The organism is Streptomyces sp. NPDC030820, from assembly GCF_055572075.1.
The window spans coordinates 57,672-282,388 of the sequence record NZ_JBVIEB010000001.1 but is presented as its reverse complement, the minus strand read 5'-3'; the positions used below and the strand labels follow the sequence as shown (position 1 = coordinate 282,388).

Sequence of the window (224,717 nt, the reverse complement as noted above, 5' to 3'; positions counted from 1 at the left end):
CGTACGGCGGCCCGCCAGGCGGTCGGTGGCCTGGTTGACCTGGGCCTCGGTGGCCAGGTCCAGAGCGGCCGTGGCCTCGTCCAGCAACAGGATGTCCGGGTCGACCAGTTCGGCCCGGGCCAGTGCGATCAGCTGGCGCTGGCCCGCCGAGAGGTTGCGGCCGCGCTCGGCGACCTCGTGCAGATAGCCGCCCTCCAGCGTGGCGATCATCTCGTGCGCGCCGACCGCCCGCGCCGCCGCCTCCACCTCGGCGTCGGTGGCGTCCGGGCGGCCGTAGGCGATGGCGTCCCGGATCGTGCCGGGGAACAGGTACGCCTCCTGCGGGACGACCCCGAGCCGGTGCCGGTACGACGTGAGGTCCAGGGCGCGCAGATCCGTGCCGTCGACCGTGACCCGCCCCGCGGTGGGGTCGTAGAAGCGCGCGACCAGCTTGACGATGGTCGACTTGCCGGCGCCCGTCTCGCCGACGAAGGCCACCGTCTGCCCGGCGGGGATCGTCAACGCGACGCCGGTGAGCGCCTCTTCGTCGTCACCGTACGCGAAGTGCACGTTCTCGAAGGCGATGTCGCCCCGCAGGGACAGCACGTCCCGGGGCTCGTCCGCCGACTTCGTGGACGTCGGCTCGCGCAGCAGCTCCTGGATGCGACCCAGGGAGACGGTGGCCTGCTGGTAGCCGTCGAAGACCTGGGACAGCTGCTGGACCGGCGCGAAGAACAGGTCGATGTAGAGGAGATAGGCGACCAGGGCGCCGGTCGTCAGGGTCGCCGCCTCGATCCGGTGCGCGCCCGCGATCAGCACGCTTGCCGCCGCCACCGACGACAGCAGCTGCACGAACGGGAAGTAGACGGAGATCAGCCACTGGCCGCGGATGCGGGCGCTCCGGTAGCTGTCGCTGCGCTCGGCGAACCGCCGGCCGCCGTCCCGCTCGCGCCGGAAGGCCTGCACGATCCGCAGCCCGGCCACGGACTCCTGCAGATCGGCGTTGACCACCGAAACGCGTTCCCGGGCGAGTTCGTACGCCTTCACGCTCGCCCGGCGGAAGAAGAAGGTCGCGACGATCAGCGGGGGCAGGGTGGCGAAGACGACGAGCGCGAGCTGGAGGTCGATCACCAGCAGGACGCCCATGATGCCGAAGAAGGTGACGACCGAGACGAACGCCGTGACCAGCCCCGTCTGGAGGAAGGTGGACAGCGCGTCGACGTCCGTCGTCATCCGGGTCATGATCCGGCCGGTCAGCTCGCGCTCGTAGTAGTCGAGCCCGAGCCGCTGGAGCTGGGCGAAGATCTTCAGCCGCAGCGCGTACAGCACCCGCTCGCCGGTACGGCCGGTCATCCGGGTCTCGCCGATCTGCGCGGCCCACTGGACGAGGACGGTGAGCAGGCCCAGCAGGGACGCCGCCCAGACCGCGCCGAGGGCCAGCTTCGTCACGCCCGCGTCGATGCCGTGCCGGATCAGCACCGGCAGCAGCAGGCCCGCGCCCGCGTCCACGGCGACCAGCAGCAGGCTGAGCAGGAGGGGCAGGCCGAAGCCGTGCAGGAGCCGGCGCAGGCCGTAGGAGTCCTCCGGGAGGACCGCCCGGGCCTCGTCGATGCCGGGGGTGTCGGTGGCCGGGGGCAGCGCCTCCACCTGGGCGAGGAGTTCGGGGGTGGCGGGGGTCCCGGAGAGCGCCTGGTCCTTCGGCGTGCGGTCGCCGGTCCACAGCCGGGGGGTCACCCCCCGCTCGGCGTCGAACTCGGCGTCCAGCTCCTCGCGGACGGAGGTGTCCTCCGGGGGCAGGGCGGGCTCGGCGTGGCCCGGGGAGACGCCGCCCAGCTCGTCCGGGTCGGTGAGCAGCCGGCGATAGAGGGCGGACCGGTCCTGGAGTTCCTCGTGGGTGCCGAGGTCGGCGAGCCGGCCGCGGTCGAGGACGGCGATGCGGTCGGCGAGGTTGAGGGTGGAGCGCCGGTGCGCGATGAGGAGGGTGGTACGGCCCTCCATGACGTGCTTGAGCGCCTCGTGGATCTCGTGTTCCACGCGGGCGTCGACGGCGGAGGTGGCGTCGTCGAGGACGAGCAGCCGCGGGTCGGTGAGCAGGGCGCGGGCGAGCGCGATGCGCTGGCGCTGGCCGCCGGAGAGGGTCAGGCCCTGCTCGCCGACCTTGGTGTCGTAGCCCTCGGGCAGCTCGGCGATGAAACGATCCGCCTGGGCGGCGCGGGCGGCGTGCTCTATCTCCTCCTGGGTGGCGTCCGGGCGGCCGTACGCGATGTTGTTGCGCACGGTGTCGGAGAAGAGGAAGGAGTCCTCGGGGACGAGTCCGATCGCGGCCCGCAGGCTGTCCAGGGTGAGTTCGCGGACGTCGTGGCCGCCGATCAGGACCGCGCCGTGGGTGACGTCGTAGAAGCGCGGCAGCAGCAGCGAGAGGGTGGACTTGCCGGAGCCGGAGGAGCCGACCACGGCCAGGGTCTCGCCGGGCCGGATCTCGAAGGTCAGCCCGTCCAGGACCGTGGCTCCGCCGTCGTACCCGAAGGACACGTCGTCGAACTCGACGCTGGCGGGCGCGTCGGCCGGGAGGGTCCTGGTGCCCTCCTGGAGCGTCGGCTCGGTGTCGATCAGCTCCAGGACGCGCTCGGTGCCGGCGCGGGCCTGCTGGCCGACGGTGAGGACCATCGCGAGCATCCGGACCGGGCCGACCAGCTGGGCGAGGTAGCTGGAGAAGGCGACGAAGGTGCCGAGCGTGATGTGCCCGCGCACGGCCAGCCAGCCGCCGAGGGCCAGCATGGCGACCTGGCCGAGGGCGGGGACCGCCTGGAGAGCGGGGGTGTACTTGCTGTTCAGCCGGATGGTGCGCAGCCGCCCCGCGAACAGCCTGCGCCCGACCTCCCTGAGCTTGCCGGTCTCCTGCTCCTCCTGCCCGAAGCCCTTCACCACGCGTACGCCGGTGACGGCGCCGTCGACCACGCCCGCGACGGCGGCGGCCTGGGCCTGGGCGTACCAGGTGGCCGGGTGGAGCTTGCTGCGGCTCCGCTTGGCGATCCAGGCGAGCGCGGGCGCGACGGCGAGGGCGACCAGGGTCAGCGGCAGCGACAGCCACGCCATGATGACCAGGGAGATCAGGAAGAGCAGGACGTTCCCGATGGTCATCGGGAGCATGAAGAGCAGGCCCTGGATCAGCTGAAGGTCGCTGGTGGCCCGGCCGACGACCTGTCCCGTGGACAGCTCGTCCTGGCGGCGGCCGTCGAGGCGGGTGATCGTGCCGTACATCTCGGTCCGCAGGTCGTGCTGGACGTCGAGGGCGAGACGGCCGCCGTAGTAGCGGCGGATGTAGGTGAGGACGTAGACGAGCAGGGCCGCGCCGATCAGGGCGCCGGCCCAGGGGGCCATGGAGCGGGAGTGGTTCCCGATCACGTCGTCGATGATCACCTTGGTGATCAGCGGCACGACGGCCATCACGGCCATGCCGGCGAGGGACGAGCCGAGGGCGAGGATCACGTCCTTGGGATATCGCCAGGCGTAGCTCGCGAGTCGTCTTGCCCATCCCCGTTGCGGTGACACGCGGGTGCCTTCCTGTCGGCCTGCTCTACCGGAAGGCACCAACGCGTCGAGGGGCCGATTTCATCCCCCTGTAACAAACCGAGGCACGGTCAGAGGCGTACCCGCAGGTAATAGAACCTCGTCGTCTGGGCCGGGTTCTGGTTGTCGTCGCTCACCAGGAGGACCCTCAGACGGCCGGTGTGGTCACGCCCTGTGATCGTCATGCCCTCGATGTTGTCCAGCAGTGGGTTCGGCTGGGGTTGCTTGGCCGTGGCGCCAAGGCTCGGGCAAGCGGCGATGTCCGTCAGCAGGGTCTTCTTGATCAGCTGGACGGAAGGCTGTCCCGTCAGGTTCTCGATGCCGCTGGTGTCGGTCGCGTGACGGAGGTCGGCCAGGTAGAGGCGGACGGTGTTGCCGACGCCGGAGGTGAAGCCGCGTTCCAGGACGAGGAGACGGCCGTCGGGCGTGGCCTGGACCTCGGGCACGCCGAGGCCGGCGTCGGTGCGGTAGGCGTACTGGGCCGAGAGGCGGAAGTGGTCGCCCTTGGTGCGCTGCCAGGTCTGGAAGCGGACGATCCCCGTGGAGTCGCCGGAGATCGCGTCCTCCATGGAGGCCAGCAGGGTGTGACCGCCGGGCAGGAGGGTCAGGCCCTCGAAGGTCTGGTTGGCGGTCGCGCGGCCGGCCGGGGCGACGAGGAGGGAGGCGGGGACCGGGAGCCGGTCGAGGATGCGGCCGTCGCGGGAGTAGCGGCGGACGGACGGCTCGGTCTCGGAGCTGATGAGGCGGGTGCCGTCGCTGTCGATGACCAGTCCCTCGGAGTCGAGGTCGGCGCCCTTCTCGTCGGCGAGGTGGACGGCGGACCTCGGCTGGAGGGTCCGCGGGTCCAGGCCGAACAGGGAGGAACGGTCCTCCAGGGCGGCCAGGGAGCCGTCCCGGTCCACCGCGAGCGCGGAGAAGTTGCCGACGAAGGTGCCGTGGTACGTCGTCTTGTCGAGCGCGTCGGAGAAGCGGTCGATGGAGACGGAGGGCGAACAGGCGTTGCTGCTCGCCGAGTCGGCGCTTGCGGGCCCGGCGGCGGTCAGGAGGGTGGCCGCCGCCAGGCCGGCGGTCAGGGCGGCGAGTACGGTTCTCAGGCGCATGCCCGTCACCGTAGGGCGGGCGGGTGTCCTGCGGGAGACCGCCTCGTGAACCGGCTTGCGGGTCAGCCCTGCGACGGCACCGGGACCAGGGCCTCGCTGGGCCGGCTGGTCGGGGCGTAGAGCGCGGTCGCGGAGGTGGTCGGCACGAGGTCCCTGTGGATGACCTTGGCGACGTTCTGGATGGTGGTGACGCCGTAGTCCATGGTGCTGTTGTCCTGCGTCAGCACCGAGATCATGTAGTCGTGGCCGGCGCCGTTGAAGGTGCCGAGGCTGTGCACCCGCCAGCCGTGCGTCGCGCGCTGCAGCCAGCCGTTCTTGACGTGCACGGAGACCGTGGACGGCGCGCCCGCCGGAGTGCCCCAGCGCTGCGAGGAGATGACCTCGCCCATCAGCTTCAGGATGTAGGCGCGCGAGTTGTCGCTCAGCACGCTGTTCCTGGCGGTGATGAGCTTGAGCAGCTTCTGCTCGTCGGTGACGTTCTCCTGGGTCAGGCCCCAGTAGCCGTTCGCACCGGGCACGGTCTTCGTCATCCCGGCGGCGGCGAGGAAGCCCTTGATCTTGGTGAGACCGAGCTGCTTCCACAGCGCGGTCGTCGCGTCGTTGTCCGACCGGGTGATCATGGCCTTGGTGAGCGTGATCTCACGGTCGGTCAGATAGCGGTTGTGCTTCTTGGCGTCCCACAGCAGCGTGGCGAGCACGGTGACCTTGACGGTGCTGGCCGAGTCGTAGGAGCTGGTGGCGCGCAGGGTGCAGGTGGTGCTGGTGCTGCGGTCGTACAGACCGAGCGCCACGGTGCTCCTGCGGTTCGCGAGGGCGGCCGTGATGTCCTGCTGCAGCTTGGCGGCGAGGCCCGCCTTGGCTGACGTACAGCTGACGGTGGGCGTGGCCGCGGCGGCGGGGGTGGCGGCGGTGACGGCAGTGACCGCCGGTATGAGCAGGGCGGCGGCGAGCGCGCCGGCACGTCTTGATGTCCGGGGATTCATGCACCAGTTGACGCATGGGGTCGGCCGAAAGTTGCACGCCTGTTCCCGCGGAGGGAGTTCGAGAGGCCCGGCACGTGGCAATGATTCGCTCATGCCGGAGGAGAAGGAAAGCGGATACGTACGGTCGGGGCGGCTGTTCGCGACGTTGACGGTGCTGCGGTTCGCCGCCGGGGAGGACAACGAGCTGCTCACCCCGGACGGTTACGCCCCGAAACACCATCCACAAGGACGCATAGGCGAGGTGAACGGGGACTTGTACGACATCCTGACGAAGGCACGCAAAAGGGGTGGTGAGCACTGGAAGGCGGCAGCCGCAGCACTCCGGTCGATACCGGACTTCCTGGAAGAGGGAACCGTGCCGCCCGGCCCCATGAGCAACCAGGCACTGGTCGAGCACAAGGCGGGCTACGACGCTCAGATCGCCGTATTCCGCGACACGTTCTCCAAGCTGCTTGCCTGACTCTCACCGACCCACAGCTTCCCCCCAGGTGCACCACAGCCCGCACCCATCGCCGCTCTGCACGGTGCAGTGGTGACATCTGCCACCGATCCCCTCCCCCACCCGACGACCGCGACCCCGGTGCCGCCGGCATCGGACGCCGTACCGCAGGACCGCGCACCCCGCTGGTCACTGCCGGCACTGCCGGCGATCCTGCTGCTGGCGGCGGCGCTCTACACCTGGAACCTGTCGGGCTCCGGCCTCAACAGCTTCTACAGCGCGGCCGTCTACAGCGGCACACAGAACTGGAAGGCATGGTTCTTCGGCTCGCTCGACGCCGGGAACTTCCTCACCGTCGACAAGCCGCCGTTCGCCAACATGGTCATGAGCCTGTCGTGCCGGATCTTCGGCTTCGGCACCTGGCAGATGATGCTGCCGGAGGTCGCGGCGGGGCTCGCCACGATCTGGATCCTGCACTCCTCCGTGAAGCGGACGTTCGGACACGCGGCGGCAGCTGTGGCCGCCCTCGTCCTCGCGCTGACCCCCATCACGGTCGCCATCAACCGGGACAACAACCCCGACACGCTCCTCGTCCTGCTGATGGTCGGCGGCGCGGCCCTCGCCCTGCGCGCGGTGACGAACGGCCGCCTGCTGCCCCTGCTCGGCTCGGCGGTGTGCTTCGGCCTGGCCTTCAACACGAAGATGCTGGCGGGCTACATCGCACTCCCCGCCGTCTTCGCGGTCTACCTGCTCGCGGCACGCCCGAAGCTCGTACGGCGGATCGCGAACCTGCTGATCGCAGGCGTCGTCCTCGCCGTCTCCAGCTTCTGGTGGGCGGTCGCCGTGTCTCTCGTCCCCGCCTCCGAGCGGCCGTACATCGGCGGTTCGACGGACGGCACCGCCTGGAACCTGATCATGGGCTATAACGGCCTCGGCCGGATCTTCGGCGGCGAGGGCAACGTCGGCGGTGGCGGGGGCGGCGGAGGCGGCTTCTCCGGCTCGGCGGGTCTCGGCCGGATGTTCAACGACGTCCTCGGCGGCCAGATCTCCTGGCTGCTCCCCTTCTCCGCGGTGGCCCTCGTCTCCGGCCTGATCCTGTGCGGCCGCGCCCCGCGCACCGACCTCACCCGGGCCGCGCTGATCCTCTGGGGTGGCTGGACGGTCCTGCACTACGTCACCTTCGCGACCGCCGAGGGCACGATGCACCCGTACTACACGACCGCCCTCGCACCCGGCATCGCGGCGCTGTGCGGAGGCGGCGGCGTCATGCTGCTGCGCGCGTTGCGCACCGACAGGCGCTGGGCGTGGGTCCTGCCGGCGGGTCTGGCGGTGACGGCTGTCTGGGCGATCGTGCTGCTGCGCCGGGCCTCCGGCTGGAACACCTGGCTGTGGCCGGCCATCGGTGTGGTCATGGCGGCGGCGATCGCCGGCCTGTTCGTCTTCCACTCGGGGGGCCGTGTGCGGCTGTTCGCGGCATCCGTGGCTGCGGCGGTGGTCGCGGCACTCGCGGGCCCGGCGGCGTACGCCTGGTCGGTGCCGTCCGGTTCGGTCGGCGGCATGGGCGGCACGAACCCGACGGCCGGCCCCTCGACGGGCGGCGGCTTCGGCGGCCCCGGCGGTGGCCGAGGTGGCTTCCCCGGTGGCGGAACCGCGCCCGGCGGGTCGGCGAGCGGCGCGCCCGGTGTCGCCCCCGGCGGAGGGATGCCGGGCGGCGGACAGCAGGCCGGTGGCTTCCCGGGCGGCGGCCAGAACGGTGAACTCCCCGGCGGCCAGGGCACATCGGGCGGTACGACGGCCCCGGGCGGAACCGCCGCCCCGAACGGCGGCTCGGGAAGCACGAGCGGCCGTATGGGAGCCGGAATGCGCGGCGGCATGATGGGAGGCGCGAACAGCGAACTGATCGCGTACCTGAAGAAGCACCAGGACGGCGCCACCTGGCTGCTCGCGGTCTCCAATTCCCAGAGCGCGGCCCAGATCGAGCTGAGCGCCAGGGTCCCGGTCATCTCCATGTGGGGCTTCACCGGCACCGACAAGGCGATGACCGTCGCCAAACTCAAGGAGCTGGTGAAGAAGGGCGAACTTCACTACATCCAGCTCGGCGGCGGCATGATGGGCGGCGGCCCCGGGGGCGCCGACAACAGCGTGTCGTCCCAGGTGACGACCTGGGTGAAGAAGCACGGAACGAAGGTGAAGGAGACCGCGTACAGCAAGACTTCAACCGCTTCCTCCGCCACCGACCAGTCCACGATCTACCACCTGGACCCGTCGGACGTCAGCTGAGACACACGTCCACCCAGCGCGCCAAGGACCCCCTTGGCGCTGCGCTGTCGGCGCCACGGCGGCGATTGGCAGATCCGTGCCGTCACAGCGCCCTGGCCACCAGCCCGACCTGCCTATTCACCCGACTCACGTGGCACAAACCTGCCAATCACCGCAGCCACGGACCGCAAGCCGCCAAACCCACCCGGCGTGCCGGCGAGACGCGACCGCGCCCCTCGCCGCCGGGACACGGGCAGCCGACCCAGGGGCCCGGTACCGGTCAGGGCCACCGCCCTTCCGGACCGCTCGCTCGCTTCTTGCCCGTGCCGGAGCGAAGTGGGTCAAGGGTGGCCCGCAGGGCCATCGGCGAAGCCGACGAGCAGCGCCCTTGACGCACCTCGCGGAGGCGCGACACTCGCCGAGAAGCGAGCGGCCCGACGGCCACGCACTCACTCCTCGGCGAACAACTCCACCGCGTCCGTGGACGCACCGTCAGCGAATGTACCGCTGCCCTACCGGGCCGAAGCAGCGCCGCTTGCCGTCCCGGACCAGGCAGGCCCTCACATGGTCCAGGTCGGACCTGGTGGCGGCGACCATCGGGGTCGACAGGGAGTCCTTGGCGTCGTACCGGTCCTTGACCTCGATCCGCCAGGGCGCGTGATGCGGTACGAGGATCTCCGCCCGGTCCCCCACCTCGCCGAGGTCGATCCGCGCCCACACCGCACCGCAGGCCGTACTGTGCCGGATCTTCACCACCGTCGGCCCGGGGAAGCTCTGCCGCCCCAGGGTCACCGGCACGGGGTCGGCTCCGCAGCCGTACATCTCGGGGTCCTTGCCCGTGCAGCCGGTGCCGTGGCATCCCTTCACCGGTACGGGTGCGGAGGGAGACGGGGACGGGGACGAACTCGTGCCGGACTCGCTGAGGGCGCCGGTGGCCGCCAGCGTCACCACGACCGCAGTGATGGTGATTCCACCGCCCACAATCACGGCGAGCAGGCCCCTGACCGGGCGGCGGGCCGGGCGCCCGGGTGAGCGGCCGGCGTCCTCGGACGGCGGCGGGGGCGGCTCCGCCGCAGCGGTCGACGGCGCACCCGCGCGCGGGCGACCAACGGACGCGTCCCCGCCCGCCCCACGCCCGCTCGCCGCACGCCCACTGGCCACCGCATCCGCCAGTTCCCAGAGGGCCAGCGCCCGCCCGGGAGCCTCCCCCGCCAGCTCGCACAGTTCCGCGACCGCCTGCCGGGGCGGGACCGTCGTGCCGCGCAGATAGCGGTCCCAGGACGACTTGCTGTACGGCGTCTTCGCGGCCAGCGCGGCCAGGCTCAGTCCGGTCCGGGTCCGCAGCCCGCGCAGTGTCTCCGCCAGCCGCTCGCACTCCAACGGCCGGTCGCCTGACGTCATTTCCGCAGTACCCCCCATGTGTCCTCGCCGACGACCCCGTCCACGCGAAGGTGCGCGCGGTCCTGCAACCGCTCCACCGCGCGCTCGGTGCGCGAGCCGAACGCCCCGTCGGCGAGCCCCGGCGAGAAGCCGTGGTGGCGCAACAGGCACTGTGCCTCCACGACGGACCACTGCGACGATCCCATGCCGATCAGGCCGACACGGGTCGTGCTGTACCCCGCGTACAGCAGCCCGTCCTCGGCGCGGTGCACCTTGCAGGGGTAGTCCTTGCCGGCCCGGAACACGAACGCCCCCTTCGCCGCTGCTCCGGACCCGAGGGCCGACTCCGTGGCACTCGCCGAGGCCGGCCGACCGGCGGTCCGTTCCCCGCCGCCGCCCCAGGGCGCGGCCACCAGCAGGGCGGTCACCACCGTCACGAGCACGGCCGACGCCAGTACGGCGGCACGTATCCGCCGTCCCCGGCCGTCTCCTCCTGCGTCCTGCTTCTCCTCGTTCGGTTCCGCCTCCGCCACCGGGTCGGAACCCTGCTCTCCACCCCGCCCCGCCGCCACCGCCACCTCGTGCAGGGCCAGCAGCCGGGCCGGGTCGACGTCGCAGGCGCGGGCCAGCGCCGCGACCGCCTCCTGCGGCGGTAACGAACGGCCGTTGAGGTAGCGGCCCCACGAGGCACGGCTGTAACCCGTCCGGGCGGCCAACGCCTGCAGGCCGAGACCGTTGTGGTCCTTCATACGGCGCATCTGTACGGCTAGTTGTCGCACTCGCGGGTCGAGCGAGTCCGGCAACTGCTTCCAACGAGACATGTTCCACCCCATGTCTGTTGCAACTCCCCGGACGAGGATGCCCCACCAGCGCCCGTGGTTCCCGTGAACGGCCTTTCGAGCACACGGTTCCGGCCACACCACCGGCGTCCGCGCGTCCCGCCGGTGCCTCAGGGTGCGGGGTGTTTCCGCAGGTCGCAGGGTGGGACGTCCCGCGCCGACGGCACTTGCACGGCAGGCCTGTACCCGTCCTGGACTCGCCCGCACAGTCGGTGGTGCTCGACGGGCGGTGCGGTCCACCCCGCACCGCCCCAGGCATCCGGCGGCCCGCCCCCACGGGGGCGGGGCGGGCCGCCTCCAGGCAACCGAGACCAAGGAGCATCCATGCGATTCCGTATCGCGACCGCAGCCGTCCTGACCGCGTGCGCCATGGCCGGCAGCGGTCTGGCCGTCTCCGCGCAGGCCGCCTCGGCGGACACGCACACCGCGTCCGGCGCGGCCCGCCCGACCTGTCCGTATCCGTACGTCTGCTTCTACAACGGCAACACGATGACGGGGAAGTTCAAGGACACCGGGTACTGGCAGACGCTCGGCGCGAGCCGCAACGCGAAGGGCGCGGTCAACACCCGGCACGACGACGTGGCCTACGTGAGGTTCTCCGACTACCCGACGATCTGCATGAAGCCGGGTCAGGGCTGGAGCTTCGGCTCGGCGCACCCGACGCAGGTGTACATCAGCACGTCGAGCACGTGCCACTGAGGCACCCCCGGCCCTGAAACGTCCGCCCCGGCGCGGGTCCCGTACCCGCGCCGGGGCGGCGGCCGTGCACGTCCTAGCCGAGATGCGTCGGCGCGAACATCCGCAGTACCGCCGGGAGTACGACCACCGACGGGCCCGGTGCCGCCAGTGCCTTCGCCAGGTCGTCCTCCAGGGTCTGCGGGGTCGTACGGACCCCGGGCACGCCGAAGGACTCCGCCAGGGCCACGTAGTCCGGGCGGGTCAGTTCCGTCGCCGTCGCCTGGCCGAAGGCGTCCGTCATGTACTCGCGGAGGATGCCGTAGCCGCCGTCGTCGACGATCAGCCAGGTGACCGGGAGGTCGTACTGGCGAGCCGTCGCCAGCTCGGCTATCGAGTACAGCGCGCCGCCGTCGCCCGACACCGCCAGCACCGGGCGCGTCGGGTCGGCCGCCGCCGCGCCCAGCGCCGCGGGGAAGCCGTAGCCGAGGCCGCCGGCGCCCTGTGCGGAGTGCATGAGGTTCGTGCCCCGGGGGTCGAAGGCCGACCACGCCCAGTACGCCAGGATCGTCATGTCCCAGAAGGAGGGGGCTCCCGCGGGCAGGGCGCGGCGGACCGCCCCCAACACCTCCTGTTCCAGGGTGAGTTCCTGGGACGCGATGCGCTCACCGACTCGGCACAGCAGCTCCCGCACCCGCTCCGGCGCCGACTCGTCCGTCCGCTCCTCCACCGTCTCCAGCAGGGCCTGCAACGCCAGGCGCGCGTCCGCGTGGATGCCGAGGGCCGGGTGGTTGGACTCCAGCTTGCCGAGGTCGGCCTCGATCTGGACGACCCGGCCGCGCGGCTTGAACGTGTGGTAGTTCGAGGAGAGTTCACCCAGGCCCGAGCCGACCACCAGCAGAACGTCCGCGTCCTCCAGGAAGTCCGTCGTGTACCGGTCCTCCAGCCAGGACTGCAGCGACAGCGGATGCTCCCACGGGAACGCGCCCTTGCCGCCGAACGTCGTCACCACCGGTGCCTGAAGCTTCTCGGCCAGCGCCCTCAGCTTGCCCGACGCGTCCGACCGTACGACCCCACCGCCCGCGATGATCGCCGGACGCTCGGCCCGCGACAGCAGATGCGCCGCCACCGCCGTCAGTTCGGGGCGCGGAACCAGGTCCTGCGGCGTCGCGTCCGGCGCCGTCACCACCGGCAGGGCGGTCGGAGCGAGCAGTACGTCCTGGGGGATCTCCACCCACACCGGGCCGTGCGGTGCCGTCAGTGCCGACTTCCAGGCCGCCGCGATCGCGGACGGGATCTGGGACTGGGTGCGGACCGTGTGGACGGACTTGACCACGCCGCGGAAGGACGCCGACTGGTCGGGGAGTTCGTGGAGGTAGCCGTGGCGGCCGCCGCCCAGACCCGCCGTCGGGATCTGGCTGCTGATCGCCAGCACGGGAGCCGAGGCCGCCGCCGCCTCCTGCAGCGCGGCCAGCGAGGTCAGCGCTCCCGGGCCCGTCGACAGCAGCAGCGGTGCCGCCTCGCCCGTGATCCGGCCGTACGCGTCCGCCGCGAAGCCCGCGTTGTTCTCCACCCGCAGGCCGACATAACGCAAGGAAGAACGCCGTAGAGCGTCGAACATGCCCAGCGCGTGCTGACCGGGCAGGCCGAAGACCGTCGTCGCGCCGAGCCCGGCCAGCGTTTCCACGACCAGGTCTCCGCCGTTGCGCCCCGAAGGGGGGTTCAGTGCTGCGGTGATCTGCGCCGGCGTCGGGCGGAGTACCAGGTCGTGGTCGTGAGTCACTGCTCTCGGTCCCCCAAGGAGAATCAGGCGTTCCGGGCCGCCGCGATCTGGCGGCTCATGATGGTGGTCAGTTCGTAGGCCGTGTGCGAAGCCGCGACGGACGTGATCTCCGCGTGGTCGTACGCCGGGGCCACCTCGACCACGTCCGCCGAGACCAGGTTGCAGGACGCCAGGCCGCGCAGGATCTCCAGCAGCTCGCGCGAGGTCATGCCGCCCGCCTCCGGCGTACCCGTGCCGGGCGCGTGCGCCGGGTCCAGGCAGTCGATGTCGATGGAGATGTACAGCGGGCGTTCGCCGATGCGCTGGCGCAGCTGGTCGGCCACCTCGTCGGCGCCCCGGCGGTAGATGTCGGCGGACGTGACGATGCCGAAGCCCATCTTCTCGTCGTCCGTCAGGTCCTGCTTGCCGTACAGCGGGCCGCGGGTGCCGACGTGGGACAGCGCCGAGGTGTCGAGGATGCCCTCCTCCACCGCGCGGCGGAACGGGGTGCCGTGGGTGTACTCGGCGCCGAAGTAGGTGTCCCAGGTGTCCAGGTGGGCGTCGAAGTGCAGCAGGGCCACCGGGCCGTGCTTCTTGGCCACGCTCCGCAGCAGCGGGAGCGCGATCGTGTGGTCGCCGCCCAGGGTCATCAGGCGGGCGCCGGTGCCGAGCAGCTCGTCCGCCGCGGCCTCGATCGTCTCGACGGCCTCGTTGATGTTGAACGGGTTCACGGCGATGTCGCCGCCGTCGGCGACCTGGGCCAGGGCGAAGGGGGACGCGTCCTGCGCGGGGTTGTACGGGCGCAGCAGCCGGGACGCCTCGCGGATGGCGTTGCCGCCGAAGCGGGCGCCCGGCCGGTACGAGACGCCGGAGTCGAACGGCACGCCCACCACGGCGACGTCGGCGGTGCCGACCTCGTCCAGGCGGGGCAGCCGGGCGAAGGTCGCGGGGCCGGCGTACCGCGGGATGCGGGAGGAGTCGACGGGGCCGCGGGGCGTCTCGTTGCTGCTCATGGTCAAATGCCTTCTTTCTTGCGCTTCGTCGCGCATGTGCTGCTTTCCCTATGACTCTACTGGTGAGCCGGGACCGGTTCGGACGCGAGTTCGGGGGTGCGGCCGGCGAGGCGCTCGCGCCAGGTGGCGAGAACCGTCTCGTCGGTGGGCTTCGTCGCCAGGGAGACGACGACGTAGGTGGCGAGGGAGGCGAGCAGGCCGTAGTAGACGGGCTCGTTGGCCAGGATGCCGTAGCCCGCCATCAAGCCGATGACCGCGAGGCCGCCGACGATCACCGAGGCCAGCGCGCCCTGCACCGTGCCGCGCCGCCACAGCAGGCCGCCGAGGATCGGCACGAGCAGGCCGCCGACGAGCAGGTTGTAGGCGACCGTCAGCGCCTCGACCACGTTGTTCAGGGCGATCGCCGTGCCGATCACCGCCACGCCCATGATCAGGATGAAGGCGCGGTTGCCCTTGATCTCGTCGTGCTCCTCGCCGCCTCGCCGTACGACGCCCCGCAGCCGCGACCAGATGTCGTTGTTGGCGACCGTGGCGCAGGCGATCAGGGCGCCGGAGGAGGTGGACATGACGGCGGCGAGGGCGGCGGCCAGGACCAGGCCGCGCACGCCGACGGGGAGTTCGTCCTTGACGATGGTGGCGAAGGCGTCGTCGGGGCTGCCGAGCTTGGGGTAGAGCACCTTGGCGGCCGTGCCGATCACCGCGCCGGCGAGGGCGTAGGCCAGACAGTAGGTTCCGGCCACCGTGCCGCCCCACTTGGCGGTCCTGTCGCTGCGGGCGGTGAACACGCGCTGCCAGATGTCCTGGCCGATCAGCATGCCGAACGTGTAGATCAGGACATAGGTGAAGATCGTCTGGCCGCCGATGCCCAGCGGCTCGAAGTACGAGGTCGGCAGCTTGGCCTTCATCTCGGAGAAGCCGCCCGCCTTGACAACCGCGATCGGCAGGAGCAGGAGCAGGACGCCGATGGTCTTCACCACGAACTGCACCATGTCGGTCAGCGTGATGGACCACATGCCGCCGAGGGTGGAGTAGGCGACGACGATCGAGCCGCCGAGGACGATCGCGAGGGTCCGGTTCATGTCGAACAGGACGTCGAAGATCGTGGCGTAGGCGATGGTCGAGGTGACGGCCAGCATGAGGGTGTACGCCCACATGACCACGCCGGAGATGACGCCCGCCCGTCCGCCGTAGCGCAGGTCCAGCATCTCGGAGACGGTGTAGACCTTCAGGCGGGCGATGCGGGCGGAGAAGAACACGGACAGGGCGAGCAGGCCGAGGCCGATGGTGAAGACCATCCATGCGCCGGAGAGGCCGTACTGGTAGCCGAGGCCCACGCCACCGATGGTGGAGGCGCCGCCGAGGACGATCGCCGCCATGGTGCCGGAGTACATGGCGGGGCCCAGGCGGCGGCCCGCCACCAGGAACTCGCTCTTCGACCTGGCGCGGCGCATGCCCCACCAGCCCATTGCCAGCATCCCGACGAGATAGACGACGATCACTGTGTAGTCGACGGCCATGGGGCCCTCCTTCGCGCACATTCCGGTGGCGTGTCGTGCAGATGCGGTGGGGACGAGCCGGCAACAGATCGCGGGGACATCCGCCCGTACCCGCGGCTGCCGGTCTGCCTTGACACTAGGTGGCCGGAAAGCGACTGCGAAGTGTACGTTCCATCCATATGAACGGGGTCGGATGGAGGGAACGCACACCATGCCGGAAACGACTGCCCCGCTGACCCCAGCGGTCCCACCGACCCCACCGGTGCCGCTCTCGGCCCTGCTGGCCCGAGAGGATCTCGCCCTGCGCCAGATCGCGGGCCCCTCCGATCCGTCGATCGTGATCCACTGGGCGCACACCTCGGAGATGGCCGACCCGTACCCGTATCTGCTGGGCGGCGAGCTGCTGCTCACGGCCGGGGTGCACGTCCCGGAGGCGGCGGGTTCGGGCACATACTTCGACGACTACGTCTCCCGGATCGTCGCGGCGGGCGGCGCGGCCCTCGGCTTCGGCCTGGCCCCGGTGCACGACACGGTGCCGCGCGCGCTGGTCGCGGCGTGCGACGCCTACGGCCTGCCCCTCCTGGAGGTGCCGCCGCAGACCACCTTCTCCGGGGTGGCCCGCGCGGTGTGGCAGCTGATGGCCCAGGCCCGGCTGGCCGAACTCCGCCGCGTCACGGAGGCCCAGCAGAGCCTCGCCGCGGCGGCCTCCCGCCCCGATCCGGTCCCCTCGGTACTGCGCCAACTGGCCCAGCGCCTGGCGGGGCACGCTCTGCTGTACGGCCCCGACGGCACCGAGATCGCGGCGGCGGGCCGGAAGCCGGCGGAGGGGGTGCGGGGGGCGCTCGCGGAGCTCTCCGGCGTGGTGCGGCCCACGGGGCGTACGACACCCAGGGCCACCTCCGCCACCGACACCGTCGGCGACACCCAGCTGGCCGTCTACGCCCTCGGCACCGGCGAGGGGTTCGTGCTCGGGGTGGCCACCCCCCGGCGCGACCCGGGCGATCACACCATCGCCTCCGTCGCCGCCGTGCTGCTGTCCTTGCTGACCGGTGAGCACCACAGCGGCGCCGGCGCCGCCCGTTCCTCCGCTCTCGTACGGCTGCTGCTCGGCTCCCCGCCCGAGGAGGTCGCCCCGCTGCTCGGCACGGGAAAGTGGCTGGTCGTGCACGCCCGGCCGGAGGCCCAGGTGCCCGATGCCGTCGCCGCCTCCGCGCTCGGGGCCGCGCTGGGGTCGCCGTTGGTCGATCTCGGGCGGGATGTCGTACGGGTGCTGGTGCCGGACGGGCGGGCGCCGGAGCCGCAGCACGGGTGGACGGTCGGGGTGAGCGCGGCGGTGGAGCCACGGGAGTGGGCGGCGGCCGACGCCCAGGCGGGGCGTGCGCTCGCGCGGGCCCGTGCCACCCGCTCTCCGCTGGTCCGGCACGGCGCCCGGCCGGGCCTTGAGGACCTGGTGCCGCGGGCGGACGCCGAGGCGCACGCCCGTGCGCTGCTCGCCCCGCTCAGCGGCCGGCCGGAGCTGGCCGAGACCCTGCGCAACTGGCTCGCGCTGCACGGCAGTTGGGACCGTACGGCAGTGGCGCTCGAGGTGCACCGCAACACCGTGCGGCAGCGCATCGCCCGCTGCGCCGCCCTGCTGGACACCGATCTGGACGACCCGGACGTCCGGATGGAGTTGTGGTTCGCCCTGCGGCACGGCTGACAATCCCCTTTGCTCGAAAGGGATTCACCGATTCCGGCTGTTCGAGTGCGGCGGTTCGTGAGCGGCCGCGTCCGAACTGGCCCTCGCCGACGGCCTGTTGCCATGGACCGGGATGCTCGTCGGCCGCAAGGTCGAGGCCGCGGGCAAGCGGGTCGACATGGTGCCCCACGTCCTCGCCGGCTGGAAGACCGAACCGGAGGAGTGGCGCGCCCGGATGCTGGACGCGGTCTCGTGATCGGGCACGGGTACGGCGGTTCGTTCAACCGCGGCATCGCGAACGCGGAGCCGGGGGTGATCAGTCTCGCCAACGGCGCCAGTTTCACCACGTCGTTCCACACGACGACGGGCCTGTAGGGGCGAGGGGGCCCGGCACGGACGGCCGGCCCCGGCGGATCACGCCAGGCCGGCCGCGGTCGCGCGCGCGGACCCTTCGTCAGTCAGCCCCGAGATCGTACCGGGGACGGTCACGACGGGTGCGGGGCGGCGACGGGGAGGACCGCTGCCGCACAATGGAGGCATGCCGATATCCGGGACACCCAGCCGCGCCCAGCTCGTCGACCACCTGGTGAGGACCCGTATCGCGGGGGACGTCGCCACTCCCCGCGAGAACAACCTCTCCCACTACCGTCAGCTCGCCAACGGTGTCCGTAACTTCTGGCTCGGCCTGGAGCTGGGCGACCGCTGGACGGACGAGCAGGACGTGCTCGCGGTGATGGCCGAGCGGGTGGGCGTCAACGACGATCCCGGGTACCGGTACGGGCAGGACACCATCGACCCGGAGCTGACCGTGGACGCGCTGGAGCGTTTGGCGGCGCGGCTGCGCAAGGCGGCCGAGGGGCGCCAGCGGGTGCTGTTCGCCACCGGGCATCCGGGCGGGCTGCTGGATGTGCACCGGGCCACCGCCGCCGCGCTGCGCGCCGCCGGCTGCGAGATCGTGGTCATCCCGGACGGGCTGCAGACGGACGAGGGGTACGTCATGCAGTTCGCGGACGTGGCGGTGCTGGAGCACGGGGCGACGCTGTGGCACACCCACTCCGGGGAGCCGATGCGGGCCGTTCTGAACGGACTTGAGCGCGAGGGACGCCCGCTGCCGGACCTGGTCGTCGCCGACCACGGGTGGGCCGGGTACGCGGGACAGCACGGCCTGGACTCGGTGGGATACGCCGACTGCAACGACCCGGCGCTGTTCCTCGCCGAGTCCGAGGGCACCCTCCAGGTCGTCGTACCGCTGGACGACCATGTCACAAGCCCCCGCCACTACGACCCGCTGACGGCGTATCTGCTGGCGGAGGCGGGACTTTCCTGACCGCCCGCACTCCGGGCACGGCACTGTGCGGCCCCGCGAGCGGAGCCGCACAGTGTGTGGGCGCGATGGGCGCCGCGGGTCAGTTACCGCCCGCCGCCGCCCCAACCCCAGTTGCCGCCGCCCCCGTTGCCGCCCCAGTTGCCGCCGCCCCAGTTGCCGCCGCCCCAGTTGCCGCCGCTCCGGTTACCACCGCCCCAACCCCAGTTGCCGCCGCCCCAGCCCCAGCCACCATGGCCGCCACGGCCGTGGTGGCGGCCATGGTGGCGGTGGTGGTGGCGGTGGTGGTGACGGCCATGGTGACGACCGCCGTCGTCACTGAATCGGCCGTGGGCGTAGCTTTGCTGTGTGGGGGCCGCCGAGGCGGTGCCCGCCGCACCGATGGCGGTTCCGCCGGCCAGCAGGAGGCCGACGGCGGACGTCACGACATAACGCCTGATGCGCTGTGCTCGCATGGGAAGTTACCCTTCTGTCTCCATCATCTCCCGTGCCTCCGTGGGGAAGACGCGGTGTGGATGGCCGGCGCCGTGCTCACCGATCGGTGAAGGCACGGCGCGCTCTTCAGGTGTCGCCGCAGCGGATTGACTGCATGGCCGTCGCCGCCGACGTCTGCCGTTCCAGGAATCCGGAAACCGTCGGCCGGTTACGCCCTGTACTGCGGCTGTCACTCATAGACATTAATACCGCACCCGTCACTCGGCACCTCGAGGCAACTTCAGTCACGCGGGACGCGGACCACACCCTCCTGGATGACGGTGATGGCGAGCTGTCCGTCCTGTGTGTAGATGCGCGCCTGGCCGAGGCCGCGGCCGCCGTGCGCGGACGGCGACTCCTGGTCGTAGAGCAGCCAGTCGTCGGCGCGGAAGGGGCGGTGGAACCACATGGCGTGGTCCAGGGAGGCGCCCACGACGTCCCCGACCGCCCAGCCGCCGCGGCCGTGCGCGAGCAGCACGGAGTCGAGGAGGGTCATGTCGGAGACATAGGTGGCGAGGACGACATGCAGCAACGGGTCGTCGTCCAGCTTGCCGTTGGTGCGGAACCACACCTGCGAGTGGGGCTCGCGCGGTTCGCCGAACTGCCCGTACGGCGGCTCCTCCACGTACCTGAGGTCGATCGCCTCGCGGGCTTCGAGGAACCTCTCGACGACCTCGGGGGCGAGGTGGTCGTAGCCGCGCAGCCGCTCCTGCGAGGTGGGCAGGGTCGCCGGGTCGGGCGAGGCGGGCATGGGCGCCTGGTGCTCCAGGCCCTCCTCGTACGTCTGGAAGGACGCCGAGAGATGGAAGATCGGCTTGCCGTGCTGGACGGCGACCACGCGGCGGGTGGTGAAGGACCGGCCGTCGCGGATGCGGTCGACGGTGTAGACGATCGGCGCGCCGGGGTCGCCCGGGCGCAGGAAGTACGCGTGCAGCGAGTGGGCGGGGCGGTCGGCGGGGACCGTACGCCCCGCGGCGACCAGCGCCTGCGCCGCGACCTGCCCGCCGAAGACACGGGGTACGACGGCGGAGCGGGACTGGCCGCGGAATATGTTCTCCTCGATCTGCTCGAGGTCGAGCAGATCGAGGAGATCCTGGAGTGCCTGGCTCATGGCATCTAGTTGTACAGGCCAGTGATTGCGGCGGTGACAGGTCCGTCTTACAGGCCCATGTCCTTCGCGATGATCGTCTTCATGATCTCGCTGGTGCCGCCGTAGATGCGGTTGACGCGGTTGTCCGCGTACAGGCGGGCGATCGGGTACTCGTTCATGTAGCCGTAGCCGCCGTGCAGCTGGAGGCAGCGGTCGATCACGCGGTGGGCGACCTCGGTGCAGAACAGCTTGGCGGAGGCGGCCTCGGCCGGGGTCAGCTCGCCGGCGTCCAGGGCCTCGGTGGCGCGGTCGGCGACGGCCTCGGCGGCGTCCACCTCGGCCTGGCAGGCGGCCAGCTCGAACTTGGTGTTCTGGAAGTGCGCGACCGGCTTGCCGAAGACGGTGCGCTCCTGCACGTACTGCTTGGCGAACCGGACGGCGGCCTTGGCCTGCGCGTAGGCGCCGAAGGCGATGCCCCAGCGCTCGGAGGCCAGGTTGTGGCCGAGGTAGTAGAAGCCCTTGTTCTCCTCGCCCAGCAGGTCCTCGACCGGGACCTTGACGTCGACGAAGGCCAGCTCGGCGGTGTCGGAGGTCTTCAGGCCGAGCTTGTCGAGCTTGCGGCCGACGGAGTAGCCCTCGGACTTGGTGTCCACGGCGAACAGGGAGATGCCGTGGCGGCGGTCCTCGGCGGTCGGCGCGGAGGTGCGGGCGCAGACGATGACACGGTCGGCGTGGACACCGCCGGTGATGAAGGTCTTGGCACCGTTGAGGATGTAGTGCGTGCCGTCCTCGGAGAGCTTGGCGGTGGACTTCATGCCCGCGAGGTCGGAGCCGGTGCCCGGCTCGGTCATCGCGATGGCCCACATCTCCTCGCCGGTGACGAACTTCGGCAGGTAGCGCTTCTTCTGCTCGTCCGTGGCCAGCATCTTGATGTACGGCAGGGCGAGCAGCACGTGCACGCCGGAACCGCCGAAGTTCACGCCCGCGCGGGCGGTCTCCTCGTAGATGACGGCCTCGAACTTGTGGCTGTCCAGGCCCGCGCCGCCGAACTCCTCCGGCACGCTGATGCCGAAGATGCCCAGCTCACCGAGCTTGTAGTAGAAGTCGCGCGGCGCCTGGCCGGCGGCGAACCACTCGTCGTAGACCGGCACGACCTCGGCCTCGATGAAGGCGCGCAGGGTCTCCCGGAACGCCTCGTGATCCTCGTTGAACACCGTACGGCGCACGCCGCCCACCTCCAGGTACCTGTCTAAGCGCTTGCTCAGACCAGAAGATACCGGCGAGTACGACGATGCGTCCAGAGACGCAGGTCACTCTCGGAGCAGGGCGACATGGCTCACAGAGCCCCTGTGCCGGGTGTGCGCTCACCCCTCCCCCGCCGCCTCGAAGGCACCCCGTGCCATCCGGTGGAGCAGGGCCGCCGTGGCGCCCCGGCCGGGGAGTGTCCCCGCGCGACCCAGGTGCGGGGTGGAGTTCAGCAGGCCGAAGACCGAGTGGACCGCCGAGCGGGCCGACGGCTCGGACAGCCCCGGGTAGGCCTCGCGGACCACCTCCACCCACAGCTCGACGTACTGCCGCTGGAGCTGGCGCACCAGCTTGCGGTCGCTGTCGCGGAGGCGGTCCAGCTCGCGGTCGTGCAGGGTGATGAGGGGACGGTCGTCCAGGGCGAAGTCGATGTGGCCCTCGATGAGGGAGTCCAGGACCGCCGAGGGCCGGGTGTCCCCGTCGGCCTCCGCCAGGCGGCGCTTGGCCCCCGTCAGCAACTGGCCGCTGATGCCGACCAGCAGCTCGGCGAGCATCGCGTCCTTGCCCGGGAAGTGCCGGTACAGACCGGGGCCGCTGATACCCACCGCGGCGCCTATCTCGTCGACGCCGACACCATGGAAACCGCGCTCGGCGAAGAGCCGGGCGGCCTCCTTGAGGATCTGCTCGCGGCGGGTCGGGGCGTCGGTTCTGGTGACCATGCAGCCAATTCTAGACAGCGAGGTTAGCGGTCGTTAACCTGAAGGAAATGGTTAACGCTCATTAACAGCGGATCAGAGGTTCGATCACCGGGTGAGGGGACCGCAGGATGCAGGAGGCACCGGAGCTCCAGAGCGCGGCAGATCCCGCGTCGGAGGCCTGGCAGGCCAATGAACAGGCTCATCTCGCACTCGTGGAGGAACTGCGCGGCAAGCTGGCCGCGGCGGCCCTCGGCGGCGGCGAGAAGGCGCGGGCCCGGCACACCGCGCGGGGCAAGCTGCTGCCGAGGGACAGGGTGGACACACTGCTCGACGCGGGGTCGCCGTTCCTGGAGCTGGCGCCCCTCGCGGCCGACGGGATGTACGACGGACAGGCCCCGGCCGCCGGGGTGATCGCCGGGATCGGGCGGGTCAGCGGGCGCGAGTGCGTGATCGTCGCCAATGACGCCACGGTGAAGGGTGGGACGTACTACCCGATGACCGTGAAGAAGCACCTGCGCGCCCAGGAGGTCGCCCTCGACAACCGCCTGCCCTGTGTCTATCTCGTGGACTCGGGCGGCGCCTTCCTGCCGATGCAGGACGAGGTGTTCCCGGACCGGGACCACTTCGGGCGGATCTTCTACAACCAGGCCCGGATGTCCGGCGCCGGGATCCCGCAGATCGCGGCCGTGCTCGGCTCGTGCACCGCCGGTGGCGCCTACGTCCCGGCCATGAGCGACGAGGCCGTGATCGTCCGCAACCAGGGGACGATCTTCCTCGGCGGGCCGCCCCTGGTGAAGGCCGCCACCGGTGAGGTCGTCACGGCGGAGGAGCTGGGCGGCGGCGAGGTGCACTCCCGGATCTCCGGGGTCACCGACCACCTCGCCGAGGACGACGCGCACGCCCTCAGGATCGTGCGGAACATCGTCGCCACCCTCCCGGCCCGGCAGTCGCTGCCGTGGGAGGTCCAGCCGGCCGCAGAACCCAAGGTGGACCCGTACGGGCTGTACGGCGCCGTCCCGGTCGACTCCCGTACCCCCTACGACGTCCGCGAGATCATCGCCCGTATCACCGACGGCTCGCGGTTCGCCGAGTTCAAGGCCGAGTTCGGGCAGACCCTCGTCACCGGCTTCGCGCGCATCCACGGCCACCCGGTCGGGATCGTCGCCAACAACGGCATCCTGTTCTCCGAGTCCGCCCAGAAGGGCGCCCACTTCATCGAGCTGTGCGACCAGCGCGGGATCCCGCTGGTGTTCCTGCAGAACATCTCCGGGTTCATGGTCGGCAGGGACTACGAGGCGGGCGGTATCGCCAAGCACGGCGCCAAGATGGTGACGGCGGTGGCGTGCACGCGCGTGCCGAAGCTGACGGTGGTGGTCGGCGGGTCGTACGGCGCGGGCAACTACTCGATGTGCGGCCGGGCCTACTCCCCCCGCTTCCTGTGGATGTGGCCCAACGCCAAGATCTCCGTGATGGGCGGCGAGCAGGCCGCCAGCGTCCTCGCCACGGTCAAGCGCGACCAGCTGGAGGCCCGGGGAGAGGCCTGGCCCGCCGAGGACGAGGAGGCCTTCAAGGCGCCGATCCGCGCGCAGTACGAGCGCCAGGGCAACGCCTACTACGCCACCGCCCGCCTCTGGGACGACGGCGTGATCGACCCGCTGGAAACCCGTCAGGTGCTCGGACTCGCCCTGACGGCCTGCGCCAACGCGCCTCTGGGAGACCCCCAGTTCGGCGTCTTCCGGATGTGAGGAGGGGAACCGTGTTCGACACAGTGCTGGTCGCCAACCGGGGCGAGATCGCCGTACGCGTCATCCGTACGCTCCGCTCGCTGGGCGTGCGCTCGGTGGCGGTCTTCTCCGACGCCGACGCCGACGCGCGGCACGTCCGGGAGGCCGACACGGCGGTACGGATCGGCCCGGCGCCGGCCGCCGAGAGTTATCTGTCCGTCGACCGCCTGCTGGCCGCCGCCGCCCGCACCGGCGCCCAGGCCGTCCACCCGGGGTACGGCTTCCTCGCCGAGAACGCCCGGTTCGCGCGCGCCTGCGAGGAGGCCGGGCTGGTCTTCATCGGGCCGCCGGCGGACGCGATCGCGCTCATGGGCGACAAGATCCGCGCCAAGGAGACGGTGCAGGCGGCCGGCGTGCCGGTGGTGCCGGGTGGCCGTGACCCCGAACTCGCCGAGGCGGCCCGCGCACTGGGCGCGCCCGTGCTGCTCAAGCCCTCCGCCGGCGGTGGCGGCAAGGGCATGCGGCTGGTGCGGGACATGACCGTGCTGGAGGAGGAGATCGCCGCCGCCCGGCGCGAGGCCCGCGCCTCCTTCGGCGACGACACCCTGCTGGTGGAGCGGTGGATCGACCGGCCCCGGCACATCGAGATCCAGGTGCTGGCCGACGGCCACGGGAACGTCGTGCACCTCGGCGAGCGCGAGTGCTCGCTCCAGCGGCGGCACCAGAAGATCATCGAGGAGGCGCCTTCGGTCCTGCTGGACGAGCGGACGCGCGCGTCGATGGGCGAGGCGGCCGTGCAGGCGGCCCGCAGCTGCGGGTACCGGGGCGCGGGCACGGTGGAGTTCATCGTGCCGGGCGGCGACCCGTCCTCGTACTACTTCATGGAGATGAACACCCGCCTCCAGGTGGAGCACCCGGTCACCGAGCTGATCACCGGTGTGGACCTGGTGGAGTGGCAGCTCAGGGTCGCGGCCGGGGAGAAGCTGGGCTTCACCCAGGACGACGTGACGCTGACCGGGCACGCCATCGAGGCCCGGATCTGCGCGGAGGACCCCGCGCGCGGCTTCCTGCCCTCCGGCGGCACCGTCCTGCTGCTGAACGAACCCCGGGGCGACGGCGTCCGCACCGACTCCGGGCTCAGCGAGGGCACCGAGGTGGGCAGCCTGTACGACCCGATGCTGTCCAAGGTGATCGCCCACGGCCCCGACCGGGAGACCGCGCTCAGGAAGCTGCGGTCGGCGCTGGCGGAGACGGTCACCCTGGGTGTGCAGACCAACGCGGGCTTCCTGCGGCGGCTGCTGGCGCATCCATCGGTCGTGGCAGGGGACTTGGACACCGGGCTGGTGGAGCGCGTGGTGGAGGAGCTGGTCACCACGGACGTACCGGAGGAGGTGTACGAGGCGGCTGCGGCCGTGCGCGCGAAGGCGCTGGAACCCCGTACGGACGGCTGGGTCGACCCCTTCTCGGTGCCGAACGGCTGGCGGCTCGGCGGCACCCCGAGGCCGCCCGCCTTCCACCTCCGGGTGCAGGACCCGGTGACGTACACCCCGCGCGGCAGCTCCACCGTCACCGGCGCCACGGTCTGCGTCACCCTCGACGGCGTCCGGCACACCTTCCACCGGGCCGGTGACTGGATCGGCCGCGACGGCGACGCCTGGCAGGTGCGGGACCACGACCCGGTGGCCGCGTCCCTCAGCCGGTCGGCGCACGCGGGTGCCGACTCCCTCACCGCGCCGATGCCCGGCACGGTGACCGTGGTCAAGGTGGCCGTCGGCGACGAGGTGGCCGCCGGGCAGAGCCTGCTGGTGGTGGAGGCGATGAAGATGGAGCACGTCATCTCCGCCCCGCACGCCGGCACGGTCGCCGAGCTGGACGTGATTCCGGGTTCGACGGTCGCGATGGACCAGGTGCTGGCCGTGATCGCACCGCACGAGGAGGTGGCGGAGTGACTGCCGAGGGTCTCCCCATGGTCGTACCGGCCTCGGACCTGCCGACGCGGGTGCGGATCCACGAGGTCGGCGCGCGCGACGGACTGCAGAACGAGAAGCGGACCGTACCGACCGAGATCAAGGCGGAGTTCATCCGCCGGCTCGCCGACGCGGGCCTGACGACGATCGAGGCGACGAGCTTCGTGCACCCCAAGTGGGTGCCTCAACTGGCCGACGCCGAGCAGCTGTTCCCGATGCTCGACGAGCTCGAGGGGGTCGAGCTGCCGGTGCTCGTACCCAACCAGCGCGGCCTGGACCGGGCGCTGGCGCTCGGCGCCGACCGGGTCGCCGTCTTCGCCAGCGCCACCGAGTCCTTCGCGAAGGCCAATCTCAACCGCACGCTGGACGAGTCGCTGGCCGTGTTCGAGCCGGTGGTGCGGCAGGCCAAGGACCGGGGTGTGCATGTGCGCGGCTATGTGTCCATGTGCTTCGGCGACCCGTGGGAGGGTGCCGTCCCGCTGCACCAGGTGGCGCGCGTCTGCACGGCCCTGAGGGACATGGGCTGCGACGAGCTGAGCCTGGGCGACACGATCGGCGTGGCCACCCCCGGCCATGTCCTCGAACTGCTCTCGCTGCTCAACGAGAAGGGCGTGCCGACGAACGTGATCGGCGTGCACTTCCACGACACCTACGGCCAGGCGCTCGCCAACACCCTGGCCGCCCTCCAGCACGGCGTCACCACCGTGGACGCCTCGGCCGGCGGGCTCGGCGGCTGCCCGTACGCGAAGTCCGCCACCGGCAACCTCGCCACCGAGGACCTCGTCTGGATGCTGCACGGACTCGGCATCGAGACCGGGGTCGACCTCGGCCGTCTGACCGCCACCAGCGTGTGGATGGCCGCCCATCTGGACCGGCCCAGCCCGTCCCGTACCGTCCGCGCTCTCTCCCACAAGGACCAGTGATCAGCATGGACCACCGTCTCAGCCCCGAGCTGGAGGAACTCCGCCGTACGGTGGAGGAGTTCGCGCACGACGTCGTGGCGCCGAAGATCGGCGACTTCTACGAGCGGCACGAGTTCCCGTACGAGATCGTCCGCGAGATGGGCCGTATGGGCCTGTTCGGGCTGCCGTTCCCGGAGGAGTACGGCGGCATGGGCGGCGACTATCTGGCGCTCGGCATCGCCCTGGAGGAACTGGCCCGGGTGGACTCGTCCGTGGCCATCACCCTGGAGGCCGGGGTCTCGCTCGGCGCCATGCCCCTCCACCTGTTCGGCACGGAGGAGCAGAAGCGCGAGTGGCTGCCCCGCCTGTGCTCGGGCGAGCTCCTGGGGGCCTTCGGCCTGACCGAGCCGGACGGCGGGAGCGACGCGGGGGCGACCCGTACGACGGCCCGCCTGGACCCGGACACGAACGAATGGGTGATCAACGGCACCAAGTGCTTCATCACCAACTCGGGGACGGACATCACGGGCCTCGTCACCGTGACCGCCGTGACCGGCCGCAAGCCGGACGGCAAGCCGCAGATCTCGGCGATCATCGTCCCGTCCGGCACGCCGGGCTTCACGGTGGCGGCGCCCTACTCGAAGGTCGGCTGGAACGCCTCCGACACCCGCGAGCTGTCGTTCGCCGATGTCCGGGTCCCCGCCGCCAACCTGCTCGGCGAGGAGGGCCGCGGCTACGCCCAGTTCCTGCGCATCCTGGACGAGGGCCGGATCGCCATCGCGGCGCTCGCGACCGGTCTGGCCCAGGGCTGTGTGGACGAGTCGGTGAAGTACGCCAAGGAGCGCCAAGCCTTCGGCCGGCCGATCGGCGCCAACCAGGCCATCCAGTTCAAGATCGCCGACATGGAGATGAAGGCCCACACGGCCCGTCTGGCCTGGCGCGACGCGGCCTCCCGGCTGGTCGCGGGCGAGCCCTTCAAGAAGGAGGCGGCCCTGGCCAAGCTGTACTCCTCCACCGTCGCCGTCGACAACGCCCGCGACGCCACCCAGATCCACGGCGGCTACGGCTTCATGAACGAGTACCCGGTGGCCCGCATGTGGCGCGACTCCAAGATCCTGGAGATCGGCGAGGGCACGAGCGAGGTCCAGCGGATGCTGATCGCGAGGGAGTTGGGGCTGCCGAGCTGAGGTGGCTGCGGTGGCGGAGGCGGGAGGCCGTGACGCGCGAGCTGCGTGAGGAGCTGGGCCCGGACATCCTCCCGCGCGGGCTCTGGTGGTCCTACTCCTCCGGAGTCGCCGTCACCTGCGTATGCCCGCTCGCCGGACCCAGCCGCCGGTACAGCAGAGCAAACCCCCTGTGTGCCGGCGGTAGGGTCAGGGCGGCCGAGAGCAGGGCCGCGAGTGCGACCGGGGTGAGGACCGCCGCTGCGTGTGCGGTGTACGGGTTGTCCGTGCCGTACGTCAGGACAAGGGAGCGGACCGCCGAGCCGAGCGGCTGGGCGGCGTACTGTGCCGCCACGTACACCCCGACGGTGAACAGACCCCGCAGGAGCGTTTCGGCCCCGGTCCGCAGCCATCCGGCCCGGCTCCACACCAGCGCCCAGGAGCGGCGCAGCGCGGCGAGCGGGGCGAGTCCGTCCGTCGCGGCGGCGGCCGGGGCCAGGGTCCAGCCGAGGCGGAGGGCCAGGGCCGCGAGCACCGCCGAACCCGGCGCGGCGTAGCGGACGAAGGTCCAGGGGCCGCCGTCCGGGCGCAGCGGTGCCGGGGCGCCGAACGAGGTGGTGGTGAGGGCCTCCGACACCAGGAAGCCGCCCACCAGTACGGTCCACACGGACAGGCCCCGCAGCACGTACACCGTGAGGACACGGGGCAGCCGGGAGCGGAGGGTGGTTCTCAACTCTCCTTTGACGGGCGCTTGTCGGCGCGCCCGGGACGCCACTGCGCCGGCGTGGACGATCTGCAGCGCCGCGCAGCCGAGGCACAGCAGGAGCAGGAGAAACGGCAGCCCGCCGAGAAGGACGTGCCCCAGCGGGGCGGTGTCGGGGGCATAGGAGTCCTCCATCTCGTGGGCCCTGAGCTCGCCTTGGCGCATCTGGGCGAACGCCGGTCCGGCGACGGCGAAGGCCGCCAGCGTCACCGCCAGGCCCGCCAGCCCGGCCGGACCGACGATGCGCACGGTCCATCCCGGCAGCAGGCGCCCTGCCCGCTCTCTCGCGGCTCGCCCCATCCTCTCGACATTAAGCAAGGTTAGGCTAACCTACCTTCGAACTTGTCCGACGGGCGCTCCGCCCCGTTCGAAAGCAGTCATACCCATGCCCCATGCCCGTGCCTCCCACCTCACTCGTCGCGGCCTGCTCGCCGCGGGCGGCGCCCTCGGACTCGGCGCCGTGCTCGCTGCCTGCGGGGACGACAAGGGGAAAGACGGTGGTTCCGGCACAGGGGCGCAGTCCGGCAAGTCCGGCCCCTGGAGCTTCACGGACGACCGCGGTACGAGCGTGAAGCTCGACAGGGTCCCCGCGAACATCGTCGCCTTCACCGGCGTCGGCGCCGCGCTCCACGACTACGGCATCCAGGTCAAGGGCGTCTTCGGTCCGACGACGACCAAGGACGGCAAGGCCGACGTCCAGGCCGGCGACATGGACGTCAGCAAGGTGACGGTCCTCGGCAACGCGTGGGGCCAGTTCAACATCGAGAAGTACGCCTCGCTCGCGCCGGACGTGCTGATCACGACGATGTTCGACGACGCGGGCACGCTCTGGTACGTCCCCGAGGAGTCGAAGAAGAAGATCGCCCAACTCGCCCCCAGCGTCGGCATCTCCGTCTACGACCGCCGGCTCACCCAGCCGCTGCAGCACATGTGGGACCTGGCCGAGTCGCTGGGCGCGGACATGAAGGCCGCCAAGGTGACCGGCGCGAAGAAGCGGTTCGAGGCGGCGGCCGCCCGGCTGCGCACCGCGGCCAGGGCCAAGCCCGACATCAAGGTGATGGCCGGCAGCGCGAGCGACCAGCTGTTCTACGTCTCCGGCACCAACCTCTCCGTCGACCTGGAGTACTTCAAGGCCCTCGGCGTGAACTTCGTCGAGCCGCCGGAGAGCGCCAAGAAGCAGGGCGGCGGCTGGTACGAGTCGCTGAGCTGGGAGAACGTCGACAGGTACCGGGCCGACATCATCATGATGGACGACCGTTCGTCGGCGATCCAGCCGGCCGACATCACCAAGCCGACATGGCGGAAGCTGCCGGCGGTGAAGGCGGGGCAGGTCATCGCCCGCTCTCCGGAACCGATCCTCTCGTACGACAAGTGCGTGCCGCTGCTGACGAGTCTGGCGGAGGCCTTGGAGAAGGCGAAGAAGGTCAGCCAGCCCACCTGACGCTATTTCAGGAGCCCGTATGACGACGGCCGTAGCCGCCCCGTTCCGATTCTTCTCTCTGCAGGTCGTACGCACGATGCGGCTGGGGCCGTCCCTCGTTCGCGTCACCTTCGGCGGGACCGATCTGCACGCGTTCCACTCCGACGGGTGCGACCAGTCCCTCTCGCTGTTCCTCCCGCACCCGGGCCAGCCGAAGCCCGTCGTACCCCTGGACCTCGGGGACAACTGGTGGCAGGCCTGGCGGGAACTGCCCGATGACGTACGGGCCGTGATGCGTTCGTACACGCTCCGGTCCCTGCGCCGCGCCCCCGACGAGATCGATATCGACTTCGCCCTGCACACCCCCGCCGGCCCCGCCTCCCGCTGGGCCTCGCGGGCCACCCCCGGCGACCGGGTGCTGCTGCTCGGCCCGGCGGTCGCCGACAACCGCGCCATCCGCTTCCGCCCTCCCGAGGACACCGACCTGGTCGCCCTGTGGGGCGACGAGACCGCCGTACCGGCCGCGACCGCCATCCTCGAAGCCCTCCCGGCCGGCACCCGCGTCCGGGCGTGGCTGGAGGTGCCGCACGCCGGTGACATCCAGGACGTGCGCACGGAGGCGGACGCGGAGATCACGTGGCTCGTACGGCACGACGGGTCCCCCATGGCCGTCGGCGCCGTACGAACCGCCCAACTGCCCGCCGCAGAGCGGCCGTACGTGTGGATCGCCGGTGAGTCGGGGCGGGTCAAGGCGCTGCGGCGGCACTTCGTCGGCGAGCGCGGGGTCGACCGGCGGCGGGTGACCTTCGTCGGGTACTGGCGGCAGGGGATGACCGAGGAAGAGCTGCGAGCCGCGGAGTGACTTGAAATTAGGTTAGGCTAACCTAAGTCGAAACGGTTCCCTTCGAACCTCGCACGGACTGTCCCCACGGAGGACCCCCACATGCGCTCGCACCTGCTCAATGGCCTCACCACGGAGCACTACCGCAGCTCCGTGACCGAAGGAGTCGAGCGGGTGGCGGCCAAACTCGCCACCACCGAACGTCCGTTCACCGGCGTCACCGTCGACGCCCTCTCCCCCCTGATCGACGCCATCGACCTGGACCGCCCGCTCGGCGACACCGCCGCAGCCCTGGACGAGTTGGAGGGCGTCTACCTCCGCGACGCGGTCTACTTCCACCACCCCCGCTACCTCGCCCACCTCAACTGCCCGGTCGTCATCCCCGCGGTGCTCGGCGAGACCGTGCTCTCCGCCGTCAACTCCTCCCTCGACACCTGGGACCAGTCGGCCGGCGGCACCCTCATCGAGCGCAAGCTCATCGACTGGGCGGCCGCCCGGATCGGCCTCGGACCCGCCGCCGACGGTGTGTTCACCTCCGGCGGCACCCAGTCCAACCTCCAGGCGCTGCTGCTGGCGAGAGAGGAGGCCAAGACCGATTCCCTCGCGAAACTGCGGATCTTCGCCTCCGCGGTCAGCCACTTCAGCGTGCAGAAGTCCGCCAAACTCCTCGGGCTGGGCCGGGAGGCGGTCGTCCCCGTCCCCGTCGACCACGACAAGCGGCTGCAGACCGTCGCCCTCGCCCACGAGCTGGAGCGCTGCCGCCGGGACGGCCTCGTCCCCATGGCCGTCGTCGCCACCGCCGGCACCACCGACTTCGGCTCCATCGACCCGCTGCCCGAGATCGCCGAGCTGTGCGCCCAGTACGGCGTGTGGCTGCACGTCGACGCGGCCTACGGCTGCGGGCTGCTCGCCTCCCTCAAGCACAGGGACCGCATCGCGGGCATCGAACGTGCCGACTCGGTCACCGTCGACTACCACAAGTCCTTCTTCCAGCCGGTGAGTTCGTCCGCCGTGCTGGTGAAAGACGCGGCGACCCTGCGCCATGCCACCTACCACGCGGAGTACCTGAACCCGCGCCGCATGGTGTCCGAGCGCATTCCCAACCAGGTCGACAAGTCCCTCCAGACCACCCGCCGCTTCGACGCCCTCAAACTGTGGATGACGCTGCGCGTGATGGGCGCCGACGGCATCGGGCAGCTCTTCGACGAGGTCTGCGACCTGGCGCGGGAGGGCTGGAAGCTGCTGGCCGCCGACCCCCGCTTCGACGTCGTCGTCGAGCCCGCCCTGTCCACCCTGGTCTTCCGCTACATCCCGGCGGCCGTCACCGACCCGGCCGAGATCGACCGCGCCAACCTCTACGCCCGCAGGGCCCTGTTCGCCTCCGGTGACGCCGTGGTCGCGGGCACCAAGGTCGGCGGCCGCCACTACCTGAAGTTCACCCTGCTCAACCCCGAGACGACCACGGCCGACATCGCCGCCGTCCTCGACCTGATCGCCGGCCACGCCGAGCAGTACCTGGGAGAGTCCCTTGACCGCGCGTCCTGAAGCCCTGGAAAACACCTACGACTTCGTGGGCATCGGGCTCGGCCCCTTCAACCTCGGTCTCGCCTGCCTCACCGAGCCCATCGCCGGCCTGAACGGGGTCTTCCTGGACTCCAAGCCCGACTTCGAGTGGCACAGCGGGATGTTCCTGGACGGCGCCCACCTCCAGACCCCGTTCATGTCGGACCTGGTGACCCTCGCCGACCCGACCTCGCCGTACTCCTTCCTCAACTACCTGAAGGAGAAGGGCAGACTGTACTCGTTCTACATCCGCGAGAACTTCTATCCGCTGCGGATCGAGTACGACGACTACTGCCGCTGGGCGGCGGGCAAACTCAGCAGCGTCCGCTTCGGCACCACGGTCACCGAGGTGACGTACGAGGACGAGCTGTACGTCGTCCGCACGCAGGCCGGTGAAACCTTCCGCGCCCGGCATCTGGTCCTGGGCACGGGCACGACCCCCTATGTCCCGCAGGCCTGCCGGGAGCTGGCCGGCGACTTCCTGCACACCTCCCAGTACCTGCACCGCAAGGCGGAGCTGCAGGCGAAGAAGTCCATCACGATCGTCGGCAGCGGCCAGAGCGCGGCCGAGATCTACCACGAGCTGCTCGCCGAGATCGACGTCCACGGCTACCAGCTCAACTGGGTCACCCGATCCCCGCGGTTCTTCCCACTGGAGTACACCAAGCTGACCCTGGAGATGACCTCCCCGGACTACATCGACTACTTCCGGGCGCTGCCCGAGGAGACCCGCTACCGGCTGGAGAAGCAGCAGAAGGGCCTGTTCAAGGGCATCAACTCGGATCTGATCGACTCGATCTTCGATCTGCTCTACCAGAAGAACGTCGAGAGCGGCGACCGCCCGGTCCCCACCCGCCTCCTCACCAACTCCAGCCTCACTCAAGCCGGTTATCAGGACGGCAGCTACACCCTCGGCTTCCACCAGGACGAGCAGGACAAGGACTTCGAGATCCGCACCGAGGGCCTGCTGCTGGCCACCGGCTACCACTACGAGCCCCCGGCCTTCCTCGCCCCGATCCGCGACCGCCTGCGCTTCGACCGCCACGGCCGCTTCGACGTCGCCCGCAACTACTCCATCGACACCACCGGCCGCCGCGTCTTCCTGCAGAACGCCGGCGTCCACACCCACAGCATCACCAGCCCCGACCTGGGCATGGGCGCGTACCGCAACTCGTACATCGTCCGCGAGCTGCTCGGCACCGAGTACTACCCGGTCGAGAAGACGATCGCCTTCCAGGAGTTCGCCGCATGACCTTCACTTTCCGCACCGTCGACCCCTTGAAGGACGGCGAACTCCTGCACTCCTGGGTCACCCACCCCAAGGCCTCCTTCTGGATGATGCAGGACGCGAATCTTGAGGACGTCGAGCGGGCCTACATGGAGATCGCGGCGGACGAGCACCATCACGCGCTGCTCGGGCTGCGCGCCGGGGAGCCGGTGTTCCTGATGGAGAAGTACGACCCCGCGCACCGGGAGCTGGTCGGCCTGTACGAGGCACGGCCCGGTGACATCGGCATGCACTTCCTCACCCCGGCGACCGACACACCCGTCCACGGCTTCACCAGGTCCGTCATCACGGCGGTGCTGGCCCACCTCTTCGAGGACCCCGCGGTGCAGCGGGTCGTGGTCGAACCGGACGTGGACAACAAGGCCGTGCACGCCCTGAACGAGGCCGTCGGCTTCGTGCCCGAGCGGCAGATCCAGAAGCCGGAGAAGAAGGCCCTGCTGAGCTTCTGCACACGCGAGCGGTTCGCCGCCGCGACGGGGGTGGCCGCATGAGCCTAGCCGACGCCGTGGCCCACCTCTCCCCCGAGCGCTGGGCGACCGCCAACCGCCTGCTCATACGCAAGGCACTCGCGGAGTTCGCGCACGAGCGCCTGATCACACCGGAGGCCCTGGGCGGCGGACGGTACGTCGTCCGCAGCGACGACGGCCTGACCCGCTACCGCTTCACCGCCACCCGCCGTGCCCTCGACCACTGGCAGATCGACGCCGACTCGATCACCCGCCACCGCGACGGCGCCGCACTCCCGCTCGCCGCCCTGGACTTCTTCGTCGAGCTGAAGGAGTCCCTCGGCCTGAGCGACGAGATCCTGCCGGTCTACCTGGAGGAGATCTCCTCCACCCTGTCCGGCACCTGCTACAAGCTCACCAAGCCCCGCATCACCTCCGCCGAGCTGGCGGGCAGCGGATTCCAGGCGATCGAGACCGGGATGACCGAGGGCCACCCCTGCTTCGTCGCGAACAACGGGCGGCTCGGGTTCGGCATCCACGAGTACCTGTCGTACGCCCCGGAGACCGCGCGCCCCGTCCGGCTGGTGTGGCTGGCCGCGCACCGCTCACGGGCCGCGTTCACGGCGGGTGCCGGGGTCGAGTACGAGTCCTTCCTGCGCGAGGAACTGGGCGAGCACACGCTGACCCGTTTCCGCGCCACGCTCACCGAGCAGGGCCTGGACCCCGCCGACTACCTCCTCATCCCGGTCCACCCCTGGCAGTGGTGGAACAAGCTCTCCGTCACCTTCGCCGCCGAGGTGGCCCGCCGGCACCTGGTCTGCCTCGGCGAGGGCGACGACGAGTACCTGGCCCAGCAATCCATCCGGACCTTCTTCAACACCTCCCACCCGGAGAAGCACTATGTGAAGACGGCCCTGTCCGTCCTCAACATGGGGTTCATGCGCGGGCTGTCGGCCGCCTACATGGAGGCGACCCCGGCGATCAACGACTGGATGGCCCAGCTGATCGAGAACGACCCCGTGCTGAAGTCGACCGGCCTCACGATCATCCGGGAGCGGGCGGCCGTCGGCTACCGGCACCTGGAGTACGAGCGGGCCACCGACCGCCACTCGCCGTACCGCAAGATGCTGGCCGCGCTGTGGCGGGAGAGCCCGGTGCCCTCGCTGCAGGACGGCGAGTCGCTCGCGACCATGGCCTCCCTGCTGCACGTGGACCACACCGGCGCCTCCTTCGCCGGCGCGCTGATCGAACGCTCGGGGCTCACGCCGAAGCAGTGGCTGCGGCGCTACCTGCGGGCGTACTACACCCCGCTCCTGCACAGCTTCTACGCCTACGACCTGGTGTTCATGCCGCACGGCGAGAACGTGATCCTCGTGCTGAAGGACGGCGTGGTGCAGCGGGCGGTCTACAAGGACATCGCCGAGGAGATCGTGGTGATGGACCCGGACGCGGTCCTGCCACCGGAGGTCGCACGCATCCGCGTCGACGTGCCCGAGGACAAGAAGCTCCTGTCGATCTTCACGGACGTCTTCGACTGCTTCTTCCGCTTCCTCGCCGCGCAGCTCGCCGCCGACGGGGTCCTGGCGGAGGACGCCTTCTGGCGCACGGTCGCGGAGGTCACCCGCGAGTACCAGGACGCGAAGCCGGAACTCACCGGCAGGTTCCGGCAGTACGACATCTTCGCCCCGGAGTTCGCCCTGTCCTGCCTGAACCGGCTCCAGCTGCGCAACAACAGGCACATGGTGGACCTCACCGATCCCTCCGGCGCGCTCCAGCTGGTGGGCACCCTGAAGAACCCCATGGCGGCCCTCTAAAATCCCAGATGTCCGACTTACCCTCTTTTGCCGCATAGTCTCGCCATATCCCTATTTAAGGCATTGAGTTGTTTTACCTTGGACACGTGACTCAGTTCACTTACGAAGCTTCCTAGGACTTTGAGCGGTCCTTAACTTCCGGATTTCCAAAGGCCCGACCGCGTCCGGCACCGGCGGTCAACTAGCCCGGTTAGTAAAGAGGGCAATTGCCGATTTATTCCCGGCCGCTTAAGAATGTTCACGCCGCAGCGCACCGCTAAACGAAATGCAGTGCTGTTTGCCGAAGAGAACCGGCAACTGCGGGTGATCCAATTCCCGGAAAAGGACCGCTCCATGCCCCGTCATGCCCGCAAGCCCTCGTCCCGGGCCCGCCGATTCCTCGCCGGCGGCGCCGTCACCGTCGGCACGTTCGCCCTGGTCTGCACGGCCACGGGCGCCGCTCAGGCCGCCACCGCCGCGCCCACCGGCAAGACCGCCTACACCGTCCAGGCCGGCGACCACCTGGCCTCGATCGCCCGGTCCCTCCATGTGCCGGGCGGCTGGCAGGCCATCGCTTCGGCCAACCACCTCGCCAGCCCCTACACCATCCGGACGGGGCAGGTCCTCACCCTGCCGACCGGGTCGGCCGCCGCCAAGCCCGCCGCCAAGCCCGCCGCCAAGCCCGCCGCGTCCAAGCCGGCGGCGTCCAGCACTGCGTCCTCCACGGGCCAGACCTACACCAACAACCTGGACGGCTGGATCAAGCATTCCCTGGCGATCATGGCCAAGAACCACATTCCGGGGACCTACAACGGCATCCACCGCAACATCATGCGCGAGTCCTCCGGCAACCCGAAGGCCATCAACCTCTGGGACTCCAACGCCGTCAAGGGCACCCCGTCCAAGGGCCTGCTCCAGGTGATCCAGCCGACGTTCGACGCCTACCACGTGCCGGGCACCTCGACGGACATCTACGACCCGGTCGCCAACATCACGGCCGCCTGCAACTACGCGTACCACCGCTACGGCTCGATCGACAACGTCAACAGCGCCTACTGACAGCGAAATTCCCGACGGCCCGAATGTAATTCGGGTGGCAGCCACACATGCCTCCGAATTGCACTGGCAAAGATCAGGGATCTAGGACGGGCACCCCGGAGTACGGTTCTCCGGGGTGCCCGTCGTTGTGGCTTCAGCGGTGGATCAGCTCTGCGGCCAGGGGACCTGCGGTGAGTGGTAGTAGCTCATGCCGAGGGCGTCCCAGCGGGGGGCCTGGGCGGCCAGGCGGAGTTTGTAGGCGTTCCAGTCGTGGGTGGCCGCCGGGGACCAGGCCAGTTCGGCCGCGCCCGGGAGGCGGGGGAACGCCATGTACTCGATGTCGGCCGACGTCTCCAGGGTCTCCGACCACAGAGGGGCCTCCACGCCCTGGATGGCCGAAGCCGGGGCGCCGGTGAGGTAGTTGCCGGGGTTCCAGTCGTACGACCTCTGGACCTCGACGTAACCGGCCCACTTCGTGCCCAGCCTGGTGCTGCTGGTGTACTTCATGTCGAGGTAGAGACGGTCCGCCGGGGACAGGATCAGGCCGGTGCCGTTCTGGGCGGCCTCGGCGACCTGGGCCTTCTCGGTCGCGCTGGTGCTGTCCAGGCCCCAGTACTGGGCGAGGGCGCCCTTGGCCGGGTGGGCGCCGGTGAGCTGGTGCCAGCCGATCACGGTCTTGCCGTACTCGGCGACGATCGGCTGCACCCGGTCCATGAACTTCACGTAGTCGCTGTGGCTGGTGGAGTGCGCCTCGTCGCCTCCTATGTGGAGGTAGCGGCCGGGGGTGAGGGCCGCCAGCTCCCTGATCACGTCGTCCGCGAAGGTGTACGTGATCTCCTTCGGCACGCACAGCGAGCTGAAGCCGACCTGCGTGCCGGTGTACAGCGGGGGTGCCACACCGTTGCAGTTGAGCTCGGCGTAGGAGGCGAGGGCCGCGTTGGTGTGGCCGGGCATGTCGATCTCGGGGACGACCTCCAGATAGCGGGAGGCGGCGTAGGAGACGATGTCGCGGTACTCGGCCTTGGTGTAGTACCCGCCCTTGCCGCCGCCGACCTCGGTGGAGCCGCCGTAGGTGGCGAGGCGCGGCCAGGAGTCGATGGCGATGCGCCAGCCCTGGTCGTCGCTGAGGTGCAGATGCAGCTCATTGAGCTTGTACATGGCCAACTGGTCGATGTACCGCTTGACCTGCGCGACGGTGAAGAAGTGCCGGGAGACGTCCAGCATGGCGCCCCGGTAGGAGTAGCGGGGGCGGTCCTCGATGGTGCCGCCGGCGATCTGCCAGGGGCCGGGCTGGGCGGTCTTCTTCTCGACGGACGCCGGGAGCAGCTGGCGGAGGGTCTGGACGCCGTGGAAGAGGCCGGCGGGGGCGCTCGCGGTGATGGTGACGCCGGCCGGGTCACTGTGCAGCCGGTAGCCCTCGGGGCCGAAGTCGCTCTGGGTGAGGTGGAGCTGGATGCCTCCGCCGCCCTGGCCGGCGGTGATCGGGAGTCGGTAGCCGGTGGAGGGCCGCAGGATGCCGGTGAGGTAGGCGCCGATGCCGCGGACCTCGGCGGAGTCGTCGACATGGACGCCGGTCGCCCAGGTGATGCGGTACGGGGCCCCGCCGGGCTTGACCGAGGCGGGCGCGGGGACGACCCGGTCCAGCGGTGTCGGGGCGGCGGCCTGCGCCTCGGGGGCCGCGCCGAGGGTGAAGACCCCGGCCGCCGCCAGAAGCAGCAGTGATCCGAGGATGCGAGGTGTTCGGGGAGTCGTGCTGTGGTTCCGTCTCACATGCGCTCCCTTCAGATGTGGTCGAGACCACTCTCCCGCAGATCCGGTGAAACAATCCCTCCATGGCGGAAATCATCCAGAAGGACGGCACCTGGGCCTTCGACGGCGATGCCCTGCGGCTCACCCCGGGGCGGGACAAGAACGTGAGCCTGTTCCGCCGGGAGCTGGGCGAACTCGTCGTCCCGCTGGGGGCGTTGGCCGGTGTCTCCTTCGAGCAGGGGCGGAAGTCGGGGCGGCTGAGGCTGCGGCTGCGCGACGGCGCCGATCCGCTGACGCAGGCCACCGGCGGCCGGCTCGCCGAGCCGAACGACCCCTACCAGCTGACGGTGGAGTCCGACCGGTACGGCGTCGCCGAGTACTTCGCGGACGAGGTGCGCAACGCCCTGCTGCTGGACGGGGTTTCACCGGATCCGGTCGACGGGTACCTGCTGCCGGGGCCGCCGCTGCCGGTGTCCGCGTCCGCCGGGGACGGCACGGCGAGCTTCGACGGGGAGCGGGTGCGGCTGGAGTGGAACTGGAAGACGGAGGACGCCAAGTCCTCCGGCGGCCCCCGCACGATCCCCCTCGCGGACGTCACCGGCGTGGAGTGGCAGCCGGCGGCCGGTCTGGAGAACGGCCATCTGCGTTTCGTGGTGCGCGGCGCGCCGGTGGCGGCTCCGCCCAAGTACGACCCGAACGCGGTCGAGCTGTGGGGGTTCAAGAAGGATCCGCTGATGGCGCTGGTGGCCGCCGCCGTACAGGCGCGGCTGCCGCATCCCGCGGCTCCCGCCGAGGAGGACGCCATACGCCCAGAGCCGGTGCCGCTCGCCAAGGAGCCGGCCGCCGAGAACGACCACGACGCCCTGCTGCGGCGCCTGCGCGAGCTGGGTGAGCTGCGCCGTGACGGGGTGCTGACCGACGAGGAGTTCGCCCTGGCCAAGCAGGCGGTCCTCAGGCGCATGTGAGAGCGCGTGTGAGGACCGCCCGCGGCCCGGCTCGGGGAGTTACTTGGCCGTGCGGGACACCGTGAAGTGGTCGATGCGGTCGCCGGTCTCGGCGATGCCCGACACCCTCAGGGTGGTCTGGCGGCCCTTCGGCGCGGGGCAGACGTCCACGCGCAGGAAGGAGTAGTTCAGGTAGCGGACCCGGGACCAGGTGACGGTCTCGTTGACCTTGCCGTCCTTGGTGTTGATGAAGGACGCGACCGAGTCGACCTCGTGCTCGTGGCCCTCGTAGGAGTCCGGGGCGCTGAACGCGTACAGGCTGCGGCCCGCCGCGCCCGCGGTGACGTAGACCACACCCTCGGTCTCGGGGTAGGCGGTGCCGCCGATCGGGAGCTTCTTGGTGACCTGGCCGCCCTTGATGACGTCGGTGCGCTCGTACTGGTGGTTGTGGCCGTTGATGACCAGGTCCACCTGGTACTTCTCGAACAGCGGCACCCACTCCTGGCGCACGCCCCCCTCCGAGGCGTGCGCCGTGGACGTGCAGTACGCGCAGTGGTGGAAGAACACGACGATGAAGTCGACGTCGTCCGACGACCGGTACTTCTTCAGCTGCGCCTCGAACCACGTGGTCTGGGTTCCGCCGGAGATGCCCAGGTTCGCCGGGATCTCGAAGGAGACGTCGTTGGGGTCCAGCGAGATGACCGCGGTGTTGCCGTGGACGAAGGAGTAGACGCCGGGCAGGTTCTTCGCGTCCGGGCCGTTGTCCGGGAGGGTCCAGCGGGCCTCCTCGCCGCCGTAGCCGTTGGGCGAGTACCAGGCCTCCATGTCGTGGTTGCCGTAAGAGACCATCCACGGGACCTGCTTGGCGACCGACTCGGTCTGGTACAGGAACTGGTCCCAGGTGCGCGAGTCGAAGCCCGTGTCGGTGGCCTTGCCCTGGCCGGCCGGGTCGCCGTACGCGATGTCGCCGGCGTGCAGGTGGAAGGCCGGGTTCTGGCCGAGGATCAGGCTGTCGTTGGCCAGGGCGTGGTAGCTGACGCCCTGGTCGCCGAACGCGGTGAAGGTGAACGGCGCCTTGTGGGCGGGGGCGGTGGTGAAGGTGCCCAGGGTGCCCGCGAGGTGCGGCTCGGCCGGGTCGAAGCCGTCGTGACCGACGCCGTAGTAGTAGGTCCTGCCGGGGCGCAGGTTGGTGAGCTTGGCGTGCAGGTAGTACTGCGTGTGGTCGCCGCTCGCGCCGACGCCGGCCGGGGTGTAGAGGCTGCGGACCTCGGCCTCGATCTTCCGGGAGAGGTCCCAGGGCTGCGCGCCGATGCGGATGAACGGCTTCTTCACGGCGACGGGGACCTGCCAGGAGACCGTCATCTCCGTGCGCGGGTCGTTGCCGTAGGCGAGGTGGCGGCCGAAGGGGGCGACGAGGGCGCCGTCGACCGTCTCGGTGGCGGGGGCGGTGGCCTGCGTGGGCACGGCGGCCTGGGCGGTGGCGCCCGGCACGAACGCGCCACCGGCGACGGCGCCGAGCGTGACGGCGCCGCCTCTGATCATGGTGCGCCGGGAGAATCTGGCGCGCAGGTACTCGTGCTGCTCGGCCATGCTCATGCGCTCGGCCAGCTTGTCGGGTACTCCCATACGAGGAATGTCCATGGCGTCCGAAACTCGTGGGTCCGGGCAACGAGACGCAAGACACAGAGTGGCCAGCCTGCGAACAGAGATCCAACAGCCCCGCACCGGAACCTCTGCCCGAAATCGGGCACGTTTCTTGCGAAACCGGCGGCGGTACTCCAGGATCTACGGGTGCACGACGAACTTGTTGATCATCTGACGCGGTCCACGCCGCTGAGCCGGGGCGAGGCGCTGCGGGTGATCCAGGACGTGCTCGCCTTTTTCGACGAGACGACCCAGGATTTCGTCCGTCGCCGCCACCGCGAGCTGCAGGCCCAGGGCCTGGTGAACGCGGAGATCTTCGAACGGATCGAGGCGGATCTGAAATACCGGGCGGTGGCGCCGCCGGAGCTGACGCTCAGGCAGCTGCGCCGCATCGTCTACGGCTGAGAACCGGCCGGGGACCACGGGCCAAGGGATACGGGATACCTATATATGTGCGGAATTGTCGGATACATCGGGAAGCGTGATGTCGCCCCCCTCCTCCTGGAGGGCCTGCAGCGGCTGGAGTACCGCGGCTACGACTCCGCGGGGCTGGTCGTCACCTCCCCGAAGGCGCCCGGCCTGAAGATGGTCAAGGCCAAGGGCCGGGTGCGCGACCTGGAGGCCAGGGTCCCGGCGCGCTTCAAGGGCACCACCGGCATCGCCCACACCCGCTGGGCCACCCACGGCGCCCCCTCCGACATCAACGCCCACCCGCACATGTCGGCCGACAACAAGGTCGCCGTCGTGCACAACGGCATCATCGACAACGCCGCCGACCTGCGCCGCAAGCTGGAGGCGGACGGCGTCGAGTTCCTCTCCGAGACCGACACCGAGGTCCTCACCCACCTCATCGCCCGCTCCACCGCCGAGAAGCTGGAGGACAAGGTCCGCCAGGCGGTCCGGGTGATCGAGGGCACCTACGGCATCGCCGTGCTGCACGCCGACTTCCCCGACCGGATCGTGGTGGCCCGCAACGGCTCCCCGGTCGTCCTCGGCATCGGCGAGAAGGAGATGTTCGTCGCCTCCGACATCGCCGCGCTGGTGATGCACACCCGCCAGATAGTGACCCTCGACGACGGCGAGATGGCCACCCTCAAGGCCGACGACTTCCGCACCTACACCACCGAGGGCACGCGCACCACCGCCGAGCCCACCACGGTGGAGTGGGAGGCCGAGTCGTACGACATGGGCGGCCACGACACCTACATGCACAAGGAGATCTTCGAGCAGCCCGACGCCGTGGACCGCGTGCTGCGCGGCCGCATCGACGACCGCTTCTCCACCGTGCACCTCGGCGGCCTCAACCTGGACGCCCGAGAGGCCCGGCAGATCCGCCGCGTGAAGATCCTCGGCTGCGGCACCTCGTACCACGCGGGCATGATCGGCGCCCAGATGATCGAGGAGCTGGCCCGTATCCCCGCCGACGCCGAGCCGGCCTCCGAGTTCCGCTACCGCAACGCGGTCGTGGACCCCGACACCCTCTACGTGGCCGTCTCCCAGTCCGGTGAGACGTACGACGTCCTGGCCGCCGTCCAGGAGCTGAAGCGCAAGGGCGCCCGGGTCTTCGGCATCGTCAACGTGGTCGGCTCGGCGATCGCCCGCGAGGCGGACGCCGGCATCTACGTGCACGCCGGCCCCGAGGTCTGCGTGGTGTCGACCAAGTGCTTCACCAACATGACGGTCGCCTTCGCGCTGCTCGCCCTGCACCTGGGCCGCACCCGTGACCTCTCGGTCCGCGACGGCAAGCGGATCATCGAGGGCCTGCGCAAGCTGCCCGAGCAGATCACCGAGATCCTCAAGCAGGAGGAGAGGATCAAGGAGCTGGCCGAGCAGTACGCCGACGCCCGCTCGATGCTCTTCATCGGCCGCGTGCGGGGCTACCCGGTGGCCCGCGAGGCCTCCCTGAAGCTCAAGGAGGTCTCCTACATCCACGCCGAGGCCTATCCCGCCTCCGAGCTGAAGCACGGCCCGCTGGCCCTGATCGAGCCGGCCCTGCCCACGGTCGCGATCGTCCCCGACGACGACCTGCTGGAGAAGAACCGCGCGGCCCTGGAGGAGATCAAGGCCCGCAGCGGCAAGATCCTCGCGGTGGCCCACCAGCACCAGGAGAAGGCCGACCAGACGATCGTCGTCCCGAAGAACGAGGACGAACTGGACCCCATCCTGATGGGCATCCCGCTCCAGCTCCTGGCGTACCACACGGCAAAGGCCCTGGGCAGGGACATCGACAAGCCGAGGAACCTCGCGAAGTCGGTGACGGTGGAGTAGGAAACTCACACGACCACCGAAGCGACAATTGAGCAACCCCCGCGGCGAGCAACCACGTCCGCGAGAGCGGCGCCGGTTTAGGCGCAAAAAGGGGACCCCCACGTGTGCCACCAAAACACGCGGGGGTCCCTTCACGTGCCGCTGCATATCAGCCGGTGGCCGTCACCCCCCGGCCGGCGGCACGCCGAGGAAGCGCTGTCGGCCAGTGCGCCAGCGCAGCCGTCGCCGCGTACCACGCCACCGCACCGGACACCGCGGCCACCCAGCCCCCGACCTTGGTCAGAGAAGAGCTGTCGGCGAAGGCCGCGACGGCCAGCACCAGCATCGCCAGGAACAGCAGCCCGTGCATGACCTGTCCGAGGCTGTCCCCGCCCGCGAGGGTCAGGGTGAGCGCCACCAGGGCGAAGAGAAGCAGGAAGAGTCCGGCCGCGTTGGCCGAGCCGTGGCCGGCGACGGCCCAGGTGAACCACAGCGCACCGAGGGCCGCAAAGCCCGTACCGGAGGCGCTGTCACCGCCCCGGAAGGCCAGCAGGCCGACGAGGAACAGGGCAACTCCGCCCACATAGTGGGCGACTGAGACGGCGTCGGACGCTGCTACGCCGTGAATGACACCGGTCGTACCGAGCCCGAACGCCAACAGGGTGATTCCCAGGGCGAGTCGGCCGACCACGGTGGTGCTTCCGCTTCCCGCAGAGACTTCGTTGTCCACGGCGGGCTCCCTTCATGCAGTGCTGTTGCGCGGTGACCGGTATATGCCCTTCACAAGGGCACAAACCACCTCTACGCGCGAGTAGTTTCGCGCTGCACAAAGGGAGTTGAGAGGCTCAGGGGATGACGATCACGGGCCGCTGCGCCCGCTTGGCGAGCCGCCCGGCGACGGAGCCGAAGATGCGGCCGACGATGCCGTGCGTGGAGCCGACGACGATCGCGTCCGCCTCGTACTCACGCCCCACCTCTTCGAGTTCGTGGCAGATGTCGCCGCCCCGCTCGACCAGGATCCACGGCACCTCGGCCAGATAGTCCGCGCAGGCCAGTTCCAGGCCGAGGACCTCGGTGCGATGGTCCGGCACGTCGACGAAGACGGGCGGCTCGCAGCCGGCCCACACGGTGGTGGGCAGCCGGTTGGCGACATGGACGATGATCAGGCCCGCGTGGGAGCGGTGGGCCATGCCGATGGCGTAGGCGAGGGCGCGCTCGCTGGAGGTGGAGCCGTCGAAGCCGACCACGACTCCGTGCCGGAAGGCTGGGTCGCAGCTGGGGCGTGGCTCTTCCGCCGCCTGGGGATCGGCCGCCGTCGGGTCGGCGACCGGCCGCTTGCGGTCCGCGGGTTCGAAGAATTCGTGACCGGCCATGGCTGTCTCGGCGTTGTGATCCTTTATGGGTGGGGACGACAGTGTGCGCGGAACTGTGTCACGGAGCTGTGTCCGGGAAACATCTTCCCAACCCCATACCCCCAAGGGTACGGCGGCACGCCTCCCGAGCCCAGATCCCGCGCACGCTCCGTAAGCGGTCCCCCGACGTCCGTAGGGGTTCACCGGAGCATGCACGAGCGGCGCCCGTAACGCAATGGTTGCTGCCCCGTACAGGCGGTTTGCACAGGATCAACAGATGTACGACCGGTGACCGAGTGGTCGAACGGGCGTTGAACGGGATGAGCCACCGCCACAGGGAGTACGAGTCATGCCCGGTCGTCGATCCACCTCCGAGCCGCCGTCCGCGCCGGACACCGTGAGCGATGTGATCCGCTGGGCCGCCTTCAGCTGCGTCCTCGTCCCCGTGGTCCTGGTCGGGTACGGCACCTCGCTGGCCGGCGCGGCGGGGACCGCCCTGGGCCTGGCCGCCGTCACGGCCGCGTGCCGCTTCCTGTTGCGCCGGTCGGAGCGCTGCGCAGCGCGATGCGCCGATCAAAGAGGCGGACGTCACACCCGTCGACAGACACCGGTCGACTGACCTGTTTTCGTACCCCCGAACGCTTCTTTTCAGCCAACTTCTGAATGCCGCCGGAGAGGGGCCCCGACCACCCTCCAACCCCCGTTCGACCTGCACGGAAAGGGTCCACGGGCAGCTGCGCACCCTACGCGGTTTGGCCACTGCGACAAGGCGCACTTCCCTGCGCGCTCCGCGAGTGCAACGCTTCGTGATCGAATGCTTCACGCCAAGTTGTCATGTCGACAATCTGGGGCGTGTGGAACTGGTCACCGCCCGACCGCGGGAACCAGTAGATTCGATCTTGACTGTCTTACGGCGGGGGACTCGTGCAGGACCGAGGGGAAACGTGCAGGAGCGACACAACCGAGGAGCCGCGACCACCGAGGGGGGCTTAGCAGTATGAGCCACGACTCCACTGCCGCGCCGGAAGCCGCAGGCCGGAAACTGTCCGGGCGACGCCGCAAGGAGATCGTCGCGGTGCTGCTGTTCAGCGGCGGCCCCATCTTCGAGAGTTCCATACCGCTGTCGGTGTTCGGTATAGACCGCCAGGACGCCGGCGTGCCGCGCTACCGACTGCTGGTGTGCGCCGGCGAGGAGGGCCCGCTGCGGACCACAGGGGGCCTGGAACTCAGCGCACCGCATGGACTGGAGGCGATCTCCCGCGCCGGGACGGTCGTCGTACCGGCCTGGCGCTCGATCACCGCGCCACCGCCGGAGGAGGCGCTCGACGCGCTGCGCCGGGCGCACGAGGAAGGTGCCCGCATAGTCGGGCTGTGCACCGGCGCCTTCGTCCTCGCGGCGGCGGGCCTGCTGGACGGCCGCCCGGCGACGACCCACTGGATGTACGCGCCGACGCTGGCCAAGCGCTATCCGTCGGTGCACGTCGACCCACGAGAGCTCTTCGTGGACGACGGCGACGTCCTGACGTCGGCGGGTACGGCGGCCGGAATCGATCTCTGTCTCCACATCGTGCGGACGGACCACGGCAACGAGGCGGCCGGCGCGCTGGCCCGCCGTCTGGTGGTCCCGCCGCGCCGCAGCGGCGGTCAGGAGCGCTACCTCGATCGGTCTTTACCCGAGGAGATCGGCGCCGACCCGCTCGCCGAGGTCGTCGCCTGGGCGCTGGAACACCTCCACGAGCAGTTCGACGTGGAGACCCTGGCGGCACGCGCCTATATGAGCCGCCGCACGTTCGACCGCCGGTTCCGCTCGCTGACCGGCAGCGCGCCGCTGCAGTGGCTGATCACCCAGCGGGTGCTGCAGGCGCAGCGGCTGCTGGAGACGTCGGACTTCTCCGTGGACGAGGTGGCGGGCCGCTGCGGGTTCCGCTCCCCCGTCGCGCTGCGCGGGCACTTCCGCCGCCAGCTCGGCTCGTCCCCCGCCGCCTACCGGGCCGCCTACCGGGCCCGCAGGCCACAGGGCGAGAGGCCGGCCGACTCGGAGCCGCCGATGCCGCCGTCCGGACAGCCGGGCCCGCCCACGGGCCTCGCGGGCCCGGGACCGGTGGGCCACGCACCCGTGCTGCACCCCGACCGGGACAGCGGGGTACCGATGCAGAGCCGCCGCCAGACGGCGGGCGCGGTGGGGCTGCTGCCGGGGCCGAGGAGCGGTAGCTGAGAGAAGGGGGGCGAGCAGGTGCTCGCCCCCCATTCTTTGCGCGACGACGGCGCTGCGGCCGGGCGACGGCCCTTTCCGCAGAGCACAGGGGCCCCCAAAAGCTCAGGTCCGCTTTAGGGTGGTCGCATGAACGATCGCATGGTGTGGATCGACTGCGAGATGACCGGCCTCTCGCTGTCCGACGACGCTCTCATCGAGGTGGCCGCCCTCGTCACCGACTCCGAGCTGAACGTACTCGGCGAGGGGGTGGACATCGTCATCCGCCCGCCGGACCAGGCGCTGGAGACGATGCCGGAGGTGGTGCGTCAGATGCACACCGCGTCCGGGCTGCTCGCCGAGCTCCCGAACGGCACGACCCTCCAGGACGCCGAGGAGCGGGTCCTCGCCTATGTGAAGGAGTACGTGAAGGAGCCCGGCAAGGCCCCGCTGTGCGGCAACTCCGTCGGCACCGACCGCGGCTTCCTGCTCCGGGACATGCCGACCCTGGAGGACTACCTCCACTACCGGATCGTCGACGTGTCCTCCATCAAGGAGCTGGCCCGCCGCTGGTATCCGAGGGCGTACTTCAACAGCCCGGAGAAGAACGGCAACCACCGGGCCCTCGCCGACATCCGCGAGTCGATCGCCGAGCTGCGCTACTACCGCGAGGCCGTCTTCGTCCCGCAGCCCGGCCCGGACTCCGACACCGCGAAGGCGATCGCCGCCAAGCACGTCCTGCCCGCGCAGTAGTCCCCCCGGGGGACGGCTCGAGGAGCGCCGCGCGAAAACGTGTGCGCGAGCACCCCTTCGGACCCTGTAGACTTCTTCTCGGCCGGTCGGGGAAACGACAAGTTCCACCACCGGTCGTGGTGGGTGTAGCTCAGCTGGTAGAGCACCTGGTTGTGGTCCAGGATGTCGCGGGTTCGAGTCCCGTCACTCACCCTCACCGATCAGCCGGTGGCTCCCTCGGAGTCACCGGCTGTTTCGTGTGCGGGCCGTCACCTCTTTCGCAGCCGCCCGATGTCCGACACCGGTCCCAGATGATCGAGCTTGTCGGGGTTGGAGACGGCGCGGATCGCCCGGATCCTGCCGTCGGCGATGTCGAGTTCGATCACGCCGGCCACGCGGCCTTCGGCGTCGTGGATCACGCCACCCGGGCGGCCGTTGACCCGGGCCGTCTCGAGGAAGGCACCGAGCTTCCCGACCCGGCGCAGGCCGCCGACCAGCAACTGGGCGATGGGGCGCGCCTCGGTGAGCGACTTCGCGAGCGCCCGCGCCTTGCCGCCGCCGTCGCCCTGGAAGACCACGTCGGGGGCGAGCATGTCGAGCAGCGCGTCCATGTCGCCGCCCTCGGCGGCCGCGAAGAACCTACGGGCCAGCTCTTCGCCCTCCGCCCGCCGCAGCGGGGCCGACGGCGTCTCGACCGGCTGCCCGCCGGGGCCGATGCGCTTTCTGGCGCGGGCGAAGATCTGCCGGCAGTTCGCCTCGGACTTGCCGGTCAGCCTCGCCACCTCCGGGTAGCCGTACCCGAAGACCTCGCGCAGCACGAACACCGCCCGCTCCACCGGGGAGAGGGCCTCCAGCAGCACGAGGAAGGCCATCGACAGCGAGTCGGACAGTTCGGCGTGCTCGGCCGGTCCGGGCCGGTCGGCGGACACGACGACCGGCTCGGGCAGCCAGTCGCCGACATAGGTCTCCCGCCGTACGCGCGCCGAGCTCAGGTAGTTGATGCCCAGCCGCGTCACCGAGGTGGTCAGGTACGCCTTCAGGTTCCCGACCGTGGTCCCGGCCTGGCGCGCCCGGGTCAGGCCCAGGAAGGCGTCCTGCACGATGTCCTCGGCGTCGCCCACGGATCCGGTCATCCCGTAGGCGATGGAGAACAGCAGCGACCGGTATCCGTCCGCGTCCGTTCCAACCCCTGCTGCCGGCACGGATTCCCCCCTTCGAACATCCGCAAGACGTCCAGCAGCGTATCCGCTCGTGTCACAGACCGCCGGGGCGCCCTGTCTCAGAGGGCCGACAGCGAACGACGGAACAGAACGACGGGAACAAGGGGAACAGGTCATGCAAGGGGAACAGATCATGAACCTCGCACTGTGGATCGTCACCGGACTGCTCGCCGTCGCCTATCTGCTCGGCGGCGGTGGCAAGGTGGCCATGACGAAGGAGAAGATCGCCGCATTCGGGCCCAGTTCGCAGTGGGTCAACGACTTCAGCGGTGGCGGCGTGAAGGCCATCGGGGCCCTGGAGGTGCTGGCCGCGGTGGGGCTGATCCTGCCCGCCGCGCTCGACATCGCGCCGGTTGTGGTGCCGCTCGCCGCCCTCGGCCTGGTGATCCTGATGATCGGTGCGGCGATCACCCGCCTCCGGCGTCACGAGGTCCGGTTCATGCTGGTGGACGTGGTCTACATCGTCCTGGCAGCGTTCGTGGCGTGGGGCCGCTTCGGCCCCGAGTCCTTCGCCCACTGACGGAAGGAGACCGCGGTCATGGGGTTGTCGACGGCGTTCACGCGGTTGTTCGGGGTCGAGCATCCGATCGCTCTGGCACCGATGGGCGGTTCGGCCGGCGGGGCGCTGACCGCGGCGGTCTCGCGCGGCGGCGGGCTGGGCCTGCTGGGCAGCGGCAACGGCGACCGGGACTGGCTGGCCCGCGAACTGCCCGTCCTCGCCGCCGAGGGCGCCGGAAAGCCCTGGGGCGTCGGCTTCCAGACGTGGGCCACCGATGTCGCTGCCGTGGAGTGGACGCTGGAGCAGGGCCCGGCGGCGGTGATGCTGTCCTTCGGTGACCCGAGCCCGTTCGTCGAGCGCGTCCGCGACTCCGGTACGGCGCTGATCCTCCAGGTCACCGACCTGGAGGAGGCCCGCAGGGCGGTGGATCTGGGCGCCGACGTGATCGTGGCGCAGGGCACCGAGGCCGGCGGCCACGGGGCCCGGCACGGTCGGTCCACGCTGCCGTTCGTACCCGTCGTGGTGGACCTGGCGGCGCCCGTGCCGGTACTCGCGGCCGGTGGGATCGCCGACGGCCGCGGTGTGGCGGCCGCCCTGGCCCTGGGGGCGGCGGGCGCGCTGCTCGGCACCCGCTTCCAGGCCACGGCCGAGGCCCTGGTCGATCCCGCGACCGCCCGGGCCATCGTCGCGGGACGCGGCGAGGACACCGAGCGCAACCGGGTGCTGGACATCGCCCGCGGCTCGCGCTGGCCGGCCGAGTACACCGCCCGCACGCTCCCGCATCCCTTCCTCGACCGCTGGCGCGGCCGGGAGACGGAACTCGCCGCCGACCCCGAGGCCGGGCGGTCGTACCAGGAGGCCGTCGCACGCGGTGACATCCCCGCGCTCCCGCAATGGGCCGGCGAGGGCGTGGACCTCATCACCGACCTGCCCTCGGCAGCCGACCTGGTGGCCACACTGGCGGCACAGGCCGATGACGCGTTGAAACGGGCCGGCGGGGAGTGACTCGTACGAGAACCACGACGACGAACTACGACGACGCCCGCGCCACCAGCTCCGTCGGCAGCACCGCATGCCGCCGCTCCAGCCCCCGGGACGCGGGCGGGCGGCGGTCGGCGATCTCCGTGAGGAGGAGGTCGATCATGGCGCGGCCCATCTCCTCGATGGGCTGGCGGACGCTGGTCAGCGGCGGGTCCATGTGGCGGGCGATGGCTGAGTCGTCGTAGCCGACCAACGCCACGTCGTCCGGGATACGGCGGCCCGCCTCGCGCAGCACCTGCCGGGCGCCGGCCGCCATCACGTCCGAGCCGGCGAACACCGCGTCCAGATCCGGGCACCGGTCCAGCAGTACCGACATGGCCCGGCGGCCGCCCTCCTCGGTGAAGTCCCCCCGTTCGACCAGGAGTTCGTCCGCCTTCCGGCCCGCGTCGCGCAGGGCCTCGCGGTAGCCGTCGACGCGGCGCTGGGCGCCGTAGACGTCGAGGCGGCCGGTGATGTGCGCGATGCGGGTACGGCCGCGGGAGAGCAGGTGCTCCACGGCCGAGCGGGCGCCGCCGTAGTTGTCCGAGTCCACCGAGGTGAGCGTCTCGCCGGCCGAGCGGGGGCCGCTGATCACGGCCGGGATCTCCAGCTGGGCCAGCAGGTCGGGGAGCGGGTCGTCGGCGTGCACCGAGACCAGCAGGACGCCGTCCACCCGGTGGGCCGCCAGGTACTGCGCGAGCCGTTGGCGCTCCCGGTCGCTGCCCGCGAAGATCAGCAGCAACTGCATCTCGGTGTCGGAGAGTTCGGAGCCGACCCCGCGGAGCATGTCGGAGAAGTAGGGTTCCGCGAAGAAGCGGGTCTCCGGCTCCGGGACGACCAGCGCGATGGCGTCGGTGCGGTTGGCGGCGAGGGCGCGGGCGGCGGTGTTGGGGACATAGCCGAGCTCGGCGACCGCCGCCTCGACCGCGGCCCGGGTGGCGTCGCTGACCCGGGGCGAGCCGTTGATCACCCGCGAGACCGTGCCCCGGCCGACCCCGGCCCGGGCGGCGACCTCCTCGAGCGTGGGCCGGCCCCCGCTTCGGCCCCGCGCTCCGTGGCTTGCCATGGGCTCCGCCTTTCTCGCCGCGAAAGTTTTAGCTGGCCTGGAATCTAACAGTCCCGTTCGCTGCAATTGCCGTCACAGGGGCTGCCGCCCCCGGACCCCCGCTCATCGGCCTTCGGCCTCGTCGTCAAACTCCGGACGGGCTGCTTGTACTTAACGTGCTGATAACTGAACGCGGCTCCCGTTGTCCGTTCCCTTGACACCCCGCCGCCAACCCGCGACCCTTCAACACATCACTCATGGGAGCGCTCCCACACTACCTGGCACCTACACATCCCGCACGTTCCCCGCCCGAGCCGCAGCGAGTACGAACGGGCCCAATTCCATGCAGTTGGCCGGGGGGTCGGCACGTCAGGCAACAGGAGGACGCAATGCGCACGAGCATCCGCCGGTCCCAGCGGCTGATGGCCCTCGCGGCCGTTGCCGCGTTGACCACGGGGCTGCTGGCCGGCTGCGCCAAGGACTCGAACGACGGCTCGTCGGACGGCTCCGGCGGCGGAAACGGCAGTGGCAAAGGCAAGATCACGCTGACCATCGGCACCTTCGGCGTCTTCGGCTACAAGCAGGCCGGCCTCTACGACGAGTACATGAAGCTGCATCCGGACATCAACATCAAGGAGAATGTCACCACCCGCACCGACGTCTACTGGCCGAAGGTGCTCACCCGCCTCCAGGCCGGCTCCGGCACCGACGACATCCAGGCCATCGAAGTCGGCAACATCACCGAGGCCGTACAGACGCAGGCGAGCAAGTTCGTCGACCTCGGCAAGGAGGTCGACAAGTCGCAGTGGCTGGACTGGAAGAACGCCCAGGCCACCACCAAGGACGGCAAGCTCATCGGGCTCGGGACCGACATCGGGCCGATGGCCGTCTGCTACCGGAAGGATCTGTTCCAGAAGGCGGGCCTGCCCACCGACCGGACCAAGCTCGCCGAGATGTGGAAGGGCGACTGGGCCAAGTACGTCGACGTCGGCAAGCAGTACATGAAGAAGGCGCCCAAGGGCACCAAGTTCGTGGACTCCGCGTCCTCCGTCTACAACGCGGCCCTCGGCGGCGGTGACGAGCGGTACTACGACAAGGACGGCAACGTCGCCTGGGACAAGTCCGACGGCGTGAAGAACGCCTGGAACGTCGCCATGGACGTCGCCACCAGCGGCATGTCGGCGAAGCTGAAGCAGTTCGACCCGACCTGGGACCAGGGCTACGCCAACGCCACCTTCGCCACCGTCGCCTGCCCGGCCTGGATGATCGGCTACATCGAGCAGAAGTCCGGTGACTCCGGCAAGGGCAAGTGGGACGTGGCGGCGGCGCCCACCGCGGCCAACTGGGGCGGCTCCTTCCTCGGCGTGCCGCTCGCGAGCAAGCACCAGAAGGAGGCCGTCGCGCTGGCCAAGTGGCTGACCGCGCCCGAGCAGCAGGCCAAGGTCTTCGCCAAGCAGGCGAGTTTCCCGTCGACCCCGTCGGCGTACGCGAGCCTGAAGCCGGCCGCGGACACCACGGCGTACTTCTCGAACGCGCCGATCACCCAGATCTTCTCCGACTCGGCGAAGACGATCCCGACGCAGTACTTCGGCATCAAGGACCAGCCGATCAACTCCGCGATCACCGACGTCGGCATCCTCCAGGTCGAGCAGAAGGGCAAGTCGCCGTCCCAGGGCTGGGACGCGGCGTCCAAGGAGATCAAGGACGTGCTCGGCCAGTGACCAGCCCCAAGCAGGCTCTCGCGCATCCCGCGTCGAGCGCCGACACCGCGCCCGGCACCCCGCCGGGCGCGGCGCGGGGCGCTCACGGTCGCGGTACGCCGGCGGGCGCCGACTCCTGGCGCAGCCGGCTGTACCGCTGGGACATGAAGGCGTCGCCCTACGCGTTCGTGTCCCCGTTCTTCGTCCTGTTCGGGGCGTTCACACTGGTCCCGCTGCTGTACACGGCCTGGTACTCGCTGCACGACGTGCAGCTGGCCTCGCTGGACCACCAGACCTGGGCGGGCCTGGACAACTACAAGAACCTCTGGTCCTCGGATTTCTTCTGGAACGCGCTGAAGAACACCCTGACCATCGGTGTCATCTCGACGGTGCCGCAGCTGCTCGCCGCGATCGGGCTCGCACATCTGCTGAACTACCGGCTGCGGGGCTCCACCGTCTGGCGTGTGGTGATGCTGACCCCGTACGCCACCTCGGTGGCCGCGGCGACCCTGGTGTTCACGCTGCTGTACTCGTGGGACGGCGGCATGGTCAACTGGATCCTGCACTTCTTCGGGGTGAACCCCGTCAACTGGCGTGAGTCCGACTGGGGTTCGCAGTTCGCGGTGTCGTCGATCGTGATCTGGCGGTGGACGGGATACAACGCGCTGATCTACCTCGCCGCCATGCAGGCGATCCCGACGGACCTGTACGAGTCGGCGGCGATCGACGGCGCGAACCGCTGGCAGCAGTTCCGGCATGTGACGATCCCGCAGCTGCGCCCGACGATCCTGTTCACGGTCGTGGTCTCCACCATCGGCGCGACCCAGCTCTTCGGCGAGCCGCTGCTGTTCGGCGGGGTCAGCGGGTCCAAGGGCGGCTCCGAGCACCAGTACCAGACGCTCGGCCTGTACATGTACGACCAGGGCTGGATCATCGGCAACCTAGGCAAGGCGTCCGCGATCGCCTGGTCGATGTTCCTGATCCTGCTGATCGTCGCCGCGGTCAATCTGCTGCTCACCCGACGGCTGAGGAAGTCCCAATGACGACGAGTGAACTGAACCTGCCCGCGACGAACGCTCCGAAGGTCAGGCGTCGCCGGGGGATGGGCGCGGGCAAGCAGCTGCACGCGGGCCCGGTGACGTATGTCGTGCTCACCGTCTTCGCGCTGGTCTCGCTCGCCCCGCTGGTGTGGACGGCGATCGCCGCCTCCCGTACCGACCGGCGGCTGGCCGAGACCCCGCCGCCGCTGTGGTTCGGCGGCAACCTGTTCAAGAACCTGCAGACGGCCTGGGACCAGGCGGGGCTGGGCACCGCGATGTTCAACTCGGTGATCGTGGCGGGCACGATCACGGTGAGCACGGTGCTGTTCTCGACCCTGGCCGGCTTCGCCTTCGCCAAGCTCCGGTTCCGCTTCTCCAGCCTGCTGTTGCTGCTGACCATCGGCACGATGATGATCCCGCCGCAACTGGCCGTCGTACCGCTGTACTTGTGGATGTCGGACCTCGGCTGGTCCAACCAGCTGCAGACGGTGATCCTGCCGAGTCTCGTCACCGCCTTCGGTACGTTCTTCATGCGGCAGTACCTGGTGCAGGCGCTGCCGACGGAGCTGATCGAGGCGGCCCGGGTGGACGGGGCGAGCAGCATCCGGATCGTCTGGCACGTGGTCTTCCCGGCGGCGCGCCCGGCCATGGCCGTGCTCGGCCTGCTGACGTTCGTGTTCGCCTGGAACGACTTCCTGTGGCCGATCATCGCCCTGAACCAGCAGAACCCGACCGTGCAGGTGGCCCTGAACTCGCTCGGCACCGGGTACGTCCCCGACCAGGCGGTGATCATGGCGGGCGCCCTGCTGGGCACGCTGCCGCTGCTGATCGCGTTCGTCCTGTTCGGCAAGCAGATCGTGGGCGGGATCATGCAGGGCGCGATCAAGGGCTGACGGTCCGCTGTCCAGGGGCCGGGCCACCGCCGCCCCGGCCCCTCGCACCTCCCCCTCACCTACTACGCCAGGTCTCCTACGATCCCAATGGGAGCGCTTCCATGCCTGAACCCGTTACCTCCGTGACCTTTCCTCCCGCCTTCCTCTGGGGCGCCGCAACCTCGGCTTACCAGATCGAGGGGGCGGTGCGGGAGGACGGCCGCACCCCCTCGATCTGGGACACCTTCAGCCATACGCCGGGAAGGACGGCCGGCGGCGAAACCGGTGACATCGCTGTCGACCACTACCACCGCTACCGCGACGACGTGGCGCTGATGGCGGAGCTGGGCCTGACCGCGTACCGCTTCTCGGTCTCCTGGTCCCGGGTGCAGCCCACCGGCCGGGGCCCCGCGGTCCAGCGCGGCCTGGACTTCTACCGCCGTCTGGTGGACGAACTCCTCGCCCACGGCATCAGGCCGGCGCTCACCCTCTACCACTGGGATCTGCCGCAGGAGCTGGAGGACGCGGGCGGCTGGCCGCAGCGGGACACCGCGTTGCGGTTCGCCGAGTACGCGCGTCTGGTCGGCGAGGCACTGGGCGACCGGGTGGAGCAGTGGATCACCCTCAACGAGCCCTGGTGCAGCGCCTTCCTGGGCTACGGCTCGGGCGTCCACGCCCCCGGCCGTACCGACCCCGCGGCCTCGCTGCGCGCCGCCCACCACCTCAACCTCGCGCACGGCCTGGCGGCGTCGGCCCTGCGCTCGGTGATGCCGGCCCGCAACGAGGTCGCGATCAGCCTCAACTCCTCCGTCGTACGGCCGCTTTCCCAGGACCCGGCCGACCTGGCCGCGGCCCGCCGGATCGACGACCTGGCCAACGGCATCTTCCACGGCCCGATGCTGCACGGGGCGTACCCCGCGTCGCTGCTGGAGGCCACGTCCTCGATCACCGACTGGTCGTACGTCCTGGACGGCGACCCGCGCACGATCAACGTCCCGCTGGACGCGCTGGGCCTGAACTACTACACCCCGGCCCTGGTCTCGGCCGCGTCCGGGAAGATCGAGGGCCCGCGGGCGGACGGCCACGGCGCCAGCGAGCACTCCCCCTGGCCGGGCGCCGACGACGTGCTCTTCCACCAGACTCCGGGCGAGCGTACGGAGATGGGCTGGACGATCGATCCGACGGGTCTGTACGACCTGCTTCTCCGGTACACGCGCGAGGCGCCGGGCCTGCCGCTGTACGTCACGGAGAACGGCGCGGCCTACGACGACAAGCCCGACCCCGACGGCCGCGTCCACGACCCCGAGCGCATCGCCTACCTGCACGGCCACCTGTCCGAGGTCCGCCGCGCGATCACCGACGGCGCCGATGTCCGCGGCTACTACCTGTGGTCCCTGATGGACAACTTCGAGTGGGCGTACGGCTACGGGAAGCGGTTCGGCGCGGTGTACGTCGACTACGCAACGCTGAAGCGGACCCCGAAGTCGAGCGCGCGGTGGTACGGGGAGGCGGCCCGGACCAGGACGCTGCCGGCGGTGGAGTCGGCGGCCTGACACACGTGAAGGGGCGCGGCAATCCCCCCGGATTGCCGCGCCCCTTGTCGCAGGCCCGCCGTCGCGGATCAGTTGAAGGCGCCGAACGCCTTCGAGAAGGCGAACTTGTCCTGGACGATCGAGCTGCAGGTGGGGTCGGCGGAGTTCTTCGCGCCGCCTGCGCACTGCTTGTCGCGGGCGGCGGACCACATGGACAGGCCACCAAGGCCCTTGGACCTGGCGAAGTTCACCAGCTGGGTGGCGTCGTCCACCTTGAAGATCTCGGAGGAGACGTCGTTGACGCCGATCATCGGGGTGACCGCGACCGTCTTCCAGGCGGCGGAGTCGGACAGGCCGAGGACGCTCTTGACCTGGGCCTGGGTGGCCGTCGCGGCCTGCTGGGCGTAGTCGCCCATGTCGCCGTTGTACGAGGCGCCGTAGTCCATCGCCATGATGTTGACGGTGGAGATCTTGACGCCGTTGGACTTGGCGTTGGACAGCAGGTTCACACCGTCCTGGGTGAGGCCCTCGGGCATCACCGGCAGGGTGAAGGAGACGTCCAGGTTCGGGTGCTGGGCCTGGAGCTTGGCGATGGCCTGGGCGCGGCGGGTGTTGGCCGCGGTGTTCGGCAGCGCGCCGCCCTCGACGTCGAAGTCGACCTTGGTCAGCTTGAACGCGTCGACCGCCTTGCCGTACGCCGCCGCCAGCGCGTCCGCCGAGGAGCAGGTGGTGGCGAGTTCGGAGCCGGAGGCACCGCCGAAGGAGACCCGGACGTCACCGCCCTTGGCGCGCAGGGAGCCGATCTGCGCGGCGACGGCGTCGCTGGTCAGGTCGGTCACACCGCCCCACTTGGGGGTGCAGCCGCCGCCGTCGGTGAGGAACGCGAGGTTGTAGTTCTTCACACCGGTCGTGTCGGCCGCGCCGACCAGGTCGAAGGCCGGGTAGAGGGAGGTGTCGACGTACGGGGCGAAGCCGGCGGAGGCGGTGGTACCGGTGCCGGTCCCGCTGCCGGTCGTCCGGGAGGCGGTCGGGGTGGGGGGCGTGGTGCTCTTGGTCGGTGTGGCGGTGGGGGCCGGCGACTGGGTTCCGGTGGGGCGGCCGCTGGGCTCGGGGGTGGCGCCGCCGTCCGCGGAGCACTGGGCGTCGTCGATACGACAGCCCGTCGGGTCGCCGCTGCCGTCGACCACGAAGCCGACGGTCACCGACTTGCCGGGGGCGAGGCCCTCGGTGTCCCACTTGGCGGGCTTCACGGTGACGTGCGAACCGCTGACGCTGGACTCGCCGTTCCACAGCGAGCTGAGCCTGGCGCCCGCCGGGAGGTCGAACTCCAGGGTCCACGTCTTCTCGGTCTGGCCGCTGTTGTTGGTGACGACGTACTGCGCGGTGTACCCGGTCGACCAGTCGCTGGTCCTGGTGTACGCGGCGTTCACGCCGGCCGCGTTGGCGGTGCCGGTGAGCAGGAGCGCGCCACCGCCGACCACAGCCGCGGCCACGAGACCGCCGATCGCCTTGTTCCTGCCACTGATCCTGCGCCGGTGCGTGGTCATGCGCGTGCCTGCCTTCGCTGTTCACGGGGTGAGGTGCGGCAGCACGCTAGCGATCCGGGATCGGGCAAACCGCCCGATCGGGGCGGACGTTGCAGACCTTAGGGTTCGCTTAAGGAAGGGATCGGGGACGATTAATGGTCGAGACCAGTGGGGACCGATTTGCCCGATCGGCGTCTGCGGACGCGGCCCCGCGCCACCGGCCGCCGCCCGTCCAGCTGGAACCAGATCCGCACCTCGGTGCCGCCCAGCACCGACGAGCCGATCCGGACGTCCCCGCCGGTGGACTCGGCGAGCCGGCGCACGATGTCGAGCCCGAGGCCGGTCGAACCGGTGTTCCCGGAGCCGCGGCCACGGGCCATCGCGGCCTCCGGGTCGGGTATGCCGGGGCCCGCGTCGGAGATCAGCATGATCACCGCGTCCTCGCCGTTGTGCACGTCGACCGCGAAGGCGGTGCCCTCGGCGGTGTGCCGGAACACATTGCCGAGCAACGCGTCGAGCGCGGCGGCCAGGTCGGCGCGGGCCACGGGTACGCGCACCGGCCGCTCGACGCCGGCCACCCGCCACTTGCGGCCCTCGTCCTCGGCGAGCGCGGACCAGAACTCCATGCGTTCACGCACCACTTCGGCCGCGTCGCACCCGGCGCCGGGGCCGGGGGCGGCCGTCTGCGGCTTGGCCTCCCGGGCCGTACGGATGATGGTGTCGACCTCGCGCTCCAGCTGGGCGACCGCGGCCCGGGTCTGCTCGGCGGCCGGTCCGCCGCCCAGGGAGGCCGCGTTGAGCCGCAGCACGGTCAGCGGCGTGCGCAGCCGGTGCGAGAGGTCGGCCGCCAGCTCTCTCTCGTTCGCGAGGAGTTGGACGACCTGGTCGGCCATGGAGTTGAAGGCGGCTGCGGCGAGGCGTAGTTCGGTGGGCCCGTCCTCCGGCACCCGGGCGCCCAGCTTGCCCTCGCCCAGATCGTGCGCCCCCCGCGCCAGCCGCTGCGCGGGCCGCACCATGCGCACCCCGAGCCGGTCGGCGACCGCGACCGAGCCGACGATCAGCGCGAGGCCGACGGCCGCGAGCACCGCCCAGGCCGTGCCGACGCCGTGGGTCATCTCGGACTCGGGGACGTACACCTCGACGACCGCGATGTCCCCGGAGCCCAGCGCGACCGGCTGGAGCAGGGCGGAGCCGCCGGCCACGGAGGTGGTGGAGGCCCGGCCCAGTTTCCGTACGGCCTGGATGTCGGGGTCGGCGGCGCGCTGCCGGCCGAGGTCCAGGGCTGGCCGGCCGCCCCCGGCGGGCAGATGAACGGCCATCCCGGAGTCGGCGCCGGCCGAGGCCACGACGCGCTCCAGCTTGTCCCGGTCGGTGGTGATGGACAGCGCGGGCGCGACCGCGGCGGCCTCCCGCTCGGCGTTGGAGAACGCCCGGTCGCGGGCCATCTCCTTGACGACCAGGCCGAGCGGGACCGCGAAGGCGACCACGACCATGGTGGTGACCGCCAGGCAGACCTTGACCAGGGCCCATCTCATCGCACCGGCTCCCCCTCCGCTGCTGGTTCCGTGGGCGGTTCGAGCTTCACACCGACACCCCGGAGCGTGTGCAGATAGCGGGGCCGGGCGGCCGTCTCCCCCAGTTTCCGGCGCAACCAGGACAGATGGACGTCGATGGTCTGGTCGTCGCCGTAGGACTGCTGCCAGACCTCGGCGAGCAGTTCCCTGCGCGGGACGACCACCCCGGGGCGGCCGGCGAGGAAGGCGAGCAGGTCGAACTCGCGGCGGGTGAGGTCGAGGCGGACCCCGTCCAGTTCGGCCTGGCGGCGCAGCGGGTCGACGGTCAGGCCGCCTACGCGCAGAACGCTGGACGGCGGGGTCTCGCCGCCCGCCGATCGGGCCCGGCGCAGCACGGCCGCGATCCGCGCGGAGAGGTGCTCGACGGAGAACGGCTTGGTCAGGTAGTCGTCCGCACCGGCGTTGAGCAGCCGGACGATCTCCGTCTCGTCGTCCCGGGCGGTGGCGATGATCACAGGGACGTCCGTGATGCCGCGCAGCATCTTCAGTGCCTCGGAGCCGTCCAGATCCGGCAGTCCGAGGTCCAGGATGACCACGTCGAAACGGAAGTGGGCGACCTCGCGCAGCGCCTCCAGTGCCGTACCGACGCTGCGCACGGTGTGTGCGGCCTCGGTCAGATGCCGGATGAGCGCCGAGCGTACGAACTGGTCGTCCTCGACCACGAGCACACTTGCCATGCGCCGCACCGTACGCCATGCGGCCCACACCGGACGGGCGCCTGTGGACAACTCGGGGCATGTGCGCACGGCGGTCCCCCTGAGGCAGTATGGCCCGCGATGCGCAGAGGACTCGTACACGTACTGGCGTGGCTGCTCGCGACGGGAGCGGCGGTCACGCTGTCGTGGTGGGGTGTGCACACGGTGATGGCCGGAACTGCGTACGACCCGCCGCGCGCCCTGCCGGTCACGGCCGCCGACGCGACGACCCAGGGTTCGAAGGCCCTGCCCTCGCCGGCACGGCGCCCGTCTCCGTCGAGGCGGCCGTCGACCGGCCCGGCGGCACCGACCCGGACACCCGTGCGGTCACCGGATCCCGCCCCCGCCGCCCCCGCGTCCGGCCAGGTCAAGTCGTACGACACCGACGGCGGCCGGGCGGTGTTCGACCTGGGTCCGTCCAGCGCCACGCTCGTCTCGGCGACGCCGGGGACCGGCTGGTCGATGCAGGTGTGGAAGACGGAGACCTGGATCCGGGTGGAGTTCAGCCGGGGCACGGACCGGGTGTCGGTGATGTGCACCTGGCACGACGGGCCGCCGCATGTGGACATCGGGAACTACTGAGCCGGTGGCGGGCCGCTGAGTTCACCGGAACACCGAGGGCGGCGGGGCCGGCGAGGCCACGGCCGCCGCGTCCGTCACCGGGACCGCGCCGCCCGTGAAGTCCATGAGCGGCTTGCCGTGTTCGACCCGGCCCGGGTGCGGGTCGGAGGCGGCGCGGCGGGTGAGTTCGGCGACCGGGAGCGGGGCGTCGGAGGCGACCAGGACGGCGTTGCCGAAGCGCTTGCCGCGCAGCACGGCCGGGTCGGCGATCAGCGCGAGCTCGGCGAACCGGGCGGCGGCTGTGGCGATCTGGCCGCGCAGATGGGCGAGCGGCGGGCCGTCGGCGAGGTTCGCGGCGTAGACCCCGGACGGCTTCAGGGCCCGGCGGACCTCGTCCAGGAACTCGGTGGAGGTGAGATGGGCCGGGGTGCGGGCGCCGCTGAAGACGTCCGCGATGATCAGGTCCGCCCAGCCGTCCGGCACCTTGGCGAGGCCCGCGCGGGCGTCCGCCGATCTGACCCGGATCCGGGCGTTCGGGTCCAACGGCAGCTCCCGGCGGACCAGTTGGACCAGGCCGGCGTCGCGCTCGACGACCTGCTGGGTGGACCGGGGCCGGGTGGCGGCGGCGTACCGGGCGAGGGTGAACGCGCCGCCGCCGAGATGCACGACGTGCACGGGCTTGCCGGGCGGGGCGACGAGGTCGATGACATGGCCGAGCCGGCGCTGGTACTCGAAGGAGAGGTACCCGGGGTCGTCCAGGTCGACGTGGGACTGGGGCGCGCCGTCGATCAGCAGCGTCCAGGCGCGGCCCCGGTCGGGGTCGGGCACGAGCTGCGCGAGCCCGCCGTCGACCGCCTCCACGACGGCTTCCTCGGCCGCCGATCTGCGCCGGGTGTTCCTGGACCTGCCCATCGGACCATCTTCGCAGGCCCCCGGGGCGCCTGCCGCATCGGCGGCGGTCGGCTCGGGCGGCGGGCCCGGACCGCTTCACTGGCAGCCGTCGGCCGCCTCGATCATCCGGGCCGCCTCTCCGAGCGCCCGGCGCAGCACCACCGGGTCGGTGGCGAGGTCGGCCTCGCCGGGCGGCAGCAGCCAGTCGGAGCCCTTCACCGGCGGCTCGGGGGCCAGCCTGAGTCCGCGGCCGTCGGTCTCCGTACAGGTGCTGCCCGGCACGTCCCAGCCGGCCGCCGTGCCCGCCGGGACCAGAAAGCCGAGGGTGGCGCAGCCGCCGTCGTGCAGCACGGGCCCCATCGCCTCACCGGCGCCGCGCCGCAGGATGTCGACCGCCTCCAGGCCCTGCCGGGCCGGTACCGTCACGAGGTCACAGGCCGCCGCGTCCACGCGGCCTCCCTCGCCCGACGACGGCGACGTACAAGGTTCGTTGCTCTGGCTGGACTCCCTGGTCTCCATGCCGGCCTCCACCACACAGCCAAGTCGCGGTCCATGGAATCCAACGCGCGAGGGCGTCAACGGCTACGGCACAAGTGCGCCGCAAAGGATGGCACTTCATGGCAGATCGTGGATGAGATATCCGGTTTGTAGCCAAACACAGCGTGGCGAGTCCTTCACAGCAGGTACGTTCATGCCCGCCGGAACCAGGGCGTCACTCGGACAACTCGTCCCGAATCCGCCCCGGCCACCGGCAATGGTTCGACGGTTCGCACGAGAGGACCCGGCCATGGCGTCGTCAACCGAGACCTCGTCACAGCCCGAACGGCCACCCCGGCCGAACCTCGCCTTCCGGCGACTGCGCGGCAGGCGTTCACCGGCCGAGTTCGCGGCGCTCGTACGACGCGCCGCGCGCGAGATCGGTGAGCGGGTGAGCTGTGACGCGCGTTACGTCGGCAGGGTCGAGGCGGGCGAGATCCGCTGCCCGAACTACGCCTACGAACGGGTGTTCCTGCACATGTTCCCCGGCCGTACGCTCACCGACCTCGGCTTCGCGCCCCGTTCGGCCGTCCGCGGCCGCGGGGCGCGTACGGCGGGGGTATCCGGGGAACCCGTCGCCGCGCAGGCACCCGGTGAGACACGGGTGGCTGTCGAACCGTATGACACGCAGGACCCGTACGGCGCGCCAGGACCGTACGTGAAAGACCATCCGAACCACGAGGAGAGCGACGTGCTGCGTCGCGCATTCATGACCGGCGGCGGCGCCACGGTGGCCGCCGCCACGCTGGGCCCGCTGGGGCTCACCACGGACGCCGCGGCCGCGGTCCGGACCACTCGCCGGCCCGGGACCCCGGAGGCGCTCGCCCTGGAGGAGGCCGTCCGCCGGATCCGGCTGCTCGACGACCGGCACGGCGCGGACGGCCTGTACCGGCGCGCGGCGGCTCCGTTGCGCGCCGCCTACGCGCTGCTGGACGCGGGCGCGACCCGGCAGACCACCGCGGAACGGCTCCACTCGGGCGCCGGTGAACTCGCCATCTCCGTGGGCTGGCTGGCGCACGACTCCGGCCGCTTCGACGACGCCCGCTCGCACTACGCGGAGGCGCTGGCCACGGCCCGTATGACCGGGGACGCGGCGCTGGAGGCGCACGCCTTCTGCAACACCGCGTTCCTGGCGCGGGACGCCGGCCGCCCCCGGGAGGCGGTCCGCGCCGCGCAGGCCGCACAGCGCGCGGCCGCTCCGCTGGGTTCGGCGCGCCTGATGTCCCTGCTCGCGCTGCGGGAAGCCGGCGGCTGGGCGGGGCTCGCCGACCGCACCGGCTGTGAACAGGCGCTCGTCCGGGCCCAGACCCTCTTCGCGCGGGGCCGCTCGGAGGCCGACCCGGAGTGGATGAGCTTCTACGGAGAGGCCGAGCTGGAGGGGCTGGAGGCGCAGTGCTGGTCCACGCTGGGCGACTGGCGGCGGGCGGCCCGGCACGCGCGCCGGGCGACGCATCTGCAGGATCCGCACTTCACGCGCAACATCGCGCTCTACACCGCCGAGCTGGCCGACGATCTCGCCCGTGAGGGCCGTCCGGACGAGGCGGCCGCCGCGGGCTTGCAGGCGCTGGCCCTGCTGGACGAGGTCCAGTCCTCGCGTATTCAGAGCATGCTGGCGGGAACGGCGCGGGTGCTGCTGCCTCATCGGCGGGCGTCGGGGGTCTCCGAGTTCCTTGACCGGCATGCCGCTGTGCCGAGAACGGGGAGGGCGTAGGCGGTACAGGAGGGGTGTGGCTATCCCGCCAAGTGCCCCAGGTCGTTCCAGCTCTCGATCGCCGGCTCCCCGTACGCCCAGCCCAGCACCGAGAGCGAGGTCGGGTTCAGGCGGATCCGCGCCGCGAAGTCCAACGGCAGGCCCAGCCACCGCGCGCCTATGGAGCGGAGGATGTGGCCGTGGGCGAAGACCAGGACGTCGCGGTCGGCCGAGCGGGCCCAGGACACCACCTCGTCCGCGCGTGCGGTGACGTCGGCGAGGGTCTCCCCCTCGGGGACCCCGTCCCGCCAGATCAGCCAGCCGGGCCGCACGGCCTGGATCTCGGCCGGCGTCATGCCCTCGTAGGCGCCGTAGTCCCACTCCATGAGCGTGTCCCAGGTGGTGGCCCGGTCGCCGAAACCGGCGAGTTCGCACGTCTCACGCGCGCGTGCCAGCGGACTGGTGCGCACCTCAGCCCCGGGCAGTCCGTCCAGCGGCGCGCGGTGCAGTCGCTCGCCGAGCAGCTTGGCTCCCCGCCGGCCCTCCTCCAGCAGCGGCACGTCGGTCCTGCCGGTGTGCTTGCCGGACAGTGACCATTCCGTCTGTCCGTGCCGGGCCAGCAGGATGCGCGGTGCCATGAGAGACCTTTCCGGAAGCGAAGGGGACCCTCTCATCATCGCTCACCCCCGGTCGGGGCAACCCGGGGGGCGATCCCGGCGTCTTTGTGGGCCGGAGCGCCCTCATGGGCGGAATACGCACGCCGTAAAGTGGCACGGTCGCCCTCCGGGGCGCGCCGCACAGCGACGAGGGGGAGGGCGATCGGATGCCGCAGACCGAGACACCGGGCACCGAGGTGCTCCCGCGTACCCGGCTGCGCTGGTGGACCGAGCTGCCCCTGATCCTCCTCGTCTACGGCTGCTACTCGGCCGGCCGCCTCCTCGCCCGCGGTGACGTCTCCTCCGCCGTCGACCACGGCCTGGCGATCCTGCGCATCGAGAAGGCCCTGAGCCTCAACGCCGAGCACCCGCTCAACCGGCTGTTCACGCGCGAACCCTGGCTCGGGATACCGGCCGACTTCTGGTACGCCTCGCTGCACTACCTGGTCACGCCCGCCATCCTCGTCTGGCTGTTCCGGACCCGCGCCGAGCACTACCGGCGGGCCCGCACCTGGCTGATGGCGTCCACGTTCATCGGCCTGATCGGCTTCACCCTGCTGCCGACCTGCCCGCCCCGGCTGCTCTCCGCCGGCCACGGTTTCGTGGACACCATGGCCCACTACAGCTCGTACGGCTGGTGGGGCGGCGAGGCGAGCGCGCCGCGCGGCATGGGCGGGATGACCAACCAGTACGCGGCCATGCCGAGCCTGCACGTCGGCTGGGCGCTGTGGTGCGGAGTGATGCTGTGGCGGCACGGCGGCACGCGCGTGGCGAAGATCCTCGGCGTCCTGTATCCGCTGGGCACCGCGCTCGTGGTCATGGGCACCGCCAACCACTACTTCCTCGACGCGGTCGCGGGCGTCGCCGTGATGGGCGTCGGCCTGCTGCTCGCGCCGCGCGTGACGCAGGCCGTGGATCTGGTCCGGGCCCGGCTGTTCCCGCGCCGCACACCGGTCACGGACGGCACGGGTTCCCCGATTGTCAGTGCCGGATGCCAGACTTCCGCGGGTGAGCGAATTCCACGGCAGCGCGAGTCGCGGCTCGACGCCGGGGCCGAACCGGACGCCTCCCCCAGCGACGCGGGAGAAGGGGCTCCGGCACCGGCTCGCTGAGCTGCGCGGTCCCGACGTACCGGCCAAGGCCCTGGACGCGCGCGCCCTCGCGGCGCTCGCCGCGAACCCCGGGTGCGCGCGGCGGGCGATCCTGGACGGCGCCGGGGTGGACAAGGCGCGGCTGGCGAGCGCGCTGGGCGCGCCCTCCGGCTTCGGGCAGTCGCAGTTCGCGCTGACGCGCGGGAACGCGTTCGAGGCGAAGGTGAAGGCCGACGGCGGCGCGGAGCTGCTGCGGCTGGCGCACGCCCGCCTCGACCCGGGCGCCGAACCCCCGGCCGCGGCCGCCGTACCCGACCTGACCGCGCACGGCCCCGAAGGGCGTACGGCCCGTACGGCGCTGGCGCTGCGCGAGGCCACGCAGGCGGGCGGCTGGACCCTGCTGGACCATCCGATGCTCGCCCTGGACGTGGCGGGCTCGCTCGCCTTCCTGGAGCCGGACGCGGTGGTGGTGCACCCGGACGGCAGCTGGTCCGTGGTGGAGATCAAGTCCTTCCCGATGCTGGACGGTTCGGCGGACCCGGCGAAGGTCGGCGCGGCGGCCCGGCAGGCGGCGGTGTACGTGCTGGCCCTGGAGACGGTCGCCGCGCGGCTCGGCGCGGAGCCGGAGGGGCGCGCCGGTGTCGAGGAGGCATGGGGGTCCCCCCGCTCATGGGGGTCCCCCCGCTCGAGCGAAGCCGAGAGTGGGGGAGAAGCCGCGAGTGGGGGAGAAGCCGAGAGTGGGGGAGAGGCCGAGAGTGAGGGAGCGCGCAGGCCCGAAGGGTTGAGCACGGTCGCCTCCTCGACACCGGCTGAGGCACCCCGGAGCCGGAGCGCCCAAGACCACGCGCCCGCCCCGGTCGTACGGCACCGGATCCTGCTGGTGTGCCCGAAGGACTTCTCCAACCTGCCCGCGGCGTCCGCCGTCGACATCCGCAAGCAGCGCGCGGTCACCGCCCGTCAGCTGGCCCGGCTCACCCGGATCGAGGAGATCGCCCAGACCCTGCCCGAGGGCACGTGCTTCGCACCCGACCGCAGCGCCGAGGAGCTGACGGCGGCCGTGGCGGCGGTCCCGGCGACGTACGCGCCCGAGTGCCTGTCCGCGTGCGAACTGGCCTTCCACTGCCGGGAACGCTCCCGCGAGGAAGGTGCCGTCACCCGCCTGGGCCGGCCGCTGCGCGCGGAACTGGGCGGTCTGACCACGGTCGAGGACGTCCTCGCGGCGGCCCGCGGCGAGCAGGGCGACCCGGACGACCCTGCCGTCGCGGCCCTGCGCCGGGCGGCGGCCCTGCGCGCGGAGGCCCTGGCGAGCGCGGCGGTGTCGAGGGACGCAGGCCACCGGGAGGTCGCCCCGTGTCCCTGATCGCGACCCTTGCCCGGCTGGAGGCCGTCAGCAGCGGCCGGGCCCAGCCCGCCGCGACCGTCCGGCACCGCCATCTGTCCCCGCGCCCGCTGGTGTTCGTGCCGCTCACCACCGCCGGTGAGGCGGGCGCCCCGCTCGGCGCCCTGGTCGGCACCGACCGGGACGCGCCACGTCTGCTGGTCGTACCGCAGCCCCGAGACCGCGATCTGCGCTTCTCCTTCCTCGCCGACCTGGCCGATGTCGTCCTGCCGTACATCGACTCCTTCGCCGGGTCCGTGGAGGCGGCCGAGCGCACCGAGACCGACCCGGAGACCGGCAAGCGGGTCAAGGTCGAGGTGGAACTGTGCGCGGACGCTCCCCAGCTGATCGTGCCGAGCCGCGCGGGCCTGGACTTCGTACGGCTGCTGGGCCGCTCGATGCGGTTCCGCCGGACCGCCGAGCAGGACCCGGACGCCCCGTATCCGGCGCCGCCCCGGGTGCCGCTGCTCGGCCGCTGGCTGACCCACTACGGCGAGCGCTCCCGCGTCCCCGGCTCCTCCCTCCTGCTCGCCCTGACCGACGTGCTGTCCCGGCACTGGGCGAGCGGTCAGTCCAGCCTGGAGGACCAGCACCTGGGCGCGCTGCTCGCCTGGATCGACCCTCCGGAGGGCGAGTCGGGCGCCGAGGCCGCGCGCCGGGCCGAGCTCGCCCGTGACGCCGCCGGCCAGTTGCTGTGCCCGCCGGCCGGACCCGCCACCGACCCGGCGTTCGACAACAAGCTGCTGGCCCCGGCCATCGAGCGCTACGACCGCGCGCGCACCGCCCTCGCCGCCGCCGAGGACGCCCTGGCCGCCGACGACCGGCTGGCCGCGCTCACGGCGGCCGAGCGGGAGATCCGCGACCTGGTGGAGAGCCGCACCCGGCCCACCTGGGACGCGGTGTGGCGGGGCCTGGACCTGCTGCGGGCACTGCCGGAGGGCGCGCATGTGGAGGAGCGCTGGACCCGCGACCGCTGGTCCTTCACCGGGCACCGCGACCGGGTGCTGGCGGGCGAGCCCCCGCAGCCGCGCCGGGACGACGCGGTGACGGCGGCGAACAAGCTGGCCACGCGCGAGCGCGAGCAGGCCCGGCTGGAGGCTCAGGAGGCGCTGGACGACCCGCTGGTGATGGCGGGCCGGCGGCTGGCCGGGGAGGCGTTCGCGGGCGAGGTGACCGATGTCGTCATGGCGTACAGCGAGGGCAGGCGGCCGAGCCCGCGCCCGCTGGTGACGGTCCGCACGGACGACCGGCCGCATCTCGCCGAGCGGGCGCGGGTGTACCGCTCGCTGGGCGGCAAGCCGCAGTCGGCGGAGTTCGCCGGGTACGAGGGCTCCTCGGACGGGGGTGTGCTGGTCCTACGCATCCTGGACAAGATGGGGCGCGGCAAGGAGCCGGAGCCCGGTTCGGTGCCGGAGAAGGGCGACCGGATCTGCTTCACCCTGTTCGAGCACGAGCAGCGCGGCGGCGCGAAGCTGCCCGACCCGGAGGAGACCCCGTGGACCCACGGCGGCCCGCCGGGTGAGGCCGGGTCGGAGGCCGCCGACCCCATCACCGAGGAGGACGTGCTGTGACGACGGTCGACTTCGACCCCGGAGCCGCTGCCGCCCGCGCCACCGACGCGATCCTCCACGACACCCTGCACGGCACCGAGCGCGGTGTGGTCGTGGACTCCCCGCCCGGCGCCGGCAAGTCGACGCTCGTGGTCCGCGCGGCCCTCGAACTGGCCGAGGCGGGCCGCCCGCTGATGGTGGTCGCGCAGACGAACGCCCAGGTGGACGATCTCGTCCTGCGGCTCGCCGAGAAGAACCCGGACCTGCCGGTCGGCCGCCTGCACAGCAGCGACACCGACCCCTACGACAAGGCGCTGGACGAGCAGCCGCAGGTCCGCACGTCCGCGAAGGCGGCCGACCTGAACGGCCTGCCGGTGGTCCTCTCCACGGCCGCGAAGTGGGCGCACGTCAAGGTGGAGGAACCCTGGCGGCACGCGATCGTGGACGAGGCGTACCAGATGCGCTCCGACTCCCTGCTGGCCGTGGCGGGCCTGTTCGAGCGGGCGCTGTTCGTCGGCGACCCCGGGCAGCTGGACCCGTTCGCGATCGTCGGCAGCGAGCAGTGGGCGGGCCTGTCGTACGACCCCTCGGCCTCCGCGGTGACCACCCTGCTGGCCCACAACCCCGGCCTGCCCCAGCACCGCCTCCCGGTCTCCTGGCGCCTCCCGGCCTCCGCGGCCCCCCTGGTCTCGGACGCGTTCTACCCGTACACCCCGTTCCGCAGCGGCACCGGCCACGGCGACCGCCGGCTGACCTTCGCGGTCCCCTCGGACGGCTCCGGCCCGGACCAGGTGATCGACGAGGCGGCGGAGTCCGGCTGGGGCCTGCTGGAACTGCCCGCACGGCACACCCCGCGCACGGACCCCGAGGCGGTGCGGGCAGTGGCCGCGGTCGTACGCCGCCTGCTGGACAGAGGCGGCGCGGCGCTCTCCGAGCGCTCGGACGATCCCGCTCCCCTCACCGCCGACCGCATCGCCGTCGGCACGGCCCACCGCGACCAGGCGGCGGCGGTCCGTACGGCGCTCGCCGAGCTGGGCGTGGCGGACGTCACGGTGGACACCGCGAACCGTCTCCAGGGCCGGGAGTACGACGTCACGGTCGTCCTGCACCCGCTCTCCGGCCGCCCCGACGCCACCGCCTTCCACCTGGAGACCGGCCGCCTGTGCGTCCTGGCCTCCCGGCACCGCCACGCCTGCATCGTGGTCTGCCGCGCGGGCGTCGGCGACCTCCTGGACGACTACCCGTCCACGGAACCGGTCCAGCTGGGCACGCTGGTGAAGTTCCCGGACGGCTGGGAGGCGAATCACGCCGTGCTGGCGCATCTGGCGGAACACCGGGTGGGCTGGCGGACGTGACCGGCGCCCCGGCACCTGGCCGACGAGCGCCGAGCTCATCGCCGCCACTTCGCCGGACGGAGTCCGGCACGCCGCCGGAGGCGGCCATTGGGAACAGCCCGGACGGCTGGGAGGCGAACCATGCGGTGCTGGCGCATCTGGCGGAACACCGGGTGGGCTGGCGGGCGTGACGTCTGGCGGAACACCGGGTGGGCTGGCGACCGTGAGCGGATCACCGGGTTCCGGTCCCCGGCGAGAACCGGCCATGACGGCCTCTTGCGGGGGCGCGGGACAATGGACGGTGGCCCACCTGAAGGCGGCGCCCAGCGAACCGTACGAGGAGGAGACAGGACATGGCGGAGCCCACGCCGCGTCGTAACGAACCGCGGCTACGCCCCGCGCCTCTGATCTTCGAGCCCGCGGAGGCGGCCGGCGATCCCGAGCACTTCTTCGACCTGGAGTCGATCGAGGATCCGCGGTCGCTGCTGGCCCGGGCCACGGAGCTGACCCAGGCGTTCCGCGCGGCCGCCGACCGGGCCGTGGAGTTCCAGGCCATCGCGGCGGCCCAGCTCGCCGACCCCCGCCGGTTCGACCGGCTGACCCCGGCGGACATCGCCGAGCGCGCGGAGTGGACCGAGGACTACGCGAAGAAGATGGTCGAGTTCGGCCGGGACCTGATGCGGGGGAACGCCGAGGGACGCACGTCCCCCGATCCGGTGTGACGCCAGGTCCTGAGCAAGCCCGCCAGTAACCCCGCCTGGCATATGCCAGGCGGGCAAGATACTCCTCCCCCACCGTCCCTGTCCCGATTTTCGGCAACTCAGAAGAACGGCCCGCTCACGCCCGGTACATCTGGGTGGCATGAGCAGTGCACCGAACGTCACCCGAATCACCTCCGACGGCGTCGCCTGGCTCGCCTCGGCCGGCACGTATCCGCGGAGCACGCTGGCCCTCTGGGACGAGCGCCCGGACGCCCCGGTCGTCCTGCCCTGCGGCACCGTCTTCGACGTGGTGAGCGCCCCGGCGATCTTCGGCCGCCGGATGCTGGACCGGCTGTGGGACGACGGCCCCGGCTCGGGCCCGGTCGCGGTGTTCCGGGGCCGTGTGCTGCTGTTCGCCACGCCGGGCACGGCCCAGCGGCTGCCCTCCCTGCTGGCGTGGGAGGAGTGGGGCTCGAACCGTACGGAGGCGGTGCCGCCGCTGCTGTGTCACGGCACGGGCGACGCCGTGACCGTCCCGGCGCCGACGGGCTGTGACACCCCCGGCGACTCCCGCTGGCTGGTCGCCCCGGACGCGCGTCACCCCTGGCTGCCGGGGCCGGAGGTCGTCCTCTGGGCGGCCGTGCGGGCGGCCCGCGCGGCGGTGCGGATATCGATTTTTCCTCCCGCCGACCAGGATGCTAAGGTCTACGACGTCAGCAGGCGCCGCTAGCTCAGTTGGTTAGAGCAGCTGACTCTTAATCAGCGGGTCCGGGGTTCGAGTCCCTGGCGGCGCACGATGGCGAATGGCGAGGCATGTCCGCGGAAAGCGCGGACCGCCTCGCCATCGTTGTTTTTGCGCGGCTTCGCCGCGCGTTGTGGGGGCTTCGCCACCCACACCCCCATCAAGGTCGGTCCAGTGGGCGTAGGCCGGGAGCGCAAGCGGTCCGGAGCGCGTCGGCCCAGTGTCCGCAGGCCGGTGGCGCATCGGCCCAGTGACCGCAGGCCCGGAGTCCATCGGATCAGCGACCCAGCCACCACAGACCCAAATCCAACGCCCCAGCCACCGCAGGCCCCGAACCAATCGCCCCAGCAACCGCACACACCCCAAACCCATCGCCCCACTGGCCGTAGGCCCGGAACGCATCGGCCCAGCCACCGCGGGCCGGAAGGTCAGCCAGTGATGCGCGGGGTGATCTGTACCGTCCATGCGCCCGAAACCGTCCTCGCCTCCACCTCCACCTTGACGCCCTGGCCGGGCACGGTGAAGCTCTCGCCGAGGGCGACCGGGGCGTCGGCCAGAGGTGGGTAGACCGAGTTCTCCCAGCAGGCCTCGGTGCGGGGGTGGGCGTCGACGACCTCCACGGGGCCGCCGCCGGACTCCGCTCCGCTGCTGATCCGGTACACCAGGACGCCCTGCCGGCAGATGGCCCGGTCGTTGCCGGCCGCACCGCGCGCCTCGAAGGCCAGGACGCTGTCGGGTCCGGTGCGCACGATCGCCAGCTTCACCCCGTGTCCGAGGCCGAAGGCCAGGGCGCCCGCCGTGCCCTGCACCGGGACGCCGGGGCCGGCCTCCAGCGGCTCCAGGGTCAGCCGGGTCGGCCGCGCGCCGCGCACGCACACCACCTGGCGCGGATCCAGCCAGCCCAGCTTCCACTTGTGCCAGGCGAACAGGTCCGGCGACAGCCCGAACTGGCTGCCCATCAAGTCCCAGTCGCCGACGTAGGTGTCCCAGTCGCCCTTGCCGTCGACCGGGCGGTGGTAGAGATCGGGCAGGTCGAACACATGGCCGGTCTCGTGGGCGAGGACGAGACGGTCCGGCGGGTGTCTCTCGAAGACCGTGACGACCCGGCGGACATCCGTGCCGTCCACATGCATGGGCGTCTCGAGGTTCACGACCTTCGTGGCGTCCGAGTCGACTCCGGGCGCGTCCGGGTCGGCGACGAAGTACACGACCTGGTAGCGGGAGAAGTCGACCTCCTTGTCGGCCACCGCGAACGCGTCCCGCAGATAGGCGGCCCGGTCGTCCTCGTCCCAGTCCCGCCTTATGGCGTACGCCGTGGACGGCCGGGGCATGCGCAGCCAGTGCTTCAGCGGGTGCGGGCGGATGGTGAACCTGCCGTAGGAGGCCTGCTGGTAGTAGCGGCTGGTGGCCGGGAAGTGGTCGGCGGTCAGCTCGGCGGGGGTGGTGCGCGGGGCGGCGTCCGGGAAGGAGAGGAAGACCAGCACGGCGTCGTCCGCGCCGACCGCACGGCCGTAGTCGGCGTTCCAGGTGTCCAGGCCCTCGGAGTGGTGGGCGCCCGTCCGGTGCAGGGCGCAGGGCGTCGTGGAGAAGGGCTCGGCGACCACCGGGCCGCCGAGGATCGAGGTCGCGGCGAGCGCCGACAGCGTGGTGCACACGGCGGCGGTGCTGCGCAGCTTGGGCACGGACATGACCTCCGGACGCGGTTGGCGGGACCCGCATCCAGATTGCTGGTATTTATTGCGCTATGCCCTGTTCGTCTGCACCACAAGGGTGAGTGCGCCCCCGGGGTGCGCCGGCGCGCCATGGCGCCCGACACCCCGAAGCACTCACGGAACGTCACAACTGGTCGGGGGCCTCAAGAACCCGTCCAGGTGCGGGCAGAAACGATCTGTCAGAAACTGTGCTCCGTCCGGGACACTGGAGAGTGGCTGGAAGGGCCCGGGGCCAGCCTCTATGATCGGCACACTTTCCGGCACGGACATCGATCGAGTGCACTGCGGGAGCGAGCGGTGAGCGGAACGTCCGAAGGGCCGACGCCCGCGGCAGACCTCGACCGGTCAGCCGTCACAGACAGTGACCACACCACCTACCACCGTGTCTTCGCGGCCGCCCCGCTCGCCATGGCCGTCGTGGACCGCGCCGGACTCGTCGCCGGCGCCAACGCGGCCTTCGGCGAGCTGCTCGGCACGGATCCGGACACGCTCACCGGGCGGGTCGCCGCCGACCTCGTCGACCTGGCCTCGGACGCCCGCAGCTGGCACGCCTACCGCGAGGTCCTGCGCGGCCGGCAGGCGAAGCTGCGCTGCACCCGCCGGCTGAAGCACCCCGAGGGGCACTCGGTGTGGGTGCAGGTGACCGTGGCCCCCCTGAGCGGCGAGCCGGGGGTGCTGCTGTCCGTCGCCGACATCAGCTCCCGCCGCGAACTCCAGGCGCGGCTGCGGCACTTGCAGATGCACGACCCGGTGACCCGGCTGCCCAACCGCACGCTGTTCTTCGAGCGGCTGACGGCCGCGCTGGAGGCGGAGGCGTACGAGCAGAGCGGCACCGGCCGGATCGGCCTGTGCTATCTGGACCTCGACGGCTTCAAGGCGGTCAACGACACCCTCGGCCACCGCGTCGGCGACCGGCTGCTCGCGGCCGTCGCCGAACGCCTGACCCGGGTGGCCGACGAGGCCGGTTACGCCCGCGCGGTGACCCCGCTGGTGGCCCGGCTCGGCGGCGACGAGTTCGCGCTGCTCGTGGAGGACTCCACCGGCACCGAACAGCTCGCCGATCTCGCCGAGTCGGCGCTCAAGGCCCTGGAGGAGCCGTTCGACCTGGCGGGCCAGCGGCTGTCGCTGACGGCGTCCATCGGGGTCGTCGAACGCCACGCGGCCGGTACGACGGCCACCGGCCTGATGCAGGCCGCGGACACCACCCTGTACTGGGCGAAGGCCGACGGCAAGGCCCGCTGGACCCTGTTCGACCCCGAGCGCAACGCGCACCAAATGACCCGCCAGGCGCTGTCGTCCACCCTGCGCCCCGCCATCGAGCGCGGTGAATTCGCTCTGGAGTACCAGCCCTTGGTCGGGATGGAGGACGGACGCCTGTCCGGCGTCGAGGCGCTGATCCGCTGGAATCATCCTCAGTTCGGCACACTGACGCCGAATCGGTTCATCGGACTGGCCGAGGAGGACGGTTCGATCGTGCAGCTCGGCCGCTGGGCGCTGGCCACCGCCTGTCGCCAGGCCCGCCGCTGGCAGTTGGACCATCCCGCGGAGCCGCCCATCTTCGTCAGCGTGAACGTGGCCGTACGACAGGTGTGGGACTCCGACCTGGTCTCAGACGTGGCGGAGATCCTGACCGAGACCGGACTCGCCCCGCATCTGCTCCAGTTGGAGCTGACCGAGTCGGCGGTGATGGGTTCGGCCGGCCGGCCGCTCCAGGCCCTGCAGGCCCTCAGCGACATGGGCGTCCGCATCGCCATCGACGACTTCGGCACCGGCTACTCCAACCTCGCCTACCTCAGCCGCCTGCCGGTCTCCACGCTCAAGCTGGACGGTTCCTTCGTACGCGGCTTCCAGTACGAGGCCGACAAGAACCCCGAGATCGTCCCCAACCCCGCCGACGAGGTCATCGTCGAGGCGATGATCCAGCTCGCCCACCGGCTCGGCATCACCGTCACCGCCGAGTGCGTGGAGACCTCGGCCCAGGCCACCCGGCTGCGCCGCATCGGCTGCGACACCGGCCAGGGCTGGCTGTACTCCCGACCGGTGCCGCCGGATCGTATCTCCGAGCTGCTCGGCGAGCAGACCTACGCGATCGGCAAGCCGTAGGCGTCCGCGATCAACTCGTAGGAGCGCAGGCGTAGTTCGCCGCGGTGGGCGTGGGAGACGAGCATCAACTCGTCGGCGCCGGTGCGCTTGTGGAGGTCGTCCAGGCCGGAGCGGACCTCGTCGGCGGTGCCGTGCACGATGTTGGAGGTCCAGGAGGTGATGAACTCCTCCTCCATGGGGCTGAACTCGTGCTTCTCTGCCTCGTCCGGGTCGGGGAAGAGGCCGGGCCGGCCGGTGCGCAGCCGGAGCATGTTGAGGGCCATCGCCCGGGTCTGGCGGCGGGCCTCGCGCGCGTCGTCGGTGGCGAGGGTGGAGACGCCGATCAGGGCGTAGGGCTCGTCCAGGACCTCGGAGGGGCGGAAGGTCTGCCGGTACAGGTCGAGCGCCGGAATGGTGTTCTGCGCGGAGAAGTGGTGCGCGAAGGCGAACGGCAGGCCGAGCATGCCGGCCAGGCGCGCGCTGAAGCCGGAGGAGCCGAGCAGCCAGACCGGCGGGCGGTGCGGGGACTGGACGCCGCCGGGGGTGGTGGCCTGGACGGGCCCCGGGATCGCGTGGATACGGCGGTACGGATGCCCGTCGGGGAAGTCGTCGTCCAGGAAGCGGGTCAGCTCGGCGAGCTGCTGCGGGAAGTCGTCGGCGCCCTCGTTCAGGGTGTCGCTGCGGCGCAGGGCCGCGGCCGTGGCGCCGTCGGTGCCGGGGGCGCGCCCGAGGCCGAGGTCGATGCGCCCCGGTGCCATCGCCTCCAGGGTGCCGAACTGCTCGGCGATCACCAGCGGGGCGTGGTTGGGCAGCATGACGCCGCCCGAGCCGAGCCGGATGCGCTCGGTGTGGGCGGCGAGGTGGGCGAGGATGACGGCGGGCGAGGAGGAGGCGACACCGGGCATGGAGTGGTGCTCGGCGACCCAGTACCGGTGGAAGCCGCGGGCCTCGGCGAAGCGGGACAGCGCCACGCTGGTGCGCAGGGCGTCGGAGGCGGTGCTGCCCGCGCCGACGGTCACCAGGTCCAGTACGGAGAGGGGGACGGGGGCGGTGCCGTGCGTCGTCCCCCGGATCTCGTCTGCCTCGTCTGCCGACACGGTGTGGGCCTCCTGTTTGTGGCGTGTGCTGTCCTGGGGTGCCGTAACAGGAGGCAGTCTCCGTTTATTCCGGGGTCCGTCCCGCCCGGGTCAGACCTGCACGATCGGTTCCCTCGTGAACAGTGTCCCGAGCGTGGGCGCGTTCACTCGCCGGTCGGCCAGCCGCAGCCCCTCCCACACCGTCACCTGGTTCGCGGTGAGCACCGGCTTGGACAGCGCCTTCTCCAGCAGCGACAGATGCGCGGCCGTGTGCAGGGCCGTGTCCGGCAGCAGGACCGCCTCGGCGTCGGGGACGTCGGCCGCCCGGGCCAGCGTCAGCACGTCCTCCTCGCCCCACGTGCCGACCTCGGCCGCCGTGACGATCCCGGAGGACCGCATCCCGGCCACCTCCAGCCCGCCGACCCGCAGGAAGTCCGCGAACAGCGCGGCGATGTCCTCCGGGTAGGTCGCGCCGACCGCGACCCGCCGCACCCCGATCTCCCGGGCCGCGTGCACGAAGGCGAAGGACGTCGAGGACGCGGGCATCCCGGCCAGCCGGGCGAGCGTGCGCACCTGGTCCTGGGCGCCCTCCCAGCCGTGCACGAAGCCGCCGCTGGTGCACGCCCACACCACCGTCTCGGCCCCGGCGAGCCGCAGGGTCTCCATGCCCGCCCCGAGCCGCTCGGCGGACCCCATCTCGCGCAGCGCCGCCACCCGGTGCGCGTCCTCGCCGATGTCGGTGTGCACCAGTTCCACCCGGATGTCGCTGCCCAGGAGCTGCTCGATGCGTGGATAGTCGTCCTCGGCGGAGTGGCCCGGGTAGAGGAATCCGAGTGCGGTCATGTCCAGCCTTCCTGCGTCTCTTCCGGCGTGTCTTCCGGCAGTGCGGAGGGCCAAGCGCGCGCCGAATCGTCCAGCAGCGCCTGGTACGGCCCCACGGCTCGGGTACCCAGTCGGCGCAGCGCAGCCCACATCGTGACCTGGTTGGCAGACAGCACGGGGATGCGCAGCTCGGCCTCCAGCTGGGGGATCACGTCGTACGTCGGCAGATTGGTGCAGGAGATGAAGAGCGCGTCGGCGGTGCCGGGGCGGACCGCCTGCCGGGCCATGGCGACGACGTCCCGGTACGGCACCTGCCAGATGTGCCGGGTCAGGCCCATGAAGGCGCACCCGGTGACCTGGACGCCGGCCTCGGCGACGAAGCCCTCCAGCGCCCGGGTCACCGACACGGTGTACGGCGTGACCAGCGCGACGCGCCGGATCCGCAGCTCGTCCAGCGCCTCCAGCAGCGCGCCGGAGGTGGTCACGGAGGGCGGCGCGCCCGCGAGGCTCATCGCCGCGCACATCGCCCGCTCCCCGGCGACCCCGCCGACGAAGCTGCCGGAGGCGCAGGCGTAGGCGACGACCTCGGGCGCGACGGCGGTCAGCGCGCGCACGGCGTCGCCGAGGGTCTCGTGCTCGCTCACCAGCCGGGCCAGGTCCAGGCTCACCTCGACCGGCACGAACGGGGTCCGGGTCAGATGCAGCGACACCTCGTCGGGCACCCAGCGCCACAGCTCGCGGTCGAGGGCGAAGTCGAAGGGAGCCACCACGCCGACCCCGCGCTGGGGGCGGGGGCCGCCGAGAAAGGAGACGTCCATGGCTGGCACCGGCCTCACGCTGGGAGACGAGCGGGCAACGGATCGCGAGTACGCCCGTGTTGACGAAGGTAGATTCGGGTGCGAGCGTGGTCAATCCGCGGATAATCCGCGCATGTCAGACGCTCGATCCGCGCTCGTCGGACTCCCGTGGTCCGCGCACGTCAGACGCTCGGAGCCGCCCCGTATGACGACCCTCCCGACCCTCCTGGTGCTGGACGCCGACCCGCTGCCGCGCCTCGGTCGGCTGACCGGCCGCGCCCGGATCGTGCACACGGACGCCGCCCGGCTGGCCGAGCGGCTGCCGCAGGCGGATGTGCTCCTGGTCTGGGACTTCACCTCGCACGCGGTGCGCGAGGCCTGGCCCGGGGAGGGGCCCCGCCCCCGCTGGGTGCACACGGCGAGCGCGGGCGTGGACCATCTGCTGGGCCCGGAGCTGGCGGCCTCCGACACGGTGGTCACGAACGCGCGCGGCATCTTCGACCAGCCGATCGCCGAGTATGTGGCGGCCCTGGTGCTGGCGGTCGCCAAGGATCTGCCGCGCACGCTGGAGTACCAGCGGGAGCGGACCTGGCGGCACCGGGAGGGCCGGCGGGTGGCGGGCACACGCGCGTGCGTGGTCGGCTCGGGCCCGATCGGCCGGGCGATCGTACGCACCCTGAAGGCCCTCGGCGTGACGACGGCGCTGGTCGGGCGGGTACCGCGGACCGGCATCCACGGCCCGGCCGACCTGGACCGGCTGATCTCCCGCGCGGACTGGGTGATCGCGGCGGCGCCGCTCACCGAGGAGACGTACCGCATGTTCGACGGCCGCCGCTTCGGCGTGATGCAGCCCTCGGCGTTCTTCGTCAACGTCGGCCGCGGCCAGCTCGTCGACGAGGAGGCCCTCGCCGACGCCCTGACCCGGCGCTGGATCGCCGGCGCGGCCCTGGACGTCTTCGCCGCCGAACCCCTCCCGCCGGACAGCCCGCTGTGGGGGCTGCCCGGGCTGATCGTCTCCCCCCACATGAGCGGGGACACGGTCGGCTGGCGGGACGAACTGGGCGCCCAGTTCGTGGAGTTGTACGAGCGGTGGGCGGCGGGCAGATCACTGGTGAACGTGGTCGACAAGAAACGCGGATACGTCCCCGGCCACTGACCGCTCGGACCCCCTGGAGGGTGCATGCAGCTCACCGACCTCACCGCCGTCCAGCTCCTCGACGGTTACCGCAAGGGCGAGTTCAGCCCCGTGGAGGCGACCGGGCAGGCCCTGGAACGGGCACGCCGGATCCAGCCGGAGGTGAACGCGTTCGTGCGCCTCACCGAGGAGGACGCACTCGCCCGGGCCCGGGAGTCGGAGGAGCGCTGGCGGCGCGGTGAGCCGGCCGGGCTGCTCGACGGGGTGCCGGTGACGGTGAAGGACATCCTCCTCCTGCGCGGCCACCCGACCCTGCGCGGCTCCAGGACGATCTCCGAGCAGGGCAGTTGGGAGGAGGACGCCCCCTCGGTGGCCCGGCTCCGCGAGCACGGCGCGGTGTTCCTGGGCAAGACGACGACCCCCGAGTTCGGCTGGAAGGGCGTGACGGACTCCCCGCTGTCCGGGATCACCCGCAACCCGCACGACCCCTCCCGCACCGCCGGCGGCTCCAGCGGGGGCAGCGCGGCGGCCGTGGCGCTCGGCGCGGGCCCGCTGTCGCTGGGCACGGACGGCGGGGGCAGCATCCGGATCCCGGCCGCGTTCTGCGGCATCTTCGGGCTGAAGCCGACGTACGGCAGGGTGCCCCTGTATCCGGCGAGCGCGTTCGGCACGCTGTCGCACGTGGGCCCGATGACCCGGGACGCGGCGGACGCGGCCCTGCTGCTCGACGTCATCGGCGCCCCGGACCCACGCGACTGGTCGGCCCTGCCGCCCGCACCGGGCTCCTTCACCGAGCACCTGAAGGAAGGCGTGCACGGCCTCCGGGTGGCGTACTCCCCGTCCCTCGGCGGCCAGGTCGCGGTCCAGCCGGCGGTCGCTGCGGCGGTACGGCGCACGGTGGCCACCCTCGCCGACCTCGGCGCGTACGTCGAGGAGACCGACCCGGACTTCAGCGAACCGGTCGAGGCCTTCCACACCCTGTGGTTCAGCGGCGCGGCCCGGCTCACCGAGCGGTTCTCCCCGCGCAAACGGCAGCTGCTGGACCCCGGCCTGCGGGAGATCTGCGTGCGGGGTGCCCGCTACAGCGCGCTGGACTATCTGGCCGCGGTCGACGTCCGCATGGACCTCGGCCGGCGCATGGGCCGCTTCCACGAGCGCTACGACCTCCTGGTCACCCCGACCCTGCCGCTGACGGCGTTCGAGGCAGGTGTGGAGACGCCCAGGGGCTCCGCCCACCACCGCTGGACGGGCTGGACACCCTTCACCTACCCGTTCAACCTCACCCAGCAGCCCGCGGCGAGCGTTCCGGTGGGCACCGACGCGGACGGCCTCCCGGTGGGCCTCCAGCTCGTCGCCGCCCGGCACCGCGACGACCTGGTGCTGCGGGCCGCGCACGCGCTGTACGAGGCCGGGGTGGCGTCGGCACCGGTGGTCACCATGATCCAGGCCTAGCACCGCACGCGAACGGCGCCAGGGGGCCTCCTGCACTGCCCCGGCTTGTCATACCGAGGCGGTGCAGGAGGTGCTGCGAGCCGACATCAGGCGGCCGGAGTCTCCAGGGCAGCGCGGCCACGGCGGGTACGTCGGAACACCACCTCGTTGAACAGCTCGGGGGCCTTCTCACCGTTGACGTATCGCAAGGCGATCATCGACGCGAGGACGGCGCCCACGAGATCGTCGGACACCTCGGCCCAGTCGTGCTCGTCGTCGCAGGTCGTCAAGCCCTTGAGACCGTGCAGCGCGTGCATCGCCTCCCCGGCCTCCTCGGCGACCTTGCCCACCTGGAGAGCCTTCAGCTCGTCGGCGGGCAGGTGGGCGCCCGCGTCGGCGCAGACGTCGGCCAGGGATCGACGACCTGCCACAACTCACCCAGGGTGGTGTCGGTGGTGATCGTGGCGTTCCTGGTGTGTTCGCCGTTCATGACGTCCCTCCCAATTCCACGCCGGCGAGGACCTTCCACGCCGGCAGTCCCGCGACATGCGGCCACGGGAAGTCGATCCGGCCTATTCCGGTCGGCGCGAGGGGCGGCCGAGCTGATGCACCGTCCATCCGGCACTGACCCACCACTCCGCGTCCAGGACGTTCCGGAGGTCGACAGCGATGCGCCGGCCTGCGACACCAGCGAGCAGAGCCGGGTCGGCTTCGCGGAACTGCGGCCACTCGGTGCCGGTCACCACGACGTCGGCACCCCTCGTGGCCTCTTCCACGGTGTCCGCGTACTCCAGCTCGGGATGGCGCTGCGCGGCCGTTCGCACAGCGTGCGGGTCGTGCACGGTGACGTGGGCACCCCGCTGATGCAGTCGGCTGGCGACGGCCAGCGCTGGGGACTCGCGCACGTCGTTCGTCCCGGCCTTGAAGGCGGCACCCCACATCGCGACCCGAGCTCCGGCCGCCGGGCGCCCGAGGGCGTCCTCGACGAGCCGCACGGACAGGTCCGGTCGGCTCTCGTTGACTGCCTCGGCGGCCAGCAGCAGCCGCTCGGCCTCGACCGCCCCGAGCTGATGTGCCGACGCGGTGAAGGCCCGGACGTCCTTGGGCAGACATCCGCCGCCGAACCCGATGCCGGGCATCATGCCCTTCGCGCCGATGCGCGGGTCGACACCCAGCGCCTCGACGAGCGTCATCACGTCGGCATCAGCGGCCATGCACATGTCCGCCACGGCGTTGATGAACGACAGCTTCAGCCCGAGGAAGGTGTTCGCGGCGCCCTTGATCAACTCCGCTGTCTGCGGGCTGGTCACGATCAGCGGAACGCCCTTGCTCATCTGTGAGCTGATCGATGACGTTGTGCGGCAGGAACACGATCCCTCCCTTCGCTGGTGAATGATTCTTCGGTGCGCCGAGTACACCGGCGCGCTGCGGGTCGGCCGACGTCCGTCATGTCGTCATGACCCCGAGCGCGAGCGCGCCCATCAGGAACAGCAACACGAGGACGTAGGCTGCCTGTGCGATGGGTGAGGACCACATCGGCACTTCGTCGGCTCGCCATTGACGCTGCGGTTTACCGGCCGGCATCGGGTACCTCGAGGTCGGCCCAAACGCTCTTCCCCCAGGGCAATCTGGTCCACCCCCAGTTGCGCGAGAGGCTGTCCACGATGGTGAGACCCCGCCCGTTCGTGTCCGCCGGTCCCGCTGCGCGGCGGAACGGCAAGCCACGGTTCCTGTCGATGACGCCCACCCGAACCTGCACCGCTGACAAGCGCTGCACTGTGACTCGGAGGGATGCGACGCTCGTGTGCACGACGGTGTTGGTGACAAGCTCGGTCACGACCAGCGCGGCGTCGTCCTGGACACCGGGCAGCTTCCAGTTCTCAAGAACCGTGCGCACGAAACAGCGTGCGACCGAGGCGGACGCCAGCTCGCGGGGAAGCACGCGGGATCGAACGTCCAGTCGGCGGTCCACCATCACCGGCACCGTTCCACCCCCGACTTCGACTCGGTTCTGTTCGTAGATCCCTGCGGGTAGCTGCTGCATGGTTCTTGGTCTCTCCCTCGCAGTCGGCGCAGGACCAGTGCACCGCCTCCGAGCGAAGAGCGGGGAACGGACGACCGGACGTTCAGGCGGACGTTTTCGCCAGCGCCGCAGACGCCAGAAGTTCAGTACCGTGGACGGGAGTTGGGTGGTCGCGAGGGGAGACGCATGGCGAGCACAGGAACAAAGGGACTGGCGCGGTTACGGCAGGCCGCCGGGTACACGCAAGAGTCCTTCGTTGCTGCGTTCGTACGGGAAGCCGTGTGCCTCCGAGTCGATGCTTCGGTGAGTGTGCGACAGCTGCGCCGCTGGGAACGCGAGACGCCTCGGCCGCTTCCCCACCCGAGCCAGCAGATCGTGCTGGAAGCGATGTTCGGCGCACCCCTCGCCGAGATGGGGTTCGACGTCCCGGCACATCGTGTGACGGTCTCCGCGCCGATCAGCGACCCTGAAGAGATGAACCGGAGGACGTTCGTCGCTGACGCCGGTGCGCTCGCTGCGTCGGCTCTTGTTCCTGCTCGGCCGGGCCCCCGGGTCGGCGCGGCCGACATCGCTGGACTCCGTGCGAGGCTCGACGCTCTCTACCAGACGGACCACACGGCAGGCAGTATGCCGGCCATGTCGCAGGCGAGCCGTATCGAGGGCGAAATCACGGGCGCCCTCAGATGTGCCTCGTACACCAGTCGCATCGGTTGCGAGCTACAGACGATGCTCGCCGAACTGCATGGCCACCGTGCGTGGTACGGCTACGACGGCGGACGTATCGACCAGGGGCGCGCCGCCTGCATGGAAGCCCTCGCCGCTGCGCAACTCGTCGACAACCCGCTGCTCCAGGTCTCCGTGCTGGAGACGCTCGTACTCCTCGCGCTCAAGGCGGAGCGAGCCTGGGAGGCCGCGAGCGCGGTCGAGCACGCCTACCAGCTGGCCGCTCGTGCGGGCGCTGGACATACGGTCCGGCTGGTGATCGCACTTCGCGATGCCAACGTGGCCACCTACGCAGGAGACTTGTCCGCGACACGCCGAGCCCTGAGCCGGGCTGTCAGTCACCAGGGCCGCGCGGACACAGACACCGAGGTTCCCGGCTGGGCTCGGTTCGTCGGCCCGTTCGAAGTCGACTATGCCACGGCCGACATGTACGTACGAGCCGAGCAGCCCAAACGCGCCGTGCCATTCCTCCGCGCCGCCGTGCGCGGGATCGGCGGCGACCTAGCCCGGAACAGCGCCTCCTACCGCGTCAAACTCGCAGGCGTACTTCACGACGCCGGGGAAGTCGATGAAGCGTGCGCAGAGATGGATGCCGCGCTCCGTGTCTGCGGAGGTATCTCCTCGCCGCGCCTGTTGGGCAAGATCCGGGACTTCCAGCGGACCGCTGCCGGCGTCGGCAGTGCGCTCACCCGCGAGTGCAGCGAGCGCATCCGTGAGGCTGTCGGAGGGGACACCGCGTGACACAGCGAGAGACCGTCACCGTAGAGATCATGGACGCACCAACCGCAGCAAAGGCCGAGGACGCGTTCAGGCTGGTCTACACCGAAGCGTTCGCGGAACCGCCGTACAACGAGGGTCCGGACGACGTCGCGGCCGCCTTCCGGCGCTTCCGTTCCCTGACACGCAAAGCCACCTTCCGTGCCGCTCTGGCCCGTACCGAGGAAGGCGAGCCGATCGGGATGGCGTACGGCTGCCTGCTCGGCCCGGACACGGGATGGTGGGACCAACTGACCGAACCCGTGCCCGACGACATGCGGCGCGAGGACGGGCACCGCACCTTCGGCCTCATGGAACTCGCCGTACGCGGACCGTGGCGCAGGAAGGGCGTGGCTCGCCGCCTGCACGACACGTTGTGCAACGGCATGGAGGCCGAACGGGTGCTGCTCAACGTCGACCCGGCCGGCAAGGCGGCGTCGGCCGCGTACCGGGTATGGGGGTACCGGAAGATCGGCGAGTCGCGCCCGTGGCGAGGCGCGCACCTCCATGACGTCATGCTGCTCGATCTGCGCTGAGGACGTGGCGCGGTCCCGGGCATGCGGAGTCCTATCGGTGCCCTCGGTGCCGCCAGGCGGTGCCGGTGCCGGCGGTCACCGGCACACCGCCGACCGAGGAGCACCGGTAGGCGCGCTCGCTCAGGCCCGACGGAAACTCAGCGTCTCCCCCGCCGCCCCGCTGCGCCACAGGTCGTTGCAGGCCTCGGCCATCGCCTCCAGCCCCTCCACCACCTGGCCCCACACGATCCCCGGCACCCACCCCACGTCACCGTTGAGCAGCAGGTTGTTGCGCTCGTAGAACAGGGCCAGGTCGACCACCGTGGTGCCGGGGCGGACCTCGCGGTCGTAGCCGTAGGCCTTGCTGCCCAGTTCGGTGCCGGCGAAGGAGAAGTAACAGAGGTCGCCGGGAATCGGGGTGACCGTCGGGTTCTCCAGTGGGGGTTCCGTGGAGGCGAACGGCGGGAAGAGGGCGTAGATCTCGTTGCGCGCGTACTTGGCGTGATAGACGTCGCCCGCGAGCGGGAGCGCGTCCCATACCGCCGCGCAGGTCAGGGGTGCGCGGTCGGCCAGCAGTCGTGCAGTGCAGTGCACGTCCCGCCGGTCGAGCGAGACGGTGACGAATCGATCGGCCATGAAAACAAGGGTGCATAGCCCGGATGCCCTTGGGTAGCCGCGCCGCCATGGCTCCACCACTTGGGAACGACGTACACACATTCCGGTCGGAACTCAGACGCGCCGGGCACACCCGGCGTTCGGTGCTCGGTGGCCTCACCGCCCTCGGTGTGCTGGGCGCGGCGGGCTGCTCCCGGGTGGCCGAGGCGTCCGGCAAGGAGGGCGGCGACCTGCTCGACCGCCTCCGCGCGCAGGGCGTCGTACGGCTCGGGATCGCCGGTGAGGTCCCCTTCGGGTACATCGACAAGAACGGGCAACTCACCGGTGAGGCGCCCGAACTGGCCAAGGTGATCTTCAAGCGGCTCGGGGTGGACAGGGTCCAGCCGGTGCCCACCGAGTTCGGCTCGTTGATACCCGGGCTGAACTCGCAGCAGTTCGATGTCGTGGCGGCCGGGATGTACGTCAATCCGGAGCGCTGCCAGCAGGTGATCTTCGCCGATCCGGACTACCAGATGCTGGACTCGTTCATCGTGCGCAAGGGCAACCCGCTGGGGCTGCACTCCTACAAGGACGTCGTCGCGAAGAAGGCCAAGTTCGCCACCGGCACCGGATACGCGGAGATCGAGTACGCGGTCGGGGCCGGGTACAGGCAGAGCGACATCCTGATCGTCCCGGACCAGGTCGCCGGGCTGAACGCCGTCGAGGCCGGCCGCGTCGACGTCTTCGCCGGTACGGCGCTCACCACCCGCGAGGTCGTGAAGAAGTCGAGCAAGGCGGAAGCCACCGCGCCGTTCGCGCCGCTGGTCAAGGGCAAGCCGCACGTCGACGGCGGCGCGTTCGCGTTCCGGCCGACCGAGACGAAGCTGCGCGACGCGTTCAACGTGGAGCTGCGGAAGCTGAAGAAGAGCGGGGAGTTGTTCCGGATCCTTCGGCCCTTCGGCTTCACCAGGGCCGAGATGACCGACCTCACCGCGAAGGAGCTGTGCGGCGGATGACCTCGGGACTGTGGGAACTCGTACTCAACGGCGTCTGGACCACCGTCCAGTTGCTGGTGTTCAGCGCGCTGCTGGCCGCCGCGGTGTCCTTCGTCGTGGGCATCGCGCGCACGCACCGGCTGTGGATCGTGCGCTTCGTCGCCGGCTTCTACACCGAGGTGTTCCGCGGCACCTCGGCGCTGGTGATGATCTTCTGGGTGTTCTTCGTGCTGCCGGTCGCCTTCGGCTGGCAGCTGGTGCCGATGTGGGCGGGCACGCTGGCGCTCGGCCTGACGTACGGCGCGTACGGCTCGGAGATCGTGCGCGGCGCGCTGCAGTCGGTCGATCCGGCGCAGCAGGAGGGCGGTATCGCGCTCAGCTTCACCCCGGCCCAGCGGCTGCGGCTGATCCTGCTGCCGCAGGCGGTGCCGGAGATGATCCCGTCCTTCTGCAATCTGCTGGTCGAACTGCTCAAGGGCACCGCGCTGGTGTCGGTGATGGGCATGGGCGATCTGACGTTCAGCGCGAACCTGGTCCGGCTGGCGCTGCAGCAGAGCGCGGAGATCTACACGTACGTACTGCTGATCTACTTCGGGATCGCCTTCCTGATCACGCGGCTGATGCGCTCCCTGGAGAAGCGGCTGAAGGCGGGCATCGGCAAGGACGCCGGGACGTTCTCGGCGGCGCGTGAGTTCAAGCGCGCCCAGACGACCGGAGTAGGGGGGCGCGTCGCATGAAGTGGGACTGGAACGCCGTCAGCGAGTTCATGCCGCACTTCTGGGACGGGCTGCGGGTCACCCTGGAGGCCCTGGCCCTCGGTTCGCTGCTGTCCTTCAGCCTGGGCCTGGTGTGGACGCTGCTGATGCGGACGCCGAGCCGCCTGGTGCGCTGGCCGGTCGGGGTGCTCACGGAGTTCGTGCGCAACACCCCGCTGCTGGTGCAGCTGTTCTTCCTGTTCTACGTGCTGCCCGAGTGGAACGTGACCTTCTCCGCGCTGACCACCGGTGTCTTCGCGATCGGCCTGCACTACTCGACGTACACCATGCAGGTCTACCGGGCCGGTATCGAGGCGGTGCCCGCCGGCCAGTGGGAGGCGGCGACCGCGCTGAACCTGCCGCGGCGGCGGACCTGGACCGCGGTGATCCTGCCGCAGGCGATCCGCCGGGTGGTGCCCGCGCTCGGCAACTACGTGATCTCCATGCTCAAGGACACGCCGATGCTGATGACGATCACCGTGCTGGAGATGCTCGGCCAGGCCCGGCTCTTCTCCCAGCAGCACTTCCAGTTCACCGAGCCGGTCACCGTGATCGGTGTGGCCTTCATCCTCATCTCCTACCTGGCCTCCCTACTCCTGCGAGCCCTGGAGCGACGCCTTGTCCGTTGAGACCCGTCCGCAGCCCTCCCGTGCCGACGCCCAGCCCACCGAGCTGATCCGCCTGGAGAACGTCACCAAGCGGTTCGGCGCCAACACCGTGCTCGACCGGCTGGACTTCTCCGTGGACGCCGGCCGGCATGTGACCCTGATCGGCCCGTCCGGATCCGGCAAGACCACGATCCTCAGACTTCTGATGACCCTCACCAAGCCGGACGAGGGCACGATCACCGTCGACGGGGAGCAGCTGTTCCCGGCGCCGGAGAAGCAGGTCCGGGAGGTCCGGAAGAAGATCGGAATGGTGTTCCAGCAGTTCAACCTGTTCCCCAACATGAGCGTGCTGCGGAACATCACCGAGGCGCCGGTGCAGGTCCTCGGCATGTCCAGGGACGAGGCCGAGGAGCGCGCCCGGGAGCTGCTGGAGCTGGTGGGGCTGACCGACAAGTGCGACGCGAAGCCGACCCGGCTCTCCGGCGGACAGCAGCAGCGGGTGGCGATCGCCCGGGCGCTGGCGATGCGGCCGCAGGTGCTGCTGCTGGACGAGGTGACCTCCGCGCTCGACCCGGAGCTGGTCGCGGGCGTCCTCGACGTGCTCAGGGACATCGCCCGCAGCACGGACATCACCATGCTCTGTGTGACCCACGAGATGGGTTTCGCCCGCGACATCTCCGACCGGGTGCTGATGTTCGACGGCGGCCAGGTGATCGAATCGGGTTCCCCGGAGAAGATCTTCTCCGAGCCGGAGCAGGAGCGCACCCGGGAATTCCTCAGCGCGGTCCTGTGACCACGTCGTGTGGATCCGGAAGATGCCGAGGTCCGGCCGTTGGGTCATGACTTTGGCATATGCCAGAGGGTCTGCGCCGCAGTTGGGAGGGGTCCGGCGGGTGGAAGAATCTCGCCAAGCCCCTCTCCCTGCACCGGGTTTGCCCGTTATCGTGGTAACGATCCGCCGATCGGATCTCGCGGCACACACAGGCGAGCGAGCGCAGGGGGAACACCGTGGCGCTGATGAACGAGCCGACCGCCCCGTACCACTCGGCCCAGGACGCCCTGCGCGTCCTGGAGACCATAGCCCGCCACTCCGCCGGCGTCACCGACACCGAGCTGGCCCGCCGCACCGGCCTCGGCCCCGAGCGGCTCACCGCCCTGCTGCGCATGCTGCGCCGAGAGGGCTATGTCGAGCAGATCACCGACGGGGCGTACGTCACCGGCGACACCCTGCGCCGCCTCACCTCCGCGCACGACCGGGAGCGGGCGCTGCGCGAGAAGCTCCAGCACACCCTGGACCGGCTGCGCGACTCGGTCGGCGCGGCGGTCTACATGAGCCGGTACGTCGACGGCGAGGTCAAGGTCACCCAGTACGCCGCCGGGCCCGCCACCCCGGCGGTCAACGAGTGGGTCGACTTCCGCTACTCCGCCCACGCCACGGCGGTCGGCAAGAGCCTGCTCACCCAGCTCGACCACAACGCCCGCCGCGACCACCTCTCCCGGCACAAGATGGCCCGGCTCACCTCGCGCACCATCACCAGCGACAGGCTGCTGCTGTCCCGCCTGGAGTCCCAGCCGCCGACCGTGCCGGTCCTGGACCTGCAGGAGTACGCGATCGGCACGGTCTGCGCGGCGGTCCCGATCACGGCGGGCTCCTCGGTGGGCTGCCTGGCGCTGTCGCTTCCCGTGGAGCACGCGCACCGCCTGAAGCAGGCGGCGGACACGCTCAACCGGAACGCGGCACCGGTCCTGCTCTCGCTGGCCCTGTAGCTGGTCACGAGCACCCCTCAGGACCAGGTAGTATTTTCTTCGTCGCCAGCCGCGGAAGACGAAAACCGCGGCGGGTGGGAGTCATGCGCCGCTAGCTCAGTTGGTTAGAGCAGCTGACTCTTAATCAGCGGGTCCGGGGTTCGAGTCCCTGGCGGCGCACATGGACGAAGGGTCCTTCGCGAGAGCGAGGGGCCCTTCGGCGTCTTCGGCGGTCAGCCGCCGGTACGAGGTTTCGCCCGGTGGCCGCCACCACACCGGATCCGGGCACCCGTACCCCTCCCGCCGCAGCAGCGCCCGGTGGATCTTGTTGGTGGCCGTCACCGGCATCCGCTCCACCACCCGCACGAACCGGGGCGCCATCTTCGTCCCCAGATCCGGCTGGGCCGCCAGGAACTCCGTGAAGCCAGCCGGATCGAAGGACCCGGCGATGGTCGCCATCACCTGGTCCCCGGTCACCGGGTCCGGCACCGCATACACGGCGACGGCCACCGCGCCCTCGTACCGGGCGACGATGTTCTCGATCACCGCGGCGGCCAGGTTCTCCCCGTCGACCCGGATCCTGTCGTCGGTACGGCCCGCGAAGTACAGATAGCCGTCGGCGTCCCGGCAGAACAGATCACCGGTCCAGTACGCCCCGCCCCGGCGCCGCTCGGCCTCGGCGGCCGGATTCCTCCAGTAGCCCTCGAAGGGGCTGGGCCCCCGGTTCACCAGCTCGCCTATCGCCTGCTCCCCGTTGCGCAGCCGCCCGGCGGAGTCGAACAGGGCCGGCGGGCACTCGCGCCCGGTGTCCGGGTCGAGCACCGCCAGCCCCGGCCGGGCCGGTCCCACCGCGCCCTTCGGGGTGCCCGGTGCCCACTGGATCGCCGCGCCGCCCTCGGAAGAGCCGTACCCCTCCACCAGCCGGACCCCGAACCGCCGCTCGAAGGCGGCCGCGTCCACCGCGCCGGCCTCCGTGCCGAACCCGAGCCGCAGGGGGTTGTCGCGGTCGTCCGCACGCTCCTCGGTGGCGAGGACGTACTGGATCGCCCGGCCGACATAGGTGAAGTACGTCGCCCCGTACCGGCGCACATCGGCCAGGAACCCGGACGCCGAGAACCGCCGCCGCAGCGCGACCCCCGCCCCCGCCGCCAGCGCGGGCGCCCAGTCGGCGATCACCGCGTTGCCGTGGAACATCGGCATGCAGATGTAGTGCACGTCGTCCGCGCGCACCCCGAACTGCCTCACCAGCGCCTGTCCGGCCGCCGCCAGCCGGCCCTGGGAGCAGAGCGCGGCCTTGGGGGCACCGGTCGAGCCGGAGGTGAAGTACAGCAGCAGCCGGTCGGCGGGTGCGGCGCGGGACGGGTCGGGTACGGCACCGGCGTAGGGCGACAGGAGGGCGGCATACTCCGGGGAGTCCGTGACGAGGAGCCGCAGGCCGGGAAGGCCGAGCCCGGCCAGCAGGGGCAGGTGGGCCCGCTCGGTGACCAGGAGCGGGCACTCGGTGTGCAGGATGTCCCGGGCCAGTTCGGGTCCCCGGCGAGTGGGATTGATCCCGGCGACGGCCGCGCCGGCCAGGGCGGCGGCGCCGAGCCAGAGCGGGAACTCCTCGGTGTTGTCGAGGAGCACGCCGACATGCGGTACGGCGCCCGGGGGCAGCAGGTCGGCCAGCAGTGCCGCCCGTGCCGCGGCGCCGGCGGCCATCTCGTGCTGCGTCAGCGTGCGCCCCTCGCAGCTGAGCCCCGGCCGGTGGTCCCCCCACCGCGCCGCGACCAGCTCGGCGACCGTGCGTGTCATGGACTCCATGGAGCGGCACGGTAACTGACGTAGCGTCAGATGAGGAGGGTCACGGAAACATGCCGGCCGACTCCGAGAACATCGTGTGCGCCATGACCATGAAGCCGACGCAGAAGGTGATGGCCGCGCCGAGGAAGGCCACCCCGAAACCGGTGCCGACGGCCAGCCTGGCGGGCGCCGGCGGGCGGGCGGTGGCCCGCTGGGGCTGCTCGGGCAGATACCGCACGGTGACGTAGTCGCCTTCCACGACGGTCGCCGGGCCGTCCTCCTCCTCGAAGCGGACCGTGCGTCCCTCGCGGGTGGTGAACTCGTAGACGTGGTGCAGGGTCGTCCGCACGGAGGTGTCCCCGTGGCCCCCGCTGGTCGTCGTGTACATCCGCAGACAGCGCCCCTCGGCGGTCAGCCCGTGCGCCCAGGTCCTGCTGATCCGCCGGGCGCGGCGCATCAGCAGAAAGGCGGCGTACCCGAAGCCGGCGATCATGACGGTGGGTACGGCGTAGAAGAAGAGCTCGAACATGAGGTTCCCCCGAGGTCCGGTACGCCGCTCACTCGGTCGGCGTGCGAGGAACGTACCCGGCGGTAGGGGTGGCCGGCCTCAAGGGAACCTCAGTTTCGCTGCTGTGACAGAACGATCCTCAGAAGGTGACGTCCGAGCAGGCGTAGAACGCGTTGCCCGTGTCGGCGATCGTCCACACCGCGAGGATGACGTGGTGCCCGCTCAGCCCGGCCGGCAGGGTGCCGCTGTGGCTGAGGGTGGCCGGCGGGCGCCGGCCGTTGTACGGGACCGTCAGGAACGGGGTGAGGTTGAGGTCCGAGCGGGACAGGGCGTGGTTCTGGTTCCAGCCCTGCTTGGTGACGTAGTACTTGAAGTCGGTCGTGGCGTGCTGGGCGGTGAACTGCCAGCGGAAGGTGTAGGTCTGGCCACCCGTCACCCTGGTGGTGGGCCAGGCCCCGCCGGACGGGGTGGTCGGCGAGCTGAGCTGGGCGAACCGGCTCAGCCCGCCGTTGCAGATCTGGCCGTCGGCGGGCCCCGCGGCCGGGAATCCCTTGGGGCCCTCGACGCTCTGCGGCTCGTACTGGATGTCGCCGCAGCCCGTCACCGTGCCGTTGGCGCAGAGCTTCTGCCTGCTGATCGGGAGGTCGGTATAGCCGTGCCCGCTGGCGCCGCCGGTGGAGAGCGCGAACGCTCCGGCGGTCACCACGCCCAGCACGACCGCGGACAACCTGGTCCTGGTGTGCATACTGCCGCTCCTGGAGAACGTGGGGAGTTCGGTGAGCTGTGCAGGTAGGTCTAGACCAAGTGCCAGGTTATTGCCGCTAGTTGAACATGTCCATACCAATCACGGCCCGTGCCGGAGACCGTGCGGCAGGCCGGGCTACGCCGGCTCCCCGCGCCCCGCGCAGAAGGCGACCGTCAGGTCCCGCACCAGCATCTTCCGCTCGTAGTCGTCGAGTTCGACCAGACCGCGCCCGGTCAGCCGGGTCACGGTGTCCTCCACCGAGTCCACCACCGAGTCGAGCATGCCGGCCCGCTGCCCGGCGTCCAGCCGGGCGATCCAGCGCCGGTGCATCGCGGCGGCGACCTCCGCGGCGTACTCCACCTGGAGCGGCTGCACCGAGAACACCTCCAGGCCGACCGGCTCGGTCTCCTCCGCCACCAGCCGGGTCAGCGCGTCCCCGGCCGCCGTCACCCCGCCGTCCGTTCCGCCCGTCGGCTCCACCGGCACCCGCGCCAGCGCCGCCTCCACGCACTCGCGCAGATACGCCTCGTGGTCCTCGACGCCGAGCGTCGCCCGCGCGGTGTCCCGCATCCGCCACACCACCAGCACCGCCACCCTGAGCGGCACCCCGTCGGGATCCGCCGCCGGCATCGGCTCGCTGCGCCAGTGCCGCAGCCGCACATCGACCCGATGGCGCGGCAGCAGCGGGTTCACCCAGAGCAGCCCGGTGCGCCGTACCGTCCCCCGGTAGCGGCCGAACAGACCGAGCACCCAGGCCCGCCCGGTCCGCCCCCGGGTCAACCCGCCGAAGCCGAAGATCCCGAGCACGCTGGCCCCGGTGTACGCCGCCCACTGGGCCGGACCGAGCCCCGCGCCCAGGGACGCGGGCAGCCGCAGCACCTCCACCGCGGTCGGCGGGAGCAGCCCCGCCCACCAGGAGGTGGCCAGACAGCCGGTGACCCCGCACATCCCGGCCAGCGCCCCGGCCGCCCCCGGCAGCACCCGCGCCGGGCGCTCCACCAGGTCCGGGTCGATCTCCGGCAGCGGCCGGCGGCGCTCCGGCGCCGGGTGTTCTGCGCCCGGCTGCTCGCCGGTGTCCGGCCGGCGGGCCACCACGGCCGGCTTCAGCGGCACCTTCACCGGGTCCAGCGGCTCGGTCTCCTCGCGGTAGAGCAGATGGACGGGGATCTCCGTGGCCGTCCCGTTCTGGGTCAGCCGGTCCGTGCGCTCGCCCGGCTCCAGCCCCTCGGATTCGGGCGGTGTGTGTGATGTGGTCGTACTCATGCGTGTCTCCAGCCTCCGCGCCAGACGCGTGATGAACAGGGGATGGGGTGGATTCGTGATGAACAGGGATCGTGTGCCGGACAGGGATGGTGTGCCGGACAAGGATGGTGTGCTGGACAGGGCCCTTGGGGCCGGGGGCCGGCCGGGTCAGAGCCCCGTCGCGTGGTCGGGGGTCGTCTGCGCGAACAGCCGGCGCCAGGTCTCCGGTCCCGGGTAGCCGTCCGCCGCGCCGCCGCGCCAGCCCTGGGTGCGCTGGAAGGCCTCCACCGCGCGCCGGTCCGCCTCGCCCCAGCGGGGACCGGGACCGGTGGTGTAGAACCTGCCGAACCCTTTCTGCACCAGTCGACGGCCCAGCTGGGTGACGTACGTGTTCTCCGCGCCCGGGCGGAAGTAGCCCCGGCCCGGATAGCCGGGCACCCCGTGCGAGGCCGGGACCCCGCGCGAGACGGGCACCCCGTGCGCGGCGGACCGGCCCTGTCCTGCCGCCGCCGGGGCGATGTTCTTGCCCTTGCCGGAGACCAGCAGTTTCCAGGTGCGGGGGCCGGGCAGCCCGTCGGCGTTCCTGCCGGTCCAGCCCTGGGCCAGTTGGAAAGCCCGGGTGGCCCGCCGGTCCGCCTCCCCCCAGGCCGGGCCGGGGCCCCGGGTGTAGTACCGGGCGCCGCCCCTGGCGATCAGCATCCGGCCGAGCAGGGTGACGTACGTGTTGTGGGCACCCGGGCCGAAGTGGGCGGCGCCCGGATAGGGGACCTTCTTCTTGAGCGCGGCCGGCTGCGCGCCCGCGGTACCGGTGCTCAGGCCCTTGTAGCGGTAGGGAACGTACTTGTCGGCGTGGCTCCAGTAGGGATACGGAGTGGCCTGCCGGCGGGTGCGCGGGGGCGTCTGCTCGTAGACCGTGTAGTAGGTGTGCGTGTAGTCCGTCCAGCCGCCGAAGATCACCACATGAGAGCCTTTCTCGGGGTTGTCGGGATTGTGGTAGAGCAGGATGTCGCCGGGTTCGAGCTGCTCCTTGGTGATCTTCACGCCGAACTGGTCGAGGCTGCCCGTCCACTCGTTGTCCGGCAGGCCCCAGGCCATCGAGACATAGCCCGAGCAGTCCTGCCGGTAGCCGTCGCTCCAGTAGTCGGCCATGCTGTACGGCACCTTTGCGGTCACCCAGGTCTTGGCCCGTTTGATGATCTTGGTCCGGGTGGTGGCGGGGATCGCGGGGGTGCCCGGCTCCGCCGGTTTGCCCTCGGGACCGTGCAGCGGAGCCTTGGTGCCCTGGGGGGTGTCGGGCTCACCGCCGCCGGCGGCGTCGGCGCGCGCGTCGGCGGGGCGGCCGGGGGCGACGGCGGCGGCCGCCGGGCTGACCGCGCCGAGGACGGCGGACGCGGCGGCCACGGCCACGATTCCGCAGGCCGCCGGGCGGGCGCCGGAGCGGCCGGAGAACAGCCCGGGGCCGGCCCGGCGCTCCTGGACGCAGCCGGGGCAGTCGCAGTCGCGGGCGGGGGCGACTTCCTCGAACGCCGGAGCCGTCATGCGATCTACCTCACATTCGGAGGGGCTTTGTCCGTGAGTGTGCACGTTGATCAGTGTTCCAACTCTCCACCGGACCGCCACTTTGACGGTCCGAATGATGTACAAGCCCCTCCCGGCCACCGGCTGATCACCTGGGGGTGGTCATGGGCAGCCCCGAAGGTCAGGTAGAGTTATCTCCGTCAGCAGGCGCCGCTAGCTCAGTTGGTTAGAGCAGCTGACTCTTAATCAGCGGGTCCGGGGTTCGAGTCCCTGGCGGCGCACCGACCGGGAGGCCTCTCGCGAAAGCGGGGGGCCTTTCGCATGTCCGGAAATCACCCTTGTCCGGAACAGGGCCCTCCCCCCGACTGGCCGGATACCCTCTGGCCATGGCAGCCCGGGACCTCCAGGAGCGGATCAAGAAGCTGATCGTCGACCGACGGCTGCCCTCGGGTGCCCCGCTGCCGACCGAGCCCGAGCTGATGGAGTACCTCGGCGCGAGCCGGAACTCCGTGCGCGAGGCCCTGAAGGCGTTGCAGGCGATGGGGATCGTGGAGATCCGGCACGGGTTCGGGACGTACGTCGGCTCGATGTCGTTCGCACCCATGATCGAGGGCCTGGCCTTCCGCACGGTCGCCGGGCACTACCGCGGCGAGGACTCCCTGCTGCAGCTGCTGGAGCTGCGCGAGGCCGTGGAGACCGGGCTGGTCTCGCGGCTCGCCGGGCGGCTGCCCGAGGCGGATCTCGTTGAACTGGACGCCCTCGTGGACCGTATGGAACAGGAGGCCGCCGAGGGGGCGGGCCTCGCCGAGACCGACCGGGCCTTTCACGCCACCCTCTACCGGGGGCTGGACAACGTGTTGCTGAGCGAGGTGCTGGAGGCGTTCTGGGACGCCTTCCACCGGGTGCAGCGGGATCTCGTGGACGTGCCGCAGGACCCCAGGGTCACCTGCCGGCAGCACCGGGAGATCCTGGACGCGGTCCGGTCCGGCGACTCACTGCGGGCGGAGGAGGCCATAAGAGATCACTTCGGCAACATCCGAGTCCGCCTCTCCGCCACCGGCACACCCCGGCCGGCCGAGACCACCGGCGCGCCCCCGCCTCCCGAGCCCCACGCGCGCCACAATGAACGGGTTTGAGCGGTAAACACCGTGTTTCGCGTCTTGCGATCATGCAAAGCGCCGTAGAACCCTTGGTGTCCAAGCTGCTGCCGTTTGGCGGGAGTTGGGGGGAAGCAAACGGTTGCCGGACGGCGGGGAGGGGGCCCCGCCCATGAACCGACGCCGAGGGGGGCATCATGCAACCGGAAGGTCGCCGTCCCGTGTCTATGAGGTGGGGAAGACGTGGGGACTGCGAGCCACCACAGCGACAGAACACGCGGTGACCTGCGTGTGGGGGGAATGACTCATGACGTCGACGCCGAGGGGCGCCGGACAGAGCCACGTTCACGACGATCCGTCACAGACCACACAGCTGAGGGTGATCGGGCACCGGACGGGCCAGTTCCGCCGGATAAAGAAGAGCCTGCCGAGATACGACTACGAGCACTACAGCCGGCTCGCCGGCCCCCTCACCCAGCCCGACCCGGGCAAGCCCTACAAGGTGCAGTACCGGTCCCTGCTCTCGCAGGAGCCGCACCGCATCCGTGCCGCCCTCATGCTGGGCGCCGCCCCGATCCTCTCCCTGGTCCTGCTGTTCTGGCTGCTGCGGCCCGAGCACTGGACCGAACGGGACTATCCCGCCTACGACTTCCTGCCGGCGCTCGATGTCGTCATGCTCGTCTCGATCGGCCTGATCGAGTTCTTCCGCTGCATGAACGTGCTGTCCAACGCGCACGCCACGCTCGTCGCCCGCGACCCGGTCCCGGTGGTCCCGGAGACCGGCACCAGAGTCGCCTTCATCACCACCTTCGTGCCCGGCAAGGAGCCGCTGGAGATGGTGACGAAGACCCTGGAGGCGGCGGTGAAACTGCGTCACCGGGGCCTGCTGCACGTGTGGTTGCTGGACGAGGGCGACGACCCGGCCGTCAAGGAGGTCTGCGCCCGGCTCGGCGTGCACCACTTCACCCGCAAGGGCGTCGAGCGGTGGAACCAGCCCAAGGGCCCGCACCGCGCGAAGACCAAGCACGGCAACTACAACGCCTGGCTGGCGGCGCACGGCGACGACTACGACTTCTTCGCCTCGGTCGACACCGACCATGTGCCGCTGCCCAACTACCTGGAGCGGATGCTCGGTTACTTCCGCGACCCGGACGTCGGCTTCGTCATCGGCCCGCAGGTGTACGGCAACTACGACACCTTCGTCACCAAGGCCGCCGAGTCCCAGCAGTTCCTCTTCCACGCCCTGATCCAGCGCGCCGGCAACCGCTACGGCGCCCCGATGTTCGTGGGCACCTCCAACGCCGTACGCATCAGCGCCATCAAGCAGATCGGCGGCCTGTACGACTCCATCACCGAGGACATGGCGACGGGCTTCGAGATGCACCGCGCCAAGAACCCGGCGACGGGCCGGAAGTGGAAGTCGGTGTACACCCCGGACGTGCTCGCGGTCGGCGAGGGTCCGAACGCCTGGACGGACTTCTTCACCCAGCAGCTGCGCTGGTCCCGGGGCACGTACGAGACGATCCTCAAGCAGTACTGGAAGGGCCTGTTCACGCTGGGACCGGGCAAGCTCTTCAACTACACGATGATGATCATCTTCTATCCGATGTCCGCCCTCAACTGGATCCTCGCGGCGCTGAGTTGCGCGCTGTTCCTGGGCCTGGGCGCTTCAGGCGTGAACATCGACCCGACCGTGTGGCTGATGCTGTACGGCAACGCCTCCGCGCTCCAGATCGGCCTGTACATCTGGAACCGGCGGCACAATGTCTCCCCGCACGAGCCGGAGGGCTCCGGCGGTGTCGCGGGCATGGTGATGTCCGCCCTGTCCGCGCCGATCTACGCGCGCTCCCTCATGGACGCCGTACTGCGCCGCAAGAGCAGGTTCGTGGTCACGCCCAAGGGTGAATCGGCAAGCCCCGACACGTTGTTCGGGACGTTCCGGGTCCACTGGTTCTTCATCCTGGTCTTCGCCGGCTCGCTCGCCGCCGGCTTCGTGTTCGGGCACTCCCACCCCGCGATGATCACCTGGGCGTCCTTCGCCCTGCTGATCACCGCCTCGCCGATCTTCGCCTGGCGGTACACGCTGCGGCAGGAGCGGAAGAAGCCGCAGCCGGCGGCCACGGCGGTCCCCGAACCGCGGGACGCGGTGCCCGCGCCGTACGCGGCCCATCTGCCGCTCAAGCGGCCCACCTTGGCGGCCGGCGAACAGCACGGGGACCGGGGCGCGGACCGGAGCGGGGAGAACGAGCAGACCATGCAGATCGCCCTTGGCGGACTTGGGGGACGTAAGGAATGAAGGACCAGGCCGGCCGCCGTCGCGCCCGCAGGCTTGCGATCGGTACGGCGGTGGTACTCGCGCTGGCCGGGATGAACGGGCCGTGGCTCTATCGCTTCGGCACCGCGCAGTACCACCATTACAAGATCAACAGACCCGAGTACAAGGCCGAGAACGGCCACTGGGACATCATCGAGTTCCCTCCGGAGTACCGCCAGGACACCATCCACGCGGCGCTCCTGCACACCGGCAAGGTGCTGCTGGTGGCCGGCTCGGGCAACAACCAGGACAACTTCGACAAGAAGAAGTTCGACACCCGGATCTGGGACCCGGTCAAGGGCACGATCAAGAAGATCCCCACGCCCAGCGACCTGTTCTGCACCGGTCACACCCAGCTCGCCAACGGCAATCTGCTGATCGCGGGCGGCACCAAGCGGTACGAGAAGCTCAAGGGCGACGTCAAGAAGGCCGGCGGCGTCATGATTCTCTACAACGAGAACCCGGACAAGCCGATCACCCTGCCCGCGGGCACCAAGTTCACCGGCAAGCAGAACGGCAAGACGTTCGTCTCCCAGGACCCGGTGCTGGTCCCGCGCGCCACGAAGGTCTTCGACAGGACCGGCAGGTGGCTGCGGAACAACCCCGGTTACGGCCGTGTCTACGTCGAGGCGCAGCAGGAGGGCAGCCAGTACGAGACCGGCACCCAGGACAACTACCGGATCCAGGGCCTGACCGGCGCCGACGCGCGCAACACCTACGGCATCGCGCAGAAGCTCGCCCTCGACAAGAAGGACTTCGAGGGGATCAAGGACGCCTACGAGTTCGATCCGGTCGCCGAGCGGTACATCAAGGTCGACCCGATGAACGAGGCCCGCTGGTACCCGACGCTCACCACCCTGTCGGACGGCAAGATCCTCAGCGTGTCCGGCCTGGACGACATCGGCCAGCTGGTGCCGGGCAAGAACGAGGTCTTCGACCCGAAGACGAAGAAGTGGACGTACACGAAGACGGTCCGGCAGTTCCCGACGTATCCGGCGCTGTTCCTGATGCAGAACGGGAAGATCTTCTACTCGGGTTCGAACGCGGGCTACGGCCCGGACAACGTCGGCCGGGACCCCGGCATCTGGGACATCGACACCAACAAGTTCACCAAGCTGCCCGGGCTGAGCGACCCGAACATGATGGAGACCTCAGGGACCGTACTGCTGCCTCCGGCACAGAACGAGAAGTTCATGGTGATCGGCGGTGGCGGCGTCGGTGAGTCGAAACTGTCCAGCAAGAAGACCCGGCTGATCGACCTGAAGGCGAAGAACCCGCACTTCGTGGACGGTCCCGAGCTGGAGAAGGGCACGCGCTATCCGCAGTCCTCGATCCTGCCGGACGACACGGTGCTGGTCTCCGGCGGCTCGGAGGACTACCGGGGGCGCGGCGACTCCAACATCCTGCAGGCGCGGCTGTACCACCCCGACAGCAACAGCTTCACCCGGGTCGCCGATCCGCTGGTGGGCCGGAACTACCACTCCGGGTCGATCCTGCTGCCGGACGGGCGGGTGATGTTCTTCGGCTCCGACTCGCTGTACGGCGACAAGGCGAACACCAGGCCGGGGAAGTTCGAGCAGCGGATCGAGATCTACACCCCGCCGTATCTGTACCGGGACTCGCGGCCGACGCTGAGCGGTGGCCCGCAGACGATTGCCCGCGGTGCTTCGGGGACGTTCACGTCGGATCACGCGGCCGGCATCAAGAAGGTGCGGTTGATCCGGCCGAGTGCGTCCACGCATGTGACGGATGTGGATCAGCGGTCGATCGCGTTGGACTTCAAGACGTCCGGGAACAAGATCACGGTGACCGTCCCGAAGAACCGGGACCTGGTCACCTCCGGGTGGTACATGCTGTTCGTGGACGATGACCAGGGGACGCCGAGCAAGGCTCAATGGGTCAGGGTTCCGTAGGGATCACTTGCTGTTCTCGGCCAGGGCGAGTGCATAACTCGCCCACCACTCCCCCGCCTTCGGGCCCCCCTTGCACGTCCCGTCCGACTCCCCGGGCCGCTTGACCCACAGATAGGCGTCCACCAGGGGGTCGGCGGTCTTCGTCGTCGGGGTCTCGCCCAGGGCCCGGCCCGGCGGGTTGCACCAGCGCTGGGCCGGGTCGCCGGACGTGTAGGGGCCGTTGCCGTTGCGGCTCGTGTCGATGACGAAGTGCTTGTTGCCGACCTTCGCCGAGAGCTGCTTGCCGTAGGCGATGGAGTCCTCGGTGGAGTAGAAGTTGGAGACGTTGACGGAGAAGCCGTCGGCCTGGTCGATGCCGGCCCGCTGGAGGGGCTGGAAGATCTGGTCGGGGCGGCCCCAGCCGGCGTTGCCCGCGTCCAGGTAGACCTTGGTGTTCTTCAGCGCCTTGAGCCGGGCGATCGCGCCCTTGAGAAGGTCGTAGCGCTCCTCGTGGAACTGGGCCGGGGTGCAGCCGTCCACGAGGTGGAGTACGGCGTCCGGTTCCAGGATCACCATGGCGGGACGGTCCTCGATGCCCCGGGCCACGGCGTCGATCCAGGCGCGGTAGGCGTTGCCGTCGGCGGCGCCGCCCTGGGAGTACTGGCCGCAGTCGCGGTGCGGGATGTCGTAGAGGACGAGCAGGGCCGTGCGGTCGGACTTCGCGGCGGCCTCGGTGAAGCCGCGCGCCTCCTTCTCCGGGTTCTCCGGACCGATCCACTCCCCCACCGGCTGCTCGGCGATCTTGCGGATCTGCGTGGCCTCGGCCTTCTTGCCGGACTTCTCGTAGGCGGCGAGCTGCCGGGCCGCGGTGCCGTCCGGGTTCACCCAGAACGGATCGGCGGCCTTGGGCTGTTGGGTGATCCGGTCCCCCGGGTCACCGTTCTTGTCCCCGCCGCCGGAGGAGCATCCGGCGAGCAGCAGTGCCGCCCCCAGCACCACCGACGCCGACGCCCGCGCGGAAGAACGGGCCCCCCTGCTGTCGTACATGCGATTCCCCCCTGGGCGCACTGGTCCGGGTGTCCAATCGTGGCATATCCGCCCGGTCCGTCACGAGGTCGCGAGGTCGCACGGCGGGGCGTACGGGTCGGGACGTACGGGGGTCAGCGGGCGGTTCCGGTGAGGTACGCGGAGACCACGACGTTGGCCGTGTAGCTGTGGGTGTCGCGGTCGAACGGGCCGCCGCAGGTGATCAGGCGCAGCTCGGCGCGACCGGGCCGGTGCGGGCCGTAGGCCTGGCGGGCGTCGAAGGCGGCGCGGGGCAGGACGCGTACGTCGTCGATGACGAACTGGGCGACCTTGCCGTCCGAGCGGACCACCCGGACCGTCTCGCCGGGCTTGAGGGTGCTGAGCCGGTAGAAGACCGCGGGCCGGGTCTCCGTGTCGACGTGCCCGACCAGGAGCGCCGCGCCCCTCGCGCCGGGTGCGGTGCCGGCGCCGTACCAGCCGACCACGCCCGGCTGGTCGAACGGGGGCGGGTCGACGGCGCCCCGTGCGTCCAGGCCCCGGCTCACCACCGGTGCCTGGACACCCAGTTGGGGGATGTCGACGCGCTGGGGCACGGCGTCCGCCCCGAGCGGCTGGGCCGGGCTGGGCAGCGGGGTGGACTGGGCGGGTGCGAGGCCGAACAGGTTCCCTGTCGTGGGGCCGTCCGTGGTGTGCGGTACGCCGGTCAGCCCACGCCCCCACAGCCACAGCCCGAACAGCAGCACTGCCCAGGTCAGGCAGGTGATGAGCCGCTCGGTGCCGGTGGTGCGCCCGCGGTCGTCGGACATGGTCCGCGCTCAACGGGTGCCGCGGCCGCGGCGGGTACGCAGCCCGACGGCGACCGCCGCGATCCCTGCGAGGGCCAGACCGGTCACCGCCTGACCGGTGTCGGGGCCGGAGTCGGTGGTGGCCACCGTGGCGAAGTGAGCGGTGCCGCCGCCGCCCGCGGGGACGGGGGCGACGGGCGAGGCGGCGCCACCGAACAGGCGGCCGGGGTCCGGGTACTGTCCGGCTGGCTGGTGGGGCGCCGTCCCCCTGTCGACCACCGTGATCCTGCCGCTGATCACGAAGTCGGCGCAGGTGATCCTGACGTCGTAGACGCCCGCCCTGAGGGAGGAGCGGACGCGGGTCTCGCCGGACAGGGTGCCCTGGTCGCCGGTCAGCCGGGCGTCGGTGACGAACGCGTCCGAGACGGCGGTGCCCTGCGGCCCGGAGCAGCCGCGGACCCGCACGGAGACGTCGGTGCCGGGTCCGGGGGCCGCAGGCGTCACGGAGACCGAGCCTCCGTCGGCCGCGTGGGCCGCCGGGGCGAACGCGGAGACGGCCAGGATTCCGGTACAGAGAGTGAGGCGTAGTGAGCCCATCGTGAACCTCCAGTTACCAGGAGGCTCCCCCGCGCCGGGCGTCTCCGCATCCTCGGGAGGCGCCCGATTGCTCCGAACGGGTGGATGAAGGTTTGGAGACCCGGGTCAGGACCGCTTGGCAGCGGGTCAGACGAGGTCGACCAGGTCCGCGATGGAGTCGACGACCTGCGAGGGTCGGAAGGGGTAGCGGTCGACGTCGTCGGGCTGGGTGACGCCGGACAGCACCAGGAAGGTGCGCATTCCGGCCTCCAGGCCCGCGAGGACGTCGGTGTCCATGCGGTCGCCGATCATCGCGGAGTTCTCGGAGTGGGCCCCGATGGCGTTGAGCCCGGCGCGCATCATCAGCGGGTTGGGCTTGCCCACGAAGTACGGCTTCTTGCCGGTCGCGGCGGTGATCAGGGCGGCGACCGAGCCGGTGGCGGGCAGGTCGCCCTCGGTGGACGGGCCGACGTTGTCCGGGTTGGTGGCGATGAACCGGGCGCCGTCGTTGATCAGCCGCACGGCCTTGGTCAGGGCCTCGAAGGAGTAGGTGCGGGTCTCGCCGAGGATGACGAAGTCGGGGGCGTGGTCGGTCAGGATGTAGCCGATGTCGTGCAGCGCCGTGGTCAGACCGGCCTCGCCGATGACATAGGCGCTGCCGCCGGGCCGCTGGTCGTTCAGGAACTGGGCGGTGGCGAGCGCCGAGGTCCAGATGTTCTCCACCGGCACCTCCAGGCCCATGCGGTTCAGCCGGGCGTGCAGATCGCGGGCGGTGTAGATGGAGTTGTTGGTGAGCACCAGGAAGGGCCGCCCCGACTCGCGCAGCTTCTTCAGGAAGGCGTCGGCGCCGGGGATCGGGACACCCTCGTGGATCAGGACTCCGTCCATGTCGGTGAGCCACGACTCGATCGGCTTGCGGTCTGCCATGTTGTGCGTCTCCTGGCGTGCGTACGGTCAAGAAAGGCGGGGGCGCCGGAACCACGGCGTACCGACGCCCCAAGCCTAATCAGCGTGGCCTGATCTCGACCCGGCCGTACGGCGGCCGATCGGCTCGGCTTCCGGTTGCGGACTTCCGGTCCTCGCCATGAGAACGCTCACCGTTCTCCCGTGAGCAGGGTCGGCAGGTCGGCGACGGAGTCGAGGACGTGCGTGGCGCCGGCGGCACGGAACTCCTCGTCCCCGTGGGCCCCGGTGCGCACGCCGGCGACCAGGCCCGCGCCCGCGCGCACCCCGCTGAGCACGTCGTAGGAGGTGTCCCCGACGACGGCGACCTGGCGTACGTCCTCGGCGGCCTTGGTGCGGAGGAAGGCCGCCAGGACCATGTCCGGGTACGGCCGCCCGCGTCCGCCGGCGTCGGCCGGGCACAGAGTGAGCGGGACGAGGTCCCGCCAGCCGAGGGCGTCGAGGACGGCGTCCTGGGTGACCCGCGCGAAGCCGGTGGTCAGGACGACGGTACGGCCGCTGCCGGCCAGCTCCTCGATGGCCTCCCGCGCTCCCGGCACCGGGGCGATCAGGCCGCCGTCGACCAGATCGCCGTACGCCTTCTCGAAGGCGGTGTTGGCGCGCTGGGCGCGGTCCTCGGCGCCGAACAGGTGCCGGAAGACGGCGATCTTGGACTCGCCCATGGTGGCGCGGACGTGGGCGAGCTGCTCGGCGTGCTCGGCCGAGCCCGGTTCGACGCCGAGCTCGGTGGCCGCCGCCTCGAAGGCGCGCTCGACCAGTCCGCCGTCGGCGACGGTCGTACCCGCCATGTCCAGGACGACGAGACGGATGTCCGGGGGGATGTCGGTCATGGGGGTGCTCACCAGCCCAGTTCGTTCGCCGTGGTCTCGGCGATCGCGGGGGCGCAGGTCATGCCGCGCCCGCCGGGCCCGGTGACCAGCCACACCCCCTCGCGCACCTGCCGGCGGTACACCACCCGGCCGGGTTCGGTGCACTGCGCGTACACACCGGCCCAGCGGCGGCGGATGCGCGGCAGCGGCCGGCCGAGCAGGGACTCGACGACCCCGGTCAGGTGCTCGTAGGGCTCTTCGACGGTGTCGAAGGCGAAGGGATGCTCGTACTCGTGGGTGTCGCCGATGGTCAGGCCGCCGTCGGCGCGCTGCACCATGAGCAGCTGCATCCTGTGCGTGGCCGCGGTCTGCGGCTGCGGCCGGCGGGCGTTGAGCTCGTCCAGCGCCGGGGAGGCGTAGGCCGGGTAGTAACGGAAGCTGTCGGCGTCGGCGACGGAGGTCGGCAGCGGCTCGCCCAGCGGGTCGGTCTGCATCATCTGCAGCCGGACCCGGCGCACGGGGAGGTCCGGCCCCGCGAGTTCGCGGACCAGTCCGCCGAGCCAGGCGCCGGTGCACAGGACGGCCGTGTCGGCGCGGTGCACGTCCCCGTGGTCGTCCCGGACGGTGCCGGCGCCCACGACCTCGCGCACCTCCCGGCCGGGCAGGAAGGTGTAGTTCGGGGACTTCGACAGCTCGGCGCGCAGGGCGAGCTGGGCGGTGCGCGGCTCGACGGCCGCGTCCCGCTCGCAGTGCAGGGCGGCGGTGAAGTCGCCCCGCAGGGCGGGGTTGAGGGCGCGGGCCGCGCTCGGGCTGAGGAGCTTGTAACCGCGGGCTGCGGCGTCCGCGCGGGCCGCGGCGGCCTCGGCGACGGCAAGCTCCAGGGGGCCGCGGACGGGGGTCAGGGACCCGTTCGCCCGGAAGCCCAGCGCCGGCACCCGTGCGCCGATCCCTTCCCACAGCTCCCGCGCCCGCAGCGCGGTCTCCAGCTCTTCTCCGGCGGCGCGGCCACTGACCCAGATCTGCCCGAAGTTGCGCAGCGATGCGCCGCGCGCCTCGGCCTCGCGCTCGATCTGGACGACCTGGTGGCCGCGCTGCACCGCATGCCAGGCGTGCATGGTGCCCACCACACCTGCTCCGACGACTGTCACTTTCACGACGGCGACGCTCCTCGGGATCGGGCAACCGGAGACATCCGGCTGACAACGAGAGCGTGAACCACGCATCGCATTTGGGCTAGACCCGTTATCTTTCCGTGATATCGATGTGGTCGCCGATGGGTGGGTTCCTCAGCCTTTGAGATGCGTCGTGAAGGAGAACCGGTCCCCCCGGTACAGCGAGCGCACGCGCTCCAGGGGCCGGCCGTCGGTGTCCCGGGAGACGCGGTGGATCAGCAGCATCGGCAGGGCGGGCGGGGTGCCGATGAGCAGGGCCTCGCGGGGCGTGGCCAGCACGGTCTCGATGCGCTCGTCGGCGTCGCCGAAGGAGATGCCCTGGCTGGTGAGATACCCGTAGAAGGAGGAGTCGGGGTCGAAGTCGCTGTCCAGCCGGGGCACCCGCTCGACGGCGACGTACGTGCTCTCCAGGCCGACCCGCTCCTCGTCGGCGAGCAGCAGGCGCTCCAGGTGCCAGACGGGTTCGCCCCGGGTGAGCCCGGTCTCGGCGGCGAGGGCGTCCGGGCAGGGGAAGCGGTCCAGGGTGACGAGCGCACGACCGGGCGTACGGCCCTGCCGGCGCACACCCTCGGTGTAGCTCGCGAGCGACAGCGGCTGGGCGAGCTTGGGTCCGGCGACGACGGTTCCCCGCCCCTTCCGCCGCAGCCGCCCTTCCAGCACCAGCTCCCGTACGGCCTGCCGTACGGTCTCCCGGGCGACGTCGTAGCGCTCGGCGAGGTCCCGCTCGGTGGGGATGACGCCGTCCTCCCCCAGCTCCTCCAGCAGCGCGGCGATCCGTGCCTTCACCGCGTAGTACTTGGGGATACGCCCGTGCTCGGGGATGCCGGAGCGGACGGGGGCGCCGGGGGCCTGGTCGTTCGGGTAGTCCACGCAGTGATCGTCGCAGACGGGAAGGGTGTGCCCGCGGTACGGCCCCCCGGCTCAGCGGCGTCTGCGGGCCAGCAGCAACGCGCCGCCGGCCACCCCGAGGAGCGCGGCGGTGGCCGCGAGCACCCCGTGGGCGAGGCGGGACCCGGTCCGCGCCAGCTCACTCGCGTCCTCCCCGCCGTCCTCCGCCACGGCGGCGTACGGCAGGTCGGGGTCGGCGGTGGGAGCGACTGGGGTTTCGGTGCCGTTGCCGTTGCCGGGTGTGGCCCGCGGGCTGCCGGACGCGCTGGGTGCCACCCCGCCGCCGTCCTGGGTGGCGTCCGGAGCCGGGTCCTGCGTGGGGTCCGGAGCCGGCGACACGTACTCCCCGATCCCGAACCGGTAGGCGTTGGACTCGCCGACCCAGTCCCCGTCGTCGCCCCGGCGCTGGACGACGGCGGCGTTGGCGGTGACCTGGTCGGAGGCGGTGCCGGAAGGGAACACGAGTCTGAGCTTGACACTGACGGTCCTGCCGGGCGGTACGGCGAACCCGTTGAACCCGGCGCCGTCCAGCACGCCGACCAGCTCCTGCTCGTCGGTGCTCTCGAACGTCACCGGCCGGGCCTTGGGGCCGTCGTAGAACTCCAGCTTCGGCTGGTCCGGCCTCAGCTCGTGCTTGTCGTCGACGAGGACGATCACCGGGTGGACGCCGGAGCAGCTGTGGCTGGTGGTGTTGGTGAGGTCGATGTACCAGGTGCCGTATCCGCCGCCCGCCTCGTAGGAGGGCGGGCCGCCCCGGATCCGGGCGGCGAGCGGAAAGGCCCGCGGATCGCCGCCGACGCAGGCCGGGGGCGGGTCGGCGAGGGCGGCGGCGGGCGCCGCGGGGCCGACCACCCAGGCGGAGGCGGAGGCCGCGGCCGCGGTGAGGCAGAGGGACAGAGGTGTGAATGGTCGCATAAACACATGACCATGCCGGTCAGATGGACACACCTACGGCCGCCACACCGGTACGGGCCGCGAAGTCCGCTCGATCGGCGGGGTAACACTTGAACGGGCCTGCGTACCCTGCCCGACAGCACTGAGGAGCATGCAGCATGAAGATCGCGACGTCCCAGAAGATCACCACGTTCCTGATGTTCGAGGGCAACGCCGAGGACGCGATGACCTTCTACACCTCGCTCTTCGACGACGCCGAGGTCGTCAACGTCAGCCGCTACGGGGCCGACGGCGCCGGCAAGGAGGGGAGCGTGCAGCACGCCACGTTCTCGCTCGCCGGTCAGCAGTTCATGTGCATCGACAGCCCCGCACACCACGACTTCACCTTCACGCCCGCGATCTCCCTGTTCGTGCAGTGTGAGAACGAGGCCGAGATCGACCGGCTCCACGCCGCCCTCACCGAACAGGGCACGGAACTCATGCCTCTGGGCAACTACGGTTTCAGCGCCAAGTTCGCCTGGCTCAACGACCGCTTCGGCGTGTCCTGGCAACTGAACCTGCCGGCATGACCTGAGTTCCCCGCGCACCTTCAGGGCGCTCCGGCCACAGCACAGCGCAGCGCCCCGTCACACATCCCCCCGCCCGAACACCGGCGCCAACAGCAACTGTGCGGCCCCCTCGGCCACCACCCGCTCCCCCCGCGGAGCGACCCGTACGGAACTCCCACGCACCCCCTCCCGCCGAGCCCGGGCATCGAGCACCTCCCCGACTCCCCGCACAAAACCCTCCGGCGCCCCCGCGATCGTCCGCCCTCCGAGCAGCACCACATCGATGTCCAACAGCCCGACCAGATTCGCCGCCGCCACCCCGAGCACACGCGCCGCCTCCCCGGCCTCCCCGCGCCCCACCGCCGCCAGGCACAGCGCCTCCACGCACCCCCGGTTCCCGCACTCGCACAGCGGCCCGTCCAACTGGATCACCTGGTGCCCGAACTCCCCGGCCCCGGTCCGCGCCCCCCGATGCACACGCCCACCGATCACCAACCCGGCCCCGAGCCCCGTACCGAGATGCAGATACGCGAAGGAGCCGGCCTCACCCCCCTCACCCCCGACCGACAACCCGAGCGCCGCCGCATTGGTGTCCTTGTCCACCACCACCGGCACCCCCAACCGCTCCCCGAGCGCGTCCCGCAAGGGAAACCCGTCCCACTCGGGAAAGCCGGTCACCCGGTGCAGCACCCCCCGCGCATGATCGAGCGGCCCTGGAAGCGCCACCCCCACCCCGAGCAGCGACCCGGCCCCGGCCGACCCCTCCCCGGCCGATCCTTCCCCGGTCGGCCCTTCCTCGCCCGGCCCTCCCTCGCCCGGAAACGCGCCCAGCACCTCCCGCACCACCCCCGTCACCGCATCCCCGACGACCGCCAGCACAGCCTCCGCCCCGGCCCCCAGATCCAGCTCGGCCCGCCGCTCCCCGACCACGGCCCCGTCCAGATCGACCAGCACCACCCGCAACTCGTCCCGGTCCAGATGCACCCCCACCGCATGCCCCGCCTCCGGCACCAGCCGCAGCACGGTCCGCGGCTTGCCCCCCGTCGACGCCCGCCGCCCGGCCTCCGCCGCGAAGCCCTCCTCCCGCAGCCGCGCGGTGATCTTGCTGACGGCCTGCGGGGTCAGCCCGGTCCGCTCGGCCAGTTCGAGCCGGCTGATCCCCTCCGCCCCGGCGTCCCGCAGCAGCCCCAGCACCAGCGCCGTGTTGTGCGACCGCACCGCGACGAGGTTCGCCCCCACCGGACCGCCGCCGCCCGCCGACACACCGCTCGCCGTCCTCGTCCTGTTCACGCCACCCATTGTCCCCACCACTTGCACTTTGGCAACAGCGTTGCGAAAGTAGCTCCATGGGATCCATGACAGGGCGCACGACCGCCACCCCCCTCCGCGTCGGCCTGATCGGCTACGGCCTCGCCGGCTCCGTCTTCCACGCCCCGCTGATCGCCGCCACCGAGGGCCTCGCCCTGGACACCGTGGTCACCTCCAACCCGGAGCGGCAGCAGCAGGCCCGCGCCGAGTTCCCGGACGTGACGCTCGCCGCCGGCCCCGAGGAGCTGTTCGACCGTGCGGACGAGCTGGACCTGGTCGTCATCGCCTCCCCGAACAAGACGCACGTCCCGCTCGCCTCCGCCGCCCTGAAGGCGGGCCTGCCGGTCGTCGTCGACAAGCCGGTGGCCGGCACCGCGGCCGAGGCCCGCGACCTCGCCGCCCTCGCCGAGGAGCGCGGCCTGCTCCTGTCCGTCTTCCAGAACCGCCGCTGGGACAACGACTTCCTGACGCTCCGCAAGCTGATCAGCCAGGGCGACCTGGGTGACGTATGGCGCTTCGAGTCCCGCTTCGAGCGCTGGCGCCCCCTGCCCAAGGGCGGCTGGCGCGAGTCCGGCGACCCGGCAGAGATCGGAGGTCTGCTCTACGACCTCGGCAGCCATGTCGTCGACCAGGCCCTGGTCCTCTTCGGCCCGGTCACCGAGGTGTACGCCGAGACGGACATCCGCCGTCCCGGCGCCGAGACCGACGACGACACCTTCATCGCGCTCACGCACGCGAGCGGCGTCCGCTCCCACCTCCACGTCTCCGCGACCGCCGCCCAGCTCGGCCCCCGCTTCCGGGTGCTGGGCTCGCAGGCGGGCTATGTGAAGTACGGCCTCGACCCGCAGGAGGCGGCCCTGCGCGAGGGCCTGCGCCCAGGCCCCCAGTGGGGTGCGGAACCGGAGTCCCTGTACGGCCGTATCGGCGCCGGAGAGTCCCCGCTGACCGGCGGCGGCACCCCCGTACCGACGCTCCCCGGCGACTACCCCGCCTACTACACGGCCGTCGCCCGCGCCCTGACCGGCGTCGGCCCCAACCCGGTGACCGCCCTGGAGGCGGCCGCCGCCCTCGACGTACTGGAAGCGGCCCGCAAGTCGGCCACGGACAAGGTGACGGTGACCCTCTGATGCCACACCAGCAGCAACACCCGCAGCACCACCCGCAGATCACGCCCAGGACCACCCCCGAACTCACGCCGTCGGTGGAGGAGTTGGAGGCGCAGGAACGCCGCCTGGTCTTCCCGCAGTTCAGCTACGACGACGCCTGGGCCCTCGGCTCCCTGCTGGTCGAACTGGCCCGGGAGCGCCAGGCCCCGGTCGCCATCGACATCCACCGCGCCGGCCAGCAGCTCTTCCACGCGGCCCTGCCGGGCTCCACCCCCGACAACGACTCCTGGATCGCCCGCAAGCGCCGGGTCGTGGAGCGCTACGGCGCCTCCTCCTACCTGGTCGGCGCCCGCTTCCGCGCCAAGGGCACGACGTTCGAGGACTCCTCCCGCCTCGACCCCGACACCTACGCGGCCCACGGCGGCTCGTTCCCGATCAACGTCGAGAACGTGGGCGTCATCGGCGCGGTGACCGTCTCCGGCCTGCCCCAGCTCCAGGACCACAGGTTCGTGGTGGAGGCGCTGGAACAGTTCCTGAAGGTGTGACACCCACCGGGATTACGTGAGCGATCCCTCCGGTTGGGAATGGCTGCAGACGTGATGATCACGGCCCTACCCGGAGGGACAGCCCCATGAGCACCGTGAGCACCTTGAAGGACAGGATCGGCCGGTACGGCATCTGGAGCGTCGGCCTGCGCACGGAGGATCCCTCCCGGCGCGGCGAACTGGGCGAGGCAGCGGCCGAGTTGGAGGCGCTCGGTTTCGGCGCCGCCTGGCTGGGCGGCAGCAGCGCCGCCCCGCACGCCGTACCCCTCCTGGAGGCGACCGACCGGCTCACCGTCGGCACCAGCATCCAGAGCATCTGGCAGTACGACGCCGAGTCGAGCGCCGCGGCCTTCACCGAGGTGGACTCGGCCCACCCCGGCCGCTTCGTGCTCGGCCTCGGCGTGAGCCACGCCAAGCTCGCCGACCAGTACCGCCGGCCGTACTCGGCCCTCGTCGCCTATCTCGACGCCCTGGACAGGGGCGGGGTGCCCGCCGACCGACGGGTGCTGGCCGCCCTCGGCCCGAAGACCCTGGAGCTGGCCCGCGACCGGGCGGCGGGCGCGGTGCCGTACCTGGTCACGCCCGAGCACACCGCGCGCGCCCGCGAGATCCTCGGCGCCGGCCCGCTGCTCGCCCCGGAGCTGAAGGTGGTCCTGGAGACCGACCCGTCCCGCGCCCGCTCCCTCGCCCGCGACACCCTGGCGATGTACCTCGCGCTGCCGAACTACACCAACAACTTCCTCCGGCACGGCTTTTCCGAGGACGACCTGACCGGTGGCGGCAGCGACCGCCTGGTCGACGCGGTCTTCGACTGGGGCGACGACAGCCGCATCCGGGAACGGATCCACACCTTCCACGAGGCGGGCGCGGACCACGTGGCCCTCCAGGTGGTGGCAGGCGGCGACAGGGACACCCTCCCGAGGGAACAATGGCGCCGCCTGGCTTCTCTGCTGGGGTGAGCTCAGGCGCCCCAAAGGGGCGCGAGGAACTGCGCGAAAAACCACGGACGACCCGCACCCGCCGAACTCGCGCAGTCCTCACCCCCTTAGGCGTCCTTGAGCTCCTGCCGCTGCCGCCCGAGCCCAGGAATCTCCAGCTCGACCACGTCCCCGGCCCGCAGATAGGGCTTCGGCTCGGGCCGCCCCATGGCCACCCCCGCCGGCGTCCCCGTGTTGATGACGTCCCCGGGATACAGCGTCATGAACTGGCTGACATACCGCACGACCTCTGCCACGGGAAAGATCTGCTCGGCCGTCGTACCGTCCTGCTTCAACTCCCCGTTGACCCACAGTTTCAGCGACAGGTCCTGCGGGTCGGCGACCTCGTCGGCCGTCACCAGCCACGGCCCCAGCGGATTGAACGTCTCGCAGTTCTTGCCCTTGTCCCAGGTGCCACCGCGCTCGATCTGGAACTCCCGCTCGGACACGTCATGGGCCACCGCGTACCCCGCGACGTGCGCGAGCGCCTCCTCGGCCGACGACAGATAACGGGCCGTACGTCCGATGACGACGGCCAGCTCCACCTCCCAGTCGGTCTTGGCCGATCCCCTCGGGACGAGCACCGTGTCGTTCGGTCCGACCACCGTGTCCGGCGCCTTGAAGAAGACCACCGGTTCGGCGGGCGGTTCGGCGCCGGTCTCGCGGGCGTGGTCGTGGTAGTTGAGCCCGATGCACACGATCTTCCCGATGCGGCCGAGCGGCGGCCCGATGCGGAGCCCCGTCGCGTCCAGCGCGGGCAGCTCACCGGATGCGGCCACCGCCCGTATCCGGTCGAGCGCGGCCTCGTCGGCGAGCAGCGCGCCGTCGATGTCGTCCACGATGCCCGACAGGTCCCGCAGGGTCCCCTCGGCGTCGAGCAGCGCGGGCCGCTCGGCCCCTGCCGTACCGACTCGCAGCAGCTTCATGGTCACAATCTCCCTCGATCGCGGACGCCCGGACCGATGGGTGCAGCCATCGGAGGACTGGTCGATCCTCCGATCGGGCGGTCCAGTCCGCAAGACCTTGTTCACGTACTGGACCGTAACCGTGCCTGCTACCGGTACAGCGCGGCCCGCTCCATCGCGGTCCAGGCCGTGCTGGTGACGACGTACAGCGCGGCGGCCAGCGGTACGACCGCCACGGTGACGAGCGTGAAGAAGGACATGAACGGCATGACCCTGTTGACCGCGCCGAGCCCCGGCACCTGCTCGCCGCCCCCGGCGCCCACCGCACCCGCCGCGAGGGGATGGGCGGCCATCATCCGCTTGGTGCGCCGGTAGTTGAAGGCGGCGACGGCCGCGACGAGAACGAAGAGCCCGAGATAGACCAGCCCTGCCGGCCCGAACACCCCGCCGGCGGCGAGGGCGTCGGCCCAGCGACCGCCCAGCGGCGCCGCGAACAGCCGGTGGCCGAGCAGCCCGTTGCTCGCACCGCCGATCGTGGAGCTGGAGAAGAGGTGGTAGAGCAGGAAGAAGGCGGGCAGCTGGAGCAGGCTGGGCAGACAGCCGGACAGCGGTGACACCTGTTCCTCGGCGTGCAGTTCGAGCACCGCCTGCTGCAGCCGCTTCGGATCCTTGGCGTGCTTCTCGCGCAGTTCGGCGATGCGGGGCTGGAGTTCGGCGCGGGCGCGCTGGCCGCGGGCGGCGGCGCGGGACAGCGGGTGGACGAGGAGTCGTACGAGCGCGGTGAACAGGACGATCGCGGCGGCGGCCGCGGAGGCGTGGAAGAGCGGCTGAAGCAGGTCGGCGAGCTGCTCGACCAGGCGGGCGAAGACGGAGAAGACGGACATGGGTGAGCCCTCCGGGGGGTCTCGTCGTGCCGGAAGTGAACAGAGCGGCAGGACGACCCGCGCGGGGTCACGCATACGAACACGCTGGCAAAGGAGAGACGTGCCCTACGCGGCGGTCGCCGGAAGGGCGTGCCCGGGTGCCCGGGGCCGGCGCCGGCCGGGTGCGTCGGGATCGCGCTGTGGCAGGAAGGCCGTACGCCGGGCCCGGTCGCGGATCGCCGTACGCACCCGGGTGGGCGGGACGGCGGGCGCGCAGCGGGCGGCGATCAGCGCGCACGCGGTGAACGCGGCCCCGGCCGCCGCGGTCGCGGCGAGCGCCACGGTCGCGGAGAGATTGCCGGTGTCGAGCAGCATGAGCGGCAGCAGCAGAAGCAGCAGCGGGGCGAGCGCACGCGACCGCGCGAGACTGCGGATCACTTGACTCCCCCTTCCCACGCTCTCAACCTCCGGTGCCTGTTTGCCCTTTATACAGGTAGAGCCGAACACAGGCAGAGCCGAACACAGGTAGAGCCGACCCGACACCGGAAAGGTCCCCGCATGCCGCGCACTCCCACCTGCGTCCTGAGTGACACGTCTCCCGCACGAGTCGGGGACGGTCACGCGGTGGACCGGTTCGTCGAGATCGGCTCCTTCACCAAGGTGCTCACCGGTACGGCGCTCATGCGCATGGCCGCCGCGGGCCTGCTCGACGTCGACGATCCCGTCGAGCGCTGGCTCCCCGCCGCCCCGCGCACCGGCATCACGCTGCGGCACCTGGCCGAGCACACGTCCGGCCTGCCGCGCCTGCCGCCCGGCGCCGGGGGCCGCGATCCGTACGCCGCGTTCGACGGCGACGCCCTGCGCCGGCTGCTCGGGCGGCTGGACGGGGTCGTGGTCCGGCCGCCGGGGGAGCAGGAGGAGTACTCCAACCTCGGGTACGCGGTCCTGGGCGCGGCACTGGTCGGCGCGGCCGGTGCGCCGTACGAGGAACTGCTCGCCGAGCATGTGCTGCGGCCGCTGGACGTGCATGAGGTGAGCGCACGTCCCGACCCCGGCCGGCGCCTGCTGGCTCCCGGGTTCCTCGGCAGGGACCGCAGGCCCTGGACCATGGACGGGGCGATTCTTCCGGCGGGCGGTCTGTGGGCGACCCCGCGTGCGGTCGCCGATCTGCTGGTCCGGCTGGTGCTGGAGCGTCGGCTGGGAGATCCGGCTCCCTCCTGGCAGACGGCCGGTGCACTGCTCTGGCACAACGGCGCGACCCGTCACGCCTCCGTGTTCGCCGGAGCCATGGCGGACGGCCGGTGGGTGGTCGTCCACCGGCTGGGCGGCCGGTCGGAGGCGACCGACCAGGCCGGGATCGACGTCCTCAGGGGCGCCGGTTCAGGCACCTCCTGACCGGCGACCGGCCACCTCAGGGCACCGCCCGCGGTCAGGCCGGTTCCGTCTCCAGTGGCTCCAGCAGCCGCTTCGGCTTCAGCAGGGCCCGGCTGACCGGGTCCGCCGGATCGGGGTCGAGGCCCGGGCCGGGCGCCATGACCACGTCCTCGACGGGTACGACGACTCCGCAGGCGGGGCATTCGCCGTACGGCCCGAGTTCCGTGCCGCACTCCGCGTGCCGGAAGTACCGCAGTTGTGTCTCGCTGAAGTGCTCGCGGCCCCACAGTCCGAGGGCGCGCAGGGTGGGCCACAGGGCGATGCCGCGCTCGGTGACGACGTACTCGTCGCGCGGCGGGGACTGCTGGTAGCGGCGCTTTTCGAGGATGCCCTCGGCGGTCAGGGTCTGCAGGCGGGCGGCCAGGACGGCGCGCGGGATGCCGAGGTGGACCAGGAAGTCGTTGTAGCGCCGCACGCCGTAGAGCGCGTCCCTGACGACGAGCAGCGTCCAGCGCTCGCCGACGATCTCGAGCGCGCGGGCGATCGAGCACTCCTGTGTCGCGTAGTCCTTGCCCAGTGCCATGCCGTCCACTGTAGCCACTTTCCGACGACTTGGTTCGGTGACCGAACTGATGGTGTTACGGTGGTGAAGGCAGGTCAGTTCAATGACCGAACTTTCGGTTCACCGAGTGATCCACACGTCCCCGCAGGCCCCGGAAGGACCACGCCATGACCGGGCTCGACTCCGCCACCACCACCCCCACCACCTCCGTACGCCGCACGACCGCCCGGGACACCCCCGTACGCCCCCGGGCCACCCTCGCCCTGACCAGCGCGGCCACCGCCGTGGCGCTGATGACGTACACGGCCCCGATGGTCACGCTCCCGGACACGGCGGCCGCCCTGCACACCCCGCTCTCCGGCCAGGCCTGGCTGCTGAACGGCACCCCGCTGGGCCTCGCCGCCCTCCTGCTGGTGGCCGGCAGCCTCGCCGACGACTACGGCCGCCGCCGCATCTTCCTCGGCGGCACCCTGGCCCTCGGCATCACCACCGCCCTCGCCGCCTTCACCACCTCGACCTGGCAGTTCACCCTCGCCCGTATCGGCCAGGGCGCGGCGAGCGCGGCGATCCTGGCCAGCAGCCTCGGGCTGCTCGTGGCAGCCTTCCCCTCGCCACGCGGCCGGCTGCACGCCACTGGCGTGTGGGGCGCCTTCGTCAGCGGCGGCATCGCGGTCGGCCCGCTGGTCGCGGGCGCGCTGCCGACCTGGCGGGTGGCGTACGGCGTCCTGGGCGTCGCCGCCGCCCTCGTGGCCGCGCTGGGCACCCGCACGCTGACCGAGTCCCGCGCCCCGCGCGGCGGCCGGCCGGACGTCCTCGGCGCCCTGACCTTCGGCCTCGCCCTGGTCGCCCTGGTGGCGGCCCTGACCCTGGGCCGCGACGGCTGGCTCCGCGCACCGGTGGGACTGCTGCTGGCCGCCGCCGTCCTCCTGATCGCGCTCTTCGCCGCCGTGGAACACCGGACCGGCACACCGATGATCGACCTCGGCCTGCTGCGCCACGCCCGCTTCCTGGCCTCGGCCGCAGGCGGCCTGTTCACGGGCCTCGCGGTGATCGGCATGTTCAGCTTCCTGCCGGCCCTGCTCCAGCAGACCCTCCGGCTGTCCCCGATCAACACGGCCTGGCTGCTCCTGCTCTGGTCCGGCCTGAGCTTCGCGGTGGCCCTCCAGGTCAAGCACCTGGCCGGCCGTATCGCCCCACGCGCCCAACTGGCCGTCGGCTTCGCCCTGCACACCATCGCCGTCCTGACCATGCTCGGCGCCCTGGCCTCCGGCTCCTGGACCCGGCTGCTGCCCGGCCTGATCATCAGCGGAGTGGGCAGCGGCCTGCTCAACGGCGCACTGCCGCTGCTCGCCGTCGAGTCGGTCCCCCGCGAACGCGCCGCGATGGGCTCCGGCGCCCAGCAGACCTTCCGCTACATCGGCTCCTGCGCCGGCGTGGCCCTGACCATCGCCCTCGCCACCTCCTCCGGAAATCTGGCCCACGGCACGAACATCGCCCTGCTGGTGTCGGCGGTACTGGCAGCGGTCGGCGCGGTGAGCGTGCTGGTGCTGCGCGAGCGGGCGTAGCGGCGCGCTAATGGGGCCGCATGGACACCAGCTTCCCCCACACCGCCATCCGGTAGCGCGAGGTGAACTCGGGGGTGCAGGTGGTGAGGGTGATGTAGTAACCGGGCTGGTCGTACCCGTACCGGGGCCGGACGAGCGAGCGCGGGATCGGGCGGACGACCCCCGAGTCCAGCGCGGAGGTCTGCGGCAGGATCTGGTCGACGGCGTACGTGTACGTCGCCGTCCGCGTCTCCACCTCGATGCCGTCCCCGCGCCGCAGCCGGGGCAGATACCGGAACGGCTCACCGTGCGTGTTCCGGTGCCCGGCGAGCGCGAAGTTGCCCGCCTGCCCCGGCTGCCCGGTCCCCCGGTAATGGCCGACGTACCCCTTGTTGAGGACGTCGGCCTTGCTCACACCCTCCGCGACGGGCACACGCAGTCCCAGCCGGGGGATGGTGAGGACGGCGTACGCCTGGGACCGCCGGGGCAGGCCGACGGGCGTGTACGACCGCTGCGGCGCAGGCGACTCGGAGGCATCCGGGGTCGATACGGGGGCCGTGCGCGGCGAGCTGGAGGCGGCGTTGGGCGCCGGGGCCGCACCACCGGTGCCGTACCCCCCATGCCCCCACTCCCGCTCCAGCGCCTCCACCTGCCGCTCGGCGCCGCGCCGGGCCTCCCGGTTGGTCCACCACAGCTGGTGCACGACCAGCAGCATGAGCAGCACGCCGACGGTGACGAGCGCCTCGGCCCCGCCCCACAGCACGCGCCGCCGCCGGGCACGCCGACGCCGATCGCTGTGCCGTACGACCCGCACACCCGACCATGCCGGCATCCGCACCCACCTCCACGGGCCCCACGGGAGCCGCCGGCAGGGTAGGCGCAACGGGCACAACTGGCCATAGGCGCAAGCGAATCGCCGACTTCGACCGCTTCTTCAACGGGTTTTAGAAACTGGTTTTAGAAACTGCTGCCAGAACCCTCGACAACCCCACCCGCCACCCCCGATGCTTCCCGCTGCCGGAGCGCGCAACGCAGAAGCGGACAGACGGAGAAGCGGACAGACGGAGAAGCGGACAGACCAAGAGGCGGGACAGGCCATGATCCGACGCAGAACCCTGTTGGCCGCAGCGGGCGGCGGCATCCTGGGCAGCGCCCTGGCCACGGGCACGGCGAGGGCGGACGCGACGATATCGATCAACCCGGCGACGACCTACGGAACTTGGGAGGGCTGGGGCACCTCGCTGGCCTGGTGGGCGAACGTCTTCGGGGCGAGGGACGACTTCGCGGACATCTTCTTCACGACGAAGACGACGACGTACGACGGCACGGCGCTCCCCGGCCTGGGCCTGAACATCGCCCGCTACAACCTGGGCGCGTGCAGCTGGAACAGCGTGGGCGGCGAGTCCATGGTCGCCTCCCCCAACATACCGTCCTTCAAGCAGATCGAGGGCTACTGGCAGGACTGGACGAACGAGGACCCGACGTCGTCGTCCTGGAAGTGGACGGCGGACGCGAAGCAGCGCGCGATGCTGCAGAAGGCGACCCAACGCGGCGCGATCTCGGAGCTCTTCGCCAACTCGCCCATGTGGTGGATGTGCCTGAACCACAACCCCTCGGGCGCCTCGGACGGCGGCAACAACCTCCAGTCCTGGAACCACCGCCAGCACGCCTCCCACCTGGCGTCGGTGGCCCTGTACGCGAAACAGAACTGGGGCGTGACCTTCACCACGGTGGAGGCCTTCAACGAACCGTCCTCGTCCTGGTGGACGGCGACGGGCACCCAGGAGGGCTGCCACATGGACGCGACGGTCCAGTCCGCCGTACTCCCCTACCTCCGCAGCGAGTTGAACAAGCGAGGCCTCACGTCGACGAGGATCTCCGCGTCGGACGAAACGAGCTACGACCTGGCCCGCACCACCTGGAACTCCTTCTCCTCGACGACGAAGGGCTATGTGGACCGGGTGAACGTCCACGGCTACCAGGGTTCGGGCGGCCGCCGCGACCTGCTCTACACGGACGTGGTGACGACGGCGGGCAAGGCCCTGTGGAACTCGGAGACGGGAGACAGCGACGCCACGGGCCTGACCCTGGCCGGCAACCTCCTCTACGACTTCCGCTGGCTGCACCCGACGGCCTGGGTGTACTGGCAGGTGATGGACCCGAGCGCGGGCTGGGCGACCATCGCGTACGACGCGAGCACCCTGCAGCCGGGCGCGGTGCAGACGAAGTACTACGTACTGGCACAGTTCACCCGACACATCCGCCCCGGGATGACGATCCTGGACACGGGAGCGAGCTACGCGGCGGCGGCCCTGGACCGACAGGCGAAACGCCTGGTGATAGTCGCGGCGAACACATCGTCGTCGGCGACGACCCTGACCTTCGACCTGTCCCGCTTCTCCTCCGTGACCGGCGGCTCGGGGGGCCTGGTCCCCCGCTGGAACACGGTGACGACGGGCGGAGCGGACCTCTACACGCCGCACTCGGACACGTACGTCTCCGGCAGGTCCCTGTCGGTCCCGTTCGCACCGAAGTCGATCCAGACGCTTCAACTGGACGGCGTGACGGTCTGACGATCTGGACGGTCCAGCGGTCCAGGAGAGATCTGGCAGGAGCCTGACCAGTCCTTACCCCACCCTGTCACCCCTCGGCAGTACGGTGTCCCCCATGCGCCCCGACACGCCTGCCGAGAACGTCGACCACACCGCCGAAGCGGCACGCCTGGAGCGAACCGCCGGACTGTACCCCGAGGACGCCGAGGCCCTGCTGCTGCGGGCGGCGGCCCACCTCGAACTGTCCGGCGACCGCCCCGCGGCCACCGCGCTCTACGACCGCCTGCTGTCCACGACGGACGCCCTGGAGAACCCCGCCCTCGTACGAGCCCTGAAGGCGTCGAACCTCTGGGAGTACGGCCACGAGGCGGAGGCAAGGGCGATCATCGAGGGCATCCGCGTGGCCGCCCCACGCGACCCGGCCCCCTGGTTGATCATCGCGGAGTCCCTGGAGTCGCACGACGAGCTGGAGGCGGCGGCGGAGACCTTCACGGAGGGCGCGAGCCTGCTCCTGCCGGAGGCGGACGACACGGAACCCGCACCCGCCACCCACCCCCTCCTCTACGGCCGCCACCGCGTCCGCCGCATGCTGGGCCTGCCCCACGACACCTGGGACACCCTGGCGGACACGCTCCACACGTCCCCCGTGTCCCTGGACGAACTCCACGACCCCAAACGCGTCTGGTCCCTGGGCTCGGAGAACCCCGCGGAACTCCAGGCAGAAATCACCCGCCTCCAAGCCGAACTGGGCGCCTACCGGGAGGCCCTCTCCCGCCCCTTCCCGGTGGCGGTCCTGCACTGGCCGGCGGGGGAGCTGACGGAACTCCTCTCGGCCTACCCGACCCTGGCCGTGGAGTACCCCTCCCACGACACCCACCTCGCGACCATAGAGTCGTCCCTGCGTGAGCTGTCGTCCTCGGGCACGGCGAACCTGGGCATCGTCACGGGCACGGTCCCGTCGTACGAGGCGTTCGCGGCGTCGGAGGGGTCATCACCGGAGGACGTCACACTGCTGCCGCAGTACGCGACGACGCTGGCGGCTCGGGGGCGGGCGGTCGCCTGGCCGCCGCAGAGGGGAGCCAGGTGTTGGTGTGAGTCGGGGCAGGTATACGCGCAGTGTCATGGCGCTGAGTAGATAGCTCAGCCCCTACACGCGGTGCTACATGTGCGAGGCCCCGGTCTTACTCCTGGCTGGGGCCACCCTTCTGCCGCCACCAGTCCCGGTGATAACGGACATACTCTTCGTGCACCTTGTGCTTCTTGTGCCTGTTGAGTTTCGCTCTGACGTTTTCACCAAACAGGCCAGCACGCAGGACGATCGACCAATCGTCTTCGATGACGATGGCCCCAATGTCAAGGCACACATGGCAGTTAGGGCAAAGACAGAGTATGTTCCTCTCCACATCTGGCCCGTTGTGTGGCCGACCCAGAGGCTTTATGTGAGCACCCTCGCTATAAGGCCTAGCGTCCGGTCCGACCAACCGCAAGCCACATATCTGACACTCATGCTCGTACAACTCCTTGACGCGACGTACAGCGGCAGCATCACGGACAATGCGCTGGATAGACGTACCACGCGTCGTCGGGAACCTTTCTGTATCCGCCCACTCATGCTCGTCAAGCCCTGCGGCGGCTTCTTGCCCATGTAGCAGATCTTGCTGCTCCACCAGCAACGATGCCATCTCCCGCTCTACAGGGGTCTGCTCCTGCTCGGGCAGGGGCAGCCGCTCCAAATCGAACTGGCATATCTCTATTGGGGAACCATCTGGGGCTGACGATATAGAGAGGGCCGTACGAACCTCCGTGATCGTGTACAACCCGTCGTACCTGTAAGCGTCGGGCAGCGAGTAGCGCTCATCCCCGTCTGGCCCACGAATGATACGGATGGGGTACTTCCGCTCAAAGCTTAGCTTGAGGGCAGCATTATCCCGGTACTCCCAAGATTGACTGCGCAGGAGCCTCTTACCGTCGTTCGCTTTGTCCTTGTTCGGTGAAGCGCCCGTGTACGTAACTCGAACCCAATCATCCTGATCGTCTTCGTAACCGCCATTCAAGACAATCGCGTCCGCAACGTAACTGCCATCAGAATCTCTTAGTCGAGAGATGCCTCGCTGGGTGTCGCCATGCAGCTTGGCGCGCAGTACGTCCGTCCGGCGCCGAAAGACCGCCCCAGAAACTACGCCGTCTATGTGACCGATGACTCGCTCTGCCATCGTCCCATAGTGACGCAAGATGATCACTCGTGTCACATGGTTGCGCAAATCTGGCCACTCCCTCTGGTCGCTGGCCTTGGGAGGTGGTCATTGGCAGATTCGTTCCACCCATCGACCCTCCTCAACCCGACCGACCTGCAGGCCTGTCACCTCCTCATGGAACAGATCTGCCCATCACCGCTTGAGGCGCATCGGTACGCTGCCCCCATGATTCGCGCAGTCGTCTTCGACGTAGGTGAGTGCCTGGTAGACGAGACCCGGGAGTACGGGACCTGGGCCGACTGGCTGGAGGTGCCTCGGCACACGTTCCACGCCATGTTCGGGGCGGTGATCGCTCAGGGACGGGACTACCGGGAGGTCTTCCAGGAGTTCCAACCTGGGTTCGACCTCTACGGGGAGCGGGAGAAACGGGCCGCCGCAGGGCAGCCGGAGACCTTCGGGGAAGAGGATCTGTACGCCGATGTCCGCCCCGCCCTCGCGCGGCTCCGGGCTGACGGAGTGTGGCTTGGCATCGCTGGGAACCAGACTGTCCGGGCAGGACGCATCTTGCGCGAGCTGTTCTCAGACAATGTGGATCTGATCGGTACCTCGGACGACTGGGGAGCCAGCAAACCTGATCTTGAGTTCTTCAAGCGGGTTGCCGCGGCCGTGCCATTCGACGTCGGCGAGATCCTTTATGTCGGGGATCGCTGCGACAATGACATCCGCCCGGCGCGTGAGGCAGGCATGCATACGGCGCTCGTGCATCGCGGGCCTTGGGCCACAATTCAGTGGCACTCCCAGGAGGCCAGAGAGGTGCCTACCTTCCGGGTAGAGAGCCTGCTGGAACTGCCAGAGGTGCTCGGCAAGTTCAACCACTCAGGGCGCTGAGCGTCGTCGACCAGTCGTACAGCCTGTCGTCGAGGTCACGTACACAGCGCTCGTGCTGGTAGGGCGCCAGCGCGCGGCGGACCTCACGTACTCGGTCCATGCCGGTGGCGTACCAGGTGACGGCCAATTGATCCAAAGCCTTACCCGCGTACTCGCAGGCCTGCTCCGGTTCACGTGAGGCCGCTTCCACCGCTGCCAAGTCGCCATAGATCACCGAGCGCTGTTTGTCCTCGGCCGGTGTCATCGCGGCCAGGGCCTGAAGCAGACTCTCGCGGGCCTGCGGGAGGTGGCCCGCGATCATCTGCGTGTTTCCCTTGAAGGCGGCCAAGCGGGCCGGGGAGAACCAGTCCATCCATTCCGGCGAGGCGTGTTCGTTGCCAGCCGCCAGGGCGTCCTCAGCGTGTCCGATGAGGTGCAGAGCGGTGCGCGTATTGCCGCACCTGGTTTCGCATTCGGCCTCCACCGCGTCAAGCCAGGCAAGGAATTCGGATGATGCCGAGGCCCGCCGGGCGTAGGTGCGAGCCGCTGTCATCCGCTCCTGAGTTCCGTCACGGTCCGCCACCCAGCCGGGGATGAACGCCATGTGCGCGAGGATTGCTGAGCCGAGCAGCGGATCGTCGGCCTCGCCTGCGGCTTGCAGGGCCAGAAGCAGGGTGGCGTTGGCAGCACTTGGTTCGCGGAGGTCGAAGAATTCGATCCGACCCGCCAGGAGGTAGGTCTCCGCCAGCGCGGCCGCAGCCGTTCGACGCGTCGAGTCCGAGGTGTCGGGAAGCAACGCGCACCCCAGTCTCGCGTGAGCGACGACAGCGGGGTGGAGTTGGGGCGGGGCGACGGACCAGTAGAGCCTGCGGTGAGACCGAGTGACCGCCTGAAAGTCGGCGCCGGCCGTTGAGGGCTGCGGCGCTGCGGCGGCTCGGCGAGGCAGGGATGCCACAGCGGCCGCGCCCCCGCCAACGGCGGCGCGCCGCGTGGGCTCCGTGCGCTGCGAGCCGTTCGAGCCCCACGGAGGCATGAATCCAAGTGCCTCCATGCTTTGGCCCAGCAGGTGAACGAGCACCCTCTGGCAGTCCGGTTGTGGCCAGGGCGGACTGTCCGACTCCCAGCGGCGAACCTGTCGTACCCCGATCGACAGCCCTCGAAGGCCCATACCCTGGGCGTGCCGGGTCAGCGCCTCTGCCAAGTCTTGCTGGGAGTTGAAGCCGGCGGCTACTCGAGCGGCCTTGAGTCGAACGTTACCGGTGGGCCTGGGCACGCGGTCACCTCCTGCTGCGGCTCCTTCAACACTCCCACACTCCGTCCTCTATTGGGCGCAGTTTCCCCCACAAGAGTCGATGAAGGCCCTGTTGGTGTCCTATCTGAGACCTCCTTAAGTCCTGGATTGCGTCATTGAGTTATCGGACGCTTAGGCACGTACTCGACCGGGACTCAGCACTGGGATGGTCCATTGGATACGCAAGAGGCCTTGGACAGGGCGGTTGGCGAATGGCTCGCCCGTACTCATCCGAGACCCGAACAGGCGCAAACGGAGTGGGCGACTCAAGGCGTCGCGTTACTGCCCCTGGGCGTTCGGTTCGCTGCCGTACGCATGCCCGCAGACGTAGTGCACGCCGCTGTAGGTTCGGGTGACCCCGACCATGTGGCGCCCGCACTTGGTTTGTCGCTGGGGGGCTCGATCATCTACGACCGCCGCGCTCTGGGCGGAACGTACTACGCCTTGATCCAGGCGCACACTGGTCTGGTCTGGGCGTATGACGACATCGCCACGTGTCTAGGCGAGGGCACCTACCTCGGAGTACCTCGACTCGACCAACAACAGCCACCGGGCACCTACTGGGTTATTCCTCCGCGCTTCGAGGGCGACCTGTGCGCGCCCCGATCGATCATCGCTCTCGTGGAGTTGGGGCGCTCCCGGCTGGCCACCTCATGTGCCAAAACCTGGTCCCTCACAGGTACGAAACACAAAGGTGAGTAGGTAGCTGAGGACATGGCGATGCCCGCTGACTCTGAAGCTGAGGCGGTCCGTCTCCGGCTCCTTGCCAACCGCCCGCTCATGACCATCCGCGTGTCACAGGACTCCGGGAACAGCTGGGGACCCGAGCGTGCGGTATTCGCCACGGATGACCTTCCGCCCCTGATCACTTCCGAGTGGCCGCCGTGTCGGTGCCGACGGTGTGGCGGGCGCGGTAGGGGCTCCGGGCGCTGAGACATCTGCCTCCCCCCATGAACTCCCGCCCTCGAGGGCGGCGGCGGTCAGTCATGGCCGCGATCAGTTGAGCAGGAAGGTGCAGTGATGCTGGACGGAAACAAGCTGTATGGGCTCGACATCAGCGGGGCTTCCTTCGTGAAGGCCTGTGGAGGGCCCTGCACCGAGGGGTGCGTGACCCTGGCCCGGATCGGCGACGATGCCTGGGCGCTGGGTGACAGCAAGCGGCCGGATGTGGAGCCGTTGCGGTTCACCACGGAGGAGCTGGCCGTGGCCGGGATCGATCCGGCGCGGTTCGGGCTGTCCGTCTGATCCCGTCCTCTGACCGGTTCCGGCTCCCGTACGAAGGTCGGGACCGGTCCCTCTCGTTCTTCGACACCCGACAGGAACGTCCGGTGCACTACCACGGCTATGTGTGGGTCGGGGCGAAAGAGCGCTTCGACCAGGAGGCTCTCCGGCGGCCTCCGTATCCCGAGCCGCCACCGGCCGGGAGCAGGCCTGAGCTGATCGAGCGCTATCGCGAGGTGGCGGCGGCGTTCCCGACCGTGGATCTTCCTCCCTTGGAGACGGCGAACTGGCTCGTCAAACCAGGTTCTTTGGTGCGCGGCACCTGGGATGAGCCGAAGGACGCTGCCGCCTGGGTGGGGGCGCGCGTGGCCGAGTTCGTGCCGCGGTTTGCCTCCGAACGTGCGCGGAGCTTCATCGATCTCGCTTTGCTGGTCAACTCCACTGCTGCGAACCTGATTTCCGGGTGCGACGTGTCGCTGGGGTTCTACCTTGAGCGACCTTCGTACCTGTCGCTCGCGGTGGTGACGTGTTCTCCGAACCGTTCGAAGTCCGAACTGACGTGCCCCTTTGACCGGGGAGAGACAACGGGGCGAAGTTGATTCCCTGGCAGGAGCGGCTGTCCACCGGCACGGAAGACACACAGGACGAAGTGATCCGCTGGTACCGGCAGACGCGGCATGTCAAGGCGTATGTGCCCAACATGATCTGGGACACGCTCCAGACGGAGGCCTACGCGCACGTGATCCTTCGTCAGGTCGTCGATTTTCTCGGCGTGCTGGACGACGTGGCGGAGGGCATTGCCAAAACGCATGGAGCGGCAGCAGGTTCTGTACGACGGGGAGCATCACTACGACGTGATCCTCGGCGAGCAAGCCCTGTACACCAATGTCGGGGGGCCGGAGGTCATGCGTGAGCAGATGGTGAATGAGAGCCAGCAGGGCGGGGAGTCCGGGAGCCACGCTGTCTGATGGTGTGTGGCATGCCACGGGCGGAGTAATGGCGCTCTTGGGCCGTTTGGCCGCTCACGCTGTGCTTGTTGATCACGGTCGCCGGCAGCGAGTCCTTCCGTCTCCAGGCCACCCGCGACGAACGCCGCACCGCCCGTTGACCACCCAGCCAGGAGCCAGCATGAGCATCACCGTCATTGCCGACCCGACCAAGCCCGGTTCCCTCGCCCACCGCGCCCGCACACGGCGATGGGTAGAACTACTGCGCTACTTCCCCGACCTGGCCGACATGCGCGTACTCGACCTCGGGGGCACTCCACACGCCTGGCGTCTCTCACCAGTCCGCCCCGCTCACGTGGTGACCGTCAATCTCGACCCCAGCACCGCGCACCACACGGAACCCGACGTCACCTCTCTCGTCGCGGACGCCTGTACTCTCCCCGCATCAGGTCACCTGGCAGGCGAACGGTTCGACCTTGTCTATTCCAACTCCCTCATGGAGCACGTGGGCGGCCACCGCCAACGACAGCAATTCGCCGAAACTGTCCACTCCTGCGCAGATCACCACTGGATCCAGACGCCGTACCGATACTTCCCCGTCGAGCCCCACTGGCTCTTCCCCGGGATGCAGTGGCTTCCCTTCCGTGCCCGCGTCGCCGTCTCACAACATTGGCCCTACGGACACATCCCGCGCGCCAACCGACCACAAGCCACCCAAGACGTCGAAGAGGTCGAACTACTGTCCGCAACCGAGATGCGGTCCTACTTCCCTCAGTCCCAGCTCTGGTTCGAGCGATTCGCCGGCCTTCCCAAGTCGCTGGTCGCCAGGAAGTAGCAGTGAAAATGGTCCCTCCTAGATCGCGCCTGTGAGGGACGCGGACCAGCAGAGCCCGGGGAAGAGTCCAACGCGACGCCATGTCTTGTCCATGTGTCGCTCGGGTTCTACCTGCAGGCGCCGCAGTGGTGCGCGGCGCCCGGTGCCTGCTGCGTTACGCCGTCGGGGCCAGGTCCGCTCGGCCGAAGAGGAGGGCGTAGCCCGGGGGGAGTTGGGTGAGGAGGCGGGTGGTCAGGGGGTCGCCCATCCAGTTCGCCAGGACGCTGAGGACCGAGCTGACGTCCCAGCGGGCCGTCGCGGGGGTTGCGCCCTCGATGCGCGTTGCCACCGACTCCACGAACTTCCTTGCCGTCAGGGGGTGGGTCGCGGGGATCTGGGAGGCGATCACTCGGGCCGCTTCCCGGGGGAGGGACTGAGCCAGGGCGACGCGTTCGTCGCCGGTCACGTGGCCGCCCAGGGCCGAGAGGACTATGCGGGTCACGCGTTCCGCCTCAGCCCTCGTGGTGTACTGACCCGCCTCGCGCACCCGTTCCGTCAGTTCGTGCCAGCGCCTGGTGTCGGTGTCACCGTCACGGGCCGCCGGGGCGGACGGGGTGGGGATCGTTGTTCTCGGCTGCGGGGTCGTCACGGTCATCGTGCTGGCTCCTCCTCCGGGACACGTCGGGGCACGGGCAGGGCCGGTGCCCCGTGATGCGGGAACATGAGCGGGAGTTCGGGCGCGCTCGCGGTGGTGCGCGGGCAGGTCGGCGTCCCGGGTCCCGCTCGTGACCCGGGACGCCCTGTGCCGTCAGCCGCCCGCCGGGCGGGCGGTCAGCCGCTGATCTGCTTGCGGCCGGCGTCGCCGCCCGTGATCTGGATGCGGCGTGGCTTGGCCGCTTCGGCCACCGGGATGCGCAGGGTCAGGACGCCGGCCTCGTACGACGCGTCGATGCGGTCCGTGTCGAGGGTGTCGCCGAGGAACAGCTGGCGGGTGAAGGTGCCCTTGGGGCGCTCGGCGACCAGCATCTCCGCGTCCTCGGGGGCCGGGCTGCGGCGCTCGGCGCGGACGTTGAGGACGTTGCGCTCGACATCCAGCTCGATCGTCTCCGGGTCGATGCCCGGCAGATCGAAGTGGACCAGGAACTCGTCACCCGAGCGGTAGGCGTCCATCGGCATCGCGGCCGGGCGCGTGGCCTCTCCGAAGAGCTGCTGCGTGAGGCGATCGATTTCACGGAAGGGGTCCGTGCGCATGAGCATCACAGGTCACTCCTCTCTACAGGGACTGGGATGCGATGCCCTCCGGCTTCTTATATAACTCCAAGAGGGAAAGTTGACAAGCCTCGACTCAGGTTGGGCGGGTCGGCTGACCTGCGCGTTAGCCTCGGCCGCAGAGACAACGCAAAAGTGGAGAAAGAGGAGGCAGTCGTGGCCAGGGTTCCCAGTGCAGTCGTAGCCGCCACCGGGCTTGTCGGTGGGTACGGCGTGGCCCGTTGGACCAAGAAGCGGCAGCTGGGCGGAGCCGTGCTGGCCGTCGCCGGGGTGGCTGCCGCCCAGCAGTGGCGTGCGCAGGCCGGCGGGAAGGCTGCGGGTGCGCTCACCGCCGCTTACGTCGCCGCGTTCGCCGGATCGCACCCGCTTGCCAAGAAGGTCGGCGCCTGGCCGTCGGTCCTCGGTGTCGCCGGCGCCGTCGCCCTCGCCTCCTGGGCCGTCGCCGACCGCCGGGGCTGACCCGGGGCGCCGGCACTTCGGCGCCCACTACCTGCCGGGCACGTCCGATCTCAGCGGCGAAGCGGCGGTCAGGGGTTCGTGAGCTCGCGTCCCCTCACTGCGTCAGCGATTCGGCGACCAGCCGCCAGATCTCCGCGGCGAGGTCCATGTTGCCGCTTGACTGGGCCTGCTCGGCGAGGTCGCGCAGGCCGGTGATGGCCTTCTCGCGGTCGCCCTCCATGAGCAGCACCCGGTTGCGCAGTACGTCGAGCCTGATCCGTTCCTGATAGGGGGTCAGGTCGTTGAAGTCCTCGAGCTGGGTGAGCAGCGTGCGCGCTTCGGCGGGGCGGTCTTCGGCGACAGCCACGCGGGCGCGCAGGGCCAGCAGTTGCTGCTCCATGGCGGGCGTACCCGCGAACGGCATGCACGCCTGGACTTCCTCGACGTGGCGCTGCGCGTCCTGGGTCTTCGGCGGTTTCCGCATGAGATCGAGCCGGGCCGCGCTGATGCGCAGGCCCATCCACACCGTGAGGTCGTCCCGGCCGCTGAACCCGCGGATGGCCCGGTCCATCAGCTCTGCGGCAGCATCGAGATCACCCTGGCGGGTGCGGATGTTGGCCATGGTCCACAGGGCCTCGGCCCAGCGCACTCCGGACTGTCCCTCGACCAGGGCGAGCAGCTCATCGCAGTGTCGCGCGGCATCGGGAAGCCGCCCGGCCTCGGCGAGGGCCGACACCAGGGCCAGCAGCGTGGACGTCAGCACCCGGTCGGGAAGGTCTTCGCTCTTCGCCAGCTCGTAGGCGCGCGTCGAGGTGGAGACCGCGTCGTCGATCTGGCCGGTGCTGCGCATGCAGCGGGCCAGCTCGGCCAGGGCCCGGGCCCGCAGCTCGGGCAGTCCGATGTCGTCGCTGAGCGCGACCAGCTCGTCGAGGCTCTCCCGCTGTTCGGCGAACTCCCAGCGCCGGCGGCGCCACTCGGCGACCTGCCACAGCGCCTGCCAGCGAAGGAGCGGATCCTCGCCGCCCGACGCCTTCAGCGCCTCGGCGAGCGTCTCGCCGGCTTCGTCCTGGCCCAGGCCGGTGGCCAACGTCAGGCTCTGCACCAGTGACGTGGCCGTGGACTCCGCCAGCTCGGCCGGGCTGATGCCCAGCTGGGCGGCCAGATGTGCCACGGCCCGCTCGGTGGGCTGCCGCGCGCCGGACTCGAGCCGGGACAGATAGCCGGCCGACATGCCTTCGCCCGCGAGGGCGGCGAGGGTCAGGCCCCGCTCGGTCCTCAGTTGCCTGAGTCGGCGGCCGAAAACCGGCTGCTCCAGCATGTCTGAACTCCCGCGGGTGGCGACGTCGTACGACGTCCGGCTGATCCCTTCACCCCGATCCTAACCCGCTTGCCCACACGCTGGCAATTGTTTGCCCTAGGGCAGCCGCTCCTCTTGAGCGATTCAAGCCGACTTGGCAATCGCTTATGGCAACTACTTGCCAACCTCATGGCAAGCGCCGTAGCGTTCCTGTCGTCGCCAAACGCCGTACACGCCGTACACAAGGAGATTCGTGATGGGACAGAACAACCGCGGCTTCGCCGAAGCAGGACTGCGCCGGCTGCACGACGTACTGACGCGGCATGTCGAATCCGGGAGGATTCCCGGGCTCGTCGCCCTGTTCAGCCGGGGAGACGAGACGCACGTCGAAGCGCTCGGCACGATGCACCACGACGGTGGCGCGCCGATGCGCCGGGACACGATCTTCCGGATGGCCTCGACGTCCAAACCGGTCACGATGGCCGCGGCGATGGTCCTGCTCGACGAGTGCCGGCTGCGGCTCGACGACCTGGTGGAGCCGTGGCTGCCGGAACTCGCCGACCGGCAGGTGCTGAAGCGGATCGACGGCCCGCTGGACGACACCGTGCCGGCGCGGCGGCCGATCACCGTACGGGACGTGCTGGCCTCCACGTTCGGGCTTGGCATGGATATGACCTCGCTGGGCACTCCGATCATGAACGCGGTCTTCGAGCAGGGGCTCACGCCCAATCTGCCGGAGCCGATGCCCGAGCAGGACGAGTGGATGCGCCGCCTGGGCACGCTGCCGCTGATGTACCAGCCAGGGGAACGCTGGCAGTACCAGATCAGCAACGACCTGGTCGGCGTACTCGTCTCCAGGGTCACCGGCCAGTCCTTCGAGAGCTTCCTGCGTGAGCGCATCTTCGAACCCCTGGGCATGAAGGACACCGGTTTCCACGTGCCCGCCGACGACATCGACCGGCTGCCGACCCTCTACGCCCCCGACCCGCAGACCGGCGAGTTCATCGTGTGGGACGAGGCCAAGGGGGGACGCTGGAGTGCGCCTCCGGCGTTCCAGAGCGGCGGCGGCGGTCTGGTGTCCACCGCCGACGACTACCACGCCTACTTCCGGATGCTGCTGAACGGCGGCCTGCACGAGGGCCGACGGATCCTGTCCCGGCCCGCCGTCCGGCTGATGACCACCAACCGCCTCACACCCGAGCAGAACGCCGCCCGCAACGCCATGGCCCGCGACAACGTCCACGTGTCCTTCGGCCAGGGGCAGCACGGCGGCTGGGGCTTCGGCATGGCGGTGCGCACCTACCGCGGTGACTACGCGCCCGTCGGCCAGTTCGGCTGGGACGGCGGAAGCGGCACCTCGACCTACGCCGACCCCGACAACCAGCTCACCGGCATCCTGCTCACCCAGGTCGGAGCATCCGTCCCGGATTCGGTGCTGCTCATGCACGACTTCTGGACCACGCTCTACCAGGCCATCGACGACTGACACCGACCGACCACCCGACTGATACCGACCGACCACCCGACGTCCCCGTGGCCCCGCCTGTCGTCCGACGGGAGGGGCCGCGTCGTCCGGGCCGCCGGCCGCGCCCCACGCCCCGCCCGGCACTCCGGTCGACCTCGAAAACCCTTCGTCACTCCGCCGGAATGACCTCACCTCGCCGGAACGCCCTCCGATACGCCTGCGGGCTCGTCCCCACCACCCTCCGGAAGCGTTCCCGGAAAGCCGTCGGCGAGCCGAAGCCCGTCTGGGCGGCGATGCGCTCCACCGGGTACGGCGTCGTCTCCAGGAGGTACTGGGCACGGCGTACCCGGGCCCGGTGCAGCCACTGCAGCGGTGTCGTGCCGGTCTGCTCACGGAAGCGGCGGTTGAGGGTGCGGGTGCTCATCCCCGCCCGGGCCGCGATCTCGTCCACCGTCATGTCGCGGTCGCAGTGGTCCTCCAGCCAGTGGAGGAGCGGTTCCAGGGTGGCACCCGACGGTGCCGGGGGGAGGTCGTGGACGATGAACTGGGACTGACCGCCCTCCCGTTCCAGCGGCATCACCGACATGCGTGCCGCGTGCGCGGCGACCGCGGAGCCGAAGTCCCTGCGGATCATGTGCAGGCACATGTCCAGCGCCGCCGCCGCGCCCGCCGACGTCAGGAACTGGCCGTTGTCGACGTACAGGACGTTCGGGTCCACCGTCACCTTCGGGTACCGCGCCGCCAGGTCCCCCGCCGCGCACCAGTGGGTCGTCGCGCGCAGGCCGTCCAGCAGGCCCGTCGCCGCGAACAGGAACGCGCCCACGCAGATCGAGGCGATCCGGGTGCCGTTCGCCGCCGCCGCGCGAAGGGCCTCCGGCACTCCCGGCGGTAGCTCCTGCGGCACTTCCGCCACGCCCGGCAGGATGATCGTGTCCGCCTCCGCCAGCGCCTCCAAGCCGTACGGCGCCCGCACCATGAAGGCCCCCGCGCTCACCTCCCCCCGCACCGAGCACACCCGCACCCGGTACGGCACCCGGCCGTCGGGCAGCCGAGCCCAGCCGAAGGTGTCGACGGGAGCGGAGAGGTCGAAGGGGATGACGCCGTCCAGCGCCAGTACGGCCACGGTATGCATGGCAGGATCCTAGGCCTACGACGGATTGCGGCCGATGGCGCCCATCAGTGCCGCAACCGCGCAAACCGCCTGTCTCCCCCCCCTGGCGGGAATCCGTTGAAGCCTGGCACTCCCGCCACTTCTGCAAGATCCGTCCGCCGCCTACCGTCACCGCGTGACCAAGTTCCTCCTCGCCGTCCACGTCCTGGCCGCCATCGTCGCCGTCGGCCCCGTGACCGTCGCCGCCAGCATGTTCCCGCCCGTCGCGCGCCGGGCTCTCACCGCGCCCGGCGATCCCGGTGCCGGCGGCACGCTGCACCTGCTGCACCACATCTGCCGGGTCTACGCCCTCGTCGGCGTCGTCGTCCCGGTCTTCGGGTTCGCCACCGCGAGCGAGATGGGCGTGCTCGGGAGCGCCTGGCTCATCGTGTCGATCGCGCTGACCGCCCTCGCCGCCGTCGTCCTCGTCGCGCTGGTGCTGCCCGCCCAGGGCGCGGTGGTCGAGGGCCGGGGCACGAACCCCGCGCGGCTCGCCATGTCCACCGGCATGTTCAACCTGCTGTGGGCCACCGTGACCGTCCTGATGATCGTGCGGCCCGGCTCCACGACGGGGGCCTGACGGCACAGGCGCCCTACGGCGTACTCGGCGCCGACGGCCCCTGCGCACCCCCCACACCAGGCGCACCCCGCGTCGCCGCCCTGGTCCGGCTCGCCACCGCCGTCAGCGGCCGGGCGATGTCCTCCAGGGAGCGGCGCTCCGCCCGCACCGCCAGGAAGGCCGCGACCAGGCCCGCCGCGCACATCAGGGCCGCGCCGATCGAGAAGGCCAGGACCGTGTCGCCGACCTTTCCCGTGCCGGTGAGGTCGGCGAACAGCAGCGGGCCGCTGATGCCGCCGACCGCCGTGCCGAGAGCGTAGAAGAACGCGATGGACATCGCCCGCGTCTCCATCGGGAAGACCTCCGAGACCGTCAGATACGCGCTGGAGGCGCCCGCCGAGGCGAAGAACAGCACCGCGCACCAGCAGGCCGTCAACGTGCCCGCGTTCAGCACGCCCCGGTCGAACAGCCACGCCGTGCCGAACAGGAGCAGACCCGACAGCAGATAGGTCGAGGAGATCATCACCCGGCGGCCCACCGTGTCGAACAGCCTGCCCAGCAGCAGCGGGCCGCAGAAGTTGCCGACCGCGATCACCGCGAAGTAGTAACCGGTGTGGCCGGAGGGCACGTCGAAGAACCTGGTCAGGATCGCGCCGAAGCCGAAGGTGATCGCGTTGTACAGGAACGCCTGGCCGATGAACAGGGAGAAGCCGAGGACCGCGCGCCTGCGGTAGTGAGCGAAGACCGTGCGGGCGATCTCCCGGAACGTCACGCTCCTGCGCTGGTGGATCTCCAGCTCGCCCCGCGGCTCGGGCAGCGTCACGCCCTTCTCCCGCTCCACCCGGCGCTCGATACCGGAGACGATCTCCTCCGCCTCCCGGTCCCTGCCGTGGATCAGCAGCCAGCGCGGGCTCTCCGGGACGTGCCGCCGTACCAGCAGGATCACCAGCGCCAGGACCGCCCCCAGGGCGAAGGTCAGCCGCCAGCCGACGTTCCTGGCCAGCAGATCCGTGTCGAGCGCCACGATCGACAGCAGCGCGCCGCCCACCGCGCCCAGCCAGAAGCTGCCGTTGATGATCAGGTCGACCCGGCCGCGGTGGACGGCCGGGATCAGCTCGTCGATCGCCGAGTTGATCGCCGCGTACTCACCGCCGATGCCGAAGCCGGTCAGAAAGCGGAACAGGAAGAACCACCAGGCCTCCCAGGAGACGGCGGTCAGCGCCGTCGCCGCCAGGTACACCGCCAAGGTGATCATGAAGAGCTTCTTGCGGCCGTGGCGATCGGTCAGCCGGCCCCAGAAGAGGGCGCCCGAACAGGCGCCGGCCACATACAGCGCAGCGGCCGTGCCGGTGATCTGCCCCGCCGTGATCGACACCCCGCTGCCCGGTTCGGCCAGCCGGCCGGCGATGTTGCCGACGACCGTGACCTCCAGGCCGTCCAGGACCCAGACCGTCCCCAGGCCGATCACGATCGTCCAGTGCCAGCGGGACCAGGGCAGACGGTCCAGCCGGGCGGGAAGGTCGGTGATGACGGTCCGGCCCGTCCCGCCGGGCCCGCCGGTCTGCGGTGCCGGCGTCCGCGCTGCGGCCATGGGCTCCCTCCTCGCCGAAGGACGTCCCCCTACATACGGGAGACGGCAGGACGGGTGCCCGCGTACCGCGGATTCAGGCGCCCAGCGTCCGCGTCACCGTATAGATCAACAGTCCCGCCAGCGATCCCACCACCGTGCCATTGATCCGGATGAACTGCAGGTCACGGCCGATGTGCGCCTCGATCTTCCGGGTGGTGTGCTCGGCGTCCCAGCTCGCCACGGTATCCGTGATCAGCGAGGTGATCTCCCTGCGGTACGTCGTCACCACATGCACCGCCGCACCCTCGACCCAGCTGTCGACCTTCCCCTGCACCTTTGGCTCGGTCGCCATCCGCGCACCCAGCGACAACAGCGCGGACCGCACCCGCAGCCGCAGCTCGCTCCGCTCGTCCTCGGCCGCCGCCACCATCATGGCCCGTACGGCCGTCCACGCGGACGCGATCAGATCCTGCACCTCTCCCCGGCCCAGCACCTCACCCTTCAGCCGCTCCACCCGCGCCCGGGTGTCCGTGTCCGACTGCAGATCGGAGGCGAAGTCGGTGAGGAAACGGTCCAGCGCGCCACGCGCCGGGTGGGAGGGCATGTCCCGCATCTCGGTGACGAACCGCAGCAGCTCCTTGTAGACCCGCTCGCCGACCTTCCGGTCCACGAACCGCGGGGTCCAGCCGGGCGCTCCGCCCTCCACGGCCACCATCACGTCACCCCGGTGCAGCACCAGCCAGTCGTGCGCTCTGGCCACCACCAGGTCCACCGCCCGCCGGTGCCCGCCGTCGGCGACGATCCCCTCCAGCATCTTGCCGATGCCCGGCGCGACCTCCTGGGTGTTGGCCCGCCGGGTGATCGCCTCGCTCACGACCACCTGCACATCCCTGTCCCGCAGCACGGTCAGTGCACCGCGCAGCGCCGTGGCCAGCTCCGCCGTCACCCGGTCCGCGTGCTCCGGCTCGGCCAGCCACGCCCCCAGCCGGCTGCCGATGCCGACCGCGCGCAGCCGCTGCCGTACGACGTCCTGGGACAGGAAGTTCTCGCCGACGAACTCCCCGAGCGAGACGCCCAGCTGATCCTTCTTGTTCGGGATGATCGCGGTGTGCGGGATGGGCAGCCCCAGCGGGTGCCGGAACAGCGCGGTCACTGCGAACCAGTCCGCGAGCGCGCCCACCATGCCGGCCTCGGCGGCCGCCGCGACATAGGCCGCCCAGGGCCCGGCACCCTCGTGCGAGGCGAGCTTGGCCAGGACGTAGACCACCGCCACGACCAGCAGCATGCTCGTCGCCGTGAGCTTCATGCGCCGCACCCCGCGCCGGCGCTCCTCGTCGGCCGGGGTGAAGACAGTCATGGACTTGTACGACACACCCTGCGCCGGCGCCGCTTCCGTCTCGGTCGATTCCATCAGCTCCACCCGTTCAGCTCGGCCCGCTCGCTGATCCCGTCCGATGATCCGGTCCAGCGGTCCCGTCCGGTGATCCCGCACACAATTGTCCCTTCCTGACCGACTCCCGGAACGGAACAAGAGTTCCCGGCGTCTGTCAGAAAGGGGGTTTGGGCAGGGCCCTGACAGCTCTCCCCGGCCCATGACGCATCATGGGCTCATCAAGATCGGAGCCTCGGGCTCCCATCCCCGAGGAGAACAACACAAGCGTGACCAGACGTCGTGGTTATGCGGTATTGAGCGCGCTCGTCGCCCTCGTCCTGGCCGTGTCCGCCGCCATCTACCTCACCGTGGCGGCCGACGACGGCACCTCACGCGGCGCCCTCGTCGACGACCGCCCCCACCACGGCTCCTCCGTCGCCCCCGCCTCCACCGGCATCTGGGTCGGCGCCTGGTCCGCCTCCCCGGTGGGCGGCGAGCCCGGCACCGAGACCGACGGCCTCGCGGGCCGCTCCGTGCGCAACGTCGTCCACACCAGCACCGGCGGTACGAGCGCCCGGATCACGCTCTCCAACCTCTACGGCCACGAGCCGCTGACCATCACCCACGCCTCCATCGCGCTGTCCGCCGGCGACGGCACCGCCGCGGCCGACCCGGACTCCATGCGCCGCCTCACCTTCGACGGCGCCACCAGCGTGGTCATACCCGCAGGCGAACAGATCGCCAGCGACGCCGTACGCCTCACCGTCCCGCACGACAGCGACGTCCTGGTCACCACCTACTCCCCCACCCCCGCCGGCCCGGTCACCTACCACCCGCACGCCCGGCAGATCTCCTACGTCGCCACCGGCGACGCCACCGAGGACGCGACCGGCACCCCGTACACCCAACAGACGTCCTACTGGCGCTACTTGACGGCCCTGGACGTCCTGAGCAACGAGGCCGACGGCACCGTCGTCGTCTTCGGCGACTCCATCACCGACGGCATCACCTCCACCATCGGCGCCAACCACCGCTGGCCCGACCTCCTCGCCGGCCGGCTGCGCACCGCGCTGGAAGGCGGCCGGCAGGTGCCCCGCTACAGCGTCGTGAACGAGGGCATCAGCGGCAACCAGGTCCTCGCCGACGGACTCGGCCGGCCGGCCGAGAACCAGAGCGGCCTCGGCCGCTTCGCCCGCGACGCGCTCTCGCACCCGGACGTCAAGGTCGTCGTCATCGACCTCGGCGTCAACGACATCCTCCGCAACCCGCGACTCGCCGACCCGGACAAGATCCTCACCGGCCTGCGCACCCTGGTCCGCGAGGCCCACGCCCGCGGACTGAAGGTCGTCGGCGCCACACTGATGCCCTTCCAGGGCCACCGCGGCTGGACGGCGGCCCGCGAGGCGGTACGGCAGCGGGTCAACGCCGAGATCCGGTCCGGCCGGGTGTACGACGCCGTGGTCGACTTCGACAAGGCGCTCCGCGACCCGTACGACCCCCGGCGCCTGCGCCCCGACTACGACTCCGGCGACCACCTCCACCCCAGCGACCTGGGCTTCAGCAGGATGGCCAAGGTCTTCGACCTGAACACGCTCAAAGGCGCGGGGCAGGCGGAACTGTAGGTACGGGGCGAGGAACACGGACGGGATACTGGCTGGCATGACCCGCTTGATCCTCGCCACCCGCAACGCCGGAAAGATCACCGAGCTGAGGGCGATCCTCGCCGAGGCCGGACTCCGGCACGACCTGATCGGCGCCGACGCCTACCCCGACATCCCCGACGTCAAGGAAACCGGCGTCACCTTCGCCGAGAACGCCCTCCTCAAGGCCCACGCCCTCGCCCAGGCCACCGGCCTCCCCGCGGTCGCCGACGACTCCGGCCTCTGCGTCGACGTCCTGAACGGCGCCCCCGGCATCTTCTCCGCCCGCTGGGCCGGCCGCCACGGCGACGACAGGGCCAACCTGGACCTCCTGCTGGCCCAGCTGGCCGACATCGCGGACGAGCACCGGGGCGCCCACTTCGCCTGCGCGGCGGCGCTTGCCCTGCCGGACGGCCGGGAGCGGGTGGTCGAGGGCCGCCTGAGGGGCGTGCTCCGGCACGCGCCCGCCGGCACGAACGGCTTCGGCTACGACCCGATCCTCCAGCCGGAGGGCGAGACCCGAACCTGCGCCGAGCTGAGCCCGGAGGAGAAGAACGCGATCAGCCACCGGGGGAAGGCGTTCCGGGCACTGGTGCCGGTGGTGCGGGAGCTCCTGGGCTGAGAGCGGAAGAGGGGCCGCCCTGAACCGACGGCCCCTCACGTGTGCGGTCGGTGGGACTCGAACCCACACGGGATTTCTCCCACGGGCACCTAAAACCCGCGCGTATCGCCTATTTCGCCACGACCGCCTCAAAACGGACTATTTACTTGGTAGGCCGTTTTGCCTCGCCCAGTGTACGGGGCTGCGCCTTTCGCCGTGCGCCCCCTCGGCACCAGGTGCTGGTCGTCGCGTGGCAGTTGGGGCACAGCAGCCGCAGATTCTCGCGCCGGTCGTCGCTCCAGTCGCCGTTGATGTGGTCGATCTCCAGCGTCATCGACTGTCCGAACCACTCCGGCCCGACGCCGCACTCGGCGCACTCCTCCGGTACACCCACCTGGTAGAGCGCGCGGCGCAGCAGGTGGGTACGCGTCCGGCGTCGGCCGTGGTGTTTGACCAGGATGTCCTCGGGGCGCCTGATGCGGTCCGTGTGGGTCTTGCCTCGTTGGTGCGCCTGCCCCAGGAAGTGCGCGGTCGAGATGCCCTCTTCGGCGATCCACTCACGCAGCAGCGCGCGCTGCGTGCCGGTGTCGGGGCGCCCAAGGCGGCGCAGCGTCTCTGCGATGGAGATCGACTCGCCGACCGCTTGGCGCAATTCCTCGGGAGCGGGGCGGCTTGGCTTACCAGAGTCGGAGAAGTGCGAGATGTCGATCCCGAAGTGGGCGAATCGCCGCACGAGGTAGCGACGCACCTTGCCGTCCGGGCTGGTGCCGAAGAAGGCGATGACCTCGTCCGGGCTCGCGCACTGCTCGGCGGCCTCGGCCAACCGCTCACGCGTGTACTGCACGCCGCTGCTCATAGGGCGCCGCCCCGAGAACGGCCCTTGCCGCGCCCTCGGTAATTGTCCGTGGTCGAGTGGCAGTTGGGGCACAGGAAGCGGAGGTTCTCGATGCGGTTGCTACGCCAGTTGCCGTCGATGTGATCGACCTCCAGCGGGAGCGGACGGCCCCGCCACTCCGGCTCTGTACCACAGCGAGCACAGCGCTCCGGCACGCCTACGGCCGTCATCGCCCACTTGAGCCTGTCGTTCGGAATGCGCCGGGCCTGGCCGACCGGTTGCTCGACGAGCAGGGCCTCCGGTGTTCGGGCGCGCCAGGGTTTCCCTCGCCGCGTCGGCAACTGGAAGTGCGAGGTGTCGATTCCGTACGCCTTGATCTTGCGGCTGATGTGCGTGTGATGGCCGCCCACGACCTCCAGGCCGAGCCGGCGCAGCACCTCGCACATGTTCGTGGAGGCGGCCACGGCCCGCTCAAGCACCTCCCTCGTCCACTTCACCCCCTCCCGCTCGAAGTGGGAGACGTCCACGCAGTGTTTCTTCATCCGCTCCCAGACATACCGCCGCGTCGAACTCCTCGGATCCACCCCCAACCTCTCCAGCGCCTCCGACAACGTCCGCGCCCCGCGAGCCGCTTCTTCCAGCCGCTCCTTGGTGTACGCGCTGGCCCTCATCGAGCCCCCTCCGTTCCGGGCGTGCGTTCGCTGCCCGTACGGAGTAACGAACTGGTTATCGGACAGTCACGCACGGAAACGGGAAAGCGGCCCGCACCGGAATGTCCCGGTGCGGGCCGCCAGCAGTGGGGGCAGACGTCCTCAGATCCCCAGATCCTTGATGATCTTGGCCACGTGGCCGGTGGCCCGGACGTTGTAGAGGGCCTTTTCGACCTTGCCCTCCTCGTCCACCACGATCGTGGAGCGGATGACGCCCATGTAGGTCTTGCCGTAGTTCTTCTTCTCGCCGTAGGCGCCGTAGGCCTCGGTGACCTGCTTGTCGGGGTCGGCCAGGAGCGTGACCTTCAGGGACTCCTTCTCGCGGAACTTCGCCAGCTTCTCCGGGGTGTCGGGGCTGATGCCGAGCACGTCGTAGCCGGCAGAGGCCAGGACGTCCAGGTTGTCGGTGAAGTCGCAGGCCTGCTTGGTGCAGCCGGGGGTCAGGGCGGCCGGGTAGAAGTAGACGATGACCTTGCGGCCCTTGTGGGCGGACAGGGAGACCTCGTTGCCGTCGGCGTCGGGGAGGGTGAAGGCGGGGGCCACGTCCCCCGGCTGGAGTCGCTCGCTCATCGGACCAGCGTAACCGGGGGGCCTTGCGGTGCGCCGGGAGGAGAAGCTGACAGACTGTCCGGGACAGCATCACAGACTTCGGAGGCCGTACGGTGGCGGACACGTCGGACACCAGAACCCCGGCGCAGATCGAGGCGGACATCAAGCGCCGCCGCGAAGTGCTGGCCGAGACGCTCGACGAGATCGGGGTGCGGGTGCATCCGCAGACGATCATCGGGGATGCCAAGGCCAAGGTCGCCGCCAATCTCGATCACACGGTCGGGCGGGCTTATGTCCAGGTCAACCGGGTGGTCAGCGAGGTGCGGGCGCAGTTCGTCGATGACGAGGGCGGGCTGCGGGCGGCGCGGGTCGTGCCGGTCGCGCTGCTCGCCGTCGGTGTCGTGGGGCTGCTCGCCGTGGGCCGCAAGCGGCGCAAGCGCTGACCCGGGCTCGGACGAGCAAGGCGAAGGCAGGTAGGTTCGAGGCGTGAGCGCCAACAGAAACCAGCACAGCACCCCCCATCACGACAAGCTGCCCATCCGGATGCTGCACGACCGGGTTCTGGTCAAGCAGGAGACCGGTGAGGGCGAGCGGCGGTCCGGGGGCGGCATTCTGATTCCCGCCACCGCGGCGGTCGGGCGGCGGCTGGCCTGGGCCGAGGTCGTCGCGGTCGGGCAGAACGTACGGACCGTGGAGCCGGGTGACCGGGTCCTGTTCGATCCGGAGGACCGCGCCGAGGTCGAGGTGCGGGGTGTGGCGTACGTGCTCATGCGCGAGCGTGATCTGCACGCCGTGGCCGCGGACCGTTTCGAGGGGTCGGAGGACTCCACGGGTCTGTATCTGTAGTCCCGCAGTAGTCCCGCAGCGCGGACGGGCAAGGGGCCGGTGAGCAGTGTCACCGGCCCCTTTCGCACGTCGTCGGCATGGTGCGCGGGCACGCGTCAGACGGCGGGGTCCCCGCCTCCGGTGCCGACGGTCGTGCCTGTCGTACCGCCGCCATCGGTTCCGCCGCCGGTGGTCGTGCCGCCTCCGGTGGTCCCTCCGTCGGTCGTGCCACCGCCCGTCGTGTTGCCGCCGTTGGTCGTGCCGCCGCCCGTGGTGTCTCCGCCGGTGGTGTTGGTGCCGCCCGTGGTGGTGCCACCGGTGGTGCCGGTGCCGCCGGTGGTGGTCGTACCGCCGTTGGTCGGGGTGCCGACGGTGCCGCTGCCGGTCGGGCTGGTGGTCGCACCGCCGCCCGGCGGGGTGCCGGTGGTGCCGCCGTTGTTCTGGTCACCGGTCGTGCCCGGCTGGGCCGAGCCGGTGGCGATGGGCGGCTGCGGCTGGTCGGCGCCCTGCTCCAGATGGAGGTCGAAGGCGGAGGCCGACGTGTTCTTCAGCGCGTCCGCCGTGTACTGGGCCCAGATCTGGGTCGGTGCGCCGCCACCGTTGATACGGGCCTGGCCGAGGGCGCCGTACAGGGGCATGTGCTTGGCCGTCACCGGGTCCTGGCCCATGACCGAGACCACCGTGGCCAGGTCGGGGGTGTAACCGGCGAACCAGGCGGCGGTGTCGTTCTCGGCGGTACCGGTCTTGCCGGCCGCCGGGCGGCCCGCGGCCTGTGCGGCGGTGGCGGTGCCGTTGTCGACCACGCTCTGCAGGACGGACGTGGTGGTGTCGGCGGCCTCGCGGGTGACGGCCTGCTTGACCGACTGCTCGGGCAGCTTGACCTCGTCCGTGCCGTCCTTGGTGATCTTCTCGACGAGCGTGTACGTGCCGTGCTTGCCGTGGTTGGCGAGCGTGGCGTAGCTCTCCGCCATGTCCAGCACGCTGGCGGTGGCGGTGCCGAGGGCGATCGACGGGTACGGCTGGAGGTCCGGGGTGTCGGAGGGGATGCCGAGGTCGATCGCGGTCTGCTTGACCTTGGACGGGCCGACGTCGACGGCCATCTGCGCGTAGACGGCGTTCACGGACAGGTCGGTCGCCTTGGTGACGGTGATCTGGCCGTACGACTTCTGGTCCTCGTTCTGCGGGGCGTAGGCGCCGCCGCTCCAGCCCTGCACGGGGCGTTCGTTGGTGCCGTCGTACATGGTGTTCGGGGTGATGGGGCGGCCGTCCTGGGTGGTCGAGCCGTTCTGCACCGCGGAGGTGAACACGAACGGCTTGAACGTGGAGCCCACCTGGAAGTCACCGCGGGTCGCGCCGTTGGTGTACTGCTTCACGTAGTCGATGCCGCCGTACATCGCGACGACCTTGCCGGTCTTCGGGTCGACGGAGGCGCCGCCCGCGCGGACGTACCTGTCCACCTTGTTGTTCTTCTTGTCCAGCTTGGCGATCAGCTGGTCGTTGACCGCCTTGACGAAGGCGTTCTGCCGGTTCTTCTGGATGGTGGTGGTGATGCGGTAGCCGCCGGTCGCGAGCTGGTCGTCGGTGAGGATGTTGTTGGTGGTCAGGTAGTGCTTGACCGCCTCGACGAGATAGCCGCGCTGGCCGGACATGCCCGTGGAGACGGTCTGCTCCTTCGGCATCGGGAACTTCATCCCGGCGCGCTTGGACTGGCTGAGCCAGCCCTTCTTGACCATGCCGTCCAGGACGTAGTTCCAGCGGGCGACGGCCGCGGCCTTGTTCTCGGGGTGGGCGACGACGTCGTACTCGCTGGGCGCGTTGACGAGCGCGGCGAGGTAGGCGGCGCGGGCCGGGTCGAGGTTCTGGGCGTCCACGCCGTAGTAGGCCTGGGCGGCGGACTGGATGCCGTAGGCGTTGCGGCCGAAGTAGCTGGTGTTGAGGTAGCCCTCGAGGATCTCGTCCTTGGACTTGTTGCGGTCCAGCTTGATCGAGATGAAGAACTCCTTGGCCTTGCGGGTGACCGTCTGCTCCTGGCCCAGGTAGTAGTTCTTCACGTACTGCTGGGTGATCGTCGAGCCGGACTGCTTGCCCTTGCCGGTCGCCGTGTTCCAGGCGGCGCGGAGCATCGCCTTGGGGTCGATGGCCGACTCGGTGTAGAAGTCGCGGTCCTCGGCGGCCAGTACGGCGTGCTGGGCGTCCTTGGAGACCTGGGCGAGGCTGACGTTCTCCCGGTTGATCTGGCCGTCGCGGGCCAGCTGGGAGCCGTCGGCGTAGAGGTAGACGTTGGCCTGCTTGGTGGCGAGGGCGTTGGCCGGGGGGATGTTCACGAGCGAGTAGCCGAGGAAGAAGAGCCCCACGAGCAGCAGGATGCCCATGACGAAGGTGCCGAGCACCATGCGCCAGGTGGGGATGATCCGCCGCCACCCGGTCCGCTTGGGCCGCTTGGGCTTCTTGCCGTTGCCTCCGGCGGACTGACCGTCGCCGGGGGTGGGGGCGGGGGTGTTGGTGCCGGGGGTGGCTGCCCGGGCCGCGCCTGCGGCGCCCGCCGGGCCGGAGGGGGATGCCTGGGCGGCGCGGGGGGCGGTGTTGGGGCCGGTCGTACGAGGGTTGCGCCCGGCGGCGTCCGGTCCGGTCGCCCGGGGCGTACGCTCGCCGGCCGGAGAGGCGGCCGCCGTCCTGGCGGGGTCGCCCGGCTCGGCCGCTCGGGGTGCGTTGACCCGCCGGAGCACCTGGGTGGTCTCGGGCGCGGGCGCCTCACCGGAGCCCTGAGCCGCCCCGGCAGCAGGCGCCGTGACGCGCCGCAGCACCTGCGTGCTCTCGGCGGACTGCCCCTGCTCGGAGCCGGCCCGCGCCGCCGGGACCTGCGGCTTCCCGGAGTCGGTACGGGGGCGCTGGGAGCCCTGGGATGCGCTGGAGGCGCCGGTGGCGCTGGAGTCCGAGGCGTTTGAGCCTTGAGATACGGCGGAGGCCGCTGAGCCTTGGGAAGCGTTGGAGGCACCTGCGGCCTGGGACGCGCTGGAAGCACCGGACGCCGAGGTGGCACCAGCTGCCGAACCATCCGAAGCCAGGCCCTCACGAGCCGCCGAGTCGCCGCCGGACGCCGACGCGCCCCGGTCTGCCGCGCCCGTACCGGAGCCCGCGACGTCGCGAGCCCCCGAACCATCAGCACCACGGGAGACCGCGCCGGACGCGGAGCCCCCACGAGCCACCGAGGCACCCCGGTCCACCGAGCCCGCACCGAAGCCCGAGCCCCTGCCGGAACCCGAGGCCTCACCGGACGCCGAGCCTCCACGCACCGCCGAGCCCGCGCCGGAGGCCGAGAGCCCGCCGGAAGCCAAAGCCCCACCAGAGCCGGAAGCCCCACCGGAACCCGAGGCCTCACCGGACGCCGAGCCTCCACCGGTCGCCAAGCCTCCACGGGCCGCCGAACCCCCGCCAGCGCCCGAAGCCCCACCGGACGCCGAAAGCCCGCCGAAAGCCAAAGCCCCACCAGAGCCGGAAGCCCCACCGGAACCCGAGGCCTCACCGGTCGCCGAGCCTCCACGGGGCGCCGAACCCCCGCCAGTGCCCGAAGCCCCACCGGACGCCGTGTCCCCCTTGGACGCAGGCGCCCCCTGCTGTTCCGTCCGGCCGCCGCGGGCCGCCTGGCGGGCCCGGGCCATGGAGGCCGTCCGGTCCAGGGCCGAGCGGTCCGCCGGAGACGACGAGCCCGCCGCAGTCGACGAGCCCCCCGGAGTAGAGCGGCCCTGGGAGGCCGTACGGTCACCGGTTCGGCCGAGCCCGGTCTCCCGGACCTGATCACCCTGCCCAGCCGTGCCACCCTGCCCAGCCTGACCAGCCCGGTCAGCCTGCCGGGACTGCGCGCCCCGGTCGGCCGTACCACCCGTCTCGGCCCGCGCGGACTCCGCCGTACCCGCCGTACCTGCCGAACCCCGCGTCTCCCGGGCCTCTGCCCGCCGGCCGGCCCCCTCGGACTGCGCCGTACCCGGCGTCCCGCCGGACACTGACCGTCGGCCGGCCCCCTCGGACTGTGCCGTACCCGGCGTCTCGCCGGACACTGACCGTCGGCCGGCACCCTCGGGCTGTGCCTGTGCTCCGGGCCGCTCGGGCTCGGGCTCCCCGGGCCGCTTTCTCGGCGGCATGCCTTCGTTCGGCTGCTGCGGCTGCGGCTCGTCGCTCATTCGTGCACGGACTCCTGTTTCGCGTCGTACGTTCCCGTACGCCTCGTACGCTCTTCTGCGCCCCCAGTTTGAAGACTCTCGCACCTGGCGTTCCGTTCCCGGATTCCAGCACGCTTCGGGCACGAAATTGCGTGGCCGGACGCCGGGCTCCGGGACTAGGCTCCTGCGCTTCGGTGTCGAGCGGTCCCGGGAGGTGGACTGGCGTGGGCGCGGGACGGTTGTACGTGGCCGTCGCGGCGGGGGGATTCAGACGGTACGCGACGTATCGGGCCGCCACTGCGGCAGGGGTGTTCACCAACACCGTCTTCGGGCTGATCCTCGTCTATACGTATCGGGCGCTGTGGGACGAGCGGCCGCACCTCGGCGGGTGGGATCAGGCGCAGGTCGTGACGTATGTGTGGCTGGGGCAGGCGTTCTTGTCGACGCTCGCGATCGGCGGCGGTGGCGTCGAGAACGAGTTGATGGAACGCATCCGTACGGGGGACGTGGCGATCGACCTCTACCGGCCCGCCGATCTGCAGATGTGGTGGCTCGCCACCGACCTCGGCCGGGCGTTTTTTCAGTTGGTGGGGCGGGGGGTCGTTCCCTTTGTCTTCGGTGCCCTGTGTTTCCCGGTGTACCTGCCGCCCGACGTGGGCACCTGGGTCGCCTTCTTCGTCGCCGTGCTGCTGGCGATGCTCGTCGGGTTCGGCATCCGGTACCTGGTGGCGCTCAGCACGTTCTGGTTCCTGGACGGCACGGGTGTGACGCAGATGTCATGGCTGGTCGGCTACTTCTGCTCGGGCATGCTGCTGCCGCTGAACATCTTCCCGGGGGCGCTCGGCGAGGTCGTACGGGCGCTGCCGTGGTCCGCGCTGTTGCAGGCGCCGGCGCAGATCCTGCTGGGGCATGCGGATCCGCTGGGCACGTATGTGTTCCAGGGGGCGTGGGCGGTGGTCCTGCTGGGTGGGGGGCGGCTGGTGCAGTCGGCGGCGACGCGCAGGGTGGTGGTCCAGGGTGGATGAGATCGACACCGGCCGGGTGCGGGAGGGGGTGCGGGCGTATCTGATGATCGCCGGGATGTGGATCAGGTCCACGATGGCCTATCGCGCCTCGTTCGTGATGACCACGTTCGGCAACTTCTCGGCGACCCTCCTCGACTTCGTCGGGATCATGCTGATGTTCTCGCGGGTGGACGCGCTGGGCGGCTGGTCGCTGCCCGAGGTGGCCTTCCTGTACGGGCTGTCCGGGGCGGCCTTCGGCCTTGCCGACCTGGTGATCGGGTCGATGGAGCGGCTGGGGCGGCGGGTGCGCGACGGCACGCTGGACACGCTGCTGGTGCGTCCGGCGCCGGTGCTGGCCCAGGTGGCGGCCGATCAGTTCGCGCTGCGCAGGCTGGGCCGGGTGGTGCAGGGCCTGCTGGTGCTGACCTGGGCGGTGGCCCGGCTGGACATCGACTGGACGCCGCTGAAGCTGCTGCTGATGCCGGTGATGGTGGTGAGCGGCTGCGGGATCTTCTGCGCGGTGTTCGTGGCCGGGTCGGCCTTCCAGTTCCTGGCGCAGGACGCCTCGGAGGTGCAGAACGCCTTCACCTACGGCGGTACGACGCTGCTGCAGTATCCGCCGACGGTGTTCGCGAAGGAGCTGGTGCGCGGGGTGACGTTCGTGCTGCCGCTGGCCTTCGTCAACTGGCTGCCCGCGACCTATGTGCTGGGGCGGCCGTATCCGCTGGGGCTGCCCGAGTGGCTGGCGTTCGCTCCGCCGCTGGTGGCGGTGGGGTGCTGCGCGCTGGCGGGGCTGGCCTGGCGGGCGGGACTTCGTTCGTATCGGAGTACAGGGAGCTAGCACGGTGGCGGACAGCGATTTCATCTCACCGGAGAAGGATTTCATCTCACTGGAGGGGGTCGAGAAGGTCTTCGAGGTGCGCAGGAAGACCGGGTTCCTGAAACGGGAGCGGCGCGAGGTGCGGGCGGTGGACTCGCTCTCGTTCGGCGTGGCGCGCGGGGAGATGGTCGGGTACATCGGGCCGAACGGCGCCGGGAAGTCGACCACGATCAAGATGCTGACGGGGATTCTGACGCCGAGTGCGGGCAGGTTGCGGGTGGCGGGCATCGATCCGTCGCGGGAGCGGCGGCGCCTCGCGCACCGGATCGGGGTGGTGTTCGGGCAGCGCACGACCTTGTGGTGGGACCTGCCGCTGATCGACTCCTACCGGCTTGCGCACCGCATGTACCGGATCCCGGAGGTCCGTTACCGCGAGAACCTGGACCGGTGCGTCGAACTGCTGGAGCTGGAGTCCCTGTTGGACGTGCCGGTACGGCAGCTCTCGCTCGGGCAGCGGATGCGCGGGGACATCGCGGCGGCCCTGCTGCACGACCCGGAGGTGCTGTACCTGGACGAGCCGACGATCGGGCTGGATGTCGTGTCGAAGGCGAAAGTCCGTGGTTTCCTGCGGGAGTTGAACGCCGAGCGGGGCACGACCGTGCTGCTGACCACGCACGACCTGCAGGACATCGAGCAGTTGTGCTCTCGGGTGATGGTGATCGACCACGGCCGGCTGATGTACGACGGCCCGCTCGCGGGGCTGCACGAGGCCGGGGAGAGCGAGCGGACGCTGGTGGTGGACCTGGAGCGGGAACTGCCGCCGGTCGAGGTGCCGTCGGCGCGGGTGGTACGGGTGGAGGGGCCGCGGCAGTGGCTGGCGTTCCCGGCGGGGCAGTCGGCGGCGCCGCTCGTCGCGTATCTCGCGGCGGAGTATCCGCTGGTGGACCTGTCGGTGCGGGAGCCGGACATCGAGGCGGTCATCGCCAAGATGTACGCGGAGAAGGCGGTCTCGTAGGCTTCTGTCATGACCGACGACGCAAGTCCGGACCTCCGGGCGTCCGACAGCGACCGTGAACGGGTCGCCGAGGTCCTGCGGGACGCTCTGGCCGAGGGCCGGCTCGACATGGCGGAGTTCGAGGAGCGGCTGGAGGCGACGTACAAGGCGCGTACGTACGGCGAGCTGGCGCCGCTGACCCGTGATCTGCCGGCGGCCGGTACGGTGACGGCGCCCGTCCCCGTCTCCTTCAGCAAGGAACCGGCGGAGAGCGGGAGTTGGGCGGGCCGGATCGTCGGCGGCGAGGGGTCCTCGGCGGGTGCGGTCGCCATCATGTCCGGCTTCCAGCGCAAGGGCCGCTGGACGGTGCCGAAGCGGTTCAACTGCTTCGCGTTCTGGGGCGGCGGCGAGATCGACCTGCGGGAGGCGGACTTCGCGGACCGCGAGGTCGAGATCAACTGCGTGGCGATCATGGGCGGTGTGCAGGTCATCGTGCCGCCGGGGGTCGAGGTCGTGGTCCGCGGCATCGGCATCATGGGCGGCTTCGACCACCCCAGGGACGACGGCCCGCCGGAGCGGGGTGCTCCGCGCGTGATCATCGGTGGCCTCGCGTTCTGGGGCGGGGTGGACGTGACCCGCAAGCTCACCCGCGCGGAGCGGCTCCGCCTCAAGGAGCAGCGCCGTCAGGAGAGGCTGGAGCACAGGGAGTCCCGGCACGAGCTGCACCGGGAACGGCGCGAGGAGCGGCGCGAGGCGCGGGAGCGGCGTCGGGGGTACTGAGCGCCGTATCGATCCGGCCCGTGCCCCTGGGTTACTTCGTGCAGACCTTGGTCAGTTCGCCGGCCGCGTCCGTGACCGGGCCCAGGTCCGGCGTCCTGTCGCCGTTCCTGATGGCCGTACGGACGTTCCCCACGGCCTTCCGCAGATCGTCGACCGCCTTGTTGACGTCGGCGTTGTCGGTCTTGTCGCCGATCTTGTCGAGGTTCTTCTCGATGGAGTTCAGGGAGTCGTCCGCCTGGGTGGGATCGTTCGCGGCGTTCTCCACGGCCTGCTGCAGATCCGTGACGCTGTCGGCGATGGAGTCGGCGGTCTGCACGCAGTCCAGGGCCTTGTTCACGGCGTCGCAGCCGGTGGTGAGGCCGGTTCCGAGCACGGCGAGCGCCACGGCGGCGACTGCGGTGCGACGGCGTCGGCGTGGGCTGACGGCCATGGTGGTGTTTCCCTCCCCTGGTGAGGCTGTCCGTACCTAGGACGCCGAGGAGGGCGCGCGGGTTGCCCGCGCGCCCTCGTTGGTTCGATGGTTCGATCCGCCCTTTACTTCGCGAGCGTGGCGTCGAGGGCCGCGCGCTGGTGGGCGGTGAGCTCGGCGCAGCCGGTGACGGCGAGGTCGAGCAGGGCGTCGAGTTCCTCGCGGGCGAAGGGCTCGGCCTCGGCGGTGCCCTGGACCTCGACGAAGCGGCCGTCGCCGGTGCAGACGACGTTCATGTCGGTCTCGGCGCGCACGTCCTCCTCGTAGCAGAGGTCGAGGAGGGGGACGCCGCCGACGATGCCGACCGAGACGGCGCTCACGGTTCCCGTCAGCGGCTGGCGGCCGGCCTTGATCAGCTTCTTGCCCTGGGCCCAGGCGACGGCGTCGGCGAGGGCGACGTACGCGCCGGTGATCGCGGCGGTGCGGGTGCCGCCGTCGGCCTGGAGGACGTCGCAGTCGAGGACGATGGTGTTCTCGCCGAGCGCCTTGTAGTCGATGACGGCGCGCAGGGAGCGGCCGATGAGCCGGGAGATCTCGTGGGTACGGCCGCCGATCTTGCCCTTGACGGACTCGCGGTCGCCGCGGGTGTTGGTGGCGCGGGGCAGCATGGCGTACTCCGCGGTGACCCAGCCCTCGCCGCTGCCCTTGCGCCAGCGCGGGACTCCTTCGGTCACGGAGGCGGTGCAGAACACCTTGGTGTCGCCGAAGGAGACGAGGACGGAGCCCTCGGCGTGCTTGCTCCAGCCGCGTTCGATGGTGACCGGGCGGAGCTGTTGGGGGGTACGGCCGTCGATGCGAGACATGGCAAGGAGCCTAGCCGTACGTGACGAAGGGGCTCCTCCGGCATCGGGAAGAGCCCCTTTCCGGTGAGCCCGTCGGCTCACATCATGTCTTCGATCTCCGCGGCGATCGGGTCGGCGTCGGTGCCGACGACGACCTGGATGGCCGTGCCCATCTTGACGACGCCGTGGGCGCCGGCGGCCTTCAGGGCGGCCTCGTCGACCAGGGAGGGGTCGGACACCTCGGTGCGCAGCCGGGTGATGCAGCCCTCGATCTCCTCGATGTTGTCGATCCCGCCGAGGCCGGCGACGATCTTCTCAGCCTTGCTGGCCATGTTCCTTCTCCCTGATCCGAACCGCTTTGTCGCAGTAACCCACAGTTGGCCCATCTTCGCGAGCGGTCATGCCGTGCGTGCCGAATGATGGCGATCACGACAGCGGAACCGTCCGCCAACTGGTCTACACCACAGGAGGTACGGTCGCCAAACCGCGTCCGAGTCGAGTGGCCGGGAGGACGCCATGAGCGCCGAGAGCGCGCCCGCCGACAGCACGGCCGGCCCGGCGCGGGAACGCTGGAACCGGCTGTTCCAGGGCCTGCAGAAGATGGGCCGCAGTCTGCAGCTGCCGATCGCGGTGCTGCCGGCGGCGGGCATCATCAACCGGCTGGGCCAGCCGGACGTGTTCGGCAAGGACGGACTGGGCTGGACGAACGTCTCGAAGGTCATGGCGGGCGCGGGCGGCGCCCTGCTCGACGGCTCGATCGGGCTTCCGCTGCTGTTCTGCGTGGGCGTGGCGATCGGCATGGCGAAGAAGGCGGACGGCTCGACGGCGCTGGCCGCGGTGACGGGCTTCCTCGTCTATTACGGCGTACTGCACCAGTTCCCCGAGTCCTGCCCCGGCGGTTCCAAGGCGATTCCGCAGGTCGGCTGTCAGGTGACCGTCGGCGCGGGCACGGGTTCGGTGACGCCCTTCACCTTCCAGAACCCGGGCGTCTTCGGCGGCATCGTGCTGGGCCTGCTGTCCGCCTTCTTCTGGGCCCGCTTCCACCGCACCAGACTGGTGGACTGGCTGGGCTTCTTCAACGGCCGGCGGCTGGTGCCGATCATCATGGCGTTCGTCGCCATCGTCTTCGCGGCGCTGTGCCTGTGGATCTGGCCGCCGATCGGATCCGGACTGGAGGGCTTCAGCAAGTGGCTGCGGGACGCGGGCTCCTGGGGTGCGGGGATCTTCGGCGTCGCCAACCGGGCGCTGCTCGTCGTCGGCCTGCACCAGTTCCTGAACGTGCCCATCTGGTTCCAGTTCGGCAGCTACACCAAGCCCGACGGCACGGTGGTGCACGGCGACATCAACATGTTCCTCCAGGGCGATCCGCACGCGGGCCAGTTCACCTCGGGCTTCTTCCCGATCATGATGTTCGCGCTGCCGGCCGCCGCGCTGGCCATCACGCACTGCGCCAGGCCCGGCCGCCGCAAGGAGGTCGGCGGCTTGATGCTGTCGGTGGCGCTGACGTCGTTCGTGACCGGCATCACCGAGCCGATCGAGTACTCGTTCATGTTCATCGCGCCGCTGCTGTACGCCGTCCACGCACTGCTGACCGGTGTCTCGATGGCGGTGACCTGGGCGCTCGGGGTGCACGACGGGTTCAGCTTCTCGGCCGGCCTGATCGACTACGTCATCAACTGGCATCTGGCGACGAAACCGTTGCTGATCATCCCGATCGGCCTGTGCTTCGCGGCGGTGTACTACGCCGTCTTCCGGTTCGCGATCACGAAATTCGACCTGCGGACACCGGGCCGTGAGCCCGAGGACGAGGTCGAGGACATCACCAAGGCGTGACTCCTTAGCACATCGGCACGGCGCGTAGCGATCCGGTAGCGGATTTCGTGGTTCCTTATCCCGCCTTCATCTGCTACAACAGGTCTACACCACTGAGTGGTGTAGACCACCACCGATGGAGGAACCAACCATGAGCACCGCCACCGCGACGGCGGCTCCCGCAAAGACGCGGGGATCCGGCCTGTTCCAGGGCCTGCAGAAGGTCGGCCGCAGCCTGCAGCTCCCCATCGCCGTACTGCCGGCGGCGGGCATCCTGCTGCGTCTGGGCCAGCAGGACATCCATGACAAGCTGCACCTGCCCGACAAGGTCACGGCGGTGTTCGCCACGGCCGGTGGCGCCATCTTCGACAACCTGCCGATGCTGTTCTGCATCGGTGTCGCGATCGGCTTCGCCAAGAAGGCGGACGGCTCGACGGCGCTGGCCGCGCTGGTCGGCTTCCTGGTCTACAGCAATGTGCTGAAGGCGTTCCCGGTCACCGAGGCCAAGATACAGAAGGGCGCGGACATAGCCGCGACCTACAACAACCCCGGTGTCCTCGGCGGCATCCTGATGGGTCTGCTGGCCGCCGTGCTGTGGCAGCGCTACCACCGCAAGAAGCTGGTCGACTGGCTCGGCTTCTTCAACGGCCGCCGGCTGGTGCCGATCATCATGGCCTTCGTCGGCACCGGCATGGGTGTCTTCTTCGGCCTCATCTGGAAGCCCATCGGTGAGGGCATCTCCAACGCCGGCGAGTGGATCACCGGTCTCGGCGCGGCGGGCGCGGGTCTGTTCGGTCTGGTCAACCGCGCGCTGATCCCGGTCGGCATGCACCAGTTCGTCAACACCGTCTCGTGGTTCCAGATCGGCGACTACAAGAACTCCGCCGGCCAGGTCGTGCACGGCGACCTGAACCGCTTCTTCGCCGGTGACCCGCACGCCGGTATGTTCATGTCCGGCTTCTTCCCGATCATGATGTTCGGCCTGCCGGCCGCCGCGATCGCCATCGCGCACGCCGCCCGCCCCGAGCGCCGCAAGGCCGTCCTCGGCATGATGGTCTCCCTCGCGCTGACCTCCTTCGTCACCGGTGTCACCGAGCCGATCGAGTTCTCGTTCCTGTTCATCGCGCCGCTGCTGTACGCGATCCACGCGGTGCTGACGGCCCTGTCCATGGCGATCACCTGGGCGCTCGGCGTCCACGCGGGCTTCACCTTCTCCGCGGGCTTCATCGACTACGCGCTCAACTGGAACCTGGCGACCAAGCCCTGGCTCATCATCCCGATCGGTCTGGTCTTCGCGGCGATCTACTACACGGTCTTCCGCTTCGCGATCATCAGGTTCAACCTCCCCACCCCGGGCCGCGAGCCCGAGGAGGAGGTCGAGGACATCACCAAGGCCTGACGGCGACGACATGACGAAGGCCCCCGGAACCGACCAGGTTCCGGGGGCCTTCGTCATGCGCCGAGGCTAGATCTCGTACGTCACCCGCGGCGCGGCCAGCTCCACCGGCCCGTCGAACACCTCACGCGCGTCACGCAGGTTCACCCGCGGATCGGTCCACGGCGGGATGTGCGTGAGCACCAGTCGCCGCACGCCGGCCCGCGCCGCCGTCTCGCCCGCCTCGCGCCCGTTGAGGTGCAGGTCCGGGATGCTCTCCTTGCCGTGCGTGAACGCTGCCTCGCACAGGAACAGGTCGGTGTCCCGGGCCAGCTCGTCCAGCACCTCGGTGACCCCCGTGTCGCCGGAGTACGTCATCGACCGCCCGCCGTGCTCGACACGGATGGCGTAGGCCTCCACGGGATGGCGGACCCGCTCGGTGTGCACCGTGAACGGGCCGATCTCGAACGTGGACGGCTTGACGGTGTGGAAGTCGAACACCTCGCTCATGGACGAGGCGGAGGGGGTGTCGGCGTAGGCGGTGGTCAGGCGGTGTTCGGTGCCCTCGGGGCCGTAGACCGGGAGGGGGTCGCAGCGGCCGCCCTCGTGGCGGTAGTAGCGCGCGACGAAGTACGCGAGCATGTCGATGCAGTGATCGGCGTGCAGATGGCTCAGGAAGATCGCGTCCAGGTCGTAGAGACCGCAGTGGCGCTGCAGCTCGCCAAGGGCGCCGTTGCCCATGTCGAGGAGCAGCCGGAAGCCGTCGGCCTCGACGAGGTAGCTCGAGCAGGCCGATTCCGCGGACGGGAACGACCCCGAGCAGCCGACGACGGTGAGCTTCATGAAGCAGAAACCTCCGTTGGCAAAAAGATCAAAAAGGGGCTGGAAACGGGGGTCGTGCGGTCCGTCGAGCGTAAGGCGCGAAAGCACTGGTCGCTCCTCCGCCAGGGGCCGTTGTGGGCGAACTCACCTGTGCTGTCACCGGTTCGGCTGGACCTGGGGCGCAGAAGGATTCGCAGAGGGCGCGCAATCCTTGGCGTGCGCCGGTAACGTCGTCGTATGGACACGTCCTGGTGGCTGGCACTCGCGGCGGTGGTGCTGCTCGCGCTGGTCGCCACGCTCATCGACGGCTGGGGGCGCGGTCGCCGGTACGCCGGCCGGCGCCTCGGAGCGCTCGGCCGCGCGCGCCCGGGGCAGGCCGCCCGGCCGGTCCCCGGGGACATCTGGTGGGCGGACGTCCCTTACGAGGACCGCGCCGACGCGAAGGACCGGCCGTGTCTGGTGCTGGCCGTGCGCGGGAACCGGGCCACGGTCGCCAAGATCAGCAGCAAGTACCACGACGAGCGCGCGGGTGTGATTCCCCTGCCGCCGGGCGCGGTCGGCGACGCCCGCGGCCGCCCGAGCTTCCTGGAGACCGACGAGCTGCGCGAGGTGCCCGTCGGCGACTTCCGGCGCCGGGTGGGTGTGGTGGACCCGGTTCTGTGGGACCAGGTACGGCACCTGGCCGGCTGATCACTTCACGTTCACCGTGACCGTCCACTCCTGAATGCCCTTGCAGGACACCTGGCCCGGCGCCGTCGGCGTGGCGCACAGCGGCCGGGAGGACGTCAGTTTCTCGGTGCCGGTGGCCACCGCCTGGTACGCGGCCGTCGCCTGGCCCGGCAGGATGACGAAGCCCGCGTTGATGCCCTTCAGCGTGCTTCCGGTGGCCATGAGCGGCTTCCAGGGACGGGACTTGGTGCCCTCCAGGGTGACCCGGACCTCGCCGCCCTTGGCCACGCACACGGTACGGCCGCTGTCGGAGGCCTTGAGCTGGACGAGGGGGGCGCAGCCGGCGCCGCTCGGGGACGCGGACGGTGACACCTTGCTGCCACCGCTGCCGGTGTCCTTGCCGCTGTGGGAGCCGCAGCCGGCGAGGAGCAGCGCTGTGGCCGCGAGGGCACAGAAGGTCGTACGGCGCATGGGGGTTCGCCTTTCTGCCGTGCGTGGCCGTGGGGGTCGGCCGCCTGGTGCAGATGTGACGTACCGGTACTGAAAAAGGATCCCGCACGCGGACGATTTCCGCGTGCGGGACCCTGGGCCGTGCGGAGGATCAGCTGGTCGTCAGGGCGGTGTCGTCCACGACGAAGCTGGTCTGCAGCGAGGAGTCCTCCACGCCGTTGAACTTCAGGGTGACCGTCTGGCCCGCCAGCGAGGACAGGTCGAAGGTCTTCTGCGCGTACCCGGAGTTCGCGTTGAGGTTCGAGTACGTCGCCAGGGTGGTCGAACCGGCGGTCACGGTCAGCTTGTCGTACGCGGTGCTGCCGGTCTCGGCGGTGTCGATGTGCAGGTAGAAGGTGAGCGTGGCCTTGCAGCCGGCCGGGATCGTCACCGACTGGGACACGGTGTCGGTGTGGCTGGAGCCGTAGCCGTCGAGCCAGGCGTAGTACGAGCCGCCGTGGGCCGCCTCACCGGTGTCGTTGGTGATGACGCCGGTGGAGGCGCTCCAGCCGGTGTTGCCCGACTCGAAGCCCGGGTTCGCCAGCAGCTGGGAGGAGGAGCAGGTGCCACCGGAGGAGCCGACCGTCCAGGTGAAGGAGGTCGAGCCGGAGGCGCCGGTGGAGTCCTGCGCGGTGACCGTGACCTGGTAGGTGCCGGCGGTGGAGGCCGTACCGGAGATCAGGCCGGTGGAGCTGTTGATGGACAGCCCGGTCGGCAGACCGGAGGCGCTGTAGGTGAGGGCCGCGCCCGCGCTGTCGCTGGCCTGGATCTGCAGGCTCGCCGAGCTTCCGGTGGTGGTCGACTGGCTGCCGGGGTTGGTGACGGTCACCGTGTTGCCGCTGCTGGAGCCGGCGGTGAAGGCGGCGGTGCCGTTCGGGGTGCCCCAGCCGGTCGGGCCGTCGTAGCCGGTGCGCGCGGTGCAGAAGTACGAGGTGGAGCAGGAGCCGTTGGAGCCGCTGGTCACGTCGTACAGGTTGGAGGTGTGGGAGTACGGGTACTTCGCCGGGTAGTCGCTCGCGCCCGGGGTGCCCGCGAGGGCGTAGACGCCGGCGACGATCGGCGCGGAGGCGCTGGTGCCGCCCACGACACCCCAGCCGGAGCCGCCGTAGGTGTCGTAGACCGCCACACCGGTGGCCGGGTCGGCGACCGCGGAGACGTCGGCCTCCATGCGCTTGGCGCAGCCGGAGTCGGTCTGCCAGCTCGGCTTCGGGTCGTACGCCGAGCAGCCGGAGCCGGTGCCCTCGGTGGAGTTGGTGTGCCACACCGACTCGCTCCAGCCGCGGGAGTTGGAGGCGGTGGTCAGCGCGGTGCCGCCGACGGCCGTCACGTACTGGGAGGTGGCCGGGTACTCGGCGCCGTAGGCGGAGTCACCCGAGGAGACGGTGATCGCGACACCCGGGTGCTTGAAGTACGAGGTGTCCTCGCTGGTCTGCGAGGAGGACTCGGAGCCGCCCCAGCTGTTGGAGACGAACTTGGCGCCGAGCGAGACGGCCTCGTTCTCGGCGATGCCGAGGTCGGTGTCGTTGGCGGAGTTGGCCTCGACCAGGATGATGCTGCAGTTCGGGCAGATGGCGCTGACCATGTCGATGTCGAGCGCCTCTTCACCGGCCCAGCCGCTGTCGTTGGTCGGCAGCGAGGTGGTGGAGCCGGTCTGGCTGACCTGCTTGAAGCAGCCGTTGGCCTTGGTGCAGGAGGACAGGCCGTAGGTGGAGCGGTAGGTGGCCAGATCCGACTCGGCGTTGGGGTCGTTGTAGGCGTCGACGATGGCGACCGTCATGCCCGAACCGCCCGTGGTGGGCAGGTTGTAGGCGCTGTGCAGGTTGGCCGGGGAGAGGCCGGAGGGCGCGGCCGCGAGGGCGGCGGCGAGGCGCTGACGGATGTCCGTGCGGCGCTGGGCGAAGCAGGACGCGTAGCCCGGCTTGGCCTTGGCGCACAGATGCTCGGTCGGCACCTTCTGGCCGGCCTTGCCCGTCGAGTGGAAGGTCTGCCGCGTGGGGTCGGTCAGCGCCTTGGCGTTCTGTGTGACCTTGGAGGTGTGCGGGTGCGCGGTGGCGGCCTGGGCGCCGGCGGTCGGTGCGGCGACCAGTCCGGCGACGGTCAGGGCTAGCGCGGGGAAGGCGACGGCGACGAGTCTTCGCAGACTCCGTCTCCGCCGCGTCGGGCGTGACTCACGCATGGGGTACTGCCTCCGGTAGACGTGGGGTATCGCACTGGATTGGCAGGCCCGTGACGCGCGTAGCGGCGGCAGAACCGCGCAGTCATGAGCATGACACTCACAGACACCTGACAGTCCGCCGCGTGAGCGTGACATGCCAGAGTGTGGGAGGAACCTAGCCTTGGCCCCAGCGTGACCGGCAGTACCTCAAAGGAATTCTTTGCCTGTCCATAGGAATGACTTGGAATGACTTAGCCCCCTCATTAGGAGGGGGCGAAGACGCGGTTGAGGCGGGTCAGGCCCAGAGCTGGCCCTGGAGCGTCTCGATGGCCTCCTCGGTGGTGGCCGCCGTGTAGACGCCGGTGGACAGGTACTTCCAGCCGCCGTCGGCCACGATGAAGACGATGTCGGCGGACTCCCCCGCCTTGACCGCCTTCCTGCCCACACCGATCGCCGCGTGCAGGGCCGCGCCGGTCGAGACGCCCGCGAAGATGCCCTCCTGCTGGAGGAGTTCACGGGTGCGGGTGACCGCGTCGGCCGAGCCGACCGAGAAGCGGCTGGTGAGGACCGAGGCGTCGTACAGCTCGGGGACGAAGCCCTCGTCCAGGTTCCTGAGGCCGTACACCAGGTCGTCGTAGCGCGGTTCGGCGGCGACGATCTGGACGCCCGGCTTGTGCTCGCGCAGGTAACGGCCGACGCCCATCAGGGTGCCGGTGGTGCCGAGGCCGGCCACGAAGTGGGTGATCGAGGGGAGGTCGGCGAGGATCTCGGGGCCGGTGGTGGCGTAGTGGGCGCCGGCGTTGTCCGGGTTGCCGTACTGGTAGAGCATCACCCAGTCGGGGTGCTCGGCGGCCAGCTCCTTGGCCACGCGTACGGCGGTGTTGGAGCCGCCCGCGGCCGGGGAGGAGATGATCTCGGCGCCCCACATGCCGAGCAGGTCCCGGCGCTCCTGCGAGGTGTTCTCCGGCATCACGCACACCATGCGGTAGCCCTTGAGCTTGGCGGCCATGGCGAGGGAGATGCCGGTGTTGCCCGAGGTGGGCTCCAGAATGGTGCAGCCCGGGGTGAGCCGGCCGTCCTTCTCCGCCTGCTCGATCATGTGCAGCGCGGGACGGTCCTTGACCGAGCCGGTGGGGTTGCGGTCCTCCAGCTTCGCCCAGATGCGGACGTCGGCGGACGGCGACAGCCGCGGCAGGCGCACCAAGGGGGTGTTGCCCACCGCGGCCAGCGGGGAGTCGTAGCGCATCGCTGCTCAGCGACCGATCAGCGCATGCCGCCGGCGACGGCCGGCAGGATCGTCACGGTGTCGCCGTCGGACAGCTTGGTGTCGATGCCGTCGATGAAGCGCACGTCCTCGTCGTTCAGGTACACGTTGACGAAGCGGCGCAGCTTGCCCTCGTCCACGATGCGGGCCTGGATGCCCGCGTGCCGGGTGTCGAGGTCGGCGAACAGCTCGGCGAGGGTGTTCCCGCTGCCCTCCACCGCCTTCTGGCCGTCCGTGTACGTGCGGAGGATGGTCGGGATGCGGACCTCGATGGCCATGGCTCAGGGCTCCTGTCGGAAGGTGTCGTCGGTTCGGTCAGGCGCGCGGCGGCGGCGCGCCGCGGCTCAATGCCGGACGGCGGCAGCGGGGTGGATCAACAGATGGCGCTGTTCAGCCTGCACAGGTCGACGTGCAGCCGCGCCACGAGCAGCATGCCCGGCGCCTTGTCGCTCACGTCGAGAAGAACCATGGGCTCATCGTATCGATTCCCGGTCCGGGTCCCGGAGTGTGATCCCGCATGCCGGACAGATTTCATCCGCACTGCGAGATCGAGGCGCTCAGTAGGCCTCCACGACCTTGACCTCCTCCTCCGTGACCTCGCCGTCCACGATCCGGAAGGAGCGGAACTGGAAGTCGCCGAGACCGTCGGTGTCGGCGGTGGAGACCAGGACGTAGTGGGCACCGGGCTCGTTGGCGTAGGAGATGTCGGTGCGCGAGGGGTAGGCCTCGGTGGCCGTGTGGGAGTGGTAGATGACCACCGGGTCCTCGTCGCGGTCGTCCAGCTCGCGGTAGAGCCTCAGCAGATCGCCCGAGTCGAACTCGTAGAAGGTCGGCGACATCGCCGCGTTCAGCATCGGGATGAAGCGCTCGGGGCGGTCCGTGCCCGCCGGGCCCGCGACGACGCCGCACGCCTCGTCGGGGTGGTCCTTGCGGGCATGGGCGACGATCTGGTCGACGAGGGCCTGGGTGATGGTCAGCATGTCCGTCAGGATAAGCAGAAGGGCCGTTCCGTACCGATGGATGGTACGGAACGGCCCATATGCCGGACGTCCTGAGCGGCAGCCGCAGCGGGGCACCACGAGAGCCCCGTGCGGCCGGACGTCCCTGGGGGATGGTCAGCGCTTGCGGAAGGCCGCGGCCTCCGGGTTGCGGCGCTTGAGCACCCAGTAGGAGACGCCGAGGATCGCGGCCCACAGCGGAGCACAGTAAAGCGACACCCGGGCGTCCTTGTCGATGCCCATGAGCACGATCACCATCAGGATGAACGCCAGCGCGAAGACGCTCGTGTACGGCGCCCCCGGCGCGCGGAACCCGCTCTGCGGAAGCAGCCCGCGGTTCGCCTTCGCCCGGTAGCGGATCTGGCAGACCAGAATGACGATCCAGGCCCACATGCCGGAGATGGTCGCGAAGGAGACGACGTAGTCGAACGCCTCGCCCGGCCACTGGTAGTTGATCCAGACGCCGACCAGCATGAGCGCGGCGGAGAACGTCGTGCCGGCCAGCGGGGTACCGCTGCGCGTCAGCTTGGTGAAGAACTTCGGGCCCTGGCTGTTGAGCGCCAGGTCGCGCAGCATGCGGCCGGTGGAGTACATGCCGGAGTTGCAGGAGGACAGCGCGGCCGTGAGGACGACGAAGTTCACGATGCCGGCGCCGGCGGCCAGGCCCATCTTCTGGAAGGCGGCCACGAAGGGGCTCACCCCCGGGTGGAAGTTCGTCCACGGCACGACCGAGAGGATCATGATCAGCGCGCCGACGTAGAAGACGGCGATACGCCACGGCACGGTGTTGATGGCCTTGGGCAGCACCTTCTCGGGGTCCTTGGACTCGCCCGCGGTGACGCCGACCAGCTCGACGGCGAGGAAGGCGAACATGACCATCTGCAGGGTCATCAGCGTGTTGCCGACGCCGTGCGGGAAGAAGCCGCCGTCGCTCCACAGGTGGCTCACCGAGGCGGTCCTGCCCGCGTCGGAGAAGCCGATCGTGAGGATGCCGGCGCAGATCAGGATCATGCCGATGATCGCGGTGACCTTGACCATGGAGAACCAGAACTCCAGCTCACCGAAGAGCTTCACGGAGATCAGGTTGGCGCCGTACAGCACGATCGTGAAGATCAGGGCCGACACCCACTGCGGGATGTCGAACCAGTACGTCATGTAGGCGGCCGCGGCCGTGACCTCGGTGATGCCGGTGACCACCCAGAACAGCCAGTACGTCCAGCCGGTGACGAAGCCCGCGAAGGGGCCGATGAACTCGCGCGCGTACTCCGAGAACGAACCCGACACCGGGCGGTACATCAGCAGTTCGCCGAGCGCCCGCATGATCAGGAAGATGACGAGGCCCGCGATGGCGTAGGCCAGGATGAGACTGGGGCCCGCCTTGGAAATGCCCTTGCCCGCGCCGAGGAACAGGCCGGTGCCGATGGCACCGCCGATGGCGATCATCTGGATCTGCCGGGACCCGAGCCCGCGCTGGTATCCCTCGCCGCCCTCGCTGTCGGCCGGCGCGGCGTCCTTGCCGTCGCGAAGCTGGTCGACCTGCGCTGAGGTCATGTGTGGTGCGCCTTTCTCCATGCCGACCCGGGCCTTTCGTCGGCCTCGGATCGGGTTTCGATCCCCCCGGATTGCTGGAGCTGGGCGGGTTTCCAGGTCCGCCCGTGCCTGGCCGACGGTCGTCGGCTCGGTGGCGCACCCGGCCGAACATGGGTGGTGTCGGCCGGGCGGTCGTGAAGATTTATCACGGCCGCAACATTGATCACGGGGGCGTGATGTGGCGCATCACACAGGGAAAAGGGGGCAAAGAGCGCTCGAATGCGGCAAACCAGGCCGCAACGGTGACGGGATCGTTATCCGGATTTGAGCGTCCGCTGAGCGAACACCCGGCAGTGTAAAATGCCGGGATTACGCCATTAGCGTGTTGACCAGGGTCTCCTGGAGCCCGCCCAGCCACAGATAGGCCATCACCATCGGCTTGCGCGGGTCCTCGTCCGGGAGCCGGTAGAGCAGATCGGTGTCGTCCTCGTCGGTGATCTCCAGCCGGGTGCCGATAGCGAGCCGCAGGTCGTTGAGGGCGCCGAGCCACTGCCGGGACTCCGCCGGCGCCAGCTTCAGCACCGCCCCGCCCTCGTCCACCGGGGTGAGCGCGTCCAGGGCGCGGATCACCGCGAGCGCGTTCTCACGCTTGCCGGCGCGCAGGTCGTTCTCGGTGTACCGGCGGAACTCGGCGGAGTGCGCCTGCTGCTCCTCGGCATCGGCGGGCGAGTCCGGGGCCTGCTCCGGGTCGATGTAGGCGTCCGGGAAGAGTCTTCTGAGCACCGGGTCGGCGGGCGGTTCGCTCGGGCCCTCCGCGAACAGCTCGGCGAGCGGGTCCTTGGGGCTGTCGGCGCCCGGCCCGGGGCCGATGAGCTCCAGGAGCTGGACGGCCAGCGACCGGATGATGGAGATCTCGACGTCGTCGAGCGCGACGGCCGCGCCGCCGCCGGGGAGCGGTTCGAAATGTCCGGGCATGTAAATGAGTTCGCTACTTCCGGTCCTGCTGCAGGGTGGCCCACAGACCGTAGCCGTGCATCGCCTGCACGTCGCGCTCCATCTCCTCGCGAGTCCCGCTGGAGACGACCGCCCGGCCCTTGTGGTGGACGTCGAGCATGAGCTTGGTGGCTTTGTCCTTCGAGTACCCGAAGTACGACTGGAAGACATACGTCACGTAGCTCATGAGGTTGACCGGGTCGTTGTGCACGATCGTGACCCAGGGGACGTCGGGCTCGGGTACGGCGAAGACCTCCTCCGCCGACTCGGTGCGTTCGATCTCTAGGGGCGCGGGTGACGTCACATTGCCCATGCTGCCACGGCTAGGAAAAATCGTCACACCGACGAAAAGGGAGTACGATCCCCAGTCATGAACACAGCGGACCTTGGGCTGCCGGTGGACGTTCCCTCGACGGCGCTCTTCACCGACCAGTACGAGCTGACCATGCTGCAGGCGGCCCTGAAGGCCGGTACGGCCGAACGGCGGAGCGTGTTCGAGGTCTTCACCAGGCGCCTGCCGGACGGACGCCGCTACGGCGTGGTGGCGGGCACCGGGCGTGTCCTGGACGCGGTGGAGAACTTCCGCTTCGACGCGGGCGTCCTCGGCTTCCTGGCCGAGCGGCAGATCGTCGACGAGCGGACCCTGAAGTGGCTCGCCGACTACCGCTTCAGCGGGGACATCTGGGGCTACCCCGAGGGCGAGGTCTACTTCCCCGGCTCGCCGATCATGCGCGTCGAGGGCACCTTCGCCGAGTGCGTGCTGCTGGAGACGGTGATTCTCTCCATCCTCAACCACGACTCCGCGATCGCCGCGGCCGCCTCCCGGATGGCCTCCGCCGCCGGGGAGCGCCCGCTGATCGAGATGGGCGCCCGCCGCACCCACGAGCTGGCGGCGGTCGCCGCCGCGCGCGCCGCGTACGTCGGCGGCTTCGCGACCACCTCCGACCTCGCGGCCGGCTTCCGCTACGGCATCCCGACGGTCGGCACCTCGGCCCACGCCTTCACCCTGCTCCACGACCGCGAGCGGGACGCCTTCCAGGCCCAGGTCGACACCCTCGGCCGGGGCACCACCCTGCTCGTGGACACCTACGACGTCGCCGAGGCCGTCCGTACGGCGGTGGAGGTGGCCGGCCCCGAGCTGGGCGCGGTCCGCATCGACTCCGGCGACCTGCTGCTCGTCGCCCACCGGGTGCGCCAGCAGCTGGACGAGCTCGGCGCGGCCAGCACCAAGATCGTCGTCACCTCCGACCTGGACGAGTACGCGATCGCCTCCCTCGCCGCCGCTCCCGTGGACGCGTACGGCGTCGGCACCCAGCTGGTGACCGGCTCCGGGCATCCGACCTGCTCCATGGTCTACAAGCTGGTCGCCCGCGCCGAGTCCGGCGACCCGAAGGTGCCGCTGGTGCCGGTCGCGAAGAAGTCCAGCGGCGGCAAGACCTCCATCGGGGGCCGCAAGTGGGCGGCGCGCCGGCTGGACGAGGACGGGGTGGCGGAGGCCGAGGTGGTGGGCACCGGCCCGGTCCCGGCGGACCTCGCCGACCGCCAACTGCTGGTGGAGCTGATCAAGGGCGGGGACGTCGTGGCCCGCGAGCCACTGGACGTACCGCGCGACCGCCACATCGCCGCCCGCGCGAACCTTCCCCTCTCCGCCACCCAGCTCTCCCGAGGGGAACCTGTCATTCCGACGGAGTACGTCCAGGGGCGCTCGGGTAGCTAAAGCGGGACCGCCGTCCGCCCCGCCCACGCCCTCTCCCCTACGGGCCCGTAAGTCTCTAGGCTCAGTTACTTAATCCTCAGTCGAAGGACACCCACCATGCGCCGCGCCTTGATCGTCGTAGATGTGCAGAACGACTTCTGCGAGGGAGGCAGTCTCGCGGTGGCCGGGGGTGCGGACGTGGCCGCCGCCATCACGGAACTGATCGGCCAGACCGGGGGCAGCGGATACCGCCATGTGGTGGCCACCCGCGACCACCACATCGCGCCCGGCGGCCACTTCGCCGACAACCCCGACTTCGTCCACTCCTGGCCCGCGCACTGTGTCGCGGGCACGGAGGGGGTGGGCTTCCACCCCAACTTCGCCCCCGCCGTCGCCTCCGGCGCGGTCGACGCGGTCTTCTCCAAGGGGGAGTACTCGGCGGCCTACAGCGGCTTCGAGGGCAAGGAGGAGAACGGCACACCGCTGGCCGACTGGCTCCACGCCCGCCATATCGACGAGGTCGACGTGGTCGGCATAGCCACGGACCACTGCGTACGCGCCACGGCCCTGGACGCCGCGCGGGAGGGCTTCCGCACCCAGGTCCTGCTGGACCTCACAGCGGGGGTGGCCGCGGAGACGACGGAGAGGGCACTGGAGGAGCTGCGGGAGGCGGGCGTGGAACTCACGGGCAAGCCCGTGGTCAGTGGCTGAGGGTCACTGAACCACCGCTGACCTGCGAAGCAGTGTCCGGATCGGGTGCCACAGCTCGTTCACGATGACACCGTTGTCCGTCGGTGCCGTGCGCCATATCAGGCCGTCCGGATGGTGCAGCACGGCCGTGATCTCGTCCGGTGTCGGGGGCGCGGCGTTCCCCCGGAGGTAGATCGCGCGCAACCCCAGGTTGCGGAGCCTGGTCAGGGCTCGGGCGCGGTTCTGGGCGTGCACCAGTACCCGCACCGCGGCGGAGCCGTAGGGCAGATTCAGCGCCACCACGACCGTGCCGTTCGGCAGCTTGCAGAAGCCTCCAGCGGCCATGCGGTCACATCCCCGTTTCGGTCGGTGTCAATAAGCGGTCCACAGGACGCACCTAAACACGATCGGCGGCGACCCGCCAAGGGGTCGCCGCCGATACGCGTCTGACCTGCGAAAACGTGGACCACTTCAGCGCGGGGCCGACCTTGCGCAAGATCACCGAGCCGTTCTCGGCCTCCTTGACGATCGTGATCTCGGTGTCGGTGTCAGTGAACTGCGTTCGTTTCACGAACCTGCTCGCGGCCTATGCCTCCACCCCATGACTCCGTGCGCCCCCTGTGCACCGGTACCGTGGGTTAGGTCACGCTTACCGGGTGCCTGGCTCGGGCATGCACGCGAAGAGAGTCGAATGGCACGCCCATCCGAAGAATCGAATCCCCCGAAGACTTCCGAGGAAACGATTGCCATGCCTCGTCCGACCGCCGCACAGCTCGTTTACGGTTCGTGCACCGTGATCTTCTCGACGCTCGCCATGCTGCTGCTGTCCCAGACGAGTTCGGGCCTCGGGGTCAGCGTCATCGCCCTCGCGGCGCTGGCCCTCGGGCTGCTCGTGGCGATGACGGTGCCGCTGCCGAAGGTCCGCACCACCGGGGCACCGGACCGGACACCGGCCGAGTCCGCCGAGCCCGCGCCCCAGGAGCAGCCGGTGTCGACGGCCCTGTGAACGGGCGCCCATGACGTTCGCTCAACCTGTGCTGACCACCACCGTCTTGGCCGCCTTGTCGTGCAGCCCCTGCTTGTAGGGCTTGTCGAAGTAGCTCCAGCCGCCGCAGATCGCCGTCCAGATGCAGAGACAGCAGAAGGCGAACGGCACCCACAGCACCAGGGCGCGGATCAGGTTGGTCTGCACCGAGGGGGTGGCGCCGTTGTCCAGGTTCGCCACCCGCAAGTTGAGCCACTTCTTGCCGAGGGTCTGGCCGTACTTGCTCATCATGAAGGTGTCGTACGCGACGAACAGCACGACCGCGATGAAGGACTGCCCCACGGACTTGCCGACCGTGACGTGGTCGCCGTTGACCTGGTACGCGCGCACCCCGAACGCCCAGATGAGCAGCCAGACGACGATGCCGACGAGGATCATGTCGGCGATCCGCGCGAGCGTCCGCCTGCCGCTGTCGGCAAGCGGGGGCATACCGGCGAGCGGGTCGTCGGGGTAACCGCCGGCACCCGCGCCGTAAGGGCCGCCCCCATGGGGTCCGGCGCCTTCGTACGGGCCGCCGCCGTAGGGAGGCGGCTGGTCTCCGCCGTACGGGGGCGGGGGCTGGTTGCCGTACGGCGGCGGGGGCTCCCCGCTTCCGTACGGGGGCGGCTGGCCCCCACCCGGGGGCTGCCCGCCGCCCGGTGGCGGAGGCTGCTGGGCACCGCCGTACGGGGTGTCGTACGGCGAGCCCGACCCCCGCTCCGACGGGGGCCGCTTCCTGAACGGGTCGTCCTCCGGGGGCTGCTCTCCGGAGCCGGGGGGCGGTTCGCTGCTCATGGCCCGAGTGGACCGCGAACACCCCGGCTCCGCATCCGGCGAACGTCCTTACGGAGTACGGCCGTCCGGATGACCGCCCCGTTCCGCACTCAGTCCGCGACGAAGGTGTGCGCCGCCTTGTCGTGCCAGCACTGGTGCCAGGGCCGGTCGAACAGGCACCACAACACCCCGACGATCCCGATGCCGAGCAGGCCGGGCACGCTGTAGACCAGCCAGCGGCGCAGCGCGAGGCCGAAGGTGGGGGGCTCGTGCGCCTCGATGTCCCGCACTTCGAGCCCCAGCAGCTTCTTGCCGAGGGTGCGGCCCCATCTGGCGGTCGGCAGCACCTCGTACCCGACGCCGGCGAGCAGCAGGACCGCGAGCACGATGCCGAGGCTGGTGGCGGTCGTGCCGTCGAGCAGCCAGACGGTGACCTCGCGGCCGGACAGCCTGGCCGCGTCGATCTTCTGCTGGACATGGTCGACGGCCTTGGTGCCGAGCGGCACGGCGGCGGCCGCCGTGACGGCGCCCACGACCAGGGTGTCGATCAGCCGGGCGGCGAACCGCTTGCCGAGTCCGGCGGGACGGGCGGCGGCCTGCCGGCGCGCGGCCGCCTGGAACGGGTCCTCCACCGGCGGCTTCCACGGCGCCACGGACTGCCCGTCCGCGCCACCGGCCAGCTGGTGCACCTGCTGCGCCCAGGACGCCTGCCCGCCGCCGGGCCCGCTGGTCACCGGGGTGACCGGGGCACCGCCCTGCGCCGGCACCGAGGGCGCCACGGCCGCCTGGGCGGGCTGTGCGGACGGGGCCTGCGGCGTCTGCGGGGCGGCGGCGCGGGCGGCGGCGGCCTTGCCGGCACCGAAGCCGGGGCCGTCGGCCGGGGAGGCGGGGTTCGGGGAGGACGCGGCGGAGGGCTGGGTCGGCGCGCCGACGGGGCCCTGCGGTCCGAAGCCACCGGGCGCCGCCCCCGAGCCGGGGGCCTGCGGGCCGAAGCCACCGGGCCCCGCGGACGAACCGGACGCACCGGCGTCATGGCCGCCCGCGCCCGTCCCGGGCCCACCGGAGGCTGCCGCCTGCGAGCCGGACGCGGGCGCGCGGAAGCCGGGGCCCTGGGCCGCGCCGTGCGCACCGAAGCCGGAGCCCGCCCCGGCTTCCGGGCCGGAGCCCTGCGGGCCCCGCCGGCCCGGGCCGGGTACCGGGCGGAACGTCATCGTGCCGTCGTCCTTGACGGCCGCGGGCCCCGGGACCGGGCGGCGGAAGAGGAAGGTGCCGCCGGGGTCCTGCTCCTCGCCCTCCCCCGGCCCGCCGTCGCTACGGCCGCCCTGGCCGCCAGGCCCCGCCTGGCCACCGGCGCCTGCCTGCCCGGCGTGCGGACCACCCGGACCGGCACCCGGCTGCCCCGCGCCCCAGGCGCCGGCTCCGCCCTGGCCGTCGGGAGTCCATGCACCGGCGGTGTCCTGGCCGGAGGGCGTCGGCTGGGGGTCCTCGTCGAAGAAGTGGGGGCCCGTCTCCTCCACCGCCGAAGGCGCGGCACGGACACCGGGCGGCGGGGTGAGCGGTTCGCCGTCCTTCGGCGCCGGGCGGCTGGTGCCGGGCACCCAGGAAGCGCCGTTCCAGTACCGGACGTATCCGGGGATGGACGGGTCCGGGTAGTAGCCCTCGCGGGGCCTGTCGTCACCTGGGGCCGGGGTTGGGGCGCTCATGTCCGTCGTCCCGTATCTGCTCGGGGGTGGGATGGGAGCCTCCACATCTATCAGACCGCGGCAGCCCGCAGCGCCAGTCCCGCAGGACCCACCCCTTTCCGGGCAACTCCGTGCCCGGCTCTCACACGTTCGCGAAAAAACTTTCCCCGAACCCGCGTAACGGCCCGCCCCCTGCCCCCTCTCCCCCGGTGCGGGCCCGTTCCGAGCGGGCCCGAACAGACCCGAAGGAAAGGACACGCAGGTCATGCAACACACCGTGGTGGAGCGGGAGCTGGAACTGAGGCTCATCCTGTCGCCGGAGCGCAGCATCCCGGTGCCGGCCCGGCTGAGCTACCGCTCCGACGATCCGTACGCCGTCCACATCACCTTCCACATCAACTCGCAGTCCCCGGTCAACTGGACGTTCGCCCGCGACCTGCTGGTGGAGGGCGTGTTCCGGCCGTGCGGGCAGGGGGACGTGCGGGTGTGGCCGACGAAGGTGGAGGGGCGCGGTGTCGTGCTGATGGCGCTGAGCTCGCCGGACGGGGACGCGCTGCTTCAGGCGCCGGTCCCGCAGGTGTCGGCCTGGCTGGAGCGGACGCTGCGGACCGTGCCGCCGGGGGCGGAGGGCGGGCGGCTGGGCATCGACGACGCGCTCGACCAGCTGCTCGCCCGGTGAGTGGCCCTGCCGGGGGCTCAGAGGACCTTGCCCGGGTTGAGGATGTTCAGCGGGTCGAAGGCCTGCTTCACGGCCCGCTGCATCTCGACCCCGACCGGGCCGATCTCCCGGGCCAGCCACTCCTTCTTCAGTACGCCGACGCCGTGTTCGCCGGTGATGGTGCCGCCGAGCTCCAGGCCGAGGGCCATGATCTCGTCGAAGGACTCGCGGGCCCGCCGGGACTCGTCCACGTCCGCCGCGTCGAAGCAGACGGTGGGGTGGGTGTTGCCGTCGCCGGCGTGGGCGCAGACGCCGATGGTCAGGTCGTACTTGGCGGCGATCCGCTCGACGCCCTCCAGCATCGCGCCGAGCTGCGAGCGGGGCACACACACGTCGTCGATCATCGTCGTGCCCTTGACCGCCTCCAGCGCGGTCAGCGAGAGCCGCCGGGCCTTGAGCAGCATCTCGGACTCGGCCGCGTCCTCGGCCGGGACCACCTCGGTGGCGCCGGCGGCCTCGCACAGGGCGCCGACGGCGGCGAGGTCGGCGGCCGGGTCCGGGGTGTCGAAGGCGGCCAGCAGCAGCGCCTCGGTGGTCTCCGGGAGGCCCATGTGGGCGAGGTCGTTGACCGCCTTGACGGTCGTACGGTCCATCAGTTCGAGGAGGGACGGGACGTGACCGCCCTCCATGATCCGGCAGACGGCGTCGCAGGCGGCGGCCGCGGAGGGGAACTCGGCGGCCAGCACCAGCTGCTGCGGCGGCTTGGGCTTCAACGCCAGCACGGCCCGTACGACGATGCCGAGGGAGCCCTCGGAGCCGACGAACAGGCGGGTGAGGTCGTACCCGGCGACGCCCTTCGCGGTGCGGCGGCCGGTGGACATCAGACGGCCGTCGGCCAGCACCACGTCCAGGCCGAGCACGTACTCGGCGGTGACCCCGTACTTCACACAGCACAGGCCGCCGGACCCGGTGCCGATGTTGCCGCCGATGGTGCACATCTCCCAGCTGGAGGGGTCCGGCGGGTAGTACAGGCCGTGTTCCTCGACCGCGCGGGAGAGGGTCGCGTTGATCACGCCGGGTTCGACCACGGCGATCCGGTCGACGGGGCTGATCTCCAGGATGCGGTCCATCTTGGTGAGGGACAGCACGATGCAGCCGTCGGTGGCGTTGGCACCGCCGGACAGGCCGCTGCGGGCGCCCTGCGGGACCACCGGGACGCGCAGTGCGGTGGCGGTGCGCATGACGTGCTGGACCTGTTCGACGGTGCGCGGCAGGACGACCACGGCCGGGGTGCCGGCCGGGCAGAAGCTCGCCATGTCGTTGGCGTAGGAGGCGGTGACGTCGGGGTCGGTCAGGACGGCCTCGGCGGGCAGGCCGGCCAGGAGCCGGTCAGTGAGGTTGCCGGCGTCCACGGCGTCTTCGGAGCGGGGCGCTTCGATACGGCTCATGATCAAAGGGTCGCACTCACGGCCACCGGTGTGAACCCGTCCGTACTGCGCTCGCCCCGCCCGACTGAACCCCGTACGGACCTACAGGTTGCCGCGCTTGGCCTGCTCCCGCTCGATCGCCTCGAACAGGGCCTTGAAGTTGCCCTTGCCGAAGCCCATGGAGCCGTGCCGTTCGATGATCTCGAAGAAGACCGTCGGCCGGTCCTGGACCGGCTTGGTGAAGATCTGCAGCAGATAGCCGTCCTCGTCACGGTCGGCGAGGATCTTCAGCTCGCGCAGGGTCTCGATCGGCACCCGGGTGTCTCCGACCCACTCGCCAAGGGTGTCGTAGTAGGAGTCGGGGGTGTCGAGGAACTCGACGCCGGCCGCGCGCATGGTGCGGACCGTCTGCACGATGTCGTTGGTGTTCAGCGCGATGTGCTGGACGCCGGCGCCGCCGTAGAACTCCAGGTACTCGTCGATCTGGGACTTCTTCTTGGCGATCGCGGGCTCGTTGATCGGGAACTTGACCTTGAGGGTGCCGTCCGCGACGACCTTCGACATCAGCGCGCTGTACTCGGTGGCGATGTCGTCGCCCACGAACTCCTTCATGTTCGTGAAGCCCATGACCTTGTTGTAGAACCCGACCCACTCGTTCATCCTGCCGAGTTCCACGTTGCCGACGCAGTGGTCGATGGCCTGGAAGGTGCGCTGGGCGGGCGGTGCGACCATCGGCTTGGCGGCGACGTAACCGGGCAGGTAGGGGCCGTCGTAGCCGGAGCGGTCGACCAGGGTGTGGCGGGTCTCGCCGTAGGTGGCGATCGCGGCGAGGACGACGGTGCCGTGCTCGTCCTTCAGCTCGTACGGCTCGACGACGCTCTTCGCGCCGTGCTCGACGGCGTACGTGTACGCGGCGCGGGCGTCCGGGACCTCGATGGCCAGGTCGATGACGCCGTCGCCGTGCTCGGCCACGTGCTGGGCGAGGAAGTGGCCCCAGGCGCTGCTCGGCTTGATCACCGAGGTGAACACGAAGCGGGCGGAGCCGTTCTCGAGCACATAACTGGCGGTCTCGCGGCTGCCGTTCTCCGGTCCGGAGTAGGCGACCAGCTTCATGCCGAAGGCGGTGGAGTAGTAGTGCGCCGCCTGCTTGGCGTTGCCCACGGCGAAGACGACCGCGTCCATTCCCTTGACCGGGAAGGGGTCGGCCTGCCGGGCGGTGTCGGGAGTGTGGTGAGTGGTCTGCGTCATAGCGGAAGCGTGGACCGGCCCTGCAAGGTGCGCAATAGTTTCCGTTTCCACTGGGCAATCTGTTCAGTGATACGACCGTGTCGGCGGTCTATCTGTACAGGATGCCCATCCCTGGAGGTGCCGTGGCGATCGATCATCTGGACGGGCGGATCATCGTGCTCCTCGCCCGCGAGCCGCGCATCGGCGTGCTGGAGATGTCCCGGCGGCTCGGGGTCGCCCGGGGCACGGTCCAGGCGCGCCTGGACCGGCTTCAGTCGAACGGGGTCATCAGGGGGTTCGGTCCGCAGGTGGATCCGGCGGCCCTCGGCTACCCGGTGACGGCCTTCGCCACACTGCAGATCCGGCAGGGCCAAGGTCCCGATGTCAGGGCCCACTTGGCGACCGTGCCGGAGGTGCTGGAGCTGCTGACCACCACGGGCAGCGGCGACATGCTGTGCCGTCTGGTGGCCCGCTCCAACGCCGATCTCCAGCGGGTGATCGACCGGGTCGTCGGTTTCGAGGGCATCGTCCGGGCCTCCACGGCGATCGTCATGGAGAACCCGGTTCCGCTGCGGATCATCCCGCTGGTTGAGCAGGCGGCTGCGGACAGTGACGCATCATGATGGGCCATCCCTGGACTTCGATGCATGAGGACCACAGTCGACCTCCCCGAGGACCGGTTCGCGCGGGATGTGGCGGCGGCCAAGAGCACCATCAGGCTGCCCACCTACGGTGGCGGCGGCGTGCGCCCCGGCGTCAATCTCGATGACAACGCCTCCGTGCGCGACCTCATGGACGGACTCGAGTGATCCTCTGCGGCGTGAACGTCCTGGTGTACGCCTTCCGCAAGGACCTTGACCAGCACGAGGCGCAGGCCCTGCGCGAAGCACCGACCACCATTCCCGTGGTCGAGGGCCCTCGGCACTGGGAGATCTTCGACCGGTTGTGCCGGCAGACGGGAGTCCGGGGCGGACTTGCCTCCGATGCGTACCTCGCCGCCCTTGCCATCGAGTCCGGCGCCACCTTCTACTCCGCGGACCGCGACTTCGCCCGCTTCCCCGGCCTGCGCCGGCAGCATCCCCTGGAAGCCGACTGAGGCTCAGCAGCTCGGCACGGATCCCTTGCCGTTCTCCAGCGCCTGAAGGGAGTTCACGGCGCCCTTGAGCGTGGTGACCGGGACCAGGCGCAGGCCCTTCGGGAGTTCCGCCCTGGCGTCGGCGCACTCGGCCTTCGGGACCAGGAAGACCGTGGCGCCGTCGCGCCGGGCGGCCTGGGTCTTGAGGGCCACTCCGCCGACCGCGCCGACCTTGCCGGAGGCGTCGATCGTGCCCGTACCGGCGATGGTGCGGCCGCCCGTGAGGTCGCCGCCGCTGCCGTCGCCGTGCAGCTTGTCGATGATCCCCAGCGTGAACAGCAGACCCGCGCTCGGCCCGCCCACGTCGGCGAGCCTCAGCGTGACCTTGACCTTGTCGGCGCTCAGCCCCAGGTACTTCAGCGCCGCCTGGGTCGCCGCGTCCTGGGACTGCCGCATCTGCGCCTCGTTGTGCTTCTCGATCTCCTTGACGGTGTTGCCGCTCGGGTAGACCGCGTCGCGCGGCATGACGGCCCGGTCGGTGCGGAACCAGTTGCCGGCCACGTCCCCGAGGGTCACCGTGGCGTCCGGGCCGGTCGCCTCGATCGTCACCATCCGCAGCTGCCCGCTGGTCTTGCGGACCTGCGCGCCGGAGACGGTGATCACCTGTGCGCCCTTGTTCTCGCCGAGCACGTTCGCCGTCATCCCGGGCTGCGCCAGCGAGAACGGCAGCGGCGCGAACGCCGCCGTGGCCAGCAGGGCCACGACAGGCAGAGCGCAGACGGCTACGGCCTGGGGACGCGTGAGACGTGAGAGCACGGGATCAATCTAACGTGACCAGCAGCTGTGCCTTATGCCCCGTACAGGTCCCGTCGCTCCCGGGTGAAACGGCGCAGGGCCTCCGGAAGGGGCTCGATGCCGATCCCGGGGCCGGTCGGGACCGGCAGATGGCCGTCCTGGAGCACGAAGGGCTCCGTGATGTCCTCGGCGAAGTAGCGGGAGGAGGCGGAGGTGTCCCCGGGCAGGGTGAAGCCGGGGAGGGCGGCCAGGGCGAGGTTGGGGGCGCGGCCGATGCCCGTCTCCAGCATGCCGCCGCACCACACCGGGACGCCGTGCGCGTGCGCCACGTCGTGGACCCGGCGGGCCTCCAGGTAGCCGCCGACCCGGGCGGGCTTGACGTTCACCACCCGGCAGGCGTCCATCGCGATCGCGGCGGCGGTGTCGGAGGCGTGGTGCAGGGACTCGTCCAGGCAGACGGGGGTGCGCAGGCGCTTCTGCAGCTGGGCGTGGGCGTGCAGGTTGTTCTCCTCCAGCGGCTCCTCGATCAGCAGCAGCCCGAAGTCGTCCAGGCGCCGCAGGTGCTCGGCGTCCGCGAGGGTGTAGGCGGTGTTGGCGTCGACCTGGAGGGGCAGGGCGTCGCCGAAGCGGTCGCGGACCGCCCGTACCGGCTCCACGTCCCAGCCCGGCTCGATCTTGAGCTTGATGCGGACGTACCCCTCGGCGAGATAGCGCTCGACGTCGTCCAGCAGCTCCGGCACCGAGTTCTTGATGCCGACCGACACCCCGGCGGGCACCCGGTCCCGTACCGCGCCCAGACAGGTCGCGAGCGACATGCCGTACGACCGCAGCTCGGCGTCCAGCAGCGCCGTCTCCAGGGCCGCCTTCGCCAGCTCGTGCCCCTTGATCTTCGCCACGGCCGGGGCGAGGGCGGCGGTCGTGACCTCCCCCAGCGCCGCCACGCGCGGGATCAGGAAGTCGCGCAGCACGATCTCGGCGCCGGCGACGAACTCCGAGCAGTACAGCGGCTCGGGGTCGGCGGCGAACTCCGACCAGCCCTCGGCGGAGTCCGTGACGACGTGCAGCAGGAAGGTGTCCTTCGTCGTCATCGTTCCGAAGGACGTACGGAACGGGGTGACCAGCGGGATCGCCACGTGCACGATCTCGACGCGTTCGAGCTTCACGCCGTGACCCCCTCGCTGGTGAGGGTGTACCAGCCGTCGCGGGACATCCCGGTCGCCCTGAACCCGTCCTCGAAGGCCGTCAGCAGCACCTCGCGCACCGCGTGCCGCCAGCGCAGCGCCAGCGCCGGGTCGGCGGCGCGCAGCTTGACGACGTCCTCCGGCACCCGGCACCAGAGGTGGCGCTCGTCGCGGCGGGCGAGGGGGCCGCCGTCGGGGGCGGTGGCGGTGACGGGTCCGCGGGGTACGAGGTCGTACGACGTCGCGGGCGTGCCCGGGTCCGTGCCGAGGTCCCACGTCACCGTCAGCCGGTCGCTCTCATCGCCGTCGTTCACGCCGTCGGTCATCGGGCCGTAGAAGTCGACCAGGTACTCCGTGCCGGTGGCGCCCAGCTTGACCAGGTTGAAGCGGGCGTTGCGGCCGACCAGCGGGTCGAAGGTCCAGCGCATGGTGCGGGCGCCCAGGCCGAGGGCCCAGTCGCGCTGGGCCAGCTTCACGGCGTGCCCGAGCCCCCGGTCGGCGGCGGCGACCAGCGAGTACGTGCCGCGGTCGGCGCCGAGGACGGCGACGGACGCACCGGCGAGCCGCTGCCCGTCGTACGCGGCGTGCACCGCGCCGCCCGCGTGCACCAGGCTGTGCAGGACCTCGGCCGGGTAGGGCGGGGCGGTACGGGGCGTCTGCCAGACGTCGCTGAAGTAGTCGGCCACCGCCGCGAGGGAGGCGACGTCGTGGACGGTACGGATGGTGACTCCTGCTGTCATGGCACGAGTCTCGGAGGAGTCGGCTCCGCGTGTGTTGTGCGAGCAGCCAACGCACACGTACGTTCGTTTCACCATCCGCCAACAGTCCGCTGGAGACCCTCATGGACACCTGCACGCTCGGTGACCTCCTGGATGTCGTCGGCGGGCCCGCTCTGCGCCTGCACACGGCCCCCGCCGGGCAGGCCGTACCGGTGACCGAGGTGGTCCTCCACGACGGCCGCAGCCCACTCCCCCGGCAGCCCGGCGCGCTGCTGCTCGCGGTGGGCGTGCCGGCGGCGGAGTCCGGGCCGCTGCTGCGGGCGGCGGCCGAGGCCGGGCTGGCCGGGGTGGTGGTGCGCGGCGCGGACGGCCCGGTCGCGCAGGCGGAGGAGCACGGCGTGGCCCTGCTGTCGGTCGCCGAGGACGCCGCCTGGCACCACGTCCATCTGCTGCTGGCTTCGGCCATCGCCGCCCAGCCCGCCGCCGTGCCCTCCGACACCGGGCTCGGCGACCTGTTCGCGCTGGCCGACGCGATCGCGACGGCGACCGGCGGGGCCACCGCCATCGAGGACCCACGGCAGCGGATCCTCGCCTACTCCACCGTTCCCGGTCAGCCGATGGACGAGGACCGCCGGCAGGGCATCCTCGGCCGGCAGGTGCCGGCCAGCGCGCAGAACACCGAGCAGTACCGCCGGCTGTTCGCGGCCGACCGCCCGATCCGGCTGCCCGCGCTGACCGACGGGGAGCTGCCCCGCCTGGCGATGCCGGTACGGGCCGGCGGGGAGACGCTCGGCTCGGTGTGGGTGATCGACGGCGGCTCGCTCGCCCCGGACGCCGAGGACACCCTCGCCCAGGGCACCTCCACCGCCGCCCTGCTCCTGCTGCGGGCGCGCGCCGCCCGCGAACTGGCCCGGCACCGGGGCAGCGAGCTGCTGCGCCGGCTGCTGGACGGCACGGCGCCGGACCCGGCCACGGCCGCCGAGCGCCTGGGCCTCGCCGGTCCCGCCCGGGTGGCGGCCTTCGTACTGGACTCCGCCGCGAGCGTCCCGGACGCCGAGCGCACGGCGCTGCGCCTGCTGGACGTCGTACGGCTGCAGTGCGAGGCGCGCTACGGGCGGCACGCGGGCGTGCTGGTGGACGGGGTGGTGTACGCGGTGCTGCCCGGTCCGGGAGCCCGCGAGCAGGGGCGCGCCGGTGTCGAGCGGGCGGGCGCGCGGAGGCCCGAAGGGGTGAGCACGGCCGGCCGCTCGGCACCGGCTGGAGCGCCCCTGCGGCGAACAAATGAACACAGCCACAAGCGGCTGGCCGAGGACATCGTGGCGCGGGCCGGGCAGGCGCTGCGGGTGCCGGTGCGGGCGGCGCTCGGCGAGGTCGTGCCGGACGCGGCGGGGCTCGCGGACTCACGGGCGGACGCGGATCTGGTGCTGCGGGTGCTGGACGCCGACCTGCCGGTGGCGGTCGTGGACGAGGTACGGCCCCGGGTGACGCTGCTGCGGCTGGCCGAAGTGATGGGCGAACGACGGGAGTTGAGCGCGGGCGCGTGGCGCCGGGTGCTGGCGTACGACGCCGTGCACGGCACGGAGTACGCCCAAACGCTGGTCTGCTGGTTCGACGCGGGCTGCGACATGGCGGGCGCGGCGAAGCTCCTCGCCGTGCACCCGAACACCTGCCGCTACCGCCTCCGGCAGCTCCAGCAGCACGCCGGGGTCGACCTGGACGACCCCGACGAACGGCTGGTGCTCTGGCTTCAGTTGCGGGTGCTGGCGGGGCTCAGAGGAGCCACTGCCTGAGCCGGTCCTCGCACCGCCGAAGGTGCTCCACGGGGACGTACTCCCCCGCCGTGTGGGCGAGGGAGGGGTCCCCGGGGCCGTAGTTGAGCGCGGGCACGCCCAGCGCGGCGAACCGGGCGACGTCCGTCCAGCCGAGCTTGGGCCGCGGCTCGGCACCGAGTGCGGCGACGAGCCCGCCGACCCGGTCCAGGTGCGGCAGGGCACCGCCGACGACCTCGGTGACGCGCACCTCGTACTCGGGGAAGAGCGAGCGCACGTACGCCTCGGCCTCCTCGGGTGAACGGCTCGGCGCGAAACGGCAGTTGACGGTGACGACACACTCGTCCGGCACCACGTTCCCGGCGACCCCGGCCCGTACGGCGACGGCGCTGAGCCCCTCCCGGTACTCCAGCCCGTCGACGAGGAGCCGTTCGGGCCGGTGCTCGTCGAGCCGCGTCAGGACCCGGCCGGCCCGGTGGGCGGCGTTGACGCCCTGCCAGGCACGGGCGGTGTGGGCGCGGGCGCCCTTGACCACGATGTCGGCGGTGAGGATGCCCTGGCAGCCGGCCTCCACGCCCGCGTCGGAGGGTTCCATGAGGATGGCGAGCCCGGCGTCGGCGAGCAGCTCGGGCCGCTCGGCTCCGATACGGGCGAGCCCGTTCCGGTCCCCTTCCACCTCCTCGCACTCGTAGAAGACGTACGTCAGGTCTCGCACGGGCGTCGGAACGGTGGCGGCGAGCCGGAGCGCCACCGCCACGCCGCCTTTCATGTCGCAGGCGCCGAGCCCGTGCACGCGGTCGTCGGCGAGCCGGGAGGGGAGGTTCCCGGCGGCCGGAACGGTGTCCAGGTGCCCGGCGATCAGGGCCCGTTCACCGCGCCCGAGGTGGGTGCGGGCGACGACGGAGTTGCCGATCCGGTCGACGGTGAGGTGGGACAGGGCGCGCAGGGCTTCCTCGACGGCGTCCGCGATCTCCGCCTCCCGCCCGCTCTCGGAGGGCAGGTCGACGAGGGCACGGGTGAGGGTGACGACGTCGGCGGTGAGGTCGAGGGGGGCGGGGGTGGTCATGCGAGGTCCTCCCGGGGACCCTGGGGGCCGTTGAGCTTGGAGTACCGGATGCCGTAGAGGCCGTAGATGACGAGCCCGGCCGCCATCCATGCCCCGAAGGCGATCCAGGTGTCGGTGCCCAGGCTGCCCAGCATGTAGACGCAGAAGACGACGCCGAGCAGGGGCGTGACGGGCGAGAACGGCACCCGGAAGGAGCGCGGGATGCCGGGGCTGCGCCGGCGCAGCAGTACGACCGCCAGGTTGACCAGCATGAACGCGAAGAGGGTGCCGATGCTGGTGGCGTCGGCGAGGCTGCCGAGCGGGACCAGGGCGGCGAGTACCGCGATGAATCCGGACACGATCACGGTGTTGGCGCGGGGTACGCCGGTGCGCGGGTGGACCTTGGCGAACAGGGGCGGCACGAGCCCGTCCCGGGCCATGGCGAAGAGGATGCGGATCTGGCCGTACTGCACGGTGAGCACCACGCTGGTGGTGGCGACGACCGCGCCGATGGACAGCAGGATCGGCCACAGGTTCCCGCCGCCGACGGACCGCACGAGCACCTCGCTGAGCGTGGCCTCGGTCCCCGCGAACTGCTTCCACGGCATGGCACCGAGCGCGGCGACGGCGACGAGCACGTACAGGGCGGTGACGAGGAGGAGGGACAGGATGATGGCGCGCGGCAGGTCCTTCTGCGGGTTGCGTGCCTCCTCACCTGCGGTGGAGGCGGCGTCGAACCCGATGTAGGAGAAGAAGAGCGAGGCGGCTCCGGCGCTCATGCCGGCGGCACCGAGCGGGAAGAGGGGGTGGAAGTTCCCGGCCCGGAAGGCGGTGAAGGCCACGGCGCAGAACAGCACGAGGGCCGCGATCTTGATGCCGACCATGATGGTGTTGGCGACGGCGCTCTCCTTGGCCCCGCGGAGCAGGACGACCATGGCGAGTACGACGATGAGGGCGGCGGGGATGTTGAGGGTGCCCCCGGCCCCGGGCGGCGCGCTGAGCGAGTCGGGCAGCGTGACGCCGAAGGTGAGCTGGAGCAACTCGTTGACGTACTGTCCCCAGCCCACGGCGACGGCGGCGACCGACACCCCGTACTCCAGGATCAGGCACCAGCCGCAGACCCAGGCGACCAGCTCGCCGAGGGTGGCGTAGGCGTAGCTGTACGAGGACCCGGAGCCGGGGATCATGCCGGCCAGCTCGGCGTACGACAGCGCCGAGAACAGGGCGGTGACGCCGGCGAGGACGAAGGAGACGACGATGGCAGGTCCCGCCTCCGGCACGGCCTGTCCGAGCACCACGAAGATGCCGGTGCCGAGGGTGGCGCCCACGCTGAGCAGCGTCAGCTGGGCCACGCCCATGGTCCGCCTGAGGGGGCTGCCGGCGGCTTCCCCGACGAGGCGTTGCACCGGCTGGCGCCGGGTGAGCCGACGTGTGCTGTTTGCTTCTTGTGCTGCGGCCTCCGGCCGCGTGCCCACTGTGTCCACCGCGCTGTTCCCTCCGCCTCGGGTGTATGGCCCTTGATGATGCGGAGGGGGAGAGGTGGCGGGGTGTGCGGATCGGCCAAAGGTACGGGTGGCTGTTTGGCCGGGTGAGCAAACGGTGCCGGCGGTCGTGTGCCGGGTGCGGGTGCGTGGCGGGTTGCCCACACAGTTCCCCCGCCCCCCTTCGGGGCGCTCCTCAGCTGGTCAGCGCAGGGCCTCGGCGACCTCCCGGGCCGCCTCCACCACCCTCGGCCCGACCCGTTCCGGCACGGAGTCCGCCAGCATCACGACGCCCACGCTGCCCTCGACACCGGTGACCCCCACCAGCGGTGCCGCGGCCCCACTCGCCCCGGCCTCCAGTTCCCCGTGCGTGAGGGTGTACCCGGGATCCGCGGACGGCGACAGCCGCGCGGAGAGGATCGCCTTGCCGGCCGCCCCGCGGTCCAGCGGATGCCGGAACCCGGCGCGATACGCCACGTGATAGTCGGTCCACGTCGGCTCGACCACGGCGACGGCCAGCGCCTCCGTCCCGTCCACCAGCGTCAGATGCGCCGTCGCCCCGATGTCCTCGGCGAGCGACCGCAGCGCCGGCAACGCGGCCTCCCGCACCAGCGGATGGACCTGCCGGCCGAGCCGCAGCACCCCGAGCCCGACCCGGGCTCGCCCGCCCAAGTCACGCCGGACGAGCGCGTGCTGCTCCAGCGTGGCGAGCAACCGGTACACCACGGTACGGTTCACGCCCAGTTTTGTGGACAACTCCGTGACGGTCAGCCCGTGGTCGGTGTCGGCCAGCAGCTTGAGGACACGCAGTCCCCGATCGAGCGTCTGAGAGGTCTCCGCGGTCACGACGCCCACTCCTTCGGCGGTGAGGTCGGCGGACCCCTGAGCGGCGGATGCGTCGCCGAGTCCCGTCGGCGACGCGCTTCAGAGGCCGCCGATCGGCAGGACGCCCGGCGGCTCCGGGCCATGTCGCTTCACGGCTGCGCTCCGCGGCGGCGCTGCCACGGGGCGTGTGCGTAGCGGGACAGTAGCGAAGCAGGTTCGCTGAGCGGAAGTCTCCGTCCAGAATCCGGGCAAGGCCAGTTCCAGCCTGCCTGAATTCGTCCGGATACGCACAGGCCCCAGGAACTGACACGCGGGTGAACGGTCACCTCATCCGGGTCGCCCACTCCTGCACCTTGGCGATCCGCTGCCGCAGCTGCCCCGCCGTGGCCTCCGCGCTGGGCGGCCCGCCGCAGACCCGGCGCAGCTCGGTGTGGATCACCCCGTGCGGCTTGCCGCTCTGGTGGACGTACGCGCTGACCATCGTGTTGAGCTGCTTGCGCAGCTCCATCATCTCCTTGTGGCTGACCACCGGCCGCCGCTCGGCGGGCAGCTCCAGCAGATCGGCCTCGCTGTCCGGCTTCTTGCGGCTGTGCGCGATCTGCCGGGCCTGCCGCTTCTGCAGCAGCAGCTGCACCTGCTCGGGCTCCAGCAGGCCCGGAATGCCGAGGTAGTCCTGCTCCTCCTCGCTCCCCGGGTGCGCCTGCATACCGAACTCGGCGCCGTCGTACAGCACCCGGTCGAAGACGGCGTCGGACTCCAGCGCCTCGAAGGGCAGCATGTCCTGCTCGCCGGTGTCCTCGTCCTGCTGCTTGTTCGCCTCCTCCATCTCCTTCTCGGATTCGGCGTACGGGTCCTCCTCGCCCTCCTTCTTCGGCTTGTCGAGGGCGTGGTCCCGTTCCTTCTCCATCTCGTTTGCGAAGGTCAGCAGGTCGGGCACGGTCGGGAGGAACACGGACGCGGTCTCGCCGCGGCGCCGGGACCGTACGAAACGCCCGACGGCCTGAGCGAAGAAGAGGGGGGTGGAGATCGTCGTCGCGTACACGCCGACCGCGAGCCGGGGCACGTCCACGCCCTCGGACACCATGCGCACCGCGACCATCCACCGGTCGTTGCTGTCGCTGAACTCGTCGATCTTCTTCGAGGCGCCCGCGTCGTCCGACAGCACGAGCGTGGCCTTGGTACCGGTGATCTCCCGGATCAGCTTGGCGTAGGCGCGCGCGGAGTCCTGGTCGGAGGCGATGACGAGGGCACCGGCGTCCGGGATGGCCTTCCTGACCTCGGTCAGCCGCTGGTCGGCGGCGCGCAGCACGCTGGGCATCCAGTCACCGCGCGGATCGAGCGCCGTACGCCAGGCCTGGCTGACCGCGTCCTTGGTCATCGGCTCGCCGAGCCGGGCGGCCACCTCGTCGCCGGCCTTCGTGCGCCAGCGCATGTTGCCGCTGTAGGAGAGGAAGATGACGGGCCGCACGACCCCGTCCGACAGGGCGGACCCGTAGCCGTACGTGTAGTCGGCGGCGGAGCGCCGGATGCCCGCGTTGTCCTCCTCGTACGTCACGAAGGGGATGGGGTTGGTGTCGGAGCGGAAGGGTGTACCGGTCAGGGCGAGCCGGCGCGTGGCGGGCTCGAACGCCTCCAGGCAGGCCTCGCCCCAGGACTTGGAGTCACCGGCGTGGTGGATCTCGTCGAGGATGACGAGGGTCTTGCGCTGCTCGACCCGGTTGCGGTGCAGCATGGGCCGCACACCGACACCGGCGTACGTGACGGCGACGCCGTCGTACTCCCGGCCGAGGGGCCCCGCGCTGTACTCGGGATCGAGCTTGATCCCTATCCTCGCGGCCGCCTCGGCCCACTGCTTCTTCAGGTGCTCGGTCGGCGCGACCACGGTCACCTGCTGCACGACGTGGTGGTGCAGCAGCCAGGAGGCCAGCGTCAGCGCGAAGGTGGTCTTGCCGGCGCCGGGCGTGGCGACGGCGAGGAAGTCACGCGGCTGCTCCTGGATGTACTTCTCCATCGCCCCCTGCTGCCAGGCACGCAGCTTGCTGGCGGTACCCCAGGGCGCGCGGCCCGGGAAGGCGGGCGACAGATGGTGGGAGTGAGCGGAGGAAGCGGCGGTGGTAGTCACGGTCTCCGTTTATTGGGGCTGGGCGCTCGGCTACGTATGACAACCGGGCCACCCTACCGGCGCCCCGGTGGTGTCAACGCGCGAACGAGGCCGGGTCCCCCGTGGGTGGGAGCCACGTCACAGCCGCCGCAGCCGCCCCGCGATCACCCCGACATCACCGAGGTCACCGGAGGCCACATCGATGACCAGGTCGTACGCGGTGTCCTGGTCGGCGTCCGCGAGATCCACACCGTTGACGGCGAGGAAGGTGGCGGTGGCCAGCCACGCGGTGCGCTTGTTGCCGTCGACCAGGGGGTGGTTGGCGGCGAGGGCGTGCAGCAGGGCGGCGGCCTGCTCGTACAGGTCCTCGTAGGCGGCCGTACCGAACATCCGGGACCGCGGCCGGTGCACGGCGGAGTCCAGCAGTCCCGGCTCGCGTGCCTCGGGCGGCCGGCCGCCGAAGGCGATCTCGGCGACGGCGGTGACCTCGGCGACGGTGAGATGGCGGCTCATTCGCCCAGCCTCCGCAGCAGTTCGGCGTGGCTGCGGGCGAGGCGCTCGGCATGGGCGCGGACGATCGCCTGCTCCTCGTGCAGATACCGGTGCACGGCCGCCAGGACGACCTCGTCGATCCGGCGGCCGGAGGCGTCGGCGAGGTCGTCCAGCGCCCGCCGGGTGGCGAGGTCGAGGGAGAGGATCAGCTCGGACATGCGGGAAGGCTAGGGTGCGACAGGCCGCCCGGCGACCGGATTTCCCAGGTCATCGCGCCCTCAGTCGGGTTGTCACCCAGGCCCCCGCCAACGCCACCCCCGCCATCGGCAGGAACACGGCGGCGAAGGCGGCGGGGTGGGTGCCGTCGGTGGCCGTGGCCGTGCCGGCCGCCGCGCTGCCGCCGCCCAGGGTGGCGAAGGCGGCGCCGGTCGCGGCGAGGAGGACGACGTTGGAGAAGGCGTCGGAGATCTGAAGTGCGGCGGAGTTGGCGCCGGCCTCCTCCGGGGCGGACAGCTTCAGCAGGAGCACGCTGGTGGAGGAGATCACCAGGCCCATGCCGAAACAGCCGAAGGCCCAGGCGACGGCGACGGTCCAGACGGGCACCGAGTGCAGGAGCACGCTGGGCGCGGCCGTGATCGCGGCGGCGACCAGCACCATGCCGACGGTCATCAGCCGCTCCCGGTACGGCCGCACGCGCGGCCGGGACTGCACCCAGGAGCCCAGCGCCCAGGTGCCGCCGCCCGCCGCCAGCGAGAACCCGGCGAGCATCGGCGACAGCCCGCGCTGGCTGACCAGCATCAGCGGCACGAAGGACTCGGCGGCGATGAAGGAACCGGCGGACAGCCCGCGCAGCAGCACGACGGAGGGCAGGCCGCGGGCCGCCCGGTAGGTGCCGCGCGGGAGGAGACCGAGGACGGCGGGAACGAGCAGGGCGGTGCCGGCCAGCCCCGGGAGCAGGGACAGGGGGCGCAGGTCCTGCGCGGCGTACTGCAACAGGCCCGCGCCTAGGGAGATGCCGAGGGCGAGCCGGATCCGCCGCCGGTCGAAAGCGAGGGCGCCGGTCTCCTCGTCCACCGGGCCCGCCGCCCTCCGCCGTATCTGCGGCAGGGCGAGGGCGAGCGGGAAGACGACGAGGACCGGGATGCCGAGGAAGACCCAGCGCCAGCCGAGGTGCTCGGTGACGGCACCGGAGGCGAGCGGGCCGACGACGGACGGTACGACCCAGGAGGCCGCGAACGCCGCAATGATCGCGGGGCGCAGCCGCTCGGGGTAGGCGCGGCCGACGACGACGTACAGCGCGACGATGACCAGTCCGCCGCCGAGTCCCTGCACGGCCCGGCCGAGGATGAACACCCACATGACCTGCGCGGTCCCGGCGACGACGAGTCCGGCGGCGAAGGCCCCGATCCCCGTGGTCAGCGCCCCGAGCGGCCCTCGCCGGTCGGACCACTGGCCGGCCAGCACCATGCCGAACAGGCTGGTCGTGAAGTACCCGGAGAAGGCGAACGCGTACAGGGCCACGCCGTCCAGCTCCCGCGCGGCGACCGGCATGGCGGTGCCGACGGCGGTCGCCTCGAAGGCGATCAGCAGCACGACGGACACGATCCCGACACTGAGCGCCCGGTAGGCCCGGCTCAGCACACCGTCGCCCTGCTCGACGGGGCTCACGACATCGGCATCACGCGACTCAAGGGCACTCATGGCCGCCAGAGTAAGGCGCACAGCACGGTTTGACCCCTGTCGGAAGTCCCGCTCACGCTGCGACCTTGGTCGTACACCCCGGGCCGTTCATGAACGCCGTGTGGCAGTCGTATTGCAGCACCGCCATTCACCTTGAGCCCGCGGAGCACCGCGCCATAACGTCATTCCACGAACACGGCCGTGTGCCCGAGTGGTTCAGGGCTCGCCTGCGCTGCGCCCATCAGCGAGCTCCGCTCGCGGGGAGTCACGTGGGTCCGACTCCCGCCACGGCCGAGAACAACAACTCAACACGGCCGTGTGCCCGAGTGGTTCAGGGGCTCGCCTGCAAAGCGAGTTACGTGGGTTCGAATCCCGCCACGGCCTCTGCATATCTGACCAGGTAAAGCAAATGGGTGGTACCCCTGGAGGGTGCCGCCCATTCGGTCATCCATCTCAGCGTGCGTCTCAATTTGCCCGCGACTGCTCTTGGCCACCAGGATTCGCTTGGGCTGGCGCACCCGGTCCGACAACGATCGACTGGATCAACGTGGTCATCACCGCAGCACGCTGCTCCTGACTCAGCCCCGCGTCCGCGATCAGTCGCTCAGCAGCCAAATACCGGGAAAACTCCAGTGGCTGGTCGAAGTAGGCGCGCAAGTGAGAGGCGGCAACCTCCTGCGATTTCACGAACGTGCGACTCACATATCCGGCGAGCGCCGCTGACACCGCCCCCAAGCCACCAGCCACGACACTCCCCGCCGTCGTACTCGCATTCAACGCAATACCAACGAAGAGGACTAGTAGCGCAAAGCCGACGACCATGGCCGCCTGCGCATTGCGAAATGATTTGCGCGCCTGACCAGTCGCGATGTCGTGGTACAGCTCCAAACGAGAATGAGTAAGGGCCCATAGGCGCGGCCAAGTCAAGCGGGACGGGGCCGGAATCCCCTCCAGCTCGATCGCCAACTCAGCGGCGTCACTTGGATCCTCGAGCCTAAGATCACCTGAATCGCCCGCAGGGGCTGCGCTGCCCAACTGCTCTTGCGAGACCAGCAGCGCCGCTTCCAGATCATGCTCTGCGGCGCGTACGCGTTCGCGGCTTTCCTGAATGGTCTGTTTGTCGACCTGCCCGAACCAGGAGGTGATTACACCCGCTGCGACACCCGCCATCACTACCAGGCCTCCGTAGTGCAGCCACCACCACACCTCCTTCAAGGTGTGCGTGTAGCCATGGCGATTGACGTAGCCGGCGGTGTAGTCGGCAAGTTGCCGCGAAAGGAACAACGCCAGCAGTTGCACAACTACGAGGGCGGCGACACCTACCCCGACAAGCCAAGGCAGAAGGCGACTCTTGCCGCCGGAGGTAGCGCTGGTCGACATGGTCGATCAGCATGGCAACTACTCGTCGGCATGGCCAGCGGTTTCGCGCAAGTGACCCAGAGCTGGTCATGAAGGTGTCCGACCCCGCTCAGGAAGCGCTGTGCCTCAGAGCACCCCGCCCGCCTCGTCCTGGAACAGTTCCGTCCAGTAGTGCCAGTCGGTGCCGGGGGCCGTGCCCGTGGGGTCGACGGCCGACAGGGTGTGGATCATGGCCGCGGCCAGTTGGTCGTACGCTTCCGTCGTCAGTTCGTTGGCGAGGTGTTCGTCGATGGTGCGCTCGTGGTGGAGGAGCCAGAGCGTGAAGGCGAGGGTGGAGACGTCGGTGTTGAGGGGGTAGAGCGTGGCCTCCGGCTCGCTGAAGGTCAGCACCGCGCCCGTTCTGCCGTCGACCACCAGGCTGTTGTCCTCGACGAGGTGGCCCAGGCGGATCAAGTGGTCGGCGTGGGCCGGGAGTTCGTCCAGGGGGTAGTCGCCGGCGTGCTCCTCCGTGAAGTACTCCCGGAGCGTCGGCAGCGGGACGTCCGTGTCGGCGTGGAAGAGGACCGCCTCCTCCGGAAGCCCGGTCTCGCGCAGGAAGCGCCGGGTCGGCTCGTGCGTGAGGGTCGAAGGGAAGTCGACCTCTTCGAAGCGGGTCACCCTGCCGTGTCCGAACTCCTGGTCCAGGACGCGGGCGGGGACGTCCAGGGTGAGGCCGGAGGCGGTGCCGGGACCGGCGACGAGGGCGAGCGGACGGATCAGCGCCGCCGCCTTCCAGTACGGCGGGACCTCGCCGCCTGCGCCCTCCTCGAAGAGGGAGAGCAGACGGCGGGTCGCCTCGGCGGCCGTCCTGGGGCCGTACTGACCCGCCAGGGACGCGAAACGGCCGCGCAGGCCCGCCAGTTCCTCGGTGACCGCGGCGAAGCGCAGCAGCGTGGCCAGGGAGGGAGCGAAGGGGCGGGGCTCGGACGGGTCGACCAGGTACGCCGTCGTCAGCTCGCCGGTGCCGCCGTCGAGCAGGATCGACTCGCGCTCCATGCCCGCCGGGTTGAGGAGTTCGCCTATCACCAGCCGGTCCCTCAGCTCGTCCGCCACCCGGAACGGGCCGTCCGCGGCGTCGGCGAGCGTGCGCAGGCCGTGCGTGCGCAGCGGGGAGAAGGTCAGCAGGTCGGTGTCCGCGGGCAGTCCGGTACCGCTGAGCAGGCCGCGCGTCGGCCCGTGTGTGACATAGCGGTCCAGCTCTGCCTCGGTCAGCGTGATCGCCGGAACCCCGGCGTCGGTCGTGCTCATCGCTCCCCCGCGATCTTCCCCGTCGGTGCCCACGCGCGTCGGTCCGCACGTGAGTCCGTGAGTGCGAGTGCCCCCACTGCTCGGAACACTACGCCGCACCACTGACAACGGCCCTCACCGGGAAGGACGTCGGGGCACCGGGATGCGTTGCGCCTGGGCGGGGAGCGTCACCGCCGTGGCCTGAGCCTCCGGGCGCTCACTGTCCCGTGACCACCGCAGCCTGTGGCCGGATGGGGAGCCGGTTGACCGGGCGGCCGGTGGCCGCGCGGACCGCGGAGGCGATCGCGGCCGGTGCCGTCACGACCGGGACCGCGCTGACGGACTTGGCCCCGAAGGGGGCGACCACGTCCCGTTCCTCGACCAGTTTGACGATCCGGATGTCCGGGGCGTCCAGCGCGGTCGGAAGGGCGTATCCGGTCAGGTCGGGGTGGCGGATCAGGCCACGGGGCGTACGAAGGTTCTCCGTCAGCGCGATGCCGACGCCCTGGGTCACGCCCGCCTCGATCCGGGCCGTGAGCTGGGCGGGGTTGAGGATCCGGCCCACGTCCTGGGCGACCGACAGCTCCACCACCCGCACCGAGCCCAGCTCGATGTCGACGTCCACCACCGCGCGGATCGCGCAGAAGGCCAGGCCCACGAAGGCGTCGCCCTGGCCGGAGGCGTTCAGCGGCTCGGTCGGGTGCGGTCGGCACTGGGCCGTCGCCCACAGCTCCTTGCCGTCCATCGCCTCGGTGACGGTGGTCGACAGCACGCCGTCGTACGACGTGATCTTGCCGTCGGTGATCTGGAGCAGCTCCGTCGACATGCCGAACTTGTGCGCGAGCGGCTGCAGGAGCTGGGTGCGGACCATCTTCGCCGCGCGCTCCACCGCGCCGCCCGACACCCAGGTGTGGCGGCCACGGCAGCCCGCGCCGGCCGGCGGCTGGTCGGTGTCGACCGGCGCCACGTGGACTTCCTCGATGCCGAGGGTCTCCTGGACGATCTGCCGGGCGAGGGTGGTGAAGCCCTGGCCGGTCTCGACGGCCGCGCAGAGCACGGTGGCGACCCCGTCGTGGACCTTGACCGTCGCCGTGGACACCTCGTCGGCGCCCTCCGCGCCGAGCATGTGCACCATGCCCAGGCCGTAGCCGACGCCCCGGCGCACCGCGCCCGGTTCGCCCGCGCCCTCGGGACCGCCGGGCAGCAGCCACTCCTCCTCGGGCGTGTCCTTGGGCAGGGCCGGGAGCGGGAAGTCCCGGACGGCCTGCAGGAGTTCGGCCACCGGCGCCGGGCAGGTCACCGTCTGGCCGATCGGGAGGACGTCACCGGTCGCGAGGACGTTGCGCAGGCGCACCTCGGCCGGATCCAGGCCGAGTTTCTTGGCCAGCTTGTCCATCTGGGCCTCGTAGGCGGCGCACACCTGCATCGCGCCCTCGCCGCGCACATGGCCGGAGGGCGGGTTGTTGGTGCGCACGGCCCAGCCCTCGATGAAGGCGTTCGGGACGACGTACGGGCCGCACGCGAAGGAGACGGCGGCCGCCAGGGCGTCGGAGGAGGTGTCGGCGTACGCGCCCGCGTCCAGCAGGATCTGCGCCTCCACCTTCACCAACCTGCCCTCGGCGTCGGCGTGGTGGCGGTACCTGAGCAGCGTCGGATGACGGTGGGCGTGGCCGAGGAAGGACTCCTCGCGGGTCGCCGTGAGCTTCACCGGGCAGCCGGTCTTCAGGGCGAGCAGGCCGAGCGGGAGCTGGAAGCCCTGGTCCTCGCGGTCGGCGGTGGCGCCCGGCACCCCGGTGACGACGATCTTCACCCGATCCGGGGACAGGCCGTAGCAGGCCGCGGCGGTGTTGCGGTCGGAGTGCGGGTCGGTGGAGGCCAGGTACAGCTCCACCCCGCCGTCGGGGCGCGGCACGGCGAGGCCGGCCTCGGCGCCGATGGGGGCCGGGTCCTGGCGCCCTATGCGGTACAGGCCCTCGACGACGACCTCGCCGACCGCCTCCGGGTCGCCGTGCCGGAGCGGGATGTGCCGGATCAGGTTGCCGTCGGGGTGCAGCGGCTCGGCCTCGAAGGCCTGCTCGGGGTCGGTGACCGGGTCGAGTACTTCGTACTCGACGATGACGGCCGCCGCGGCCATCCGCGCGGTGTCCGGGTGGTCGGCGGCGACGGCCGCGATGGGCTCGCCGTGGTGCCGCACGACCTCGGAGGCGAACACCGGCCGGTCGGGGGTGCCCCGGCCGTGGCGGGGGGTGCCGGGCACGTCCTCGTGCGTGACGACGGCCCGTACGCCGGGCATCTCGCGCGCGTGGCTGGTGTCGATGGACACGATGCGCGCGTGCGCGTGCGGGGAGCGCAGGACGGCCGCCCACAGCAGCCCCTCGGCCCACAGGTCGGCCGCGTACGGGAAGGTGCCCTCGGTCTTGGCGCGGGCGTCGGCGTGCGGCAGGGAGGCGCCGATGCCGTGCGGCAACGCCTCGGCCTCGGGGGCGGGTTCCGCGGCGGTCGTCGCCGTGGCGGCTTCGTTGCTCACGCCTGGCCTCCGTCCTGGCCGTAGTGCGGGTCGTGCGGGCCGTGCGGTCCCGGGGTGCCGTGCGGCGGTGTGCCGTACGGGTCGGGTGTGCCGTACGGCGGCGTGTCGGCGTAGCCGCCGGGGGCGGCCTGCGGGGTGTCGAACGCGCCGGGCGCCTCGAACGCCGAGGGGTTGACGCCGCCGGAGCCGGGGCCCGCCTGGTGGGGAATACGGGCCTCGTTCGCGTCCGTCCCGGCGTCGGCGGCGTGCGCGGCCTCGCGTTCGGCGACGACCTCCTTGACGGCCTCCAGAACGCCCCGGTAGCCGGAGCAGCGGCACAGGTTGCCGCACAGCGCCTGCCGGGTCTCCAGCTCGGTCGGCGCGGGGTTGCCCTCCAGCAGGTCGTGCACGGTCATCGCCATGCCGGGCACGCAGAAACCGCACTGCACGGCCCCGCACCGGGCGAGCGCACGCTGCACGTCGGAGGGCTGTCCGTCGGCGGCCAGGCCCTCGACCGTACGCACCTCGCTGCCGGCCGCGGTGACCGCCGGGACCAGGCAGGAGGCGACCATACGGCCGTCGACCTGGACGTTGCAGGCCCCGCACTCGCCCTGCGAGCAGCCGTCCTTGGCGCCCGCGAGCCCGAGCCGCTCGCGCAGGACGTACAGCAGCGACTCGCCGATCCAGGCGTCGGTGACGGGCCGGTCGACGCCGTTGACGCGCAGGACGTAGGAGGCGAGCGGGTGGTCGTCGTGCGGCGGGAGGGGGGCGGTGTGCTCAGCGTGTTCCTCGGCGGCGGCTTCCTGCGGCCGGGGCGCGCGGTCCCCGGCGGCGCCCTCGTCGTCCGCGCCGGATCCGGCTGCCCCGGCGGCCTCGGGCGCGTCGGCGGCATGCTCCGGTACGGCTGCGGAGGCCGGGGTCCACGATGCCGCGTGCTCTGCCGTCGCCGCGTCAGCCCCGGCGCGGCTTGTGGGCGTTGTGGGGGCTGTGGCCGCCTGTGGCACGTCGGCGCGGGCTGGGGGGCCCTCGTGGACTGCTGGGCCGTCAGCGGGGCGCCCAGAGGCTTCCGCGGGGCCGTGGCCGTCGCTGTCCGGCCCGGCTCCCGCCGCCGGCCCGCCCTGCTGCTCCGGGAACCGGCTCGGCACGCCGGGCCGCGCCGGTTCCGTGGTCTCGCCGAACTCCCCGTACTCGTCGAACTCGGCAGGCTCGGCGGACTCACCGAACCCGCCGGGGTGACCGGCCTCGACGCGGCGGCTCCCGACGCGCCCCTCAGCGGCCCCGGCCCGCCGACCGTCCTCGTGACCGACGGGCGCTTGCCCGGCGTCCCCGCGGCCGGCTCCTCCCGCCTGGTTCCCCTCGTGACCAGCCGGCCCCTGCCCGTACCGCTCGTCCGGTGCGGGTGCGTACCCCGGCGCCGCCTGGCCGGCCGGACCATCCGCCGGATGGGCGTCGGTGTGGTCGGGCAAGCCGGTGTGACCGGTCTCGGCGGACCGGTCCCAGGAGCGGCCCGCCTCCCCCGTCGCCCAGGGCGCGGGCGCGCCGCCGGGCAGGGTGGCCGGCGGAGTGCCGCCCCACTGCTCGACCAGGGACGACGTGGTGAACTCGCCCGACTCATCCGGAAGATCACCGTCGGCGACCGGAATCGACCACTGCCCGGTGACGTCGTGCCCGGACGCGGCCGGTGCCGCGGGCTCCTCGAAGGTCCAGTGCTGGGTCGCGCCGGGGCTGTAGGTGAACCGGTCGTCGGCGGCCTGCGTCTGGGGCGTGGCGTTCGGGTCGGGCCACTCGGCGCCGCCCGCGGGCGCGGCCCAGGTGCCGGCCTGGGCGGGGTCGCCGGTGCCGGGGGCGACCGCTATCGGCGGCGGCACATAGCCGTGACCCGGCGCGGCCAGCGGGCTGTCGCCGGACAGCAGGGCGTCGATGCCGCCCTCGGGGAGCTTCACGAAGGCGGTGGCGCCGTCGTCGTAGTCGCCCTGGGGCAGCGGGTCCCAGCGTCCGCCGCCCTGGGGCGTGCCCTGTCCGTGCTGGTCGTCGGTCACGACAGCGCCCTCCCCAGTGCTCGTCGGGCCAGTGCGGCGACGGTCCGCCGCAGATGCAGTACGGCGGGCGGAAGCGGGGCCACGGAACCGTCGGGCTCCGGTGCCGGGTCCGGGATGCAGGCCGCGGCGACGTACTCGCCGAAGGCGTTCAGGGCCTCCGGGACGAGCGCGCGGTCGTTGTCCCAGTCGATCAGCTGGGCGACCCACTGCTCGGCCTCCAGGGGCCTAAGCGGCATGGGCGCTATGGCACCGACGGCGCACCGCACTCCGCGCCGGGCGGGGTCGAGGACCAGGGCCACGGAGGCCAGTGCGCGGCCCGGGCCGGTGCGTCCGGTCGCCTTCAGGAAGACCTGCGGGGCGTGCAGCAGCGGCACGCGCACGTAGCCGATGAGTTCACCGCCGCGCAGCATCTCCATGCCGGCCAGCAGGTGCGACACCGGGACCTCGCGGCGGGCTCCGCCCGGGCCCGCGATGATCAGCGTCGCCTCCAGGGCGGCCAGCACCGGCAGCGCGTCCCCGGTGGGGGCGGCCGAGGCGATGTTGCCGCCCAGGGTGCCCGCGTTGCGGATGTGCGGCGGACCCGCGGCGCGCGCGGCGGCGGCGAGCGCCGGGATCAGGGCCGCGAAGTCGGGGCGGCCCATGCGCGCGTGCGTGAGGCCCGCGCCGAGCAGCGCGTGGCCGTCCTGGTACTGCCAGCCGCGGATCTCGCTGATCCGCCCGAGACCCACCAGGGCGGCGGGCCTGAGCTGGCCGGAGTTGACGGCGGCCATCAGGTCGGTGCCGCCCGCGACGGGCACGGCGGTGGGCATGGCCGCGAGGGCCGCCACGGCCTCGTCCAGGGTCGTGGGCAGCGTGACGGCCTGCTCCGCCTGCGGTGCGTGCGTGGTCAAAACCGGCTGCCCCTTCCCGCTGCCCCACCTGGTCCCACCTGTGTGGCCGTACGGTACGTGCTCACAGGGCGGACGTGGCAACTCTGGCACATCTTCGCAAGGGCCGAGGACGGGGGTCCGCTAGGAGGCAGTAGGGGGCATTCGCCCACCTCATCGCGGAGATGTTCCGTTTTTGTACGGCATCGCCGGTGCGCGTCGAATGACACTCTTCGGTGACGCTTGGCGCGGTTTTCCAACACTTGTTCGGAACGGCTGCACGGAGCGGACGGTCACTTGTTCGGCGGAGGCCCCTCGATGGGGCGGCCGAGGACACCGGGGCGCTTCTGCCACGGCCGGGGCCCGGCGGGCGGCCGGTAGGCGACGCCGAGGGCGTCGAGTCGCGCGTAATGGGCGGTCATACGGTGTTCGAAGCCGGTGAAGTCCCGTTCCGCGGGGGCGGGCAGCCGGCTCCAGGCCACCTCGGCGAAGGCCGCGAGCCGGGGGAAGGTCTGGTAGTCCACGCGCGCGGTGTCCTCCAGCACCTCGGTCCACACATTGGCCTGAGTGCCCAGCACATGCCGGGCCTCCGCCTCGGTGAGCCCCTCCGGAACGGGTTCGAACCGGTAGACGTCCTCCAGGGTGCGCACGAACCCGATCGGCACCGGCTCGTCCTCTCCCGGCGCCTGACGGTGGTCCAGATACACGTACTGCTCCGGGCACATGACGACGTCATGGCCGGCCCGCGCCGCCGCGATCCCGCCACCGTAACCCCGCCAGGACGACACCGCGGCCCCCTTGGCGAGCCCGCCCTCCAGGATCTCGTCCCAGCCGATGAGCCGGCGCCCGCGCGCGGCGAGCCAGGCGTCGAAGTGGCCGATGAACCACGACTGCAGCTCGTCCTCGTCGGCGAGAGAGAGGTCCGCGATCCGGGACTTGGCGGTCACCGACCCGGTCCACTGCTCCTTGCGGCACTCGTCGCCGCCGACATGGACGAACTGCGACGGGAACAGCTCCAGGACCTCCTCGAACACCCCCTCGTAGAACCGCAGGGTGGTGTCAGTGGGGGCGAGTACGTTGGCGGAGATCCCCCAGTCGTCCCAGACCTCAAGGGTGGTGGTGTCGATGACGTCGGTGTTGCCGAGTTCCGGGTACGCGGCGATGGCGGCCTGCGAATGGCCCGGTACGTCGATTTCCGGGACGACGGTGATATGCCGCTCGGCGGCATAGGCGACGATCTCCCGGATGTCGTCCTGGGTGTAGTAGCCCCCGTGCGGTTTCTCCTCCCACAGCGGGGAGGCCCGGTGACCGAATTTCGACCGTGCCCGCCAGGAAGCGGTTTCGGTCAGTTTCGGATACCGCTTGATCTCGATCCGCCAGCCCTGGTCGTCGGTCAGATGGAAGTGGAAGACGTTGAGTTTGTGCGCGGCCATCAGGTCGAGATAGCGCAGCACCCCTTCCTTCGGCATGAAGTGCCGTGCCACGTCCAGGAGAAGACCGCGCCAGCGGAATCGGGGTGCGTCGCGAATGGTGACGGCCGGGAACTCCCACTCGGTGCGCCCGCTGATCGGAGCGCGCCGGAATGCCTCAGGACCGAGCAGTTGCCGGAAGGTCTGGGCGCCCCAGAACAGGCCGGCCTCGCTCGCACCGTCGATGCGGATCAGACATCCGTCGGCGCACAGCTGGTAGGCCTCCGGGCTGCCGAGTTCGTCCTCGAGCGAGGGGACGATCCGCAGCAGGACGCGGGAGCCGCTGTCGCGGTGCGGGGCCAGCGGCAGCCCGGTCGCCGCGCCGACGGTCGCCCGCAGCCAGCGTGCGACCCGGTCGGTGCCCTCGGTGGCCTCGATCTCGGTGTCCGGGTCGATGACGAGTCCGGTGCCGCCACCGGGCAGCGAGGCCGAAACCCGGCTGGGCGCGGGGATCAGCGCCACATCGGGTTGGGGGAAGAGGGGTGTGTCGCTCATGTCGCCCGCCGCACCTCCACGCCTGCGTTGCACAGAGTGCAACGGCCGTTCCGCTACGCACAACCGAAGACGGAGGTTACAGGTCTCGACCAATCCTGACCAGAGAACACGAAAGCCCCCGGCGCGCGCACGCACACGCACCGGGGGACCTCACGCACCCGGACGGACGCCTACTTGTCGCCGCCCTTGTCGTCGCCGCCGCTGCCCATGGATTCGTAGATCTCCTTGCACATGGGGCACACGGGGTACTTCTTCGGGTCGCGGCCCGGCACCCAGACCTTGCCGCACAGCGCCACGACGGGGGTGCCGTCCAGGGCGCTCGCCATGATCTTGTCCTTCTGGACGTAGTGGGCGAAGCGCTCGTGGTCACCGTCGCCGTGGGACACCTGTGGCGTCGGCTCTACGAGGGTCCCCGTACCAGTCCCGCGCTCGGGCTCGAGAGTGCTCATAGAGCCCAGGGTAATCAACCGCCCGGGGCTGCGGGCCCAGGGCTTGCACAACGGTCATCACTGGCTGTGACACGCCGTTTGCGTCCAGTCCCGCCCGGACACTTCCCGGGCAGGTCAGGGGCGGTTGACTGCGCCCCGCGTCGCCACAACGCCCACGCTCTGGCGCGGATGTTGCGGGAGCTGTTCCGGTCCGCGTGATCAACGAATCCGCAGGACCGGCACACGAAGCGGGATTGCGAGACCCGATTCGCCCTGTCGACGTGCCCGCACTCGGCACAGGTACGTGAGGTATACGCCGGATCGACGCACACCACCGGTACCCCCGCCCGGCGGGCCTTGTACGCGATGAACTGCCCCAACTGCGCGAAAGCCCAGCTGGAATGGGTGGCCCGTTGGGGCTTGTTGAGCCGTACCCGCTCGCGGATGCCCGTCAGCTCTTCCAGGGCGATCCCACGACCGGTGCGCGCTGCCTCGGCCACCACTCGTTTCGCGATCTTGTGATTGATGTCCCTCGCCCGCCGCGCCTCCTTGCTCCTGCGCTTCTTCAAGCGGCGCTTGGCTGAGGCGGTGCTCTTCTTCCGCAACTTGGCGCGCAACCGCCGCTCCCTCACCCGGATGCGGTTGAGCTCCCGCCCGGCCATGATCTCTCCGTCGGACGTCGTGGCGATGTTCACAATGCCCAGATCGATGCCGAGGAAGTCCACCGGATCTGCGTTCAAGGGCGCTTCCGGGACCTCACAGGTGGCATTCAGGAACCACATGCCATCCCGGCACACGAGATCAGACTCACCCCTCCGGTACAGGGCAAGGGTGGCCAGCTGCTCGGGCGCGGCAGTGAACGCCACGTCCTTCACCCGTCCCGACACCGTCCAGATCGACACCCGGCGCTCCGGGATCTGCCAGGACAGCATCCGGTCGTCGTACGGCTGAGCCCCCTCCGGTCGGAAGGCAATCGGCTTCTCCAGAGCCCGCCGGTACCGCTTCGAGCCCGGCCTGCCCAGGTTCCCCGCCCTCAGGCTGGCCTTAAGCGTGGCATACGCATCGCACGTCTTCTTGATCACATGCTGGGCAGCCTGTGCACCCAGCCCCCACCGCGCCTTGATCTCGGTGTAGGTGTGCTCGCGCAGTGCGAAGTTCCTCTGCACACCTTTTTCCCACGCCACACCGCTGGCCCAAGTGGCCGCCTCATTGCAGGCGCGCAGCGTCGCCTCAAGCGCTGCCGCCTGCATAGGCGTCGGCAACAGCGTCACCTGGACCACCAACTTCATGCCGGTGACGCTATTCATCGAAGATGGGCCCGACAGTCGAAAGGACAGGCGATCACTCGAACGAGTGATCCACGCTCGCGGACCCACGTCCACACACGCATCAGTTGAGCGAAGGGTCGTCCGGATACGTGGCCACCATCGCCAGTTCGTTGCGCTGGCGGCGCAGTACCTCGCGCCACAGTCTCTCCGGGGCCGGTGAGGAGACGTCCCCGGGCTCCGACTCGACCACGTACCAGGCGCCCTCGACCAGCTCGTCCTCCAGCTGGCCGGGGCCCCAGCCGGCGTATCCGGCGAAGATCCGCAAGGAGCCGAGGGCCGAGGCGAGCAGTTCCGGCGGAGCCTCCAGGTCGACCAGACCGATCGCGCCGTGCACCCGGCGCCAGCCCAGCGGGGCGAGGTCGCCGTTCGCGCCCCCCGGGATGACCGCGACGCCGAGCGCCGAGTCCAGCGAGACGGGACCGCCCTGGAAGACCACGCCGGGCTCGCCGGTGAGATCGGCCCAGCCTTCCAGGATGTCGCTCACGTCCACCGGGGTGGGGCGGTTGAGGACGACACCGAGGGAGCCCTCCTCGTCGTGGTCGAGAAGGAGCACCACAGCGCGGTCGAAGTTCGGGTCCGCCAGGGCGGGAGTGGCCACGAGCAGCCGCCCTGTGAGCGAGGACACCTCGGTCATGCCAGACATGATCCCGCATCTTCCCCTTCGGTGGGGAGCCAATCGGGGTGCGGGAGTGAACGCAGCTCAGGGTGCACGAGGGCGCCCCGGGCGCACGCCCGGAACCGGTGACCCCATGTGCCCGATAGCGCACGGTTCGTGTTGTGACACACCTATGACGCGACTGGGCGGTCCTTGGGCTTACGGACGGGGGGTGATCGGCGATTACCCTGTCTTCCCGGCCCCCGCGCACAGTGATCGGCCGGCCCCTGCCCAACTCATCGGAACGCGAGATACATGACCGTCAACGACGATGTCCTGCTTGTCCACGGCGGAACCCCGCTGGAGGGCGAGATCCGTGTCCGCGGTGCGAAGAACCTCGTACCGAAGGCCATGGTCGCCGCCCTGCTGGGCAGCGCGCCGAGCCGCCTGCGCAACGTTCCCGACATCCGTGACGTGCGGGTCGTCCGCGGCCTGCTGCAGCTGCACGGCGTGACGGTCCGCCCGGGCGAGGAGCCCGGCGAGCTGGTGATGGACCCGACGCACGTCGAGAGCGCCAACGTGGCTGACATCGATGCCCACGCGGGCTCCAGCCGTATCCCGATCCTCTTCTGCGGCCCGCTGCTGCACCGCCTGGGCCACGCGTTCATCCCCGGCCTCGGCGGCTGTGACATCGGCGGCCGGCCCATCGACTTCCACTTCGACGTGCTGCGGCAGTTCGGCGCGACGATCGAGAAGCGTGCGGACGGGCAGTACCTGGAGGCGCCGAAGGGCCTGCGGGGCACGAAGATCCGGCTGCCGTACCCGTCCGTCGGTGCGACCGAGCAGGTGCTGCTGACGGCCGTACTCGCCGAGGGCGTGACGGAGTTGTCCAACGCGGCCGTCGAGCCGGAGATCGAGGACCTCATCTGCGTGCTGCAGAAGATGGGCGCGATCATCGCGATGGACACCGACCGCACGATCCGCATCACCGGTGTGGACCGGCTCGGCGGCTACACCCACCGCGCCCTCCCGGACCGCCTGGAGGCCGCGTCCTGGGCGTCCGCGGCGCTCGCGACCAACGGCAACATCTACGTCCGCGGCGCCCAGCAGCGCTCGATGATGACGTTCCTGAACACCTACCGGAAGGTGGGTGGCGCCTTCGAGATCGACGACGAGGGCATCCGTTTCTGGCACCCCGGTGGCCAGTTGAAGTCCATCGCGCTGGAGACGGACGTACACCCCGGTTTCCAGACCGACTGGCAGCAGCCGCTGGTGGTCGCGCTGACCCAGGCGACGGGCCTGTCCATCATCCACGAGACGGTGTACGAGTCCCGGCTGGGCTTCACCTCCGCGCTGAACCAGATGGGCGCGCACATCCAGCTCTACCGCGAGTGCCTGGGCGGCTCCGACTGCCGCTTCGGCCAGCGCAACTTCCTGCACTCCGCGGTCGTCTCTGGGCCCACCAAGCTCCAGGGCGCCGACCTGGTCATCCCGGACCTGCGCGGCGGCTTCTCGTACCTGATCGCGGCCCTGGCGGCCGAGGGCACGTCCCGCGTCCACGGCATCGACCTCATCAACCGCGGCTACGAGAACTTCATGGAGAAGCTCGTGGAACTCGGCGCGAAGGTCGAGCTGCCGGGCAAGGCGCTCGGTTAACCCGCTACGACAATGGGGCGGCCCCTTGGCGAAAGGGGCCGCCCCATTGTCGTTGTCCACGCCCGCTGTGGACGCGCCCCGAAGGGGCGCGGGGCTGTGTCGATCTGCGGCTCCGCCGCGCGGGCGCGACCAGCTACAGACGACACGGCCCACGGCGCTCGAACGGAACGGCGCTCAAGCGAGTCGGCGCTGCAAGCGGAGCGCCTACTTGCCCTTGGCGGCTTCCTTCAGCTTGCTGCCCGCGGTGACCTTCACGCTGTAGCCGGCGGGGATGTTGATCGGCTCGCCGGTCTGCGGGTTGCGCGCGGTGCGAGCGGCACGGTGGGTGCGCTCGAAGGTCAGGAAGCCGGGGATGGTGACCTTCTCGTCGCCCTTGGCGACGATCTCGCCGACGGTCTCGGCGAACGCGGCCAGCACGGCGTCGGCGTCCTTGCGGGTCACCTCGGCGCGGTCGGCCAGCGCGGCCACCAGCTCACTGCGGTTCATGTTGTTACTCCCGTGTTTTCTTGCCGTTGGGGTGTGCCACGCGACGATCCGCCCGAGGCACTGCGATGCCGATGCGCTCGCGCCCAGGGACGCATCCTGCCCCTACCTGCGGCGGTAAAGCCAATCCGGCACCCGTAGGAGTCGTGAGAACACCCTGGGGAGTCACACGAAAAGCGCCCGCTCGGCGTCACCCTAGAGGGCGCCCGGCATCGGCTGGTTCCACGACGCGCCGGTGCAGGGGCCGCCGTGGTGATCCTCACAGCCCCTGCACAGTACGGCACGGCGTCACCGGGACGTCGCCCGGGCGCCGCTCCGCCGTCACCCGGCGGAGCGGCATGGAGAAGGCTAGACCGTCGCGCCCGCCGCCTTCGCGGCCTCGCGGACCGCGCCGGCGACCGCGCCCGCGACCTTGTCGTTGAAGACGCTCGGGATGATGTAGTTCGGGTTCAGCTCGTCCTGGCTGACCACGTCGGCGAGGGCCTTCGCGGCGGCCAGCATCATCTCGGTGTTGACGGTGCGGGACTGGGCGTCCAGCAGGCCGCGGAAGACGCCCGGGAAGACCAGCACATTGTTGATCTGGTTCGGGAAGTCGGAGCGGCCGGTGGCCACAACGGCCGCGGTCTGGCGGGCGATTGCCGGGTCCACCTCGGGGTCGGGGTTCGCGAGCGCGAACACGATGGCGCCGTCGGCCATGGCGGCCACGTCGTCGCCGTCGAGCACGTTCGGGGCGGAGACGCCGATGAACACGTCGGCGCCGCGCACGGCCTCCCTGAGGGTGCCGGTCAGGCCCTCGGGGTTGGTGTTGTCGGCGATCCAGCGCAGCGGCGAGTCGGCCGGGGCGTTCACCAGGTCCTCGCGGCCGGAGTGGACGACACCGTGGATGTCGGCGACGACGGCGTTCTTCACGCCGGCGGCGAGCAGCAGCTTGAGGATGGCCGTACCGGCCGCGCCGGCGCCGGACATCACGACCCGGATGTTCTCGATCGCCTTGTCCGTGACGCGAAGTGCGTTGGTCAGGGCGGCGAGGACGACGATGGCGGTGCCGTGCTGGTCGTCGTGGAAGACGGGGATGTCGAGGGCCTCGCGCAGCCGGGCCTCGATCTCGAAGCAGCGCGGCGCGGAGATGTCCTCCAGGTTGATGCCGGCGAACCCGGGGGCGATCGCCTTGACGATCTCCACGATCGCGTCGGTGTCCTGGGTGTCCAGGCAGATCGGCCAGGCGTCGATGCCGGCGAAGCGCTTGAAGAGGGCCGCCTTGCCCTCCATGACGGGCAGCGCGGCCTTGGGGCCGATGTTGCCGAGGCCGAGCACGGCGGAGCCGTCCGTCACGACCGCAACGGAGTTGCGCTTGATGGTGAGGCGGCGGGCGTCCTCGGGGTTCTCGGCGATCGCCATGCAGACGCGGGCCACACCCGGGGTGTAGACCATGGACAGGTCGTCACGGTTGCGGATGGGGTGTTTCGACGCCATCTCGATCTTGCCGCCGAGGTGCATCAGGAACGTACGGTCGGAGACCTTGCCGAGGGTGACGCCCTCGATGCCGCGCAGCTTCTCGACGATCTCCTCGGCGTGGGCCGTGGAGGTGGCCGCGATGGTGACGTCGATACGGAGCTTCTCGTGGCCGGACGCGGTGACGTCGAGGCCGGTCACCGAGCCTCCGGAGGATTCCACCGCGGTGGTGAGCTGCGAGACGGCGGTTCCGCTCGCGGGCACCTCCAGCCGGATGGTCATCGAGTAGGAGACGCTGGGCGCCGTTGCCATGGCCGACTTCCTCTGCTTTCACCGTGTCGCGAGTTGTGCCGTCCGATCGTCGCACCTACCGCGGAGTACGCGGTAGTCGCCCTGGATTGCGGACGTTTTGTTCATGAGCGGTGCATGATTTCGGAAAACCGCTTCCACCATACGAGAAACGATCAGGCAAAGAAAGAGACCCACGTCACTGGGACGTGGGTCTCTCGCACGCATACGACACCGACCCGCCATGCTCGCCTCGCGGCAAGTGGTCCCTCGCAGGGACAAAGGTTGGGCCCGGGGGCTTGGATCGAGCCGGTGCCGCATCCAGGCTAACAAACACCTGCCGAGGACCATTCCCCCTGCGGCGAGTTCACAGAAAACTCAGTCCCGCAGCAGGTCCGGTACCCCGGCCGCGTCCGGCTCGTCCCGGTCCCCCGACAGCACCGTCAGCTGCTGGGTGGCCCGGGTCAGCGCCACGTAGAGCACGCGCAGGCCGGCCGGGGACTCGTCGGCGATCTCCGCCGGCGAGACGACGACCGTCGCGTCGTACTCCAGGCCCTTGGCCTCCAGGCTGCCGAGCGCGACGACCCGGTCGCCGAGCCCGGCCAGCCAGCGCCGGGCCTCCTCGCGCCGGTTCATGGCGACGACCACGCCGACCGTGCCGTCGACCAGGTCCAGCAGCCGCTCGGCCTCCGCCCGCACGGTCCGCCCCAGGGAATCCCGTACGACCGTGAAGCGCGGCTCGACCCCGGTGGACCGCACGGCCCTGGGCGACTCGGAGCCGGGCATGGCGAGCGCGAGCACCTTGGCGGCCAGCTCGGCGATCTCGGCGGGGTTGCGGTAGTTCACGGTGAGCTGGAAGCGGCGCCGGGGCCGGGTGCCGAGGGCCTCGTCGCGGGCCTCGGCCGCCTCGTCCGGGTCGGACCAGGAGGACTGGGCCGGGTCGCCGACCACCGTCCAGGTGGCGTGCCGGCCGCGGCGGCCGACCATGCGCCACTGCATCGGCGTGAGGTCCTGCGCCTCGTCCACGATGACGTGCGCGTACTCGGTGCGCTCCTGCGCGAGGCGCTCGGCCCGCTCCCGCTGGGACTCCTCGCGCACCGGCATCAGCTCCTCCAGGCCGGTGAGCTGGTCCAGCGGGTCGAGCTCGCGCTTCTTCCGCGGCCGGGCCGGGGCCCCGAGGATCGCCTGGAGCTCGTCCAGCATGGCGATGTCGTGCACGGAGTACCCGTCCCGCTTCAGCGAGCGGGCGACCCTGCGGACCTCGCCGGGGTTGAGGATCCGGCGGGCCCAGCGGCCGAGCCGCTTCTCGTCGGCCATGGCGGCGAGCACGGCCTTCGGGGTCAGCTCGGGCCACCAGGCGTCGAGGAAGGCGAGGAAGGCGTCCTCGGTCGTGACGTCCTCGTCGAAGGAGGAGCGCAGCTGGGCGGCCAGCTCGGGGTCGGTGTGCCGGGCCCCGGCCCCGGACTTGGCCCACAGCGCGTCCAGCAGCAGCTTGCGGGCGCGCGGGCGGAGCAGGTTGACCGGCGCGGTGCCGCCGAGGGCAGCGCGGCGGATACGTTCCAGCTCCTCCGACTCCAGCTCCAGCCGGCGTCCGAAGGCGACGACGCGGAGGCGGGACGGCGGTCCGTCGAAGGCCCGCGGCCCGGTGTCCTCGTCACCGGCGGGCCGGGGGGCGGGCCCCAGTTCCAGGGCGCCCCGGGCCGCCTTCCGCAGCACCTTCAGCATCCGGTACGAGCCCTTGGCGCGGGCCACGGAGGGGGAGTCGTACAGCGTGGCCTCGGCACCGACGGCGTCCACGGCGAGTGAGCCGATCGCGCGGATCGCGACCTGGCCCTCCTCGCCGAGCGAGGGCAGCACACCCTCGGTGTAGGCCACGAGCAGCGGGGTCGGGGAGACGATCAGGATGCCGCCCGCGTACCGGCGTCTGTCCTGGTAGAGCAGGTAGGCGGCGCGGTGCAGGGCGACCGCGGTCTTGCCGGTGCCCGGGCCGCCCTCCACGTACGTGATCGAGGCGGCGGGGGCGCGGATGACCAGGTCCTGCTCGGCCTGGATGGAGGCGACGATGTCCCGCATGGTGTGGCTGCGGGCCTGGCCCAGGGCGGCCATGAGGGCGCCGTCGCCGATCACGGGCAGCTCACGGCCGTCGAGGTAGGCGGTCAGCTCGGGCCGCATCAGGTCGTCCTCGACGCCGAGCACCCGGCGCCCCTTGGACCGGATGACCCGGCGCCGTACGACCCGCCCCGGGTCCACCGGAGTGGCCCGGTAGAAGGGCGCGGCGGCGGGCGCCCGCCAGTCGATGACCAGCGGCGCGTAGTCCTCGTCGAGCACGCCGATGCGCCCGATGTGCAGGGTCTCGGCGATGTCGGCGGTGTTGTCCTCCCGCACGGCGCCCTCGGCGGGCTCCACGGCGGTGTAGGCGCCGTCGGGTCCCTTCTTGCCGTCCTTGCCGAGGAGGAGGTCGATGCGCCCGAAGAGGAAGTCCTCGAACTCGTTGTTCAGCCGGTTCAGGTGGATGCCGGCCCGGAAGACCTGCGCGTCCCGCTCGGCCAGCGCGCCCGGGGTGCCGACCTGGCCGCGCTTGGCGGCGTCGAGCATCAGGAACTCGGCCTCGTGGATCTTCTCCTCCAGCCGCCGGTACACCCGGTCCAGGTGTTCCTGCTCGACGCTGATCTCTCGGTCACGGACGGAGTCGTGTGCGTCGTGTACCGAGCCGACCGCGGACTGCTGAACCTGAGCGGCCACCTGGCCCCCTTCTGACGTGCTGGGCAGCCGTCAACCGTACGCGAAGGGGACCAATGAAAGCTACGGGGCGGCAGTTCCCCAGGGGCGCGGGGCCGCGTCGACATGCGGCTCCGCCCCGTGGGCGCGACCAGCCACAACCGGCCCGCAGGCGAGCAGGGCCAGGACGCACCCGAACCGGGACCCGGCCAAGCCCGCCGCAGGCACTACGCGTCGACTTGCACCAGCTTCTTCCCCTGGAAGGTGACGACCTCGAAGTGGTCGATCTCGTTCGGCTTGAAGGCCGCCGCGCCGCCGATGTAGAGCGGTTTCCTGGACTCCGGCGTCTTCCCGTTCGGGATGCCGTAGCCCCAGTTCGGCACGGACCAGGACGACATCGTCACGCGCTGCCCGTTCTTCGCGACGAGGACCAGTGAGCACTTCAGCGGGCCCTTGGCGTTCTTCAGCTCCAGGACCGTCTGGGTGCCCCAGTCCTTCTGGGCCATGGCGACGGTGGCGCTGATCCGGGACGACGGGTCCGTGGCCGACTTCTTGTCGGGCATGGCCTCGAAGGTCGTCTGCGCCGAGGACGCGGTGACCTGCCCGCCACCGGAGCCGCTGTTCACCGCCACCGCGGCCAGCGGCCCGGCGATGATCAGCGCGGCGGCCGCCGCGATCATGTAGAAGCTGCGCCGGCGCTTCTGGGCGCGCTTCTCCGCGACCTCGTCGACCAGCTTCTCCACGATCCGCGGGCTGGGCTTGGCGGACAGCGACTCGCCGATCGCGGGGGTGCTGCCGGAACCCGGCAGATCCGCGAGGGCGGCCAGCATCGGCTCCATCCCGGCCAGCTCGTCCAGCTGCTGGGCGCACCACTCACAGCCGGCGAGGTGCGCTTCGAAAGCGGTTGCCTCGGCGTCGTCGAGAATCCCGAGGGCGTAGGCGCCGACGGTCTCGTGCTCGCTCGGCACCGAAGATCCCGATTGGGGGTTCATGGGCCCAGACATACCCGGACCACCTGCACCGAATCCCTGCATTCCCCCGTAACCACTGCTCATCACGCCGTCACCCCCCGCTCCTCCAGTGCCAGCTTCATCGATCGCAGGGCGTAGAACACCCGAGAGCGCACCGTGCCGCTGGGGATACCCAGCGTCTCGGCCGCCTCATTGACCGTACGCCCCTTGAAGTACGTCTCGACGAGGACCTCCCGGTGGGCCGGGGTCAGGTCGTCGAGCGCGTCCGACAGCGTCATCAGCCACAGCGCCTTGTCGATCTCGTCCTCCGCGGGGATGACCTCCAGCGGCGACGGATCGACCTCCTGCGGCCGGGCCTGCCGGCTGCGGTGGCCGTCGATGACGATGCGGCGCGCGACCGTCACCAGCCAGGGGCGTACCGAACCGGTCGCCCGATTGAGCTGACCGGCGTTCTTCCAGGCACGGATGAGCGTTTCCTGTACGACGTCCTCGGCGCGCTGCCGATCACCGGCGACCAGCCGCAGGACATACGCGAGCAGGGGTCCGGCGTGCTCTCGATACAGCGCACGCATCAGCTCCTCATCGGGTTCCGAGGGCTGTGAGGACATGCGATGTCGGGCCCTCGATCCACGTTCATTGGCCACGGCCGCATCCTTGCGCACGCCCACCTCCGGTGTCCGGGGGTTCCCCCAGTCGGTCGCTCGCCCACCCGTACGGAAGGAAGCGGCGCTGTGTTCAAACGGAAGTGACAGTTTTCTCGTGGGTGACGTCACGAGCGGGACATGCGACCACAATCCGACCACTTGATCTTCACATTTCAGACACACCGCAGGGAGGGCTGCGGGATGCCCGTGTACGGCCCAACCAAACCCGGTGTTACGGAAATCACGCCCGCGCGAGCGCGGCCCGCCGCCGGTGCCGGGCCACCCGCTCCCGGTTCCCGCAGACCTCACTGGAACACCACCGCCGGCGCCGCCCCCGGGAGGTGTCGAGGTACACGAGCGGGCAGTTGTCACCCTCGCACTCCCGCACGGCCGCCCGCGCGGCGGGGTCGGTGAGCAGTTCCACGGCGTCCCGCGCGACGAGCGCGAGCAGCCCGGCACAGGTCGGCGGGTCGGCCAACTCCCTGGTGAGCCCGCCGTCTCCACCACGTACGGCACGCGGGACGGGGGTGGCGGCCTGGGCCACCTCATTGACCCGCCGGAGCGCACTCTCGTACGACGGCGGCGTGTCCGGCGCACGCGGGGTGCGCACCAAGATCCCGATGTGGGCGCGCAGTTCCCGGAACCCGACGAGCCAGGAGGCGTCGGCATGCCCGAGCGCCGTCCCCTCGGGCACGAGCCCCACCCCGCCGATCCACGCGCACAACGCCTCGACGCCGTCCAGGCGTTCGGCCGGATGCGTGGTCGCGAGGAGATCGAGACAGATCCGTCCGGCGTCGAACCGTGGCTCGTACGGGGGTGTGACCGAACCCAGTGCCATGTGCCTGTCACCGCCTAGGCAGGAAGCGGGGCTGTTCTCCGAGGGGTTCCCCTCTTCACAGTGCCTGCCCGGAGCGGCGGCCGGAACCCCTCGGCTCGGATGGTCTACTGCTCGGCCGCCGCGGCGGTGATCACCACTGGTGGGGCGGTTTCCGGATCGGTGACGGCCCGCTGGAGCGGGGCGCCGGGAAGCCCCTGTGGTTCGAGGTCCGCGGCAGGCAGTACAACTCGCCGTAAACCAGGCGGAGTTATCGTGAGCGGATGACCGACACTCCTCGCGAAGTCTTCCTGAAACTCGTGCACGGCGTCTGTGAAGAGCGCTGGGCGGACGTGGTGGACCTGTACGCCGAGCACACCGATGTCTCGCACCCCTTCCACCCGCTGGGGGCGCCGCCCATGCGCTCCCGCGACGAGCTGCGAGCCCACTTCGGCGGGGGGTCACAGCCCTACCAGGGTCCGACCCTGCGACGCCGGCCGACCCGGATCAACGTCCACGAGACCACCGATCCCGAGGTCGTCGTGGCCGAGTTCCAGTACGAGGGCGTCGTGGTGGAGACCGGCGAGCCCTTCACCATCCCGGCGGTCTTCGTCCTCCGCGTCAGGGACGGGAAGATCGTCGAGTCCCGCGACTACCTGGACCACCTGCGCTCCGCCGCGGCCCGCGACCACCTGCCCGAGGTCCTGGACGCCATCCGCGACCACCACGCCAAGCCCCCCGCCACCGAGACCGCGGCATCCCGCGCCCAGCGGGCGTGATGGGCAGGTCTGTTCCACGCCCCCGCTCCGGCCACCCGTCTGACCTGCGCCGCCTGCCGGAGCCCGGGGAACGGAACTGCCGATCGCACCCGCCATCGCCCCTACGCGTCCGCGTACTTCGCGTCCGTCGCGGGGTCCAGGGCCAGGCGGTAGCCGCGTTTGACCACCGTCTGGATCAGCTTGGGGGCGCCCAGGGCCGTGCGGAGCCTCGCCATCGCCGTTTCCACCGCGTGTTCGTCGCGGCCCGCGCCCGGCAGGGCGCGCAGGAGGTCCGCCCGCGGCACCACCCAGCCGGGGCGGCGGGACAGGGCCCGGAGCAGGGACATTCCCGCCGGGGGGACCGGCTTCAGGGCGCCGTCCACCAGGACCGCGTGGCCCCGGATCTCCACCCGGTGGCCGGCGATCGGCAACGCGCGGGCGCGGGCCGGGAGTTCCTGGCACAGGAGCTGGACCAGGGGACCCAGGCGGAAGCGTCCCGGCTGGATCGTGTCCACCCCCTGGGCCTGGAGGGGGAGCGCCGTGACCGGACCCACGCAGGCCGGGAGGACGTCGTGGGCGAGGGCCGACAGCAGCTCCTCCAACAGGCCCCGGGTCTCCGCGCGGGACAGCAGGGAGGCAGCGGCCGGGGCGCTCGTGAAGGTCAGCGCGTCCAGGGAGCGGGAGACCGTCGCGTCCAGCAGGCGGTCCAGCGGGGTGATGTCCTCCGGCGGCATCCAGCGGTACACCGGGACCGGGACCACCTCCGCTCCCCCGGCCCGCAGGGACTCCACGAAGCCCGGGAGCGGCTCGCCGTGCAGCTGTACGGCGATACGGCGGCCGTCCACCCCCTCCTCCAGCAGGCGGTCCAGGACCTCGGCCAGGGATTCCGAGGACGGCGACCACGCCTCCGTCAGGCCGGCCGCGCGGATCGCGCCCTTGACCTTGGGGCCCCTGGCCAGGAGTTCGGCGCCGCGCAGCCCGCCGAGCAGCTGCTCGCCGAGGCCCCAGCCGTCGGCGGCCTCTATCCAGCCCCGGAAGCCGATCGCCGTGGTGGCCACGACCACGTCGGGCACCTGGTCGATGATCTCCTTCGTCGCGGCGAGGAGTTCGCCGTCGTCGGCCAGCGGCACGATGCGCAGGGCCGGTGCGTGCAGGACCGCGGCCCCGCGCCGCTGGAGCAGGGCGCCCAGCTCGTCGGCCCGGCGCGCGGCGGTGACGCCCACGGTGAATCCCGCGAGCGGACCGTGCTCGACGGCTCCGGGTTGCTGATCTTCGTCGTACATGGGGGCCTCTCCTGGCTGACCGGCGCGCGAACCGAGCCTGTCAACGGCGCGTGACAGGCTCGGTTCGGCTTCATTGCACCGGTGTTACGTCACACTTCCGCGTAGCTGAGCTGCGCCTTTGTCTCCGAAGCCGCCATTGCCACGGTCTCTCGCGCCGGGCGGCGAAGGTATACGGCCCACGTCACCGCGAAGCAGACGCCGTAGAAGGCGAGGAAGGCGACGAACGCTCCGGTGCCGGTGCCGTAGGACAGGAAGGACTGGCGGAAGGCGAGGTTGATGCCCACTCCGCCGAGCGCGCCGACCGCGCCGATCAGGCCCATGGAGGCGCCGGACAGCCGGCGGCCGTAGGCCACCGCGGCCTCCCCCTCCAGGCCCTTGGCCAGGGCCTTCGCCTGGAAGATGCCCGGGATCATCTTGTACGTCGAGCCGTTGCCGAGGCCGCTGAGCACGAACAGGACGACGAAGACGGACACGAACACCGGCAGCGACTTCTGCTGGCTCGCGGCGATCAGGACGCCGGTGGCGGCGGCCATGGCGACGTAGTTCCACAGGGTGATGCGGGCGCCGCCGAAACGGTCGGCGAGCCGGCCGCCGAGGGGGCGGATCAGGGAGCCGAGCAGCGGGCCGATGAAGGTGAGGTACGCCGCCTGCAGCGGGGTGCGGCCGAACTGGATCGTCAGGACCTGGCCGAAGGCGAAGCTGTAGCCGATGAAGGAGCCGAAGGTGCCGATGTAGAGGAAGGACATGATCCAGGTGTGGGCGTCCTTGGCGGCGTCCTTGGCCGCGCCGGTGTCGTTCTTCACGGAAGCCAGGTTGTCCATGAAGAGGGCGGCCAGCACCGCGGCCACGACGATCAGCGGGATGTAGATGCCCAGCAGGACCCGCGGGCCGCCGCTCGCGCCGATGACCGCCAGGGCGACGAGCTGGATGACGGGCACGCCGATGTTGCCGCCGCCCGCGTTCAGGCCGAGCGCCCAGCCCTTCTTCTTCAGCGGGAAGAAGGCGTTGATGTTGGTCATGGAGGAGGCGAAGTTGCCGCCGCCGATGCCGGCCAGCAGGCCGACGACGAGGAACGTGGTGAAGGACGTGCCCGGTGTCATCACCGCGAAGGCCGCGATCGTCGGGATGAGCAGCAGGCTCGCCGAGATGATCGTCCAGTTGCGGCCGCCGAAGAGGGCCACGGCGAAGGTGTAGGGGACGCGTACGACCGCGCCGACGAGGGTGACCATCGAGGTCAGCAGGAACTTGTCGGCGGGCGTGAGGCCGTACTCCGGACCCATGAACAGGACGAGGACGGACCACAGGGTCCAGATCGAGAAGCCGATGTGCTCCGAGAGGACGGAGAACCAGAGGTTCCGGTTGGCGATCCGCTCTCCGGTCGCTTTCCAGAATCCCTCGTCCTCCGGGTCCCAGCGCTCGATCCAGCGGCCGCTGCGACGGGTTGGGGCTGTTGGGGCTGGGGCTGTCATCACGCCTCCACGGGGGCTCCGGCTGCTCGGTCTGCCGGCGACCTGCCATCCACCGACTGAGCCCGAAGGTAGGGAGGGCGCGTTTCCGGACTGTGGCTGTGGGTGACCGGAAGGGAACGTTGCTCTCACTCGGCGCGGAGGCGGCCGGTGAGGCCCGCTCAGAGGTGCATGACAGCGGCGTCGACGGCCGGGATCCATCCCTCGGCCGGCCGCCGCAGCCACCCCTCCGCCCCGGCGAGCTCGGCCGCCGCCCGGCGCAGCGCGTCCAGCCCGGGATGGACCAGGCCCTTGCGCCACACCAGGGAGACCGGCGACAGCGGGACGGGATCGACGAGCGGCCGGCGCACCGTGCGGGGCAGCGCCGGAAAGTCCACGACGGCCAGTACCGGATGCCGGTTCTTGGCCATGATCCGCTCGAACTCCTCGTCCCCGACCGCCAGCGGCAGCGGCGCGGCGAGCCGGATACCGCGCCCCTCGAAGAGCCGGGTCGCCAGGTCGGTCCACTCCAGGGTGCGCGGGTTCCCGGCACCGGCGTACACGGTCTCGCCGGCCAGCGCGGCCAGCGGCACCTCGGCGAGGGCGGCCAGCGGATGGTCCTCGGGCAGTACGACGGCCATCGGCTCGTGGCGGACGGGCTGCTGCGCGAGACCGGACCGCAGCGCCGGGTCCAGGCCGGCGAAACGGCCGAAGGAGGCGTCCAGCCGACCGGCGAGCAGTTCGGCGGCGGCCCCGGTCAGGCCGCTCTCGTAGCGGGCCATCAGCTCGCAGTCCGGGGCGAGTTCGCGGGCCCGGTGCAGCACGCGGCGGCCGGTGGTCAGGCCCGGCGAGTTGAGGTCCACCAGCAGCGGGCGGGCCCGGCCGGAGGCGAAGGCGGCGAGCAGGTCGTCCTGGGCGGCGAGCACCCGCCGGGCGTGCGGCAGCAGCCGTTCGCCGTCCGCGGTCAGCGTCACCTGCCGGGTCGTCCGCACGAACAGCTCGGCGCCCAACTCCCGCTCCAGCCGCCGTACGTCCCGGCTGAGCGCCTGCTGGGCGACGTACAGGCGGGCCGCGGCCCTGGTGAAGTGCAGTTCCTCGGCCACGGCGACGAAGGCGCGCAGCAGCCGGGGTGCTATGTCGGCGGGGACGGGCATGCCCGCGAACTTACAACGCAGGTGCGTGAATCGGCACCGAGAAGGTGTTGGACCCCGTGATCCACTCGCGGCGAGGGTTGACCCATGCCCTCGGTCATATCCACCAGCAGCGGCTATCGCCGCCTCTTCTCGCTCCCCGGTGCCCGTGCCTTCACCACCGGCAACCTCCTCGCCCGGCTGCCCATGGGCATGTTCGGCGTGAGCGCCGTCGTGATGATCGCCGGCTCGCGGGGCTCGTACGCCCTCGCCGGTGCCGTCACCGCGACCGGTCTCGCGGCGACCGCGCTGGCCGGGCCCTGGATCGCCCGGCTCGTCGACCGCCGGGGGCAGGCCAGGATCGCCGTACCGGCCACGCTCGTCTCCGTGCTCGGCAGCCTGGCCCTGCTGCTGTGCGTGCGCTGCGACGCTCCGGACTGGACCCTGTTCGCCACCTACGCCCTCACCGCGGCCACCCCGAACATCGGCGGCCTGTCCCGCGCCCGCTGGGCCCATCTGCTGCGCGACGACCCCGGCTCGCTGCACACCGCGAACTCCTTCGAACAGGCCGCCGACGAGCTGTGCTTCATGCTCGGCCCGGTGCTGGCCTCCTTCCTCACCGGCACGTTCTTCCCCGAGGCGGGCACGCTGGTCGGCGCGGTGCTGCTGCTGGCCGGCATGCTGCTGTTCACGGCCCAGCGGGCCACCGAGCCGCCGCCGCGGGCCCGCTCCCAGGCGCCCTCGCCGCTGCGCAGCCCGGGCATCCCGCCACTGCTGGCCTGTTTCACCGCGACCGGAGCGGTGTTCGGCTCGATGGAGATCGTCACGATCGCGTACGCCGACGCGCAGGGTCACCGTACGGCGGCCGGCGCGGTGCTCGCGCTGCAGGCGGCGGGCTCGTGCGCGGCGGGTCTGCTGTACGGCGCGCTGAAGCCGACGGGGGTGCGGCTGGGGCACTGCCTGGTCGGCATGGCCGTGCTGATGACGCTGCCGTGGGCTGCCGCCGGGGTCGCCGGTTCGCTGTGGGCGCTGGCGGGTGCGCTGCTGGTGGCGGGGATGGCGACGGCGCCGACGATGGTGACGGCGATGACGCTGGTGCAGCGGCGCACCCCGGCCGACCGTCTGAACGAGGGCATGAGCCTGATGGTGACCGGGCTGCTGACGGGGATCGCGTGCGGGTCGGCATGGGGCGGCTGGGCGGCGGAGCACCTCTCCCCCACGGCCGCGTACGCCGTGCCGGCCGTGGCTGCCACCACGGCCGTGTTGATCATGGCGTCGGCCGGGGCAGTGGCCCTGCACCCCGCACGGAACACCGGTCGGCCTTCGCTTCGCGCCGGCCGGACGACGTCTCCGACGTGCTCATCTGCGTGCTGCGCACCTCGTTCCCCCAGGTTCTGCCGGTCGGCGAACGGGCGCGCTCAGTGCTGTACTGCGAGTCCGGGGCAATGACGCCGCATCGCGTCCAGGACCGCCTCAGGCGGCACCGGCAAGGTGTTCGTGGCCATGTTGGCCGGGCCGAAGCCGAGGCGTGCGTTCATGGACGCGGTGCTGCGGACGATCTTGGGTGCTCGAGCCAGGTAGGCGTCGGGATCGTGCAGCACCAGCTCGATGAAACACTGCGAGGTGTTACGCACCCGCTGCTCGCGTATCCGCACGGCGGCTATCTCGTCCCAGCCGAACCGGCCCAGCCTCACGTGGTCCACTCCCGCGTCGTCCAGCACCAACTCCGGTCGGCTTCGGAGCAGGCGCTGGATGATGATCACAGAGCAGAACCCGAAGAAGGGCACGGCCAGCGCCCCTGCCACAGTGATCTTCACGGTGCTGTGGACGACCAGGAAAACAACGCCCAGAGCGACGAAGACCAGAGAGCCGGCCAGCATGGCCCACACACGTCCCTTGGCGAGCGGGTAGACCGTCGGGGGCAGTGGAACACCGTTTCTGATCACGGGCTCAGACGATAGGACCAGGGCCCTCGTCAGCGGAAGCCCTTTCGCGACCGTCTGGTGCCGTGGCCGTCCCGTCTGCCGTCACCACACGACAAGGGCCCGGCGGTCGTCGACCGCCGGGCCCTTGTATGGAGATGGTGGAGATGGCGGGAATCGAACCCGCGTCCAACGGTGCGGAATCAGGGCTTCTCCGTGTGCAGTCCGCTTCGCTTTTCTCGGCCCCGGCGATCACGCGAACAAGTCGCCGACGGGCTCAGTCACTGTTTGGTTTCCCTCTTCACCCCGTGACCGGGATCAAGGTTTAGTTCCCTAGCTGATGCCAGGATCCGGGTCGGGAACAGCCCCGGGCTGACACTTCGCAAGTCGCTACTTAGGCAGCGAGGGCGAAGGAATCGCGCTTGGTGTTGGCGATTATTTTTTTCGGCCTGTGGTTTACGAGATCATGGCCGCTTCCTCGACACGCTTCCCCTGCTTCGACAGCCGCTGTCGAAACCGATCATCCCCATGTTGATTTCTCAAGGTTCACACCGGGCGCTGACGTCCGGTGCTGATGCCATCGTACGGGAAGAACGCAGGTCGGTGCCAGCGTATTCCCGCTAGCCCCGCTGCTTCCGGCGCGCCGCCGCCATCGCCCGGTCCGTCTCGCGCCGGTCCTGCTTCTCGCGCAGGGTCTGGCGCTTGTCGTACTCCTTCTTACCCCTGGCCAGCGCGATCTCGATCTTGGCGCGGCCGTCCTTGAAGTACAGGGCGAGGGGCACGATCGTGTGACCCGTCTCCTGGGACTTGGACTCCAGCTTGTCGATCTCCGCGCGGTGCAGCAGCAGCTTGCGCTTGCGGCGGGCGCTGTGGTTGGTCCAGGTGCCCTGGCTGTACTCGGGGACGTGCACGTTGTGCAGCCACGCCTCGTGACCGTCCAGTTGCACGAAGCCGTCGACCAGCGAGGCCCGTCCCTGGCGCAGCGACTTCACCTCGGTGCCCATGAGGACCAGTCCGGCCTCGTAGGTGTCGAGGATGTGGTAGTCGTGCCGCGCCTTCTTGTTCTGCGCGATCAGCTTGCGCCCTTTTTCCTTAGCCATAGTGCCGACCATTTTGGCACCACTCAGGGGGTGTGAGTACAGCCGATTACGAGTGGCTACGAGGGGTCGCCCAGGCCGGTGAGGACCGTCTGGGCCCGGGTCAGGGCCTCCGGGCCCGCGTCCAGGTCGGGGGTGATGCCCCGGCCGTCGACCGCGTGGCCGGAGGGGGTGCGGTAATGGCCGACGGTGAGCTCGGCCACCGAGCCGTCGGGGAGGGTCGTCGGCATCTGGATGGAGCCCTTGCCGAAGGTGCGCGAGCCGATCACCACCGCGCGGCCCCGGTCCTGCAGCGCCCCGGTGAGCATCTCGGCCGCGCTCATCGTGCCGCCGTCGACCAGGGTGACCAGGGGCCGGCCGGTGTCGCCGCCGGGCGCGGCGTGCAGCGAGCGCGGGGCGCCCTTGACGTCGTAGGTGGCGACGAGGCCACCGTCGAGGAAGGCGGAGGCGGTGTCCACCGCCTCGGTGACCAGGCCGCCGGAGTTGCCGCGCAGGTCGAGGACGATCCCGTCGTCGGCCGGGGCCTGCCGCACCGCGGCGCGGACGGCGGCGCCGGAGCCCTTGGTGAACGCGGCGATCCTGATGACGGTGACCCCGCCGGGCAGTCGGCGCACGGTCACGGAGTCGGTGGACAGACTGGCCCGGTGCAACGTCTCGGTCCACGCGCGCGTGCCGCGCTGCAGGCCCAGGGTGACGGGCGTGCCCGCGGCCGCGTCGTCGGCGTCGCCGCGCAGTAAGGAGACGACCTCGGTGACCGGCCGCCCGTCGACCTTGCTGCCGTCGACGCTGCGCAGCCGGTCGCCCGTGCGGATCCCGGCCGCGGCGGCCGGCGAGCCGGGCTGCACCCTGGTCACCTCGATCCGGCCGTCCCGCTCGCGCCGCGCCCACAGGCCGACGCCGGTGTAGCGGCCGTCGAGGGCCTCCTGGAACTCCTGGTACTCGCCCTCCGAGTACACCGCGCCCCAGCGGTCCCCGCTGCGGCTGACGGCCCGCGCGGCGGCCTCCATCGGGGACTTGCCGTCGGCCATCGCCTCGGCGGCGGCCTTCTGCACGTCCTCGTGCGCGGTGGCGGTGGGCGCCGGACCGGCGACGGTCCTGCGCGCGGTGGCGTCGGGCTCCGGGAAGGAACCGGTGGCGGCGCCGGTGACCAGGACGCCGGCGAAGACCAGTGTCAGGGCCGCCCCGCGGCTGACGCGGCGGGGCTGGCCGAACAGGTCTCGGCCTGGCGTTGCGGTGAGTCCTCGGCCCGGCATGGCGGTGAGTCTAGGACAACGCGAAGGGCCGTACGGGCGGATGCCCGTACGGCCCTCTTGGCGTGCGTCACACCTTCAGGTACTTGCGCAGCGCGAAGAACGCGGCAAGTGACGGCATGAGAACGCTCGTTGCGAGGATCAGCGGCAGCTTGGTCAACACCGCGTCCCAGCCCACGAAGTTGATGAGGGTCAGCTTGTGGGCGAGGTCCATGCCGTGGTCGATGGTGAAGTACCGGCCGACCACCAGGGCCACACAGGCGAGTCCGCCGCCGATGAGTCCGGCGACCGCGGCCTCGGCGATGAACGGCGCCTGGATGTAGAAGCCCGAGGCACCGACCAGGCGCATGATCCCGGTTTCGCGCCGACGGCTGAACGCCGACACGCGCACGGTGTTGACGATCAGCAGCAGCGCGACGATCAGCATCATCGCCATCACGCCGAGCGCGCCCCGGTTCATCAGGTTCAGCAGCTGGAAGAGGTTGTCCAGGATGCCCTTCTGGTCCTGCACGGACTGCACACCCGCGCGCCCGTTGAAGGCCGACGCGATCACCTGGTACTTCTGTGGATCCTTGAGCTTGATCCGGTACGACTCCTGCATCTGGTCCGGCGTGAGCGAACTGGCCAGCGGGGAGTTGCCGAACTGCTCCTTGTAGTGCTTGTAGGCCTCGTCCTGCGACTCGTACGCCACCTTCTCGACGACCGGCATCTTGTGCAGGTCCGAGAGGATCTGATTCTTCTGGTCCTCGGTCACCGCGCCCTTGGCGCAGTTGACGTCCGAGTCGGCGTCGTGCTTGTTGCACAGGAAGATCGAGACGTTGACCTTGTCGTACCAGTAGCCCTTCATGGTGCTCACCTGGTCGCTCATCAGCAGCGAGCCGCCGAAGAGCGCCAGGGACAGGGCGACGGAGACGATGACGGCGAAGGTCATCGTCAGATTGCGGCGGAGACCGACACCGATCTCCGACAGGACGAACTGGGCGCGCATGGCGTCTTGTCGAGCCTTTCCGTCGTGAACTTGCTTAGTGCTGGTAGCCGTAGACGCCGCGGGCCTGGTCGCGGACGAGGCGGCCCTTCTCCAGCTCGATGACGCGCTTGCGCATCTGGTCCACGATGTTCTGATCGTGCGTCGCCATGATGACCGTGGTGCCCGTCCGGTTGATGCGGTCGAGCAGCTTCATGATGCCGACGGAGGTCTGCGGGTCGAGGTTGCCGGTGGGTTCGTCGGCGATCAGCAGCTTGGGCCGGTTGACGAAGGCCCGCGCGATGGCCACGCGCTGCTGCTCACCGCCGGAGAGCTCGCCGGGCATCCGGTCCTCCTTGCCGCCGAGCCCGACGAGATCGAGCACCTGCGGCACGGACTTGCGGATCTCGCCGCGGGACTTGCCGATGACCTCCTGGGCGAAGGCCACGTTCTCCGCGACGGTCTTGTTCGGCAGGAGCCGGAAGTCCTGGAACACCGTCCCCAGCTGGCGGCGCATCTGCGGCACCTTCCAGTTGGAGAGGCGCGCGAGGTCCTTGCCCAGCACGTGCACCTGGCCGTGGCTGCACCGCTCCTCGCGGAGGAGCAGCCGCAGGAAGGTGGACTTTCCGGAGCCGGAGGACCCCACGAGGAACACGAACTCGCCCTTCTCCACCTCCAGGGAGACATCCCTGAGTGCGGGGCGGGTCTGCTTGGGGTAGACCTTGGAGACGTTGTCGAATCGGATCACGGATGCACCACGGGTCGCCGGGGGTAGATGAGCGTGACCATACGCGAACCCGGTGTGCAAGTGCAGTCGCAGGTCGAGGTTGGGTAAGGCTTGTACGTTTTTGTACCGGTCGCTGTTCTCTCTCGGCTCTCCGAGGCCCCGCGCAGGCTCCGCGGGAACCTGGCACAGTGGAGGGGGGAACGTTCTCGTTCCCATGAGCGTTGTACGAGTGATGGCCGGTGCAAGGAGGGCGAGCGCATGACGTACGACCGGTTGGTGTGCGCGAACTGCGCGGCGCCCGTGAGCGAGGGCCGGTGCCCGGTGTGCCGTGCCAACCGCGAGCGACTGCAGCAAGAGGGTTTTCTGGGCGGGGTGAACCCGATGGCGCTGATCGCCCTGCTGGCGGTGCTGATCGCCGCGGTGGCGCTGCTGGCGCATCAGACCGCGTGAGCGCTGCGGTCACAACCACCGCGTAAGAAGAGCCCCAGAAACGCGTCAGGGCCCGGAGCGCCAGGCTCCGGGCCCTTCGGTGTACGCGCCGCGCGCGCTGTGTGAGCGTACGGCTACGCTCAGGCGGCCGCGCCGCCCCGGCCGCCCGCCAGACGCGGCAGGACGCGGAAGCCGATGCCGCCGGCGATCATCGTCGCGGCGCCGATGACCAGGAACGCGGTCTGACCGGCACCGGTCTCGGCAAGCTGCTTGTCGTGGCCCTGGGCCTGGGTGTCGGAGCCGGTGTCGGTGAGGGCCGAGGAGCCCTCGTCCTGCGAGGCGTTGTCGTTGCCGCCGCCCTGCGGGGTGTCGTTGTTGCCGCCGGTGCTGGAGCCACCGGTGCTGCTGCCGCCCGTGGTGGAGGAGCCGCCGGTGTTGCCGCCGCCCGTGCTGGAGGAACCGCCGGTGCTGCTGCCACCGCCCGTGCTGCCGCCACCCGTGGTGGAGGAGCCGCCGTTGCCGTTGCCGCCACCGTTGCCGTTGCCGCCGCCGGTGCCGTTGTCACCGCCCGTGCCGTTGTCGCCACCGGTGCCGTTGTCGCCACCGTTGGTGTCGCCGCCGCCGATGACGCCGCCGATGGAGACGTCACCGCCGGTCGTGGCGTCGCCGCCCGTGGTCGTGGTGTCACCGCCGGTCGTGGCGTCGCCACCGGTGGTCGTGGTGTCGCCGCCGGTCGTGGCGTCGCCACCCGTGGTGGTGTCGCCGCCGGTGGTCGTGGTGTCGCCGCCGGTGGTGGTGTCGCCGCCGGTCGTGGTCCCGCCGGTGGTGGTGCAGATGCCGAGGTCGCAGCCGCCGTCACCGCCGTCGGTGCCGCCGTCGTCGCCCTCGCCGTTCGCGTGCGCGCCCAGGCTGATCGGGCCCGCCTGGACATTGAGGTCCAGGGCGGAGGCCGCGCCGGCCGCGGTCAGTGACGCACCGGCCGCGATCACGGCGCCGGCGGCTATCCGCGCGACCCGGATCCGCGTCTTCTTCGTCATATGGTTGCTACCCCCAGTAGCTGTTCGTCAATGAGGCGGCGCATGGGGCGTTGCCGTGATCGACGGGAGGCAGCCGGTGACGAAGTCCGCGTCAACTCATTCCCCCGGTTCACATGCGCCCCTTGAGTACGCATGCCGCGCTTCACCCTTCCGATTTTTCAAAGCAACGTCAAGGCCGTTGCGGGCGCAATGTCCCATCGGGGGGCGTTTGTAATGAGTTGAAGCCTGTGAGTGTGATGTAGAACCCAGACAAAAGACAACTGCCGCCTCCCGGGCGGCAGTTGTCATGTCGACAAAGTTACTTCTCCTGCTGCTTGCGCCAGCGAATACCGGCCTCCAGGAACCCGTCGATGTCACCGTTGAACACGGCCTCGGGGTTGCCCACTTCGTACTCCGTCCTCAGGTCCTTGACCATCTGGTACGGGTGCAGCACGTAGGAACGCATCTGGTTGCCCCAGGAGTTGCCGCCGTCGCCCTTGAGGGCGTCCATCTTGGCCTGCTCCTCCTGCCGGCGGCGCTCCAGCAGCTTGGCCTGGAGGACGTTCATCGCCGTGGCCTTGTTCTGGATCTGTGACCGCTCGTTCTGGCAGGAGACCACGATGCCGGTGGGGAGGTGGGTGATGCGGACCGCGGAGTCGGTCGTGTTGACGCCCTGGCCACCGGGGCCGGAGGACCGGTAGACGTCGATGCGCAGGTCGGACTCGTCGATCTCGACGTGGTCGGACTGCTCGACGACCGGGAGCACCTCGACACCGGCGAAGGAGGTCTGGCGGCGGCCCTGGTTGTCGAAGGGCGAGATGCGCACGAGGCGGTGCGTGCCCTGCTCGACGGAGAGGGTGCCGTAGGCGTACGGAGCCTGGACGGCGAAGGTGGTCGACTTGATGCCGGCCTCTTCGGCGTACGACGTCTCGATGAGCTCCGTCTTGTAGCCGCGCTGCTCGGCCCAGCGCAGGTACATGCGCTGGAGTCGCTCGGCGAAGTCGGCGGCGTCGACGCCACCGGCCTCGGCGCGGATGTTGACGAGCGCCTCACGGGAGTCGTACTCGCCGGACAGCAGCGTCCGGACCTCCATCTCGTCCAGCGCCTTCTTCACCGCGGCCAGCTCGGACTCGGCCTCGGCGCGGGTGTCCGGGTCGTCCTCCTCCTCGGCCATCTCGAAGAGGACGGCGAGATCATCGATCCGGCCGCGCAGCGCCTCCGCCTTCCTGACCTCGGCCTGGAGGTGGGAGAGCTTGCTGGTGATCTTCTGCGCCTCGTCCGGGTTGTCCCAGAGGGACGGCGCGGCCGCCTGCTCCTCGAGCACGGCGATGTCTGCCCTCAGCTTGTCGAGGTCCAGGACGGCCTCGATCGACTCCATGGTCGAGGAGAGGGACTTCAGCTCTTCGGATACATCGACGACTGCCACGCCTTCAAGCGTAACGGCTGTGGCAACCGACCTCGGCCGGGTTGCACCCGGTGCCGCAGGCGCCCCCTGGGTGGGTCACCTCACGGAGTCGACGTGCTGTGGGTGTTCTGCGGCGCGTCCGAGTCCCCGTCGGAGGACGCCAGCCACGCACCGACGCCCACGACAGCGGCCAGGACCACTCCGGCCACTCCCAGAGTCACCCTTCGCCGCCGCACCGCGGCCCTGTGCCGGGCCGACCCCGGCCGGGGCGCACCGCTGGCCCGAGGCGCGCGAGCGGTCCCGTGTGCGCCGCCCGCCAGCTCGTCCGGCCCCGGCACCCTCATCGACGTGTGCGTGTCCCGGTTGGAGTCCGGCCTGGCGCCCGGCACCAGCGACACCGCGCCCCGCCGTCGTACCGGCTCACCCGGCGGAGCCGCCGGCCCCGGCTCCTCCTCCGCCTCGCCCTCGGAGAGCTCCGGCTCGTCCACGTCCAGCGGCGGCAGTCCGGCCAGCGTCGGCAGCTGCTCCCGCAGCCGCGCCGCCAGCTCGGAGGCGCGCAGCCGGGACGCGGGCGCCTTGGCCAGGCACTGCACGATCAGCTGCCACAGCTCCTCCGGGATACCGGGCAGCGGTACGACGGTCTCGGTGACATGGCGGCGCAGGACCGCACCGGGGTGGCCTCCGCCGAACGGGGTGAAGCCCGCGAGCAGCTCGTACAGGACCGTCGCCAGGGCGTAGATGTCCACGGAGGCGCGCGGCGGCAGGCCCTCGACGATCTCCGGGGCCAGATAGTCCGGCGTGCCGATGATCTTCGTGGCCCGGGTCCGCTTCGGCGAGTCGATGAGCTTGGCGACGCCGAAGTCCGTCAGCAGGGCCGGGTGCGAGCCGCCCGGCCCCAGCGGGCCCTGCATGTCGAGGAGGACGTTCTCGGGCTTGACGTCCCGGTGGACGACCCCGGCCGCGTGGGCCGCCGCCAGCGCGTCGGCGATGTCGGCGACGATCGCCACGGCCGCCTCGGGGGCGAGCCGGCGCTCGCGCTCCAGCCGGGTGCGCAGGTCGGTGCCGCGCACGAGGTCCATGACCAGGGCCAGGTCGTTGCCGTCGACCACCAGGTCGCGCACGGTGACGATGTGCGGGTGCTCCAGGCCGAGCAGCGCGGTGCGCTCCTGGACGAAGCGTCCGACGAGCTCCTGGTCGGAGGCGAGGTCCTCGCGCAGCAGCTTGATCGCGACGGGACCCTCCGGCCCCTCGCCCAGCCACACCGTGCCGGCGCTGCCCCGCCCGAGGATCTGGTTCGCGGTGTACCGGCTGCCGATCTTCCGTGCCAAGACTGCTCCTACCAGACGCGTGTTGCCGACAAAACTACGCGTCCGAGGAGCCAACCTTCACCGCGGAGACGGAAATCACCCGCCAGATGTCGACAAATCCGCAAACTCGCGGTCGGCTACCGCGAGTTCGCGTGATCGGTCGCCACGCGTGCGTGCGTTCAGTTGCCGCTACCGGAGGAGCCGCCGAGGTTCTTGGCCCACTTGCTCACCTGGCCGGCCCAGTGGCTCACCTCGTGCCAGTAGCTCCGGCCCTGGCCGATCCAGGTGTGCACGGGGGTCAGCTCATAGATCATCCAGCTCGCCACGACCAGGATGACGATCGTGAACAGGCAGCCCTTCAGGCAGCCGAGCCCCGGGATCTTCATCGGGTTGGCGCTGCGCTGCCGGGGCGCCCGGGGCTCACGGGCGGGCCGCTGCGGCTCCGGCGCGGGCGGCGCGTACCGCTGCGGCGCCTGCGGCGGGGCGTACTGCTGGGGCTGCTGCTGCGGCGCATAGCCGTACCCCTGCTGGTACCCCTGCTGCCGGCCGCGCGGCTGCGGCTGCTGCGGGCGGACCTGCGGGGCCTGCCGCGGCTGCTGCTGAGGACGGGCCACCTGCCGCTGGGGCCGGTGGTGCAGCGGGTCGTCCTCCGGGGACAGGTACTGGATCTGCGTCTGCTCGTTGCGGTCGCGGGCGGCGCGCAGCTGGGTCTGCCAGGGGTGCGGCTGCTCGGGCTGCTGCCCCTGCGGGCCGGTGTTCGGCAGCACCGCCGTCGGGTCGGCGGCGCCCGTGCTCGGCAGTACGGCGGTGGGGTCGGCGGCGCCGGCCGGGCCGCCGGTGTGCGGCAGCACGCTGGTCGCGGCGTTCGGGTCGTACGCCCCCCGGGAGCCGGTGTTCGGCAGCACCTGGGTGGGGTCGGCGGCGCCGGGCACGCCCGGGACGGCGGTCGGGGCCGGGTCGGGGGCGAGCAGCGCGCCCACGCCCTCGGCGGCGGCGATCTGGGCCGCGTTCGCGTGCACGCCGATGCCCTCGGCGACGACCCTGAGACCGCGCGCCAGGTTCTCGGCGCTGGGCCGTTCGTCGGGGTTCTTGCGCAGGCAGCGCTCTATGACCGTCCACAGCGGGTCCGGGACGGTGGAGGGGCGGCGCGGCTCGGCGCTCAGGTGCTGGTGCAGCACCTCCAGCGCGGTGCTGCCGGCGAACGGCGGGCGGCCGGTGACCAGCTCGTACAGCAGGATGCCGGCGCCGTAGATGTCCACGGCGGAGGTCTGCGGGCGGCCCTCGGCGGACTCCGGTGCCACGTACGCGGGCGTGCCGACGAACTCCTGGGTACGGGTCAGGCCCGGGGAGTCGGCCAGGCGGGCGATGCCGAAGTCGGTCAGCATCGGGTGCATCTGGCCGTCGGCCTGCATGAGCAGCACGTTGGCGGGCTTCAGGTCGCGGTGGACGACGCCGTCGGCGTGGCTCGCGGCGAGCGCGTCGGCGATCTGCGCGGTCATCAGCGCGGCGGCGACCGGTGTGAGGGGGCCGCTCTCGCGCAGGTAGCGGTGCAGGTCGGGGCCGTCGACGAGGTCCATCACCAGCGCCAGCAGGTCGCCCTCGACGACCAGGTCGCGGACCCGGACGATGTTCGGGTGGGTGAGGCGGAGCAGGACCGAGCGCTCGCGCAGGAAGCGCATCACGATGTCCGGGTCGCTCGCCAGCTCTTCCTTGAGCACCTTGATCGCGACCGTCTCGCCGGGCTGCCCGGGTACGGCCGCCTCGGCGCCCGCGGTCTCGCGCTGGCGGGCACGCCAGACGGTGCCTGTGGCGCCGCGTCCGAGCGGCTCCTCAAGCAGGTACTTGCTGCCGACTGGCCGCACGTCACGCGCTCCCTGCTGCTTGCTGATGCTTGCTTGCCTGCGTTCCGGTTGTCGTTCCGGTTGCTCCGGACCACTGTAGTGCCGCCCTTGTCGGCACCACGTGTCGACGGAAAGACGCGCGTCCCGGTCTCCTGGTTGCCGGAGCCGGACGTGACCGATCTCAAGTGATCGCCCGTGCGCCACTGGTCAGGCACTTTTGGGGGCAGAGCCGACCAATCAAGATCACTTGGTGCCGGGTCCCGGGCGCGTTGTCGGTGGCAGGTGCGAGGATGCCTTCCAGTACTGGCCGACGTGCTCGTGTGGGGTGGGGGGTAGTCCGTCCCGCGCAGACCCGCGCAGAAGGGACCGCTGACGCCGATGCAGATCCGGCTGACCGTCGTAGACCCGCTGGGCCCGCCCCCGCAGCGGGGCCGCGCCGCGAGCCGCGACGTGCTGGTCACCGCGCCCACGGGCACGGACCTGGCCGCGGTCGCGTCGGCGCTGGCCGGCGCGGTCACCGGGGAGGGCCGCGACACCGGCGGCGCGCCGGTGCTGTACGCCGGCACCGAGCGGCTCGATCCCCGCCGCTGCACCCTCGGCGAGCCTCCGCTGGTCGACGGCGCGGTGCTGTCCCTGGGCGCCCCGGCGGCCGCCGAGCCGCATCCCGAACTCGACGACGCGCCGACCCAGCTGCATGTGGTCGCGGGCCCGGACGCGGGCGGGGTCCATCTGCTGCACGGCGGCCGGATCACCGTGGGCCGCTCGGCCGACGCGGACGTGCCGCTGGACGACCCCGACGTGTCCCGGCTGCACTGCGTGGTCACCGTAGGCGCGGACGGACAGGTGTCCGTCGCCGACCTCGGCTCCACGAACGGCACGGCGCTCGACGGGGTGCGGGTGGGCGAGCGTCCCGTGCGGGTCCCTGCCGGGGGCTTGCTGCGGATCGGGGAGTCGGCGCTTCGGGTTGCTCCGTCCGGGGGACCGGGAGCGCGGACCGTCGCCGACGGTGAGGGGTGCCTTCGGGTCGTCCGGGACGCGCTGCCGGGCGCGGGGGGCCCCGATGGGGGTGAGGCGCCGTCGGCGCCTGCCGGTGACGGTGGCTTGAGCGGACCGCCGTCCGTCAGTGCCGCAGGCGCCTCCGAGACCGGGCAGCACAGCTACGGCTCCGGTGGCTGGGGGACCTCCGGCAGTGGTGGGCAGGAGCATCGGCGGGGGTCGACCGTGGTGCCGGGGCAGTCCGGGGCGCCCCGGATCGAGAACGCGTCCGGTGCCGCTTCCGGTGGGGACACGCACGCGGGGCGCTTCGGAGTCGGGGGTACGGGCGGGGAGCCGCTGGACAGCGGGCGCAAGGCCACTCCCCTCCGAGGCTTCGACGCCCCGCAGGGCGCGCGCCGGCGTGGGCTCGGCGCCTGGGCGCGCCGACTGGCCGGTGCGCGTGGCGAGCAGTCCGCCGGTCCCGAGGCGTACGACGGCACCGCCGCCCGTGTCGGCACCGGCCCGGCCACCGCGCCGCAGCAGCCCGAGACCTGGCCGGATCCGGCCGCACTGCTGCTGACGGCACTCGGTCCCGGGGCCCGGCTGTGGGAGCGCGGGCCCGGTCATCCGGAGGCGCTGACCGTGCGGCTCGGCACGGCGGACCGGAGCGCGCCGGACGGATCCGGCCTGGTGCCCGCGGTGCCCGTGACGGCGGCACTGCGCGAGGCGGGCGCGCTGGGCCTGGCCGGTCCGCGCCCCCGGCTGTCCGGGCTGACCCGCGCGGTGCTGGCCCAGCTGGCCGCGCTGCACTCGCCCGACCTGCTGGAGATCG

210 protein-coding genes, 7 tRNA genes, 1 other RNA gene and 1 pseudogene (2 of these 219 cut by a window edge) are annotated in these 224,717 nt (G+C 70.9%); 98 read left to right on the top strand and 121 right to left on the bottom strand.

Annotated features, from left to right (window positions below; genetic code table 11):
* The 3 genes from ACZ418_RS01300 to ACZ418_RS01290 all read right to left on the bottom strand — a co-directional run.
* Window positions 1–3,531, bottom strand: partial view of an ABC transporter ATP-binding protein gene (locus tag ACZ418_RS01300; RefSeq protein ID WP_468355103.1) — the 5' portion only. It extends 189 nt beyond the left edge of the window; only the first 3,531 of its 3,720 coding nucleotides appear in the window; the start codon lies at window positions 3,529–3,531; its stop codon lies beyond the left edge, outside the window.
* 89 nt (window positions 3,532–3,620) lie between these two features.
* Entirely contained in the window at window positions 3,621–4,649 is a 1,029-nt protein-coding gene (locus tag ACZ418_RS01295; RefSeq protein WP_468355100.1) for an esterase-like activity of phytase family protein, read from the bottom strand.
* Between the two features lie 62 nt (window positions 4,650–4,711).
* On the bottom strand, window positions 4,712–5,632 hold the full coding sequence (locus tag ACZ418_RS01290; RefSeq protein WP_468355097.1) for a serine hydrolase: 921 nt from the start codon (window positions 5,630–5,632) through the stop codon (window positions 4,712–4,714).
* Window positions 5,633–5,723: 91 nt separating this feature from the next.
* Between ACZ418_RS01290 and ACZ418_RS01285 the strand changes: the two genes are divergently transcribed.
* Together ACZ418_RS01285 and ACZ418_RS01280 are read left to right on the top strand one after the other, a co-directional pair.
* Window positions 5,724–6,092 carry a hypothetical protein gene (locus ACZ418_RS01285; protein ID WP_468355094.1) on the top strand — a complete coding sequence of 123 codons (369 nt, stop codon included), beginning with the start codon at window positions 5,724–5,726 and terminating at the stop codon, window positions 6,090–6,092.
* Window positions 6,093–6,164: 72 nt separating this feature from the next.
* Window positions 6,165–8,351, top strand: a complete 2,187-nt coding sequence (locus ACZ418_RS01280) for a glycosyltransferase family 39 protein (protein WP_468355091.1) — start codon at window positions 6,165–6,167, stop codon at window positions 8,349–8,351.
* A gap of 471 nt (window positions 8,352–8,822) precedes the next feature.
* Here ACZ418_RS01280 and ACZ418_RS01275 read toward each other — a convergent pair whose 3' ends face one another.
* Entirely contained in the window at window positions 8,823–9,731 is a 909-nt protein-coding gene (locus ACZ418_RS01275) for a helix-turn-helix domain-containing protein (RefSeq protein WP_468355089.1), read from the bottom strand.
* Window positions 9,728–10,531 (bottom strand): helix-turn-helix domain-containing protein, encoded by an 804-nt coding sequence (locus ACZ418_RS01270; RefSeq protein WP_468355086.1) that lies wholly within the window; start codon window positions 10,529–10,531, stop codon window positions 9,728–9,730. Before ACZ418_RS01270 ends, ACZ418_RS01275 begins: the two co-directional genes overlap by 4 nt.
* Window positions 10,532–10,873: 342 nt before the next feature.
* Here ACZ418_RS01270 and ACZ418_RS01265 point away from each other — a divergent pair, with 342 nt between their 5' ends.
* Window positions 10,874–11,248 (top strand): hypothetical protein, encoded by a 375-nt coding sequence (locus ACZ418_RS01265; RefSeq protein WP_468355083.1) that lies wholly within the window; start codon window positions 10,874–10,876, stop codon window positions 11,246–11,248.
* 73 nt (window positions 11,249–11,321) lie between these two features.
* Here the strand turns inward: ACZ418_RS01265 and ACZ418_RS01260 are convergent, their stop codons facing one another.
* From ACZ418_RS01260 to ACZ418_RS01250, 3 genes are read right to left on the bottom strand one after another with little or no spacing between them, the layout of a single operon-like run.
* Window positions 11,322–13,007, bottom strand: a complete 1,686-nt coding sequence (locus ACZ418_RS01260; RefSeq protein WP_468355080.1) for a thiamine pyrophosphate-binding protein — start codon at window positions 13,005–13,007, stop codon at window positions 11,322–11,324.
* A gap of 23 nt (window positions 13,008–13,030) precedes the next feature.
* Window positions 13,031–13,999 (bottom strand): agmatinase, encoded by a 969-nt coding sequence (speB, locus tag ACZ418_RS01255; protein ID WP_468355077.1) that lies wholly within the window; start codon window positions 13,997–13,999, stop codon window positions 13,031–13,033.
* A gap of 56 nt (window positions 14,000–14,055) precedes the next feature.
* The gene (locus tag ACZ418_RS01250; RefSeq protein WP_468355075.1) at window positions 14,056–15,516 is read right to left on the bottom strand and encodes a sodium:solute symporter family protein; all 1,461 of its coding nucleotides are present in this window, start codon (window positions 15,514–15,516) and stop codon (window positions 14,056–14,058) included.
* 172 nt (window positions 15,517–15,688) lie between these two features.
* On the opposite strand from ACZ418_RS01250, the gene ACZ418_RS01245 reads away from it, so the two are divergent.
* The 4 genes from ACZ418_RS01245 (at window position 15,689) to ACZ418_RS01230 (ending at window position 18,500) form a co-directional block, all read left to right on the top strand.
* Window positions 15,689–17,194, top strand: a complete 1,506-nt coding sequence (locus ACZ418_RS01245; protein ID WP_468355072.1) for a PucR family transcriptional regulator ligand-binding domain-containing protein — start codon at window positions 15,689–15,691, stop codon at window positions 17,192–17,194.
* 112 nt (window positions 17,195–17,306) lie between these two features.
* Window positions 17,307–17,429, top strand: a complete 123-nt coding sequence (locus tag ACZ418_RS01240) for a hypothetical protein (RefSeq protein ID WP_468355069.1) — start codon at window positions 17,307–17,309, stop codon at window positions 17,427–17,429.
* Window positions 17,426–17,548, top strand: coding sequence for a hypothetical protein (locus ACZ418_RS01235; RefSeq protein WP_468355066.1), 123 nt, complete (start codon window positions 17,426–17,428; stop codon window positions 17,546–17,548). The genes ACZ418_RS01240 and ACZ418_RS01235 overlap by 4 nt, the downstream gene beginning before the upstream one ends.
* Before the next feature lie 163 nt (window positions 17,549–17,711).
* Entirely contained in the window at window positions 17,712–18,500 is a 789-nt protein-coding gene (locus ACZ418_RS01230; RefSeq protein WP_468355063.1) for a phosphatase, read from the top strand.
* Window positions 18,501–18,583: 83 nt separating this feature from the next.
* On the opposite strand, the gene ACZ418_RS01225 is transcribed toward ACZ418_RS01230, so the two are convergent.
* The 4 genes from ACZ418_RS01225 to ACZ418_RS01210 form a co-directional block, all read right to left on the bottom strand.
* Entirely contained in the window at window positions 18,584–18,952 is a 369-nt protein-coding gene (locus ACZ418_RS01225) for a hypothetical protein (protein ID WP_468355060.1), read from the bottom strand.
* 260 nt (window positions 18,953–19,212) lie between these two features.
* Window positions 19,213–20,082 carry an acyl-CoA thioesterase II gene (gene tesB, locus ACZ418_RS01220; RefSeq protein WP_468355057.1) on the bottom strand — a complete coding sequence of 290 codons (870 nt, stop codon included), beginning with the start codon at window positions 20,080–20,082 and terminating at the stop codon, window positions 19,213–19,215.
* 47 nt (window positions 20,083–20,129) lie between these two features.
* Window positions 20,130–21,287, bottom strand: coding sequence for an acyl-CoA dehydrogenase family protein (locus tag ACZ418_RS01215; RefSeq protein ID WP_468355054.1), 1,158 nt, complete (start codon window positions 21,285–21,287; stop codon window positions 20,130–20,132).
* 138 nt (window positions 21,288–21,425) lie between these two features.
* Window positions 21,426–22,025 (bottom strand): SACE_7040 family transcriptional regulator, encoded by a 600-nt coding sequence (locus ACZ418_RS01210; RefSeq protein ID WP_468355051.1) that lies wholly within the window; start codon window positions 22,023–22,025, stop codon window positions 21,426–21,428.
* Window positions 22,026–22,132: 107 nt separating this feature from the next.
* Here ACZ418_RS01210 and ACZ418_RS01205 point away from each other — a divergent pair, with 107 nt between their 5' ends.
* The 4 genes from ACZ418_RS01205 to ACZ418_RS01190 are packed head-to-tail and all read left to right on the top strand — an operon-like array spanning window position 22,133 to window position 27,784.
* Complete coding sequence (locus ACZ418_RS01205; RefSeq protein WP_468355048.1) at window positions 22,133–23,749, top strand: carboxyl transferase domain-containing protein; 1,617 nt, start codon at window positions 22,133–22,135, stop codon at window positions 23,747–23,749.
* 11 nt (window positions 23,750–23,760) lie between these two features.
* Window positions 23,761–25,677 carry an acetyl/propionyl/methylcrotonyl-CoA carboxylase subunit alpha gene (locus ACZ418_RS01200; RefSeq protein WP_468355045.1) on the top strand — a complete coding sequence of 639 codons (1,917 nt, stop codon included), beginning with the start codon at window positions 23,761–23,763 and terminating at the stop codon, window positions 25,675–25,677.
* A 17-nt stretch (window positions 25,678–25,694) separates the two neighbouring features.
* Window positions 25,695–26,618, top strand: coding sequence for a hydroxymethylglutaryl-CoA lyase (locus ACZ418_RS01195; protein WP_468356830.1), 924 nt, complete (start codon window positions 25,695–25,697; stop codon window positions 26,616–26,618).
* Window positions 26,619–26,623: 5 nt separating this feature from the next.
* The gene (locus ACZ418_RS01190; RefSeq protein ID WP_468355042.1) at window positions 26,624–27,784 is read left to right on the top strand and encodes an acyl-CoA dehydrogenase family protein; all 1,161 of its coding nucleotides are present in this window, start codon (window positions 26,624–26,626) and stop codon (window positions 27,782–27,784) included.
* A gap of 91 nt (window positions 27,785–27,875) precedes the next feature.
* Here ACZ418_RS01190 and ACZ418_RS01185 read toward each other — a convergent pair whose 3' ends face one another.
* Window positions 27,876–28,772: a hypothetical protein gene (locus tag ACZ418_RS01185; RefSeq protein WP_468355039.1), complete on the bottom strand. Its 897-nt coding sequence runs from the start codon at window positions 28,770–28,772 to the stop codon at window positions 27,876–27,878.
* 136 nt (window positions 28,773–28,908) lie between these two features.
* Between ACZ418_RS01185 and ACZ418_RS01180 the strand changes: the two genes are divergently transcribed.
* The 7 genes from ACZ418_RS01180 to ACZ418_RS01150 all read left to right on the top strand — a co-directional run bounded on the left by ACZ418_RS01180 (window position 28,909) and on the right by ACZ418_RS01150 (window position 36,933).
* Entirely contained in the window at window positions 28,909–29,964 is a 1,056-nt protein-coding gene (locus tag ACZ418_RS01180; protein WP_468355037.1) for an ABC transporter substrate-binding protein, read from the top strand.
* Window positions 29,965–29,983: 19 nt separating this feature from the next.
* Window positions 29,984–30,805, top strand: coding sequence for a siderophore-interacting protein (locus tag ACZ418_RS01175; RefSeq protein ID WP_468355034.1), 822 nt, complete (start codon window positions 29,984–29,986; stop codon window positions 30,803–30,805).
* 81 nt (window positions 30,806–30,886) lie between these two features.
* Window positions 30,887–32,329, top strand: coding sequence for a lysine decarboxylase DesA (desA, locus tag ACZ418_RS01170; RefSeq protein ID WP_468355032.1), 1,443 nt, complete (start codon window positions 30,887–30,889; stop codon window positions 32,327–32,329).
* Entirely contained in the window at window positions 32,313–33,599 is a 1,287-nt protein-coding gene (locus tag ACZ418_RS01165) for a lysine N(6)-hydroxylase/L-ornithine N(5)-oxygenase family protein (RefSeq protein WP_468355029.1), read from the top strand. The genes desA and ACZ418_RS01165 overlap by 17 nt, the downstream gene beginning before the upstream one ends.
* Window positions 33,596–34,126 (top strand): GNAT family N-acetyltransferase, encoded by a 531-nt coding sequence (locus tag ACZ418_RS01160; RefSeq protein ID WP_468355026.1) that lies wholly within the window; start codon window positions 33,596–33,598, stop codon window positions 34,124–34,126. The genes ACZ418_RS01165 and ACZ418_RS01160 overlap by 4 nt, the downstream gene beginning before the upstream one ends.
* Complete coding sequence (locus ACZ418_RS01155) at window positions 34,123–35,895, top strand: IucA/IucC family protein (RefSeq protein ID WP_468355023.1); 1,773 nt, start codon at window positions 34,123–34,125, stop codon at window positions 35,893–35,895. The genes ACZ418_RS01160 and ACZ418_RS01155 overlap by 4 nt, the downstream gene beginning before the upstream one ends.
* A gap of 333 nt (window positions 35,896–36,228) precedes the next feature.
* Window positions 36,229–36,933, top strand: a complete 705-nt coding sequence (locus ACZ418_RS01150) for a LysM peptidoglycan-binding domain-containing protein (RefSeq protein WP_468355020.1) — start codon at window positions 36,229–36,231, stop codon at window positions 36,931–36,933.
* Window positions 36,934–37,077: 144 nt separating this feature from the next.
* Here the strand turns inward: ACZ418_RS01150 and ACZ418_RS01145 are convergent, their stop codons facing one another.
* Entirely contained in the window at window positions 37,078–38,682 is a 1,605-nt protein-coding gene (locus ACZ418_RS01145; protein ID WP_468355017.1) for a beta-N-acetylhexosaminidase, read from the bottom strand.
* Window positions 38,683–38,744: 62 nt separating this feature from the next.
* Here ACZ418_RS01145 and ACZ418_RS01140 point away from each other — a divergent pair, with 62 nt between their 5' ends.
* Window positions 38,745–39,626, top strand: coding sequence for a DUF4429 domain-containing protein (locus tag ACZ418_RS01140; protein ID WP_468355014.1), 882 nt, complete (start codon window positions 38,745–38,747; stop codon window positions 39,624–39,626).
* 39 nt (window positions 39,627–39,665) lie between these two features.
* Here the strand turns inward: ACZ418_RS01140 and ACZ418_RS01135 are convergent, their stop codons facing one another.
* The gene (locus ACZ418_RS01135; protein WP_468355011.1) at window positions 39,666–41,231 is read right to left on the bottom strand and encodes a purple acid phosphatase family protein; all 1,566 of its coding nucleotides are present in this window, start codon (window positions 41,229–41,231) and stop codon (window positions 39,666–39,668) included.
* Window positions 41,232–41,396: 165 nt separating this feature from the next.
* Here ACZ418_RS01135 and ACZ418_RS01130 point away from each other — a divergent pair, with 165 nt between their 5' ends.
* Window positions 41,397–41,654 carry a hypothetical protein gene (locus ACZ418_RS01130; RefSeq protein ID WP_351808632.1) on the top strand — a complete coding sequence of 86 codons (258 nt, stop codon included), beginning with the start codon at window positions 41,397–41,399 and terminating at the stop codon, window positions 41,652–41,654.
* A gap of 45 nt (window positions 41,655–41,699) precedes the next feature.
* Window positions 41,700–43,517, top strand: coding sequence for a glutamine--fructose-6-phosphate transaminase (isomerizing) (gene glmS / locus ACZ418_RS01125; RefSeq protein ID WP_468355008.1), 1,818 nt, complete (start codon window positions 41,700–41,702; stop codon window positions 43,515–43,517).
* 148 nt (window positions 43,518–43,665) lie between these two features.
* On the opposite strand, the gene ACZ418_RS01120 is transcribed toward glmS, so the two are convergent.
* Both ACZ418_RS01120 and ACZ418_RS01115 read right to left on the bottom strand, forming a co-directional pair.
* Window positions 43,666–44,226 (bottom strand): GPR1/FUN34/YaaH family transporter, encoded by a 561-nt coding sequence (locus ACZ418_RS01120; RefSeq protein ID WP_468355005.1) that lies wholly within the window; start codon window positions 44,224–44,226, stop codon window positions 43,666–43,668.
* Between the two features lie 115 nt (window positions 44,227–44,341).
* Complete coding sequence (locus ACZ418_RS01115) at window positions 44,342–44,869, bottom strand: universal stress protein (protein ID WP_468355002.1); 528 nt, start codon at window positions 44,867–44,869, stop codon at window positions 44,342–44,344.
* 328 nt (window positions 44,870–45,197) lie between these two features.
* Between ACZ418_RS01115 and ACZ418_RS01110 the strand changes: the two genes are divergently transcribed.
* From ACZ418_RS01110 to ACZ418_RS01095, 4 genes are all read left to right on the top strand, one after another.
* Window positions 45,198–45,467 carry a hypothetical protein gene (locus ACZ418_RS01110; RefSeq protein WP_468354999.1) on the top strand — a complete coding sequence of 90 codons (270 nt, stop codon included), beginning with the start codon at window positions 45,198–45,200 and terminating at the stop codon, window positions 45,465–45,467.
* A 378-nt stretch (window positions 45,468–45,845) separates the two neighbouring features.
* Window positions 45,846–47,063 carry a helix-turn-helix domain-containing protein gene (locus tag ACZ418_RS01105; protein WP_468354996.1) on the top strand — a complete coding sequence of 406 codons (1,218 nt, stop codon included), beginning with the start codon at window positions 45,846–45,848 and terminating at the stop codon, window positions 47,061–47,063.
* A 126-nt stretch (window positions 47,064–47,189) separates the two neighbouring features.
* The gene (gene orn, locus ACZ418_RS01100; RefSeq protein ID WP_351207348.1) at window positions 47,190–47,792 is read left to right on the top strand and encodes an oligoribonuclease; all 603 of its coding nucleotides are present in this window, start codon (window positions 47,190–47,192) and stop codon (window positions 47,790–47,792) included.
* A gap of 119 nt (window positions 47,793–47,911) precedes the next feature.
* Window positions 47,912–47,984: transfer RNA gene (locus ACZ418_RS01095), tRNA-His, on the top strand.
* A 56-nt stretch (window positions 47,985–48,040) separates the two neighbouring features.
* Here the strand turns inward: ACZ418_RS01095 and sigJ are convergent.
* Window positions 48,041–48,973, bottom strand: a complete 933-nt coding sequence (sigJ, locus tag ACZ418_RS01090) for an RNA polymerase sigma factor SigJ (protein ID WP_468354992.1) — start codon at window positions 48,971–48,973, stop codon at window positions 48,041–48,043.
* Window positions 48,974–49,124: 151 nt separating this feature from the next.
* Here sigJ and ACZ418_RS01085 point away from each other — a divergent pair, with 151 nt between their 5' ends.
* Both ACZ418_RS01085 and ACZ418_RS01080 read left to right on the top strand, forming a co-directional pair.
* Window positions 49,125–49,511, top strand: a complete 387-nt coding sequence (locus ACZ418_RS01085; protein ID WP_468354989.1) for a DoxX family protein — start codon at window positions 49,125–49,127, stop codon at window positions 49,509–49,511.
* 18 nt (window positions 49,512–49,529) lie between these two features.
* Window positions 49,530–50,495, top strand: a complete 966-nt coding sequence (locus ACZ418_RS01080; RefSeq protein WP_468354986.1) for an NAD(P)H-dependent flavin oxidoreductase — start codon at window positions 49,530–49,532, stop codon at window positions 50,493–50,495.
* A gap of 25 nt (window positions 50,496–50,520) precedes the next feature.
* On the opposite strand, the gene ACZ418_RS01075 is transcribed toward ACZ418_RS01080, so the two are convergent.
* Window positions 50,521–51,576, bottom strand: a complete 1,056-nt coding sequence (locus tag ACZ418_RS01075; RefSeq protein WP_468354983.1) for a LacI family DNA-binding transcriptional regulator — start codon at window positions 51,574–51,576, stop codon at window positions 50,521–50,523.
* Window positions 51,577–51,944: 368 nt separating this feature from the next.
* On the opposite strand from ACZ418_RS01075, the gene ACZ418_RS01070 reads away from it, so the two are divergent.
* The 4 genes from ACZ418_RS01070 to ACZ418_RS01055 all read left to right on the top strand — a co-directional run bounded on the left by ACZ418_RS01070 (window position 51,945) and on the right by ACZ418_RS01055 (window position 56,720).
* Entirely contained in the window at window positions 51,945–53,276 is a 1,332-nt protein-coding gene (locus tag ACZ418_RS01070) for an ABC transporter substrate-binding protein (protein WP_468354980.1), read from the top strand.
* The gene (locus ACZ418_RS01065; RefSeq protein WP_468354977.1) at window positions 53,273–54,298 is read left to right on the top strand and encodes a carbohydrate ABC transporter permease; all 1,026 of its coding nucleotides are present in this window, start codon (window positions 53,273–53,275) and stop codon (window positions 54,296–54,298) included. Before ACZ418_RS01070 ends, ACZ418_RS01065 begins: the two co-directional genes overlap by 4 nt.
* Entirely contained in the window at window positions 54,295–55,188 is an 894-nt protein-coding gene (locus ACZ418_RS01060) for a carbohydrate ABC transporter permease (protein WP_468354974.1), read from the top strand. Before ACZ418_RS01065 ends, ACZ418_RS01060 begins: the two co-directional genes overlap by 4 nt.
* 101 nt (window positions 55,189–55,289) lie before the next feature.
* Complete coding sequence (locus ACZ418_RS01055) at window positions 55,290–56,720, top strand: GH1 family beta-glucosidase (RefSeq protein ID WP_468354971.1); 1,431 nt, start codon at window positions 55,290–55,292, stop codon at window positions 56,718–56,720.
* Between the two features lie 68 nt (window positions 56,721–56,788).
* Here ACZ418_RS01055 and ACZ418_RS01050 read toward each other — a convergent pair whose 3' ends face one another.
* The 3 genes from ACZ418_RS01050 to ACZ418_RS01040 form a co-directional block, all read right to left on the bottom strand.
* Window positions 56,789–58,246 carry a glycoside hydrolase family 18 protein gene (locus tag ACZ418_RS01050; RefSeq protein ID WP_468354968.1) on the bottom strand — a complete coding sequence of 486 codons (1,458 nt, stop codon included), beginning with the start codon at window positions 58,244–58,246 and terminating at the stop codon, window positions 56,789–56,791.
* A gap of 131 nt (window positions 58,247–58,377) precedes the next feature.
* Entirely contained in the window at window positions 58,378–59,760 is a 1,383-nt protein-coding gene (locus tag ACZ418_RS01045) for a sensor histidine kinase (protein ID WP_468354965.1), read from the bottom strand.
* Window positions 59,757–60,476, bottom strand: coding sequence for a response regulator transcription factor (locus tag ACZ418_RS01040; protein ID WP_468354962.1), 720 nt, complete (start codon window positions 60,474–60,476; stop codon window positions 59,757–59,759). Before ACZ418_RS01040 ends, ACZ418_RS01045 begins: the two co-directional genes overlap by 4 nt.
* 99 nt (window positions 60,477–60,575) lie before the next feature.
* On the opposite strand from ACZ418_RS01040, the gene ACZ418_RS01035 reads away from it, so the two are divergent.
* A complete protein-coding gene (locus ACZ418_RS01035) occupies window positions 60,576–61,076 on the top strand; it encodes a hypothetical protein (protein WP_468354959.1) in 501 nt (166 codons plus the stop codon).
* A gap of 21 nt (window positions 61,077–61,097) precedes the next feature.
* On the opposite strand, the gene ACZ418_RS01030 is transcribed toward ACZ418_RS01035, so the two are convergent.
* Both ACZ418_RS01030 and ACZ418_RS01025 read right to left on the bottom strand, forming a co-directional pair.
* Window positions 61,098–61,967, bottom strand: coding sequence for a spermidine synthase (locus ACZ418_RS01030; RefSeq protein ID WP_468354956.1), 870 nt, complete (start codon window positions 61,965–61,967; stop codon window positions 61,098–61,100).
* Between the two features lie 75 nt (window positions 61,968–62,042).
* Window positions 62,043–62,465, bottom strand: coding sequence for a hypothetical protein (locus ACZ418_RS01025; RefSeq protein WP_468354953.1), 423 nt, complete (start codon window positions 62,463–62,465; stop codon window positions 62,043–62,045).
* 268 nt (window positions 62,466–62,733) lie between these two features.
* Between ACZ418_RS01025 and ACZ418_RS01020 the strand changes: the two genes are divergently transcribed.
* Window positions 62,734–64,194 carry a hypothetical protein gene (locus ACZ418_RS01020; RefSeq protein WP_468354951.1) on the top strand — a complete coding sequence of 487 codons (1,461 nt, stop codon included), beginning with the start codon at window positions 62,734–62,736 and terminating at the stop codon, window positions 64,192–64,194.
* A 20-nt stretch (window positions 64,195–64,214) separates the two neighbouring features.
* On the opposite strand, the gene ACZ418_RS01015 is transcribed toward ACZ418_RS01020, so the two are convergent.
* Window positions 64,215–64,811, bottom strand: a complete 597-nt coding sequence (locus tag ACZ418_RS01015) for a histidine phosphatase family protein (RefSeq protein ID WP_468354948.1) — start codon at window positions 64,809–64,811, stop codon at window positions 64,215–64,217.
* 185 nt (window positions 64,812–64,996) lie between these two features.
* On the opposite strand from ACZ418_RS01015, the gene ACZ418_RS01010 reads away from it, so the two are divergent.
* The 7 genes from ACZ418_RS01010 (at window position 64,997) to ACZ418_RS00980 (ending at window position 71,677) form a co-directional block, all read left to right on the top strand.
* Complete coding sequence (locus ACZ418_RS01010) at window positions 64,997–65,941, top strand: phosphatase PAP2 family protein (RefSeq protein WP_468354945.1); 945 nt, start codon at window positions 64,997–64,999, stop codon at window positions 65,939–65,941.
* 1 nt (window position 65,942) lies between these two features.
* Window positions 65,943–67,280 carry a hypothetical protein gene (locus ACZ418_RS01005; protein ID WP_468356827.1) on the top strand — a complete coding sequence of 446 codons (1,338 nt, stop codon included), beginning with the start codon at window positions 65,943–65,945 and terminating at the stop codon, window positions 67,278–67,280.
* On the top strand, window positions 67,271–68,869 hold the full coding sequence (locus ACZ418_RS01000) for a hypothetical protein (protein WP_468354942.1): 1,599 nt from the start codon (window positions 67,271–67,273) through the stop codon (window positions 68,867–68,869). Before ACZ418_RS01005 ends, ACZ418_RS01000 begins: the two co-directional genes overlap by 10 nt.
* A complete protein-coding gene (locus ACZ418_RS00995; RefSeq protein ID WP_468354939.1) occupies window positions 68,866–70,203 on the top strand; it encodes an AAA domain-containing protein in 1,338 nt (445 codons plus the stop codon). Before ACZ418_RS01000 ends, ACZ418_RS00995 begins: the two co-directional genes overlap by 4 nt.
* 332 nt (window positions 70,204–70,535) lie before the next feature.
* Window positions 70,536–70,904, top strand: coding sequence for a hypothetical protein (locus ACZ418_RS00990; RefSeq protein WP_468354936.1), 369 nt, complete (start codon window positions 70,536–70,538; stop codon window positions 70,902–70,904).
* 139 nt (window positions 70,905–71,043) lie between these two features.
* On the top strand, window positions 71,044–71,613 hold the full coding sequence (locus tag ACZ418_RS00985) for a bifunctional DNA primase/polymerase (protein ID WP_468354933.1): 570 nt from the start codon (window positions 71,044–71,046) through the stop codon (window positions 71,611–71,613).
* Window positions 71,604–71,677: transfer RNA gene (locus ACZ418_RS00980), tRNA-Lys, on the top strand. Before ACZ418_RS00985 ends, ACZ418_RS00980 begins: the two co-directional genes overlap by 10 nt.
* Before the next feature lie 376 nt (window positions 71,678–72,053).
* Here the strand turns inward: ACZ418_RS00980 and ACZ418_RS00975 are convergent.
* Window positions 72,054–73,313, bottom strand: coding sequence for a M6 family metalloprotease domain-containing protein (locus tag ACZ418_RS00975; protein WP_468354930.1), 1,260 nt, complete (start codon window positions 73,311–73,313; stop codon window positions 72,054–72,056).
* A gap of 321 nt (window positions 73,314–73,634) precedes the next feature.
* Here ACZ418_RS00975 and ACZ418_RS00970 point away from each other — a divergent pair, with 321 nt between their 5' ends.
* Window positions 73,635–75,440 carry a putative bifunctional diguanylate cyclase/phosphodiesterase gene (locus ACZ418_RS00970; RefSeq protein WP_468354927.1) on the top strand — a complete coding sequence of 602 codons (1,806 nt, stop codon included), beginning with the start codon at window positions 73,635–73,637 and terminating at the stop codon, window positions 75,438–75,440.
* Here the strand turns inward: ACZ418_RS00970 and ACZ418_RS00965 are convergent.
* From ACZ418_RS00965 to ACZ418_RS00955, 3 genes are all read right to left on the bottom strand, one after another.
* Window positions 75,419–76,516, bottom strand: a complete 1,098-nt coding sequence (locus tag ACZ418_RS00965) for an LLM class flavin-dependent oxidoreductase (RefSeq protein ID WP_468354924.1) — start codon at window positions 76,514–76,516, stop codon at window positions 75,419–75,421. The genes ACZ418_RS00970 and ACZ418_RS00965 overlap by 22 nt on opposite strands.
* A 90-nt stretch (window positions 76,517–76,606) precedes the next feature.
* The gene (locus ACZ418_RS00960) at window positions 76,607–77,338 is read right to left on the bottom strand and encodes a maleate cis-trans isomerase family protein (protein ID WP_468354921.1); all 732 of its coding nucleotides are present in this window, start codon (window positions 77,336–77,338) and stop codon (window positions 76,607–76,609) included.
* Entirely contained in the window at window positions 77,335–78,135 is an 801-nt protein-coding gene (locus ACZ418_RS00955; RefSeq protein ID WP_468354918.1) for a maleate cis-trans isomerase family protein, read from the bottom strand. Before ACZ418_RS00955 ends, ACZ418_RS00960 begins: the two co-directional genes overlap by 4 nt.
* 184 nt (window positions 78,136–78,319) lie before the next feature.
* Here ACZ418_RS00955 and ACZ418_RS00950 point away from each other — a divergent pair, with 184 nt between their 5' ends.
* Both ACZ418_RS00950 and ACZ418_RS00945 read left to right on the top strand, forming a co-directional pair.
* On the top strand, window positions 78,320–79,270 hold the full coding sequence (locus tag ACZ418_RS00950; protein WP_468354915.1) for a D-2-hydroxyacid dehydrogenase: 951 nt from the start codon (window positions 78,320–78,322) through the stop codon (window positions 79,268–79,270).
* A 24-nt stretch (window positions 79,271–79,294) separates the two neighbouring features.
* Window positions 79,295–80,701 carry an amidase gene (locus ACZ418_RS00945; protein WP_468354912.1) on the top strand — a complete coding sequence of 469 codons (1,407 nt, stop codon included), beginning with the start codon at window positions 79,295–79,297 and terminating at the stop codon, window positions 80,699–80,701.
* Window positions 80,702–80,787: 86 nt separating this feature from the next.
* Here the strand turns inward: ACZ418_RS00945 and ACZ418_RS00940 are convergent, their stop codons facing one another.
* The 3 genes from ACZ418_RS00940 to ACZ418_RS00930 form a co-directional block, all read right to left on the bottom strand.
* Window positions 80,788–81,111 (bottom strand): MazG-like family protein, encoded by a 324-nt coding sequence (locus ACZ418_RS00940; RefSeq protein ID WP_468354909.1) that lies wholly within the window; start codon window positions 81,109–81,111, stop codon window positions 80,788–80,790.
* Window positions 81,112–81,252: 141 nt separating this feature from the next.
* The gene (locus tag ACZ418_RS00935; RefSeq protein ID WP_468354906.1) at window positions 81,253–82,098 is read right to left on the bottom strand and encodes a nucleotide sugar dehydrogenase; all 846 of its coding nucleotides are present in this window, start codon (window positions 82,096–82,098) and stop codon (window positions 81,253–81,255) included.
* Between the two features lie 152 nt (window positions 82,099–82,250).
* The gene (locus ACZ418_RS00930) at window positions 82,251–82,724 is read right to left on the bottom strand and encodes an ATP-binding protein (protein ID WP_468354903.1); all 474 of its coding nucleotides are present in this window, start codon (window positions 82,722–82,724) and stop codon (window positions 82,251–82,253) included.
* Window positions 82,725–82,889: 165 nt separating this feature from the next.
* Between ACZ418_RS00930 and ACZ418_RS00925 the strand changes: the two genes are divergently transcribed.
* Both ACZ418_RS00925 and ACZ418_RS00920 read left to right on the top strand, forming a co-directional pair.
* Window positions 82,890–84,167, top strand: a complete 1,278-nt coding sequence (locus ACZ418_RS00925) for a hypothetical protein (RefSeq protein ID WP_468354900.1) — start codon at window positions 82,890–82,892, stop codon at window positions 84,165–84,167.
* A gap of 29 nt (window positions 84,168–84,196) precedes the next feature.
* The gene (locus tag ACZ418_RS00920) at window positions 84,197–84,718 is read left to right on the top strand and encodes a GNAT family N-acetyltransferase (protein WP_468354897.1); all 522 of its coding nucleotides are present in this window, start codon (window positions 84,197–84,199) and stop codon (window positions 84,716–84,718) included.
* Window positions 84,719–84,838: 120 nt separating this feature from the next.
* On the opposite strand, the gene ACZ418_RS00915 is transcribed toward ACZ418_RS00920, so the two are convergent.
* On the bottom strand, window positions 84,839–85,333 hold the full coding sequence (locus ACZ418_RS00915; RefSeq protein WP_468354894.1) for a DUF3830 family protein: 495 nt from the start codon (window positions 85,331–85,333) through the stop codon (window positions 84,839–84,841).
* Between the two features lie 47 nt (window positions 85,334–85,380).
* On the opposite strand from ACZ418_RS00915, the gene ehuB reads away from it, so the two are divergent.
* The 6 genes from ehuB to ACZ418_RS00885 all read left to right on the top strand — a co-directional run bounded on the left by ehuB (window position 85,381) and on the right by ACZ418_RS00885 (window position 89,575).
* Window positions 85,381–86,307: an ectoine/hydroxyectoine ABC transporter substrate-binding protein EhuB gene (gene ehuB / locus ACZ418_RS00910; protein WP_468354891.1), complete on the top strand. Its 927-nt coding sequence runs from the start codon at window positions 85,381–85,383 to the stop codon at window positions 86,305–86,307.
* Window positions 86,304–87,023 (top strand): ectoine/hydroxyectoine ABC transporter permease subunit EhuC, encoded by a 720-nt coding sequence (gene ehuC / locus ACZ418_RS00905; RefSeq protein WP_468354888.1) that lies wholly within the window; start codon window positions 86,304–86,306, stop codon window positions 87,021–87,023. Before ehuB ends, ehuC begins: the two co-directional genes overlap by 4 nt.
* On the top strand, window positions 87,020–87,670 hold the full coding sequence (gene ehuD, locus ACZ418_RS00900; RefSeq protein ID WP_468354885.1) for an ectoine/hydroxyectoine ABC transporter permease subunit EhuD: 651 nt from the start codon (window positions 87,020–87,022) through the stop codon (window positions 87,668–87,670). Before ehuC ends, ehuD begins: the two co-directional genes overlap by 4 nt.
* Window positions 87,660–88,442, top strand: coding sequence for an ectoine/hydroxyectoine ABC transporter ATP-binding protein EhuA (gene ehuA / locus ACZ418_RS00895; RefSeq protein ID WP_468354882.1), 783 nt, complete (start codon window positions 87,660–87,662; stop codon window positions 88,440–88,442). The genes ehuD and ehuA overlap by 11 nt, the downstream gene beginning before the upstream one ends.
* Before the next feature lie 215 nt (window positions 88,443–88,657).
* Window positions 88,658–89,416: an IclR family transcriptional regulator gene (locus tag ACZ418_RS00890; RefSeq protein ID WP_468354879.1), complete on the top strand. Its 759-nt coding sequence runs from the start codon at window positions 88,658–88,660 to the stop codon at window positions 89,414–89,416.
* A gap of 85 nt (window positions 89,417–89,501) precedes the next feature.
* Window positions 89,502–89,575 (top strand) — tRNA-Lys (locus tag ACZ418_RS00885).
* Here the strand turns inward: ACZ418_RS00885 and ACZ418_RS00880 are convergent.
* The 5 genes and pseudogenes from ACZ418_RS00880 to ACZ418_RS00860 form a co-directional block, all read right to left on the bottom strand.
* Window positions 89,541–91,198 (bottom strand): annotated as a pseudogene (locus ACZ418_RS00880) (AMP-binding protein). The gene ACZ418_RS00885 and the pseudogene ACZ418_RS00880 sit on opposite strands and share 35 nt — an antisense overlap.
* 40 nt (window positions 91,199–91,238) lie before the next feature.
* Window positions 91,239–91,706, bottom strand: coding sequence for a DUF3592 domain-containing protein (locus tag ACZ418_RS00875; protein ID WP_468354876.1), 468 nt, complete (start codon window positions 91,704–91,706; stop codon window positions 91,239–91,241).
* A 118-nt stretch (window positions 91,707–91,824) separates the two neighbouring features.
* Window positions 91,825–92,430, bottom strand: a complete 606-nt coding sequence (locus tag ACZ418_RS00870) for a lytic polysaccharide monooxygenase auxiliary activity family 9 protein (protein ID WP_468354873.1) — start codon at window positions 92,428–92,430, stop codon at window positions 91,825–91,827.
* Between the two features lie 135 nt (window positions 92,431–92,565).
* The gene (locus ACZ418_RS00865) at window positions 92,566–93,693 is read right to left on the bottom strand and encodes an SPFH domain-containing protein (protein ID WP_468354870.1); all 1,128 of its coding nucleotides are present in this window, start codon (window positions 93,691–93,693) and stop codon (window positions 92,566–92,568) included.
* A 147-nt stretch (window positions 93,694–93,840) separates the two neighbouring features.
* Window positions 93,841–95,211 carry a peptidoglycan-binding protein gene (locus ACZ418_RS00860; protein ID WP_468354867.1) on the bottom strand — a complete coding sequence of 457 codons (1,371 nt, stop codon included), beginning with the start codon at window positions 95,209–95,211 and terminating at the stop codon, window positions 93,841–93,843.
* 186 nt (window positions 95,212–95,397) lie between these two features.
* Between ACZ418_RS00860 and ACZ418_RS00855 the strand changes: the two genes are divergently transcribed.
* The 4 genes from ACZ418_RS00855 to glxA all read left to right on the top strand — a co-directional run bounded on the left by ACZ418_RS00855 (window position 95,398) and on the right by glxA (window position 100,514).
* A tRNA-Lys gene (locus ACZ418_RS00855) sits at window positions 95,398–95,471 on the top strand.
* A gap of 105 nt (window positions 95,472–95,576) precedes the next feature.
* A complete protein-coding gene (locus tag ACZ418_RS00850; RefSeq protein ID WP_468354864.1) occupies window positions 95,577–96,326 on the top strand; it encodes a FadR/GntR family transcriptional regulator in 750 nt (249 codons plus the stop codon).
* A gap of 268 nt (window positions 96,327–96,594) precedes the next feature.
* On the top strand, window positions 96,595–98,583 hold the full coding sequence (locus tag ACZ418_RS00845) for a glycosyltransferase family 2 protein (protein ID WP_468354861.1): 1,989 nt from the start codon (window positions 96,595–96,597) through the stop codon (window positions 98,581–98,583).
* Window positions 98,580–100,514 (top strand): radical copper oxidase GlxA, encoded by a 1,935-nt coding sequence (glxA, locus tag ACZ418_RS00840; protein WP_468354858.1) that lies wholly within the window; start codon window positions 98,580–98,582, stop codon window positions 100,512–100,514. The genes ACZ418_RS00845 and glxA overlap by 4 nt, the downstream gene beginning before the upstream one ends.
* A 3-nt stretch (window positions 100,515–100,517) precedes the next feature.
* On the opposite strand, the gene ACZ418_RS00835 is transcribed toward glxA, so the two are convergent.
* The 8 genes from ACZ418_RS00835 to ACZ418_RS00800 all read right to left on the bottom strand — a co-directional run bounded on the left by ACZ418_RS00835 (window position 100,518) and on the right by ACZ418_RS00800 (window position 107,627).
* Entirely contained in the window at window positions 100,518–101,540 is a 1,023-nt protein-coding gene (locus tag ACZ418_RS00835; protein ID WP_468354855.1) for a glycoside hydrolase family 6 protein, read from the bottom strand.
* A gap of 113 nt (window positions 101,541–101,653) precedes the next feature.
* The gene (locus ACZ418_RS00830) at window positions 101,654–102,325 is read right to left on the bottom strand and encodes a class F sortase (protein ID WP_468354852.1); all 672 of its coding nucleotides are present in this window, start codon (window positions 102,323–102,325) and stop codon (window positions 101,654–101,656) included.
* A gap of 9 nt (window positions 102,326–102,334) precedes the next feature.
* Window positions 102,335–102,901: a hypothetical protein gene (locus ACZ418_RS00825; RefSeq protein WP_468354849.1), complete on the bottom strand. Its 567-nt coding sequence runs from the start codon at window positions 102,899–102,901 to the stop codon at window positions 102,335–102,337.
* Window positions 102,902–103,027: 126 nt separating this feature from the next.
* Window positions 103,028–103,807, bottom strand: coding sequence for an HAD-IIA family hydrolase (locus tag ACZ418_RS00820; RefSeq protein WP_468354846.1), 780 nt, complete (start codon window positions 103,805–103,807; stop codon window positions 103,028–103,030).
* 167 nt (window positions 103,808–103,974) lie between these two features.
* Window positions 103,975–104,673: a phosphonatase-like hydrolase gene (locus tag ACZ418_RS00815; RefSeq protein ID WP_468354843.1), complete on the bottom strand. Its 699-nt coding sequence runs from the start codon at window positions 104,671–104,673 to the stop codon at window positions 103,975–103,977.
* Between the two features lie 8 nt (window positions 104,674–104,681).
* On the bottom strand, window positions 104,682–105,806 hold the full coding sequence (locus ACZ418_RS00810; protein ID WP_468354840.1) for a TIGR03364 family FAD-dependent oxidoreductase: 1,125 nt from the start codon (window positions 105,804–105,806) through the stop codon (window positions 104,682–104,684).
* A 132-nt stretch (window positions 105,807–105,938) separates the two neighbouring features.
* Complete coding sequence (locus tag ACZ418_RS00805) at window positions 105,939–106,694, bottom strand: GntR family transcriptional regulator (protein ID WP_468354837.1); 756 nt, start codon at window positions 106,692–106,694, stop codon at window positions 105,939–105,941.
* 51 nt (window positions 106,695–106,745) lie between these two features.
* Window positions 106,746–107,627 (bottom strand): hypothetical protein, encoded by an 882-nt coding sequence (locus tag ACZ418_RS00800; protein ID WP_468354834.1) that lies wholly within the window; start codon window positions 107,625–107,627, stop codon window positions 106,746–106,748.
* A gap of 137 nt (window positions 107,628–107,764) precedes the next feature.
* Between ACZ418_RS00800 and ACZ418_RS00795 the strand changes: the two genes are divergently transcribed.
* Window positions 107,765–108,175, top strand: a complete 411-nt coding sequence (locus ACZ418_RS00795) for a VOC family protein (RefSeq protein ID WP_468354831.1) — start codon at window positions 107,765–107,767, stop codon at window positions 108,173–108,175.
* Window positions 108,176–108,232: 57 nt separating this feature from the next.
* On the opposite strand, the gene ACZ418_RS00790 is transcribed toward ACZ418_RS00795, so the two are convergent.
* Complete coding sequence (locus ACZ418_RS00790; RefSeq protein WP_468354827.1) at window positions 108,233–109,453, bottom strand: ROK family transcriptional regulator; 1,221 nt, start codon at window positions 109,451–109,453, stop codon at window positions 108,233–108,235.
* 56 nt (window positions 109,454–109,509) lie between these two features.
* Between ACZ418_RS00790 and ACZ418_RS00785 the strand changes: the two genes are divergently transcribed.
* The 3 genes from ACZ418_RS00785 to ACZ418_RS00775 all read left to right on the top strand — a co-directional run bounded on the left by ACZ418_RS00785 (window position 109,510) and on the right by ACZ418_RS00775 (window position 112,072).
* Window positions 109,510–110,589 carry a Gfo/Idh/MocA family protein gene (locus tag ACZ418_RS00785; RefSeq protein ID WP_468354824.1) on the top strand — a complete coding sequence of 360 codons (1,080 nt, stop codon included), beginning with the start codon at window positions 109,510–109,512 and terminating at the stop codon, window positions 110,587–110,589.
* A complete protein-coding gene (locus tag ACZ418_RS00780) occupies window positions 110,589–111,113 on the top strand; it encodes a heme-degrading domain-containing protein (protein WP_468354821.1) in 525 nt (174 codons plus the stop codon). Before ACZ418_RS00785 ends, ACZ418_RS00780 begins: the two co-directional genes overlap by 1 nt.
* An 86-nt stretch (window positions 111,114–111,199) precedes the next feature.
* Entirely contained in the window at window positions 111,200–112,072 is an 873-nt protein-coding gene (locus ACZ418_RS00775; RefSeq protein ID WP_468354819.1) for an LLM class F420-dependent oxidoreductase, read from the top strand.
* 86 nt (window positions 112,073–112,158) lie between these two features.
* Here the strand turns inward: ACZ418_RS00775 and ACZ418_RS00770 are convergent, their stop codons facing one another.
* The 3 genes from ACZ418_RS00770 to ACZ418_RS00760 form a co-directional block, all read right to left on the bottom strand.
* The gene (locus ACZ418_RS00770; protein ID WP_468354815.1) at window positions 112,159–113,016 is read right to left on the bottom strand and encodes a fumarylacetoacetate hydrolase family protein; all 858 of its coding nucleotides are present in this window, start codon (window positions 113,014–113,016) and stop codon (window positions 112,159–112,161) included.
* Between the two features lie 128 nt (window positions 113,017–113,144).
* A complete protein-coding gene (locus tag ACZ418_RS00765; RefSeq protein WP_468354812.1) occupies window positions 113,145–113,879 on the bottom strand; it encodes a YidC/Oxa1 family membrane protein insertase in 735 nt (244 codons plus the stop codon).
* A 105-nt stretch (window positions 113,880–113,984) separates the two neighbouring features.
* Window positions 113,985–114,296 (bottom strand): DUF6412 domain-containing protein, encoded by a 312-nt coding sequence (locus ACZ418_RS00760; protein WP_468354809.1) that lies wholly within the window; start codon window positions 114,294–114,296, stop codon window positions 113,985–113,987.
* A 186-nt stretch (window positions 114,297–114,482) separates the two neighbouring features.
* Between ACZ418_RS00760 and ACZ418_RS00755 the strand changes: the two genes are divergently transcribed.
* Complete coding sequence (locus ACZ418_RS00755; RefSeq protein WP_468354806.1) at window positions 114,483–115,253, top strand: serine hydrolase domain-containing protein; 771 nt, start codon at window positions 114,483–114,485, stop codon at window positions 115,251–115,253.
* 34 nt (window positions 115,254–115,287) lie between these two features.
* Here ACZ418_RS00755 and ACZ418_RS00750 read toward each other — a convergent pair whose 3' ends face one another.
* Window positions 115,288–115,815, bottom strand: coding sequence for a winged helix-turn-helix transcriptional regulator (locus ACZ418_RS00750; protein WP_468354803.1), 528 nt, complete (start codon window positions 115,813–115,815; stop codon window positions 115,288–115,290).
* Between the two features lie 146 nt (window positions 115,816–115,961).
* Here ACZ418_RS00750 and ACZ418_RS00745 point away from each other — a divergent pair, with 146 nt between their 5' ends.
* Complete coding sequence (locus ACZ418_RS00745) at window positions 115,962–117,359, top strand: MFS transporter (RefSeq protein ID WP_468354800.1); 1,398 nt, start codon at window positions 115,962–115,964, stop codon at window positions 117,357–117,359.
* Window positions 117,360–117,366: 7 nt separating this feature from the next.
* Here ACZ418_RS00745 and ACZ418_RS00740 read toward each other — a convergent pair whose 3' ends face one another.
* Complete coding sequence (locus ACZ418_RS00740) at window positions 117,367–118,170, bottom strand: class E sortase (protein ID WP_468354797.1); 804 nt, start codon at window positions 118,168–118,170, stop codon at window positions 117,367–117,369.
* A gap of 265 nt (window positions 118,171–118,435) precedes the next feature.
* On the opposite strand from ACZ418_RS00740, the gene ACZ418_RS00735 reads away from it, so the two are divergent.
* Window positions 118,436–119,911 carry a glycoside hydrolase gene (locus ACZ418_RS00735; protein WP_468354794.1) on the top strand — a complete coding sequence of 492 codons (1,476 nt, stop codon included), beginning with the start codon at window positions 118,436–118,438 and terminating at the stop codon, window positions 119,909–119,911.
* Between the two features lie 94 nt (window positions 119,912–120,005).
* Window positions 120,006–121,025, top strand: coding sequence for an SEC-C domain-containing protein (locus tag ACZ418_RS00730; protein ID WP_468354791.1), 1,020 nt, complete (start codon window positions 120,006–120,008; stop codon window positions 121,023–121,025).
* A 46-nt stretch (window positions 121,026–121,071) separates the two neighbouring features.
* Here the strand turns inward: ACZ418_RS00730 and ACZ418_RS00725 are convergent, their stop codons facing one another.
* Window positions 121,072–122,103, bottom strand: coding sequence for a YDG/SRA domain-containing protein (locus ACZ418_RS00725; protein ID WP_468354788.1), 1,032 nt, complete (start codon window positions 122,101–122,103; stop codon window positions 121,072–121,074).
* Window positions 122,104–122,310: 207 nt separating this feature from the next.
* Between ACZ418_RS00725 and ACZ418_RS00720 the strand changes: the two genes are divergently transcribed.
* Window positions 122,311–122,973 carry an HAD family hydrolase gene (locus ACZ418_RS00720; protein ID WP_468354786.1) on the top strand — a complete coding sequence of 221 codons (663 nt, stop codon included), beginning with the start codon at window positions 122,311–122,313 and terminating at the stop codon, window positions 122,971–122,973.
* Here the strand turns inward: ACZ418_RS00720 and ACZ418_RS00715 are convergent.
* The gene (locus ACZ418_RS00715; protein ID WP_468354783.1) at window positions 122,954–124,225 is read right to left on the bottom strand and encodes a transcriptional regulator; all 1,272 of its coding nucleotides are present in this window, start codon (window positions 124,223–124,225) and stop codon (window positions 122,954–122,956) included. The two genes, ACZ418_RS00720 and ACZ418_RS00715, sit on opposite strands and share 20 nt — an antisense overlap.
* A 1,038-nt stretch (window positions 124,226–125,263) precedes the next feature.
* On the opposite strand from ACZ418_RS00715, the gene ACZ418_RS00710 reads away from it, so the two are divergent.
* From ACZ418_RS00710 to ACZ418_RS00695, 4 genes are all read left to right on the top strand, one after another.
* Window positions 125,264–125,488, top strand: a complete 225-nt coding sequence (locus ACZ418_RS00710; RefSeq protein ID WP_453312386.1) for a DUF397 domain-containing protein — start codon at window positions 125,264–125,266, stop codon at window positions 125,486–125,488.
* 83 nt (window positions 125,489–125,571) lie between these two features.
* Window positions 125,572–126,063, top strand: coding sequence for a hypothetical protein (locus ACZ418_RS00705; protein WP_468354780.1), 492 nt, complete (start codon window positions 125,572–125,574; stop codon window positions 126,061–126,063).
* Window positions 126,064–126,273: 210 nt separating this feature from the next.
* Window positions 126,274–126,432, top strand: a complete 159-nt coding sequence (locus ACZ418_RS00700) for a Scr1 family TA system antitoxin-like transcriptional regulator (RefSeq protein ID WP_468354777.1) — start codon at window positions 126,274–126,276, stop codon at window positions 126,430–126,432.
* A 160-nt stretch (window positions 126,433–126,592) separates the two neighbouring features.
* Complete coding sequence (locus ACZ418_RS00695) at window positions 126,593–127,246, top strand: methyltransferase domain-containing protein (protein ID WP_468354774.1); 654 nt, start codon at window positions 126,593–126,595, stop codon at window positions 127,244–127,246.
* Between the two features lie 154 nt (window positions 127,247–127,400).
* Here ACZ418_RS00695 and ACZ418_RS00690 read toward each other — a convergent pair whose 3' ends face one another.
* Window positions 127,401–127,880: a DUF2267 domain-containing protein gene (locus tag ACZ418_RS00690; protein WP_468354771.1), complete on the bottom strand. Its 480-nt coding sequence runs from the start codon at window positions 127,878–127,880 to the stop codon at window positions 127,401–127,403.
* Between the two features lie 176 nt (window positions 127,881–128,056).
* Complete coding sequence (locus tag ACZ418_RS00685) at window positions 128,057–128,482, bottom strand: Hsp20/alpha crystallin family protein (protein ID WP_468354768.1); 426 nt, start codon at window positions 128,480–128,482, stop codon at window positions 128,057–128,059.
* A gap of 168 nt (window positions 128,483–128,650) precedes the next feature.
* On the opposite strand from ACZ418_RS00685, the gene ACZ418_RS00680 reads away from it, so the two are divergent.
* A complete protein-coding gene (locus tag ACZ418_RS00680) occupies window positions 128,651–128,953 on the top strand; it encodes a hypothetical protein (RefSeq protein ID WP_323374794.1) in 303 nt (100 codons plus the stop codon).
* Window positions 128,954–129,047: 94 nt separating this feature from the next.
* On the opposite strand, the gene ACZ418_RS00675 is transcribed toward ACZ418_RS00680, so the two are convergent.
* Window positions 129,048–130,250, bottom strand: coding sequence for a helix-turn-helix domain-containing protein (locus ACZ418_RS00675; RefSeq protein WP_468354765.1), 1,203 nt, complete (start codon window positions 130,248–130,250; stop codon window positions 129,048–129,050).
* A 235-nt stretch (window positions 130,251–130,485) separates the two neighbouring features.
* Between ACZ418_RS00675 and ACZ418_RS00670 the strand changes: the two genes are divergently transcribed.
* Window positions 130,486–131,715 carry a serine hydrolase domain-containing protein gene (locus ACZ418_RS00670; RefSeq protein WP_468354762.1) on the top strand — a complete coding sequence of 410 codons (1,230 nt, stop codon included), beginning with the start codon at window positions 130,486–130,488 and terminating at the stop codon, window positions 131,713–131,715.
* Window positions 131,716–131,863: 148 nt separating this feature from the next.
* On the opposite strand, the gene ACZ418_RS00665 is transcribed toward ACZ418_RS00670, so the two are convergent.
* The gene (locus ACZ418_RS00665) at window positions 131,864–132,826 is read right to left on the bottom strand and encodes a GlxA family transcriptional regulator (RefSeq protein WP_468354759.1); all 963 of its coding nucleotides are present in this window, start codon (window positions 132,824–132,826) and stop codon (window positions 131,864–131,866) included.
* A gap of 154 nt (window positions 132,827–132,980) precedes the next feature.
* On the opposite strand from ACZ418_RS00665, the gene ACZ418_RS00660 reads away from it, so the two are divergent.
* A complete protein-coding gene (locus ACZ418_RS00660) occupies window positions 132,981–133,424 on the top strand; it encodes a hypothetical protein (RefSeq protein WP_468354756.1) in 444 nt (147 codons plus the stop codon).
* A 13-nt stretch (window positions 133,425–133,437) separates the two neighbouring features.
* Here the strand turns inward: ACZ418_RS00660 and ACZ418_RS00655 are convergent, their stop codons facing one another.
* On the bottom strand, window positions 133,438–134,994 hold the full coding sequence (locus tag ACZ418_RS00655; protein WP_468354753.1) for an MFS transporter: 1,557 nt from the start codon (window positions 134,992–134,994) through the stop codon (window positions 133,438–133,440).
* A gap of 73 nt (window positions 134,995–135,067) precedes the next feature.
* Window positions 135,068–136,384, bottom strand: a complete 1,317-nt coding sequence (locus ACZ418_RS00650) for a DUF445 domain-containing protein (protein ID WP_468354750.1) — start codon at window positions 136,382–136,384, stop codon at window positions 135,068–135,070.
* A gap of 248 nt (window positions 136,385–136,632) precedes the next feature.
* Between ACZ418_RS00650 and ACZ418_RS00645 the strand changes: the two genes are divergently transcribed.
* Window positions 136,633–137,967, top strand: a complete 1,335-nt coding sequence (locus ACZ418_RS00645) for an SGNH/GDSL hydrolase family protein (RefSeq protein WP_468354747.1) — start codon at window positions 136,633–136,635, stop codon at window positions 137,965–137,967.
* A 37-nt stretch (window positions 137,968–138,004) separates the two neighbouring features.
* Window positions 138,005–138,607, top strand: a complete 603-nt coding sequence (gene rdgB, locus ACZ418_RS00640; protein ID WP_468354744.1) for an RdgB/HAM1 family non-canonical purine NTP pyrophosphatase — start codon at window positions 138,005–138,007, stop codon at window positions 138,605–138,607.
* A 42-nt stretch (window positions 138,608–138,649) separates the two neighbouring features.
* Here the strand turns inward: rdgB and ACZ418_RS00635 are convergent.
* From ACZ418_RS00635 to bcp, 4 genes are all read right to left on the bottom strand, one after another.
* Window positions 138,650–138,734, bottom strand: a tRNA-Leu gene (locus tag ACZ418_RS00635).
* A 15-nt stretch (window positions 138,735–138,749) separates the two neighbouring features.
* Window positions 138,750–139,442, bottom strand: a complete 693-nt coding sequence (locus ACZ418_RS00630) for an HNH endonuclease (protein ID WP_468354741.1) — start codon at window positions 139,440–139,442, stop codon at window positions 138,750–138,752.
* On the bottom strand, window positions 139,439–140,092 hold the full coding sequence (locus ACZ418_RS00625) for an HNH endonuclease signature motif containing protein (RefSeq protein ID WP_468354738.1): 654 nt from the start codon (window positions 140,090–140,092) through the stop codon (window positions 139,439–139,441). Before ACZ418_RS00625 ends, ACZ418_RS00630 begins: the two co-directional genes overlap by 4 nt.
* A gap of 141 nt (window positions 140,093–140,233) precedes the next feature.
* The gene (bcp, locus tag ACZ418_RS00620) at window positions 140,234–140,701 is read right to left on the bottom strand and encodes a thioredoxin-dependent thiol peroxidase (protein WP_468354736.1); all 468 of its coding nucleotides are present in this window, start codon (window positions 140,699–140,701) and stop codon (window positions 140,234–140,236) included.
* Window positions 140,702–140,793: 92 nt separating this feature from the next.
* Between bcp and ACZ418_RS00615 the strand changes: the two genes are divergently transcribed.
* The gene (locus ACZ418_RS00615; RefSeq protein ID WP_468354733.1) at window positions 140,794–141,123 is read left to right on the top strand and encodes a DUF3618 domain-containing protein; all 330 of its coding nucleotides are present in this window, start codon (window positions 140,794–140,796) and stop codon (window positions 141,121–141,123) included.
* A 43-nt stretch (window positions 141,124–141,166) separates the two neighbouring features.
* Window positions 141,167–141,526 carry a GroES family chaperonin gene (locus tag ACZ418_RS00610; protein ID WP_031159553.1) on the top strand — a complete coding sequence of 120 codons (360 nt, stop codon included), beginning with the start codon at window positions 141,167–141,169 and terminating at the stop codon, window positions 141,524–141,526.
* Between the two features lie 95 nt (window positions 141,527–141,621).
* Here ACZ418_RS00610 and ACZ418_RS00605 read toward each other — a convergent pair whose 3' ends face one another.
* Window positions 141,622–144,309 (bottom strand): transglycosylase domain-containing protein, encoded by a 2,688-nt coding sequence (locus tag ACZ418_RS00605; protein ID WP_468354730.1) that lies wholly within the window; start codon window positions 144,307–144,309, stop codon window positions 141,622–141,624.
* A 1,577-nt stretch (window positions 144,310–145,886) separates the two neighbouring features.
* Between ACZ418_RS00605 and ACZ418_RS00600 the strand changes: the two genes are divergently transcribed.
* The 4 genes from ACZ418_RS00600 to ACZ418_RS00585 are packed head-to-tail and all read left to right on the top strand — an operon-like array spanning window position 145,887 to window position 149,260.
* Entirely contained in the window at window positions 145,887–146,687 is an 801-nt protein-coding gene (locus tag ACZ418_RS00600) for an ABC transporter permease (protein ID WP_468354727.1), read from the top strand.
* Between the two features lie 43 nt (window positions 146,688–146,730).
* Complete coding sequence (locus ACZ418_RS00595; protein WP_468356824.1) at window positions 146,731–147,507, top strand: ABC transporter permease; 777 nt, start codon at window positions 146,731–146,733, stop codon at window positions 147,505–147,507.
* A 4-nt stretch (window positions 147,508–147,511) separates the two neighbouring features.
* Window positions 147,512–148,501, top strand: a complete 990-nt coding sequence (locus ACZ418_RS00590) for an ABC transporter ATP-binding protein (RefSeq protein WP_468354725.1) — start codon at window positions 147,512–147,514, stop codon at window positions 148,499–148,501.
* Window positions 148,502–148,510: 9 nt separating this feature from the next.
* A complete protein-coding gene (locus tag ACZ418_RS00585; RefSeq protein ID WP_468354722.1) occupies window positions 148,511–149,260 on the top strand; it encodes a DUF1707 SHOCT-like domain-containing protein in 750 nt (249 codons plus the stop codon).
* A 31-nt stretch (window positions 149,261–149,291) separates the two neighbouring features.
* On the opposite strand, the gene ACZ418_RS00580 is transcribed toward ACZ418_RS00585, so the two are convergent.
* From ACZ418_RS00580 to ACZ418_RS00570, 3 genes are all read right to left on the bottom strand, one after another.
* Window positions 149,292–149,690: a hypothetical protein gene (locus tag ACZ418_RS00580; protein ID WP_468354719.1), complete on the bottom strand. Its 399-nt coding sequence runs from the start codon at window positions 149,688–149,690 to the stop codon at window positions 149,292–149,294.
* Between the two features lie 104 nt (window positions 149,691–149,794).
* Complete coding sequence (rph, locus tag ACZ418_RS00575; protein WP_468354716.1) at window positions 149,795–150,532, bottom strand: ribonuclease PH; 738 nt, start codon at window positions 150,530–150,532, stop codon at window positions 149,795–149,797.
* 77 nt (window positions 150,533–150,609) lie between these two features.
* Window positions 150,610–150,843, bottom strand: coding sequence for a PTS sugar transporter subunit IIB (locus ACZ418_RS00570; RefSeq protein WP_468354713.1), 234 nt, complete (start codon window positions 150,841–150,843; stop codon window positions 150,610–150,612).
* Window positions 150,844–151,027: 184 nt separating this feature from the next.
* Here ACZ418_RS00570 and ACZ418_RS00565 point away from each other — a divergent pair, with 184 nt between their 5' ends.
* Together ACZ418_RS00565 and ACZ418_RS00560 are read left to right on the top strand one after the other, a co-directional pair.
* Entirely contained in the window at window positions 151,028–152,344 is a 1,317-nt protein-coding gene (locus tag ACZ418_RS00565; protein ID WP_468354710.1) for a PTS transporter subunit EIIC, read from the top strand.
* 130 nt (window positions 152,345–152,474) lie between these two features.
* Entirely contained in the window at window positions 152,475–153,722 is a 1,248-nt protein-coding gene (locus ACZ418_RS00560; RefSeq protein WP_468354707.1) for a PTS transporter subunit EIIC, read from the top strand.
* Between the two features lie 66 nt (window positions 153,723–153,788).
* Here ACZ418_RS00560 and ACZ418_RS00555 read toward each other — a convergent pair whose 3' ends face one another.
* Complete coding sequence (locus tag ACZ418_RS00555; RefSeq protein ID WP_468354704.1) at window positions 153,789–154,541, bottom strand: MBL fold metallo-hydrolase; 753 nt, start codon at window positions 154,539–154,541, stop codon at window positions 153,789–153,791.
* Window positions 154,542–154,757: 216 nt separating this feature from the next.
* On the opposite strand from ACZ418_RS00555, the gene ACZ418_RS00550 reads away from it, so the two are divergent.
* Complete coding sequence (locus ACZ418_RS00550; protein ID WP_468354701.1) at window positions 154,758–155,210, top strand: type II toxin-antitoxin system PemK/MazF family toxin; 453 nt, start codon at window positions 154,758–154,760, stop codon at window positions 155,208–155,210.
* Here ACZ418_RS00550 and ACZ418_RS00545 read toward each other — a convergent pair whose 3' ends face one another.
* From ACZ418_RS00545 to clpS, 9 genes are all read right to left on the bottom strand, one after another.
* Window positions 155,211–155,660, bottom strand: a complete 450-nt coding sequence (locus ACZ418_RS00545) for a hypothetical protein (protein WP_468354698.1) — start codon at window positions 155,658–155,660, stop codon at window positions 155,211–155,213.
* A gap of 130 nt (window positions 155,661–155,790) precedes the next feature.
* On the bottom strand, window positions 155,791–157,854 hold the full coding sequence (locus tag ACZ418_RS00540) for a putative Ig domain-containing protein (RefSeq protein ID WP_468354695.1): 2,064 nt from the start codon (window positions 157,852–157,854) through the stop codon (window positions 155,791–155,793).
* A gap of 274 nt (window positions 157,855–158,128) precedes the next feature.
* Window positions 158,129–159,079, bottom strand: a complete 951-nt coding sequence (locus tag ACZ418_RS00535) for a PLP-dependent cysteine synthase family protein (RefSeq protein WP_351025503.1) — start codon at window positions 159,077–159,079, stop codon at window positions 158,129–158,131.
* Between the two features lie 17 nt (window positions 159,080–159,096).
* Window positions 159,097–159,375, bottom strand: a complete 279-nt coding sequence (locus tag ACZ418_RS00530; protein ID WP_468354691.1) for a MoaD/ThiS family protein — start codon at window positions 159,373–159,375, stop codon at window positions 159,097–159,099.
* A gap of 95 nt (window positions 159,376–159,470) precedes the next feature.
* Complete coding sequence (locus tag ACZ418_RS00525) at window positions 159,471–159,566, bottom strand: putative leader peptide (protein WP_317774922.1); 96 nt, start codon at window positions 159,564–159,566, stop codon at window positions 159,471–159,473.
* A gap of 88 nt (window positions 159,567–159,654) precedes the next feature.
* Window positions 159,655–160,077, bottom strand: coding sequence for a M67 family metallopeptidase (locus ACZ418_RS00520; protein WP_468354688.1), 423 nt, complete (start codon window positions 160,075–160,077; stop codon window positions 159,655–159,657).
* Between the two features lie 135 nt (window positions 160,078–160,212).
* Window positions 160,213–161,646, bottom strand: coding sequence for an amino acid permease (locus ACZ418_RS00515; RefSeq protein ID WP_468354685.1), 1,434 nt, complete (start codon window positions 161,644–161,646; stop codon window positions 160,213–160,215).
* A gap of 348 nt (window positions 161,647–161,994) precedes the next feature.
* A complete protein-coding gene (locus ACZ418_RS00510) occupies window positions 161,995–162,600 on the bottom strand; it encodes a DUF2017 domain-containing protein (RefSeq protein ID WP_468354682.1) in 606 nt (201 codons plus the stop codon).
* A gap of 13 nt (window positions 162,601–162,613) precedes the next feature.
* A complete protein-coding gene (clpS, locus tag ACZ418_RS00505) occupies window positions 162,614–162,931 on the bottom strand; it encodes an ATP-dependent Clp protease adapter ClpS (RefSeq protein ID WP_351809912.1) in 318 nt (105 codons plus the stop codon).
* A 57-nt stretch (window positions 162,932–162,988) separates the two neighbouring features.
* Between clpS and ACZ418_RS00500 the strand changes: the two genes are divergently transcribed.
* Window positions 162,989–164,335: a nicotinate phosphoribosyltransferase gene (locus ACZ418_RS00500; protein ID WP_468354679.1), complete on the top strand. Its 1,347-nt coding sequence runs from the start codon at window positions 162,989–162,991 to the stop codon at window positions 164,333–164,335.
* Window positions 164,336–164,431: 96 nt separating this feature from the next.
* Window positions 164,432–165,025, top strand: a complete 594-nt coding sequence (locus tag ACZ418_RS00495; protein WP_468354676.1) for a nicotinamidase — start codon at window positions 164,432–164,434, stop codon at window positions 165,023–165,025.
* Window positions 165,026–165,028: 3 nt separating this feature from the next.
* On the opposite strand, the gene ACZ418_RS00490 is transcribed toward ACZ418_RS00495, so the two are convergent.
* Window positions 165,029–165,349 carry a hypothetical protein gene (locus ACZ418_RS00490; protein WP_468354673.1) on the bottom strand — a complete coding sequence of 107 codons (321 nt, stop codon included), beginning with the start codon at window positions 165,347–165,349 and terminating at the stop codon, window positions 165,029–165,031.
* A gap of 116 nt (window positions 165,350–165,465) precedes the next feature.
* On the opposite strand from ACZ418_RS00490, the gene ACZ418_RS00485 reads away from it, so the two are divergent.
* Entirely contained in the window at window positions 165,466–165,609 is a 144-nt protein-coding gene (locus ACZ418_RS00485; protein ID WP_468354669.1) for a hypothetical protein, read from the top strand.
* A gap of 143 nt (window positions 165,610–165,752) precedes the next feature.
* Window positions 165,753–166,010, top strand: coding sequence for a hypothetical protein (locus ACZ418_RS00480; protein WP_468354666.1), 258 nt, complete (start codon window positions 165,753–165,755; stop codon window positions 166,008–166,010).
* Window positions 166,011–166,031: 21 nt separating this feature from the next.
* On the opposite strand, the gene ACZ418_RS00475 is transcribed toward ACZ418_RS00480, so the two are convergent.
* On the bottom strand, window positions 166,032–166,823 hold the full coding sequence (locus tag ACZ418_RS00475) for an RDD family protein (protein ID WP_468354662.1): 792 nt from the start codon (window positions 166,821–166,823) through the stop codon (window positions 166,032–166,034).
* A gap of 89 nt (window positions 166,824–166,912) precedes the next feature.
* Complete coding sequence (locus ACZ418_RS00470) at window positions 166,913–168,505, bottom strand: RDD family protein (RefSeq protein ID WP_468354659.1); 1,593 nt, start codon at window positions 168,503–168,505, stop codon at window positions 166,913–166,915.
* 244 nt (window positions 168,506–168,749) lie between these two features.
* Between ACZ418_RS00470 and ACZ418_RS00465 the strand changes: the two genes are divergently transcribed.
* Complete coding sequence (locus ACZ418_RS00465) at window positions 168,750–169,163, top strand: SsgA family sporulation/cell division regulator (RefSeq protein ID WP_468354656.1); 414 nt, start codon at window positions 168,750–168,752, stop codon at window positions 169,161–169,163.
* 17 nt (window positions 169,164–169,180) lie between these two features.
* On the opposite strand, the gene ACZ418_RS00460 is transcribed toward ACZ418_RS00465, so the two are convergent.
* On the bottom strand, window positions 169,181–170,596 hold the full coding sequence (locus ACZ418_RS00460; protein ID WP_468354652.1) for an FAD-binding oxidoreductase: 1,416 nt from the start codon (window positions 170,594–170,596) through the stop codon (window positions 169,181–169,183).
* Between the two features lie 75 nt (window positions 170,597–170,671).
* Window positions 170,672–171,817, bottom strand: coding sequence for a 4-hydroxyphenylpyruvate dioxygenase (gene hppD, locus ACZ418_RS00455; protein ID WP_468354647.1), 1,146 nt, complete (start codon window positions 171,815–171,817; stop codon window positions 170,672–170,674).
* 122 nt (window positions 171,818–171,939) lie between these two features.
* On the opposite strand from hppD, the gene ACZ418_RS00450 reads away from it, so the two are divergent.
* From ACZ418_RS00450 to ACZ418_RS00440, 3 genes are read left to right on the top strand one after another with little or no spacing between them, the layout of a single operon-like run.
* Entirely contained in the window at window positions 171,940–172,419 is a 480-nt protein-coding gene (locus ACZ418_RS00450; RefSeq protein WP_468354642.1) for an Lrp/AsnC family transcriptional regulator, read from the top strand.
* A gap of 24 nt (window positions 172,420–172,443) precedes the next feature.
* Entirely contained in the window at window positions 172,444–172,605 is a 162-nt protein-coding gene (locus ACZ418_RS00445) for a hypothetical protein (protein WP_468354639.1), read from the top strand.
* An 11-nt stretch (window positions 172,606–172,616) separates the two neighbouring features.
* Complete coding sequence (locus ACZ418_RS00440) at window positions 172,617–172,892, top strand: PIN domain-containing protein (protein WP_468354636.1); 276 nt, start codon at window positions 172,617–172,619, stop codon at window positions 172,890–172,892.
* 3 nt (window positions 172,893–172,895) lie between these two features.
* On the opposite strand, the gene ACZ418_RS00435 is transcribed toward ACZ418_RS00440, so the two are convergent.
* The 3 genes from ACZ418_RS00435 to ACZ418_RS00425 are packed head-to-tail and all read right to left on the bottom strand — an operon-like array spanning window position 172,896 to window position 175,587.
* Entirely contained in the window at window positions 172,896–173,687 is a 792-nt protein-coding gene (locus tag ACZ418_RS00435) for a S16 family serine protease (RefSeq protein WP_468354633.1), read from the bottom strand.
* Between the two features lie 32 nt (window positions 173,688–173,719).
* Window positions 173,720–174,829 (bottom strand): o-succinylbenzoate synthase, encoded by a 1,110-nt coding sequence (gene menC, locus ACZ418_RS00430; protein ID WP_468354630.1) that lies wholly within the window; start codon window positions 174,827–174,829, stop codon window positions 173,720–173,722.
* Window positions 174,826–175,587: a chorismate synthase gene (locus tag ACZ418_RS00425; RefSeq protein WP_468354627.1), complete on the bottom strand. Its 762-nt coding sequence runs from the start codon at window positions 175,585–175,587 to the stop codon at window positions 174,826–174,828. The genes menC and ACZ418_RS00425 overlap by 4 nt, the downstream gene beginning before the upstream one ends.
* A 101-nt stretch (window positions 175,588–175,688) precedes the next feature.
* Between ACZ418_RS00425 and ACZ418_RS00420 the strand changes: the two genes are divergently transcribed.
* Window positions 175,689–177,356, top strand: coding sequence for a PucR family transcriptional regulator (locus tag ACZ418_RS00420; RefSeq protein WP_468354624.1), 1,668 nt, complete (start codon window positions 175,689–175,691; stop codon window positions 177,354–177,356).
* Here ACZ418_RS00420 and dapE read toward each other — a convergent pair.
* The 7 genes from dapE to ACZ418_RS00385 all read right to left on the bottom strand — a co-directional run bounded on the left by dapE (window position 177,337) and on the right by ACZ418_RS00385 (window position 184,980).
* Window positions 177,337–178,401, bottom strand: a complete 1,065-nt coding sequence (gene dapE, locus ACZ418_RS00415; protein WP_468354621.1) for a succinyl-diaminopimelate desuccinylase — start codon at window positions 178,399–178,401, stop codon at window positions 177,337–177,339. The genes ACZ418_RS00420 and dapE overlap by 20 nt on opposite strands.
* Complete coding sequence (locus ACZ418_RS00410; protein ID WP_468354618.1) at window positions 178,398–179,864, bottom strand: amino acid permease; 1,467 nt, start codon at window positions 179,862–179,864, stop codon at window positions 178,398–178,400. The genes dapE and ACZ418_RS00410 overlap by 4 nt, the downstream gene beginning before the upstream one ends.
* A 201-nt stretch (window positions 179,865–180,065) precedes the next feature.
* The gene (locus ACZ418_RS00405) at window positions 180,066–180,707 is read right to left on the bottom strand and encodes an IclR family transcriptional regulator (protein WP_468354615.1); all 642 of its coding nucleotides are present in this window, start codon (window positions 180,705–180,707) and stop codon (window positions 180,066–180,068) included.
* Between the two features lie 301 nt (window positions 180,708–181,008).
* A complete protein-coding gene (locus ACZ418_RS00400; RefSeq protein WP_451551584.1) occupies window positions 181,009–182,808 on the bottom strand; it encodes a DEAD/DEAH box helicase in 1,800 nt (599 codons plus the stop codon).
* Between the two features lie 117 nt (window positions 182,809–182,925).
* Window positions 182,926–183,300: a type II toxin-antitoxin system death-on-curing family toxin gene (locus tag ACZ418_RS00395; RefSeq protein ID WP_468354608.1), complete on the bottom strand. Its 375-nt coding sequence runs from the start codon at window positions 183,298–183,300 to the stop codon at window positions 182,926–182,928.
* On the bottom strand, window positions 183,297–183,497 hold the full coding sequence (locus ACZ418_RS00390; RefSeq protein ID WP_468354605.1) for a hypothetical protein: 201 nt from the start codon (window positions 183,495–183,497) through the stop codon (window positions 183,297–183,299). The genes ACZ418_RS00395 and ACZ418_RS00390 overlap by 4 nt, the downstream gene beginning before the upstream one ends.
* A gap of 49 nt (window positions 183,498–183,546) precedes the next feature.
* On the bottom strand, window positions 183,547–184,980 hold the full coding sequence (locus ACZ418_RS00385; protein WP_468354602.1) for an MFS transporter: 1,434 nt from the start codon (window positions 184,978–184,980) through the stop codon (window positions 183,547–183,549).
* 176 nt (window positions 184,981–185,156) lie between these two features.
* Between ACZ418_RS00385 and ACZ418_RS00380 the strand changes: the two genes are divergently transcribed.
* Window positions 185,157–185,253 (top strand) — tRNA-OTHER (locus ACZ418_RS00380).
* An 18-nt stretch (window positions 185,254–185,271) separates the two neighbouring features.
* Window positions 185,272–185,343, top strand: a tRNA-Cys gene (locus ACZ418_RS00375).
* An 81-nt stretch (window positions 185,344–185,424) separates the two neighbouring features.
* On the opposite strand, the gene ACZ418_RS00370 is transcribed toward ACZ418_RS00375, so the two are convergent.
* From ACZ418_RS00370 to ACZ418_RS00330, 9 genes are all read right to left on the bottom strand, one after another.
* Window positions 185,425–186,339 (bottom strand): TRADD-N-associated membrane domain-containing protein, encoded by a 915-nt coding sequence (locus ACZ418_RS00370; RefSeq protein ID WP_468354599.1) that lies wholly within the window; start codon window positions 186,337–186,339, stop codon window positions 185,425–185,427.
* A gap of 105 nt (window positions 186,340–186,444) precedes the next feature.
* The gene (locus ACZ418_RS00365) at window positions 186,445–187,605 is read right to left on the bottom strand and encodes an SUKH-4 family immunity protein (protein ID WP_468354596.1); all 1,161 of its coding nucleotides are present in this window, start codon (window positions 187,603–187,605) and stop codon (window positions 186,445–186,447) included.
* 196 nt (window positions 187,606–187,801) lie between these two features.
* Window positions 187,802–190,111 carry a xanthine dehydrogenase family protein molybdopterin-binding subunit gene (locus tag ACZ418_RS00360; protein ID WP_468354593.1) on the bottom strand — a complete coding sequence of 770 codons (2,310 nt, stop codon included), beginning with the start codon at window positions 190,109–190,111 and terminating at the stop codon, window positions 187,802–187,804.
* Window positions 190,108–192,129, bottom strand: coding sequence for a (2Fe-2S)-binding protein (locus ACZ418_RS00355; RefSeq protein ID WP_468354590.1), 2,022 nt, complete (start codon window positions 192,127–192,129; stop codon window positions 190,108–190,110). The genes ACZ418_RS00360 and ACZ418_RS00355 overlap by 4 nt, the downstream gene beginning before the upstream one ends.
* Window positions 192,126–193,019, bottom strand: a complete 894-nt coding sequence (locus ACZ418_RS00350) for an FAD binding domain-containing protein (RefSeq protein WP_468354587.1) — start codon at window positions 193,017–193,019, stop codon at window positions 192,126–192,128. The genes ACZ418_RS00355 and ACZ418_RS00350 overlap by 4 nt, the downstream gene beginning before the upstream one ends.
* A gap of 269 nt (window positions 193,020–193,288) precedes the next feature.
* Complete coding sequence (locus ACZ418_RS00345; protein ID WP_468354583.1) at window positions 193,289–194,959, bottom strand: beta-N-acetylhexosaminidase; 1,671 nt, start codon at window positions 194,957–194,959, stop codon at window positions 193,289–193,291.
* Window positions 194,960–195,129: 170 nt separating this feature from the next.
* Window positions 195,130–195,408: a DUF3039 domain-containing protein gene (locus ACZ418_RS00340; RefSeq protein WP_143638399.1), complete on the bottom strand. Its 279-nt coding sequence runs from the start codon at window positions 195,406–195,408 to the stop codon at window positions 195,130–195,132.
* A 14-nt stretch (window positions 195,409–195,422) separates the two neighbouring features.
* Window positions 195,423–196,676, bottom strand: a complete 1,254-nt coding sequence (locus ACZ418_RS00335; protein ID WP_468354579.1) for an RNA-guided endonuclease InsQ/TnpB family protein — start codon at window positions 196,674–196,676, stop codon at window positions 195,423–195,425.
* 100 nt (window positions 196,677–196,776) lie between these two features.
* Window positions 196,777–197,349 carry a YqgE/AlgH family protein gene (locus ACZ418_RS00330; protein ID WP_351809234.1) on the bottom strand — a complete coding sequence of 191 codons (573 nt, stop codon included), beginning with the start codon at window positions 197,347–197,349 and terminating at the stop codon, window positions 196,777–196,779.
* A 276-nt stretch (window positions 197,350–197,625) separates the two neighbouring features.
* On the opposite strand from ACZ418_RS00330, the gene murA reads away from it, so the two are divergent.
* The gene (gene murA / locus ACZ418_RS00325) at window positions 197,626–198,966 is read left to right on the top strand and encodes a UDP-N-acetylglucosamine 1-carboxyvinyltransferase (RefSeq protein ID WP_468354575.1); all 1,341 of its coding nucleotides are present in this window, start codon (window positions 197,626–197,628) and stop codon (window positions 198,964–198,966) included.
* Between the two features lie 204 nt (window positions 198,967–199,170).
* Here murA and ACZ418_RS00320 read toward each other — a convergent pair whose 3' ends face one another.
* The 6 genes from ACZ418_RS00320 to ACZ418_RS00295 all read right to left on the bottom strand — a co-directional run bounded on the left by ACZ418_RS00320 (window position 199,171) and on the right by ACZ418_RS00295 (window position 206,360).
* Window positions 199,171–199,452, bottom strand: a complete 282-nt coding sequence (locus tag ACZ418_RS00320) for an HU family DNA-binding protein (protein WP_023550134.1) — start codon at window positions 199,450–199,452, stop codon at window positions 199,171–199,173.
* A 345-nt stretch (window positions 199,453–199,797) separates the two neighbouring features.
* The gene (locus ACZ418_RS00315; RefSeq protein ID WP_468354570.1) at window positions 199,798–201,213 is read right to left on the bottom strand and encodes an NAD-dependent malic enzyme; all 1,416 of its coding nucleotides are present in this window, start codon (window positions 201,211–201,213) and stop codon (window positions 199,798–199,800) included.
* Between the two features lie 354 nt (window positions 201,214–201,567).
* Window positions 201,568–203,931: a HelD family protein gene (locus ACZ418_RS00310; protein ID WP_468354567.1), complete on the bottom strand. Its 2,364-nt coding sequence runs from the start codon at window positions 203,929–203,931 to the stop codon at window positions 201,568–201,570.
* Between the two features lie 203 nt (window positions 203,932–204,134).
* Window positions 204,135–204,911: an anti-sigma factor family protein gene (locus ACZ418_RS00305; RefSeq protein WP_468354564.1), complete on the bottom strand. Its 777-nt coding sequence runs from the start codon at window positions 204,909–204,911 to the stop codon at window positions 204,135–204,137.
* Between the two features lie 50 nt (window positions 204,912–204,961).
* A complete protein-coding gene (locus ACZ418_RS00300) occupies window positions 204,962–205,546 on the bottom strand; it encodes a sigma-70 family RNA polymerase sigma factor (protein ID WP_030167252.1) in 585 nt (194 codons plus the stop codon).
* 217 nt (window positions 205,547–205,763) lie between these two features.
* Window positions 205,764–206,360: a CGNR zinc finger domain-containing protein gene (locus ACZ418_RS00295; RefSeq protein WP_468354559.1), complete on the bottom strand. Its 597-nt coding sequence runs from the start codon at window positions 206,358–206,360 to the stop codon at window positions 205,764–205,766.
* Between the two features lie 260 nt (window positions 206,361–206,620).
* Here ACZ418_RS00295 and ACZ418_RS00290 point away from each other — a divergent pair, with 260 nt between their 5' ends.
* A complete protein-coding gene (locus tag ACZ418_RS00290; RefSeq protein ID WP_468354555.1) occupies window positions 206,621–207,115 on the top strand; it encodes a nuclear transport factor 2 family protein in 495 nt (164 codons plus the stop codon).
* Between the two features lie 101 nt (window positions 207,116–207,216).
* Here the strand turns inward: ACZ418_RS00290 and ACZ418_RS00285 are convergent, their stop codons facing one another.
* The 3 genes from ACZ418_RS00285 to ACZ418_RS00275 all read right to left on the bottom strand — a co-directional run bounded on the left by ACZ418_RS00285 (window position 207,217) and on the right by ACZ418_RS00275 (window position 210,976).
* On the bottom strand, window positions 207,217–208,377 hold the full coding sequence (locus tag ACZ418_RS00285; RefSeq protein WP_468354552.1) for a uroporphyrinogen-III synthase: 1,161 nt from the start codon (window positions 208,375–208,377) through the stop codon (window positions 207,217–207,219).
* A gap of 89 nt (window positions 208,378–208,466) precedes the next feature.
* Window positions 208,467–209,846 carry a nitrate/nitrite transporter gene (locus ACZ418_RS00280; RefSeq protein WP_468354549.1) on the bottom strand — a complete coding sequence of 460 codons (1,380 nt, stop codon included), beginning with the start codon at window positions 209,844–209,846 and terminating at the stop codon, window positions 208,467–208,469.
* A 158-nt stretch (window positions 209,847–210,004) separates the two neighbouring features.
* Window positions 210,005–210,976 carry a LysR family transcriptional regulator gene (locus tag ACZ418_RS00275; RefSeq protein WP_468354545.1) on the bottom strand — a complete coding sequence of 324 codons (972 nt, stop codon included), beginning with the start codon at window positions 210,974–210,976 and terminating at the stop codon, window positions 210,005–210,007.
* Window positions 210,977–211,060: 84 nt separating this feature from the next.
* On the opposite strand from ACZ418_RS00275, the gene ACZ418_RS00270 reads away from it, so the two are divergent.
* A complete protein-coding gene (locus tag ACZ418_RS00270; protein WP_468354541.1) occupies window positions 211,061–212,401 on the top strand; it encodes an MFS transporter in 1,341 nt (446 codons plus the stop codon).
* On the opposite strand, the gene ACZ418_RS00265 is transcribed toward ACZ418_RS00270, so the two are convergent.
* The 6 genes from ACZ418_RS00265 to ftsE form a co-directional block, all read right to left on the bottom strand.
* Window positions 212,371–212,898, bottom strand: a complete 528-nt coding sequence (locus ACZ418_RS00265) for an STM3941 family protein (RefSeq protein ID WP_468354538.1) — start codon at window positions 212,896–212,898, stop codon at window positions 212,371–212,373. The genes ACZ418_RS00270 and ACZ418_RS00265 overlap by 31 nt on opposite strands.
* A gap of 135 nt (window positions 212,899–213,033) precedes the next feature.
* Window positions 213,034–213,402: a transfer-messenger RNA gene (gene ssrA / locus ACZ418_RS00260) on the bottom strand.
* Window positions 213,403–213,494: 92 nt separating this feature from the next.
* Window positions 213,495–213,974, bottom strand: coding sequence for an SsrA-binding protein SmpB (gene smpB, locus ACZ418_RS00255; RefSeq protein ID WP_468354535.1), 480 nt, complete (start codon window positions 213,972–213,974; stop codon window positions 213,495–213,497).
* Between the two features lie 56 nt (window positions 213,975–214,030).
* Window positions 214,031–215,224, bottom strand: a complete 1,194-nt coding sequence (locus tag ACZ418_RS00250) for a S41 family peptidase (protein WP_468354532.1) — start codon at window positions 215,222–215,224, stop codon at window positions 214,031–214,033.
* Between the two features lie 67 nt (window positions 215,225–215,291).
* On the bottom strand, window positions 215,292–216,209 hold the full coding sequence (ftsX, locus tag ACZ418_RS00245; RefSeq protein WP_468354529.1) for a permease-like cell division protein FtsX: 918 nt from the start codon (window positions 216,207–216,209) through the stop codon (window positions 215,292–215,294).
* Window positions 216,210–216,243: 34 nt separating this feature from the next.
* Window positions 216,244–216,933, bottom strand: coding sequence for a cell division ATP-binding protein FtsE (ftsE, locus tag ACZ418_RS00240; RefSeq protein WP_363213874.1), 690 nt, complete (start codon window positions 216,931–216,933; stop codon window positions 216,244–216,246).
* Between the two features lie 237 nt (window positions 216,934–217,170).
* Between ftsE and ACZ418_RS00235 the strand changes: the two genes are divergently transcribed.
* Window positions 217,171–217,362 (top strand): hypothetical protein, encoded by a 192-nt coding sequence (locus ACZ418_RS00235; protein ID WP_023550109.1) that lies wholly within the window; start codon window positions 217,171–217,173, stop codon window positions 217,360–217,362.
* Between the two features lie 119 nt (window positions 217,363–217,481).
* Here the strand turns inward: ACZ418_RS00235 and ACZ418_RS00230 are convergent, their stop codons facing one another.
* The 4 genes from ACZ418_RS00230 to ACZ418_RS00215 form a co-directional block, all read right to left on the bottom strand.
* Window positions 217,482–218,378, bottom strand: a complete 897-nt coding sequence (locus tag ACZ418_RS00230) for a hypothetical protein (RefSeq protein WP_468354524.1) — start codon at window positions 218,376–218,378, stop codon at window positions 217,482–217,484.
* 298 nt (window positions 218,379–218,676) lie between these two features.
* Window positions 218,677–219,783: a peptide chain release factor 2 gene (gene prfB, locus ACZ418_RS00225; RefSeq protein ID WP_468354521.1), complete on the bottom strand. Its 1,107-nt coding sequence runs from the start codon at window positions 219,781–219,783 to the stop codon at window positions 218,677–218,679.
* 80 nt (window positions 219,784–219,863) lie between these two features.
* Window positions 219,864–221,090: a serine/threonine-protein kinase gene (locus tag ACZ418_RS00220; RefSeq protein ID WP_468354518.1), complete on the bottom strand. Its 1,227-nt coding sequence runs from the start codon at window positions 221,088–221,090 to the stop codon at window positions 219,864–219,866.
* A 158-nt stretch (window positions 221,091–221,248) separates the two neighbouring features.
* Window positions 221,249–222,931, bottom strand: a complete 1,683-nt coding sequence (locus ACZ418_RS00215) for a serine/threonine-protein kinase (RefSeq protein ID WP_468354515.1) — start codon at window positions 222,929–222,931, stop codon at window positions 221,249–221,251.
* 357 nt (window positions 222,932–223,288) lie between these two features.
* Between ACZ418_RS00215 and ACZ418_RS00210 the strand changes: the two genes are divergently transcribed.
* Window positions 223,289–224,717, top strand: the 5' portion of a protein-coding gene (locus tag ACZ418_RS00210) for an FHA domain-containing protein (RefSeq protein WP_468354512.1). 2,459 nt of this gene lie beyond the right edge of the window; only the first 1,429 of its 3,888 coding nucleotides appear in the window; the start codon lies at window positions 223,289–223,291; its stop codon lies off the right edge, out of view.

Coding starts and splice junctions, on each gene's coding strand:
- ehuD (WP_468354885.1), top strand. CDS start 87,020: ATGAAGTGGGACTGGAACGCCGTCAGCGAGTTCATGCCGCACTTCTGG.
- ACZ418_RS00580 (WP_468354719.1), bottom strand. CDS start 149,690: ATGGCCGTCAGCCCACGCCGACGCCGTCGCACCGCAGTCGCCGCCGTG.
- ACZ418_RS00710 (WP_453312386.1), top strand. CDS start 125,264: ATGCTGGACGGAAACAAGCTGTATGGGCTCGACATCAGCGGGGCTTCC.
- ACZ418_RS01290 (WP_468355097.1), bottom strand. CDS start 5,632: ATGAATCCCCGGACATCAAGACGTGCCGGCGCGCTCGCCGCCGCCCTG.
- ACZ418_RS01180 (WP_468355037.1), top strand. CDS start 28,909: ATGCCCCATGCCCGTGCCTCCCACCTCACTCGTCGCGGCCTGCTCGCC.
- ACZ418_RS01135 (WP_468355011.1), bottom strand. CDS start 41,231: ATGGGAGTACCCGACAAGCTGGCCGAGCGCATGAGCATGGCCGAGCAG.
- ACZ418_RS00290 (WP_468354555.1), top strand. CDS start 206,621: ATGACCGACACTCCTCGCGAAGTCTTCCTGAAACTCGTGCACGGCGTC.
- ACZ418_RS00335 (WP_468354579.1), bottom strand. CDS start 196,676: ATGAAGTTGGTGGTCCAGGTGACGCTGTTGCCGACGCCTATGCAGGCG.
- ACZ418_RS00700 (WP_468354777.1), top strand. CDS start 126,274: ATGGAGCGGCAGCAGGTTCTGTACGACGGGGAGCATCACTACGACGTG.
- ACZ418_RS00735 (WP_468354794.1), top strand. CDS start 118,436: ATGATCCGACGCAGAACCCTGTTGGCCGCAGCGGGCGGCGGCATCCTG.
- ACZ418_RS00860 (WP_468354867.1), bottom strand. CDS start 95,211: ATGACGGCTCCGGCGTTCGAGGAAGTCGCCCCCGCCCGCGACTGCGAC.
- ACZ418_RS01020 (WP_468354951.1), top strand. CDS start 62,734: ATGGCGTCGTCAACCGAGACCTCGTCACAGCCCGAACGGCCACCCCGG.
- ACZ418_RS00230 (WP_468354524.1), bottom strand. CDS start 218,378: ATGACGAAGAAGACGCGGATCCGGGTCGCGCGGATAGCCGCCGGCGCC.
- ACZ418_RS00990 (WP_468354936.1), top strand. CDS start 70,536: ATGGCGGAGCCCACGCCGCGTCGTAACGAACCGCGGCTACGCCCCGCG.
- ACZ418_RS00780 (WP_468354821.1), top strand. CDS start 110,589: ATGCCACACCAGCAGCAACACCCGCAGCACCACCCGCAGATCACGCCC.
- ACZ418_RS00985 (WP_468354933.1), top strand. CDS start 71,044: ATGAGCAGTGCACCGAACGTCACCCGAATCACCTCCGACGGCGTCGCC.
- ACZ418_RS00945 (WP_468354912.1), top strand. CDS start 79,295: ATGCAGCTCACCGACCTCACCGCCGTCCAGCTCCTCGACGGTTACCGC.
- ACZ418_RS00305 (WP_468354564.1), bottom strand. CDS start 204,911: ATGTCTGGGCCCATGAACCCCCAATCGGGATCTTCGGTGCCGAGCGAG.
- ACZ418_RS00470 (WP_468354659.1), bottom strand. CDS start 168,505: ATGAGCGCCCCAACCCCGGCCCCAGGTGACGACAGGCCCCGCGAGGGC.
- ACZ418_RS01190 (WP_468355042.1), top strand. CDS start 26,624: ATGGACCACCGTCTCAGCCCCGAGCTGGAGGAACTCCGCCGTACGGTG.
- orn (WP_351207348.1), top strand. CDS start 47,190: ATGAACGATCGCATGGTGTGGATCGACTGCGAGATGACCGGCCTCTCG.
- ACZ418_RS00720 (WP_468354786.1), top strand. CDS start 122,311: ATGATTCGCGCAGTCGTCTTCGACGTAGGTGAGTGCCTGGTAGACGAG.
- ACZ418_RS00765 (WP_468354812.1), bottom strand. CDS start 113,879: ATGTCCGTCTTCTCCGTCTTCGCCCGCCTGGTCGAGCAGCTCGCCGAC.
- ACZ418_RS00535 (WP_351025503.1), bottom strand. CDS start 159,079: ATGCGCTACGACTCCCCGCTGGCCGCGGTGGGCAACACCCCCTTGGTG.
- ACZ418_RS01155 (WP_468355023.1), top strand. CDS start 34,123: ATGAGCCTAGCCGACGCCGTGGCCCACCTCTCCCCCGAGCGCTGGGCG.
- ACZ418_RS00465 (WP_468354656.1), top strand. CDS start 168,750: ATGCAACACACCGTGGTGGAGCGGGAGCTGGAACTGAGGCTCATCCTG.
- ACZ418_RS01045 (WP_468354965.1), bottom strand. CDS start 59,760: ATGAGATGGGCCCTGGTCAAGGTCTGCCTGGCGGTCACCACCATGGTC.
- ACZ418_RS01035 (WP_468354959.1), top strand. CDS start 60,576: ATGCGCAGAGGACTCGTACACGTACTGGCGTGGCTGCTCGCGACGGGA.
- ACZ418_RS01295 (WP_468355100.1), bottom strand. CDS start 4,649: ATGCGCCTGAGAACCGTACTCGCCGCCCTGACCGCCGGCCTGGCGGCG.
- ACZ418_RS00950 (WP_468354915.1), top strand. CDS start 78,320: ATGACGACCCTCCCGACCCTCCTGGTGCTGGACGCCGACCCGCTGCCG.
- ACZ418_RS00560 (WP_468354707.1), top strand. CDS start 152,475: ATGAGCACCGCCACCGCGACGGCGGCTCCCGCAAAGACGCGGGGATCC.
- ACZ418_RS00420 (WP_468354624.1), top strand. CDS start 175,689: ATGGACACCTGCACGCTCGGTGACCTCCTGGATGTCGTCGGCGGGCCC.
- ACZ418_RS00510 (WP_468354682.1), bottom strand. CDS start 162,600: ATGCCCGGACATTTCGAACCGCTCCCCGGCGGCGGCGCGGCCGTCGCG.
- bcp (WP_468354736.1), bottom strand. CDS start 140,701: ATGAGCGAGCGACTCCAGCCGGGGGACGTGGCCCCCGCCTTCACCCTC.
- ACZ418_RS00830 (WP_468354852.1), bottom strand. CDS start 102,325: ATGTCCGACGACCGCGGGCGCACCACCGGCACCGAGCGGCTCATCACC.
- ACZ418_RS00800 (WP_468354834.1), bottom strand. CDS start 107,627: ATGCGACCATTCACACCTCTGTCCCTCTGCCTCACCGCGGCCGCGGCC.
- ACZ418_RS00785 (WP_468354824.1), top strand. CDS start 109,510: ATGACAGGGCGCACGACCGCCACCCCCCTCCGCGTCGGCCTGATCGGC.
- rdgB (WP_468354744.1), top strand. CDS start 138,005: ATGACCCGCTTGATCCTCGCCACCCGCAACGCCGGAAAGATCACCGAG.
- ACZ418_RS00585 (WP_468354722.1), top strand. CDS start 148,511: ATGACCGACGACGCAAGTCCGGACCTCCGGGCGTCCGACAGCGACCGT.
- ACZ418_RS01055 (WP_468354971.1), top strand. CDS start 55,290: ATGCCTGAACCCGTTACCTCCGTGACCTTTCCTCCCGCCTTCCTCTGG.
- ACZ418_RS00500 (WP_468354679.1), top strand. CDS start 162,989: ATGAACACAGCGGACCTTGGGCTGCCGGTGGACGTTCCCTCGACGGCG.
- ACZ418_RS01225 (WP_468355060.1), bottom strand. CDS start 18,952: ATGCGAGCACAGCGCATCAGGCGTTATGTCGTGACGTCCGCCGTCGGC.
- ACZ418_RS00690 (WP_468354771.1), bottom strand. CDS start 127,880: ATGACCGTGACGACCCCGCAGCCGAGAACAACGATCCCCACCCCGTCC.
- ACZ418_RS00250 (WP_468354532.1), bottom strand. CDS start 215,224: ATGCCGGGCCGAGGACTCACCGCAACGCCAGGCCGAGACCTGTTCGGC.
- ACZ418_RS00960 (WP_468354921.1), bottom strand. CDS start 77,338: ATGACCGCACTCGGATTCCTCTACCCGGGCCACTCCGCCGAGGACGAC.
- ACZ418_RS00685 (WP_468354768.1), bottom strand. CDS start 128,482: ATGCTCATGCGCACGGACCCCTTCCGTGAAATCGATCGCCTCACGCAG.
- ACZ418_RS00750 (WP_468354803.1), bottom strand. CDS start 115,815: ATGGCACTGGGCAAGGACTACGCGACACAGGAGTGCTCGATCGCCCGC.
- clpS (WP_351809912.1), bottom strand. CDS start 162,931: ATGGGCAATGTGACGTCACCCGCGCCCCTAGAGATCGAACGCACCGAG.
- ACZ418_RS00540 (WP_468354695.1), bottom strand. CDS start 157,854: ATGCGTGAGTCACGCCCGACGCGGCGGAGACGGAGTCTGCGAAGACTC.
- ACZ418_RS00395 (WP_468354608.1), bottom strand. CDS start 183,300: ATGAGCCGCCATCTCACCGTCGCCGAGGTCACCGCCGTCGCCGAGATC.
- ACZ418_RS00545 (WP_468354698.1), bottom strand. CDS start 155,660: ATGCGCCGTACGACCTTCTGTGCCCTCGCGGCCACAGCGCTGCTCCTC.
- ACZ418_RS00790 (WP_468354827.1), bottom strand. CDS start 109,453: ATGGGTGGCGTGAACAGGACGAGGACGGCGAGCGGTGTGTCGGCGGGC.
- ACZ418_RS00525 (WP_317774922.1), bottom strand. CDS start 159,566: ATGGTTCTTCTCGACGTGAGCGACAAGGCGCCGGGCATGCTGCTCGTG.
- ACZ418_RS00520 (WP_468354688.1), bottom strand. CDS start 160,077: ATGCTGACCATCACCCAGGCCCTCGTCGACCAGATCGTCGCCCATGCC.
- ACZ418_RS00775 (WP_468354819.1), top strand. CDS start 111,200: ATGAGCACCGTGAGCACCTTGAAGGACAGGATCGGCCGGTACGGCATC.
- ACZ418_RS01270 (WP_468355086.1), bottom strand. CDS start 10,531: ATGTCTCGTTGGAAGCAGTTGCCGGACTCGCTCGACCCGCGAGTGCGA.
- ACZ418_RS00930 (WP_468354903.1), bottom strand. CDS start 82,724: ATGCAGCAGCTACCCGCAGGGATCTACGAACAGAACCGAGTCGAAGTC.
- ACZ418_RS00670 (WP_468354762.1), top strand. CDS start 130,486: ATGGGACAGAACAACCGCGGCTTCGCCGAAGCAGGACTGCGCCGGCTG.
- ACZ418_RS01105 (WP_468354996.1), top strand. CDS start 45,846: ATGAGCCACGACTCCACTGCCGCGCCGGAAGCCGCAGGCCGGAAACTG.
- ACZ418_RS01195 (WP_468356830.1), top strand. CDS start 25,695: ATGGTCGTACCGGCCTCGGACCTGCCGACGCGGGTGCGGATCCACGAG.
- ACZ418_RS00565 (WP_468354710.1), top strand. CDS start 151,028: ATGAGCGCCGAGAGCGCGCCCGCCGACAGCACGGCCGGCCCGGCGCGG.
- ACZ418_RS00625 (WP_468354738.1), bottom strand. CDS start 140,092: ATGAGGGCCAGCGCGTACACCAAGGAGCGGCTGGAAGAAGCGGCTCGC.
- ACZ418_RS01245 (WP_468355072.1), top strand. CDS start 15,689: ATGGAGGGAACGCACACCATGCCGGAAACGACTGCCCCGCTGACCCCA.
- ACZ418_RS00385 (WP_468354602.1), bottom strand. CDS start 184,980: ATGAGTGCCCTTGAGTCGCGTGATGCCGATGTCGTGAGCCCCGTCGAG.
- ACZ418_RS00745 (WP_468354800.1), top strand. CDS start 115,962: ATGACCGGGCTCGACTCCGCCACCACCACCCCCACCACCTCCGTACGC.
- ACZ418_RS01110 (WP_468354999.1), top strand. CDS start 45,198: ATGCCCGGTCGTCGATCCACCTCCGAGCCGCCGTCCGCGCCGGACACC.
- ACZ418_RS00320 (WP_023550134.1), bottom strand. CDS start 199,452: ATGAACCGCAGTGAGCTGGTGGCCGCGCTGGCCGACCGCGCCGAGGTG.
- ACZ418_RS00795 (WP_468354831.1), top strand. CDS start 107,765: ATGAAGATCGCGACGTCCCAGAAGATCACCACGTTCCTGATGTTCGAG.
- ACZ418_RS01140 (WP_468355014.1), top strand. CDS start 38,745: ATGGCGGAAATCATCCAGAAGGACGGCACCTGGGCCTTCGACGGCGAT.
- ACZ418_RS00925 (WP_468354900.1), top strand. CDS start 82,890: ATGGCGAGCACAGGAACAAAGGGACTGGCGCGGTTACGGCAGGCCGCC.
- ACZ418_RS00675 (WP_468354765.1), bottom strand. CDS start 130,250: ATGCTGGAGCAGCCGGTTTTCGGCCGCCGACTCAGGCAACTGAGGACC.
- ACZ418_RS01030 (WP_468354956.1), bottom strand. CDS start 61,967: ATGGGCAGGTCCAGGAACACCCGGCGCAGATCGGCGGCCGAGGAAGCC.
- ehuC (WP_468354888.1), top strand. CDS start 86,304: ATGACCTCGGGACTGTGGGAACTCGTACTCAACGGCGTCTGGACCACC.
- ACZ418_RS01210 (WP_468355051.1), bottom strand. CDS start 22,025: ATGGTCACCAGAACCGACGCCCCGACCCGCCGCGAGCAGATCCTCAAG.
- ACZ418_RS00330 (WP_351809234.1), bottom strand. CDS start 197,349: ATGACCGAGGTGTCCTCGCTCACAGGGCGGCTGCTCGTGGCCACTCCC.
- ACZ418_RS00475 (WP_468354662.1), bottom strand. CDS start 166,823: ATGAGCAGCGAACCGCCCCCCGGCTCCGGAGAGCAGCCCCCGGAGGAC.
- ACZ418_RS00915 (WP_468354894.1), bottom strand. CDS start 85,333: ATGGCCGATCGATTCGTCACCGTCTCGCTCGACCGGCGGGACGTGCAC.
- ACZ418_RS01085 (WP_468354989.1), top strand. CDS start 49,125: ATGAACCTCGCACTGTGGATCGTCACCGGACTGCTCGCCGTCGCCTAT.
- ACZ418_RS00975 (WP_468354930.1), bottom strand. CDS start 73,313: ATGTCCGTGCCCAAGCTGCGCAGCACCGCCGCCGTGTGCACCACGCTG.
- ACZ418_RS00730 (WP_468354791.1), top strand. CDS start 120,006: ATGCGCCCCGACACGCCTGCCGAGAACGTCGACCACACCGCCGAAGCG.
- ACZ418_RS00630 (WP_468354741.1), bottom strand. CDS start 139,442: ATGAGCAGCGGCGTGCAGTACACGCGTGAGCGGTTGGCCGAGGCCGCC.
- speB (WP_468355077.1), bottom strand. CDS start 13,999: ATGAGCAGCAACGAGACGCCCCGCGGCCCCGTCGACTCCTCCCGCATC.
- ACZ418_RS00490 (WP_468354673.1), bottom strand. CDS start 165,349: ATGGCCGCTGGAGGCTTCTGCAAGCTGCCGAACGGCACGGTCGTGGTG.
- ACZ418_RS00480 (WP_468354666.1), top strand. CDS start 165,753: ATGCCTCGTCCGACCGCCGCACAGCTCGTTTACGGTTCGTGCACCGTG.
- murA (WP_468354575.1), top strand. CDS start 197,626: ATGACCGTCAACGACGATGTCCTGCTTGTCCACGGCGGAACCCCGCTG.
- desA (WP_468355032.1), top strand. CDS start 30,887: ATGCGCTCGCACCTGCTCAATGGCCTCACCACGGAGCACTACCGCAGC.
- ACZ418_RS00740 (WP_468354797.1), bottom strand. CDS start 118,170: ATGCCGGCATGGTCGGGTGTGCGGGTCGTACGGCACAGCGATCGGCGT.
- ACZ418_RS00555 (WP_468354704.1), bottom strand. CDS start 154,541: ATGAAGCTCACCGTCGTCGGCTGCTCGGGGTCGTTCCCGTCCGCGGAA.
- ehuB (WP_468354891.1), top strand. CDS start 85,381: ATGGCTCCACCACTTGGGAACGACGTACACACATTCCGGTCGGAACTC.
- ACZ418_RS00425 (WP_468354627.1), bottom strand. CDS start 175,587: ATGACAGCAGGAGTCACCATCCGTACCGTCCACGACGTCGCCTCCCTC.
- ACZ418_RS01275 (WP_468355089.1), bottom strand. CDS start 9,731: ATGACGTCAGGCGACCGGCCGTTGGAGTGCGAGCGGCTGGCGGAGACA.
- smpB (WP_468354535.1), bottom strand. CDS start 213,974: ATGGCTAAGGAAAAAGGGCGCAAGCTGATCGCGCAGAACAAGAAGGCG.
- ACZ418_RS01240 (WP_468355069.1), top strand. CDS start 17,307: ATGCTCGTCGGCCGCAAGGTCGAGGCCGCGGGCAAGCGGGTCGACATG.
- ACZ418_RS01080 (WP_468354986.1), top strand. CDS start 49,530: ATGGGGTTGTCGACGGCGTTCACGCGGTTGTTCGGGGTCGAGCATCCG.
- ACZ418_RS00665 (WP_468354759.1), bottom strand. CDS start 132,826: ATGCATACCGTGGCCGTACTGGCGCTGGACGGCGTCATCCCCTTCGAC.
- tesB (WP_468355057.1), bottom strand. CDS start 20,082: ATGAGCCAGGCACTCCAGGATCTCCTCGATCTGCTCGACCTCGAGCAG.
- ACZ418_RS01070 (WP_468354980.1), top strand. CDS start 51,945: ATGCGCACGAGCATCCGCCGGTCCCAGCGGCTGATGGCCCTCGCGGCC.
- ACZ418_RS00285 (WP_468354552.1), bottom strand. CDS start 208,377: ATGTACGACGAAGATCAGCAACCCGGAGCCGTCGAGCACGGTCCGCTC.
- ACZ418_RS00865 (WP_468354870.1), bottom strand. CDS start 93,693: ATGAGTACGACCACATCACACACACCGCCCGAATCCGAGGGGCTGGAG.
- ACZ418_RS01265 (WP_468355083.1), top strand. CDS start 10,874: ATGCGATTCCGTATCGCGACCGCAGCCGTCCTGACCGCGTGCGCCATG.
- hppD (WP_468354647.1), bottom strand. CDS start 171,817: ATGACGCAGACCACTCACCACACTCCCGACACCGCCCGGCAGGCCGAC.
- ACZ418_RS00845 (WP_468354861.1), top strand. CDS start 96,595: ATGACGTCGACGCCGAGGGGCGCCGGACAGAGCCACGTTCACGACGAT.
- ACZ418_RS01015 (WP_468354948.1), bottom strand. CDS start 64,811: ATGGCACCGCGCATCCTGCTGGCCCGGCACGGACAGACGGAATGGTCA.
- ACZ418_RS00390 (WP_468354605.1), bottom strand. CDS start 183,497: ATGTCCGAGCTGATCCTCTCCCTCGACCTCGCCACCCGGCGGGCGCTG.
- ACZ418_RS00920 (WP_468354897.1), top strand. CDS start 84,197: ATGGACGCACCAACCGCAGCAAAGGCCGAGGACGCGTTCAGGCTGGTC.
- ACZ418_RS00295 (WP_468354559.1), bottom strand. CDS start 206,360: ATGGCACTGGGTTCGGTCACACCCCCGTACGAGCCACGGTTCGACGCC.
- ACZ418_RS00835 (WP_468354855.1), bottom strand. CDS start 101,540: ATGTACGACAGCAGGGGGGCCCGTTCTTCCGCGCGGGCGTCGGCGTCG.
- ACZ418_RS00275 (WP_468354545.1), bottom strand. CDS start 210,976: ATGCCCGTCCCCGCCGACATAGCACCCCGGCTGCTGCGCGCCTTCGTC.
- rph (WP_468354716.1), bottom strand. CDS start 150,532: ATGTCTCGCATCGACGGCCGTACCCCCCAACAGCTCCGCCCGGTCACC.
- ACZ418_RS00445 (WP_468354639.1), top strand. CDS start 172,444: ATGAGGACCACAGTCGACCTCCCCGAGGACCGGTTCGCGCGGGATGTG.
- ACZ418_RS00515 (WP_468354685.1), bottom strand. CDS start 161,646: ATGACCTCAGCGCAGGTCGACCAGCTTCGCGACGGCAAGGACGCCGCG.
- ACZ418_RS00725 (WP_468354788.1), bottom strand. CDS start 122,103: ATGGCAGAGCGAGTCATCGGTCACATAGACGGCGTAGTTTCTGGGGCG.
- ACZ418_RS01010 (WP_468354945.1), top strand. CDS start 64,997: ATGCCGCAGACCGAGACACCGGGCACCGAGGTGCTCCCGCGTACCCGG.
- ACZ418_RS00650 (WP_468354750.1), bottom strand. CDS start 136,384: ATGGAATCGACCGAGACGGAAGCGGCGCCGGCGCAGGGTGTGTCGTAC.
- ACZ418_RS00365 (WP_468354596.1), bottom strand. CDS start 187,605: ATGAGCACGACCGACGCCGGGGTTCCGGCGATCACGCTGACCGAGGCA.
- ACZ418_RS00955 (WP_468354918.1), bottom strand. CDS start 78,135: ATGGACGTCTCCTTTCTCGGCGGCCCCCGCCCCCAGCGCGGGGTCGGC.
- ACZ418_RS00875 (WP_468354876.1), bottom strand. CDS start 91,706: ATGTTCGAGCTCTTCTTCTACGCCGTACCCACCGTCATGATCGCCGGC.
- ACZ418_RS00235 (WP_023550109.1), top strand. CDS start 217,171: ATGACGTACGACCGGTTGGTGTGCGCGAACTGCGCGGCGCCCGTGAGC.
- ACZ418_RS01040 (WP_468354962.1), bottom strand. CDS start 60,476: ATGGCAAGTGTGCTCGTGGTCGAGGACGACCAGTTCGTACGCTCGGCG.
- ACZ418_RS00495 (WP_468354676.1), top strand. CDS start 164,432: ATGCGCCGCGCCTTGATCGTCGTAGATGTGCAGAACGACTTCTGCGAG.
- ACZ418_RS01250 (WP_468355075.1), bottom strand. CDS start 15,516: ATGGCCGTCGACTACACAGTGATCGTCGTCTATCTCGTCGGGATGCTG.
- ACZ418_RS00340 (WP_143638399.1), bottom strand. CDS start 195,408: ATGAGCACTCTCGAGCCCGAGCGCGGGACTGGTACGGGGACCCTCGTA.
- ACZ418_RS01285 (WP_468355094.1), top strand. CDS start 5,724: ATGCCGGAGGAGAAGGAAAGCGGATACGTACGGTCGGGGCGGCTGTTC.
- ACZ418_RS00655 (WP_468354753.1), bottom strand. CDS start 134,994: ATGGCCGCAGCGCGGACGCCGGCACCGCAGACCGGCGGGCCCGGCGGG.
- ACZ418_RS01160 (WP_468355026.1), top strand. CDS start 33,596: ATGACCTTCACTTTCCGCACCGTCGACCCCTTGAAGGACGGCGAACTC.
- ACZ418_RS01060 (WP_468354974.1), top strand. CDS start 54,295: ATGACGACGAGTGAACTGAACCTGCCCGCGACGAACGCTCCGAAGGTC.
- glmS (WP_468355008.1), top strand. CDS start 41,700: ATGTGCGGAATTGTCGGATACATCGGGAAGCGTGATGTCGCCCCCCTC.
- ACZ418_RS00550 (WP_468354701.1), top strand. CDS start 154,758: ATGGACACGTCCTGGTGGCTGGCACTCGCGGCGGTGGTGCTGCTCGCG.
- ACZ418_RS00570 (WP_468354713.1), bottom strand. CDS start 150,843: ATGGCCAGCAAGGCTGAGAAGATCGTCGCCGGCCTCGGCGGGATCGAC.
- ACZ418_RS00850 (WP_468354864.1), top strand. CDS start 95,577: ATGGCAGCCCGGGACCTCCAGGAGCGGATCAAGAAGCTGATCGTCGAC.
- ACZ418_RS00695 (WP_468354774.1), top strand. CDS start 126,593: ATGAGCATCACCGTCATTGCCGACCCGACCAAGCCCGGTTCCCTCGCC.
- ACZ418_RS00770 (WP_468354815.1), bottom strand. CDS start 113,016: ATGAAGCTGCTGCGAGTCGGTACGGCAGGGGCCGAGCGGCCCGCGCTG.
- ftsX (WP_468354529.1), bottom strand. CDS start 216,209: ATGCGCGCCCAGTTCGTCCTGTCGGAGATCGGTGTCGGTCTCCGCCGC.
- dapE (WP_468354621.1), bottom strand. CDS start 178,401: ATGACCACCCCCGCCCCCCTCGACCTCACCGCCGACGTCGTCACCCTC.
- ACZ418_RS00530 (WP_468354691.1), bottom strand. CDS start 159,375: ATGGCCATCGAGGTCCGCATCCCGACCATCCTCCGCACGTACACGGAC.
- ACZ418_RS00815 (WP_468354843.1), bottom strand. CDS start 104,673: ATGACCGACATCCCCCCGGACATCCGTCTCGTCGTCCTGGACATGGCG.
- ACZ418_RS01205 (WP_468355048.1), top strand. CDS start 22,133: ATGCAGGAGGCACCGGAGCTCCAGAGCGCGGCAGATCCCGCGTCGGAG.
- ACZ418_RS01230 (WP_468355063.1), top strand. CDS start 17,712: ATGCCGATATCCGGGACACCCAGCCGCGCCCAGCTCGTCGACCACCTG.
- ACZ418_RS00280 (WP_468354549.1), bottom strand. CDS start 209,846: ATGACAGCCCCAGCCCCAACAGCCCCAACCCGTCGCAGCGGCCGCTGG.
- ACZ418_RS00315 (WP_468354570.1), bottom strand. CDS start 201,213: ATGGCAACGGCGCCCAGCGTCTCCTACTCGATGACCATCCGGCTGGAG.
- ACZ418_RS00595 (WP_468356824.1), top strand. CDS start 146,731: ATGATCGCCGGGATGTGGATCAGGTCCACGATGGCCTATCGCGCCTCG.
- ACZ418_RS00820 (WP_468354846.1), bottom strand. CDS start 103,807: ATGGCAGACCGCAAGCCGATCGAGTCGTGGCTCACCGACATGGACGGA.
- glxA (WP_468354858.1), top strand. CDS start 98,580: ATGAAGGACCAGGCCGGCCGCCGTCGCGCCCGCAGGCTTGCGATCGGT.
- ACZ418_RS01075 (WP_468354983.1), bottom strand. CDS start 51,576: ATGGCAAGCCACGGAGCGCGGGGCCGAAGCGGGGGCCGGCCCACGCTC.
- ACZ418_RS00825 (WP_468354849.1), bottom strand. CDS start 102,901: ATGGGCTCACTACGCCTCACTCTCTGTACCGGAATCCTGGCCGTCTCC.
- ACZ418_RS01150 (WP_468355020.1), top strand. CDS start 36,229: ATGCCCCGTCATGCCCGCAAGCCCTCGTCCCGGGCCCGCCGATTCCTC.
- ACZ418_RS00345 (WP_468354583.1), bottom strand. CDS start 194,959: ATGAGCGACACACCCCTCTTCCCCCAACCCGATGTGGCGCTGATCCCC.
- ACZ418_RS00370 (WP_468354599.1), bottom strand. CDS start 186,339: ATGTCGACCAGCGCTACCTCCGGCGGCAAGAGTCGCCTTCTGCCTTGG.
- ACZ418_RS01175 (WP_468355034.1), top strand. CDS start 29,984: ATGACGACGGCCGTAGCCGCCCCGTTCCGATTCTTCTCTCTGCAGGTC.
- ACZ418_RS01050 (WP_468354968.1), bottom strand. CDS start 58,246: ATGACCACGCACCGGCGCAGGATCAGTGGCAGGAACAAGGCGATCGGC.
- ACZ418_RS01025 (WP_468354953.1), bottom strand. CDS start 62,465: ATGGAGACCAGGGAGTCCAGCCAGAGCAACGAACCTTGTACGTCGCCG.
- ACZ418_RS00270 (WP_468354541.1), top strand. CDS start 211,061: ATGCCCTCGGTCATATCCACCAGCAGCGGCTATCGCCGCCTCTTCTCG.
- ACZ418_RS01115 (WP_468355002.1), bottom strand. CDS start 44,869: ATGGCCGGTCACGAATTCTTCGAACCCGCGGACCGCAAGCGGCCGGTC.
- ACZ418_RS00870 (WP_468354873.1), bottom strand. CDS start 92,430: ATGCACACCAGGACCAGGTTGTCCGCGGTCGTGCTGGGCGTGGTGACC.